This window comes from Streptomyces sp. NPDC048338 (genome assembly GCF_043201055.1).
GTDB lineage: Bacteria > Actinomycetota > Actinomycetes > Streptomycetales > Streptomycetaceae > Streptomyces.
In genome coordinates this window covers 168,673-398,590 of record NZ_JBICYQ010000006.1, presented here as the reverse complement: position 1 = coordinate 398,590, position 229,918 = coordinate 168,673, and the positions used below count along the sequence as shown (strand labels likewise).

Sequence of the window (229,918 nt, the reverse complement as noted above, 5' to 3'; positions counted from 1 at the left end):
CGTGCGCCGCGTCGGGGGCGGCCGGGGCGGGCGCGGGACCGGCCTCCCGCTCGGTGGCGGTCAGGGAGTGGAGCTGCCGGGCGAACGGGTACGTGGGGAGCGCGACCTTGCGGGGTGCGGGTCCCTCGTGCGCGGCGGCCCAGTCGATCCGGGCGCCCGCGAGCCACAGTGCCCCGAGCACCTCGGGCACGGACCGCGGGCCGTCCGGAGTGTGTGCGGTGTCCACGTCGAGGACCGGACGCCCGCCGTCGCCCGCCGCCGGCGCGGCCGCCGCCGGCCGGCGCAGGACGCCGACCCAGTACGCCGGATCGACGGCCTCGGCCGCCGAAGCCGCCTTGCCGTCGTACGCGGTGCGCAGGGCCAGGACGGGGGGACGGGGCCCCGCGCGGCGTACGAGTTCGGCGAGGCGCTCGTCCGCCGCGCCGCCCGCGGCCTCGGCCGCGAGGGCGGCCGCGTCGGCCGGGCGGAACACCCCGGCGACGGCCGCCGCCACGAGCGCGTGGGTGCCCGTGCCGACGACTCCCGCGGGTCCGACGCCCCGGCGGAGCCAGTCGCGCGCGAGGGCGTAGCGGCCCGCGAACGCGAGCGCGGCGCAGGACCGGGCGTCGTCCGCGACGGGGGAGAGGGCGCCGCACTCCCCGACGGCCCGCCGGAACTCCGGGTCGGCGGCGGACAGCCGCGCCCAGACGGCCCGTTCCGCGACCGGGTCCGCCGCGGGCGCGAACCGGAGGAGCACCGGTCGCGGGCGGGACTCGCCGGCGGCGGTCACGAGCCGGTCCGGCGCCTCCCCGGAGAGGACGCGCACGGCGTCGGGAACGGAGGCGACGACCGCGTAGCGCCGTCGGCCGTGCTCGGAGCGGCCCGTCTGGAGGGTCCAGGCGACGTCCGCGAGGCAGGCGCCGGGATCGTCGCGCAGACGGTCGGCGAGACGCGCCGTGAGGGTGTCGAGGGCCTCCGGCGTCCGGGCCGAGAGCGGCAGCAACCGGGGCGACTCCGGACGGGGTTCGGGGCGGGGGAACCGGGGGGCCTCCTCCAGCACGATGTGGGCGTTGGTGCCGCCGACGCTGAAGGAGCTGACACCGGCGCGCCGGGGGAGACCCGGCGGCGCCCATTCCTCGGCGCGCGTCACCACGCGGAAAGGGCTGCCCGCGAAGTCGATCGCCGGGTTGGGCTCGGTGAAGTGCAGGCTGGGCGGAAGGACGCCGTGCTTCAGCGCGAGGACGGTCTTGATCAGTCCGGCGACCCCGGCGGCGGCGTCGGTGTGCCCGATGTTGGTCTTCACCGAGCCGATCCCGCAGAACCCCCGGCGGTCCGTGCCGCGCCGGAACGCCTGCGTGAGCGCGGCGACTTCGACCGGGTCGCCGAGCGGGGTCGCGGTGCCGTGGGTCTCCACGTACGTGCAGGTGTCCGGGCCGACCCCGGCGGCCCGCTGGGCCTTCTCGATCACGGTCGCCTGGCCGTCGACCCCGGGGGCGGTGAAGCCCATCCGCCCCGCGCCGTCGTTGTTCACGGCGGATCCGCGGACGACCGCGTCCACCCGGTCGCCGTCCGCGAGCGCGTCCGCCAGGCGCTTGAGCACCACGATGCCGACGCCGTCGCCGCCGACCAGCCCGCCGGCCCGGGCGTCGAAGGCCCGCAGCACACCGTCCGGGGCCTGGATGCCGACCTCGTCCGTCCCCTCGACGCGGACCGGCAGGCGGACGGTGACCCCGCCGGCGAGGGCGAGGTCGCACTCCCCGTCGAGCAGGCCGCGGACGGCCAGGTGGACGGCGACGAGGGAGGTGGCGCACGCCGCCTGCACCGCGACCGTCGGGCCGGTCAGGCCCAGCTTGTGGGCGACCCTGCTGCACAGGAAGTCGGCGCCGTTGGCGACCCGGATCTCCCAGTCGGAGACGGACGGGAGGTCCGCCCGACGGGCGCGGAGCAGCCGCGCGTGGTCGTTCTCGCTGCCGCCCCCGTACACGCCGACGACCGCGTCCGCACGGGCCGGGTCGTGTCCGGCGTCCTCCAGGGCCGCCACCGCGCATTCCAGGAACAGCCGTTGCTGCGGGTTGACGATCCGGGCCTCACGGGGCGAGACCCCGAAGTAGCCGGCGTCGAAGGACTCCGGGTCCTCGATCAGGCCGCGCGCCGCGACGCCTTCAGGACCCTTGACCCGGGTGATCGAGTCGGTGCCGGTGACGAGATTCCGCCAGAACGCCTCGGCGTTCCCGGCTCCGGGGAACCGGCAGGCCAGGCCGATGACGGCGATGTGACCGGCGGAACGGTCCTGCTCCGGGGCCTCGGCCGAGGTACGTGCCGGACTCGCCACTGATCGCCCCACCCCGATGTCATGTCGTGGTCAACCCTGTTGGGAGCGGTCAGGCTACCCGGCTCGTCAGGGGAAAGAGAAGAGATCATCTTCTTCCTCGTCAGAACGAACCGTCCCACCGGGCTCGTTCGCGCGCGCCGACCCGGCTCCGATGCGACGCGGACCCCTCGCCCGAGGCCGGGGAACGGCACCCCGCCGGGTGTGGATCACGCCACCGCCGTGGTCGGGCGGTGCCGTCGCCGTCGGGCGGGACCGGGGTCCGCGGCCGCTCGCGCGAGGCCGGACCACCGGTCCGCACCGGTGCGGACCGGGCCGGGCGACCTGCCCGGAGCGGGTCCGACGGCGGCCGGGCCGGTGGCTCGAATGCCGTCGGTCAGCCGGATAAACCCCGTTCGGATCAAGGTCACTTCATCGAGGTAATACCCACGGACTTGCAGGCCGAGCCACGCGTATCCGGCTCTACTGTTCAGCGGGATCCGGACGAATCCCCGACATTCGCCCCATCGTCCCGGTCCTCTTCCGCCGGTCGGCGTGCGCCTGCGCCGACCCCGAGTCCCGCGAAGGAGCCCTCGCCCGATGACCGCCCAGATCGACCCGCAAGCGCAGCTGGAGCCGCCTCGGCGGTCCAGTCTGAGCACCGCGGCCGCCCGCAAGCTCGCCACCACGACCAAATCCGCCCCGCAGATGCAGGAGATCACCTCCCGCTGGCTGCTGCGGATGCTCCCCTGGGTGGAGACCAAGGGCGGCGCGTACCGGGTGAACCGCCGGCTGAGCTACACCGTCGGCGACGGGCGCGTCGACTTCGTCCAGGACGGCGGACAGGTACGGGTGATCCCGCGGGAGCTCGGCGAACTCGCCCTGCTGCGCGGCTTCGAGGACGTCGAGGTGCTCGGCACGCTCGCCTGCCGGTGCGTCCAGCGGGACTTCCGCGCCGGCGAGGTACTGGTCGAACGCGGGGCCCCGGCCGGGGAGATCCACCTCATCGCGCACGGACGGATCAACCAGACCTCCGTCGGCAGGTACGGCGACGAGGTGGCCGTCACCGTGCTCGCCGACGGCGACCGCTTCGGAGAGCACGCCCTTCTGGACGCCGACGCCCGATGGGACCACACCGCCACCGCCGAGACCGCGGGCACCCTCCTGACCCTGTCCCGGGCCGACTTCGCCGCCGTGATGTCCGCCGCGCCCGGACTCCGGGCCCATGTCGACGCCTTCGGCTCGCTGCCCCGGCAGCGGCAGAACCGTCACGGCGAGGCCGAGATCGCCATGTCCGCCGGACACGTCGGCGAGGTCGCGCTGCCCGGCGCCTTCGTCGACTACGAGCTCCAGCCGCGCGAGTACGAACTCTCCGTCGCCCAGACGGTGCTTCGGGTCCACACCCGGGTCGCCGACCTCTACAACGGGCCGATGAACCAGACCGAGGAGCAACTCCGGCTCACCATCGAGGCGTTGCGCGAGCGCCAGGAACACGAGCTGATCAACAACCGCGAGTTCGGGCTCCTCCACAACGCCGACTTCAAGCAGCGGATCCAGCCTCACGCCGGCCCGCCCACCCCGGACGACCTCGACGAACTGCTCTGCCGGCGTCGCGGCACGAAGCTGTTCCTCGCCCATCCCCGGACGATCGCGGCGATCGGCCGCGAACTCAACGCCCGGGGGATCCACCCCGACCACATGGACCTCGACGGACAGCAGGTCGTGGCCTGGCGCGGCGTCCCGATCCTGCCCTGCGACAAGATCCCCGTCAGCAGGGAGAACACCAGCTCCATCCTCGCCATGCGCACCGGCGAGGACAACCAGGGTGTCATCGGGCTGCGCCAGACCGGACTGCCGGAGGAGTACGAGCCGGGGCTCTCGGTGCGCTTCATGGGCGTCGACGAACGGTCGATCATCTCCTACCTGGTCACGACCTACTACTCCGCCGCGATCCTGGTGCCCAACGCGCTCGGCGTGCTGGAGAACGTGCAGATCGCCCGCCGGCGCGACTGAGGCCCGTCCGGTACCTCCCGCCGGCCTGCGGAGCCGCCCACACGGGCCGCTCCCGACCGCCCTCCGCGGTCCGGCCGACACGGTGCCGCTGCCGCACGGCCCGCGGCGCCCCGTGCCCGCCCCCGGCGCCCGGCCCGCCGGAAACCCGGCCCCGTACGACGTCCGCCACCGCCCTGAGCCTCCCGGGCCGGTCGAGCGTGCCCCGGACACGGGGCAGCCCACCCATCAACCAAGGAGTCACGGATGCCCGATCCCGGGCTTTCCCCTCTGCAGTCGAGCCTGCCCGACGCGGCGGCCCGCTTCGGGGCCCACGTCCTCGCCCGGACCGTCGAGTCGGCCTCCGGCGTGGTCGCCGACGCGCCCCCGTCCGGCGTCGACGCCGCCGGCGCGGAGCCCTCCGCTCCGGCCGCCCCCGCTCCGCCCGCGCGTCACGCCCTGCCCACCGGCCCCTCGCTCCCCTTCCGCAGGGCGTCCCCGGCCGCCCCCGCGGCGGACATCGCCGCCCCGGCCCCCGCCCCGGGCCGGATCCCGAGCGGACCCCGTGGCCTCGGGACGGCGGGGCTGTACCCGGGCCGCCGCGAGGCGTCGCCGGGACCGCCGCCTGCGGCGGCCCCGGCACCGGCGGAGGGGCGGCCGATCCCCGGCCTCTACCACCACCCCGTACCGGAACCCGACCCGGCGCGCGTCGAGGAGGTCGGCCGCCGGATCAAGTCCTGGGCGGTGGACGAGGTGGAGCTGTTCCCCGACGAGTGGGAGGGGCAGTTCGACGGCTTCTCCGTCGGGCGCTACATGGTCGCCTGCCATCCCGACGCGCCGACGGTCGACCACCTGATGATCGCCACCCGCCTGATGGTCGCCGAGAACGCGCTCGACGACTGCTACTGCGAGGACCACGGGGGTTCGCCCGTCGGCCTCGGCGGACGCCTGCTCCTCGCGCACACCGCCCTCGACGCGCTGCACACGACGGAGGAGTACCAGCCCCGGTGGGCCGAGTCGCTGCACGCGGACGCCCCGCGGCGCGCCTACCGCTCCGCGATGGAGTACTTCGTTCGCCACTCCACCCCCTCCCAGGCCGACCGCTACCGGCACGACATGGCCCGGCTGCACCTCGGCTACCTCGCGGAGGCCGCGTGGGCCGAGACGGACCACGTGCCCGAGGTGTGGGAGTACCTGGCGATGCGCCAGTTCAACAACTTCCGGCCCTGCCCCACCATCACCGACACCGTCGGCGGCTACGAACTGCCGGCGGACCTGCACGCCCAGCCGGCCATGCAGCGGGTCCTGGCGCTCGCCGGAAACGCCAGCACCATCGTCAACGACCTCTACTCGTACACCAAGGAGCTCGCCGCCCCCGGCCGGCACCTGAACCTGCCCGTGGTGATCGCCGAACGCGAGGGCGTCTCCGACCGGGACGCCTATCTGAAGGCGGTCGGGGTCCACAACGACCTCATGCGCGACTTCGAGGCCGAAGCCGCCGCGCTGGCCGCCGCCTGCCCCCTCCCGGGCGTGCTCCGCTTCCTGCGCGGAGTGGCCGTGTGGGTGGACGGCAACCACTACTGGCACCAGACCAACACCTATCGCTACAGCCTGCCCGATTTCTGGTAGAGAAACGGAATCATCAGTGACCAGCACCGAGTTCAGCACCCTCGACGGCACCGCCTCCGCGTTCATCCCCGCCCCCGCGTCGCCGTACCAGGGCGACATCGCCCGCTACTGGGACGGCGAGGCCAGGCCCGTGAACCTGCGCCTCGGCGACGTCGACGGGCTCTACCACCACCACTACGGCGTCGGCGACGTCGACCACGCCGCGATCGGGGACCCCGCGGACAGTGCCTACGAGAAGAAGCTGATCGCCGAACTGCACCGCCTGGAGTCGGCGCAGACCGACGTGCTCCTCGACAACCTCGGTGCGATCGGACGCGACGACACACTCGTCGACGCCGGCTGCGGACGCGGCGGCTCGATGGTCATGGCCCACCAGCGCTTCGGCTGCAAGGTCGAGGGCGTCACCCTGTCGGCCAAGCAGGCGGACTTCGCCAACCGGCGCGCCGGGGAGCTCGGCATCGGCGACCGCGTCCGCGCCCGCGTGTGCAACATGCTCGCCACGCCGTTCGAGACGGGCCGGGCCGCGGCCTCGTGGAACAACGAGTCGAGCATGTACGTCGATCTGCAGGACCTCTTCGCCGAGCACTCCCGGGTCCTCGCGGTCGGCGGCCGCTACGTCACCATCACCGGCTGCTGGAACCCTCGCTACGGCCAGCCGTCGAAGTGGGTCTCGCAGATCAACGCGCACTTCGAGTGCAACATCCACTCCCGGCGCGAATACCTGCGGGCGATGGCCGACAACCGCCTCGTGCCGCAGACCGTGATCGACCTGACGCCCGAGACGCTGCCCTACTGGGAGCTGCGGGCGACGTCGTCACTGGTGACGGGGATCGAGGAGGCGTTCATCAACTCGTACAAGGACGGCTCCTTCCAGTACGTGCTGATCGCGGCCGACCGGGTCTGACGGGAGCCGGGACCCGCGGGACGAGTGCCGGGCCCCTGTGCGTCGCGCGCGACGCACAGGGGCCCTCTCCGCCGTTCCGTCCCCGGGTCGGGACGCCCGATCAGTTCGTCGCCGCGCGCAGCCGGTCGACCCGGTGGGTGGAGAGGTAGGCCGCCATGGAGCTCTCCTTGAAGGCCTTCCACAGCTCTGCGCAGGCCGGCCGGTCCAGATGCACCACCGACTGGCCCTTCTCGGTGCCGGTGCCCTTCACGGGCGCGTTCATGAAGGTCATGTCGCCGGCCCGGACCCCCTTCATGTTCCAGACCAGCTCACGCATGTCCGTGTCGCTGAACCGCTCGTCGACACTGATGGTGTCGGTGAAGATGTCCAGGGTCTCCTTCAGCCGGAGCGGATCGCTCAGCGAGGCCGAGGTCGTCACCTTCTCCAGGACCGTGCGCAGGTAGTTCTGCTGCCGGTGGGCCCGGTCGAGGTCGCCGTTCGGCAGGCTCTTGCGCTCGCCCACGTAGGCCAGCGCCTGCTCCCCGTTCATGTGCCGGCGCTCCCCGTCGGGCATCGACATGTCGACGCCGCCGACGGCGTCCGTGAGCTTCCGGAATCCGTTCCAGTCGATGACGGCGAAGTGGTCGACGCGGACGTCGGTCAGTCGCTGGACCGTGTCGATGAGCAGCGGCGGACCGCCCCAGGAGTAGGCGGCGTTCAGCTTCGCCCGGCCGCGGCCGGGGATGTCCACCCACGAGTCGCGGGGCAGCGAGACGACGTACGCGCTGGAGTGGTCGTCGGGGATGTGCACGAGCATCATCGCGTCGCTGCGCTGGTCGCCGTACTTCCAGAGGGCGCCCTTCGCGTCGTTGCCGGTCGTCGCGACGGCCGAGCGCGAGTCGAGGCCCACCAGGAGGTAGTTCCGGCCGCCGCGGGACGGGGGCGGAACGGGCGCGTTCGTCGGGAAGGTCTGGGGGATGCGCTGCACGCGCCCGGTGTAGTGCTCGTAGGCCCAGTAACCCGTCCCCGCCGTGAGCAGCCCCGCGGCGACCAGCAGGGCGAGCGCGGTCAGCAGCACCGTCCTCGGCCTGGGGCGTCTTCGGCGTGCACCGTCACCGGTCTCGGTCTGTGCGGGCTTGCTCATCTTGTGCTGCTCCGTCCCCCTCGAACTGGTGCGTCAGAATAGCCAGTTGTGCCCACCCGGCAACAGCCGGTCGCCGGGGGCGTTCTCGGGGCCGCGGGGGCGTCGCCCGGGTGGCTGGTGCGGCGCGGCGGGGGAGGGGACGGACGCCGCCGGGCCCCGCGCCGTCCCGCCGCCGGGATCGGCAGAGGGACGGGGCCGGGCGCACTGCCGCTCAGGCGGCGTTCGGGCCCACGTCGGCCGGGGTGAGGGGGCGGCGCAGCGGAGCCGCCGTCGTGTACTCGTCGGCGCCGACGTCGCGGCCGGTTCCGCGCGCGTGACCGTCGACGTCCTCGGTCACGTCCGTGCCCGTGAGCGTCGCCGCGTCGATCGCCGGGCTGCCGGCGGACAGCCGGAAGACGCCGTCGGACTCCTGCCGCAGGAGCGGGTCGACCCGGCGGAATCCGCTCGCGGGGATCGTGCCGTCGGACGCCCGGCCCCACAGGATGTTCCCCTGCCAGGTGAAGCCGACCGTCTGTCCCATCGCGACCAGGCTGCCGGCATCGCCGACCAGCAGGTTGTCGGCGACGACCACGTTCTGCGGCGGGTACGCGCGGGACTCGCCGGAGAGCGTGCCGGCGTTGCCGACCAGGGTGTTGTGCAGGACCAGCGCACGGTCGGCGGCGTCGTTCCCGCGCCGCTCGTCGACGCTCTCGCCCGCGTGGTGGTCGCGGGTGGTGCCGCTGCCGATCACCAGGGCACGGCCCGACAGACCGGCGAGGTGGTTGTTGACGATCAGGTGGTCGTTGCCGTAGACGCGCACGCCGTCCGTGCCGCCGAGCAGGTGGTTGCCCTCCACGCGTGAGCGGTTGCCGTGGCGCAGCACGATGCCGCCGCGGCTGTCGCGGATCGTGTTGTGGCGGATGACGTTGTCGGAGGACTTCACCGAGATCGCCTCGGGGTCGCCGTCGCACCGCTCGAAGAGGTTGTACTCCACCACCGCGTTCGCGCTCGACAGCGCCCGGCCGCTGACACCGAGCCGGATCGGCTCACCGCCGTTGGCACCGGTGTAGGTGTGGTCGGAGAAGTGGTTGCGGAGGACGTGGAGGCGCTGGGCCATCGCGGTCGTCCCCGGGCCGTCGGCGACGAGGAAGATCCCCTCCGTCGTCCGGCCGTGGAAGTGGTTGCGGTCGATCTTGGTGTCGTCGCCGCGGACGACCACCCAGTCGAGCCCGCTGACATCGGCGAGCCGGAAGTCGTTGCGGGTCAGGCGGATGCGCGTGCAGCTCGCCGGGATCTCCAGGGTGGTGCGCTGCCGGAAGGCGAAACCACTGACGGTGATGTCGCTGGAGTCGCCGAAGACGAAACCGCGCTCGCCGGTGAGGACGGCGCCGCCCCGGGACTCCGCCACGATCGTGATCGGCGCGGCGGTGGTGCCGTGCCGCCCCGAGACGTCGACGGCGCGCCCCGCGGGTACGGCGTACGTGCCGTCCGCCACGACGATCCGGTCGCCGGGAGCCGCCCGGTCGATCGCCCGCTGCAGCGCGTCCAGCGAGGAGACCGTCACGGTGGCCGCCGACGCGCCGGCCGGCAGCAGCGCGCCGAGCGCCGCGCCCAGCACGGTGCCGGTGAGGAACGTCCGTCGTTGCATGGTGCCTCCTGGGGGGAAGGGAACGGGAGCGGGCCGGGCACGCGGCGGCCCCCGGAGGAAGAGGAGGGCCCACCGGTGCCTCGGGCCGCGTCGGTACGGGGCTCCAGCTTCGGCCCCCGGCCTGCCGTTCCGCTGACGTCCCGCTGACGCGACGCTGACGCCGGCGGCGGGGGACCCGGCCGCCGCCCGGCCCGGCGCCCCGCCGTGCCCCCGGCCGCCGGCGTCCGGGCCCGCTTCCGGCCTCCGTCCCCCCACCGCCCGCCGCTGACCGGCTGACGGCCGCTGCCCGCCTGGGGGATCAATGGTGGCGAGTCGGTAGGCGCGCTCATAACTTCGCCATATGACCAGACGACAGATCGCCCTCCTCGCCTGCACCGCGGCTGTCGTGGTGTCGGGGCTGGGCGCCACCACCCCGTCCGCCGACAGCCGAACGGTGCACCGGGTGAAGCCCGGCGAATCGATCCAGAAGGCCGTGGACGCCGCGAAGCCGGGGGACACCGTCCTCCTCGCCCCCGGCACCTACCGCGAGAGCGTCCGCATCACCACCTCGGGCCTGACCCTGCGCGGGTCCGGCCTCTTCCCCAGTCGCATCGAGCCGGGCACCGCCCGGGCCGGCGACGCCTGCGCCAAGGCCGGCAACGGCATCTGCGTGACCGGCACGCAGACCAGCCCGGTCCGTGACGTGTCCGTCCGCTCGCTCACCCTCCACGGCTTCGCCAAGAACGGCCTCTGGTCCTCCTGGACCGACCGCCTCAAGGTCGAGAAGGTGGTCTCCGAGAAGAACGGCCAGTGGGGCATCGCCCAGGAGAAGTCCGTACGCGGCGTCTTCCGCCGCAACGTCGCCCGCGACAACGGCGACGCAGGTCTCTTCGTCGCCAACACCATCGACCAGGAGGCCGGCGCCGCCGACTCCAAGGGCATGGTCATCAGCCGCAACCGGCTGAGCGGCAACCGGATCGGCGTCACCGTCCGGCGCCTGCGGAACCTCACCGTGGACCGCAACGAGGCCACCGGCAACTGCGCCGCGGTCTTCGTGGTCGGCGACGAGTCCAAGCCGCGGGCCGGCGACATGACCCTGCACCGCAACGAGATCCGCGCCAACAACAAGTACTGCCCCAAGACCCCCCGACTGCCCTTCCTGCAGGGCTCGGGCATCGTTCTCACCGGCGCCGAGGACACGAAGGTGACCAGGAACCGGGTCGTCGACAACGTGGGCACCTCGCCGCTCTCGGGCGGCATCGTGCTCTTCAAGAGCTTCGTCGGGGCCCCCAACGAGCGCAACCAGATCCGCGACAACGTCGTGCTGCGCAACGGCACGGCCGACCTCGCCAACCGCGACACCGGCCAGGGCAACACCTTCCGCCGCAACACCTGCACCCTCTCCGAGCCCGCCGGGATGTGCTGAGCAGCCGGTCACCCCACCCACCCCTCACGGCACGACAGCCCGAACAGCAAAGGCAAGGCAACGGATGACGACTGTTGATCCGGCTCCCCCGCCGCCCATGCGGCTGAGGGAGCTCGTTTTCGGGGCGGCGTGCGCCGCCGCCGTCCGCGCGGCCGCCCGCCTCGGCGTGGCGGACGCCCTCGACGACACACCCAGGTCCGTCGAGGACCTGGCCGGGGCGGTGAAGACCCAGCCGCAGACCCTCCGGCGGCTGCTGCGCGCCCTGTCCTGCCAGGGCGTGTTCACGGAGCTGCCCGACGGCACCTTCGCGCACACCGAGATGTCCCGGCTGCTCCGCGAGGACGACCCGCAGAGCCTGCGGTACATCGCCCTGTGGTGCACCGAGCCGTGGACCTGGGACGTCTGGCCCAAGCTCGACGAGGCGGTGCGCTCCGGCCGGAACGTCTTCGAGGACGTGTACGACCGCGAGTTCTTCACCTACCTCAACGAGGACGCGCCCGAGTCCGCGCACGTCTTCAACCGGGCCATGACCACCTCCAGCCGGCAGTCCGCCCAGGACGTCGCCGAGCTGCTCGACCTGCGCGACGTCGCGACCGTCGCCGACATCGGCGGCGGCCAGGGCCACGTCCTGGCCAGCCTGCTGGAGAAGCACCCCGGAGCGCACGGCACCCTGCTCGACCTGCCGGGCGTGGTGGGCAACGCCGACCCGCGCCTGCGCGACGGCGGCACCCTCGCCTCCCGGGTCCGGATCGTGCCCGGGGACTGCCGCGAGGACATCCCGGTCGCGGCGGACGTGTACATCATCAAGAACATCCTGGAGTGGGACGACGACAGCACCCGCCGGGCGCTGGCCAACGTCCGCAAGGCCGCCCGGCCCGGCGCGCGCGTGGTGGTCATCGAGAACCTCGTCGACGACACCCCCTCGATGCGCTTCACGACGGCCATGGACCTGCTGCTGCTCCTCAACGTCGGCGGGGCGAAGCACACCCGTCAGAGCATGGTCGACCGGCTGACGGACGCGGGCCTCGTCATCGACGGGATCCGCCCGGTCAACGCGTACCTCCACGCCTTCGAGTGCACCGTCCCCGGCTGACGCGCGAGGCACCACGACACGAGGCCGCCGGCTCCGCTTTCGATCGCGGAGCCGGCGGCCTCGTGTCATGCGGCGGGGAGCCTCAGGAACCGGCGTCCCAGCGGTAGAAGCAGTTCGCCATGGCGTCCTTGGGGCTGCGCCACGTCTTCGGGTCGTACGCGGTGACGTACGCCGACAGCCGCTCGCTGGCGCTCCGGAACTCGGGGTGACCGGTGAGCTTCGCGATGGCGGGCGCCGGGTCCTCGTCCGACTCGATGAGGTGCAGGTAGACGTCGCCGAACTGGAACAGGCTGCGTCGCTTGACGCCGACCAGGTGAGGGAGTTCGCCGCGGTCCGAAGCGGCGAACACGTCGGCGATCGCCGGCGCCGAATCCGGCGCCATGCGGGCGACGATCAGGGCGTGGTGCATCGGGTGTCCTTCCTGGTTCCGGGGTCAGGCGGGCAGCACCGGCGCGCGCCGGCGGTCGCGGGCGACCTGTTCGACGCGGTCCCGGATGAGGGCCATCTGCGTGCGGGAGTTGCGGTTGATGTTGTCCGTCATCCAGTCGTCGTCGACCGGGGCGTCCGGCTTCATCGCGAAGTCCTGCACCCAGCGCATGTTCACGCCGGCCGGGGTCTGCGTGTACTCCCAGCGGATGTCCATGTGCGCGAAGGGGCCGGTCTCCACGCGGTGCGCCCGCACGGTCCGGGTGGCGACGTCCACGGTCCGCTGCGAGACCCAGCTCCAGACCTTCCCGGACTCGTCCGGGTGCATGGTCAGCCGGAACGTCGTGGTGTCGCCCTCGCGGGAGAGCACCTCCAGGGACGCGTACTCGCTGAAGAGCGTCGGCCAGTTCTCGATGTCGTTGGTGATGTCCCAGACGAGGTCGAGCGGGGCGTCGACGGTGACGCTGTTGTCGGTGTGACCGGACACGTCAGACCCCCGTCCGCAGGCTGCTGTTGACGAGGCCGAGGAACTCGCCGGGGGTCTTGCACCGCTCCGCGTCGGTGGGGAGCGCCCGGCCGTACTGGTTCTCCAGCTCGCCGACGATGCCGAGCAGGCCGAGGGAGTCGAGGCCGAGCGCGCTGAACGGCACGTCCGACGCCTGCTCCAGGTCCTGCGGGGCGACGGTGACCCCGGCGGCCTTCTTCATCAGTGAGGCCAGTTCGTCGAAGGTCACTTCGGTGGTGATCATGCGAGTGTTCTCCTTCCCGCCCGGTCCTACCGGGCGGATTCGCCGCCGCGGCGCACGATGAGCGCCGCGTTGGATCCCATGAGTCCCCGGCTGAGGACCAGGGCCGTGCGCAGCTCGGCGGGGCGAGCGCGGGACATCACCAGATCGAGGTCGTGGCAGATGTCGAACACGTTGGGGGTGGGGGGTACCTGGCCGTGCTCCATGGCGAGCACCGCGGCCGCGGTGTCCAGCAGCGGGGCCCCGCAGTAGGCGCGGCCCGTACCGGTCTTGGGCGCCGTGACCGGGACCCGGGTGCCGTGCGCGCCGAGGGCGTCGGCGATCGCGAGGGCCTCCGCCCGGTCGGCCTCCGGCACGCCGAGCGCGTCGGCGAACACGACGTCGATCTCCTCCGGCGCGCAGCCGGCCTCGTCGAGCGCGCCGCGGATCGCGTGGGCGAGCCCCTCCCGGGACTCCTCCCAGCGGGAGGCGCCGGTGAACGTGGCGGCGTGCCCGGCCACGGTGGCCCGGACGGTCGCGCCCCGCTCGCGGGCCCGCGCCTCGTCCTCGACGACGAGCATGGCGCCGCCCTCCGCCGGGACGAAGCCGCAGGCGCCCGTGGTGAAGGGACGGTAGGCCCGGTCGGGGTCCTCGACGGTGCTGAGCTCGGGGTATCCGAGCTGGCAGACCATCGAGTACGGGGCCAGCGGCGCCTCCGCGGCCCCGACGACCATCGCCCCGGTCCCGCGCCGCACCGCCCGGGCCGCGTGGGCGATCGAGTCCAGGCCGCCGGCCTCGTCGCTCGCGACGACGCCGCACGGTCCCTTGAAGCCGCCCCGGATGGAGATCTGGCCGGTGCTGGCGGCGTAGAACCAGGCGATCGACTGGTACGGGCCGACGAACCGCGAACCCTGTCCCCACAGCTTCTGGAGCTCCCGCTGGCCGAACTCGCCGCCGCCGGAACCGGCGGCGGTGACGACACCGACGGAGAACGGATCCGCCGGGGCGTCGCGGCCGAGGCCGGCGTCGTCGAGGGCGAGCGAGGCCGCGGCCATCGCGAAGTGGCTGAACCGGTCCGTCTGGACGAGGAACCGCTCCTCGATGAGGGCCGAGGCGTCGAAGGCCCGGACCTCGCCCGCGACGCGGAGCGGCAGGTGACCGCATCCCTCGCGGGTGATCCGGTCCAGGACGCCGAGGCCCTCCGACGTGGACTTCCAGAACGCCTCGGCGCTCAGTCCGTTGGGGGCGATCACACCGACGCCGGTGACGACCGCGTTCCGTGGGCGCTGCGTGCTCATCGTGTCCTCCCACCGGCCCCGGTCAGGAGGACCGCGGACTGGAAGCCGCCGAACCCGCTGCCGACGGAGAGCACGTTCCTCAGCTTCCGGGGGCGGGCGGTGCGCGGCACGTAGTCCAGGTCGCACTCGGGGTCGGGAGTCTCGTAGTTCGCCGTCGGAGGCACCACCTGGTGCTTCATCGCCAGGACGCAGGCGGCGACCTCGATCGCGCCGATCGCGCCGAGCGAGTGCCCCACCATGGACTTGATGGAGCTCATGGGCGTGTCGTAGGCGTGGGCGCCGAGCGAGCGCTTCACCGCGGCGGTCTCGTGCCGGTCGTTCTGCCGGGTCCCCGAGCCGTGCGCGTTGACGTAGTCGACCAGCGTGGGGTCGAGACGGGCCTGGTCGAGCGTGGAGTCGATGGCCCGGGCCATCTCCAGCCCCTCGCCCGTCAGACCGGTCATGTGGTACGCGTTGCCGAAGGTGGCGTAGCCGCCGATCTCGCAGTAGATGTGCGCACCGCGGGCGCGGGCGTGCTCGTACTCCTCCAGGACGAGGACCGCCGCGCCCTCGCCCATCACGAAGCCGTTGCGGTCGGCGTCGAAGGGGCGGGAGGCGTGCGCCGGGTCGTCGTTGTTCGGCGAGGTGGCCTTGATCGCGTCGAAGCAGGCCATGGTGATCGGGGATATGGGGGAGTCGGACGCACCCGCGATGCACACGTCGGCCCGGCCCTCCTCGATGGTGTGGAAGGCGTACCCGACCGCGTCGAGTCCGGAGGTGCACCCCGTCGAGACGGTCTGCACCGGACCCCGCGCGCCGAACCGCTCGGCGACGACCGAGGCGAGGGTGCTCGGCGCGAACGCCATGTGCAGCTTCGGCTCGGCGGGGCGGTGGTCGACGTCCCAGCGGCTGCCGCCCTCGCTGACGAGGACGTAGTCGTGCTCCAGCCGGGTGGTGCCGCCGACGGCGCTGCCCAGCGAGACCGCGACGCGCCACGGGTCCTCGCGGTCCGTGTCGAGTCCGGAGTCGCGCACCGCCTCGTCGGCGGCGACCGCGGCGAACTGGATGTACCGGTCGGCGTGCCGGCCCAGCTCCGGATCGAGGCCGTGCTCGAGCGGGTCGAAGTCGCATTCCGCGGCGATGCGCGAGCGCAGCCCGGCCGGGTCGAACAGGCTGATGCCGCGGGTCGCGGTGCGGCCGTCGGACAGGAGGTCCCAGAACGCCGTCGCTCCGGTGCCGCCCGGAGCCACCACGCCGATGCCGGTGATGGCCACCCGGCGCGTCACTCGATGGCCCCGCTTCGCTCGGACGCCTGTCCGGGATCCTTCGCGGACAGGTGCGGGCCGGAGACGACGAAGTGCGGGCTCGCGGTGTCGTCGGTCGGCTCCGTGTCGACGTGACCCAGGCTCGGCCGGGGCGCCAGCGGGCCGAGGTGGAAGACCATCCGGGCCTCGACGTCCCCGACGTTGCGGAAGCGGTGCCGCACGTCGATCGGGATCAGCAGGCCCTGGTCCGGCCGGAGGGCGAACGTCTCGCCGTCCAGGTCCACTTCGAGCCCGCCGGAGACGACGTACACGAACTCCTCGGAGTACGGGTGGTAGTGCTCGCCGATGCGCTCGCCGGGCTGCACGATGGCCAGGCCCATGAAGCCGCTGGTGGAGCCCACGGTTGCGGGCGTGAGCATGGCCCGCAGGTCACCTCCGCGCCTGCGGTTGGGTTCCGTGTCGCTCAGGTTCACGATGCGTGGTGCCTGCTTGAGCATGGTTGATACCTCCGGGGGTGGCAGTGACGTCCGGGGGAGCGGCCGCGGCGCGGGCCGCGGCGCTCCGTCAGGAATCCGCAGACCTGCGGTCGGTGATCGGCAGCATGTCGGCGTGGGACAACAGCCGGTTGATGTTGCGGTCCGTGTCCAGCGCACCCTCGACGCCGATGGCGGCGCCGTCGAGGAGGCGCTGCAGCTCCGCGGCCTTGCCGGGGCCCTTGAGGCCGAGCGAGGCGACGGGGTCGAGGTCGAGCTCCCGCGCGGTGTCGACGAGACGCACCACGATGTCGTCGCGCTGGAAGACCGTGCTGCCGTGGATCGGGCTGTCCGGGTCGTCCGCCGCCGCCTGGTCCTGGTGGGCCAGGAGCCGCGCGAGCTCCATCCCGCAGCCCTCCTTGGCCGGGTAGAACAGCGCGTGGCGCCGCAGCTCGGCGGGCTCGGGCCGCCCGGAGACCACGTGGTGGACGGCGGGCAGGGCCGCCCGGGTGAAGAAGACCCGCGCCGAGTCCGAGTCGGTCAGGTCCCGGTCCTGCTCCAGGTACGGGTTGATGGCCTCCTCGACCGCGCGGACCTCGGGCTGGCGGGAGACGTGGCGCAGTGCGGCCATCAGGTCGCCCTCCACCTCCATGGCCCGCACGACCCGGTTGCCGTGCATGAAGAGCGAGGTCCGGCGCAGCCGGGTGTTGTCGTCGACCTGGGCCTTGGGGGACTTGTAGCCCGCCAGGAGCTCCGCGACCTTCGACTCGGAGCCGGGCTTCACCGTGAAGGTGAGGGCGTGGCGTGCCACTCCGTCGCCCACGCGGGCCGCGACTTCCTCGCCGGCCGCGGGCCGGGGCCGCTCGGAGGACTGGGCCGGGTTGGTCTCCCGGAGGATGCTGTAGCGCATGGAGCGGGTGTCCCGGACGCAGCTGTGCATCGGCCGGACGGTCTCGACGTGCTCCTCGCTGTTCACCCAGGCGAGGAAGGGCGGCGCGCTCTCCCACTCGCTGGTGATGAGCCACTGCGAGGGGTTCTCGATCGACTGGCAGAGCTGGTCGCTGATGTGCCCGGGGATGGACGCGACCTGGTTGCGCATGTGCTCGTAGGCGTCGAGGAACTGCTGCTGGGCTCCTTCGTACAGGTCCAGCAGCAGGATCACCCGCAACCTGGACCCGTCGAACGCTGACTGCGAGATGCGGCTCGTGATGGTCATCCGGCGTACCTCTCCTCTTCTTCGTGGAAGCCGGGACGGTGCGGAAGCGAAGGGCGACCGCCGCGGCCGACGGGCCGGGGGCGCCATGAGCCGATCGTTGACGCGAGCCCCCGTGTGCGCGAGCCCCACGGGGCGGACGAGTGAACTGCGCGTCAACCGGGTGCCCCGGGTGCGCGAACCCCGCGCCCGCCGGGCAGGCATCTGCATCCCATCCCTGATGCGCGTCCCGGACGGACGCTGGAGGCATTCGATGAACCGATACGAAGAGGCCGGCGAGGACGGTCACCACACGCCCGTCCTCGTCGTCGGCGGCTCGCTGGTGGGCCTGTCCACCTCGCTGTTCCTGGGACGCCTCGGAGTGCCGCACGTCCTCGTGGAGCGGCACGCGGGCACCTCGATCCATCCGCGTGGACGCGGGAACAACGTGCGCACGATGGAGCTGTTCCGGGTCGCCGGTGTGCAGCGGCGCATCGAGGAGGCGGCGTCGGTCCTGTCGGCCAACAACGGCATCCTCCAGGCGACGAGCCTGGCGGGCGATGCCGGCGAGTGGCTGTTCAAGGAGATCGACCCGGGCGGCGGCCTGGCCCGCTTCAGCCCCGGCAAGTGGTGCCTGTGCAGCCAGAACGACCTGGAGCCGGTGCTGCTGGACAGCGCCCGTGACCTGGGCGCGGACCTCCGCTTCGCCACCGAGCTGATGTCGTTCGAGCAGGACGCCGAGGGGGTGACCGCGCGGGTCAAGAGCAGGGAGACCGGCGAGCACACCACCATCCGGGCGGACTACCTCGTCGCCGCCGACGGCCCGCGCAGCCCGATCCGCGAGGCGCTCGGCATCGCGCAGGGCGGCGCCGGCGACCTGTTCCACAACGTCAGCGTCACGTTCACCTCCCGCCGGCTCGCGGCCGTGGTCGGGGACCGGCGCTTCATCGTCTGCTACCTGACCGCCGACGACGCCGACGGCGCCCTCCTGCCGGTCGACAACGAGGAGCGCTGGGTGTTCCACATGCCCTGGCACCCCGAGAACGGCGAGACGCTGGAGGAGTTCACCGACGAGCGCTGCCGCGAGCACATCCGGCGGGCCGTGGGCGTGCCCGACCTCGACGTCGAGATCACCGGCCGAGCCCCCTGGCACGCCGCCGAGCGGGTCGCCGAACGCTACGGGCAGGGACGGGTGTTCCTGGCAGGAGACTCGGCCCACGAGATGTCCCCCACCGGCGCCTTCGGCTCCAACACCGGCATCCAGGACGCGCACAACCTCGCCTGGAAGCTGGCCGCGGTGCTGGGAGGCTGGGCGGGACCCGGCCTCCTGGACTCCTACGACGCGGAGCGCCGGCCCGTCGCGCAGGCGACGGGCGCGCGCGCCTCGACGCGCTCGGTCGAGCACAGCCACCCCGGGTACGCACCCGGTCCGGAGGCCGGGAGCCCGGGCGGTCCCGGCGGCCGGAAGGGCGGCATCCTCAACGTGGTGCTGGGCCACCGCTATCCGCGGGGCGCGGTCGTGGGCGCGGACCCGTCGGTGCCCGTCGTCCCGGAAGGACTGCGGCTGACGGGCGAGCCCGGGAGCCGGGCGCCCCACGTGTGGCTGGACCGCGCCGGGACCCGGGTGTCCACGCTCGACCTGTACGAGCGCTCCCTGGTGCTCCTGAGCGCCGAGGACGGGGCCGGGGCGTGGCACGACGCGGCCGGCCGCGTCGCGCGTGAGCTGGGCGTGCCGCTGGAGGCGTACCGGATCGGCGACGGTCCGGCGGCCGAGCTGTCCCCGGCGAGCGACACGGACTGGGCCGAGGCCCACGGAGTCACGCCCGACGGCGCGGTGCTGGTGCGTCCCGACGGCTTCGTCGCCTGGCGGTCCGAGGGACCGGTGGCGGATCCCGCGGCGACGCTGCGGGAGGCGCTCGCGGCGGTGCTCGACCGTCGCTGAACGCACACGTCACGGAGGGGGCGGGCGCACCGGCGCCCGCCCCCTCCGGCGTGTGAGGGACCTCCGCCCGCTCAGCCGGCGGTCTCGGAGCCGGCGAGCTGCTCGGCGAGCTCCCGCTCGCTGCTCTCCGCGAGCGAGGTCTTGAGCACCGTGCCGCCGAAGGGCTGGAGGGCGGCGGCGAACTTGTCCTCGGTGATCTTCGTGGCCATGATCACGAGGGCCGACGAGCCGGGCGTGAGCAGCGACTGGACCTTCTCCCGGAAGTTCTTGTCCACGCCCATCTGGGTCAGCTTCCCGATCAGCCCGCCGACCGCGGCGCCGACCACGCCGATGCCCGGTGTGAGGATCAGGATGCCGAAGACCATGCCCCACAGGGCGCCGGCGGTGGCCGAGACGGCGATCTTCTCGGACTTCGACGGCGTGTCGACATGGGTCTCGCCGTCCGCGTCCACGGAGACGACGGCGATCCCGCTGAGCTTCAGGACGTGGTTCTTCTCCAGTTCCTGGACCGCCCTGAAGGCCTTGTGCGCGACGGCGTGTTCGTCGTAGCCGACAACGATGAGCTCGGACATCCGGTCCTCCTTTGACGCCTGGCTGGCACTTTGCACCCTATGTCCAATTCCTGGAGGGGGCATCGGAAGGGCGGCCTCCTCGGCGCGCCCTCAGGCGACGTACGCCGACAGCCCCAGCGTCGCGGCCAGCACCCGCCACAGCGTCCACGCGCCGACCCGGTTCACGACCCCGCAGAGCCGTTGCCCGGTGCAGCTGCCCGGGCCGTTCTGCCAGGCGCTCACCACCAGGTGGAGGGTGCCGAGGTAGCCGGCGAAGGCGAAGCGGATGTGCTGCCCGGGGCCCAGCGCGTGCCCTTCCAGGGTCGCGATCTGCAGGTAGTCGTATCCGACGGCCTCGACCCGTACGGGGTTCCCGCCCAGCAGCGAACAGGTGGCGTCCGCGTGGATCCGGCGCGGGCAGGCGCCGCTGACGGGGAAGAGCCAGAAGTTGTCGGTCAGCTGCTCCCGCACCGCGTGCGGGCTGGTGAAGGGGTGGAACCCGAGCCCGTACGTGTACTGGTAGAGCCAGTTCGGGCCGTGGCAGGACGCGGGGTCGGCGCCGCAGTCGGCGACGCCCGCCGGCGCCCGGACCACGGGCGCCGGCGCCGCGCCCCCGGGTGCGGCACCGGCGCCGGGCGCGGCGGCCGTGAGCAGCAGGGTCAGGGCGAGGGCGGCGGACGGCGCGGCGCGCAGGGATCCGCGCGCCGCGCCGGCCGGGGTCGTGCGGGACGGGGCGGAGGCCATCGCGGACCCGTCAGTACCGCTGGGCCTTGGTGAGTCGCGGTGTCAGGACCGGCTCGGGAGCGCTGCGGCTGATGACGAGCGGCTGCTTCCGCCCACCCGGGGGCAGGTCCTCGGCTCCGGTGTACTGGGTCTCGACGACCTTGCCGGACGCGTCGAGGAAGTCGACCTGGACGGCGTACGAGGCGGTCGCGTCGGTCTGGTTGGTGATGCTGACGAGCACCGTGAGGATGCCGTTCGTGTCGGCGCGCGGCTTGCCGGACATCGCGACCTCGCTCCGCGCGTTCCCGCCGCCCTGGACGCCCTTGAGCGCGTCCTGGGCGGCCTGCTGGGAGCGTTCCACCTCGGCCCCGATCGACGCCTTGCGGGACGCCTCGCGAGCCGACGCCGAGGCCGCGGCGGCGGACGCCGAGGCGCGGGCGGCGGCCTCGGCCGACTCCGCCGCCGAGGCGAGGGCGGACGGCGCCGCGCCCGAGAAGGAGGCGGTGTCCGGCGGTGTGGGCCGGTCGCTGAACGACGAGCTCCGGCCCGTGTCGTCGTCGCCGGAGTCGCAGGCGGCGAGGCCGGCCGCGCCGGCGGCGGTCAGGACGACGGCCACGGCGGCGCCCGCCGCCCGGCGGAGCGCCGGCGGGCGGGTACTGCGGGACGGCGGAGTGTTCACGGGCGGGTCCTCTCCTTCTCGGGAACGTGCGCGTGCTGTTCGGGGACGTACGGGCGGGAACGGGTGTGCGGGGCCGGGGTCGGCGGACGCCTCCGGGCGTGCCGTCAGAAGCGCAGGACGGCGGCGATGCGCCCCATGTCGGACAGGGTGTCGTCCGGGACGAAGCGGACCTCCGCCCCCGTCTCCAGGGCCTGCTCCACGATCCCGTCGACGATGTCGTCCCGGGAGTCGAGGTCGGAGGCTTCGGCCGGCTCCAGGTGGTCGCCGTAGTCCCGTACGACCGCCCGGTAGCCCTCCTCCACGGTCAGCAGGCGCACCCGGCCCGCCTTCGCGGCCTCCCAGACCTCGTCGAGGCCCGCGGCGAACTCCCGGCGTCCCCGGGCGGTGTCCAGTTCGGCCAGCACCGTCGCCACCACGGCCGCGGCCCGCGCGGTCAGCAGCGGCTCGACGGCCCGCCGTACCGCGTCGGCCGGCCCGTGGGCGAGGCCGCCCTGCTGGACGGTCATCGTGTCCTGGCCCAGCGGGCCGGTCTCCTCGAGGAGGGCGAGGGCGGCGGGCTCGCCGATCACGTACAGCGGCCTGCGGTGGGAGCTGAGGACCACCAGGAGCCGCTCGTGGGCCTCGCGCAGGAACTGGCGTGTCTGCTCGTCCTGGAAGGTGCTGGGCAGATCGCCGATCCGCTCCTTGCGCTCCGCGTCCGGGTCCTCCAGGCTCCGGGTGAGCGGGAATCCGGCGCCGGTGTGCTCGCTCACCCCGGCCGCGTCGCCGCTCCACAGCGACGCCCGGTCGGCGGCCACGGTCAGCGCCCAGAACGGCTGCTCCGCGGCCTGGGCGGACACGAGGTTGCGGGTGAGGAAGGTGTCGGCCACGACCACCCGCTCGGGCGTGGGGCGCGCCACCGTCCACACCTGGTGCTCGCCGGGTGCGGCGAAGATCACCAGTCCGTCCTCGGCGAGCGCCGGGTCGAGTTCCGCCACCGCCTGGTCCAGCTGCGTCAGCACGTCCGCCAGCCGCTCCCGGGTCACCGCCGGGTCGTTCCGGAGCTCCCGGTCGGCCGCCGCGAGGAGGTTGCGCAGCCGCACCGGGTCCTGGGCGGCGTCCGGCTCACGGCGGTGCGTCGGCATCGTCAGCGACACGGCCGGATACGGGCGGGGCTGGCGGAGTTTCGCGAGGACGTCGGAGGTGAGTGAAGGGCGCATGGGAGCGGGCCTTTCGGGTGTGGGGGAGATCTCTGCTGCGGAACCGGCGGGGCCGCGCGGCCGGCGGGCCGGGCGGACCGTGGCGCGTCGCTACGGGGGGCCGTCGGGCCGCCGGAGCGGGCACCCCCGCGGATCGGGGGGTTCGCCTGCGTCATCTCGGATCACAATGTGTCATTTTTGCCCTAAATATCCGCATGCGCGAGCCGGGACGCGCGCGCGTCCTCCCGTGGACCTGCCGGTGTGCGCCGTCGCCGGGATCGCGGGCCGGATCCGCCTTCGGGGGCACCGTCCGAGTGATCAAAAGAGCGAGGGGTTAGCATATGAGCGCCGCCTAGCTCGAAAGATAAACCTGTGACTGTCAAAGACGACTCGTTCACCAACTGGAAGAACCGCGAAGAGATCGCGGAGTCGATGATCCCGATCATCGGGAAGATGCACCGCGAGCAGGACGTCACCGTCCTGGTCCACAGCCGCTCCTTGGTGAACAAGTCGGTGGTGAGCATCCTCAAGACCCACCGGTTCGCCCGTCAGATCGCCGGCGAGGAGCTCTCGGTCACCGAGACGCTCCCGTTCCTCAAGACGCTGACCACCCTCGATCTCGGCCCGTCCCAGATCGACATCGGCATGCTGGCCGCCGAGTACAAGACCGACGACCGCGGTCTCTCGGTCGAGGAGTTCACCGCCGAGGCCGTCGCCGGCGCCATGGGCGAGAACAAGATCGAGCGCCGGGAGGGTCGCGACGTCGTCCTCTACGGCTTCGGCCGCATCGGCCGCCTCGTCGCCCGCCTCCTCATCGAGAAGGCCGGCTCGGGCAACGGTCTCCGTCTGCGCGCCATCGTCGTGCGCGGCGGCGGCGAGCAGGATCTCGTGAAGCGCGCCTCGCTGCTGCGCCGCGACTCGATCCACGGCCAGTTCCAGGGCACGATCACCGTGGACGAGGCGAACAGCACGATCGTCGCCAACGGCAACACGATCAAGGTGATCTACGCCAACGACCCCTCCGAGGTCGACTACACGGCGTACGGCATCGAGAACGCCATCCTCATCGACAACACCGGCAAGTGGCGCGACCGCGAGGGCCTGTCGAAGCACCTGCGCCCCGGCATCGACAAGGTCGTCCTGACCGCGCCCGGCAAGGGTGACGTGCCGAACATCGTGCACGGCGTCAACCACGACACGATCAAGCCGGACGAGCAGATCCTCTCCTGCGCCTCCTGCACCACCAACGCGATCGTGCCGCCGCTGAAGGCGATGGACGACGAGTACGGCGTGCTGCGCGGTCACGTGGAGACCGTCCACTCGTTCACGAACGACCAGAACCTGCTGGACAACTACCACAAGGCCGACCGCCGCGGGCGTTCCGCGCCGCTCAACATGGTGATCACCGAGACCGGTGCCGCCTCGGCCGTCGCCAAGGCGCTGCCCGACCTGAAGGCCCCGATCACCGGCAGCTCGATCCGCGTCCCCGTCCCGGACGTCTCGATCGCCATCCTGAGCCTGCGCCTGGGCCGCGAGACCACCCGCGACGAGGTCCTCGAGTACCTCCGCGACGTCTCGCTGCACTCGCCGCTGAAGCGCCAGATCGACTTCACCACGGCCCCCGACGCCGTGTCGATGGACTTCGTCGGCTCGCGCCACGCCTCGATCGTCGACGCCGGCGCCACCAAGGTCGACGGCGACAACGCCATCCTCTACCTGTGGTACGACAACGAGTTCGGCTACTCGTGCCAGGTGATCCGGGTCGTCCAGCACGTCTCCGGCGTCGAGTACCCGACCTTCCCCGCCCCGGCGGTCTGATCCGGGAACGTCCGGTCCGTCGGCGCACGCAGGCCGTCCCCCCGTCCGACGGGGGGACGGCCCGCGCCGTCTCCGGGCCCGCGGCGCCAGGACAGGACCCGGCCGGCTTCCGCGCGCCCGCCCCGGCCGCTCAGACCCAGTTGACCTCCGCGCGTGCCAGCAGCGGATCGTCCACCAGCTCCCACAGCGGCACGGCCACGTTGCCCTGGCGGTAGCGCCCGCCGAAGTGGAGACCGAGGACGCGGTGGTCCGACAGGTCGAAGACCGGGGACCCGCTGTTCCCGCCCAGGGTCGAGCAGTCGTGCCCCATCACCAGCGCGCCCGGGGTGAACTCCGTCGCGGTCCCCGGCTGGAGCCGCTTGACGTTGTAGACGTCCATGAAGATCCGCCGCATCGACTCCGGCTCGTTGCGCCGACCGTCCCAGGCCGGGTAGCCGATCACGTACACGGGCCGGCCCGGCACGTCCGCCGGGGCGTCCGCCGCGACCGCCGGCGGCGTGGGCAGCGGCACGTCCGCGGACGGGGCGACCCGGAGCAGCGCCAGGTCGACGTCCGGATGGATGCCGACCACCCCGGTGACCTCGTACGGGAGCGGTCCGTCGGCCGGTGACGCCGACGCGGCCGGAAGCTCCTCGCCCGGATCGACCCGGGCCGACACTCCCTGCCGGAAGGTCCAGCCCGAGCCCTCGGCACGCGTGAACTCCACGGCCACATGCCGATTGGTCATCACCGTCTCCGGACCCACCTGGAAGGCCGTGCCCACCCAGTCCAGGCTGTCGTGCCCGGTGAGTTCGACCCGCCCGACGCGGGCGATCGACTCCCGGATCGCGTCCCGGCCGGCGTCGAGCACCGACCAGTCGCCCTCCTGCGGGGCGAAGTCCCGGCCCTGCACCAGGATCGCCGGGCGGCCCTCCAGCAGGACGATCGCCTCCACCCCGAAGTACTCGTCCTCGTCGATCTCGTCCGCCCTGTGGTCCGCCAGCTTCTCCAGACCGGAGACACCGGCCTCCAGGACCCTGGCCCGTTCCTCCTGCGCGAAGCGGGAGATCTGGCCGGCCGGGGCCTCCTCCGCCGGCGACTCGGCCATCGACTCGGAGATCTCCGCCTCCAGGTGCTTCCGCACCCGCGCGGCGACCGCCGTCAGGTCGCCCAGGACCCGCTCGGGGTCGGTCGCGACCGGTGATCCGTACCGCATCCTCCGTCACCTCCGCCTGCACTCAGGCCGCCCGCACATGGGTCTCGCCCGTCGACTGCGCCGACATGATCTCCTCGTACAACTCGGGCCTCGTCCCCTGCAGATGGGCCAGGATCGCGCTCATCTGCGTACCGACGTTCACGAACGCCGTCGCCCTGCCCTGGTAGTCCACCTCGTCGACCCGGCGCGTGCCGCGGTGCAGCGCCACCACCGTCCAGTCGTCCGTGAACACCGGGGAACCGGACGAGCCGCTGCGGGTGTCGGTGAAGTAGCGGATGTCGTGCTCGTCCGCCTGGTAGACGAGGTTGTTGCGCAGCGCCACGCGCTTCGGCTGCCCGCCGGGGTGCTGGATGATGTTCACCGCCACGGGATCCGTGCCGGTGAGCAGCAGCGGAGCCGTCGCCACCCGCAGCACCGGCCGGGGCGGCAGCCCCGCGGACAGCCGCAGGATCGCGTAGTCCAGCGCCTCGTCCCAGGCGACCAGCGCGCCCGCCGTCGCCTCCTCGGTCTCCGCGTCGTCGGCGCCGTAGTCGAAACGCGAACGGGAGTTGCGCACCTGGAGCTGGAGGTCGGCCTCGGCGACCGTCGGACGCACCCCGGGGGTGCGGGTACGCGCGTTCACCACGTGGTGGTTGGTGATCAGCAGGCCGGGGCCGATGAGCCAGCCGGTCCCCGCGTGCGGGTAGGCGGGCTGGAGCGGCGCACCCGACTCGTACGGCGGGACCTTCAGCCGGGCGACCGCCGTCCCGGCCAGCACCCCGGCGTGCAGGAACTCGAAGGGCACGGTGTCGTCCCGGAAGATGATCTCCTCCTTGCTCTCGCCCGGCAGGGCGCCCGGCGGCACGTCCGGCTCGCCCGCGGCGTCGCGCGCCACGTCGTCCAGGGCGCGTTGCAGGACGGTGAGGGGACCGGCCTCCAGGGTCTGGGCGATCGCGTTGCGCAGCCAGACCTCCAGCGGCACCGTGCCGTCGATGAGGCGCTCGACCCGGTTCATCGTCACCAGGTCGGAGTGCATCTGCCGCAACGGGCTGTCCAGCACCGGCAGACTCGCCCGGAAGCGGGGGGTCGTGCCGTCGAAGAGGAGCGGCCGTACGGCGCTCTCCGCGAGGCCGGCGTCCAGCGCCGCGTTGCGGACCCTGACCACGTCCTCGGGGGACAGGTAGGGCTCGCTGCGCACCGCGCCCTCCGCGGAGTCGGGCGGCGGCTGCGTCCACAGCCGCGTACGGGCACTCTGCCCCGAGTCCTCCGCCGCCGTGCCGGCGACGCCCGGACGCCCGGCCGGCGCGGCCACGTCCATGGCGGCGGCGACCCCGACCAGCAGGTCCCCGCTGCGGTCGCGGAGCATGAGGGCCCGCCAGGCGATGCTGTCCAGGGTGCCGCGCCGGCGTGCCTCCCACAGCGCCGCCTCCACGTCGGCGTACGACATCCCGGGCCTCGTCCGGCCGCCGCCGGCCGCCTGGGTCACGGGAGCCTCGACGGCTCCGGTCGCGGCGGCCGGGTGGCCGCCGTCGGGCGCCCCGGCCGCCGAGTCCAGGATCCGCGTCAGCGGCTCGCGCAGCTGCGGTTCGTCCGTCATGGCGGCGTCGATCCAGCGGGCGAGCGCGTCCACCACCGCCTCGTCGTCGGCGGGCAGCCCCACCAGCCGGAGCGTGTGCTCCAGCAGCTCCGGGTCGGACCGGCTCGCGGTCGCCGCCGCCGCGCGGGCCAGTGCCGGCCTGCGGGCCACCTCCTCGTCCGGCAGCCCCCGCAGCGTCCGCGCCAGCCGTGCGTCCGTCTCGGCCGAGCCCTCGTCCGACAGCGCCGCCAGCCGGGACCTGGCGACCAGGACCCCCAGCGACTCGTGCGGCAGCCCGAGGCTCCGCGCGAGATCCTCCGCCTCCTGGAGGTCGCGGTCGGCGTCGGCGACGTCGCCCGCGTCCTGGGCGAGCCGCGCGGAGAGCTGGAGCAGTTCGAGCCGAGTCTCGGCGCAGCCGGCCTCCGCGGCCCGCTGCACGGCCTGTTCCGCGCTCTCCCGTGCCTCCGCCGGCCGGCCGGAACGGGCCAGCGTCTCCACCAGCAGCCCGTGGAGCCTGCTGCACGGTGTCCAGGGCTGCCGCTCGGTCAGCCGCTCCACGGCCGGTTCGACGTACCCCTGGGTGAGCAGGTCCTCCACCTCCCGCGCGGCGATCCGCTCCCAGTCCTCCTGGTCCGCCTCGGCCATGATCCGGTCGGGTACGTGCCCGCCGATCCGCGCCAGCAGGAAGGCGGCCGAGCGCGGGGGCATGTCGCGGTCGGCGCCCGCGAGGGCACCCTCGACGCCGGGTTCCCAGCGCGGTTCCACGGTGCGCGGGTCCTCGCCCAGCCGGAGCCGGTGGTAGATCTCCTCGGCCCGGGCCGCGGGACCCTCGCGGGCGGCGTAGTGCCGCACCGCGCTCCGGTCGACGGCCCGCATCAGGTCGGTCCGCGCGCTGTCCGACAGCCGCAGCATGATGCTGCGCAGGTCCGCCCGGTGCCGGACCGTCCCCGGACCCGCCGACTCCATCAGGTCGAGGCGCGCGACCAGCCGGCCGAAGAGCGTCCGGGCCTGCTGAGGAGTCTCGACGCGCAGTCCGGCCGGCCCGGCGAGGACGTCGCCGATCAGCTCGGGCGTGATGACCCGCAGGGCCAGGCCCGCCTGCACCAGCGCGCGGACGTCGTCCTCCGCGATGTGCTTGAGGATCCGGTCGTACAGCGTGCCCTGGATGAGCATCTGGTCGACCTTGTGGTGGAACCAGCGCCGGCGCGAGGGAAGGGAGTCCAGCAGGTCGCCCAGCGGTTCGGAGCCGGCGCCGAGCATCACCGCCGTCTGTGCCGCGAGCTTCAGGCTCAGCGGATGGCCGCCCACCCGGTCGGCCAGGTCGCGGGCCACCGCCTCGTCGTCCACGCCGCAGGACATCAGCAGGTCCACGGCCGCCGGCTCGTCGAGTTCGCCGAGCTCCATCGTGCGCGGCGCCAGCACCTTCGCGGGGTGGTCGATGGGGGCACGCCCGGACACGATGAACCGCAGCCGCGGATACGCGGCGCGCAGCGCCGTCCAGATGGCCCACATGCGGGCCAGCACCGGGGAGCCGCGGTACTGCGCCTCCTCGAAGGAGTCGACCGCGATCAGCAGCGGCGGGGCCGTGCCGCCCTCCGGAGTCCGGACCGCCTCGGACACCAACTCGGCCACCGAACTCGCGAGTTCCTGCTCGCGAGCGCTGGCCCGGGTGTGGAACCCCGCCGAGTAGTCCCGGCCGAGGGTGGCGCGGGTCGCGGAGAGCTGGGCGAACTCGTCGATCCGGGTCCGCTCGCCGCGCTGCCCCGCGGCGGTCTCCTCGCACTCGTCGGCCAGCGCGTCGAAGGCGGCCCGGTGGTCCGGGTACTGGATCCCGAGCTGTCTGGCGGCCTCGGCGATCACGGTGGCGGGCTCGTGGACGGAGAGCGTGGGGCGCTCGAAGTCGATGTAGGCGAAGGGGAACCCGGCGGGCTCCTCGCGCAGGCTGTCGAGGAGGAACCGGGCGAGCAGCGTGCTCTTGCCGATGCCGCCGACGCCGTGCAGGAGCACGGGCGGCTCGGCCGGCTCCGCGGGCAGCGCGAGATAGGCGCGCAGGAGGTCGAGTTCCCGCACCCGCCCGTGGAAGGTGCCCCGCACCAGCCGCTCCATCGGCTGGAGCAGCCGGGCCCGTTCCAGCCGGTGCTGGACGTCGTCGATCGCGGGCAGCCCGCTCGTGCCGGGCACCCGGCTCAGCCACAGGGTGGCCTGGAGCGTGTCCGAGAGCTCCTCGACGCCCTGCGTCGCGAGGCCCGGGGCGGTGCCGGAGAGCAGGGCCAGCGCCGTGCGCTCGGGACAGGGGCCTTCGGGGAGGAGGCCGAGGTTGGCCTCCAGGGCCCGCAGCGCCGCCTGCGGCCCCCGGAGGCCGCGCAGCGCCTCCTCGCGGACCTCCGGCTTGAGGACCCAGACCGGAGCGGAGGGGCCGCCCGGCGCCGTGCAGTCGTCGACGAGCGCCAGCACGGCGGTCTGTCCCGGCGGCTCGGACCCGTCGGGCAGCCGCAGCCGGGCGGGGTCGAAGTCCTGCAGCAGGCAGGCCGCTTCGCGGTAGGCCCGGCGCAGTACGGGCAGCGCGGGCGCGGCCGCGGCACCTGCCGCGCGCAGCCCTTCGCGCAGGAGCGCGGCGACGTCGCCGCCGGGAGCGACGGTGCGGTACAGGCGCACCGTCTCCTCGACCGCGGTGCACACCCGGCGCATGTGGCTGTCCGGCGATCCGGGCACGTCGACCGCCCGCATCACCTCCGCCACCGCCAGGTCCGCCAGTGCGCCGACGTGCGCCTCGTCCGGCTCGTGCGCCGCCTCCGCCTCCGATTCGGCGAAGAACTGCCGGAAGAACGCCCGCAGATCGTCCTCGTCCACCACCCGGGCGGTGTCACGGCACTCGTTCTTGCGGATGTCGTAGGGGAGTTGGCGCATGGTGGAGGAGTAGCCGAGCAGGACCAGCCGCGGCACCGCGTCCTCCTGGACCGGCGTGTGCTCGTAGATGGCCAGGGCGAGCTTGCCGATGCAGTCCCACACGTCCGCGTTGGGGTCGAGCCGGTCGCAGTCGTCGAGGACAAGCCAGAAGCGTTCCTCGGCGGCGGTCGCCCGGCTGACGATCCGGTGCACGGCGTCGTCGACCGAGGGCAGTGGATCGTTCAACTGTGTGGGGTTCAACGGCAGTGCGGGGGTGCCGGGGCCCGCCGTGAACTGCTCCAGCCGTTCCACCAGCCGCGCGGCCGTCGACGTGCGCGACAGCGTGACCCGTACCGGCCGGAAGCCGCAGTGCTGGCCGAGATGGCGGATCAGCCGGTAGGTGTACGAGCGCCCGCTGTCGGGCTCGCCGTCGACGACCAGCACCGTCTGCTCGGGGTCGTCGACGAACCCGCGCAGCTTCTCGCGCAGCTCCGCCCGGTCGATGAACACCTCGGCGCCGCCGCGGAGCACGAGAGCCCGGAAGGGGTCCGCGGCGGCCCGGTGGGTCCGCTCGTCCTCACGCAGTCGCGTGAGCAGGATGCGCACCTCGGCGCCGCGTGCGTAGGCGCCGAACCCGCCGCGGCCGACGGGGCGTCCGTCGCCGCCGGGTCCGCCGCCGGCGTCGAGCGGGTCGAGCCCGGCCAACGCCTCCAGCAGCCGTCGCTGGTGGGCGATGTCCCGCCGGGCCGCCCGCACCAGCAGACGCGCGTTCTCGTCCTGGTCCGGGGTGAGCGTCAGATCCTCGACGAAGCCGGCCGGGAGACCGCTGAGCCGGAGCCGGGTCGCGGGATCGGGGGTGTCGAGGAGATGGTCCCGCACCCATCCGGTGACGAGTCCCCACTCCGTTTCGGTGAGCGGCATACCGCACCTGCTTGGCGGTCCTTGCGCAGCGTCGGACGGAACCGACCGATGTCTTTCATGGTTTCACCGGGCCGGGAGGGTGGCAAACGCGCCGGGAGCGCGCCCCCTTCGAGCCCGGTCCCCCCCGGACGGGCTCACCCCTGCAGCACGATGTCGTCGTACGACTCCAGGCGGCGCCAGCGTTCCTCGGGCGCGCGCGACGGCGGCATCAGGTCGACGTCGGGCAGCGCCCCGAACTCCAGCTCGGTGAGCTCCGCGACGTCGGCGACGGGCACCTGGTAGGTGCGGAACGGGCCGAGCGGCGGCGGCGCCCCCGGGGTGGCCCCGGCCAGTGCCCGGTCCGCGTCCCGGCTCAGGTCGGGGCTCTGGTCGAGGACGTACCCCGTCGACGCCAGCACCCCGTCCTGCATGAACGCGGCCACCTTCCAGAACCGCAGCGGCACCTGGATCCCCCGGTAGGGCGGGTCGGAGTCGTGCAGCACGGGCCCGGTGAAGACCGTCAGCCTCCGGTCGAACTCGGCCGCGTGGTCCAGGAGATGGTTCTCCAGCCCCTGCCAGAGCCGCTTGCCCTGGTTGAAGACGTCCGCCTGCGGCGCGGCGTTCGTGAAGTGGAACGTGTCGGTATTGGCCCGGCCGGCCTCGGCCACCGCACCCCACACCGGGTCGAGCCGGCGCACCAGATGGCCACGGTCCAGGCTGTTGTTCCGGTAGACGTCGTCTCCGGTCTGCTGCTCCCGCGGCAGCCGCGGGTCGTACAGCCAGACGTCGTCGCGGGGCACGTCCTCCAGGAGCCGGCGTCCCTCGATGCAGACCGCGGTCGAGGCGGCGAGCCTTCGGTCCGGGCGGAAGACCACCGTGAAGTGGGTGTACGGGAGGATCACCGTCTCGACCGACGTGCGGGCGGGCAGCGGAAGCGGCACGGCGGGGCCGAGGAACGTCTCGTCGTAGCCGGCACGGTCGTCGAGCGCGTCGCGGCGCGGCTGCCCGGCACGCGGGGGCGGCGGAGAAGGCGAAGGGTCGGAAGCGTTCATAGGATGTAAGTACCGCGCATGGAGGGTCGCGCTCGGCACCGGGCCGCAGGCCACTCGTTCAGACGCCTCCCCGGTGCTCCTTCCCACCCCTCAAGGAGGCACCCCATGCCTGCTGGACTGTCCATCCACATCGGACTCAACAAGGTCGACCCGGACCGCTACGACGGCTGGGACGGCGAGCTCGTGGCCTGCGAGAACGACGCCCGTGACATGGCCGCCCTCGCCCGCTCCGCCGGCTTCGACGACACCGTCCTCATGACCGCCGACGGCACCGTCGACCAGGTCACCGCGGCGCTGCGGCAGGCGGCGGCCAAGCTGACGGCCGACGACATCCTGCTCTTCACCTACTCCGGTCACGGCGGGCAGGTACCCGACGTCACCGGCTCCGACGACGAACCCGACGCCCTCGACGAGACCCTCGTCCTCTACGACCGCCAGTTCCTCGACGACGAGCTGCACCGGGAGTTCCAGGGCTTCGCCGACGGCGTCCGCGTCCTCACCCTCCTCGACTGCTGCCACAGCGGCACCTCGATCGAACTCCCCGGCGCGGCCGCCTCCGACACGGGCGTCCGGCTCATGCCCGTCTACCGGCAGCAGCAGATCCTGGAGCGGGACCGGGCCTTCTTCGAGGACCTGCAGCGCTCCCTGGAGAAGAGCGCCCCACCACCGGACCAGGACACGGGCCCGGGCGTGGTCCTCATCTCGGCCTGCCAGGACAACCAGGTCGCGTCCGACGGACCGGTCAACGGCGCCTACACCGGCGCGCTCCTGGAGGTCTGGGACGGCGGCGCCTTCCGCGGCGGCCACCGCGCGTTCCACCGGGCGATCCAGCGGCGCCTGCCACCCGCCCAGAGCCCCAACCTCCACACGACCGGCAGCCCTTCGCCCGCGTTCCTGCGGCAGCGGCCGTTCACCGTCTGACCTGGATCAGCCCCTCAGCGCGGTCGCCAGCTGGGCGCGGGAACGGACGTCCAGCTTCTGGTAGATCCGGGTCAGCCGGGCCTCGACCGTCTTCACGCTCAGGTACAGCTTCGCCGCCGCCTCCTGGTTGCTCGCGCCCTGCCCGACGAGCCGGGCCAGGCGCAACTCCGCCTCGGTGAGCGAGGACAGCGCGGGCAGGGTGTCCTCGCCGGGCTCGCCCGCCTTCGTCTCGCTGGTCAGCGCCAGCCAGGGGACCGCCCCCGCCCGCTCGAACACCGACGCCGCCGCCTGCAGCGCGCCCTGCGCCGCCGATCTGCGCCGCCGTCTGCGCTCCACGCGGGCCAGCGCGATCAGCGCCCGGCCGCGCTCCAGGGGCAGGCCGGCCTCGCCGAACCGGTCGGCCGTGACGGTCAGCAGATCGGCCGCCTCGTCGGTCTTCCCGGCGGCCGCGAGGGACAGGGCGTACGCGCGGTCGCAGCCCAGCAGAACGGTCGTCCGCCCCAGCCGCTCCGCGACCGGGCGGACCTCGTCGAGCAACGCCACGGCCTCCTCGGCCGCGTCGGTGGCCAGCAGCGCCTCGGCCAGCTCCTCGTGCCACCGCAGCATCGAGGGGTCGACGGTCGACTGGGCCCGCTCGTCCGCCTGCACCCGGCGCAGCGTCTCCAGCGCGGAGGCGACGTCGCCGTTGACCAACTGCACGCGGCCCAGGGCGTAGAGGCTGCGGGAGAGGAAGACGCGGTCGCCCTCCTCCTCGGACGCCTGGACGCTGCGCCGGGCGTAGCTGGCCGCCCGGCCGAAGCTGCCGCCCGCGGTCTCCGCGAGCGCGAGGGTGTACCAGGCGGGCCCGGGGGAGAGGCCGGCCTCCAGGGTCAGCGCGAGGGACCGTCCGGCGTGCGCCAGGGCGGACGCGCACGCGCCGATCCGGGACTCGACCGCGGACAGCGTGTGGTAGAGCTCGATCCGGTCCTCCACCGAGCCGCGTCGCTGGACCAGCGGCAGCAGCGCCTGGATCTGGTCGCGGGCGTCGGCGAGCCGGTCGTCGAACAGGGCGTGGCGGATCGTCAGGATCTGCGCGGCGTTGCGGATGCCGAGCGGACGCTCCGCCAGCTCCAGGGCCCGCGCCTGGGCCAGGATCGACTCGGCGTCCGGGACCCCGAGCGCGCGGTCCATGCGGGCCTGCACGGTCAGGGCCTGGGTCGCCGTCCGTGGATCGCCCATCGAGGCGGCCAGCGCGGCGGATTCGACGGCCGCCGCCCGGGAGCGCAGCGGATCGCCGTCGGCCAGCACGTACTTGACGGCCAGTCGGAGCTGGACGGCGGCGCGGAGCGCGGTGTGGCCCTCGGAGTCCTCCATGGCGTGGACGTACATGTCGTCGAGCCCGGTGAGCCCCTGGCCCGCGGTGTCGAGTACGGCCAGCCGGGCGCGGACCCGGTCGGTGGGGGCCGCGTCCCTGGCCAGCAGGTCCGTGGCGGCGCGCATCGCGAGGTCGGCCCGGGCGGCGCGCGCGGCCTCCTCGGCGGCGTCGACCAGCCGGGAGATCCGCTGCGTGCCCTGCTGGACCGGGGTCGACTCGGCGGCGAGCAGCGCCAGTTCGGCGGCGAGCGCGCTGTTGCCGCGCCGCCGGGCCAGGTCGGCGGCCGCGGCGACCTCGGCGGCCAGCGTCTCGTCGGGGACGTCGGTGGCCAGCGCCCGGTGCCGTACGGCCTCCACGGGATCGTCCACCACCTCGGCGAGGGCGGCGTGACCGGCGCTGCGTTCGGCCCAGCAGGCGTCGTGGACGAGGGTCGAGGGGAGCAGCCCGGCGGTGAAGGTGACCGTGCCGTCCTCGGAGAGCGAGACCAGGCCGGCGCGCTCGGCCGCGGCCAGGTCGGCCTCCGCGTTGGGGCGGCCCGCCCGGCGGATCAGCGTGGCGGAGGGCCGCAGCGCGAGCGCCGCGAGGAGCAGCGTCTCGCGGACCGCGGGCGGGGCGGCGCCGAGGAGCTGGCGGGCCAGGTCGCGGGCCCGGCCGGAGAGGGTGAGCGCCTCGGCGTGGTGCACGGGCGTGCGCGCGTCGGCGAGGGAACGGCCCACCGCCAGGGCGAGCCTCGGGTTGCCGCCGCTCGCCTTGTGGATGCGTCCGGCCATCCGTGAGGGCAGCCGGTGGTGGATGAGGAGTTCGGCGATCTCGTCGGCCTGCAGCGGCGGCACGAGCAGGATGTCGGCCTCCGAGGGCACCCACAGATGGGTGTCGTACGTCTCCTCGGTGTCGTACGCCTCCGGTGTCTCGACGGCGACGACGCGGAGCGCGGGCGGCGCCAGGTGCAGGGCGAACCGGAGCAGATCGGCGCTGTCGGCGTCGATGTGCTGGACACCGTCGACGACCAGGAGCGCGGGGCCCCGGGCGGTGAGCGTGCGCAGGATCTGGGCGATGCCGAGGCGCAGGGCGATCGGATCCCAGCCACCGTCCTGCAGCGGGGCCTCGCGGCAGAGCATGGCGACCGCGGTCCGCTGGGGACCGGGCAGGGCGTCGAAGATCCTGGACGCGGTGACGGCGAGCGGGCCGGCCCCGGTGTACGCGGGGGGCTGCGCCGGGGCGCCGTTGTGGCCGCCGTGTCCCAGGTGGGCGCCGCGGGCCTGGCCCGGGATCCCGACGGACCCCGGCGCGCTGCCGGAGCCGGCCGCGGGACCGGATTCGGCACCGTGGCCCGGTCCGTGTCCGGATTCCGGACCCGCCTCGGTCGAGCCGTCCTCCGGCGCCGGAGAGGCGGTTCCCGGCCAGGTCACGGTCGCCGCCACCGACGCGACGAGCGCGGCGGCCACCGCGCCGGGTATGTCGCGGTCGGAGGGGAGGGTCGAGAGCCACAGCACGGTCTCGCCGCGGGCTTCCGCCAGGGCGGCCTCGGCCAGGGCGACGTCGGTCTTGCCGACCCCCGCGGGTCCGGTGAGCAGGGCGCGGCCTCGCGACTGCACCACCCGCTCGAGACGGGCGAGCAGTTCCTCGCGGCCCACCGGCGCAGGGCGGTGCGACGCAGTCGTCACGTGTCCACCACCCTCCGGTGCTCGGGGCGGCCCCGTGAGCCCCTGTGGCCCAGAGAATACGGAGAGTACGCGCGCAGTCCAGACTTGTTGTCCGGCATTCGGACAACGATTACGTGTCAACATGCCAGGACGCGCCCGTGGTGTAGACCACGAGCGCGTCGCTGACCAGCAATAATGCTGTTGTGGGGGGTGGTTCAGGGGTGGATCAGAAGGTCAGGCTCCACGAGTCGATGTAGCCGGTGTCACCCGAGGCCACATCGCGGACCTGGAGCTTCCAGGTGCCGTTGGCCAGCTCGCTCGACGCGTCGACCGTGTAGGTGGTCAGGACGTTGTCGGCGCTGTCCGAGGAGGAGGACGCCTTCAGGTTGCGCACGGTGCCGTCGGGGGCGACCAGGTCGATGACCAGGTCACCTCGCCAGGTGTGCTTGATGTCCACGCCGACCTTGAGGGCGGCGGGGGCGTTGCCGGTGCGGCCGGTGACGGCGATCGAGGACGACACGGTGGTGTTGTCGGAGATCGTCACGTCCGTCGCGTTGGTGAAGACGGTGCCGGCCGGCGGCGTCGTGGTGACGGCGTCGACGGACTTGGCCGTGTCGGCGATGCCGGTGCCGCAGCCGCCGGTGCAGGTGCCGGGCAGCGGACGCGCGTTGGTCTTGATCGCGGACTCGATCTCGGCCGGAGTCAGGGTGCTCTTGGCCGACTTGAGCAGCGCGGCGAGACCGGCGATGTGCGGCGCGGCCATCGAGGTGCCCTGGTAGGGCTTGTAGTTCTCGGCCGACTGGGTGGTCGTGCCCGAGTTCAGCGTGGAGTAGATGCCGTTCTCGGGGGTGGTGACGGTGCCGGGCGTGTCGGTGGCGCGGCGGGTCTCGCCGCCCGGAGCCGCCACGTCCACGATGGTGCCGTAGTTCGAGTAGTACGAACGGTTGCCCTCGCGGCTGGTCGAGGCCACGGTGATGACGTTGGAGCAGTTCGCGGGGGTGAATCCGGACGCGTTGGCGTTGCTGTTGCCCGCGGCGACGACGACGGTGGTACCGCGCGAGACGGCGCCGTTGATCGCGTTCTGGTAGACGCTCGGGCAGGTGGAGCTGGCGCCGCCCAGGCTGAGGTTGATGACCTTGGCCGGAGTCGAGTTCGCCGGCACGCCCGGAACGGTGCCGCCGGACGCCCAGGTGATGGCGTCGGCGATGTCCGCCGAGGAGCCGCCGCACTTGCCGAGGACGCGCACGGGCTGGATCTTCGCGTTGTACGCGATGCCCGCGATGCCCTTGGTGTTGTGGGTGACCGCACCGATGGTGCCGGCCACGTGGGTGCCGTGCCAGGAGGAGTTGCTGGCCTTGGAGCCGGTGCCGCACTCGCCGTCCGTGGCGTTCCAGTCGCCCTCGTCCTTCGAGTCCGCGTCACGGCCGTTGCCGTCGCGGGCGTCGGCGGAGGTGGAGATGAAGTCGTACCCGGAGACGATGTTCGTCGCGAGGTCCGAGTGGGCGGCGTAGCCGGTGTCGATGACGGCGACGGTGACGCCCGAACCGGTCGTCTTGTCCCAGGCCGCCGGAACGTTCATGCCGCCGGTGGCCTCGAAGAGGTCCCACTGCTTGGCGTAGTCCGTGTCGTTCGGGGTGACCGCCATCGCGTAGGCGCGGATGTCGGGCTCCACCGAGGCGACCTGCGGGTCGGCGCGGAAGGCGGCCATGACCTCGGCCACGTCCTGCTTCGAGGCGCTGTCGCCCAGGTCGACCAGCGCGGCGCCGCCGGCGAGGCGACGCTCGAAGGAGAGGGCCTCGCCGGTCTCGGTCGCCTTCGCGGCCGCGTCGCTCTTCGCGGCGGCGTTGGAACCGGCTTCGGCGGTCTTGGACTTGTAGGTGACGATGACCTTCTCGACCGGGGCGGTGGGAAGGGCGGTCATCGCCTGCGAAGCCGGGGCCGGCTTCGGGGTGGAGGCGACCGGAGCGGCGGCGAACGCCCCGGTGGATGTGGCAGCGGCGCCGATGATCGCGGCACTCGCGACCACGACGGATATGACTCTCCGCCTGGAACTGTTCAAGGTGTTCCCTTTCGAGCACGACGTAGGTGCGGAGCAGTGGCGGCGGCGCGGGAGCCTCGGGCGCGAAGTGGGGTCGCGGTCCGTTGCTCCCTGGGCTTGGGGGGCCCATGCGCCGCCACCGGCGCGACGGCCCGGGTCAAGGCCGTCCCCGGCAGATCCCACCCTCCGCATGCACCTGACAGGGCCTGAATGCACCTGAGGGGTGCGGTTCGGGGGATGGGATCTGCCGGTGCGGCAGACAGTAGGGAAAGCCGGGATGAACCCGATACGGGGAAAACCCTTGTCGCCCCCCGAGGGGGGTGGGGGAGGGGTGGGGGCGGCGTACGAGGGGGTGCGCGGGTAGGGGTGGTGGAGGCCGGGCATCACTCCTGGGTGAAAAGACTTACCAGCAGGGGGACTTGGCGATACGGACGGGTGCCTTCCGCGGTCCGGCTGATCGTGCTGGTCGCGGTGGGGGTCGGGCTCGCCTTCGGGGGTTCGTGGGTGGCCGATGCGTACCGCGAGGCGCAGGTGTACCGGGGCGCGGCCCTCTGCGGGCAGGGCGCCCCCGCCGGTGCCGAGGGGCAGCGGGGGTGCGTCGCGGTGGCGCGGGGCACCGTGCTCGACCGGGCACGGCGGGAGGACTGCTCGTGGGAGTCCAACGGTGACGGGACGAGCTCCTACCGCTGCACGACGTCGTACGAGGTGCGGATCCGCAGGCCGGCGAGGACGGAGTGGCACGATGTGGGGTACCGCCTGTACGAGGACGCGCGGCCCGGCGACCGGGCCGAGGTCCGCACCTGGCAGGGCGGGGTGGTCCGCGTCGTGGTGCGCGGCCACACCGAGACCTACCTGACCGGCTCCGAGTTCCTCGTGGGCCTGTGGTGTGCGGTGTGCTGGCTGTTGCTGGGCCTGGGACTCTGGGCCGCCTTCGGGAGCAGGTACGGCACGCTCTTCGCCTTCCACAACGCCGGCTGGATCGGCCTGGCGTTCCCCGTCGGCGTCCTCGGCTACGGCCTGCTGCTCGGCATGTCCGTGGCCGCCTGGATCGGTGCGCTCGTCGGCGCGGCGTTCCTGGTGTGGTGGACGGTCGGCGCCCGGAACCTCTGACGGAGGAGGTCAGCCGAGTTCGAGGCTGGTGACCCCGAAGATCCGCTCCTGGGCGACCGGCCGGAGCGGGCCGGTGTACATCCGGGCCGTCTCGAACGTCGGCTCCAGGCCCCGCTCCTCGGCGAGCCGCGCCGCCGCCGGGTTGGCCTCGGGCATGTCGACCGCGATCCGGTCCGAACCGAACGCCCGCGCCTCGGAGGCCAGCGCGTCGAGCAGCAACGCGGCGTCCGCCGGGGTGTCCGCGAACAGCGGTCCGACGCGGGCCTCGTCCTGCGCCGGCCGGACCACCCCGTACCCCGCCGGGCGTCCGTCGACGAGCCGCACGAGGGCGCGGTGGCCGGGTGTGGTCAGCCAGGAGTCGAGGAAACGCGGGCGGTCTGCGGGGTGGCAGGCGCTGTCGTACGCGGCCAGGGCGGCCCGGTCCACCCGGTCCGCGGGCACGACACCGGCGGCGGGGGCCGGGGGCGCGGGGACCTCGCCCACGTACCGGGCGGTGCGGTAGGCGGGCGCGAAACCCGAGCGGCGGTAGTTGTCCTGCTGGGCGGGCACCCCGTCGAGGCCGACCGTACGGTCGCCGGCGTGGGCGAGGGCGGTCCGCCAGGTGGCCAGACCGTGGCCGTGACCGCGCAGGTCGGGCCGGACGAGGTAGAAGCCGAGGAAGGCGTAACGGTCGCTGTAGTTGACCACCGAGATGGCCGAGACCGGCTCCCCGCCGATCCGCCCGAGGAAGAAGCCGGCGGGGTCCTGCGCGAAGAACGCCGGGGCGTCGGACAGTCCGGGGTTCCACCCCTCGTCGGCCGCCCACGCGCGCACCTGGGCCCAGTCCCGGACGGTCGCGGGCGAGACGTGGAGCGGGCCGGAGGGGGCGGAGGTCATGAGGGTTCCTTCGGCAGCCGGTGCGGACGACTCCCGGGCTCGGGGCGACTCCGGGAACGACACGTGCGACGGGTACGCGGGAGGTGAAACCGGGCAAAGCGTGCGCCGATCCTAACGAGGCCGCGGGGCGCTGTCCTCCTCGGCGATCAATTCCGGCCGCCCGCGCGAGGGTCGGAGGCGAGCGGCCCGGGAGCCGCTGGCACCGCCCGTCGTGCGACCCCTGCGCCCTCCCCTCGTCCGGCCCCGCCCGGGGCGCGCGGGCCTCACCCCACCAGGCGCAACGCCGTCCCCGACACCCCCACCCGTACCGTCTGACCCCAGGTCAGTTCCAGGGAGTCGCTCTCCATCCCGTCCCCGAAGGCCACCATGCGGTCCGACTCGACGGTGAGGCGCAGTCCCTCGCCGGAGCCCAGCGCCCCCTCCACCCGGCTCGTGCCCGTCGTCGGGGACGGCCAGGCCTCGCGGACGAACCAGGCGAGCCGGGGGTCGGTCGGGGCCGGCAGCGTCAGCCGGCTGGAGCGCTGCTGCCACAGCGACCGCAGCCAGCCCGTCGCCCCGGTCCCCGTCCCCACCAGGACACCCGACGAAGCCTGCGGTTCCGGTTCGCCGCCCGCGCCGTCGAGGGCGAGGGTGTAGCGGGCCGTCTGGTGCCCGGGCGGACCGAGGTAGATCTCGTTGAGCGCGAGCAGCCGCTGCGCGTCGTCCGTGACCGCCTCCACCATGGTCAGCTCGTCCGCGCCGGTACGCGTGGCGGCCGGCAGCAGTGTGCGCGCCTGCGCCGCCCGGTGACGTACGAGGACCCCCGGATTGCGCCCCGGATCGGAGTCGATGCCGACGACCGGCTGCCCGGACAGGTACTTCGCCGCGTTCGCCACCAGACCGTCCTGCCCGACCACGACGACCACGTCCTCGGGGCCGAACAGGAAGCGGTCCAGATCGGCCCGTTCGACCCGGGTCTGCCGCCACTGGAGCGGCACCGCCCCCGCCACCTCCGCCAGCGCCCGCCGGGTGCGCTCGTGCCGCTCCCGGACGTCCTCGATGCTCCGGCCCCGGCTGGAGAGGAAGAACGCCGCCTGCCCGTGCGTACCGTGCCGGGCGAGGAGCTCCTCGTACTCCGTGGTGCGGTGGACGAGGACGGCCCGGGGCGCCAGGCTCACGACCGGTTCCCTCCGCCCAGCTTGGCGAGAAGCCCCGTCAGCACGTCCGGCGACAGCGTGAGGTTCTCGATCCGCGGCAGGTTCTCCGCCGCGCGGGTGGCCGCCAGGGCGTGCAGCGTCGCCGCGTCGACCTCGCCGTGCACCCGGAGCCAGGACGCCTGCGCCTGGGCGCGGGCCTCGCCCACCTCGCGGACCGCCTCCGCCTCGGCGCGCGCCAGCCGGACCGTACGGACCGCCTCGGCCTCCGCCCGTACGGCGTCGGCGGCGGCGCTCTCCTCGGCCTCGCGCCGGGCGTTGGTGCCGCGCTGGTCGACGAGCCGCTCCTCCTGGCGGGCCAGCTCGATCTTGCTGGCCAGCTCGTTCTCCGCGATGGCCCGCTCGCGCTCGACGGCGACGGCGCGCCGCTCGTACGTGGCCCGGTCCGCCTCCTGCTGGATCTGCTCGCGCGCCGGCGTCCGCAGCGCCCGCTCGACCTCCGGCTCCGGCCGGATCGCCACCACGCGCACGGCGACCACCTCGATGCCCGTGGCCGGCAGCCGGGGTTCGGCCGCCAGCCCGGCCGCGATCCGGTCCCGTACCGCGGCGACGCCGTCGACGAGCGCGGCGGCGAGCGGTGTGCGCGCCAGGACGTCGAGGGCGTGCTGCTGCGCGGTCTCGGTGAGCAGGGTGGCGATCTGCTCGAGCGGCGCGCCACGCCACGCCCCGGTGTCCGGGTCGATCGAGAAGTCGAGCCGGGTGGCCGCCGCCTCCGGTCCGCTGATCCGGTAGGTGACGGTCGACTGGACGCTCACGTCCTGGAAGTCGGCGGTGCGGGCGTGGAACGCCATCGCCAGCTCGCGGTCGTTCACCGGCACCTCGGAGAGCGCGGCGGACAGCGAACGGAACCAGAAGCTGAGGCCCGTGCCGTCGTGCACGAGCTGTCCGCGCCGGTGGTGGCGGATGTGCGCGGTGGGCGCGGAACGCAGATGGCGCCAGCCGGCGCGGCGGGTGATGTCGGCCATGGGAACTCCCCCTTGTCGTCATCATGACGATAGGGACCCTTCCGCTTTTCGTCAAGATGACGAAAGTGGCTTCGTCCGATCCGCCGCCGGCCGCTCCGGTGGGGCGGGAGCCTCCGTGCCGCGCTTGACGGCACCTCGCGGCCTGAGCCGACGTCAGCCGCCGAGCGGGGCGGTCGCGGAGGCCGGTCCGGCGGGCGACCGGGGTGACGGTGCGGGCAGGGTCGTCCGCACGGGGGTGGCGGCAGACGCGGCGACGGTGAGGCGCGTCGGCGCGGAGGCCGCCGGGGCGGCCGTCGCGCCGGCGGTCCGGGGGCGGGGCGCCGAGGCGGCGGGGGTCGTGAAGGCCGCGAACGCCGGGGCCGGTTCCGCGGCCGCCGCGACGGGGCCCGGTGCCGGAGTCGCGGAGCTCGTGACCGCCATGGCCGGGGCTGCGGCACCCGGGGCCGTGACACCCGGGTCCGCGATGCCCGGGCCCGCCGGCGCCGGCCCGCTGGTCAGCAGGATCACCCCGCGCGCCGCCACCGCCGAGGCGGCGGCCGCGACCAGCCAGCCCCAGGCCCCCGCGCGGAAGGACTCGCCGAGGAGGGCCACGCCGATCACCGCGGCGGCGGCCGGGTTGGACAGGTTCACCACGGCCAGCGGCGCCGCGAGTCCGCCCCGGTACGCGGACTGCGAGAGCAGCAGGCCGCCCACCGCGAACGCCGAGATCAGCACCGCGACCAGGGTCGTCTGCCACCAGCGCAGGGCGCCGCCGGGCAGTTCGTGCGCGAGAGCCGAGGTCACCGTCTGGGTGAGGGCGGAGGCGACGCCCGAGGCGACCCCGGAGGCCGTCGCGTGTCCGAGCCCCCGGGCCCGTCCGGTACCGCCCGCGGCCGACCCGGCTCCGGGGGCGTCCGCGCGGACGCCCCCGTGCAGCCGTCCCGAGGCGAGAGCCGCGATCAGCAGGCCCGTCGCCGCGGCGACGACCAGCGCCTCGCGCAGGCTCAGCGCCTCGCCGGGCTTCGCGGGCCCGGTGACCGACACCAGGCCGACGAGGCCGACGAGGGTCCAGAGCGCCCCGCGCCACTCCGGCCGGGTGACGCGCCGCCGCGCGCAGTACGCCCCGAGCGGCAGCGCGGCCACGAGGGTCAGTGCGCCGAGCGGCTGGACGAGGGTCAGCGGACCGTAGTGCAGCGCCGCCACGTGGGCGAGCGCGCCGGCCGCGTTGAGGCCGACCGCCCACCACCACTGACCGCGGGCGAGCAGCGCGCGCAGCGCGCCGCTGCCCCCGTCGGACGAGGCGGCCAGCCGGGACTGGGCGACCGCGGCGAGCGCGTAGCCCGCGGCGGACACCAGGGAGAGGAGCACCGCGACCACGGTGCCGTCGAGGGCGTTCATCGCAGGGCTCCTGCCGGGCGGGGCGCGGCGGCGCGCGCGAAGGTCTCCGAGGGGGTGGGTTCGTCGCGGCCGGAGCCGGAGCCGGGGTCGCTCCCGGGCGCGGCCGGCCGGGCGCCCGGCGCGGGGACGACGGCGAGGGCCAGGGCGACCAGGGCGCCCGCGGCCAGCGCGTCGAACCAGTAGTGGTTGGCGGTTCCGACGATCACCAGCAGGGTCAGCAGCGGATGGGTCAGCCACAGCCACCGCCGACGGCCCCGGGTGGCGGCGATCAGCCCGATCGCGACCATCAGCGCCCAGCCGAAGTGCAGCGAGGGCATCGCGGCGAACTGGTTCGCCATCGAGTCCGTCTCCGGCGTCGCGCCGTACACGGAGGGCCCGTAGACCTGTGCGGTGTCCACGAGTCCGGCGGCGGCGAGCATCCGGGGCGGCGCGAGCGGCATCAGCAGGTGCAGCGCGAGGGCCGCGGAGGTGACCAGGGCCAGGACGCGCCGGGACCACACGTAGTGGCCGGGGCGGCGCCAGTAGAGCCAGCCGAGGAAGGCGACGGTGGCCGGGAAGTGCACGGCCGCGTAGTACGTGTTGGCGGCCCGGACGAGCGTGTCGCCGTGCAGCAGCAGGGCCTGTATCGCGCCCTCGCCGGGCAGATGGACGGCGCGTTCCGCGTCCCATATCCGGTCGGCGTTGTGGAACGCCCGGAGTTCGTGGCCGTTCGCGAACCGCCGGCCGGACTTGTACACGAGGAACAGCGCGGTGACGAGCAGCAGCTCGCGGACCAGCGGCGGTCTCGGGGTAGCGGTCGGCCCCGGTCCTGCAGGACGTGTCCCACGTATCCCGGCAGCCATGGCGCGGCCCCTTTTTCCGTCAAACCGGCAACAAACGGGGGAAGCCTAGATCCGATTTCATCGAGACGCAAGCGTCTCGATACGTTTGCGTCTCGATTGTGCACCCCCTACTCTCGTATGTGCAGAGAGCTGTCCGGGAGGAATCGATGTCCACGCAGGCCACGACGTCCACGCAGGCCGCCACCGCCGCCGCCCGTCGGGGCAAGATCACACCCGAACGGGAGGCGGAGCTGTACGACGCCGTGCTCTGTCTCCTCCGTGAAGGCGGCTACGACTCGGTGACCATGGAGGGCGTCGCGGCCCGCACCAAATGCGGCAAGGCCACCCTCTACCGGCAGTGGGGGAGCAAGCCGCAGCTCGTCACCGCCGCTCTCGCCACCCAGCGCTGCGCCTTCTTCGCCGGCATCGACACCGGCTCCCTCGCCGGCGACCTGCGGGAGGCCGCACGCCTGGCCGCCACGCCCCGCGAGCGGGACGCCGAGCTGATGGAGGCGGTCAGCCAGGCGTACATCCAGCACCCCGACCTGCGCGAGGCGCTGCGCGAGACCGTCATCCAGCCGGAGGTCGCGGCGCTCGACGAGATGCTGCGGCGCGCCGTCGAGCGCGGCGAGATCGACGCGGACAACCCGGCGATCGGCTTCGTCGCCCCCTGCTTCCTCGGGATGCTCCGCATCGAGCGGCTCTTCGAGGAGCGGTTCTCGGACGCGGCCACGATGCGCACGTTCGTCGACGGGGTCCTGCTGCCGGCCCTGCGCGCCCGGCCCTGACGCGGGGGCCCCGTTCCGGCCGAGCGCCCGCCCGGCACCGCCCCGTCGGAGGCCGGAGCACCCCACCCGCCCCGCCCTTCCGGTTCCCGCCCCCGCCGCCCGCGCCGGGACCCCGCCGCCCGCCCGGGCCCCGCCCCGTCCGGCCGTGCCCGGGAGTGTGGCCAGGGCGCCCGTCCGGCACCCTGGAGCCATGCCCGCCTCCACCCCCGACGTGCGCGTCCGCCGGATCTACGAGCCCCCCGAGCCCGACGACGGCCTGCGCGTCCTCGTCGACCGGCTCTGGCCGCGCGGCCTCGCCAGGACCGACGCGCACATCGACGAATGGCCCAAGGCGCTGACCCCCTCCACCGAACTGCGCCGCTGGTACCACGGCCCCGAGGGCACCTACGCCGAGTTCCGCCGCCGCTACGAGACCGAACTCGCCGAACCCGGCGCCGCCGAGGCCCTGGACCGGCTCCGCGAACTCGCGGCCGCCGGCCGGGTCACCCTGCTCACCGCGGCGAAGGAACCGGACACGAGCCACACCTCGGTGCTCCTCGCGGCCCTGTCCGGAACCGCTCCCCGCCCGCCGTCCCGTGGCCCGGGGGCATAGCCAGGGGCGCGCCGGGCCCGTCACCATGGCCCGACGCACCGAGTTCCGCACCAGCTCCCTCCGGAGGCGCCGCGTGGACCCGATCTCGTACGAGCTTCTCGACGCACTGCAACGCGACCCGTACCCCCTCTACGCCCACGCCCGGCGTACCGAGGGGCTGACCTTCGTCCCCGAACTCGACGCCTGGCTCGTCTCCCGGGACGCCGACGTCCGCGAAGTGCTGCTGCGCCCCGAGGACTTCTCCTCGGCCCAGGCGCTCCGTCCCGACGTCCTGCCACCGCCGGCCGTCTTCGGCGTCCTGGCCCGCGGCTTCGGCCAACGGCCCACCGTCGTCTCCACCGACGGCGCCGCCCACCGCCGCCACCGCGCCCCGCTCAACAGCGGACTCTCGGCCGCCCGGATCGCCGCCCTCGCCCCGTACGCCGAAGAGGTCGCCGCGTCCCTCGTCGACGCCTTCGCCGCAGACGGACGCGCCGAACTGATGGGCGCCTACGCCCGCAGACTGCCCGGCGCCGTCATCGGGCGGCTCATCGGCATCGAGCCCGAGGACGTGCCCGCCGCCGTGCGCGGCGGACACCGCGCCGAACAACTGCTCTTCCGGCCGATGCCCGAGGACGAGCAGATCGCCGCGGCCGAGGACGTGGTCGCCCTCCAGCACCTCCTCGACCGCTACGCCCGCGAGCGGCGCGCCCGCCCGCGCGAGGACCTCTGCTCCGTGATGGTCGCCGCGCTCGCCCCCGACACCGGCCTCGGCCCCGGCCGGCGCGACCTCACCTGCGACCAGCGCAGCGAACTCGTCGCCAACCTGCAGAACCTCCTCATCGCCGGGCACCTCACCACCACCGCTCTCATCGGCACCACGCTGCTCCACCTGCTGCGCCACCGCGAGCAGTGGGAGCTGCTCTGCTCCCGCCCGGAGCTGATACCCGGGGCGGTGGAGGAAGCGGCCCGCTTCGACACCGCCGTCCAGGGATTCCGCCGCACCACCACCCGCCCCGTCGCCCTGGCCGGGACCGACCTGCCCGCCGGAGCGACCGTCTTCGTCGCCTACGGCTCCGCCAACCGCGACGAGTCGCGCCACCCGGACCCCGACGTGTTCGACATCGCCCGGCCCGCCACCCCCACCCGGCACCTCGCCTTCGGCCACGGCGCCCACGGCTGCCCCGGATCACAGCTGGCCCGAACCCAACTCCGCCTGACACTCGAACTGTTCACCCGCCGCATGCCCGGACTGCGGCTGGCGGAGGACCGTGAGGTGGTGATGCGGCCCACGCTGATCCACCGGTCGCCCGAGGAGCTCCATCTCACCTGGTGAACACCGGGCGGCCGGGCGATACCGGATCGATACCCGACGGGCCGGCATCCGGCCGGTACCCCGCCGCCCTTCACCGGCATATCCTGCGCGCATGCGCGTCGCACTCTTCGTCACCTGCGTCAATGACGCCCTGTATCCCTCCACGGGAGTGGCAACCGTCCGCATACTGGAACGGCTCGGAGTCGACGTCGACTTCCCGGCGGCCCAGACCTGCTGCGGCCAGCCGCAGTACAACACCGGCTACCGGCGCGAGACCGTCCCCCTCGTCCGCCGCACCGTGGACGCCTTCGCCGGCTACGACCACATCGTCACCCCCTCGGGGTCCTGCGCGGCGATGGTGCGGCACCACTACGCCGGGTTCGGCGCCGAGGCGGCCGCGCTCGGACCGCGGACCCACGAACTCACCGAGTTCCTCGTCGACGTGCTGGGAGTGACGGACGTCGGCGCCTACTTCCCGCACCGCGTCACCTACCACCCCTCCTGCCACGGCCTCCGCGCGCTCGGCCTCGGCGACCGGCCGCGCCGGCTGCTCCGGGCCGTCAAGGGCCTCGACCTCGTCGAACTGCCGGCGGCCCAGGAGTGCTGCGGCTTCGGCGGCACCTTCGCCGTCAAGAACGCCGACGTGTCGGCGGCGATGGGCCGCGACAAGGTCGCCCACGCGGCGTCGACCGGCGCCTCGGTCCTCTGCGGCGCCGACAACTCCTGCCTCCTGCACCTGGACGGGATCCTGCGGCGCGAGGGCGAGCCCCTCCGGACCCTGCACCTCGCCGAGATCCTCGCGAGCACGGAGCGGGAGCCGGCGCTGTGACCGGGACGTTCGTCGGGATGCCCGCGTTCCCCGAGGCCGCCCGCGCGGCCGTGGGCGACCCCGTACTGCGCGCCAACCTGCGCCACGCCACCCACACCATCCGGGACAAGCGCGCCAAAGCGGTCGCCGAACTCTCCGACTGGGCCGAGCTGCGCGAGGCCGGCAAGCAGATCAAGGACCACACGCTGCGCCATCTCGACCGCCACCTCGCGCAGTTGGAGGCCGCGGTCACCGCCGCGGGCGGCACCGTGCACTGGGCGCAGGACGCGGCCGAGGCGAACGGGATCGTCGCCGACCTGGTGAAGGCGACCGGAGAGACCGAGGTCGTCAAGGTCAAGTCGATGGCCACGCAGGAGATCGGGCTCAACGAGGCGCTGGAGGCCGAGGGCATCCACGCCTACGAGACCGACCTCGCCGAGCTCATCGTGCAGCTCGGCGAGGACCGACCCTCGCACATCCTCGTTCCCGCCATCCACCGCAACCGGGGCGAGATCCGCGACATCTTCCGCGACCGGATGGGGGCCTGGGGCCGTTCCGCGCCGGACGACCTGTCCGACAGCCCGGCCGAACTCGCCGAGGCGGCCCGGCTCCACCTGCGGGAGAAGTTCCTGCGCGCCAAGGTCGGCATCTCCGGCGCCAACTTCATGGTCGCCGAGACCGGCACGCTCGTGGTCGTCGAGTCCGAGGGCAACGGCCGGATGTGCCTCACCCTCCCCGAGACCCTGATCTCGGTCGTCGGCATCGAGAAGGTCGTGCCCACCTGGCAGGACCTGGAGGTGTTCCTGCAGACCCTGCCCCGCTCCTCGACCGCCGAGCGGATGAACCCGTACACCTCGATGTGGACCGGGACCACGGACGACGACGGGCCGCGGGCCTTCCACCTCGTCCTGCTCGACAACGGCCGCAGCGCGGCCCTCGCCGACGAGATCGGCCGCCAGGCCCTGCGCTGCATCCGCTGCTCCGCGTGCCTCAACGTCTGCCCCGTCTACGAACGCGCCGGCGGGCACGCCTACGGATCCGTCTATCCCGGCCCCATCGGCGCCATCCTCACGCCCCAACTGCGCGGTACGGCCAGTGCCGTCGACGCCTCGCTGCCGTACGCGTCCTCGCTGTGCGGCGCGTGCTACGAGGTGTGCCCGGTGGCCATCGACATCCCCGAGGTCCTCGTCCACCTCCGCGAGAAGGTCGCCGAGCAGGGCGGCAGGGGACACCGGCTGGAGAAGGCCGCGATCAAGGCGGCGGGCTGGGTGCTGGACCGCCCGGCCGCGCTCGCGGCGGCCGAACGCGTCGCCTCCGCCACCCGCGCCCTCCACCCCCGCCGCCTGCCCGGGGCGGTCCCCGGGGCCGGTGCCTGGTCCGAGAGCCGCGACCTGCCCGAACTCCCGGCGGAGTCCTTCCGTACCTGGTGGAAGAAGAACCGCACGTGAACGACCCGCACCCGAACCACCCGCACGACGGCGCCGCCGCCGACACCGCGCCCGCCGCCGGGTCCGCCGGGCCCGTCTCCTCCGCGCGCGACCGGATCCTCGCCCGGGTCCGGGAGGCCGTCTCCGCCGCGCCCCCGGCACCCGAGGCGGAGCGCACGTACCTGCGGAGCCACGTGCCCGACGACCCCGCGGCGCTCGTCGACCTGCTCCACGCCAACCTGGCGGACTACCGCGCCCTCGTCCACCGCACCGACCCCGACGGCCTTCCGGCCCTGCTCCTGCGACTCCTCGCCGAGCGCGGTGCCAACACCGTCCTCATCCCGTCCGGACTGCCCCACCAGTGGCTGCCTCGCGCCGACGTCACCCGGATCGACATCACCCGCATCCACGACCGCGCCGCCTCGTCGCCCCACGAACTCGACGCCGTCGACAGCGTCGTCACCGGCTGCGCGGTGGCCGTCGCCGAGACCGGGACGCTCGTCCTGGACGGCGGACCCGGCCAGGGCCGCCGCCGGATCACCCTCGTCCCCGACCACCACATCTGCGTCGTACGCGTCCCGGACCAGGTGGTGGCCTCCGTGCCGCAGGCCCTCACGCGGCTCGACCCCACCCGCCCGCTCACCTGGATCTCCGGCCCGTCGGCCACCAGCGACATCGAACTCGACCGCGTCGAGGGCGTCCACGGCCCCCGGACCCTGGAAGTGGTCCTAGTCCACGAGCCCGACGCGTAGCCGCGGCGCCTCGGCCGCCGCGTCCCGCACCCGGTCCGCCCGACCGGCCAACTCCCGCGCCCAGGAGGCAAGTCCGGCGACATCGATGCCGTATCCGGCCGCCTGCCGGACGGGATCGGGTGCGCCGATCCGGTCGGCGCCGCGCCGCAGCAGCCGGGCGCCCCCCGTGGCATTGCCGCGCGCCGCGTGCGTGAGCCCGACCGCCAGCTGGGCCAGCCCCTGCCACAGATCCCGCTCGCCGGCGGGCCCGCTCTTCCACGCGTCCTCGAACACCTCGTGCGCGTGGAACGGCATCCCCGCGTCGAGCAGCCGCTGCGCCTCGCGGAGCGTCTGCGCCGGACTGCGTTCGATCCCCTCGGGTTGCCGCTCGACCCCCTCGGCGCCGTACGGCAGAGGCCGCCCGAGCCCGTCCCGCGGGCGCGCACTCCGCGCCCGCCCCTCCTCGTCCCGGTCCCTCGGCGTCCTGTCCACGCCCCCATTGTCCCCCGGAGGGACAGCACGGCCAGGCCGAGGCCCGCCGCTCGACCCCGCGCCTGCCAGGCCCTCGCACCTCCCTGCGGCGCCCCTCACCCCCCGCCACCTCACCGGGACCACCACCCCGGCCGCCACCTGCGGCGCCGCCACCCCGACGGCCGACGCGAAGAGAGCCCACGCGTCCATCGGTCGCGCGGAGTGAGGTAATGTTCTCTTGCACGCCGACACCGGGGGACACCCCGGAACGACGGGCATCGGGACGTGGCGCAGCTTGGTAGCGCACTTGACTGGGGGTCAAGGGGTCGCAGGTTCAAATCCTGTCGTCCCGACTTTTCGAAGTCGGAGGTCGAGGGGCCGTTTCAGAGGAATCTGAAACGGCCCCTCGATCGTTTTCGGGACCGCTTGGGGATCCGCCGGGTGCAGTGAGCGACCGCTACGGTGACGGTCGGCTCGGGTCCGACCGGTTTCGGTCGTGCCGGCACGGACGATGCGGGTGCCGGTGTACTCCCGGGGGCCTTCGGCCGTGCCCGCACCGGGCCAGGAGGCGTGTGTCTGGTTGCCGGCCTCGTCGTAGGCGTACCGCTCGGTCCACTTCTCGGCCGTGACGCCGGTGACCCGTCCCTCTCCGGTCAGTTCGAGCTGTCCTTCCACCTCGGGGGCGGGCCGGACGGCGGTGATCGGGATCGGATCACCTGGTCGGCTCGGCCCGCGTCCGCGCCGCCGTCCCTGCCGCCTCCGCGTCACGAGCGTCGTCGGACGGCGCTCCTGCGCCATGTGACCCACGTCACATGCGGTTCCTGTCAGCAATCGAGGCGCTGCTCCGCTCAAGTCACCGGGAGCAAGCGAACCGACAGGAGCATCACATGAAGCACCGCATCGTCGTCCTCGGCGCCGGCTACGCCGGGGCCTACGTGGCCGGGACCCTGGCCCGCCGGCTGTCCCCGGCGGACGCCGAGATCACCGTGGTCAACGCCGAGCCGGACTTCGTCCAGCGGCTGCGGCTGCACCAGCTCGCGGCCGGCCAGGAGATCGAGGCTCCACAGCTCGCCGACGTCTTCGCCGGCACCGGGATCCGGCTGCGCCTGGCCCGTGTCACCGCCGTCGACCCCGAGCGCCGGGCCGTCACCGTGGCCGACACCGAAGGCGGCGGCGAGCTCGGCTACGACACGCTTCTCTACGCGCTCGGCAGCCACGTCGCCGACCACGGCGTCCCCGGCGTCGCCGAGCACGCGTTCCACGTCGCCGGTCGTCCGGCGGCGCTGCGCCTGCGCGAACGCCTGGACAGCCTGAGCAGGCGGGCCGAAGGCAGGGAAGTGCTGGTCGTCGGCGACGGGTTGACCGGCATCGAGACCGCCACCGAGATCGCCGAGTCCCGGCCGGGCCTGTCGGTGACCCTGGTCGCCCGGGGCGAACTGGGCGCCCCGCTCTCCGCCGGGGCCCGCGGCCACCTGCGCCGGGCCTGCGACCGGCTGGGCATCACCGTCCTGGAGCACACCGCCGTCGAAGCCGTCGAAGCGACGCGGGTGCTGTGCGCCGACGGCACCGTCCTGGCGTCCGACGCGACCGTGTGGACGGCCGGGTTCTCGGTCAGCCCCCTCGCCGCCGTCGGCGGTCTGGAGGTCACCGAGGAAGGCCGGATCGTCGTCGACCGCACCATGCGGTCCCTCTCGCACCCGAACGTCTACGCCGTCGGTGACAGCGTCCACGCCATCGGCGACAACGGCCGGCCGCTGCCGATGTCCTGCGCTTCGGCCGGTTACACCGGTCTGCAGGCCACGGCCGCGATCGTGGGACGACTGACGGGCCGCAAGATCCCGAACGCCAAGCTGGAGTACCACGGAAACCACATCAGCCTCGGGCGGCGGGACGGGATCCTGCAGATGGTCGACGACGAGGGGCGGGCGAAGCCGAAGTACCTGGGCGGCCGGAAGGCCGCGCGGATCAAGGCGGGCATCCTCGGCATGTCGCTGTGGACCACCTCGCACCCGACCTTCGGCCTGCCCAGGCGCAAGCGCCACCTGGCCGCCTTCTCGCCGGAAGCTTCCGCCGAGAAGGCGGTCGCGTAGCGCCTAGGGTGGTCCGCGTGGACAGCACCGCCGTCGATCGCTTCGACGCCGACCGGTTCGAGGCCGGCCGCAACCGGCTGGCCTCGCTGGCGTACCGGCTGCTGGGGTCCGCCACGGACGCCGAGGACATCGTGCAGGACGCGTTCCTGCACTGGCAGGCCGCCGACCGGCAGCGGATCAGGGTGCCGGAGGCATGGCTGACCAAGGTCGTCACGAACCTGTGCCTCGACCGGCTCCGCTCGGCTCAGGCCCGCCGCGAACGCACCGTCGGCGCCTGGCTGCCCGAACCGCTCCTGGACGGCGACCCGATGCTCGGCCCGGCAGACACCTTCGAGCAGCGCGAATCGGTCTCCCTGGCTGTGCTGACCCTCATGGAACGCCTGTCACCCCACGAGCGGGCCGTCTACGTCCTGCGCGAAGCGTTCTCCTACAGCCACGCCGAGGTCGCCGAGATCCTCGACATCACCGAGTCCGGCAGCCAGCAGCACCTCCACCGGGCCCGGCACCGCGTCACCGCCGCGCGCCGCGGCGGCGAAGTCGACCCGGCGTCCGCCCGCAGGATCGTCGAGGAATTCCTCGCCGCGGCCACCTCGGGCCGCGTGGAACGGCTGGTCGCGCTGCTCACCGACGACGCCACCGCGATCTCCGACGGCGCCGGTCTGAGCCGGAAACTGCTGCGGTACGACACACCGCAGCGCATCGCCGCCATCGCACGGGCCGGCCTGAAGCCCACACCCGCGAAGCGGCGACTCGCCGGCGGCACGCCTGCCGTCCACTACGCCCTCGTCAACGGCGCCCCCGCCATCCTCTTCGTGCCCGGCGACCGGGTCGTCGGCGCCGTGACGTTCGACCTCACCGAGGGGAGGATCGCAACCGTGCGCGGCATCGCCGCCCCCAACCGCCTCGTCCGCCTCGCCGAAGCCTGGCGTGAGCACGAACCGGACGCGCCGCTCATCACCCGGTGGTGACCCGACACCCCTCGCTCAGGACAGAAACCGACCTACTCCTCGCCTACCGTCGCTGCCGTCAACCGACATCGACGGAAGGATCACGATGCCCGAGCAGACCGACGGCGCGGCGCCCGCCGGATACACCACGGTCGCGCCCTGGGTCGTCACCGACGACACGGGGGCCTTCCTCGACTTCGTCACCGAGGTGTTCGGCGGTGCGGAGCTGGTGCGGGTGCGGACCGAGGACGGTGCGATCGGCCATGGGGAGATCCGGATCGGCGACACCGTCGTGCTCGCCTTCGACCGGCACGCCGACTGGCCCGCCATGCCGAGTCTGCTGCGCGTGTTCGTTCCCGACCCCGACCACGCCGTCTCCCGGGCCGTCGCCGCCGGAGGCCGGGTCGTCACCCCCGTGGTCGACGACGCCTTCGGGCAGCGCGGCGGCCGAGTCAAGGACCCCTTCGGCAACATCTGGTGGGTGGTCGGGCGCGTGGAGGACGTCTCCGAGGAGGAGATGTGGAAGCGGCTGCGCGAACCCGTGTACGCCGACGCCATGCGCGTGGCCCAGGAGACGCTCGACGCCGAACTCAGCGGCCGGGACCGGGGCCGCGGCAGTGCTCCGGTCAGGTCGACCGGCTGACCGTGCCGCGCAGGGGCGCTCCGGCAGGGGCTGTCGCCGTCCCCGTACGGTGGTGGACCCCCGTCACCGGGACAGGGGGGCCACCACTGAGTTCGCCTAAGGGCTGTCCCGTAATCCGCGGTGGGTCGGCGCACGGCGTCGGATGCGGTGCATCGCCAGGCGGAGGGTCGTCCTCATACTGGGCGTATTCGGGCGATCCGACAACGCCGCGTGGGGGCACCCCCGGCCGAAGGCTGGGGGAGTGCCGTAGCCGACGTCGTGCGCCCGCCGGGGATTACGGGACAGCCCTTAGGGCAGGAACGCGTAGAACGGACCGTCAGGCGCCCGGTCGCGGGAGCACAACGTCGTCCCTGCCCTTGGGACAGCCCTAGAAGCCCTTGATCACCCAGTCCTGGACGTCGGGGGTGGGGCTGCCCTGGGTCCACAGGGTCAGCCAGACGCCGTTGCCCAGGGAGTTGCCCTTCGGCGTGATGGCCTTGCCGTAGGCGTTGACGGCGCTGCCGTCGGCCGACGGGGAGAAGCGCTGGACGTCGCTCGACGGGTTGCACGTCCACAGGGTCAGCAGCGCGCCGTTGGTGTTGGCGCCGTTCGCCTCCGGGGTGATGCACTTGCCGCTCGCCCGGTGGACGATCAGGCCGTTCTCGTACTTCCACCGCTGGCTGTCCGAACCCGTGCAGGGCCACACCGTGATCGGGGTGCCGTTGGCGGTGCCGTCGCCCTGGGGCGTCGCGCAGACGGAGCCCGCCCGGTGGAAGTTGGTGAGCCAGCTCCAGCCGTCGACGGGCTTGCCGGCGTCGGGCTCGACGTTGAAGACGACCCGGCGCGGTCCGGTGGAGTCGACCAGTGCCTCGTTGGCGCCCCAGAGCCGCCTGGCGTGGGGGTCCCAGGAGAGGCCCTGGGTCAGCTGCGGCGCCTGGGTGAGGACGTGCGGGGCCTCGCCGGGCTTGGCCACGTGGATGCAGGAGTAGAGCTCGGTGCCGCCCGGCCAGTACGTCGGACAGGTGCCGCTCATGTAGTAGTTGGTGCCGTCCGTGGCGGTGCCCTGGATGCCCCACACGGGAGAGCTGTAGCCCGTGGTCTCCGAGGCCACCGTCGTGGGGGTGCCGGTACCGAGGGCCGACAGCGGCCAGCGGACGATGCGGGCTCCCGCGCCGTTCCGGTTCTCCACCGAGACCAGGGCCGGCGTCGTGCCGGACCGGTCGATGCTCAGGCTGCTCAGGCACAGTTCGCTGTTGACGGACGGGCCGCAGGCGCGAGGGCTGTTGTTGACGAAGGCCGTGGCGGGGTTGTCGACCGCGGCGGTGGAGATGGTGCTGTAGCGGGCGACGAGCGGCATCGCCCAGAGGTGGAACCGGGCCGAGGTCTTGCCCGCGGCCAGGCGGGTGAGCGCGCTCGTGGTGTCGTTCATCCGCCACATGCGCGTGAGGTCGAAGACCTGGAGCTCCGCGCCGTTGGCCACGAACAGCCGGTTGCCGTACCAGGCGACCCCGTCCGAGTGCGAGTTCCACCGGAGCGGCTGGAAGTTGCCGCTGACCGGCTCCACCAGCGCGATGTGGCCGTACTTGACCTGGCCACCGGCCGACTCGGCGATCGAGACCCGGGCGTAGTCCTCGACGGTCGTCGGCGTGCGGTCCGAGACGTACGTGCCGTGGTACCAGGAGGTGACCGTCAGGGAGCGGCCCGCATACAGCCCGTCGGCGGTGGCGGCATGCGAACCGGCGAAGCCCTGCGGCATCCAGCCACCGGCGGCGTCGGCGTAGTTGGACCGGTCGTCCTCGTCGTCCCAGCAGAACCCGTCGGGCTTGAGGGCGCCGTTCAGCCCGGTCGCGTGGCAGAGGCCCGGGCGGCCCGTGCGGGTGCCCAGGACGTCGGTGACGGACGCCTTGGCGACGCCGGCGGCCTCGGCGGAGTCGATGAGGCCGGTCTTGTCGCCGTCCACGCGGGTGAGCTTGAAGTTCGCGGTGAACGGGTCCAGGCCGGAGGCGGCCTGGGCGGGCTGGACGGGGAGCAGTACGGAGGCGGCTACGGCCGCACCGAGTGACAACTGGGCGAGACGTTTTCCTCGTCCGAACATGAGTTTCATTTGGTGAGCGTAACCTCTGCCGTCCCGTCATGATCATCTCATTCACGGGGTCTTCACAGGTCAGAGGGGTCGGGCGGGGTGGCCGACCGGCCGTCGGCCACCCCCGGGGGAGGTGAATCAGCCACTCCCGGAAAAGGCTTGGACGCGGCCGACGTCCCTGCGGGAGACTCCGTTTCCTCACCGACTGTCACCACTGCATAGGGTTGGGATGGGATTGTCCGCATCAGGTGAAGGATTACCCAGCAAGGGTTCCGTACTCCTCGCACTACGTTTCTACGGGCGGGAACTGGCCCGGCTCCGGTGGCTGACCGTGCCGGCGATGCTGCTGCCCGCCCTCGGCAACATCGGCATCCACTACCTCGCGCCGCTGGTCGTCGCCAAGCTCGTCGGACGGATCGCCGGCGACCACGGCGGAGCCGCCGGCATCGGCCCGATGCTGCCGTACATCCTCGGCTTCGCGGGCGTCCTGCTGCTCGCGGAGGCTCTGTGGCGCGTCGGGCTGCACTGCCTGAACCGCCTCGACGCCCGGGGCATCGAGCATCTGTACGTGATCGGCATGGACGAACTGTTCGCCAAGGACGCGTCGTTCTTCCACGACAACTTCGCCGGGTCCCTGACCAAACGCGTCCTGAGCTTCGCCTCCCGCTTCGAGGACTGCGTGGACACCCTGACGTTCTCGGTCATCGGCAGTTTCGTCCCGCTGCTGTTCGCCTCGGTGGTGCTGTGGCAGTACGACCCCCTGCTCGTCCTCGGGCTGCTGGCGCTGATCGCCGTCACGGGGCTGGGCGTGGCCCCCCTCATCCGCCGCCGGCAGGCGCTCGTCGCCCGGCGCGAGCAGGCGATCGCCCGGGTGTCCGGGCACGTCGCCGACAGTCTGATGAACATGGACACGGTCCGGTCGTTCGCCGCCGAGGACCGCGAGGCCGCGGAGCACCGGTCCCGCGTCGCGGAGTCCCGGCGCCTCACGCTGCGCTCGTGGGACTACGGCAACCTGCGCATCGACACGCTGGTCGCGCCGATGTCGGTACTGACCAACGTGCTGGGGCTGGTGCTCGCCCTGTCGCTCGGTGCGGGGGAGCGGGGCGTGGAGGCGGTCGTCGTCGCCTTCACCTACTACGCGAACGCGACCCGGATCATGTTCGAGTTCAACCAGATCTACCGCCGTCTGGAGAGTTCGATGACGGAGGCGGCGCAGTTCACCGAACTGCTGCTGGACCCGCCCACGGTGCGCGACCCGGCGTCGCCGGAGCCGCTGGTGGGCCGGGCCGCCGACGTGCGGTTCGAGCAGGTGACCTTCGCCCACGGGGGTGGGAAGCCGCTCTTCGAGGGCCTCGACCTGGCCGTGTCCAGCGGGACGAGGATCGGTCTCGTCGGCCGGTCCGGCGGGGGGAAGACCACGCTCACCCGGTTGTTGCTGCGGATGACCGACATCGACGCCGGCCGGATCCTCGTCGGCGGGCAGGACATCAGCCGGCTGCGCCAGGCCGACCTGCGCAGTCTCATCGCCTACGTGCCCCAGGACCCGGCCATGTTCCACCGCACACTGCGCGACAACATCGCGTTCGCCCGGCCCGGCGCCACCGACGCCGAGATCCGGCGGGCCGCCGAGGCCGCGCACGTCTCGGAGTTCGTCGAGGCGCTCCCCGACGGCTACGACACGATGGTGGGCGAACGGGGCGTCAAGCTGTCCGGTGGACAGCGCCAGCGGGTCGCCCTCGCCCGCGCCATCCTGCGCGACGCCCCGATCCTCCTGCTGGACGAGGCGACCAGCGCACTCGACTCCGAGAGCGAGATCCTGGTGCAGGACGCGCTGTGGCGCCTCATGGAGGGGCGGACGGCGCTGGTGGTGGCACACCGGCTGAGCACCGTCGCCACCATGGACCGGCTCATCGTCCTCGACCGGGGACGGATCGTCGAGCAGGGCACCCACCAGGAGCTACTCGAGGCCGAAGGCGCCTACGCGAAGCTGTGGCAGCACCAGTCGGGCGGCTTCCTCGACGACACCACCGCCCCGGCCGACCTCCACTGAGCCGGGGAGCGCGACGCCTGGCGGGTGTCGCGCTCCCGGGCCCCGGCCAGGACTCCGGACGCCCGCCGGACCGGGACGCGCGACCGCCGGCGGGCCGGACCCGGGACACTCGCCGGGTCCGGCTCGGGACACCCTCCGGTCCGTACGGGGGACGCCCGGAGGACCGATCAGGAATCGAGAAGCATCCGTCACCCGGCGCCTCTAACGTGACGGTCATGGACATCACCATTCACACCACGGCCCTTCCCCACGACGACCCCGACGCCTCCGTCGCCTTCTACCGCGACGTCCTCGGCTTCGAGGTCCGCAACGACGTCGGCCAGGGCAAGATGCGCTGGATCACGGTCGGCCCCGTCGACCAGCCCGGCACCTCGATCCTCCTCGCGCCGCCGGCCGCCGACCCCGGCATCACCGAGGACGAGCGCCGCACCATCGCCGAGATGATGGCCAAGGGCACCTACGGCTGGATCCTCCTCGCCACCCGGGACCTCGACGGCACCTTCGAGAAGGTGCAGGCCGGAGACGTCGAGGTCGTCCAGGAGCCGACGGAGCAGCCGTACGGCGTGCGCGACTGCGCCTTCCGCGACCCCGCGGGCAACCTGGTCCGCATCCAAGAGCTCCGCTGACCCACCCGGTCGGGCCGCGTGTCCCCGGCGGCCGGGCCGTCGTGCCCCGCACGACACCGGCCGCCGGGGATCCCCTCCGGCCCGCACCCGTCACCCGCGCACGTCGAAGAAGGGGTTCCCTCATGTGTCATCCCGGATGGAAACGCGCACGGCTGGCCGCGCAGCGGCTGCTCGACCTCGCGCACCTGCGCCGCGTCCGCGACCGGATCGACCGGGAGTACGCGCGCCCGCTGGACGTCGAGGAACTGGCCCGCGGCGCGGGCATGCCGGCCGGCCACCTCAGCCGTGAGTTCCGGCTCGCCTACGGCAGATCGCCGTACGGCTACCTGACGGCACGTCGCGTCGCGCACGCCACCGCGCTGTTGCGGCGCGGCGGTCTCGGCGAGACCGACGTGTCCGCCGCGGTGGGCTGCCCGTCGCCCGGCGTCTTCCGCAGCCGTTTCACCGAGCTGGTCGGCATGGCACCGGCCGCCTACCGGCACCACGCCGCGGCCACCGCGGCGGAACCGGCGGTGCGCCTTCCGGCGCAGGCGGGCCGACCGGTCAGGAATCGAGAAGCATCCGACACCGAGCTGAAAGTAGCGTCGACGACATGACCTCCATCGACACCCTCACCCTCGAGGTGGCCGACACCACGGCCGCCGCCCGCTTCTACACCGCCTTCGGTCTGGACGCCCACGTCCGCCTGCGGGCCTCGGACGCGGAGACCACCGGCTTCCGCGGATTCGCCCTGGCCCTCACGGTGTCGCAGCCGGCCGTCGTCGACCACTTCGTCGCGGCGGCCGTCGACGCCGGCGCCACGGTGCTGAAGCCCGCCACGAAGTCCTTCTGGGGCTACGGCGGCGTCGTCCGCGCCCCCGACGGCACGATCTGCAAGATCGCCACGTCGGCGCGGAAGAACACCGGCCCGGCCGAGCCGCGCATCGACGAGTTCGTCCTCCTGCTGGGCGCCGCGGACGTGGCCGAGAGCAAGCGCTTCTACGTCGAGCAGGGCCTCGTCGTGGCCAAGAGCTTCGGCCGCAAGTACGTCGAGTTCGCCGCCCCCTCGTCTCCCGTGAAGCTCGCGCTGTACGGGCGGCGGGCGCTCGCCAAGGACGTCGGCGTCCCCGAGGAGGGCACCGGCTCGCACCGGATCGCGCTCTCCAGCGCCGCCGGGGCCTTCTCGGACCCGGACGGTTTCGCCTGGGAGGCCGCGGAACCGGCCCGTACGGCCTGACCCGCCCGCACCGCTGATCAGGCCCGGTCCGGCCGCACGGACCGCGCCCGACCGGCGCCGCCGGAGGCCCCGGACCGCACCGGCCGCCGAGGCGGCACCCGCCCGGCCACCTGGCCGACGAGCCCTGCCGCACGGTGGGGTTCTCCACGACGAACGACCGGAGGAACCATGACAGGCGCGCCGCCGCGGGGGCTCGAGGAGCGGCTGCGGGACACCCGCGCGAGGCTGGAGAGCGACGTCGACGTCTGGGTCGCGACCCCGGGCTCCCCGGGAGTCCACCTGATCCCGCTCTCGTACCTCTGGGACGGGGACGCCTTCCTCGTCTCGACCCCGCGCGCCTCGGTCACCGGCCGCAACCTGCTGGCCGACGGCCACGTACGGCTCGGTCTCGGGCCGACGCGCGACGTCGTCGTCGTGGACGGCACCGCAGAGCCGGTCGAACTCGCCGACCTCGCCGCGGGGACGGGTGACGCCTTCGCCGCCAGGACCGGCTTCGACCCGCGCGAGCTGGACGAGCCGTACCAGTACTTCCTGATCCGGCCGCGGCGTGTCCAGGCCTGGCGGGAGGCGAACGAGCTCCGGGGCCGGGACCTCATGCGCGACGGCCGCTGGCTCGGCTGACCGCCGCGGAAGCCGCCCCGGAACCGATCGGTTCTCGAGCGGCCGCCGCCGCGCCGCATCCCCGGTCTCGACATCCGCACCCCCTGAGATCCGAAGCTTCGAACTCCGAGGCCCGACCCACTCCGAGCGACCCACCCCGAGCAAGCCACGCACGAGAGGAACCCGTCATGAGCAGCACCGAGACGTCCGCCGAGGGCAACGGCACCGCCGGCGAGAAGTACGACGGCTTCACGGACGACGAGCGCGGTGCGATGAAGGAGCGCGCGCAGGAGCTGAAGAAGACCGCGCGCCGCGGCTCGCGCGGGCCCAAGGCGGACACCGAGAGCGAGGTGCTGGCGAAGATCGCGGAGATGCCGGAGGCGGACCGCGTCCTCGCCGAGCGGATCCACGCCATCGCCAAGGAGGCCGCACCGGAGCTCACGCCGAAGCTCTGGTACGGGATGCCGGCCTACGCCAGGGACGGCAAGGTCGTGTTCTTCTTCCAGAGCGCGCAGAAGTTCAAGTCGCGCTACGCCACCCTGGGCTTCAGCGACCTGGCCGCCCTCGACGACGGCGCCTTCTGGGCGACCAGCTACGCCCTGACGGACCTGACCGGTCCCGACGAGGCACGGATCGCCGACCTGATCAAGCGGGCGGTGTCCTGAGGCGGGCCGCTCCGGCGGGCCGCCCGCTCCTCGCGGTGCGCGGCGGCCCCCGCCCTCGCTCTGAGGGGGTGTCTTGCCGGGCTCGAGGTCTCCCGCGACGCCGTCTCCGGCCTGATCGACAGGACACCCCCTACGACCGGCCGCCGGGCCGGGCGAAGGAGCGGATGCGGTGGCGGCGCGCCCGCTGCTCGCGGGCGTGGCGGTCCAGCTCCTCCATCAGCCGGCGCCCGCGATGGTCCGGGTCGAGCTCGTCGAGGACCCGGTCGATCTCCGCCAGCATCGCCCCGTAGAGATGCCACAGTCCGGGATCCGCCTGGGCCTGCTCCCACAGCAGCCCCGCCGCGCGGTGCCGAGCGGTGGCGGCGGCCTCGAGCTCCGCGCCGAGCCGCGCCTCGGCCGCCGCGGAGCCCCCCGTGGACGGCGAGGTCACGAGCACGGCGAAGCTCACGAGGGTGTCCGCGAGGTGCTGGACCGTCTCTTCCAGGGCGAGGCCCGTCTCGCGGGGGAAGAGCACCTCGCCCTGGCGTCGCTTGGCCAGGTCGGTCAGCGTGCGGGTGAGCACCCGGACCACCACCGCGCAGATCTCCAGGGTGTCGAGGCCCGTGCGCAGCACGATGCGATGGAGGAAGCCTTCCTTCACACGGGGGTTGAGCCGGAGGCTGTCCTCCGCCTGGCGCAGCGCCGCGTCGACGTCGGCGATGTCGTTGTCCAGCCGCCGTGCCTCGTGGAGCCGCGCCACGACCCGCTCGACCGGCGCGGGCGCGGTGAGCTGTTCGCCCACGTCGAGCAGCAGCAGCCGCATCCGGCGGGCCAGGTCCCCGATCGACTCGCCGGCGGTGTCCACCCAGACGGGCGGCACGAGCACGACGTTGAAGAGCAGGCCGACGACCGCGCCGATCAGTGTCTCCAGCACCCGGTCCCAGGCCGTGGTGGCGACCTGGGTGACACCGAGGACGAGCATCGCGCTGATCGCGACCTCGGGCACGAACTCCTCGACCCGGACGAAGCGTCCGACGACGAGGGAGGCGAGGATGACCAGGGCCAGGCTCCACCACGTCAGACCGACGAGGACGCTGAACGCGATCGCGATGAGGACGCCGACCACGACGGCGTTCACCCGGCGCAGGCTCGTGGTGAGCGTCGCGTAGAGGGTCACCTGGACGACCAGGAGGGCCGTGAGCGGGGCGGTCAGGGGCGCGGGTTCGCTGCTGAGCCAGAGGGCGACGACGTAGGAGATCGTGGCCGCGGCCGTGGACCGCAGCGTCTGGACGACCACGGGGTCGCGCCGCCAGCGCTGCAGAGCGGCCGGCGCCTCCCGCAGCGCCTCGGCTACCGAACCCACGCCGGCTCCCGGCGCGGCCCCGGTGGCGCGGGGCACGAGGCTGAGGGGTGCGGCATGCGCCTCCTTCGGTCACGGGTCCGGAACGACGCATCCTTTCCCGCTCTGCCGCCGCCGAACCAGGCGCTCCGCGCGGAGGACCCGGACGCCCGGACCGGCTCCCTCGCGCGGCACGGGCACCGGCCGGCGCGGTCACGGACCACCGGCGCCCGGACCTCAGCGCCGCCAGTGCCGGCCGGGCGCGGATGGCCGCTCCGGCCGGAGGCCGTACGGCCCGACGTCAGCGGCCGTCGGCCGCGAGCGCGCGTGCCTGGTGGACCCGGAGGTGCAGGGTCGCCAGGTCGAGCAGCGGCGTGGGCACCGACAGGGCACGGGCCCGGTCGACCAGGTCGCCGAAGAGATGCTCCACCTCGGTGGGGCGACCGGCCGTCAGGTCGCGGTAGAGCGAGGGGACCATGGACGAGCCCGGGGCGTTGACGACGGCCAGCGTCGCCTTCCGCTCCGCCTCCGGGACGGGGTGCCCCGCGGCGGCCGACACCGCGGCGGCCTCGGCGAGCACCGCCGGGCCGAGATCCGGCCCGCCCGGAGCGGCGTTGACCTCGCCGACCGTGCCGCGCATCAGGCCGGTGACCGCGCCGAAGGTGGTGATGAAGACCCACTTGTGCCACATCGCGGTGAGCACGTCCGCGGGCACCAGGACGTCGATGCCCGCCTTGCCGAGGACCGCCGCCGTCCTCTCCACCCGAGGCGAGCGCGAGCCGTCCTGCTCGCCGATCGTCAGATGGGCGAGCGGCGCGAGGCGCCGGATGTCGCCCGTGTCGTCGAGGGTCGTCACCACCTTGGCGACACCGCCGAGCACGGCCGGGGCGCCGAACCGGGCGTTGAGGGCCTCGACGTGGGCCAGGCCGTTGAGCAGCGGGACGATCGCGGTGTCCGGGCCGACGGCCGGGGCGAGGTCCTCGACGGCCTGCGCCAGGGCCGTGGACTTCACGGACAGCAGGACGAGGTCGTACGGCGTGGTCAGGGCGTCGGCCGTGACCAGACGCGGTTCCACGGACCATTCCTCGTCGCGCCCCACCACGCGCAGGCCGCGCTCGCGCAGGGTCGCGGCCCGGCCCGGCCGGACCAGGAAGGTGACGTCCTGCCCGGCACGGGCGAGCAGGGCACCGAAGTACCCTCCGGTGGCTCCGGCGCCGACGATCAGGATCTTCATGAGTGGGGACCTCTCTCTGTACGGGGACGGGGACGGGGGCGCGGGTCGAGCAGGGGCCGGAGCAGACGGTGCGGGCGGCCGAGCGCCGCCGTGACGGGGTCGTCGTCCTCGGTCGCGGGGGCGAGGCCGGGGCCCGGCGTGACGAGGGTGTCGGCGGCCCCGACCACCGCGCCGCAGCCGGTGCAGCGTCCGTCGGCGGCGAGCGGTGCGTCGTCGAGGCAGTGCCGGAAGACCCGGCGCGGTCCGGCGCCCGCGCCGTAGAACTCGTCGCCCCAGTCGGTGAGGGCGCGGACGGCGGGCCAGAGCGCGACGCCCTTGGGCGTGAGCCCGTAGACCTCGCGCCGTCCGGTGTCCGGGAGCCGCTCCAGTACCCGCGCCTCGACCAGCGTGGCGAGCCGGTCGGTCAGCACGGCCCGGGGCAGGCGCAGATGGGCGGCGAACTCCCCGAAGCGGCGCACACCGTGGAAGGCGTCCCGGACGATGAGCAGGGTCCAGCGCTCACCGACGATCTCCATCGAGCGGGCGAGGGCGCAGGTCTGGCCGCGGTAGTCGCGCGGAAGGGGCATGGCCGCGACTCTAGGGGGTTTCTTGTCCGGGAGAGTTCGGTGGTTGAACTGTTCGGCGGGACGATTAGGCTCGGATCACGATGACGAAGACTCCCGGGACCGGCCGCGTCCAGCCGGTGGAACCCAAGGCCGACAAGGCGAGCGTGCGGCGGCACAACCTCAGCCTGGTGCTGCGGACCGTCCACGCCGCGGGGGAGACCACCCGCGCGGCGGTCGCGGCCCGGGTCGGGCTGACCCGGGCGGCCGTGTCCTCACTGGTCGAACAGCTCATGGAGAACGGGTTCCTGGTCGAGTCGGGCAAGACCTTCAGCGGCCAGGCGGGGCGTCCCGGCACGGTCCTGAAGGCCGCGGACACCGGCCCCGCCGGTCTCGGTGTCGAGGTCAACGTCGACTACGTGTCCGTCTGCGTCGTCGACCTCGCGGGCACCGACCGGGTGCGCCTGACCGAGTCCGTCGACAATCGCGCGGCAGGCCCCGCCGAGGTCCTGGAGCGTGCCGCGGGCCTCGCCGCCCGCGCCCTGGAGGAAGCGGCCGGACACGGACTGCGGGCCGCCGGTGTACGGCTCGCCCTGCCCGGCCTCGTCTCCGCCGGCACCGTCCACCAGGCTCCCAACCTCGGCTGGAACCGGGTGGCCGCCGACCGGCTGTTCGCCGACGCGCTGACCGCGCGGCGCCCGGGACGGCCCGGACTGCCCGTCGCCTCGGACAACGAGGCGAACGCCGCGGCCCTCGCCGAGCTGTGGTTCGGCGAGGCGGGGGAGGCGCGCACCTTCCTGCACCTCACCGGCGAGATCGGTGTGGGCGGCGCGATCGTGGTGAACGGCGAACTCCTGCGCGGCGCACACGGCTTCGCCGGCGAGATCGGCCACATGGTGGTCGCCCCGCAGGGGCGCCGCTGCCGCTGCGGCTCGTACGGCTGCCTGGAGCAGTACGCCGGCCAGGCGGCGCTGCTCCGCGCGGCGGGCCTGGCGCCGGCCTCCGATCCGTACGACGGGCAGGCGTGGGCCGCCGTCCCCGAGCCGAGCGGCACAGGCCCGGCGACGGCGGACGGTCCCGAGTCGGCCGGATCCCGGCAGGACGGCGACGGCGCCGGACCCGTCGGTACCTCGGGCCCGCCCGCCGGTCCGGCCGGGGTCGACGAGCTGGCCCGGCGCGTCGACGCCGGCGAGGCACGCGCGGTGGCCGCCGTCGAGGAGGCGGGCACCATGCTCGGCCTCGCCCTGTCCGGCGCGGTCAACCTCCTCGATCCGGAGACGGTGGTGCTGGGCGGCATCTACCCGCGCCTGATGTCCCGGCTGGGCCCGGCCGTCGAGGCCGAACTCGGACGCCGTGTCGTCTCCGGCCTCTGGACCCCCTCCGCGGGCCGGCTGCGCGCAGCCTCGGCCTCCGCGGACGCGGCTCGCGGGGCCGCGGCCGTCGTCCTGCGCGAGGTCCTCGCGGACCCCTTGTCGTACGCGGCCTGACGCACCGCCGGACGCCGGCCGCCCGACTCTCATCCGCCTCTCACCCCGGCCTTATCCGGCCATCACCCCGGGTGCCTAGCTTCGCGCCCATGTTCTTCACCTATCTCCGGCGCGAACTGCGCCGTCGCAGAAAGGCGGCGCTGGTCGTCGCCTCCGGGCTCGCGCTCGGCATCGCGCTGGTCATCGTCGTCAACTCGGTGGCCTCCGGCATGAAGCAGGCGCAGACCCAGGTCCTGGAGTCCCTGTACGGCCTGGGCACCGACCTCACGGTCACCAAGGCACGCGAGGAGCCCAAGGCGGGCGAGCAGCCGAACCGGCCGCGCTTCGAGTTCCAGGGCAAGGGCGACGGTGAGGAACAGAGCAGCGACCGCCTGATGGTCCAGGGCTTCCAGACCCTCGCCGCCTCCACCGTCGCCACCGTCGCGAAGCAGGACGGCGTCGCCCATGCCGTCGGCGGGCTGAGCCTCACCAACCTGAAGATCAACGGTGAGTTCAAGCGCGGCGAGATCCAGCGTGGCGAAGGCGCCCAGCCGGCCCAGCCCGGCGGACCGGGCGGCTCCGGCGGCGGATCCGGCCGGAGCGACACCGTCACCGGCGGCGGCGCCGCCTTCGACGTCGACTCCTTCTCGCTCTACGGCACCGACGTGACCGCTCCGGACCTCGGCCCCCTCACCACCTCCACGATCACCACGGGCCGCACCTTCAAGACCACCGAGACCGACGCCGAGGTGGTGGTCGTCGACAGCGCCTACGCCAAGCAGGAGGGCCTCTCGGTCGGCAAGACCCTCAGCGTGAAGGGTGTGGCGTTCCAGGTCATCGGCATCGCCACGGCCGACAGCGGCCAGGCGGCCGCCCAGGTCTACCTGCCCCTGAAGCAGGCGCAGACCCTGTCCGACTCCACGGACAAGATCACCACCGTCTACGTGCAGGCCACCGACTCCACCCGGATCGACGGCGTCAAGTCCGCGATCCAGAAGAACGTCGCCGGCACCACGGTGACGACCTCCGCCGATCTCGCCGAGACCGTCTCCGGATCCCTCGACACGGCCGCCGACCTCGCCACCGACGTGGGCCGGTGGCTGTCCTACGCGGTTCTCGTGGCCGCCGTCCTCGTCGCCGGACTGCTCACGTCCTCCGCCGTCAGCCGCCGCGTCCGCGAGTTCGGCACCCTCAAGGCGCTCGGCTGGAAGAGCGGCCGGGTCACCCGGCAGGTGATGGGCGAGGCCCTCGTCAACGGTCTCATCGGCGGAGCGCTCGGCATCGCCGTCGGTCTCGGCGGCGCGTACCTCGTCACCGCGATCAGCCCGACCCTCACCGCCGAAGTCGGCTCCCGGGCCCTGACCGGCGGACCCGGCGGCGGGGGCGGCCGGGGCTTCGGCGGCCCCATGGCCTCGGCCGCCGGGGGCGGCGGAGGCAACACCCTCGACATCGCCCTCACCGCGCCCGTGAGCGTCACGACCGTCGGACTCGCCGTCGTGCTCGCCCTCGGCGGCGGCCTGATCGCGGGCGGATTCGGCGCCTGGCGCGCCTCCCGGCTGCGCCCGGCCGACGCCCTGCGCCGCGTCGAGTAGCCCCCACCCCTTCACGTACCGCAGGAGTTGCACCATGTACGAACTCACCGGCGTCACCAAGCAGTACCGCAGAGGCCAGGAGAGAGTCGACGCGCTCGCCGGCGTCGACCTCACCATCGGCGAGGGCGACCGTCTGGTCATCCAGGGACCCACCGGCGGCGGGAAGTCCACCCTGCTGCAGATGCTCGGCGGCCTCGACCGGCCCACGGCGGGCAGCGTCCTGCTCGACGGGATCGATCTGGCCGCGCTCTCGGAGAGCAGGCTGACCAGGGTGCGCAGCGAGAAGATCGGCTTCGTGTTCCAGAGCTTCAACCTCATCCCCACGCTCACCGCCCAGGAGAACGTCGAGACCGCGCTCGTCCCGCTCGGCCTCAAGGCCGCCGCGCGGCGGAGCCGGGCGGCGGAGGCGCTGGAGTCGGTCGGCCTCGCCGAGCGCCTCGGGCATCTGCCGTCCGAGCTCTCCGGCGGCCAGCAGCAGCGTGTCGCCATCGCCCGCGCGCTGGTGAAGCGCCCGAAGGTGCTGCTCGCCGACGAGCCGACGGGCAACCTCGACGAGTCGATGCGCGACGAGATCGTGGACCTCCTCGAAGGGCTGTGGAAGGAGCACGGACTGACCTTCGTGATGGTCACCCACGACAGCGCCATCGCCCGTCGCGCGCCGCGCCTCGCGACCATCAGGAAGGGGCGGATCACGATCAAGGAGAACCGCCCGGCCGACGCCGTGGAGGTCTGACACCGCCGTGCGGGGGCGGCCGGTCCGCCGCCCCCGCACCGGCATCCGGTCGGAAGGGGCACACGCCGGGGGCGTCGTGCCGATATGCGGCGTTCCGCTCGGGATCGACTGGCATGATCCGGTTCATGACTGAATCGACGACCGGACCGACGCCGTACCTGCCCCCGGGGGCCCGCGTGTTCGTCGCGGGTCACCGCGGCCTCGTCGGCTCGGCCGTGGCCCGTCGGCTGACCGCGGACGGATACGAGGTGCTCACGCGCGGGCGCGCCGAACTGGACCTGCGCGACGCGGACCGGACCGCGGCCCACCTCGCCGGGACCCGGCCGGACGCCGTCGTCCTCGCCGCGGCCAAGGTGGGCGGGATCGTGGCGAACAGCGCGAGCCCGGTGCAGTTCCTGGAGGACAACCTCCGGATCCAGCTGAGCGTGATCGCCGGCGCGCACTCCGCCGGGGTGCGGCGGCTGCTCTTCCTCGGCTCGTCCTGCATCTACCCCCGGGAGGCGGCCCAGCCGATCACCGAGGACGCGCTCCTCACCGGCCCGCTGGAGCCCACGAACGAGGCCTACGCACTCGCCAAGATCGCGGGCATCGCCCAGGTCCGGGCGTACCGCAGGCAGTACGGTGCCGCGTACGTCTCCGCGATGCCGACCAATCTCTACGGCCCAGGCGACAACTTCGACCTGGCGACCTCGCACGTCCTGCCGGCGCTGATCCGCCGCTTCCACGAGGCTCGCGAGGCCGGCCGCGGGCAGCTCACGCTGTGGGGATCCGGCGCGCCCCGCCGGGAGTTCCTGCACGTCGACGACCTGGCCGAGGCGTGCGGCGTGCTGCTGCGGAGCTACGACGGCGAGGAGCCCGTCAACATCGGCTGCGGCGAAGACCTCACGATCCGCGAACTCGCCGCCCTCGTCGCCGACGTGACGGGTTACCGGGGTGAGGTGCGCTGGGACACGGGGAAGCCCGACGGCACACCGCGCAAACTGCTCGACGTGTCCCGGCTGCACGCGCTCGGCTGGAAGCCCGCGATCGGCCTGCGCGAGGGCATCGCGTCCACCTACGCCTGGTGGCGGGCGGCGCGATAGGCCGCCGTCCGTACCGTCGCGCGGCACCCCTCCGGATCGTCACCCGGAGGGGTGCGGGGTGCTCCGCGGCGTGCGCGGCTCACCCGGGCGGATCAACCGCAGTGATCGGCTCCGTAGTTGGTGCCCTTCGCGGTGTTGCCGCCGTAGACGATCTCGGCGGAGACGTTGATGCAGCGGCCGGCGGCGTTCACCGTGACGGGGCCGGCGTAGTACTTGAACGGGTAGTAGCCCTCGTAGTCCTGGGTCACCACATGGCAGGTGGAGGAGGTGGAGGTCTCGGAGCAGCGCGTGATCTGCACCTCCATGTACTTGTCCTTGCCGTACCCGCCCGCGGTGGTGGCGACGTTGACCGCACAGTTGTTGCCGGTCGCCGCGTCGTAGTAGACGTGGATGTTCCCGTACGTGGTGGAGCCGTACTTCACGGGATAGGTGGCGATCTGGCTTCCCGTGCAGCCGTAGCCGCCGGCCGAGGCCGTGGGAGCGCCGACGACCAGAATCGCCGCCGCGATGCCCAGGGATCCGAGCATCGCCGTTGCCTTACGGAGCATGACTGCTTCCCTCTCGCTGTGGTTCGCCGTGGACGGTGCAGCGGCGCTCCCGGCCGGCGCTCGTCCGTTGTCCCGGACATGCCGATGATCGCCGCGTCGGCCGCGATGCTACGAGTCGATCCCCGGCTTCACAACCGTTGCTTCGGCCAACGCGGAACACGGGGAGGCGAGGTGAGCGAATCGTCCCGTGTCGTGACAACTCTCTTTGCAGCAAAGCAATATGAGGGAGTGTCAGTGTGACCGGAGTCACGCGGTGTTCGACGCGGTCCCAGTTGCGGGGCGCGCCCGCGAGACCGCGGCCCACTGCACGCACGCCACGGGGCCACCTGAACTCCGGCGGCGGCTCGGCCTCCACGGACTGCTGACGCGGGAGCCCGACCCGCCGCACGCGCCGGAGCCGCACGGGAGGCCGTTGTCAGTGGCGACCCCTACCGTTCTCGACATGACGACGAAGACCTATCTGGAGCTGTCGCAGGACGGCGGCGGCGCGCACAAGTTCTACGAAGTGACGGTCGAGGATCTGGTGGTGTCGGTCCGTTACGGACGGATCGGCGCCGCCGGCCAGACGCAGACCTCGACCTTCGCCACCGTCGAGAAGGCGCGCGCCGCCGCGGCGAAGAAGATAGGCGAGAAGGTCCGCAAGGGATACGCCCCCGCCGTCCAGGGGCAGCGCGCCGCGCGCTCGGTCACCCGCCGCGAGGTCGCCTCGGCGCCGTCGACGGCCCGCGCGGTCGCGCCGGTCCTGTGGCGCTTCCGCACCGGCTCCTCGGCCTTCGGCATCCACGTCGACGACGAGCGCTGCTGGGTGGGGAACCAGTCCGGCGACGTCTACACCCTGAGCCACTCGGGCGAGGTGCAGGCCCGGTTCAGCCTGCCGGACGGAGTGAAGTGCCTGGTCGCCGACGACTTCTGGATCTACGCCGGCTGTGACGACGGCCGGGTGTACGACCTCTCGTCGAAGCTGCCCTTCGCCGCGTACGACATCGCCGCGGACGTCGACATCTTCTGGCTCGACATCCACGAGGGCGTGCTGGACGTCGCCGACCGCTCCGGCCGGCTGACCGTCATCGACCACGAGGACGAGCACCAGTGGTCCCGCACCGGCCGCGGCGAGCACGCCTGGATGGTGCGGGCCGACGACCGGGGCGTCTACCACGGGCACACCAAGGGCGTGACGGCGTACGCCCCCGACGGCGGCGGCGAGCTGTGGCACACGGCCACCGAGGGCGGGGTCCTCTTCGGCTGGCAGGAGGACGACTCCGTGTACGCGGGCACGGCGCGCAGGAAGGTGCAGCGCCTCGCGAAGAAGGACGGCCGGATCGAGGCGGTGTACGCCTGCGACAGCCCCGTCTACTCCTGCGCGACCTCGCCCGGTGGGCGGTTCGTCTTCGCCGCCGACTCGGCGTCCTCCGTGTACTGCTTCGCCGAGGACGGCACCCGGCTGTGGAAGCTGGGCACCGGCGGCGGTTCGGCCCTCTCCATGCAGTACCGCGACGAGCGGCTCTACCTGGTGACCACCGACGGCTCACTGGTGTGCGTGGACGCGAGCGAGGCGGCGATCACCGCCGCCCAGCAGGGCACGGTGCCGGTCGCCCGGGACGTCAAGCTGGCCGCTGCCCTGCCCACCTACGAGCCGGCGACGACCGTCGCGGCCGTCACCACCGTCGTGTCCGCACCGGCCGGCTCGGTGGTCGTCGAATGCGTCCAGGAGGGCGGCCGGACCCGGGTGCACGTGCTGACCGACGGTTACGAGCGCTCCTGGAACGTGCAGTTCCCCCGGGCGATCCGGGAACCCGGCGCGCGGTACGCGGTCGACGCGCTGCACGCCGCCTCGGGCGGCTTCTACCGGGTGCGCGGTGACATCCGGCGACTGCTGTGACCGGCGGGACGTTCGAACCGGCCACGGGGGACGGGCCGCCGCTGCCCCCGGAGGCGGCCGAGCAGCGGTCCCGGGAGGTGCGGGCGGCCCTCGACGGACTGCTCCAGATCCGCCGGCTGGCCGGGCACCGGGGCGGGGATCCGCGGGAGGTCCCCGCCGACTGGGAGCGGCGCCGGCCCGTCCGGGCGGTCGCTCTCGCCCTGGAGGCGGCACGGACCGCGCCCTCGGCCGTCGACGCCTCCGGCGCCCGGGTGGCGACGGGCTACCGGGTCACGGCAGGCGAGCGGCCCGGCACCGCCGTCGTGGAGTGGCTGGGGCCGCCCGGCGGCGGGGCCGCGCACGAGGAGGAGTCCGCGCTCGCCGCGTGCGTGCCCGTCCTCGAACGGCTCGGCTGGGAGGCGTTGCTGTACCGGGGACCCCGGCGGCGGAGGTTCCTGGAGGTGGAGCCGGCCCACGGGTGAACGGCCGAGCGGCGGCCGGTCAGGCGATGGAGGCGGAGACGATCGCCGAGACCGCGATGTTGCAGGACGCCGTGACCCAGACCGCCGGGTGCGGCTGCGGATCCACCATGGTGGCCCCCAGCCTGCCGGGCGTGATCAGGTCCACCACCAGGAACGCCACGGCCATCATCACCAGTCCGAGCAGGCCGAACGCGGCCGTGGAGACGAGGCCCTTGCCGAAGTCGTGGTACGTCGTCCAGATCGACGTGAAGACGATGCCGCCGATGCCGAGCAGGGCGGAGCTGAGCAGCAGGGCGGCGTTGCGGTTGCGCTCCTCCCATATCTGCCGGCCGAGCTTCCCCGGGGTGAGGAGGTCGACGAGGACGATGCCGAGGATCAGCAGCACCACGCCGAGTGCGCCGTAGGCGGTGGCCCGGCCGAGGCCGTTGACGATGTCGGTCATGGAAGCCGGCTCCGAGGGGAGAGTGATCGTGGATGATCGCGGTCAAGGACCGGCAAAATGTAGCGCATGCGCGGAAGGCCCCGGCCGGGTGGCCGGGGCCTTCTCGGGGCGGGAGTTCACGCGTCGGCGGGCAGCGTCTTCGCCCTGGCCCGCACGCGGAACGCGGTGACGATCTCGACCGCCCCCACCACCAGCAGCCAGACGCCGACCAGGACGGTCAGCACCCGGGCCGACTCCAGCGGGGACACGATCAGCACGATGCCGGCGAGCGCGCTGACGATCCCGAGGAAGATCTGCCAGCCGCGTGCCGGCATGGTCTCGTCCGAGGCCGCCGCCACGGTCTGCGTGATGCCGCGGAAGAGCCAGCCGATGCCGATCCACAGCGCGAGCAGCAGCGTCGACTGCATGGCGCCGCGGAAGCAGAAGAGGCCCAGCAGGATCGACACCGCGCCGCTGATGAAGGCCATCACCCGCAGCGCGGTCGCGGCATGGGTGCCGAAGGCGGCGACGAGTTGCATCACGCCGCTGAACAGCAGGTAGAGACCGAACAGCACACCCGCGACGCGGAGCGTGGCGTCCGGCCACACCAGGACGATCACCCCCAGCGCCAGAGCCATCAGACCCGCGATCAGCAGGGCCTGCCAGGCGAGGTCGGCGAGCATGCGCAGGGGCCCCGGCGGCAGGTCCCCGGGGTGCGCGGGCCGCTCGGGCGGCGGTTCGTATGTCCGGGTCATGGGAGGACTCCCGTCGTCGGGCGCGGGGCCGTGCGGGGACGCACGGTCAGCGCGGTTCTGCGTACGCGCGGAGGAAGAGCGCCTCGGTCAGCGCCATGTTCTCGATCTCGGACGGATCCACGCTCTCGTTCGGCGCGTGGATGAGGCAGCCCGGCTCCTCCACGCCGATCAGCGCGATCTCCGCGTCCGGGAACCGGCCGGCCAGCACGTTGCAGAGCGGGATCGAACCGCCCTGCCCCGACTCGACCATGTCCTTCCCGTACGCCTCGCGCATCGCCGCGGCCAGGGCCCGGTAGGCCGGACCGTCGGTGCGGGCGCGGAAGGGCTGCCCGGCGCTCTCGGCCTCCACCTCGACCCGCGCGCCCCACGGCGCCGCCGCGACGAGGTGGTCGGTGAGCGCGCGCCGGGCGTCGTCCGCGTCGACGCCCGGGGGGACGCGCAGACTGACCCGGGCGCGGACCTTCGCCTGTACGGCCGCCGACGAGCCCACCACCGGCGGGCAGTCGATGCCCAGCACCGTGACGGCCGGCCGGGCCCACAGCTCGTCGGCCACCGAGCCCGTGCCGAGCAGGGACACGCCCTCCAGGGCGCCGACGTCGGCGCGGAACTGCTCGGCCGGATAGTCCACGCCGTCCCAGACCCCGTCGCCGGCCAGCCCCGTGACGGTGGTGCCGCCCTTCTCGTCCCGCAGGCTGTCGAGGATCCGTACCAGCGCGGCCAGCGCGTCGGGGGCGGGGCCGCCGAACATGCCCGAGTGCATCTCGCCCTTCAGCGTCGAGACGGTGACGACGACGTTGGTCAGGCCGCGCAGCGAGGTCGTGGCGGTGGGCAGGCCCAGGGCGAAGTTCCCGGTGTCGCAGATCAGCAGGCAGTCGGCGTCGAACAGGTCCGGCCGCCGTGGCACCAGCTCCTCGAGGCCGCCGGTGCCCTGCTCCTCCGACCCTTCCGCGACGAACTTGACGGAGACGGGGAAGCCGCCCCCGTCCGCCCCGCCCAGGGCCCTCAGCGCGGTGAGGTGCATGGCGATGTTGCCCTTGCAGTCCGCGGTGCCGCGCCCGTACCAGCGGCCGTCGCGTTCGGTCAGCTCGAAGGGCGGGGTGGTCCAGGCGTCGTCGTCGAGCGGCGGCTGGACGTCGTAGTGGCAGTAGAGGAGCACCGTGGGGGAGCCGGCCGGGCCGGGGGCGTGGCCGACGACCGCGTCGGTGCCGTCGGGGGTGGTCACCCGGCGCATGTCCCCGAGTCCGGCCTCGGTGAAGGCCCGGACCAGGAAGTCGGCCGTCCTCGCGCACTCCTCGGGCGGGAACTGCCGCGGGTCCGCGACCGAGCGCATCGCGACGAGCTCGGTCAGGTCCTGCTTGGCGCGCGGCATCAGGGCCCGGATCCGCTCCCGCAGCGCGGCGGTCTCGGCGGATGGGGTGGACTCGGCGGTCATGCGTACCCACTTCCCTCGGGCCTGCCCCGGTCGGTGGCGGCGCTCTCACTAAAGCAATAGCGGACAAATGCCGCAAAATATGACCCGAACGGCGCAGCATCGCGCGGTCGCCGGGCGTCCCCGCGACCAGAGTGGAGACGTACGCCCTCGCGGACCGCCCGCGGTACGTCCGCCCGCCGCCGCGTGCCCCCCGCCCCACGACGCGGGCGCACGCCCCGCGATCCCGCCCCCCACGTACCGGGAGACCCCATGAACCTCAACCGACGCGACCTCGGGCTCCTCGTCCTACGGGTCGGCACCGGCGCCGTCCTGGCCGCGCACGGAACCCAGAAGCTCTTCGGCTGGTTCGGCGGAGGCGGCATCGAGGGCACCGCCCACGCCATGGAGGCGATGGGCTTCTCGCCGCCGCGCGAGAGCGCGATCGCCGCGGGCCTCGGGGAGGCGGGCGGCGGCGCCCTGCTCGCCCTCGGCCTCGCCACCCCGGCCGCCGGCGCCGCCGCGGCCGGTGCCATGGCCGGTGCGGTCTCCGTGCACGCCCCGGCCGGCTTCTTCGCCCAGTCAGGCGGCTTCGAGTACCCCGCGTTCCTCGGCTTCACCGCGGCCGCCATCGGCATCGCCGGCGCCGGCCGCTACTCCCTCGACCACGCCACGGGACACGTCCTCGACCGCCCCTGGGTCGTCGCCACGGCCTTCCTCGGCAGCGCGCTGGCCGCCGCGGCCGTGGTCGGCCGCCGCGCCGTGGCCCAGTCGGACGACGACGACACGGACGACGGCGAGGACCTGTGAGGCGCCGCGGCTGACGAAGCCGGGCGGCCGGCACACCGGCCGGCCGCCCGGCGCGGGGATGAGACGGGGTGCGGCGCCGAGCCGTCGGACCGCCGCACCGAGCCCCCGGCCGCCGCCGCGCTCCGGTCCGGCCCGCGGCGCGCCCCGGGCGGGCTCCACTTGCCGTGTCCGGCCCGCACCCGCCCCGACCTCGTGTGACGCCGCGCACGCGCGCCCGACGAGGCCCCGCCGTCGTGTTAGCGTCCGGCGGTGACCTCTCCGGCCCTGGACGCTGCCCTTCCTCCTTCCGGCGGCGGCGCGGCCGGCGACGGACGCGAACCGCTCGGTCTCCTCGACCTGTTCGGGGACGGCTTCGTACGCGAGCCGTACCCCTGGCTGGACACCCTGCGCGCCGAGGCGCCGGTGCACCACGATCCGGGCACCGGCCTGTGGCTCGTCAGCGGCTACGAGGACGTACGGCGGGTCCTGCTCGACCCGGCCGCCTACCGTCCGGACAACGCCCAGCACGCGGTCGACCCGCTGCCCGTCCCCGTCCTGCGGGTGCTCGCCCGGTCCGGGTTCCGCCTGCCGCCCGCCCTCGCGAACAACGGCACCCCCAGCCATCACGGGCTGCGCCGCACCGTCACCCGCTTCTTCAACGCCCCACGGGTGGCCGCGGCCGTCCCGGTGATCGAGCGGATCGCCGACGAGCTGCTCGACACGGTCGAGGCACGGACGGCGGCCGGTGGCGCGTGCGACCTGTTCGAGACCTTCGCCCAGATCCTGCCCTGCCGCGTGCTGATGGAGCTGCTCGGCATCGAGGGCGTCGACCCGGCCACCCTGGTGCGCTGGAGCGACGCGTCGCTGGAGCTGTTCTGGGGGCGGCCCGCACCGGAGCGGCAGCTGGAACTGGCGGAGCTCGCGGGCGAGTTCCACCGGTGGCTCACCGCGACCGTGCGCGGCGCCGAGGCCGCGCCGGACTCGTTCATCGGCGCGCTGACCCGCCATCTGCTGCCCGACGGCCGGCCGCTCGACGTCGCGACCGCCGTCGGCGCGTGCTTCTTCGTCTTCATCGCCGGGCAGTCCACGACCGGGCAGCTCATCTCGACCGTGCTGCACCGCGCGCTCGGCGAACCCGGACTGTGGCCGCGGCCCGCGAGCGAGCCCGGTCTGGCCGAGGCGTGGGTGGAGGAGGTGCTGCGCCGCGAGCCGCCGGTGACCACCTGGCGCCGCGTCACCGCGCACCCCGTGGAACTCGGCGGGGTACGGCTCCCCGCCGGGGCGCAGCTGCTGCTCATGCTGATGGGCACCGGCTCCGACCCGGAGGTGTTCACCGACCCCGAGCGGATGTGCCCCCACCGTCCGAACGCCCGCCACCACCTCGCGTTCGGCGTGGGACGTCACCGCTGTCCGGGCGCGTCCCTGGCGCGCACGGAGGCGGCGGTCGCGCTGCGGGCTGCGGCCCGTCGCCTCCCGGACGTCCGCCTCGCGGGAGCCCCGGAACCCGGCACGGCGGCCGGGCGGTCGGCCGCCCCGGCGGCAGCCGCCCCCGCACCGCAGCAGCCGCCGATGCTCGGCCTGCTGTCCTTCCGGGCTCCCCTGCGGGTGCCGGTCGTACGGCGCTGACCCCTGAGCCCGCCGGTCGTACCGGCGCGGTGACCCGCGCCCGCCCGGTCGTGTCGGCACCGACCCGCGCACGGGCCGGGCGCGGGGATCCGACCGGCACCTGCCGGCCGCCCTCACCGCCCCCGGCCGTGCGTGCCGCCCGTCAGCCCCGGCCGGTGAACGAGGCGCCGAAGCCGTTGCCCGGGTGCCAGTGGTCGCGGGGCCGGTCGTCGAAGTGCAGGAAGCGGCGCCCCTGGTCCTCCGACCAGTGCGCGAGGCAGGGCCACGCGTGGCTCCTGCTGGACAGCACCAGGGCGTCCGCCGAGAGCGCCGGGGCGACGGCGGCGAGTTCGGCGTCCTCGTGGTCCGCGCTCACCGAGGTGTCCAGCAGCACCATGTCGACCCCCCGCTCCTGGACCCGCGGGCTCGCCAGGACCTGGACGGAGTCGCCCACGACCTGGTCCACCACGGCCCGGTACGGCCCCTGGATCAGCTCGCCGGCCCGGGGGTCGACGTCGACGGTGGTGAGCCGCCCCGAGCCGTTGCGCAGCAGGGCGGCGGCGATGAGGCTGCTGGCGATGCCCCGGTGGGGTCCGGCCTCGACCACGTGCGCGGGTGCGAGAGTGCGGACGAAGGCGTAGTAGGCCACGCGGCGGCCGTACCGCACCTCGCGGTCGCACGTGCCCGAGCGGACGCTGGTGGCGAGTCCCCGGGCGAGGGTCCGGCGCAGTTCCGCGTCCTCCTCCGCCTCCCGGACGTGCGCCCGTACCTGCTTCACGGGCGCGCCGGTCACCTCGCTGACGAACCAGCACAGGTGGTCGTGGTTGGAGGGCTCCAGGTCGTACGTGAAGCAGGAGTGCTCACGGGAACGGACGAGCCAGGAGCCCGAGCGCTTGAGGACGCGGGCGTCGTGGCGGGCCACGGTGGCCAGTCGCAGGGGCAGCGCGGCCGCCCGCGCGAGCGGCGTGGCGGCGATCTTCCGGGTCAGGTTCTGCATGGGGGGAGGCTAGGGGCGCGGGCCGCCGCGCCCCCCGAAGCGTTCGCCCATGTCGCGCGGCGTCGCCGGAGTGGCCCAAGGACTTCAGCCGGTCGATGCCCCGCGCGGCTCAGAGTTGTGCCACCGCCTCCCCGAGGCAGCGGCCGCGGGTGTCGAAGACGAGGCGCGCGTGCTGCTCGACCAGTACGTAGTCGAAGGCGTCGTGGTCCGTCGTGACGACGACGATGTCGGCGTCGCGCAGCTCCTCCTCCGTCAGGTCCACGCAGAGCACGTGCGCCGGCAGGTGGACGGGATCCGCGAAGGGTTCGACGGCCCGGACCCGGGCGCCGGCCTCGTGCAGGAGGCGCGCCACCTCGACGGCCGGGGACTCGCGTACGTCGCCGGTGTTCTTCTTGTAGGCGAGCCCGAGGAGCAGGACACGGGCTCCCGCCGGCTCCCGGCCGAGGGCCTCGGCCACGCGCTGGACGACGTACCGCGGCATGTGCGTGTTGATCTCGTTGGCGAGGGAGATGAACCGGACGTCGTGGCTGAGCGTCCGGCGCACCTGCCAGGCGAGGTAGGTCGGGTCGACGGGCAGGCAGTGGCCGCCCACCCCGGGGCCCGGCAGGAAGGGCATGAAGCCGAAGGGCTTGGTCGCGGCGGCGGCCACGGCCTCCCGGATGTCGACGCCCAGGGGGCGGGCGCACATCGCCAGTTCGTTCACCAGCGCGATGTTGACCTGGCGGAAGGTGTTCTCCAGGAGCTTGGTGAGTTCGGCCGTGCGCGGCGAGGAGACCGGCACGGTGCGGTCCACGATCCGGCCGTAGAAGTCCTCGAGCGCGGCGAGCGAGTCCGCGTCGACGCCGGAGACCACCTTCGGGGTGTTCTCCAGGCGCCACCGGGCGTTGCCCGGGTCGATGCGCTCGGGGCTGTAGCCGAGACGGAAGTCCCGCCCCGCGCGCAGTCCGCTGCCGTGTTCGAGGATCGGCCGCAGGACGTCCTCGGTGGTGCCCGGATAGGACGTCGACTCCAGCACGACGGTCGCGCCGGGACGCAGGTGCGGGGTGACGGAACAGGCGGCGCTCTCGACGTACGAGAGGTCGGGCGCCCCGTCCCGCAGCGGTGTCGGCACGGCGATCACGCAGACGTCGAAGCCCTGGGCCCCGGCGTAGTCCTGCGTGATCGTCAGCCCGTCGTCGAGCACGGCGCGCAGGCGCGCGTCGGGGATGTCCTCGACGTAGGAGCCGCCCGCTGTCAGCCGCTTGACCCGCTGCTCGTCGACGTCGAGCCCGGTCACCCGGAAGCCCGCTTCGGCGGCCGCGACCGCCAGCGGGAGCCCGACGTATCCGAGCCCGATCACGACGACGTGGCGCGGTGCCTCGGTTGGTCCCATGAAGGCATTCTCCGATCGAGGAACGACAGAAACAGATCGTGTTTATCACCGGATATCGGGAGAAGAGGGATTAATTTACCGACGGCGGTCAGGCGCCTTCGCGGGATCACCCCGATACCGCAACCGGATCCCGCGCGGGCCGGGACAGCGACGACGGAACGGGTTTGAGCATGGAATCCCTCACCTATCTGGTCACCGGCGGCGCCGGCTTCATCGGATCCCATCTCACGGAGGCCCTGCTGGGCGCGGGCCAATCCGTCGTCGTCCTCGACGACCTGTCCACCGGCGACCTCGGGAACCTCGCGGCGGTCGCCTCCCACCCCCGGCTCCGGTTCGTCCGGGGATCCGTCCTGGACGCGTCCCTGGTCGACGAGCTGACCGGCGCCTGCGGGGCCGTCGTCCATCTGGCGGCGGCGGTGGGCGTGCGCCGGATCGTGGAGCGGCCGCTGGAGTCGTTCACGACGAACGTCCGGGGGGCCGAGCACGTCATCGGCGCCGCCCACCGCCACCGGCGCCCCCTGCTGCTCGCCTCCACCTCCGAGATCTACGGCAAGAACACCTCCGGTCCGCTGACCGAGACCGCGGACCGGGTGCTCGGCGCCACGACCGTCGCCCGCTGGTCCTACTCGACGGCGAAGGCCGTCGACGAGATCCTCGCCTTCGCCTACCACCGTGAGCACGGCCTGCCCGTCACGGTGGTCCGCCTCTTCAACACCGTCGGGCCCCGTCAGTCCCCGGCCTACGGCATGGTCGTGCCACGCCTGGTCCGCCAGGCCGTGACCGGCGCGCCCCTGACCGTCTACGGCGACGGCCGGCAGAGCCGCTGCTTCGCCCATGTGGCCGACGTGGTCGACGCGTTGATGCGCCTGCTCGCCCATCCCGGCGCGGTCGGCCGGGTGTTCAACGTCGGCACCTCGGACGAGATCTCCGTCGCGGAGCTCGCCGCACGCATCCTCCGGCGCACGGGCAGCGACTCGCCGGTGCGTCTCGTGCCCTACGAGGAGGTGTACGGCACGGGCTACGGCTTCGAGGACATGGAGCGCCGGATCCCGGACACGACGAGGCTCCGTGAGCTGACGGGGTGGAGCCCGCGGCGCACCCTGGACGACATCCTCGACGCGGCGATCGACGACGCCCGGCGCGCCTGCGCCGTGCCCGCAGGCCCCTCGTCCACGGCCTCCACCGGCGATGCGGGAGAGCCCGTGCCCGACCCGGGCACGGCCCCGGAACCCCCGGAGCGCTCCGCGACCGGCACCCACCCGGACCTTGCCCCGGACGTTCCCGCCGACGCCGGGCCGGCGGCCTCACTCCTTCCGGTCACCGCGCCGGACGGCACCGCCTCCCCGACCGTGCCCGGTACCCGCCGTGTGGGGACACCCCCGGGCGCCGGACAGACCACCGCCTCCCCCCAACACCTCTCCTGACGGGACGTCACCGTGGTCCTCGGCATCGCGGCCGTCGCCGCCCTCCTGCTCAGCGTGGTGCTCGTGGGGCTCGTACGCGCCTGGGCCCTGCGCCTGGGGCTCGTCGACCGCCCCGCCGGCCGCAAGGCTCACGACCGGCCCACCCCCCACCTCGGCGGCGTCGCCGTCGCCGTCGGCACGGTCGCCGTCAGCCTGGTGGCCTGGTGGACCGGCGTCCCGCTCGGCTCCGGCACCGGCGCGCTGCTCCTGGCCGCCGGAGCCGTCGCCGTCCTCGGCCTCGTCGACGACCTGCGGCCCATGGGCGCCCGCTCCCGACTGGTCGTCGAGGCGGGAGCGGCGACGCTGGTGGTGCACCACGCCGGGTTCGGGCTCCTCCTGGGGGCTCTCGCGGTCGTCTGGATCACCTTCGTCACCAACGCCTTCAACCTGCTGGACAACTCGGACGGCGCGATGGGCACGGTCGGCGCCGTCACCGCCTTCGGCCTGAGCGTCTGCGCGGCGGCGGAGGCGCTGTACGGGCTCGCCCTCGTGCTGTGCGCCCTGGCCGCCGCGCTCGCCGGGTTCCTGATCCACAACTGGTACCCGGCACGGATCTTCCTCGGCGACTGCGGCTCCCTGTTCACCGGCTTCGTCCTGGCCTCCGCCGCCGTCCTCGTCCACGACGGCCACGAGCCGCTGACGACCGCCGGATCCGTCTTCGCCCTGTCGGCCGTCGTCGCCGCCGACAGCCTCCTCGTGGTGGTCTCCCGCCGGCGCGCCGGCCGGTCCGTGCTCATGGGCGGCACCGACCACATCGCCCACCGGCTGCGCCGGCTCGGCCTGACCACACCGGGCGCGGCCGTCCTCCTCGGCGTCGCGTCCGGTGCGGGCGTCGTCGTCGGCCTGCTGCTGCACCGGGGGCTGCTCGGCCCGACCGCCGCCCTCTGGGTGGCGGCCGGCGTCCTGGCCGCGGTCCTCGGCCTGCTCCGTGTCCCCGTCTACACCCGGCACGCGCCCCACCCGCGCCTGCCCGGACGTCCGGCCGCCCCGGGCACCACCGTCGACATGGCCGGAGGACGAGGAAGATGACCGCGAAGCCCTCCCTGCCCACCGTGCTGTGCGCCGGGGTCCCGGTGGCGGCGACGACCCCCGAGACCGCCACGTCCCATGTCGTCCGGCTGGCCCGGGCCCGCGTCCCCGCCGACGTCCACCTGTGCAACGCCTACACCCTGGCCCTGGCCGACGTCGACCCGGAGCTGCGCCGCGTCCTGCGCGAGGCGCGGCTCAACCTGCCCGACGGACAGGGCGTCGTGTGGGCCAACCGGCTCGCGCACCGCGACCGCGACGTGCCGCGTGTCCGGGTCTACGGACCCGACCTCTTCCTCGGCGTCGTCCGGGCCGGTCAGGACGCGGACCTCACCCACTACCTCCTCGGCTCCACCCGCGAGGTGCTCGACCGCCTCACCGCCGAACTGCTGGCCCGCTTCCCGCGCGCCCGCATCGTCGGTTCGGAGGCCCCGCCCTTCTGCGAGGTCACCGACGAACTGCGCCGGGCACAGGCCGACCGGATCGCCGCGAGCGGCGCCCAGATCGTGTGGGTGGGGCTCGGCACCCCGAAACAGGACCACGAGGCGGCCCGTCTCGCCGCCCTCCACCCGGCCGTCTACGTCGCCGTCGGCGCCGCGTTCGACTTCGTCTCGGGCAACAAGCGGCAGGCCCCGCTCTGGATGCAGCGGCACGGTCTCGAATGGCTGTTCCGGCTGTGCAGCGAACCGCGCCGGCTGGCCCGCCGCGTGCTCTGGGGCCATCCGCGGTTCGTCTGGGCGGCGTGGAAGGGAGCCCGCGCATGACCCCCGCCCCGCGCCCGCTGCGCATCGCCCTGGTCCACAGCTTCTACGGAGGCGCGGTGCCCGGCGGAGAGAACACGGTGGCGCTCGACCAGGCCGAGGCGCTGCGCCGCGCCGGCCACGAGGTCCACCTCGTGGCCGCCCGCACCGACGATCTCGCCGCGAGTCCCCTGCACCCGCTGCGCTGCGCCGTGACGGTCGCCGGCGGACCCGGCCGCACCCCGCTCCCCGCGCTGCGGGAGCTCGCCCCCGACGTGGTCCACGTGCACAACCTCTTCCCCAACTTCGGCCGCGCCTGGGCCGCGCGGTGGACCGGCCCACTCGTCGCCACCCTGCACAACTACCGTCCGCTGTGCGCCTCCGCCGTCCTCTACCGGGACGGCGCGCCGTGCACCCGCTGCCCCGACGGCGACCGCTGGGCGGGGCTGCGCAACGGCTGCTACCGCGGCTCGCGTCTGGCCACCCTTCCGCTGGCCTGGGCCTCCCGGCGCGGTGTGGCCGGCGACCCGCTGCTGCGCCGCGCCGACCGGCTGGTCGTCCTGTCGGACCTGAGCCGGGAGACCTTCGAGCGCGCCGGCGTCCCCGCGCCCCGGATGGCGCTCATCCCGAACTTCGTCCCGGCACCGGCCACCGCCACGGCCCCGGCGGTCCCCGCCTGGGTCTACGTCGGCCGGCTCAGCGAGGAGAAGGGCATCCTCGAACTCCTGCGCCGCTGGCCCGCCGGCGTACGGCTCGACGTCATCGGCAACGGACCGCTGGAGGAGGACTGCCACGCCGCGGCGCCCGCCTCCGTGCGCTTCCTCGGAGCCCTGGACCGGAACGCCCTGCGGGCACTGCTCCCCGGCTACCACGGCGCCGTCTTCCCCAGCCGCTGCTACGAGGGCGCCGTGCCCCTCGTGTACGTCGAGGCCCTCGCCGCGGGCCTGCCGGTGCTCGCCTTCGAGGGGTCCTCGGTGCCGTCGGCGGTCCGGTCCGAAGGCACCGGGGCCGTCACCTCCTGGGACGCCCCGCTCACCGACGCGCTGCACGCCGCGGACCGGATCTTCCCCGCCCTGCGCGAGCACTGCCGCGCGGTCTACACCCGCCAGTACGGCGAACGGGCCTGGACCGAGCGCATGGTGGGCCTCTACCGCGAGCTGACGGCATGACCGCGCCCCGTGTGGGTCTGGTCGTGCCCTACCTCACCTCCTACCGGCTGCCCTTCTTCACCCGCCTGCGCGCCGAACTCGGCGCCCGCGGCATCGAGCTGACCGTCGCCCACGGACAGCCGACCGGCCTGTCCGCCGCCCGTCGCGACACCGTCGCCCTGCCCGGCGCGGTCGAACTGCGCCAACGCGCCCGGCGCGTCGCGGGCCGCGATCTGGTCTGGCTCGGGGTCGGCGCGCTCGCCCGCACCAGCGACGCCCTCGTGCTTCCCCAGTCGATGCACCACCTGCACACCTACCCGCTGCTCGCCGCCCGACGGCCCCGGATCGGCCTCTGGGGCCACGGGCGCACCCACGTCTCGGCGCACGGGCCGGCCGCCCGGCGTGTCAAGGAAGCCCTGACCCGGCGCGCCGACTGGTTCTTCGCCTACACCGAGGCGGGCGGCGCGTACGCGGTCGAGGCCGGGCTGCCCCGGCAGCGGGTCACCGTCGTCCGCAACGCGCTCGACACCACGGCGCTCGCCACCGCACGCGCCGCGGTCGACGAGGCCGAACGGCGGGCGCTGCGCGAGCGCCACGGCCTCACCCCGGGCCGGACCGCCCTCTACGTCGGCGGCCTCGACGCGCTCAAGCGCATCCCCTTCCTCCTCGACGCCGCGGACCGCGTCGGCCGCCGGCTGCCCGGCTTCCGGCTCGTCGTCGCCGGCGACGGCGCCCACCGGCCGCTGGTCCGGGCCGCCCAGGCGGCCGGCGGGCCCGTCGTGTACGTCGGACCCGTCGGCGACCGCGACAAGGCCCGGCTGGGCGCCGTCTGCGACGTCCTCCTGGTGCCGGGCGCCGTCGGACTGTGCGCCGTGGACTCCTTCGCTCTGGAGACCCCTGTGATCACCTGCCCGTGGCCCTACCACGGGCCCGAGTTCGAGTACCTGGACAGCGGACGCAACGCCCTCGTCGCCCCCGACGACCCGGCGGCGTACGCGGCGGCCGTCACCGGACTCCTCCGCGCGCCGCACGAACTCGACCGGCTGCGGAGTGCCTGCCAGGCGGACGCCGGGCGCTACACGGTCGAGGGAATGGCCGCCCGGTTCGCCCACGGCGTGGAAGGCCTCATCCATGGCACGACGCACGGCACACCCTGACCGACCGGCCGCGGCCCGCCCGGCACCCCCGACGCGCACCCGCCGGTTGCTCCTCCTCACCGGGCTGGGACTGGCCCTGCTGCTCGTGGCGACGGCCGCGGCAGCCTCGGTGCTCTACGTCCGCCTCGACGGGAACATCCGTACCGACGACGCCGCCGCCCGGGCGCTGGCGGCCGACCAGGCAGCCCGACCCAGGTCGCTGGCCCCCAGGGCCCAGAACATCCTGCTGCTCGGTTCCGACCTGGAGACGGTCAAGGACAGCGAGCGCAGCGACACGACGATCCTGCTGCACCTGTCCGCGGACCGGAAGAGCGCCGCCGCCGTGAGCGTGCCGCGCGACCTCATGGTGCAGATCCCCCGCTGCCTCCGGCCGGACGGCAGCCGCAGCCGCGCCCAGTACGCCCAGTTCAACTGGGCTTTCCAGTTCGGCGGCGCGGCCTGCGCCATCCGTACCTTCGAGGACTTCAGCGGCATCCGGATCGACCACCACCTCGTCGTCAGTTTCACGGGATTCCAGGAGGTCGTCGACGCTGTCGGCGGTGTCGAGGTGGAGATCACCGAGCCGGTCAGCGAACCGGAGTACGGCATCACGCTCCAGCCCGGACACCGCCTCGTGAAGGGCAAGGAGGCGCTGACCTTCGTGCGGACCCGCGTCGGGGTCAGCGACGGCAGCGACCTCCAGCGCATCGAACGGCAGAAGCAGTTCGTCCGCTCGCTCTTCGACAAGCTCCGCGACGCGGGCACCCTGACCAACCCCACCCGGCTCTGGCCGCTGCTCGACGCCGCCACGTCGGCGCTGACCGCCGACCCGGGGCTGGAATCCCCCGGCGAGCTGTACGGACTGATGAGCAGCGCCGGCCGGATCCCCTCCGACCAGGTGCGGATCGTGACGCTCCCCTGCGTGGAGGACCCCGACCGCTGGGGCAACTACCAGATGGTCAAGGGCCAGGGGCCGGCCCTCCTCAAGGCGCTCCGCGAGGACCGGCCGCTGCCCGACCACCTGTACAACGCCTACCGCCCCGACGGCCGGCCCAAGACCTGACCATGGCCGGAGCCCGGCGACCACGGGCGTCCGGGGCGGTCGTCGCGCTGCCCGGGACGACCGCCCGGAGAGGACCTGGGGACCCTCATCCTCCGCCTTGGATCCGAAGCCCTGGCACACCGCTCACTGACCCGGCCTGATCGACAAGACACCCCCTACCCCGCGCCCAGCGCCGTGATCGCCGGCCACGGACCCGACCGGGGCGCGGGCACCGGCAGCCGCCCGGCGAGCATGTGCCGCAGCGCGTGCAGCTCCGTCAGGTGGGCACGGGCCCACGCAGCGCCCCGGGCACCGGCCGACAGGAGCCCGTCGGGGTCCGTGCCGAGCAGCTCCCGAACCCGCTCCGCGCCCTCGCGCGGGGTGTCCGCCAGATGCAGCCCGTTCTCCGGGCCCGGCAGCCAGTCCAGGCCCGGCTGGCGGGAGGTGACGTGCACCCGGCCCGCGCTGAGCGCGATGGGCAGCCGGTCGGAGAAGTACCCCGCATGGCCCCGGTAGCGGTCCCAGCCCACGGTGATCAGCGCCCGCCGCATCACGGCCAGCTGGTCGTCGTACGGCACCGGGCCGCGAGCGTGCGGACCGCGCCAGCCGCGCCCGTAGATCGACAGCTCGCACCCCGGGACGCGGGCCAGCGCGCGGGCCAGCCGGCCGCGTTGACCGTCGTCCGCGATCAGTTCGACACCGCAGAACGTGAGCCGCGAACCCACCAGGGCGACCCCGCTCGGGGCGTTCCCCGGGTCGGGGCACTCGGCGAAGCAGAGCGGCGTCACGTGCGGCACGTAGCGCACCTCACGGCCGCAGGCGCGGCGCAACAGCTCCGCCTGCGCGCCGAGCGCCACGCTGAACACGACGTCGGCGTGCCGCAGCCAGGCCAGGTTCCGTGCCTTCAGCCGCTTGCGCCCGCCCCAGGCGTCGCCCTCCCACACGACGACAGGCGGCGACCCGAGACGGCGCAGCAGCCCGGCGACGTCCCGTTCCGTCCAGGGGTACGGCTGCGGGGACTGGACGAAGACCAGGTCCGGCCGCTCCCCGGCGGCCGGCCCCGCCACCCGTTCCGGCGTCGCGGCCGGGGCGATCCACTCGTGCCGCAGCACGCCCCGGACGGTCAGCTCGCGGAAGGCGCGCAGGAACCCGTAGTCGGGGCTGACGGGCGGATGTTCATTGCTGACGTGCAGGACGAGGGGCGGACCGGCCACGGAGTCTCCAGGGGTACGGACGGGGGAGCAGACCATGGCGGACGGCCACGGCGTGGAGCGGAAGCCGGGCGCGCAGCGGCGCCGCGCACACCAGCACGGCGAGCACCGCCGCGCAGCCCAGCAGCAGCCGGTGCGGAGGGGAGTCGCCGGCCGCCGCACCCAGGTGCCCGGCCAGGGCCAGCAGCCCGCCGGCCGCGAGGTGGACGGCGTGGACCCGCAACAGCGGAGCCGGCGCGACGACGCCGTGCGCCCTCCAGCGCAGCAGCTGCGCCGTGTGGCCGACGAGCGGACCGGCGAGGGCCGCGGCGGCCAGCAGCGGGAGCGAATCCTGTGCGACGACCGCGGCCAGCGCGACGGCGATCGCCGAGGCGGCCCAGGCCTGGCAGACGAGCAGCGAACGCCGGTCGTCCCGGGCCTGGTTGACGTTGTCGCCGACCAGTACGACCAGCGCCACCGCCGAGCCCGCGGCCAGCAGGGGCACCAGCCGGGAGGCCACGTCCCAGCCCGGGCCGAGCAGCACGTCCAGCGCCGCCGGACCCAGACCGGCGAACACCCCGAAGCCGATGAAGCCGATCGCGGAGGCCAGGCACAGCACGTCGGACACGGCCTGCCGGGACCGCCCCCGGTCGGCGGCGAGCACCGGCGTCGCGGCCTGGCCGATGCCCTGCGCGAGCACCGTCAGGGGCAGGGCGGTGAAGAGTGTCGCGCGGGAGTGGTACCCGGCGGCCGAGGCGCCGAGGCGCCCGGCCAGCCAGAGCGGGGCGTTGTTGCACAGGTACTGAGAGAGGCTGAACGCGCTGAAGAAGCCCGACGCGTCGACGAGGCCGCGCGCCCGCGGCCGTTCCCCGTCCGGCAGGTCCTGGCGGCGCAGCAACCGGAGCGCGCCGGCCAGCAGGACTGCGGTGCCCAGCGGCGCGGGGACGGCGAGGGCGAACGGATCCCATCCGGTGGCGAGCAGGATGAGGGCGGTGGCGGCGCCGACGGCGTTTCCGGTGAGTTCGAGCCGGACGACCTGCGCCGTGCGCCCGCAGCGGCGCAGGGCCGCCGTGGCCGCGAGCGCGGCGGGCAGCACCAGGAACTGAAGGCCGATCAACCGCAGGAGCGGGGCCACGTCCGGCATGTCCCACAGCGCGGTCACCACGGGGGTGACCGCCTGCGTGGCCAGACAGCACAGCACCCCGCTGACCGCGCCGATGCGCAGGACCAGCGTGACCAGCTGCCGGGTGAGCCGCTCGGCGGTGAGCAGGCACGTGGCGACGCCTCCGTTGGCGAAGTACCCGAGGACGCCGGACACGGCGACCGCCGTCGCGAACGCGCCGAACGAGGCGGGCGAGACGACGCGCGCGGTGCAGGCGGTGTACGCGAGCTGCAGCACGATCGTGGCCGCGGAGCCCGCGTAGTTCCACAGCAGCCCGCGCAAGGCGTGACGGGCGCGGCTGTCCGGCGGTTCGGCCGCGGGGGTCGCGGCGGCCTCCCCGGGGCTCACGCGGCGCCGGGAAGGGAGACCGGCGGGCGGTGCCGCGCCGCCGAGGCCGGACCGGGCGAGGGGACCGCGCACCGGGCCCGCCGCCGGCCGTCGGACGGTGTCACCGGGGCGGGACCGGCAGACCCGCGCCGTGCGGCGCCGCCGGTACCGGGCGCGCCGTGCCGCCGGACGTCACGGCCGGGCCGGGCACCGGCGCCGTCCCCCTGCCGAGCTCCGCGTCGACCATGATCCTGGCGAGCTCCGGGGTGTGGACCGAAGCGCGCCAGCCGAGCAGCCGTTCCGCCTTCGAGGCGTCGCCGATCAGGTCCGGCACCTCCGTGGGGCGCAGGTAGCGCTCGTCGAATCGGACATGGCGCTCCCAGTCGAGCCCCACGTGCTCGAAGCAGAGCGTCAGGAAGTCCAGCACGCTGTAGCTCGTGCCGGTGGCCACCACGTAGTCGTCGGGCTCGTCGGCCTGGAGCATCCGCCACATCGCGTCCACGTACTCCGGCGCGTAGCCCCAGTCACGGCGCGCCTCCAGGTTGCCGAGGTGCAGTTCGCGCTGCTCGCCGCGGGCGATGCGGGCGGCCGCCGTCGCGATCTTCCGGGTCACGAAGGTCTCGCCGCGCCGGGGCGACTCGTGGTTGAAGAGGATCCCGTTGACGGCGTGCAGGCCGTACGCCTCACGGTAGTTGCGGGTGATCCAGTACGCGTACACCTTGGCGCAGGCGTAGGGCGAGCGCGGGTGGAAGGGTGTGGTCTCCGACTGCGGGGCCGGCGAGACGCCGTACATCTCCGAGCTGGACGCCTGGTAGAAGCGGCAGGGCAGCCCCGTCATCCTGATCGCCTCCAGGAGCCGCGTGGTGCCCAGACCCGTCGTGGAGCCGGTGAACTCGGGCTCGTCGAAGGAGACGCGGACATGGGACTGCGCGGCCAGGTGGTAGACCTCGTCGGGCTGGATCCGCTCCAGGAGGGTGCTGACGCGGGAGCCGTCGGCGAGGTCGCCGTAGTGCAGCCGCAGCCGGGTGTCGGGCTCGTGCGGGTCCTGGTAGAGGTGGTCGATCCGGCCGGTGGAGAAGGACGAGGAACGGCGGATCAGGCCGTGCACCAGATAGCCCTTCGAGAGCAGGAGTTCGGCGAGGTACGAGCCGTCCTGCCCGGTGATTCCTGTGATCAGTGCAACCTTCGTCGGCATGGGTCACCTCAGCTGTGCGGTACGGAGAGGGCGGGGAAGGGCACGGGGACGGCGGCCGCGGGCGCCGCGACCGGCCGCGCGGGGTCCGGGCCGGCCCGGAGGGCGAGGGCACAGAGCACACCGAGGACGAGGCCCTGTTCGGGAAAGAACTGGTAGGTCAGGGCGAAGACGAGCTGGCCGCAGGCCAGGGTGACCAGCGGACGGGAGGCGGGCCCCGGCCGGCGCAGCACGCCACGCACGGCCGTCGCGTACAGGGCGACGAAGGCGAGCACGCCCGGCACGCCGATCCGCAACAGCAGGTGGAGGTAGTAGTTGTGCGGTGAGACCCCGACGAGCGCGCCGTCGAGAAGCCGCTCGAACCCGGAGCCGAAGGGCCGTCCGGTGAGCCACTCGCGGGGACCGTCGAGCGTTCCGAGCAGCTCGTACCAGCCCGCCGTCCGCCAGCTCAGGGTGCCGCTGTCGGAGGCGGAGACGGCCAGGTCGGTGCCGTACCGCCCGAGCAGGCCGGTCGCGACGGCGTACAGCCCCGCGCAGACGCCGGCAGCCGCCAGCCAGAGCCGCAGCCCGCGCCGGCCCGCCCGCGCCGGCCCGCCGGCCGCGGGGTCCGTGCCGGCCGCCGGGCCCGCGGCGGTGAAGAGCCAGACCGCCAGCATCACGACGGTCACCAGCCACACCGTCCGGTGCTGCAACAGGACCACCGTGAGCAGCAGGGGAGCCGTGAGCAGATGGCGACGGGCACCGAGCCGGGTCGTGTACAGCAGGATCACGGCGGCCTGGGCGATGACCAGCGCCTCCGGGGCCGACAGCGCCCGGGACTCGCTCGGCACGCCGTCGATCACGACCTGTCCGACGGCCGAGCCGATGCCGTGCCGCGCCCACCACGCCGCGGCCCGCAGCGCCTCGACGCAGGCCGCGGCCACCCAGACCGCGCAGAGCCGTCGCACCAGCCGTTCGTCGAAGCCCGTCGAGATGCCGTACAGGGCGAGTCCGAAGACGTAGAGGAAGGGCACGCGCAGGTCGTTGCCCGCCGCCTGAGGCCCGAACAGGGAGGCCCCGGTCACGAACGAGTACGCGGTCGACAGCAGGATGAGCCCGAGGAGGAGCAGCACGAGGTGGGGCCGTGGCGGGCGGCGCACCATGCGGACCGCCGTCGCCACCAGGGCGCAGCACACCAGCAGGTCCTGCGGGGTGAGGCTGACGCCCAGGTGGACGACCGTCGTGGAGTGGGCCGCGGGCCACATGCCGGCCCCCAGCAGGATCGCGACGCCGGTGGCGGGAGCCCGGACGAAGAGGACGGTGAGCGCGCCGAGGACGAGCAGCCCCGTGCACGCGAAGAGCAGGAGGGTGGGCGTCACCGCGCCGCCGCCGCGCGCAGGACGGTCCGCAGGTAGGGCGAGACCATCAGCAGGGGGGCCCAGGGCCAGTTGTGCCGCAGGCAGTAGGTCCACCACTGGCGGGGCGGCAGCTCGCGCTGCGAGGTGACCCGGCGCAGGGCCGCGCGGACCCCGATGCCGGGCTCGCGGGACCCGCTGAGCGGCGGATTGGACTCGCACACCCCCACGTGCCGCGGCGCCACGTAGAGCCGGACGCCCGCCCTGCGGGCCCGGAAGCCGTGGTCGTAGTCGCCCATGCCGTGCGGGAAGACGCGGTCGACGTCCCCGACCCGCTCGCGCACCGCGCGGGGGAGCAGGACGACGTTGCCGTTGTACGTGTCGCAGGGCTCGGGCCGGCCGGTCGGCTCCACGACGTCCAGGGCGAGGCCGCGGCCTCGGCTGCGGCGCCCCGAGTACGTGGTGCGCGCGGTGGCGCGGGACCGGACCGCGCCGACGACCACGGCGCCCTCGCCGACCTTCCCGGCGGTGCCGAGGAGCACCGCCAGTGCGTCGTCGGCGAGTTCGACGTCGTCGTTGAGCCAGAGCTGGTGGGTCCACGGGGTCTCGTCCTCGGCGCAACTGTCCCGGGCGGCGATGCGCGTGCCCTCGCCCCAGTAGACGTCCGTGCCGACGACGCGCAGCCGGACCCCGGGGTGTAGACGCCGGACCGCCTCGGGCGTGCCGTCCGAGCTGCCCGCGTCGACCAGGTGGGTGCGCAGCACGGTCCCGGCGGGCAGGTCGCGCTGGTGCTCCAGCGCGGCGAGCGCCGACAGCGTCTTGGCACACCGGTTGTGACTGGTCATCAGGATGGCTACACACGGTGCTGACGACATGCGGCCCCTCGGATCGACCGGAGCGGATGGATGCCGCCCAGTGTTGGGCAGCGGACCCGGCGAATCGCCGGGCCACGCGCACGCGGACGCCCCCGACCGCCCGCTTGGCCGTACCGCGGCGGCCGGCGGCGCGCGCATGGATGAACGCACGGCTCCGCTGCCCGGGATGCCCCGGATCTCATGCCTATGCTCTGCACGCATTTATGGGTGAACAGTAGGAGTCGGGCATCCTGTCCCGGCCTGGCTGAGGGGTGTTCCTTGGATCTCCGCGCTTTCCTGACGGTCGTGGTCCGGCGCTGGCCGGCCTGTGCCGCGTGCCTGCTGCTCGGAGCCCTCGCGGCCTGGGGCGTCAACACGCTGTCCACCCCCGTCTACGAGGCCCGCACACAGCTGTTCGTCGCCACCCACACGGGATCCGACACCATGCAGCTCAACCAGGGGCAGAGCTTCTCGCAGGCACGGGTGCTGTCGTACGCCAACATCGTGAACACCCGGCAGGTGACCGCACCGGTGGTCAAGGAGCTGCGTCTGCCCACCACACCGGAGGAGCTCGCCGGACGCATCCGGGCCGAGGCTCCGGTCAACACCGTCCTCATCGACATCACCGTCTCCGACACCGACCCGCGGCGGGCCGCCCGCACCGCGAACGCCGTCGCCGTCCGCTTCGGCCGGGTCGTCGAGCGCCTGGAGACGCCGCGCGCCGTGGTCGCCACCGGCCGGGAGACCGCCGCCCCCATCTCCCCGGTGACCCTCGGGGTGACCCAGGAAGCCGCCGTGCCGACCGTCCCCGTCTCGCCGCGCCCGCTGCTCAACCTCCTCGTCGGCCTCCTCGGCGGACTCCTCCTCGGCGTCGCCCTCGCCGCGCTCAGGGAGACCCTCGACACCACCGTCAAGACCGCCGACGCCCTGGGCGAACTGACCGCGCTGCCCCCGCTCGCCACGATCCCCTTCGACTCCGAGGCTCCGGACCATCCGGTCACCGTCGGCGAGGCGTCCCACTCGCCGCGCGCCGAGGCGTTCCGCAGGCTGCGCACCAACCTGCAGTTCGCCCAGGTGGGCGACCGGCCCCGGATCATCTCCGTCACCAGCTCCCTGCCCGGCGAGGGCAAGACGAACACGGCGGCCAACCTCGCCGTCTCCCTGGCCCGCGCCGGCATCTCCACCTGCCTCGTCGACGCCGACCTGCGCAAGCCGTGCGTGGCCCGCACCTTCGGACTCGTCCAGGACGCCGGACTCACGAACGTCCTCATCGGACAGGCCACGGCCGAGGACGTGATGCAGCAGGCCCCGGCCGGGCTCGCCGTGCTGGCCGGAGGGCCGATGCCGCCGAACCCCACCGAACTGCTCTCCTCCGCACGGATGGGAGAGGTCCTGCGCGAACTCGCCGCCGCCTACGAGATCGTCGTCGTCGACACCGCACCGCTGCTGCCCGTCGCGGACACCGTCGGCCTGGCCCCGCTCACCGACGGCACGCTGCTCGTCGTCCGGGCCGGCAAGACCTCACGCGAACAGGTCCGCGCCGCCGTGGACGCACTCCGGAACGTCGGCGCCCGCACGCTGGGCACCGTCTTCAGCATGGCCGAGGCCGCCAAGGGCGGGTACGGCTCCTACGGCACCTACGGCGAGCTCCCGGCACCGCGCCCCGAGGCGCGGCGCGAGGACGCGCAGGACCCGCAGGACACCGGGGCGCGCGGATGACCGGCGGGCCGGGGCGGGACACCACCGTCCTCTTCGTCTGCACGGGCAACACCTACCGCTCCCCGCTCGCCGAACGCCTCCTCCTCGCCCGGCTCGGTCCGGACAGCCCGATCCGGGTCTCCAGCGCCGGAACCCGCGCCCCCGCCGGCGACCGGATGGACCCCGCCACCCGGTCCGTCCTGGCGGAACTCGGCGGCGACGCCGACGGGTTCCGGCCCGGATCGCTCACCACGGAGAGGGTCATGCGCGCCTCGCTCGTCCTCGGCATGGAACGCGAGCACCGGGAGGCGGCGGTGCGCCTGGTCCCGCTCGCTCTGCGCCGCTGCTTCACCTTGCGGGAGTTCGTCCGCCTCGCCGAGGGCGACCGCCAGGACGGAGGTGACCCCCTGCCCGGCGGCGCGGACGTGCCGGGCCTCGTGGCGCGCGCCGCCGCACGACGGGGAACGGTGGCCCCGCCCGGACCGGGAGCGGACGGAATCCCCGATCCGTACGGCGAGCCGCACGACGTGCTGCGCCGCTGCGCCGCGGACATCGACGCGCTGGCCGACCGGCTCGCCGTCCTGCTCAGCGCCGTCCGCAGACCTGCCGCACGGCTCTGAGCACACCGAGTCCGGTCCGGTACACGGCCGGCTGGAGCCCGGAGAGCACCGTCCCGAAGCGGTCCGGCGACGTACGGGTCGAGACCCGCAGCCGGCTGAGCCGCAGCGGGTGCTGGGAGGCCGGGTCGCTGAGCGCGTGGTCGTAGAGGAAGCCGGACCGGTAGCCCAGCGCGCGCAGCGCGGTGTCGGCACGGGTGTCGAAGTCGCCGTTGGGATAGGCGAAGGCGGTCGGCGGGTGGCCCAGATGGTCCGTCAGAAGGCGGTGGGCCGTGCCCACCTCGGCCCGCACGGTGGCGTCGTCGCAGCGGTCGAGGCAGGGATGCGTCAGGGTGTGGCTGCCGACCACGACACCGCCGGCCTCCAGCGCCCGCAGGTCCGCCGCGGTGAGCTGCCGGCCCCGGGGCGCCGGTTCCGCCGCCGTGTCCCGCAGCTCGGCGAGGGCTGCCCGGCGCCGGGCGTCGGGCAGCCGCTTGAGGGCGTAGGCGGCCGCCGCCGGTGTGAGGCCGGCCGGGAGCCCGCGGCAGCTGCCGCCGTGCGCGAGCAGATGCGCCGACTCGTCCCACCAGAAGGGCTCGTCGGTGCCGACGAGCCCGGCGATGACGAAGCAGACGGCGGGGATGCCCCGTTCGGCCAGCAGGGGGAGCCCGTGGTCCAGCACGGACGGATCGCCGTCGTCGAAGGTGACCAGCACGCTGCGGGGCGGCAGCGGCACCCCCTCGTGCACCGCTGCCTCGACCTCGGCGAGCGAGACCGGCCGGGCGGTCCCGGCGAGCAGGTCGAGCTGCGCGGCGAAGGCGACCGGATCCTCGACACCGTGATAGCCGAGGACGGCGAGCCGGCCGGCGGCGCGGTTCCCGAACCACCGCTGGACGGGGGAGCGGTGCAGCGCGCGGTCGAGGCCGTGCCACCGCTCGTACCGCTCGTACAAGGCCGTACGGCGGCCGACGTCCACGGCGGCCCGGCTCATGCCGCGTCTCCGGCGTGCGCGGAGTACGGGGGGTCCCCGGCGTCCCCGACGTGCGCGGTGGTTCCGGTGCGTGCGCCCGTCGGCGCGCCCTGTCCGGCGCCCGGGAAGGAGGCGCCGTACCCCTCCCCGGGGTGCCAGTGCTCGGCCGGATCCTCCCGGAAGTGCAGGAACGCGCGGTGCTCTCGCTCCGACCAGGACGCCAGGGAGCCCAGGAAGTGGCTGGTCGTCGACAGGACCACCGCACGGTCGGTCAGCGCGGGCCGCGCCGCCTCCAGCTCCGCGGTCTCGTGCCGCGCGTCGACGTACGTGTCCAGGGCCAGCAGGTCGATCCCGCCCTTGCGGACGCGGGCGCTGCCGAGCGCGGCGACCGAGTCGTCCACGACCCGGTCGACGACTCGGGCGTAGGGACCCCGCCGGATCAGCTCACCCGACTGCGGATCGAAGTCGACGGCCGTCAGCCCTCCGTGACCGTTGCGCAGCAGCGCCGCGGCGATCAGGCAGCTGGTGATGCCGCGGTGCACCCCGGCCTCCACCACGTGGTCGGGCCGCAGCGCGCGCACCACCGCGTACGCGGCTGCCCGGCGCGCGTAACGCACCAGGTGGTCGCAGGTCCGGCGCCGCGGCCCGGTGGCGAGCACCTCGCGCATGTGGGCCCGCAGGGCGGTGTCGGCCTCGACCTCGTCGAGGTACTCCCGCAGCTCCGCGACCGGCCGTCCCGTGACGGTGGCCGTGAACCAGGCGAGGTGCTCGCGGTTGACCGCGGTGAGGTCGTACGTGAAACAGGCGTTCTCCCGGGACCGCACCAGCCAGCTCCCCGAGCGCCGCAGGACGGACGCGTTGTGGCGGGCGACGGTGGCGAACCGCAGGGGCAGGGCGGCGACGGGAGCGAGTGGACTGGCGGCCAGCCGCCGTGACAGCGAAGTGGGTTGCACCGGCCCACCGTAGGGCGGAGCCCTCGCGCGGTACCGGGTGAAATGCCCGCCCGGGCCGTCACGTCACCCGACTGGCGAACCCTGCCGTGCCGTGCCGGGCCCCCGCCCCCACGCCCCGGCACGGCGGAGGGCGGGCGCCCCTCCCGGGTGCCCGCCCCCTTCATCCGGTGCGTACGCTCACGCGTCGCCGGGAGCGCGCAGCTCGCCCGACCGGGCCACCCCGGCGTACCAGAGGGCACTCGACTTGGGCGTGCGCTCCAGCGTGTCGTAGTCGACGTGGACCGCGCCGAACCGCTTGGCGTAGCCGTAGGCCCACTCGAAGTTGTCGAGCAGCGACCAGAGGAAGTAGCCCCGCACGTCCACCCCGTCGGCGATCGCGCGGTGCACCGCGTCCAGGTGCGCGTGGACGTACGCGGCGCGCTCGGGGTCGTGGACGGTGCCGTCCGGGCCGACCTCGTCCTCGTAGGCGGCGCCGTTCTCGCTGATCACCAGCGGCAGACCGGGATAGCGGTCCGCCGTGCGCTTCAGCAGGTCGTACAGCGCGCTCGCGTCGACGGGCCAGCCCATCGCCGTGCGCTCGCCCGGCGCCCGGTGGAACGCGACGTCGTCCGCGCCCGGCCACGGCGAGTGCTCGCTGTTGCCGTGGCCGTCGTCCTGCGGCTTCTCGTCGCCCTGCGCGACCCGTGAGACGACCGTCGGGGCGTAGTAGTTGATCGCCAGCAGGTCCAGCGGCTGATGCGCGGTCGCGGTGTCGCCGTCCCGGACGAAGGACCAGTCGGTCAGGTGCGCCGTGTCCGCGAGCAGGTCCTCGGGGTACGCGCCCTCCAGCATGGGGCCGAGCCAGACCCGGTTGCCGACGGCGTCGATCCGCCGGGCCGCCTCCACGTCCTCGGCCGAGGGGGTCAGCGGACGGATCTCGTGCAGGTTGAGCGAGACCGAGAGCTGACTGCCCTCGGGCAGCGCGGACCGCAGCGCCTGGACGGCGAGGCCGTGGCCGAGGTTGAGGTGGTGCGCCGCCCGCAGCGCGGAGACCGGGTTCGTCCGGCCCGGCGCGTGGACGCCGGAGCCGTAGCCGAGAAAGGCGCTGCACCAGGGCTCGTTGAGGGTGGTCCAGCGCTTCACCCGGTCGCCGAGGGCGTCGGCCACGAGGGCGGCGTAGTCGCCGAAGCGCTCGGCGGTGGCGCGCTCGGGCCAGCCGCCCGCGTCCTCCAGCTCCTGGGGCAGGTCCCAGTGGTAGAGGGTCAGGGCGGGCTCGATGCCGGCGGCGAGCAGCTCGTCCACCAGCTGCCGGTAGAAGTCCAGGCCCTTCTGCACGGCCGGGCCGCGGCCGGTGGGCTGCACCCGCGACCACGAGACGGAGAACCGGTAGGCGTTCAGGCCGAGGTCGGCCATCAGCCGGACGTCGTCCCGGAACCGGTGGTAGTGGTCGACGGCCACGTCGCCGGTGTGGCCCTCGAAGACCTTGCCCGGGGTGTGCGAGAAGGTGTCCCAGATGGACGGCGTCCGGCCGTCCTCGCGGGCGGCGCCCTCGATCTGGTAGGCGGCGGTGGCCGAGCCCCAGAGGAAGTCGGCGGGAAAGGAACGGGTGGCGGTGAGCGGCCGGGTCTCGGACGCGGTCATAGGAGAGCGCTCCCAACGCGAAGATGCGGATGCGGTACGGACAGGGGGAAGGGCCGGTCAGCTCTTGACGGCACCGGCGGTGATGCCGCCCACGATGTGCTTGCCGAGCACGGCGAAGACCAGCAGCAGCGGCACCGTGGATATCAGCGCGCCGGTCAGCACGATCGCCTGGTCGACGGAGTGGTTGCCCGCCCCGAGACCGGCCAGCGCCACCTGGAGGGTCGGGCTGCCGTCCGGGGTCAGCGCGATGAACGGCCAGAAGAAGTCGTTCCACGCCTGGACGAAGACGAGCATGCCGAGCACCGCCATCGCGGGTCTGGCCACCGGGAACACCACGTGCCAGATGATCCGCAGGCTGTGCGCGCCGTCCATCCGGGCGGCCTCGACCAGTTCCACCGGCAACGCCTCGATCAGGAACTGCCGCATGAAGAACACGCCGAAGGCGGCGACCAGGGACGGCAGGACGACCGACTGGAGCTGGTCGACCCAGCCGAGGTCGGTGATGATCTGGTAGAGCGGGATCACGCTGAGCTGCGGCGGGATCGTCATCGTCGCGACGACCAGCGCCAGGAGCGCGCCCCGGCCCTTGAAGGGCAGCTTGGCGAAGGCGAAGCCGGCCAGGGTCGAGAACAGGACCGTGGACACGGCGACGAGACTCGCGACGACGGTCGTGTTGACCAGCGCCTCGCCCATGTCGACCTGGTTCCAGGCGAAGGTGAGGTTGTCGAAGAGCCGCGGCCCGGGCAGCAGGGGGGCCGGGGGCGAGACCACGCGCTCGCCCGTGTGGGAGGCGGCGACGAGGTTCCAGTACAGCGGGAAGAGCGAGATCAGGGCGGCGATGCCGAGCAGCACGTACGTCAGCCATCCCGCGTGGTGCTGGCGGCCGGCCGCCGAACGCCGCCTGCCGCGCCTCGTGCGGCCGCCGTCGGCGGCGCGCGTCGCGTCGAGGGTGTGGGTCATGAGGTCAGGCCCCCAGCTTCTTGCGGTTCGCCCGGCCGACGAGCGCCTGGACCGCTCCGATCAGCAGCAGGAGCAGCAGCATCACCCAGGCGATCGCGGACGCCTGGCCCAGCGCGCCGGTCACCCAGCCCTTCTCGTACATCAGCAGGCTCAGGGTCTGGTACTGGTTGCCGCTGCCGCCGCTGATGCCGACACTGCCGCCGAAGATCATCGGCTCGCCGAAGAGCTGGGTGGCGCCGATGGTGGAGACGATGACGGTGAACAGGATCGTCGGGCGGATCGACGGGATGGTGACGCTGAGGAACTGGCGCCAGCGCGAGGCACCGTCCAGCGCCGCGGCCTCGTACAGGTCCTGCGGCACGGCCTGCATCGCGGCCAGGTAGATGAGCGCGTTGTAGCCGGTCCAGCGCCAGGTCACGATCGCCGAGATGGCGATCTGCGACGGCCACTTGGACGACTCCCAGGAGACGGGGTCGAAGCCGACCCAGCCCAGGGCCGTGTTGATGAGGCCGTAGTCGGTGTTGAACAGCTGGGCGAAGACCAGCGTGGCCGCCGCGATCGAGGTCGCGTACGGGGCCAGGACCGCGACCCGGAAGAACCCGCGGCCGCGCAGCTTGTAGTTGAGCAGGTGGGCCAGACCCAGCGCCATCATGAGCTGCGGGACGGTGGAGATCACGCCGATGGTGAAGGTGTTGGCGAGCGCGTTCCAGAAGAACTCGCTGGTCGCCAGCGAGCTGTAGTTCTCCAGCCCCCGCCACTCGGCGGTGCCGCCGAGCTCGACCCGGTTGAGCGAGAGCCAGCCCGTGTAGATCAGCGGGAACAGGCCGAAGGCCGCGAAGGTGAGGAAGAAGGGGGCGACGAAGACGTACGGGATCGCCTTCAGGTCCCAGCGGTAGAGCGTGCTGCGCCGGCCGGCCCGGCCGGCCGCGTGCGAGCCGGGGGAGGAGGGCGGAGGTGCGACGGGGGGCGGGGAGCCGCCGCTCGTCGCCCGAACGGAGGTGGCCACGGGGGCGTCCTTCCAGGTCGATGCGTGCGGTGGTGCGGACGGTGACGGCCCGCCGCCCTCAGGCGGCGGCGGGCCGTCACGCGGTCCCCGCTACTGGTCGATCTTGTCGTCGATCAGCTTCTTGACGTTCTGCCAGGCCTTGTCCGGGGCCGTGCCCCGCTGCTCGATGTCCAGGATGCCGTTGTCGGTGATGAAGGTCTTCACCTGGCCGTCCCAGCGGCTGATCGGCGCGGGCGTGATACCGGCGGCGGCCTCCGAGTAGATCTTGCCCACCGGGGTGTCCCCGAAGTAGGGCAGCTTCGCGTCCTGGACGACCGAGGAGGTCAGCGTGTCCTTGGAGGACGGGATGTTGCCGTTCACGCCGAAGACCTTGGCGTGCTGCGCCGGGGCCGTCAGCCAGGCGGCGAGCTCGGCGGCCTCCTTGGTGTGCTTGCCGGCCTTCGGGACGGCGAGGAAGGCGCCTCCCCAGTTGCCCGCCACCGGCGGGGCCGCGATGTCCCACTTGCCCTGGTTGCCCGCGCCGGCCTGGTCCTTGATGATGCCCGTCATCCAGCTCGGGCAGGCGACCGTGGCGAACTTCGAGTTCTTGAAGGCGGCGTTCCAGGTGCCCTTCTCGTCGAACTGGCGCAGCTTCGCGGTCAGTCCGCTCTGCGCGGCGGAGACGGCGGTCTCCCATGCCTTCTTCACGCCGGGGCTGTTCTCGTAGTCGAGCTCGCCCTGGGTGTTCGCGTACTGGATGGGCTGGCTGGAGACCACGGCGTTGAACAGGCCGCTCGCCGAGTCGTGGAACGAGGTCCCGGCGGGGGCGCTCTTCTGGTAGGTCTTGCCGGCCTCCAGGAACTTCGCCCAGTCGCCGGCCCACAGCTTGGCGACCTCCGTGCGGTCCGTGGGCAGCTTGGCCTTGGCGAACAGGTCCTTGTTGTAGCAGATGGCCATCGGGCCGATGTCGGTGCCGAGTCCGATCACGGAGCCCTTGCCGGTGGTGGCCTGCTTGACCTTCCAGTCGAGGAACGCCCCGAGGTCCGCGCCGCCGGTCTTGCCGAGGTCGACCCACTTGTCGCCCATCGCGGGGCCGGTCGCCTCCGCGATGTAGCCCACCTCCAGGGCCTGGATGTCGGCCAGGCCGCTGTTGCGGGAGAGACGCAGCTTCAGCGTGTCCCAGTACTTCTGGCCGTCGGCGACGTTCGACTCTTCAATCTTGATGTTGGGGTGGGTCTTCTCGTACTCGGCGTAGAGCTTGGCGCCGGTCTTGTTGTCGTAGCCGAAGGAACCGAAGGTCCCGATCCGCAGCGTGATCTTCCCGTCGCCGGACGCGTTGTCGTCGCTCCCGCCGCCGCAGCCGGTGAGCAGGGCCGTACCGGTCGCGAGGACGGCGACCGCGGCGATGGCGGTGCGGTGACCGCGTCTGCTGCTGGAAGTGCGCATTCCACTCTCCTCGTCCAAGGTGGTGCTCGTTGTGCGCCAAGTGGGCCCGGCGGGGGGTTCGCGGCTCGGCGAGGCCCCGCCCGGACCTGATGAAGGGTCGGTGTCGCTTCCCGGATGGGAGCGCTCCCACGTCGTTGCCGGAAGGTTGCTGCCTGGCGGGTGCGAGTGTCAAGACATGAACGCGGATTCGTTACCGGAAGGTGTTCGCCGGGTTTCGGGCCCTCGCGCCCCGAGCGGCATCGTCATGTCCTGAACGCGGACCATGACATCGGGGAGGGTCGTCCCGTACTGTGGGAGCGCTCCCATCCCTCGGGTCGGCGTAGGTTGTTCCACGCGCGCCCGGGGAGGGGCTCGGAGCGGCTTCCGCCCCTCTGATCTGCCGCGACGGGATCGACGCGGAACGCGGGTTCGTACGAGGGGAGTTCGAGGTTCGTGAACGGACGGCGCAACGGCAGGCCCACTCTGGAGGAGGTCGCGGCCCTGGCCGGCGTCGGCAGGGGCACGGTCTCGCGGGTGATCAACGGCTCGCCCCGGGTGAGCGAACAGACCAGGGACGCCGTCGCCCGCGCCGTCGCCGAGCTCGGGTACGTCCCCAACCAGGCGGCCCGGGCGCTGGCCGGCAGCCGCACCGACGCGGTCGCCCTGGTCATCCCCGAGACCGAGGCGAGGCTCTTCGCGGAGCCCTACTTCCTCGACCTCATGCGCGGCGTGAGCGCCGAGCTCGCCGACGCCGACAAGCAGTTGCTGCTCACCCTGGTGCGCACCGAGCAGGAGCGCCAGCGTTTCGAGCAGTACCTCGCCGCCCAGCGCGTCGACGGCGTGCTGCTGGCGTCCGTGCACGGCGACGACCCGCTGCCCGACCGGGTGCGGGAGCTCGGGCTGCCGGTGGTCATGAACGGCCGGCGCGCGGAGGCCGAACCCGTCGCCTACGTGGACTCCGACAACATCGGCGCGGGCCGTGCGGCCGTCGCCCACCTCGTGGGCCGGGGCCGGGCCCGGATCGCGACCATCAGCGGTCCGCTGGACATGTACGTGGCCCGGGCCCGTCTCGGCGGCTACCGGGCCGGTCTGGCGGAGGCCGGTCTGGCCCCGGACGAGTCGCTGGTGGCGACGGGTGACTTCACGGAGGAGGGCGGCCGGCTGGCGATGCGCGACCTGCTGGAGCGGAACCCGGACCTGGACGCGGTCTTCGCCGCCTCCGACGTGATGGCGGCCGGCGCGCGGTCCGTGCTGCGGGAGGCGGGGCGCCGGGTCCCCGAGGACGTGGCGTTGGTCGGGGTGGACGACTCGGCGGTGGCGCGGCTCATGGACCCGCCGCTGACGAGCGTGCGCCAGCCGATCGAGGAGATGGGCCGGACGATGACCCGGCTGCTGCTGCAGAAGATCGCGGAGAAGGCGGACGGCGAGCGGACGGCCGAGGAGGAGCCGCGCCGGGTCCTGCCGACGGAGCTGATCGTGCGCGACTCCTCCTGAGCGGGACCCGCGGCGGGCCGCGTGTGCGGACGCCGGCGCGCTCGCGCGGGCACGCACCGGGGCCGTACGGAACCCGCCGGTTCCGTACGGCCCCGGGCGCTCACCGGTGCGGTGTCAGAGCGCCGGGTGGGCGTTCTTCAGCAGCTCCTGGAACTGGGCCGAGAACCACTGACCCGAGAGCGGCGCGTCCGGCAGGGCGCCCGACATGCTGTTCCCGTTGCGCGCGTTGCCCGTGTACGTGGGGTCGCACATCCGGTCGAAGCCCTTGCCCTCGTTGTTCGGGATCTCCTTGCTGGCCCCGTCCGACTCGCCCGGCGGCTTGATCCACACGTACGCGTCGATGCCGGCTGCCGGAGCGGCCTGCGGCCGTTCGCCGAGTCCGGCGCCCGACTGGTTGCACCAGTTGCCGAGGTGGATGCGCCGGTCGTACCGCCCGCCGTTCACGTAGGTGTCGACCGTCGTCCGGGCACCGGGTGCGGTCGGCCGGGCGGTACCGCCCCAGCCGTTGCGGGAGGTGTCGATCAGCATGCCGAGGTTCTGGTCGAAGCCGAGGGAGACCAGCTTGGTCCGCATCGCCTGGGCGTACGACAGCTCGTCGGTGTACCGGTTCCAGTCGACCCACTTCGACTGGCGCACGGAGACGCCGTTGACGCTGTCGTCGATCGTGAAGTGGTCCTCCTTGAGCGCGCTGTAGTTGGCGGTGTTCACGATGAAGCCGTGGACGTCGGCGAGGGTGGAGCCCTCCGCCGTCGCCGCCGTCCTGAAGAGCTCGGCCGAGGGGCCGAAGTTGTCGTCCCAGCCGAGCCAGCCGTGGTGGCCGGCGTCCACGTAGTTGTAGACGTTGGCGAGGGAGCCCAGCTTGTTCAGCGCGTAGCCGACGCCCTTGATGTAGTTGCCGTTGGACTTCATCACGTCGCAGTTCGGGGTCGCCGTGGGGCGCCCGGAGACGTTGGTGACGAGGTTCGGCAGCGAGTCGATCTCGACGGTGGTGACGATCCGCAGCCCCGCGTACGTGGAGTCGGCGAGGATCGCGGCGATCGGGTCGATGTACTGGGTCTTGTACTTGTCGATCTCGGTGGGGCCGAGCTCGCCGTTCGAGGCGAGCGCCGCGCAGTCGCGTCCGGGGAGGTTGTAGATCACCAGCTGGACGACGAGCTCCCCGCTGCCCTTCTGAGCGAGGGCGGCGTCGAGGTGGTCGCGCAGGCCCATGCCGCCGTTCACGCCCGCGATGGCGGCGGTGCGGTCCAGCCAGACACCGGTGGGCTGGTTCGCCACCCTGTTGCCGCCGGGCTCGGCGGCGGCCTTGGCGGACCACTCCGGGTTCACGTACACCTTGGCGCCGGCGTACGGGTTGTCGGCCTTGCCGCCCGACGGCGGCGGGGTCGTGGGCGGGGTCGTGGGCGGCGTGGTGGGCGGGGTCGTCGGCTCCGTGGTGCCGTTGCAGGTGACGCCGTTCAGCCTGAAGCCCGCGGGGACGGCGTTGGTGCCGCTGTACGACCCGTTGAAGCCGAAACTCGTCGAACCGCCCGTGGCCAGCGTTCCGTTGTACGACAGGCTCTTGGCCGTGACCGCGGCCCCGGACTGGGTGATCGTGGCGTTCCAGCCCTGGGTGACCTTCTGGTCGCCGCCGTAGGACCACTCCAGGGTCCAGGAGGCCACCGGGTCACCGGTGTTGGTGACGACCACGTTGGCGCCGAAGCCGGTGTTCCACTGGTTCGTGATCTGGTACTCGACCTTGCAGCCCGCGGCGGCGGCGCCCGCGGTGGTGGTGAGGACGGTGGCGGTGGCGCCGGTGGCCGTGATCAGGCCGAGGGCCGCCAGCAGGGCCGTGCGGCGGGGCGTTCGGGTTGTGCGGCTCATGGTGATGAGGTGCCTCTCAGTTCAGGGCGCGCAGTCGGTCGCGCAGCCCGATGCCGAAACTGGTGGGGGTGCCGTCGTACGAGGTGATCAGTGCCGGACCGGACGAGCAGTTCCAGGTGTTCCAGGTCCAGCCGAGATAGGAGAGCCCGCGGTCGTCGAACCACGTCATGACGCGGTCGATGAAGCCGTGCCCGCAGGTGTTCTCGCCGATCTCGCCCGCCACGAGGGGGACCCGGGCGGAGACGGGGGCGAGGGTGCTGTCCCAGCACGCCTCGTTCGCACAGGTGTTGAAGTTGTAGACGTGCCAGGCCGCGGCGAGCCGGCCGGCCGGGTCGGTGGGGGCGTGCGCGAGCCACTGGCTCAGGTCGTTGGAGTAGGCGATGCCGGGAACGAGGACGACGTTGCGGGAACCCGTCGCGCGCACGGCGTCGACCAGGTCCTGCATGCCGGCGACCTCGTAGCCGATGCCGGGGCAGGTGCCGCCGTCGCGCCAGCAGGTCCATGCCTGTGCGGCTGTGGTGGTCGCCCGGTCGGGATAGGGCTCGTTGAAGAGGTCGAAGACGATCCGCCGGTCGTGCTTGAAGGTGTTCGCGACCGAGGTCCAGAACGCCGGGGTGTACCGGGCGTTCGGCATCGGCTTCTGGCAGGTGGCGTGGACGTCGGAGCAGCCCGCCGAGTTGCCGGTGTACTGCCCGTACGTCCAGTGCAGTTCGACGACCGGGGTCATGCCGTGGGCGAGGACCCGGTCGACCAGGCCCTTCACGGCGTCGACGTAGGCGGTGCCCCGGTACTCGGGCTTGACGTTGTCGTGGCCCAGCCAGCACTCCTCGTTGAGCGGGATACGGACGGTGTTCGCCTTCCAGTCGGCGATGGCGCGCACGGCGGCGTCGTCGACCGGGCCGTCGAAGAAGCCGTGGCCCTGCACGCACATGAACTCGCCGCCGGAGCGGTTGACGCCGAGGAGGCGGCGGGTGGCACCGTTCTGGTCGGTGAGCCGGTTGCCGGTGACGCCCAGCTCGGGCGCTCCGGTGACCGGGTCGGGGGGATCGGTCGGTTCGGTGGGGCTCGGGGTCGGTTCGGTCGGGGTCGGAGTCGGGGTGGGTTCGGTGGGGCCGGGGTCCTCGTTGCAGACCGCGCCGTTCAGCGTGAACGCGGCGGGCGCACGGTTGGAGCCCGACCACGAGGCGATGAAGCCGGCGGTGACGCTCGCGCCCGTGCCGAGCGACGCGTTCCAGCTCTCGTTCGCGGCTGTGACGCCCGCATCGGTCTGGGACCACTTGGCGCCCCAGCCCTGACCGATCCGCTGGCCGTCGGCGAACGCGAAGCCGAGACTCCAGCCGTTCAGCGCCGCGGCGCCGTTGGTGACGGTGACGGAACCCTGGAAGCCGCCGGCCCATGAGCCGGCGACGGAGTACTGGACGGTGCAGGCGGGTACGGCGGCGGCTCCTGTCGCCGTACCCACGACGGCGAACGCACTGCTCGCCGTCAGGAGGGCCGCCCCGGTGAGCAGGGCGGGCAGACGCGGGGGATGTCGCATGAGCGACTCCTTGAGGCGAGGGCGCGTCCTGACGACGCGCCGACGGCATGGAATCGCTCCCACTGGTGGGCCAGACCGTAGCGGCAACTGGCGCCAGGGAAAAGAGGAGTTGACGGAATTCCCGGTCGATTGGCTTCGACTCTTCACGCACCTTGACGTGCCTGCGTCACGTAGGCACAGTGGGAGCGCTCCCACTGGTTCAGAGCTTGTGCTCATGCTCTTCGCACGCCCCACCTCCCCGAGCCGCGAGGAGAACCACCCGCATGCCACCACACCCGCCCCGCAGGCGACGCGGCACGCTGACCGCGCTGGCCGCGGCCCTTTCGCTCCCCCTCGGCCTGACCGCCGTCGGCACCACCCCGGCCACGGCCGCGGCGGTGCAGTGCAGCGTGGACTACAGGACCAACGACTGGGGGTCCGGCTTCACCGCGGACGTCACCCTCACCAACCGCTCCGCCACCGCCCTCGACGGCTGGACCCTCGGCTACGCCTACACCGGCGACCAGAAGCTGACGAACGGCTGGAACGGCACCTGGACCCAGTCCGGCAGGACGGTGAGCGTCACCCACGCCGACTGGAACAGGACGGTCGCGCCGGGCGCGGCCGTGACCGCCGGCGCGCAGTTCACCTACAGCGGGACCAACACCGCCCCCACCTCCTTCACCGTCAACGGCACCCCCTGCACCGGCGCCCACCAACCCCCGGTCGCCGTCCTGACCAGCCCCGCCCCGGGCGCCGTCTACGCCGCGGGTGACTCCGTCCCGCTCGCCGCCACCGCCGCCGCCGCGGACGGAGCCGTCGTCGAGAAGGTGGAGTTCTACAGCGACACCACGCTCCTGGGCACGGACACCGGCGCGCCCTTCACCCTCGGCGCGGCCGGCCTCGGAGCCGGTGCCCACTCCCTCTACGCCAAGGCGTACGACAGCCTCGGCGCCTCCGGCGAGTCCGCCCCCGTCGGCATCACCGTCGCCGCGGGACCCGCCCTCGTCGCCACCCCCGGCCAACTGGCCGTGCGCCGCGGCGAGTCCGGCACGTTCGACCTGAAGCTCTCCACCCGGCCCGCCGCGGACGTCACGGTCGGCGTCGCCCGGACCTCGGGAAACACCGACCTCTCGGCGACACCCGCCACCCTCACCTTCACCCCGGCGAACTGGAACACCGCCCAGAAGGTGACGGTCGCCGCGGGGACCACCGGCACCGGCTCCGCCGTCTTCACCGCGACCGCGCCCGGCCACACCAGGGCCGAGGTGACCGCGACCGAGCTGGCCGCCGACTCCACCTACGACGCCCGCTTCCTGGCCCTGCACGGGAAGATCACCGACCCGGCCAACGGCTACTTCTCACCGGAGGGCGTCCCGTACCACTCGGTCGAGACGCTGATCGTCGAAGCCCCCGACCACGGGCACGAGACGACCTCGGAGGCGTACAGCTACCTGATCTGGCTCCAGGCCATGTACGGCAAGATCACCGGTGACTGGACCAGGTTCAACGGCGCCTGGGAGACCATGGAGCGGTTCATGATCCCCACCCGCGCCGACCAGCCCACCAACTCCTTCTACAACGCCTCCAAGCCCGCCACCTACGCCCCCGAGCACGATCTGCCCTCGCAGTACCCGGCGAAGCTCGACCCGGCGGTCACCGCCGGCGCCGACCCGATCGCCGGTGAACTGAAGACCGCCTACGGCACGGACGACGTCTACGGGATGCACTGGCTCCAGGACGTCGACAACGTCTACGGCTACGGCAACGAGCCCGGCAAGTGCTCCGCCGGACCGACGGCGACCGGACCCTCGTACATCAACACCTTCCAGCGCGGACCCCAGGAGTCCGTCTGGGAGACCGTCCCGCACCCCACCTGCGACCGCTTCGCCCACGGCGGCCGGAACGGCTTCCTCGACCTGTTCACCGGCGACTCCTCCTACGCGAGGCAGTGGAAGTTCACCAACGCCCCGGACGCCGACGCGCGCGCCGTCCAGGCCGCCTACTGGGCCGACGTCTGGGCCAAGGAGCAGGGGAAGGGCGGACAGGTCACCGCGACCGTCTCCAAGGCGGCCAAGATGGGCGACTACCTGCGGTACTCCATGTTCGACAAGTACTTCAAGAAGGCCGGCGACTGCGTCGGCCCGACCACCTGCCCCGCCGGCACCGGCAAGAACAGCGCGCACTACCTGATGTCCTGGTACTACGCCTGGGGCGGTGCCACCGACACCTCGGCCGGCTGGGCCTGGCGGATCGGCTCCAGCCACGCCCACGGCGGCTACCAGAACCCGCTCGCCGCCTACGCGCTCAGCGAGTACGCCCCGCTGAAGCCGAAGTCGGCGACCGGCGCCGCGGACTGGGCGACGAGCCTCGACCGCCAGCTGGAGTTCTACCGCTGGCTCCAGTCGGACGAGGGCGCGATCGCGGGCGGCGCCACGAACAGCTGGCAGGGCAGGTACGCACAGCCCCCGGCCGGCACCCCCACCTTCCACGGCCTCTTCTACGACGAGAAGCCGGTCTACCACGACCCGGCGTCCAACCAGTGGTTCGGCTTCCAGGCGTGGTCGATGGAGCGCGTCGCCGAGTACTACCGGCAGTCCGGTGACGCCGCCGCCAAGACCGTCCTCGACAAGTGGGTCACCTGGGCGCTGTCGAAGACCACCGTCCATCCCGACGGCACCTACCGCATCCCCTCCACCCTCCAGTGGTCCGGCGCGCCCGACACCTGGAACGCCGCCGCTCCCGGCGCCAACGCCGGCCTGCACGTCACCGTCGCCGAGTACACCGACGACGTCGGCGTGGCCGCGGCCTACGCCAAGACCCTGACCTACTACGCGGCCAAGTCCGGCCACGCCGAGGCCAAGCGGGTCGCCAAGGCACTGCTCGACGGCATGTGGACGCACCACCAGGACCCGCTGGGCATCGCCGTCGAGGAGACCCGCACCGACTACAACCGCTTCGACGACCCGGTGCACGTGCCCAGCGGCTGGACGGGCACCATGCCGAACGGCGACACGGTCGACTCCTCGTCCACCTTCGCCTCGATCCGCGGCTTCTACCAGGACGACCCGGCCTGGCCGAAGATCGAGTCCTACCTCGCGGGCGGCGCCGCGCCCGTCTTCACCTACCACCGGTTCTGGGCCCAGGCGGACATCGCCCTGGCCATGGGCTCGTACGCGGAACTCCTCGAGTAACAGCCCGCCCCGCGAGAAGGGGCTCCGCGTACGACGAGCCGGGCAGACCCGCTTCCCCGGGTCTGCCCGGCCCCGCGCGCCGCCTCCGGGCTCAGGAGGCGGCGAGCGCCGTGAAGGTGAAGGCGAACGCCGCGGGAGCGGGCAGCGGCCCGAACTCGGGCAGGACACCGGGGCCGCAGGAACCCGAACCGATGCCCTGCTGGGCGTGGTCCAGCCGGAGCCACACCGCGCCACCGGGGACGAGGCCGTCGCGATGGGTCGCCGCGTCGAGGGCCGTGTCGGTCCAGCGGCGCGCCGCGAACCAGAACGCGGGATCACCCTCCACCCTCAACCCGCCCGTGCCGCCGCGCAGTTCGACCCACCGGGTGTCGATCCGGGCGCCGTTCTCCTGCGGCCGCACGTACGGCGTCTGGAGGCTGTCGACCGTGCAGTGCCAGCGGCCGAGCCGAGCGGCCTCCCGGGTGTCCGGGTAGGCCTCGCCCGGCCCGCCCCCGAACCAGACGACCTCGTCGAGGGTCGCCGGCAGGCCGAGCGTGACACCGAGCCTCGGGAGCGGCAGCCGCCACTCGCCCTCCGGCGTGACGGACAGCGCGAGCCGCAGCCGCGTCCCGTCCGAGGTCCAGCGGTACGCGGTGCGCAGCGCCACGTCCCGGGCCGCCGGCGCCACCCGGGTCAGCACCGTCAGCGTGTCGCCGCCGACCTCCCCCGGAGTCCGGTCGACGGACACCGCGTCGATCCGGTGCCGCATCCGGTGCAGGCCCAGCTCGCGCCAGAGCCGGCCGAACCGCTCGTCGGGCCGGCGCGCCGACCCGTTGTCGTTGTCGGTGGGCGCCCGCCACACGTCGAGCCGGAGGCCCGTCAGCGGCATCCCGCCGAGGGCCAGCGGCTCACCCGTCCGGGCGTCGAACACGCCCGGCCCCAGGACGATCCGACCGTCCCGCACGTCCGCCCGCGCGCCGTGCGCCGCCGCCAGGGGCCGGCGCGCCGACACCCGCAGCTGCCCCCAGGCGACCTCGTGACCCGCCGGAGCCCAGCGGGTGTCCCGGGCGAGCTCCGCCCGTACCGTCCAGGTCCGTTCGCCGGCCGGCCGGTGTGCCGCCGGCCCGTGCTCCGGCGGCTCGGGCAGGGCGACCTCGGCGCTCTCCCCGGCGGCGAGCAGCGGGACCTTCAGCGGCCCGCCGCCGACGGTCTCCCCGTCGACCTGGTACGCCCAGGTGAAGGCGAGGTCCGAGAGGTCGGCGAAGTCGCGCAGATTGGTGACGCGCACGGCGCCGGCGTCCCGCGCCGCCCCGACGCGGACCGGCTCGACCACCTTCTTGAACTCGGCCAGACCGGGGGACGGCGTCCGGTCGGGGAAGAGCAGCCCGTCACAGACGAAGTTGCCGTCGTGGAGCTCCTCGCCGAAGTCGCCGCCGTACGCGTAGCCGTGGACGGCATGGGTCAGCCCGTGGTCGATCCACTCCCACACGAAGCCGCCCTGGCAGCGCTCGTGCTTCTCGAAGAGCCTCTGGTAGGCGGCCAGTCCGCCCGGCCCGTTGCCCATGGCGTGCGCGTACTCGCAGAGGACGAAGGGCAGCGTGCCGCGGGCCCCGGGACCGTCGTCCGCGCGGCGGCCGATCTCGTCGACCTCGTCGTGCGTGGCGTACATCCGCGAGTAGACGTCGGTGTGCTCGCAGGACCGGTCCCCCTCGTAGTGCAGCAGCCGGGAGGGGTCGCGCTCACGGATCGCGTCGGCCATCGCGGCGAGCCCCGCGCCGGTGCCGCACTCGTTGCCCAGCGACCAGAGGATCACCGACGGATGGTTCTTGTCGCGCTCCACCATGCGCGCGGCCCGGTCGAGCAGCGCCGGCGTCCAGCGGGCGTCGTCGACGGGATTGCCCCGCCAGCCGAGGCGCTGGAAGCCGTGGGTCTCCAGGTCGCACTCGTCGATCACCCACAGGCCGTACTCGTCGCACAGGTCGAGGAAGGCCGGGTGCGGGGGATAGTGCGACGTACGGACGGCGTTGACGTTGTGACGCTTCATCAGCTCCACGTCCCTGCGCATGGTCGCCGGGTCGACACACCGTCCGCTGTCGGGGTGGAACTCGTGCCGGTTCACCCCTCGGAAGAGGACGCGGCGCCCGTTCACCGTGAGGACGCCGTCCTCGACGCGGACCGTCCGGAACCCGACGCGCAGGGGGATCCGCTCGCCGGCCGTCGCCAGCTCGCCGTCGTACAGCCGGGGCGTCTCCGCGGTCCACGGCTCGACCGGCACCGTCACGGGCTCGCCCGTCGGGACGTCGACACCGAGCTCCGGGACCGTGACCCTGCCGGGCACGTCGCACACGACGCGCAGTGTGCCGGTACCGTCCGCGTGGTCGTAGGAGGCGTGCACGAAGAAGTCCCCGGGCGACCCCTCCGGGCGGTGCCGCAGGGTCACCCCGCGGAAGATGCCGGGCAGCCACCACTGGTCCTGGTCCTCCAGGTACGAACCCGAGGACCACTGGTGGACGCGGACGGCGAGCACGTTGCCGCGCGGCCTGAGGATCCCCCCGACGGAGAACTCGTGGGGCAGCCGCGAGCCCTTGAACTCCCCGAGCTCGCGCCCGTTGAGCCACACCCGCGCGCAGGAGTCGACGCCGTCGAACCGCAGCACGGCCCCGCCCGCCTCCGGCCAGCCGTCCGGGAGGTCGAATCGGCGCAGATGGTCGCCGGTCGGGTTCTCCGTGGGCACGCGCGGCGGGTCGACCGGGAAGGGGTAGACGACGTTCGTGTACGCGGGGGCGCCGCGGTCCTCGCCCTGGAGCACCCAGTGCCCCGGCACGGTGACCTCCCCCCAGTCGCGGGCGTCGTACCCCTCGGCCGCGAAGGACTCGTCGGAGTGGTCGGCGGTGGGCGACAGCCGGAAGCGCCAGGTGCCGTCCAGGGGGAGGGCGGCCGCGTCGGAGCGGGCGTACCAGGCGCGGGGCGGGAGCACGCCGCGGCCTGGGGAGACGTCTTCGTACCAGGACGGGGTGGACAAACGGGTCTCCTGTCGTCGGACGAGGGGCGGCGGGGGTGGACGGTGGGTGGTCACCTGGCTTCCTTCCACACCGTCCGGAAGCCATGCCTCCGTACCACCCGACCGGACCGGCGATGCGCCTCCCACCGGCCCGTTCAGGGCCCGGTGGAGTCCCGGTCCGGGGCGTCCCCTCCACCTGCCGACGCCCCCAGGGCCGGTGTCACCACCAGGCGGCCGACCGCCTCCGCCGGGTCCGCCCCCGGGGGCAGGGCGGGCGCCGTGCCCACCGCCGCGCGGCCGGCGAAACCCGTGTCCAGATGGGGCATCCGCACGTCCGTGACGCCGATCCGACGGCGCCGCGCCTCACGTCCCACCACGCCCAGCCACACGGCGAGCGCACCCTTCGCGGCCGCGTAGTCGGCCATCCCCAGAGCGGGGCGGTCCACGATCTCACCCGTCACCACGACCACCGCTCCACCGGCCCCCAGCACCGGCAGCGCGCCGCGGACGACGGCCATCGGGGCCAGGGCGTTGACGGTGAACAGGTGCTCGCACGAGGCGTCCGACACGTCCGCCGCCGGCCCGAAGCCGGCCACGCCGACCGCCACGACCAGCGCGTCGAGCCCGCCGAGCGCGGTCCCCGCCCAGCCGGCCAGCCGCGCACAGCCGTCGAGGTCGTAGGCGTCGAACGTCTGCCACGGCCGACCGCCGAGTTCCCCCGCCGTCTCCTCCAGCCGCCGGCGGTTCCGTCCCGCGAGCGCCGTCGCGGCGCCGTGCCCGGCCAGCTGCCGGGCGGCGATGCCGCCGATCTCCCCGGTGGCCCCGACCACGAGGACCCGCACGCCCGTCCCGGTCATGACTGCGCTCCTTCGCCGACGTGACTGTGGGCCCACGCCCCCACTTCGCCGCGGGCACCTCCCGCGGATGCGCGGTCCGCACGGTGCCGGTACCGCCCCGGGGACCCGGCCCGGCACACCCCCTACCCGCGCGGGCCGCCCCGCCGACCGGTCACCTCGGGCCTCCGCGGCCGTCCCGGGCGGCGCGCGACAGGACCCCCGAGAGCTCGACCCGGGAGCGGACCCCGAGCCGGGCGAACACGTTCCGCAGATGGTGGTCGACCGTCCGAGGGCTCAGCGACAGCCGGTCGGCGATCTCGCGGTTCGTCGCCCCGTCCGCGACCAGTCCGGCGATGCGCTGCTGCTGCGGAGTCAGTTCCCCGGCCGCGCCCACCGCCCCCGTACCGCCCACCGCCCCGCCCGTGGCCCGCAGCTCCGCCCGCGCCTGATCGGCCCAGACGCCGGCCGACGCGCGCTCGAAGGTGACGAGCGCGTCGCTGAGCGGGGCGCGCGCCTCCACCGGACGCCGGCGCCGCCGCAGCCACTTGCCGTACGCGAGGAGGGTCCGGGCGCGTTCGAAGTCGTTGCCGCAGTCCGCGTGCTGCCGGACCGCCTCCCCGTACCAGCGGGCCGACTCCTCCGTCGCCGCCAGCAGCGCACGGCACCGGGCCAGCTGGGCCGGCGCCTGCGGATCGAGTCCCAGGTCCGACCAGATGGCGAACTCCTCCGCCGCGGCGTGGGCGTCGGCCCGTCGGCCGGCCGCGCAGGCCGCCTCGACGAAGCAGGGAACGGCCAGCATCCGCAGGGCGAAATGACCGCTCCGGGGCCCCGGTCCCACGAGCGGGGCGAGGCGCGCCGCGGCATGCGCCGCCAGTCCGCCCCCCAGCTCGGCCCGGGCCAGCGACCACTCGGCGAGGGTCGTCGCCTGCGCGAGTCCGTGGGGGCGGGCGGTCACGAGCGCCCGGCCGGCGTGCTCGGCCACCGTCCGCGTGTCGCCCGCGACGGAGGCCGCCAGGGCCAGGACGGCGTGCTGGTGGGCCGCCGAGTTGCGCTGGCCGGTGAGGTGCGCCGCCCGCAGGCCCTCCCGGGCGTGCGCGGCGGCCCGCTCGTGCCGCCCGGCCCTCAACTCGGCGTAGGAGAGGTGCTCCAGCACGCGCGGCAGCAGCGCCGTGCGGCCCTCCGCCCGCACGGTCGCCAGCGCGCGCGAGTGGACCCGTACGGCCGAGGCCGCGTCCCCGAGCACCAGCGCGGCCGCTCCGGCGCGCAGCAGAAGGCGCGGCTCGTCGGACACGCCGTCCCGGGCGACCACCCGGGCCAACGGCTCCCGTGCCTCGCGCAGCCGGACGGCCAGCGCCGCGCGCATGCCGTCCCGGAAGTCCCGCTCGGCGCCGTCGCCCCCCGCGGCCCCCGGGCCGGCCGCCCCGCCGGGACCGTCCCCCGCGGCGAGGGCGGTCGCGCAGGCGTCGGCGTCGCCAGCGGACCAGGCCGCCTCCATGGCGAGGAAGCGGGCGTCGGCGGCCTCCTCCGGTGCGTCCTCGCGCAGCAGCGAGGCGGCGAGGAGCAGCACCTGGTGGGCGTCCGCGACCGGTCCGTCCGCCAACCCGGCCAGTCCGCGCGCGAGTTCGGCCCGGCCGCGCACCACACCGGGCAGCGCCCGCACCTCGTCGGCCGGACGGAGCCGGTCCGCCCGGTGCCCGGCCCCCCGGACCAGCGCCGAGCCGTGCGGCCCGGGGGGCCGCGGCGCGTTCGTGCGGGCCGGCCCGAGCGGGACGCCCGTGTCCCGGGGCGGGGTGAACAGGGCACGCAGGTCCCGGCGCCGTGCCGACGGCACGGCGCCCAGGACGGCGCGCCGCAGGAAGGGGTCCTCGAACCGCAACGCCTCCCGAGGCCCCCGCAGCAGCCCGTCCGCGACCAGCCGGTCGAGGGCCTCGGGGGACGTCCTCGCGGTGCGCGCGACCGCCAGCACGGCGTCGGCGTCGACGGGCCGGGCGCCGGAGCGCGAGGACGGAAGCCGTACGGGCCCGCCGGCCGGGTGGGCCGCGCCTGCGTCGTCCCCGGCCCCCGGTCCTGCCTCGCCCGCGATCGCCACCAGTGCCAGCACCCGCCCGCACTCGGCGGGCAGGGAGTCCAGGATCCCCTGGTACACCTCCCGCAGCACCCCGTCGTCCGCGACCGTGACCGGCAGGTCGGTCTCGCCGGCGAGCTGGGCGGCGGAGAGCCGTGCCGCCATGGCGGTCAGCAGCCCCGGATGCCCCGCCGCCTCGTCCACCAGCCGTGCCCGGACGGCCGGCTTCAGCGGGGACCGGCACACCTCGTCCAGCAGCGCGGCGGCGCCCTCCCGGCCGAGCGGTGCCAGCCTCAGCAGCCGGGCGCCCGGCACCTCGGGGGGCCCGTGGTGCCCCGCCAGCGAGACGATCCATGCCCACGGGCCGGAGCCGGCACGCCACACGGTCGCGAGCGCGGCGCGCGAGTGCGCGTCCCAGAGGTGGTGGTCGTCGACGCCCAGCAACAGCGGTTCCCCGGCCCGCAACGCGGTCAACGCCCCGGCCACACCGTCCGGCCCCCGCGCCACCCGCAGGGCCGCGCGCGCCGCGGCCGGCGTCGGGGCGAGCGCCGCGAGCAGGGCCCGGACACCGCTCCAGGGAACCCTGTTGCCGCTCGGCGCGGCCACCCGGTGCGCCCGGACCGGGGCGTCGCGCACCGCACGGTCGAGCAGGGCCGTCCGGCCCAGGCCCGGGCCGCCGGCGACGAGCAGCACACCGCCCGCACCGGCCGCGGCCCGGGCCGACAGCTCGGCCACGGCGGCGAGTTCGGTCGTGCGGTCGTACAGCCGCGGAGCAGCGGCGGCCCTCGTCGCTCCACTCACGCCGTCACGGTACTGGCCGGTAGGGACCGGCGGTAGGGCCGCGGACTGGGCCAGGGCCCACACCTGACGGCCGTGCGTTGTGCACACGGACAACCGTCGTCCCCGCCGGCTCGCGCGGCCGGCGGGGACGACGGTCCCCCCGTCAGGAACCCAGCGGGCAGGTGCCCCGGTACTCCGCGATCGTCAGGCTCGGGCGCGGCAGCGGGCACAGGAACTGGTCGAAGCGGGTGTCGTCGTCGATGAACCGCTTGAGCCACGAGATGCTGTACTTCGCGATCGTCGTGTTGGAGCTGTTCGGCGTGAAGTGCGTGGCGCCGTTGAGCTCCAGGTACGCCTTGTCCAGCGAGGCGGGCAGACTCTCGTAGAACGGCTCCGAGTGGGTCGCGACGGGCGCGACCGTGTCGCCGTCCGCCCCCACGACCAGCGTCGGCGTGCTGACCTCGGGCCAGGTCTTGTCCGTGTTCCAGCCGGTCAGCGGGATGGCCGCCTTCAGCGAGGGCCGGCTCTTGGCCGCCTCCAGGGTGCCGCCGCCACCCATCGAGTGACCCATCACGCCCAGGCGCGCGGCGTCGACGCGTCCCCGGACCGAGCTGCGCTGGGTCAGGTAGTCGAGGGCCGCCAGGAGTTGCCGGCCCCGGCTGTCGGGCTGGTCGAGCGTGGTGAGGGTGTCGATGGTGAACACGACGAAGCCCTGCGAGGCCAGCCGCGGACCCAGCCAGGCGATCGAGGACTCGTACGCGGTGAAGCCGGGGGAGATCACCACCGCGCCGAACGTGCCGTCGCTCGTCGACGTCGGGTAGTAGATGGTGCCGCCGCCGAAGCCGGTGACGGCGAGGGAGGAGACGCTGGTCTGGGAGACCGCGTAGGAACCGCGGGCCGCCTCGATCGAGCTCACGGTCGGTGCGGGCCCGCGCTGGTACGGGTTGTCCGCGGCCTGGGCCCCGGGGGCGGTGGCGAGGAAGGCCAGGGAAGACAGTGCTGCGGCGGCTGCGAGGTGTCGTTTCACGACGGAGTCGTCCTCTCGTGTCGTGTTGCGTCGTGGCGTGGGGTGCGCGGCGGCGGCCGGGGGATCGGTCGGCGCCCCGGTATCTACCGGCCCGGCCACTGTCGAGGCGCCGGCGGGCGAAGGCATCGGCAGAATGACCGGTCACCCGGCCGAGGCGGCCGGGGAGCCCGCCGGCCCGCCGTCCCCGCACGGGGCGATCCGGGCGGCGGCTCGCTCACCCGGACCCGGTCCACCCGGGTGCCGACCCGCTCGTCCCGGCCGATCCGGGTTCCCGGCCCGCTCGGCGCCGCGGGCGGGCCGGCGGGTGGCCGCGGACGCCGGTCCGCGCATTCCGGCGGGCCGCCGCGGCTGCCGGCACCCCGTGTGAGGGGCCTCCGGTCACCCGTCCGACGTGACCGGGTCGCCACCCGGTTCGTTGGACGGTCATGCAGTCGCACTCCGCCTTCGCCGACACCGGCATATCCCCCCACCGGCCCACCCGGGTCGCGGCCGAGGCCGCGCTCGTCGAGCACTACCCCCGGCTCGTACGGCTGGCCCACGTCATCCTGCCGTCGTCCCTCGGCCGCCACCGCCGCGTCCTCGCCGCGCACTCCCTGGTGCAGAAGTCCTTCTCGGGCGCGCGCCGTTCGGGTCCCCGACGGCTGCCGACCGGCCGGCGCGGCGGAACGGATCGGGTGCCCGCCCAGCGCGGTGCGGGGCGCCCGGCACCCGACGCGGACCAGGCGCCGGAGCGGCGGAGCACCGCGGGTGACGCCCGCGGCTGGCTGCGGGAACAGGTCGTGGCCGCCGCGCTGCACGCCGCCCGGCGCTCGTCGCGCCTCCCCCTCCGCCCCCCGCTCCCCGCGGTGTTCGGGCTACGGCTCTTCCCCCGGGCCGGCGAGGCCGACGAACTCGCCCTGGAACGCCTGCTCGCCCGCGAGACCCCCGAGGTCCGGGCCGCGTTCGCCCTGCGCGTCCTCGAAGGGCTTTCCCCCCGATCCGCCGCCGAGCTGCTCGCCGTGGCCGGCGTCAGCGCGCCCGACACGGCCCTGCGCGGCGCCGAGCGGGTGCGCGCCGCGGCCGGTCCCGAAGCCGAATCGCTTCTCCTGGGGGCCGAGTTCGACCCCTGCACCGTGCAGACCCGGCCCACGGACCTGTTGGGCCGAAGGCACCGGATCCGGCTCGCCGCGCTCGCCGCGGCCGTCCTGCTCACCGCGGCCGCGACCGCCGCGGTCGCCCTCCGGCCGGCCCCCGAGGCCGGTCCGCCATCAGCGCCCGTCCTCACCGGCGCCCTCGCCCGTGCCGCCGACCCCGACCGGCTGGTGCGCGTCCCCGAAGAGCGGTGGGCCGACACCGGGCGGGTCGACCTGACCGTCTGGCCCGCCCGCGGCCCGAGGACCGGCGACCGGGCCCTGCTCGCCCGCGCGCTCGACGCATGGGTACGCGGCTCCGCCCGGCCCGGTGAGCCGGGGCCCCGGCTCACCGCGACACCCGACACCCCGACGACACCGCCCGCGAGCCCGGCGCGGCTGCTGTACGCCGGAGTCGTCGACGGCGCCGCCGTGGTGCTGTTCCACGACGGCGTCCGGCTGGCCCGCTACACCGAGCCGCCGGCCGGCCGAGGCCCGGCGAGACTCGACCTCGCGCGGGCGGACGACGCCGACGTCACCACCGGCGCGGCCGTGGTGCTGGCCAGGTCGTCCGCCGGAGCCCGCTTCCTGCTCGCGCCCTGGATCGCCGAGGGCGCCGTACGCGACCTCCTGCGGCCGGACGCCCCGGCCGCCCGGCTCGGCGCCTCCCGGGACGGCGTCACGGATCCCGTCCCACGTGCTTCCGCCGGCTGCGGCCCGCCGCCCGTGCTGCAACTTCGGTCGTCGACCCGGATCGTGGAGGACCACGCCTTCCTGCTGGCGGACCTCGGCGAGCTCGCGCCCGTCCATCTGACCTGGACGCCGGCGCCCGGGACCGGAGCCCCCGCCCGGCAGCCCCGGGAGGCGACCTCCGCCGCCGGACTCGGTGCGTGGGCCCGCTCGGCCTGTGCGCTGCCCGCGTTGCGCGGCAGCGGGGTCCGCGCCGTGAACCGGTGGGAGTTCGCCCGGCAGCAGCTGCCCGAACGCGCCGGCGCGGCCACCTGGACCTGTACGCGCGCGGACACCTGGACGGGGCACGGCCGGGTGGACGTGGCCTTCGAGGATCCGGCGGGACGCGCCCGGCCGGTGGCCGGCACGACACCTCGGGGAGCGGACACGGCGGCCTGCGGTCGGTTCGGCCGCCACCTGCTCGCCGGCACGTACTGGACCGCGCCGTCCGGTGCGGGCTACTACCTCGCCGCGGGCAGCCGGCAGCTGACCGGGGTCGCCGCCGAGGGCGCCGTCTCCGCGGTCGTACGCGGCTCCGTGCTGGCCGTGCGCACGCCCGCGCGCGGTCCGGTGCGGCTCACCGGCACGCTGTCCGGCGGCGGCGAACTCCGCGGGTGGGGCGGCTGATCCGGCGTCGCCGGGCGGCTCCCGCGCGGGGTCGCGGCCGCCCGGCGCACGGCCGCCGTGACGGTGGGCGGGCTCCGTGGGGCCCGCCCCGTCGCGGATCGACTGCGGCTCCCGCGAGCGCCGGTGGGGCGTGCTCCGGGCGGGAAGGCCGCGCGCGGCGCCTGCGACGGCCACCCGGAATGGGCGGGCATGCGCCCGGGAAGGCGGGGTAGGCGCCCCGTCCTGCCGGGAAGACGAGCCACGCCACGGACAGAAGGAGTCATCGACGTGCCGACCGCGGTGCCGACGGAGACGAGGACGGCTGCCGAGACCGGGGCGGGAGGGCTGCCCGTCGTCGAAGCCCCGGACAAGCTCGTCCCGAAGGACGCGCGCGAGCTGTCCAAGGTGTTCTTCGCGCGGCTCGCGGAACTGGAGGAGGGGACCCCCGACCACCAGTACGTCCGCACCACGCTGATCGACATGAACATGTCCCTGGTGTCCTACGCGGCGGGCAGGTTCCGCTCGCGCGGCGACGAGCGCGAGGACATCGTCCAGGTCGGCGCGATCGGCCTGATCAAGGCGATCGACCGCTTCGACCTGACACGCGAGGTGCAGTTCGCCTCGTTCGCCGTCCCCTACATCGTCGGCGAGATCAAGCGCCACTACCGGGACACCTCCTGGGCCGTGCACGTGCCCCGCCGGCTCCAGGAGGCGCGCGTCGAGCTGGCCAGGGCCGCGGAGGAGCTCGGCGGGCGCCTCGGCCGGTCGCCGCGGGTGGCCGAACTGGCGGAGCACATGGACCTCTCCGAGGAGGAGGTCGTCGAGGCGCGTCTCGCGTCCAACGGCTACACCTCGATGTCGCTGGACGCCGCGATCGGCGACGACGAGAACGACGACGTCTCGCTGGCCCACTTCATCGGCGAGCAGGACCACGCGGTCGAGCTCTTCGAGGACTTCCACACCCTCGCGCCCCTGCTGGAGCGACTCGGCGACCGGGACCGGCGCCTGCTCCACCTGCGGTTCGTGGAGGAGCTGACGCAGTCGGAGATAGGGAAGCGCCTCGGCGTCTCCCAGATGCAGGTCTCCCGTCTGCTCGCCGGCAACCTGGCCCGCCTGCGGGAGGGAATGCTGGCCCGGTAGCTCCGTGCGCCGGATGCGGAGTCGGCTCGGACGGGTGACGGATTACCCCCGCACGTGCGCAATGCCGTTCCGCAGGGGTGAAGCACCGTGCCGGTCACCCGCGGACGCCGGTTGGAGGGGCGTGAGTACCGCAAACAACCCTCCGATACTGACCACCCCCGCCGCCCCCACCGGTCAGGGACCACGTGAGCAGGGCGCCGACGCCGCGCCGTGCGGCATGAGTGTCCGGTCCTGCAGCACGTACGACGGGGACACCCTGCGGGTCGCACTCCACGGTGAGGTCGACCACCTCAGCGCGGGGCCGCTCCGGGTGCTGCTGTCCGTGGCCTCGGCCTACGGCTACCGCCGCCTCGTCCTCGACACCTCGCTCGTCACCTTCGCGGACTCCGCCCTGCTGCGGATCCTGCGAGGCTGGACGGCGGAGGGCCGGCGGCTGCGCCTGACCGGCGTCACACCGGCGATGGAACGCCTCCGGGCAGCCGCCTGGGGCGCACCGCCTGCCCGGCGCGCCGGACGCGCCCCGATCGGGAAGGGGCTCATCGGGGAGGGGGCATGACCTTCTCCCTGCTCGTCCTCGTCCCCTGCCTTTCGGCGGTCCTCCTGCTGCGAGGAGGGTCCGCGGAGCGGCGGCCCCCGCGTCGGCGGCGACGCCGCTCCGGACGGCGGGCCGCGGTGACGCGATCGGAGGTGATCCGCAGGCGGGCGTTCCCCTGAACGCTCCGGTCCGTTCCGTCGCGTACGACAGAGGCCCCGGGGGCCACACCTGCCAGGTGTGGCCCCCGGGGCCTCTCCGTGCCGTTCCGCGCCCGGCCGTTCCGGCTCGGACGCGGCAGCGCTCAGTCCTCGTGGCGGGCGGCGTTCCTGGCCCACAGGATCAGCGGGATCTGGAGCGGGAGCCGGGCGTAGGCGACGGTCCGGGCGGCGGTGGAGCGGTCGCGCCAGTCGTAGGCCATCTTCACGTTGGCCGGGAACACGGCCGCGAAGAACAGGGCCGTCGCGCGGGCGCTCGCCCGGCGCGTCCCCGGGAACGCGAGCCCCGCGGCCAGGGCGAGCTCGGCGACCCCGCTCGCCTGCGTCCACGCCCTGGGGCTGCCGGGCAGCGCGCGCGGGATGGTCGCGTCGAACCGGCGGGGCGCGACGAAGTGGGCGGAGCCCGCGGCGGCCAGCAGACCGGCGAGCAGAAGGGCGGGGCGGGCGGGCCGAGGCATGGAGCTCCTCCGGGTCGGACGGAACAGACGAGATCGGTTACCGGGGAGTGAGTATGCCTGGACATCGCTCCCCGCGGGACCCGGGCGGCGGGTATCACCCGTCACGCCGGGGTGCCGCGGCCCGGCGGTCGCGTGAGGGATAAGGCGGGCCCGCGCGGGGTCACTTCGCGTCGAGCGACCCGCGTGCCGGCCGCGGCGCCGGGGACGGCTCGCCGTGCGCGACGGCGGAACGTCCGCGGCCCCGAACGGCCCCCGCGCGGGCGGAACGGAGTCCACACCCGTGCGTGACGTGCCGGTGTACCCCGTGGGGCGGGGGAACGGTGCTGGTCGTCCCCGCCGCCCCACGCGGCGTCCGCTCAGCCCGGCGTGCCGTCCTGGAGTCGGCGGCCGGAGCGGTGCGTCAGTGGTTGACGCAGGCGTTGCCGAACGCGGGGTTCAGCAGGCCGATCACGGTGACGGTGTTGCCGCACAGGTTCACCGGCACGTGGACCGGCGCCTGGACGACGTTGCCCGACGCCACACCGGGGGAGTGGGCCGCGACGGCCCCCGCCCCGGAGTCGGCCATCGCCGCCGACGAACCGCCGACGACGACCGCTCCGACGGCCAGGGCCATGCCCGCGGTCTTCCGTACGTGCTGCATACGAGACGCACCTTTCCTTTGATTCCGACCCGCTCGGTCCCGAGCGGGGGAGGTCCGGTGACCGACCCTCCGCCCGCTGGTTCGCCGCGAGGTGGCCCGCGGGTTGGTCCCGGCGCCGTTCTTCACCCGATGAGGTGAGCGGAGGCGACGGGAAGGAGACGGGTGTTCGGGGACAGAGCCCCCGGGGCGGTTCCGGTGCGCCCCGCCGCATCGGCCCGTCACGGCGGCGAACACGACGGGCTCGTGCGAACCGCCCGCGCCGATGTGACCCGTGCCACCCTGCTCGGATGTCACGGAAACCGGTCGGGCGGCGTCTTGTGGGCGTGGCAGGGGCGACAGCGCACAGTGAGGAGAGTCCGGTGACCGCCGAGCGCAGCGAGCACACGCAGGACACGCAGGACACGCAGGACACGCGGGACCGCGAGGACCAGGTCGGGAGCGGCCCCCGGGAGCCGCGGGACGCCGGCGCACACCTCGACGGCGACACGCACACGGACCGGGCCACCGAGGCCTTCGTCGCCCATCGCAACCTGCTGTTCACCGTCGCCTACGAGATGCTCGGCTCGGCCGCCGACGCGGAGGACGTCCTCCAGGAGACCTGGCTGCGGTGGGTGGGCGTCGACCTCGACGAGGTGCTCGACCAGCGCGCCTACCTGGTCCGGATCACCACGCGCCAGGCACTCACCCGGCTGCGGACGCTCGGCCGCCGCAAGGAGTCCTACGTCGGGACCTGGCTGCCCGAGCCGCTGCTGACCACCCCGGACGTGGCCGACGACGTCGAACTCGCCGACAGCGTCTCGATGGCCATGCTGCTCGTGCTGGAGACGCTCGGGCCGACCGAGCGGGCGGTCTTCGTCCTGCGCGAGGTGTTCGACCTCGGATACGACGAGATCGCCGAGGCCGTCGACAAGAGCCCGGCCGCCGTGCGCCAGATCGCGCACCGGGCACGGGCCCACGTCGCCGCGCGCCGCCCCCGCGAGACGGTCTCCGCCGCCGACACCCGCCACGCGCTCGACGCCTTCCGGCGCGCCACCGAGACCGGCGACCTCCAGGGCCTGCTCGACCTCCTCGCACCGGACGTCGTCCTCATGGGCGACGGCGGCGGCGTCCGGAGGGCCGTCCTGCGACCCGTCGTGGGGGCCGACAAGGTGGCCCGCCTGATGATCGGCGGGCTCGGCAGAATCGCGGGGCAGGAGATGCTGCTGCGCCCGGCCGAGGTGAACGGGTACCCGGCGCTGATCCTCCGGCTCGACGGCGCGCTCGACACCGTCGTGGCCCTGCGCATCGAGGACGGCCTCATCACCGGGCTCTACGCCGTCCGCAACCCCGACAAGCTGTCGCACATGGACCGGGAGACCACCCTGAGCCGCTGAGCCGCCGGACACCGGTGCGGCACCTCGGAGGGCCGCGCCGCACGGACGAGTGCACCTCGGCCCGGGCCAGAGACGGGCGGCGCGCCCTGCCCCGGCGGGCCGAGCGCCCCGCGTAACGTGACGGCCCGGAGTACGGCCGACCCGGCGAGGAGTGACGACGTTCATGGGGCAGAGGGATGGCGGCGACGACGTACTGGTCGTCGGAGCGGGAGCCGCCGGACTGGCCTGCGCGGCCGACCTGGTCGCCGGCGGGCTCCGCGTGAGCCTGCTGGAGACCGCCGGGACCGTGGGCGGCCGGATGCGCACCGACCGCGTCGCGGGCTTCACCGTCGACCGCGGATTCCAGGTGTTCAACACCGCGTACCCGCAGGTGAAGCGGCGCCTGGACCTACGGGCCCTGCGGCTCAGGCCGTTCACACCCGGCGTGCTCGTGCACACCGACGACGGGCCGCGCCGCTTCACCGACCCCACCCGGCGCCTCCGCGAGAGCCGCGACCTGCTGCCCGGCAGGCTCGCCTCGACCCGCGACCTGCTCGCCCTGGGCGCGCTGTCCGCCCGCGACCTGCTGGCGCCGGCCCGGTACCTGCGGACCCGGCCCGACGCCACCACGCTCACCGCGCTCGCCGACGCCGGCGTCTCGCCCGACCTCGTGGAGACCTTCTTCCGCCCCTTCCTGTCCGGGGTGTTCCTGGAGGACGAACTGGAGACCTCCGCCCGCTTCTTCCACCTCGTCTGGCGGACCATGCTGCGCGGCACCCTGTGCCTGCCCGCCGAGGGCATCGGCGCCGTCCCCGCGCAGCTCGCGTCCGGACTGCCCCCCGGAGTCCTGCGCACCGGGCTGCCGGTCGCCTCGCTCACCGACCGGGGCGGGACGCTGGCCGACGGCAGCGAACTGGCCGCCCGCGCGGTCGTGGTCGCCACCGGTCAGCGCGCCGCCGCCCGGCTGCTCCCCGGCCTGGACGTGCCGAGCGGGCGGGTCGTCACCACGCTCTACCACGCGGCGGAACGCTCCCCGCTGCCCGAGCCGACCCTGGTCGTCGACGCGCGGCGCCGCTTCCTCAACTCCTGCGTCCTCACCGAGGTGCACCGCGGCTTCGCGACGGACGGGCGGGCACTGGTGTCGACCTCCGTCCTCGGGGACCCGGGCCCGGAGCGGGAGGCGGCCGTCGTGGCCGCTCTCGCCGAGGTCTACGACACGGACACCCGATCCTGGGAACCGGTCCACCGCGTCGTGGTCCACGACGCGCTGCCGGCCATGCCACCGCCGCTCCCGCTGTCGCGCACCACCCGCTTCGCGCCCGGCCGGTACGTGTGCGGCGACCACCGGGCCACGGGCTCGCTCCAGGGCGCCCTGGCCTCCGGGGCCCGTGCGGCACGCGAGGTCCTGGCCGACCTGCGGCGGCGTCCCCCCGCGGCCGGGCCCGCGGCGCTCGCCTCCGCCCCCGCGCAGCCGAACCCGGCATGACGGCGACGCACTGGCTGTTCGGCGACCAGCTGGGCCCGCACTTCACGGCCACGGCGGCCGGTGGCACCCCTCGCGACACCGACTGGCTGATCATCGAGGCGCGTTCCGTCTTCCGCCGACGGCGCTTCCACCGTGCCAAGGCCCATCTGCTGCTGAGCGCGATGCGGCACCGCGCCGCGGAACTCGGCGCCCACGCCCGGTACGTGCGGGCCGACACGTACCGGGCCGGCCTCGCCGAGGCCGTCGGGGACGCGCCCGTCAGCGTCCACCACCCGACCTCGCGCGCCGCGCTCCGGCTGCTCGACGCGCTGCCGCAGGTGACGGTCCACCCGGCGCGCGGATTCCTCGTCGACCGGCGGGAGTTCGCCCGGTGGGCGGCCGACCACGCCCCGCGGCGGCTGCGGCAGGAGGACTTCTACCGCTGGGTGCGGGCCGACCACCGCATCCTGATGGACGGGCCGGACCCCGCCGGCGGGCGATGGAACCACGACCACGACAACCGGCAGCCGCCGCCCAGGGGAGCCCGCCGCCTCGACGTGAGGCCGCCGTACCGGCCGCGGGAGGACGCGATCGACGAGGAGGTCCGCGCCGATCTGGACCGCTGGGAGCGCGAGGACGGCATCTCCTTCGTCGGGCGCGACGGCCCCCGGACCTTCCCCGCCACCCGGCGCGAGGCCCTGGCCGCGCTCGACCACTTCGTACGGGACCGCCTGGCCTCGTTCGGCGCCCACGAGGACGCCGTGCTGGCCGAGGACCCCGTCATGAGCCACAGCCTGCTCTCCTCGTCGCTGAACCTGGGCCTGCTGTCGCCCCGGGAGTGCGCGGCCCGCGCCGAGGAGGCGTGGCGCGACGGCGAGGTGCCGCTCAACAGCGCCGAGGGCTTCATCCGCCAGATCTGCGGCTGGCGCGAGTACGTCTGGCAGCTGTACTGGCACTTCGGCGAGGACTACCGGCACGCCAACGCGCTCGGCCACACGGAGCCGCTCCCGCGCTGGTTCCTCGAACTCGACGCCGACGCCGTCGAGGCCCGCTGCCTGTCCACGGTGCTCGCCCAGGTACGGGACACCGGCTGGACGCACCACATCCCCCGGCTGATGGTGCTCGGCAGCCACGCCCTGCAGTACGGCTGGGATCCCGCGGCGGTCACCGACTGGTTCCACCGCAGCTTCGTCGACGGCTACGACTGGGTGATGCTGCCCAACGTGGTGGGCATGTCCCAGTACGCCGACGGCGGCCGGATGACGACCAAGCCGTACACCACCGGCGGCGCGTACCTGAACCGGATGAGCGACCTCTGCGGGCCCTGCCGGTACCGGCCCACGGCCCGCACGGGGGACGACGCCTGCCCGTTCACGGTCGGGTACTGGTCCTTCCTCCACCGTCACCGGGAGCGGCTGGCCGCCAACGGCCGCACCGCCCAGGCCGTACGCGGTCTGGACCGCCTCGACGACCTGCCCGAGGTGCTCCGGCTGGCGGCGGAGCACCGCACCCCCTGAGCGCCCGGCGGCACCTCACCGGTCCGGACGAGCCGGTCCGGACGAGCCGCCGCCCGGCTCACAGGACGGAGGCCCGGGCGGCGAACAGGGCCGCCATCGCGAGCGCGCCGATCACGATGAGGGCGAGGAAGACCCGGGGGTGCTCCCACGGGCCCCCGTCCGGCCGCTCCGGATGCGCCTCGGCGATGCTGCCCTCGACGGGCGGGGTCTCCTCGGGCTTCACCAGGGGATGGATCGTCGCCATGATGTCCTCCACGGTGTGTGCTCTGCCAGGGACGGAACGTTCAGGGTGCGCGGTTCACCACCCCGCACTGCCGGGGACCCCCTTGAAGGGACCGGTGATCTCCTCGGTGATCCAGCCGCCGTAGAAGTCGCCCGGCTGCGCCCGCACCGTCTCCCCGCCGACGGTGCACAGGTCGACGCGGCCCGGGTAGAACGCGAGGTGCCCCGTCAGGGCCGTGTAGCCGGGCCGTGGGTCCTCGTAGCTCCACGCCACGTCCGGCACCACGAGCCCGTCGGCCCTCAGACTCCAGTACACCGCCGGCCCCTTCCACTCGCAGAAGGTCGAGCGCGCCGACCGGGCCAGCCGGTCGACGCGGACGTCGGCGCGCGGGACGTAGAACACCGGCGGATGACTCGTCTCCAGGACGCGCAGGGAGTGACAGGTGTCCGCGAGGGTCACGTCCCCGTGCCGGACGGTCACCCGGCGGGCGTCGCGTTCCACCCTCGGGGGACGCGGATAGTCCCACACCGACTCCCGCGGCCGTGCGCCGCGCGCCGTCACCGGGCCGTCCCCGCCGATCGCCGTCATGTCCCGGCCTCCCTGTCCTGCCGCACCCTCACCAGCTCTTCGGCGAAGCGCGCCGCGGGGGATGCACCTCGTGCCCGCGGATCGCATCCGCGGGCACGGTACGAGCGGAAGGACGTTCATCAGGCTGTGTGACAGCGAGCGGACGGGGCCCATGTCCCGCGGGCGGGAGGCAGAGGCAGTGATCAAGGTGGAGCGGAGTTTCCTCGTCGCCCTTCCCCGGGACGAGCTGGTCGCCTATCTGGAGGACTTCGGGCACACCGAGAGCTGGGACCCCGGGACGGTGCGCTGTGTCCGGACCGACGACGGACCGCTCCGGCCGGGCGCGACCTGGCACAACACCTCGCGCTTCCGCGGACGGACGACCGAGCTGGAGTACCGGCTGGTCGGCAGCGAGACCGACCGGCTCGAGTTCGTCGGCGAGAACAAGACCGTGACCGCGCACGACGAGCTCCTCTTCGAGGCCCGGTCCCCGGCCGTGACCCGGCTGACCTACCGGGCGTCGCTGCGGTTCAAGGGACTCGCCCGGCTCGCCGCGCCGTTCCTGCGGGCGGAGTTCGAGCGGCTCGCGGACGAGGTCGTGGAGCGGCTTCCGGCGGCGGTCGCCGAGCGCGGCGCGGCCTGAGGACCGTACCGGCGGATGCGAACCGGGCCGTGTGCCGCACCCGCCCCACGGTGCGGCACACGACGTACGACCCGCTCCCTACCGCCCCGCGCGCCGCTTGTTCCAGACGTCGAAGCCGACCGCGGCGAGCAGCACCAGGCCCTTGATCACCTGCTGGTAGTCGGTGCCGATGCCGACCAGCGACATGCCGTTGTTCAGCACGCCCAGCACCAGACCGCCGATGACGGCGCCCTGCACCGTGCCGACGCCGCCGCTCATGGACGCGCCGCCGATGAACGCAGCGGCGATCGCCTCCAGTTCGAAGTTGAGCCCCGCCTGCGGCGTCCCCGCGTTGAGCCGCGCCGCGTAGACGCAGCCCGCCAGCGCCGCCAGGACCCCCATGTTCACGAAGACCAGGAAGGTGACCCGGCGGTCCTTGACGCCCGAGAGCTTCGCCGCCGCCTTGTTCCCGCCGAGCGCGTACACATGCCGGCCCACCACCGCGTTGCGCATCACGTACCCGAGCCCGATCAGCAGCACGCACATGATCAGCATCACCACCGGCACCCCGTGGAAGCTGGCCAGGGTGAGGGTGAAGGCGACGATCGCCGCCGTCATCGCCACGCACTTCAGCGCCCACAGCCCGGCGGGCAGCGGCTCCAGCTCGTACGCCTCCTGCCGCCTGCGGTCACGCCATTCGCGCAGCAGCAGGAAGACGACGGTGACGAGCCCCAGGAGCAGGGTCGGGTTGTGGTACTGCGTGTACGGGCCCGTCTCGGGGATGAAGCCCTTGGCGATGTTCTGGAAGCCGTCGGGGAACGGCGCCAGCGAACGGCCCTCCAGGAAGATCTGGGTCAGTCCCCGGAACAGCAGCATCCCGGCGAGCGTGACGATGAACGACGGGATGCCGAGGTAGGCGATGAAGAAGCCCTGCCAGGCCCCCGCGACGGCGCCGACCAGCAGCGACAGCACCAGGGCGAGCACCCACGGCATGTCGTGCCTGACCATCATCACGGCGGACAGCGCCCCGACGAACGCGGCCAGGGAACCCACGGAGAGGTCGATGTGGCCCGCGATGATGACGATCATCATCCCCATGGCCAGGATGAGGATGTAGCTGTTCTGCTGGATCAGGTTGGAGACGTTGTTGGGCAGCAGCAGGGTGCCGTCGGTCCATATCTGGAACAGGACGACGAGGAAGACGAGCGCGACGAGCATGCCGTACTGACGCATGTTCGCCCGCACGCCCCGGAGGAGCAGCGCACCGGAGGACGGGCGTTCGGGCCGGGCCGGGGCGGTGTCCCGCGCGGAGGGGGTCGTGGTGGTCATGGCGGGCCTCAGCTCCTGCTCACGGTCATGGTCATGTGGCGCATCAGGGTTTCCTGCGTGGCCTCGTCGCGGGTGACCTCGCCGGTCAGCCGGCCCTCGGCCATCGTGTAGATCCGGTCGCACATCCCCAGCAGCTCGGGCAGCTCCGAGGAGATGAGGAGCACGGCCCTGCCCTGCGCCGCGAGCCGGTCGACGACGGTGTAGATCTCGTACTTCGCCCCGACGTCGATGCCGCGCGTCGGCTCGTCCAGGATCAGCACCCGGGGGTCCGCGTGGATCCACTTGCTCAGGACGACCTTCTGCTGGTTCCCGCCGGAGAGCCGGCCGACCTGCTCCAGCACCGTCGGCGTCTTGATGTTCATGCTGGACCGGTAGGTCTCGGCGACCTTCCGTTCCTGGTGCTGGTCGACGACCCCGCGCCGCCGCAGGGACGGAAGCGAGGCCAGCGAGACGTTGCGGTGGACGGTGTCGTCGAGGTGGAGGCCGTAGCGCTTGCGGTCCTCGGTGACGTAGGCGAGACCGGCCGCGATCGCGGCCGGGACGGTGCCGGTGGCCGCCTCCCGCCCGTCGACCTCCACCGTGCCGGCGACGTGGCGGCCGTACGAGCGGCCGAAGACCGACATCGCGAGCTCCGTGCGGCCGGCCCCCATCAGCCCGGCGATGCCGACGATCTCGCCCCGCCGTACCGTCAGCGACACGTCGTCGACGACCTTGCGCCGGCGGTCGACCGGATGCCGCACGGTCCAGCCGCGCACCTCGAGCGCCACCCGGTCCGCGTCCTCGCCCCGGTAGGGCGTGCGGTCCGGGAAGCGGTGGTCGAGGTCGCGTCCCACCATCCCGCGGATGATCCGGTCCTCCGACACCTCCGGCTCGGCGTCCGGTGCCGTGCGGACGGGCAGCGTCTCGACGGTCCGGCCGTCGCGCAGGACGGTCACCGTGTCGGCGATCCGCCGTATCTCGTTCAGCTTGTGCGAGATGACGACACAGGCGACACCCTGGTCGCGCAACTCCAGGATGAGGGCGAGCAGATGGGCGCTGTCCTCGTCGTTGAGGGCCGCCGTGGGCTCGTCGAGGATGAGCAGGCGCACCTCCTTCGACAGCGCCTTGGCGATCTCCACCAGCTGCTGCCGCCCCACGCCGAGGTCGGCCACCGGCGTGTGCGGATGCTCGCGCAGCCCGACCCGCGCGAGCAGCCGCCGGGCGCCGTGCAGGGTGGCGTTCCAGTCGACGACGCCGCGCCGGGCCCGCTCGTTGCCGAGGTAGATGTTCTCCGCGATCGACAGGTGCGGCACCAGTGCCAGTTCCTGGTGGATGATCACGATGCCCCGGCGCTCGGCGTCGCGGATGTCGCGGAAGGACACCGGCTCGCCCTCGAAGAGGACGTCGCCCTCGTAACTCCCCTGCGGGTGCACACCGCTGAGGACCTTCATCAGCGTCGACTTGCCCGCGCCGTTCTCCCCGCACAGGGCGTGGACCTCGCCGGCCCGTACGGTCAGGTGCACGTCGCTGAGCGCCGCGACACCGGGGAAGGTCTTGGTGATCCCGCGCATCTCCAGCACGGGCGGCCGGGTCACGAGAGCTGTCCCGCGGTGAAGTAGCCCTCGCGGACCAGGAGATCGGTGTTGGTCCGGTCGATGCTCACCGGGTCGAGCAGGTAGGAGGGGACGGTCTTCCTGCCGTTGTCGTAGTCCTTGACGTTGTTCACCTCGGGCTTCCTGCCGTTCAGGACGGCGTCGCCCATCGCCACCGCCTGGGCGGCGAGCTTGCGGGTGTCCTTGAAGACCGTCTGGGTCTGCTCGCCGCGGATGATGGACTTCACCGAGGCCAGCTCCGCGTCCTGCCCGGTGACGACCGGCAGCGGCCGGTCGGGGGTGCCGTAACCGGCGCTCTTGAGGGCGGAGATGATCCCGATGGAGATGCCGTCGTAGGGGGAGAGGACCGCGTCGACGCTCTCCTCGCCGTAGTTCTTGCTGATCAGGTCGTCCATCCGCTTCTGGGCGGTGCCGCCGTCCCAGCGCAGGGTGGTGGCCTGGTTCATCCTGGTCTGGCCGCTGCGCACGACGAGCTGTCCGCTGTCGAGGTAGGGCTGGAGCACCTTGACGGCGCCGCTCCAGAAGTACCGGGTGTTGTTGTCGTCGGGGGAGCCCGCGAAGAGCTCGATGTCGTACGGCTTGCCGCCGCCCTTCGCCGGAGAACCGAGCCCGAGGCGCTCCACGATGTAGCGGGCCTCCAGCTCGCCCACCCGCTCGTTGTCGAACGAGGCGTAGTAGTCGACGTTCGGGGTGCCCATGATGAGCCGGTCGTACGAGATCACCGGGATGCCCGCGTCGTGGGCGCGGCGGAGGACCTCGGTGAGCGCCGAGCCGTCGATCGCGGCGATCACCAGCAGCCGGCGCCCCTTGGTGATCATGTTCTCGATCTGGGCGATCTGGTTCTCGACCTTGTCGTCGCCGTACTGCAGGTCGGTGTCGTAGCCGGCCTCGCGGAACTGCTTCGCCATGTTCTCGCCGTCGGCGATCCAGCGCTCCGAGGACTTCGTCGGCATGGCGAGGCCGATCGTGCCGCCCTTGCCCGCGTCGGGCCGGTAGCGGCTGCCGCCGCGGGCCTCCTGGCCGCAGGCGGTGAGGGTGAGGAGGAGCAGGGCGGCGAGGGAGGCCGCCCCGAGCGTGCGGGTGCGCATGTGTCAATTCCCTTCGGGGGTGGGAAAGCGCCGGAGTGTGCCGGGCAGCCGGGAGCCGAGCGGCGACATGTCGCCGTCGGCGCCGTGCCGGGCCAGCAGGTCGAGGACGAGCCGCCCGCGCCGGACGCGCTCGCGGGCGGTCGCCAGGGCGTGCTCGCGCAGATGGGCGCCGTACGGGTAGATCCCGGCCGCCCTGCTCAGGCCGAACTTGAGGTACAGCGGTGCGCCGCGCCGGACCAGCTCGGCCACCTCGTACATCCGCACGTGCCCGCCGAGGTCGTCGGGCGCCTCCACGTAGAGGTCCATGGGGGCCCGGCTGGACCGCCGGATCTCGGTCAGATGGGCGAGGGAGAGGTCGGAGGGGATGTTCAGCGAGTCGGCGCCCAGCTGTTCGTACACGGCGTACGAGGCCGGGTTGACCGGCCCGATCAGCGCGGAGACCTTGAACGTGGTGTCGGCGGGGAGCACGCCCGCGGTGCGCAACCGGTGCAGCGTCCAGAGCACCCCCTCGTCGGCGACCAGCAGACAGCGCACGCCGAGCCCGGTGGCGCGCACCGCGTCCTCGACGCAGCCGGCCAGCGCGTCATGGCCGCGGGCCCGCGGCCCCGCGCCGCCGGAGTCGGTACGGGTGGCCGCGCCGATGTCCCAGGTGCCGCGGGGACCGGTGAACAGGCAGAGCTCCACGGAGCGTTCGGCGCACGCCTGCACCATCCCGGTGATCTCGTCGTCCGTGAGCATCCAGACGCCGCTGCCCTGGCTGACCCGGTGGACGGGCAGGCCGAGCCGCGTGCTCTCCTCCAGCACGACGGCGAGCGCCTCCGGTCCCTCGACGGACGGGATCTCGGTGCGCCAGGCGCCGCCGTCGGGGAACCGGTGCGGAGAGGCGTCCTCGGGCGAGGTCGCGGGGGAGGGGTGGTCGATCCGCGCGAGCGCCTCGGCGCCCGGGCGGCGGGGGTGTGTCGACGGTGCGGTCACAGATGTCCTCTGCCTCTGTTCGAAATACCGGACAAGGTTCGGATGGAAGGGCGGGCGGGCCCGGAGCGCGGGGCCGCGCGACTCACGGGCGCAGCAGGACCTTGCCCGTCTTCGCGTCACCACCCCCGACCAGGGCGATCGCCTCCGCGAAACGCTCCAGCGGGAACTCGTGGCTGATCAGCGGCGCAGGGTCGAGCAGACCGAGCGAGAACGCGCGCACGGCGTCGGTCCAGGCCGACGACGACGCCCCGAAGACGCTGCGCACCTCCAGCTGGCTGAGCGAGAGGTGCACCGGGTCGATGCCCGTCGCGCCCGGCGTGAACATCCCGGTCAGCACCACCCGCCCGCCCCGGCGTGCCAGCAGGCACGAGGCGGCGGCGGTCGTCGGCGCGCCGGCCGTCTCCACCACCAGATCGAAGCGGCCGGCCGCCGCCTCCGCCTCGCGCGGCGTCAGGACCTCGCTCGCGCCGTGCCGCAGCGCCTGCTCGCCGCGGGCGGCGCGGGGCTCGACCACGGCCAGTTCGGCGGGAGTGACCGCGGCGAGCAGCTGGACGGCGAGCAGCCCCAGGGTGCCGGCTCCCACGACGGCCACCCGCTCGCCCGGCCGCGGGCGGCCCGCCCGGACCGCCGCGGCGACCACGGCGGTCGGTTCCAGCAGCGCGGCGGCGCGCAGGTCCGCGTCGTCGGGCAGCGGGTGCAGCAGCCGGGCGGGGACCACCACGTGGTCGGCGAAGGCGCCCGGTTCGGTGAAGCCGGTCTCCGCGTACCCGGCGGCGCACAGACTGGTCTCCCCGGCACGGCACCGCGCGCAGACGCCGCAGGCCCGGAAGCCCTCGGCGACCGCCTTGCGGCCCCGCAGCGAGGGGTCGACCCCCGCGCCCACGGCGTCCACCGTGCCGGACCACTCGTGGCCGGGGACGAGCGGGTAGCGCACGTAGCCCGGGTCGCGGCGCCCCTCGTACACCTCCCGGTCGCTCATGCAGATCCCCGCGGCGGCGACCCGCAACCGGACCTCGCCGGCGCCGGGTTCGGGCACCCGCCCCTCGACCAGCCGGTGTTCCCCGGGCGCCTCGACCACGACGGCCCGGCTGACGGCCGCCCGGCCGCGGCCCGTCCCGCGCGTCCCCCCGGGTCCGGCCCGGCCCGCGCCGCGGCGCCCTTCGGTGCCGCTCACTTCGGTGCCCTCCGCTCCCAGCCCTCGGCCCACAGGTCGAAACGGGCCCGACGCTGCGGGAACTCGGCGGCCGCGTCCACGTCCAGCTCGACACCGAGCCCCGGGGCGTGCGACACCGCGAAGCATCCCGTCCCGGGATCGACCTCGGGAGCGCCGTGGACCACCTTCTTGATCTCCGCGTCGGCGAAGTCGTTGAAGTGCTCCAGGATCTTGAAGTTCGGTGTGCACGCGGCGAGCTGGAGCGAGGCGGCGGTGAGCACCGAGCCGCCCACGTTGTGCGGGGCGACCGTCACGTAGTGGGTCTCGGCCGTGGCGGCGAGCTTGCGGGTCTCCAGGATGCCGCCGAGATGCCCGAGATCGGGCTGGATGACGTCGGCCGCCTGCGACTCGAAGAGCTCGCGGAACTCGATCCGGTCGTGGATGCGTTCCCCGGTCGCGATCGGCAGATCGACCTTGTCGGCGACCTTCCGCAGCGCCTTCAGGTTCTCCGGCGGCACCGGCTCCTCCAGCCACGCGGGCCGGAACGGGGCGAGTTCGCGCGCCAGCCGGATCGCCGTGGCCGGCGAGAACCGACCGTGCATCTCCACCATCAGTTCCACGTCCGGCCCGATCGCGTCCCGGACCGCCTCGATCAGCGAGACCGCGTACCGCGACCGCTCGGCGTCCAGTTCGAGGTGACCGGTGCCGAACGGGTCGATCTTCAGGGCCCGGTAGCCGCGCGCCACCACCTCCCGCGCCGCCTCGTGGTACGCCTCCGGGGTCCGCTCGGTGGTGTACCAGCCGTTGGCGTACGCCTTCACCCGGTCCGTCACGCTGCCGCCGAGCAACTGCCAGACCGGCACGCCGAGCGCCTTGCCCTTGATGTCCCAGCAGGCCGTCTCCACGACCGCGATGCCGGACATCACGATCTCGCCGGCGCGCCCGTAGTCGCCGTACTTCATCCGCCGGACCAGGTCCTCGACCGCGAACGGGTCGGAGCCGGCGATGTGGTTGGCCTCCGCCTCGCGGAGGTAGCCGAGCAGGGCGTCCGTGCGGCCCAGCATGCGGGTCTCCCCGACACCGGTCAGGCCCTCGTCGGTGTGCACCTGGACATAGGTCAGGTTGCGCCAGGGCGTCCCGACGACATGTGTGGTGATTCCCGTGATCCGCACGCCCGTTGCCTCCAGGTCGTTCGATATTTCGTCACACGTTCGAAATGTTGGCGTGACCGTAATCAGGGCCTCGACGGGTGTCAATGGCCCGCACACGGGCCATTGCCCCGTGAACAAGCCTGTGGTTAGCCTGTGTTCGCGATATCGATCAATGCTCGTCATACCGGACGAAGAGGGTGGGTGGACGCTCATGGGACGTCTGGTTCCCGCGGTGACCAGGGCATTCGACATCCTGGAACTGTTCCTCCAGGGCGAGGAGACGCTCTCCGCTCCCGAGATCACCCGGCGGCTCGGGCTGCCGCGCACCACCACGCACGAGCTGATCACCACCCTGGCCGCACGCAACTACCTCACGCAGATCCCGCAGCAGCCGGGCCGCTACCGCCTCGGCGTGCGCACCTACCAGCTCGGCAGCCGCTACGCCGAACAGCTCGACCTCGCCGCCGAAGGGCAGGCCGTCGCCCGCGAGATCGCCGACACCTGCGACGAGACCGTGCACGTCGCCCTGCTGGAGGACCTCGACGTCATCTACGTCGCGAAGGTGGACTCCACCCACGCCGTCCGCATGGTCTCCGCGGCCGGCCGCCGGCTCCCCGCCCACTGCACCTCCGTCGGCAAGGCCCTCCTCGCCTTCCTGCCCGAGGAGGAGTTCGACGCCCGCGTCGAAGGCCGCGAACTGGCCCGGATGACACCCCACAGCATCACCGACCCCGACGCCCTGCGCACCGCGCTCGCCGAGATCCGCGCCCGCGGGACCGCCCTCGAACACCGCGAGTCCAACCCCGACGTCAGCTGCGTCGCCGCGCCCGTCCGCGACGGCTCCGGTCAGGTCGTCGCCGCCCTGTCCATCTCCGTGCCCGTCATCCGCTGGAGCCGGGAGCGCGAGGAGGAACTCGCCGCCCTCGCCGCCAAGGGCGCCCACGACCTGTCGCTCCGGCTCGGTCACCGGGGCACCCGGTGACACCGGAGATCGCCGTACGGGCGGCTGCCGCACTCGGCGAGGGACCCACCTGGGACACCGCGGGGGACCGCCTGATCTGGGTCGACATCCTCGGCTGCCGGATCCACACCTACGCACCGGGCACCGGCCGGACCTCCACGCTCCGCGTCGACCAGCACGTCGGCGCGGCCAAGCCCCGTACCGGCGGCGGGCTCGTCGCCAACCTCCGCGACGGGGCCGGGCTGTACGCACCCGACGGGACGTTCTCCTGGCTGCTGCACGACCCCGTGCCCGGCCGCCGGGGCAACGACGCCGCCGTCGCGCCCGACGGCAGCCTGTGGGCCGGCACCATGCGCTACGACGAGGCCCCCGACGGCGGACGCCTCACCCGCATCGCCCCCGACGGCGCCCCCACTCCGCTCATCGACCGCGTCGGCGTCAGCAACGGCATCGGATGGAGCCCCCACGACACCACGCTCGCGTACTACGTCGACAGCTCCACCCGCCGGGTGGACACCCTGCGGGTCGTGGACGGACGGGTCCGCGAGCGCCGGGAGTTCGCCCGCCTCGAAGCCGGCGCAGGCTTCCCCGACGGCCTCACCGTGGACGCCGACGGCTGCGTCTGGATCGCCCTCTGGGACGGCGGGCAGCTCCGCCGCTACACCCCGGGCGGCGCGCTCGACCGCACCGTCGACCTGCCCGTCGCCCGCCCGACGGCGTGCGCCTTCGGCGGCCCCGGGCTGCGCGACCTGTACGTCACCACCGCCCGCACCGGACTTCCCGGCGCGCCCGAGCCCGCCGGCTCCCTCCTCGTCCTGCCCGGCATCGGCCAGGGGCTGCCCACCAGGGCGTTCGACGGCTGAACCTCCTGACGGGGGCAGGGGCGGGGACGGGAGCGTGCGCGGCGGCAGCGGCGTTCGCGGTCCGGGACCGCCCGGACAGCCTTCTGCCGACGGTCGACGTCACCGCGCCGGGGCCGGGCGCCAGTCCTCGAGGTACGTCTCCCGGGTCGCCGACCGGGCCGCGGTCCGGGAGAGCTGCGGCCGGTTCTCCGGGACGGTGATCCGTGCGCCCGGGCCGGTGTTCCGGAACTCGGCGAAGCGCTGCTCCTGCCACGGAGCGCTGTCCCGCATGTTCGCGTACGGGGCCACCGCGTCGATGCCGGCGCCGAGGACGCTGTCGCGCACGACGAGGGAGGGCCGCGCCGTCGGGTCCGAGCTCGGCACCCAGGGCCGGGCCAGCTTGTGGAAGCCGGCGGGAGCCGCACTGCTCACCCGGCAACGGCTGACCAGGAAGCCGTACGGGTTGTCGCGCGCCGTGGACGGGGCGAGGACGAAACCGAACGGCGGGGCCGTCAGGTCCGGCCGGTCCAGGGTGCGGAACCGGCAGTGCTCGAAGACCGCGCGGGCCCGGCCGAAGACGAAGTCGACGTCGCCCTCGACGTGACAGTGCGCGAAGTACTGGCGGGCGACGGTGGCGAGCGCCGTCGAGTCGGCGTAGAGCGTGTCCTGGTGCCCCAGGAAGCGGCAGTGGAAGAACGCCGACCGGTCGCCCTGCACCTTCAGGGCGACGGCCTGCGTGCCGGGGTTCCCGGGGAGGTCGGTGCGCAGGAAGTCGTTGGCGAAGGTGACGCCCTGCGCGGTGAAGCCGTCCGCCTGGACAGTGGTGGTGGCGGAGCCGGAGGTGCCGTGGGTGCCGCCGTCGGGCCGGGGCGTGCCCGCCGCCGTGTCGTGGACGACGGTCACGTCACGAGGGTCGCCGGTCGCGCCGATCCAGGTCATGCCGGCACGCGCGGTGCCGACGGCGACCCTCTCGCGGTAGACGCCCGGGGCGATCACCAGCGTCCAGCCGGCGCCGCTCGTGGCGTCCACCGCCGCCTGGACGCCGGTGTGGTCGCCGAGGCCGCCGGGATGGACGTACAGCGTGCGTGCGTCCCGCCGGGCGGCGGGGGAACCGAAGCGGCCGAACGGCGCACCGCCGGGGCGCGCGGCCGCCGGCGCCGCGGGCAGCGCGAGGGCGAGCGCGGTGCCGGTGCCGAGGCCGAGCAGGGAACGGCGGCCGACGGCCGCCCGTGCGGGATCCGCGGGCATGCGGAAGCTCCTTCGCTGGGCGTGAAGAGAACGGAGGGAGAGGCGGGCTCCACGGGAGAGGTGCGCGACGCCGGGAGGCGGCGGGCGGAGGGCGGCGAACGGGCCGTGGACCCGCGAGAGGTGCCGTCGCCGGACCGGTCTCGGGGGTACGCCCCGGGCGCCGCCTTCCGCCGGCGCCCGGTCAGCGCAGCCGGCCGGCGCCCGCCCGGTGGCCGACGAGTCCGGGCACCGCCTGCGGGGCGTCGACCCGCGTCCGCAGGACCGGGGTCCATCCGGCGCCCTCGCGCAGGATCTCGGCCGGGTACTGGGCGTTGTGCACCGCGAGCAGGTCGACGGGCGCGCGGTTGACGAGGTTGTCCTTCGTGGTGACCGGTGCGTCCTTCCACTTCTTCAGGATCTGTCCGACCGGGACGTCCGGGCCGAGGGTGAACGCGTTCCTCTCCGCGACGAGCTGGGACTCCTGCCCGATGCCGAAGCTGTACACGTAGCCGGGACCGGGCACCACGAAGTGGTTGTTGTACGCGTCGACCTTGCCGAAGCGGACCCGGGGCGCCCGCTCGCCGACGTCGGAGAACAGGTTGTGGTGCAGCGTGACCCGCAGCCTGTCCCGGTCGGTCGCGCCCGCGCTGTCGCTGTTGCCGATCATCAGCGTCTTGTCGTGGTCGGCGAAGACGTTCCAGGAGACGGTGACCAGGTCCGCGCCGCGCACGACGTCCAGTTCCCCGTCGTGCTGCTGGTAGATCTCGCCGTAGTACGAGGGCAGCGAACTGTCCGGGTGGGCGCCGTCGGTGAAGGTGTTGTGGTCCACCCACACGTGGGTGGAGCCGTACACCACCATGCTGTCGTACTCGGAGTTCCAGGCCCCCGTCGCCCCGTCCGTCGGGTCCCACTGCGGGAAGCAGTCGAGCGGGCTCTCCAGTGCGAGGTTGCGGATCACGACGTTGTCGACGCCCTGGATCTGGAGGCTGCCCCCGGTGATGCCGGCGTTCCGGCCGACCCCGACGATCGTGGTGTTGGCCGGCACGTACGCCTTGATCGCCTTGCCCTGGGCCGCCGCGGACGCCGCCCGCAGCACCTCCTGGGGGCCGCTGACCTCGGTCTCGTACCCCCAGACCGCCGGGTCGTAGTCGGCGAGGTAGCGGGCGAAGTCGTAGCCGGCGGCCTCGAAGGCCGCGCAGCCCGCGGAGGTGGCGTCCAGCGTGCCGCGCACCTTCACGATCCGGGGCTCGGTGCCGGGGACCGCGAGCGCGGTCCGGAGCTCCTCCCAGGTGGAGACGGTGAAGACGCGCGAGGCGACGGCCGCCGCCCCGCCGCTCGTTCCGGTGCCCTCCGACGCCCAGCCGTCCCGCGCCGGCAGGGTCTGGCGGGCCGGATCGTGCCCGCCGTGGGCCGCCGCCGGCGTGGCGAGGCCGCCCGTGACGCTGAGGACGAGGGCGGTGGCGCCCACCACCCATGACTGCGTGTGTCTCATGCTCGGCTCTCCTCGGGATCGGGCCAGGTGATCCACTCCGTGGGGATCTCCTGGTCGAGTCGGCGCGTGTCTCCCGGTGCGAGGACACGCGTGTGCAGCAGCGAGGCCGCGACCAGCCGGGCCACGGCGATCGCGCCCGGCGGGTTGAAATGGGTGTTGTCCTGCTCGGTCGGCGTCCAGTTGAAGTACGCCTTCGTCGTCTCCGGGCCGAGCTTCCGCCACAGCGCCAGCGACTGCTCCTGGACGTCGAGCAGGGCGACCCCTTCCTCCCGGGCCACCTCCCGCATCGCGGCCGGGTACTCCCCGTGCGTCCGCAGGGCCGTACCGTCCGCGGCGAACCTGCGCCGCTCGACGGAGGTGGCCAGCACGGGCAGGGCCCCGCGCTCCCGGGCCCCTTCGACGAACAGACGCAGGTTGTCCTGGTAGGAACCCCAGGGATCGGTGTACCGGCCGGGATCCTCGGTCTTCTGGTCGTTGTGCCCGAACTGGACCAGCAGCAGGTCGCCCGGACGGATCGCGGCCAGGATCGGGTCCAGCCGCCCCTCGTCGAGGAAGCTTTTGGTGCTGCGCCCGTTGACGGCGTGGTTGGCGACCTCGGCGCCCTTGTGCAGGAAGAAGGGGAGCGCCATGCCCCAGCCGGTCTCCGGGGCGGCGTCGGCGTACTTCTGCGCGGCGGTGGAGTCGCCGGCGAGGTGGACGGTGCGCATACGGTGGGGTCCTCGGGGTCGGTGCGCGGCCGCGGTGGCGGCCGTGACGGGGGCCGCGGCCAGGGCGAGCGCGAGGCCCGCCCCGGCCGTGACCGACCGGCGGCGAGTGAAGGTCACTTCGCCTGTGACTTCCACTCGGCCTGCGCCGCGTTCAGCTGCTCGGCCAGGCTGCTCAGGAACTCCTTCGCCGTGGACTTCCCGAGCAGGACCTTCTGGAAGGCGGGCTCGTTGTCGGCCTTGGAGATGGTGTTCCAGTCGGGCAGGTAGTACGGCAGCTGCACGATCGTGGCCTTGCCGCTGAAGAGCGCCTCGGCGGCGAGCTTCGTCGGCTCGGCCTTCCCGATCCACGCGTCGCCGGCCGCCTCGGTGTTGGCCGGGATCGCGCCCGCCGACTCGTTCCACTTGCTGTTGGAGGCGTGCGAGGCGGCGAACTCGATGAACTTCCAGGCGGCGGCCTTGTTCTTGCTCGACGAGAAGAGCCCGAGGCCGTCGACCGGGTTGGAGACCTGCACCCGGGTGCCGTCGTCCATGGTCGGGTTGGGGATGCCCCGGAACTTCTCGGTGCCCAGGGCCTTCACGTGGTCCTTGTACGAGCCCAGGTTGTGGTTCAGCATGCCGATCTCGCCGCTGTCCCACTGGGCGACCATCTTGGTGAAGTCGTTGTTGACGTCCGCCGCGGGGGTGTTCTTCTTGAACAGGCCCACGTACTTCTCCAGCGCCGCCACGTTCGCCGGGTCGTCGACGGTCGTCCGGTCGCCGTTCCAGAAGCTCTTGATGCCGCTCTGGCCGTACATGGCGTCCAGGGCCTGGGCGATGGAGCCCGCGCCGCCGCGGATCGTGTAGCCGAAGCGGTTCTTGTCCTTCTGCGTCAGCTTGTCGGCCGCCGCGTAGAACTTCGACCAGGTGGTGGGCTCCTCGAGGCCGGCCGCCTGGAAGAGGTCCGTGCGGTAGTAGAGGACGCCGTTGCTCGCCGAGGTGGGGACGGTGAACATCTTCCCCTGGCCACCCGCGGACTTCACGCTGTCGACCATGCCCGCGTTCAGCCTGCCCTTCAGCGAGCTGCCGTCGATCCGGGCGTCGAGGGGCTCCAGGGCGTTCTGCGCGGCGATGCCGGCGAGCATCGCGGCCCCGACGCCGCCGACGTCCGGCAGGCCGCCGCCCTGGATCGCCGTGTCGTACTTGGACTGCACCTCGGTCGAGGCGATCCCGACGTACGTCACCTTGATGTCGGGGTTCTTCTGCTCGAAGTCCTTGATGATCTCCTTCCAGACCTCGGTGCGCACACCGCCGTTGTTGTCCCAGAAGGTGATCTCTCCCTTGCCCGCGCCCTCGTTGCCCTTGTCGCCGGCCGCGCCGCTGCCGTCGTCACCGCAGGCGGTGGCGGTCAGGGCGAGCACGGTGGTCAGGGCCAGGGCGGAAGCGGCTCTGCGCCGCCCGTTGCGGAAGATGGTCATCATCGGCTCTCTTCTCTCGGGTCTTGCGGGGGTGGTGGGGCGTGAGGGGTGTGCTGAAGGCCGCTCGGGGGAGCCGAGCGGGCGGGGACGTGTGCCGGGGGCGAGGGGCGGGGTGCGCCCGGTGGTCCGGGCGGGTTCAGGGGCTGACGCGGAAGGAGGTGAACGCGGCGGTGCCGGCGGCGCCCGTACCCGGTGGCGCCGCGGCGAAGAGGCCGAGCAGGGCCCCGACCCAGCGCCAGGGCGTGGCGGCGAAGACCTGCCCGCAGACCGTGAAGTCCGCGCCGTCCGCGGAGGCGTACGAGAAGCGGACGCGCGCTCCGGACAGGAGCTCGATCCGCAGCCTGACCCGGTCGCCGGGAGCGGGCCGCGGGGCCGCCGCGTCCCGCTCCTCCTCGGCGTTCGCCGGCGCGAACCGGTGCACGAGGCGTACCGAGCCGTCGGCGGTGCGCTCCAGCCCGATCCAGGCGTACGCGTCGCCGAGCACCACCAGCCCGGCACGGGCGCCCGGCGACCCGCCCGCGAGCCGCAACTCCACCTCGACCGTGCCCGGCCTGGCAGGCAGCCGCTGGGTGAGCAGGTGCGGCAGCGCGCGGAGATCGTCGATCCGCTCCGTGCGGCCGCAGTCGAGCCACAGCCCGTCGCCGGAATGGTGGGTCGTCCAGCCGTCCACGGGGTTGGCCGTCCACTGCCACTGGCGTCCGAACCGGCCCCCGGGGAACAGGTCGTCCGTGGCGGGCGCGGACTGCGGCTGCTCCGGCAGGGCGGGCTTGGCGTGCACCGGCGCCGAGCACCGGCCACCCGTCGGCACCCCAGCGCATGGGCTGGAGATGGACGAGCCGCCCGTACGCCCCGCGCTGCTGGAAGTGCACGAACCAGTCCTCGCCGTGCTGCGTCCGCACCCAGCCGCCCTGGTGGGGGCCGTTGACCTCGGTGTCCCCCTGCTCCAGGACGATCCGCTCCTCGTACGGCCCGAAGAACGACCGCGAGCGGAACGCCCCCTGCCAGCCGGTGGCCACACCGCCCGCCGGGGCGAGGATCCAGAACCAGCCGTCGTGCCGGTACAGCTTCGGCCCTTCGAGCGTGAACCAGCCGGGGATCCGGTCCGCGTCGACGATCGTCCGCCCGCCGTCGAGGAGCCGCTCGCCGTCCGGACTCATCCGGTGCCCGGTGAGCCGGTTGCTGACCCCCGAACGCGACTTGGCCCAGGCGTGCACCAGATACGCCTCGCCCGTCTCCTCGTCCCACAGCGGACACGGGTCGATGAGTCCACGACCCGCCTTCACCAGCTTCGGAGTGCTCCACGGCCCGCGCACGGACGAGGAGTTCACCTGCCAGATGCCGTGGTCCGGGTCGCCCCAGAAGATCCGGAACCGGCCGTCGTGATGGCGCAGGGAGGGAGCCCACACCCCGCCGTCGTGCCGGGGGACCGCGTACGCGGCCTCCGGCGGAAGCCGGTCCAGCGCGTGCCCGACGAGCGTCCAGTTGACCAGGTCCCGGGAGTGCAGCAGCGGCAGTCCGGGGACCCGGCCGAAGCTGGAGGCGGTGAGGTAGTAGTCCTCGCCGACGCGCAGCACGTCCGGATCGGACCAGTCCGCGGCCAGGACGGGATTGCGGTAGGTCCCGTTCCCCAGGTCTCCGGTGCGCACGGCCCCCTTCACGCCGCCACCGCCTCGCGCACCGCGGCCGCGGCGCCGGCCCGGTCGAGCCGGCCGTCCGCCACCACGACGACCACCCGCCGGACGAGCGTTCCGCCGGGCGGGACGACCAGCCGGTCGGCGTGGGCGAGGGAGGAACCGACACCCGGGTACTCGGCGGCCCGGACGAACCACGGATCGCGCCGGGTCTCCTCGGTCGCCCCCGCGAAGACCAGCGTCCAGCCCTCGCCGGCCAGCGCCACCCACTCCGACCGCCGCCCGTGCACGGCCCGCTCGCCCGCCGCGTCCGCGCCGAAGACGTCCGGAGCGGTCGCCTCCCGGGGAGCGCGCCAGAAGAAGCCCCCGTAGGCCGCGCCCGGGCGCCCGTTGGTGGCGGGACTGCCCAGCGACAGCCCGCGGCCCGACACGTCGGTCAGCGAGAAGGTGAGGTCCAGCGCCCAGGCGGCCCCGCCCACCTCCGCCGTCGCCACGGTCCGGGTCTCCCGCAGGAGCACCCGGTCCCCGGCGGACCAGCTCAGCTCCTCGACGAAGCCGCCGGGCCCCGACCGCCGGAAGCCGTCGTGCCGCTGCTCACCGTGGTTGTCCAGAGCCGCCGGTCCGTGGTCGCGGACGAAGGTCCGCCCACCCCAGAAGTTGTGCCCCGCCACATCCGGCACGGCCACGCCCGCACCCAGGTGGTGCGGATGGTCCTCGGGCATCAGCTCGGTCACCCGGACCCCGCCCAGCGTGGTGACAGGGTGCAGGAACGGCCGGGGGGAGTGACGCGGATCCAGTTCCGGCCGGGTGACGTACCGCGCCACCGGGCGGCCGGCGCAGCACAGCTCGATCGAGTCGGGCTTCATCGCGTCTCCACCGTGGTCGGCAGCGCCCACGGGGCGCCGAGTTCGGAGTAGAGGCCGAGGGTGTCGGCGCTCGCGTCGACGAGGGCGTCGACGCCGTGGACGATCCGCCGCGGCGCGGCCCCGGACGCATCGACGCGCCAGCAGGCGTCCGGCAGCCGCACCGGGTCCGGCGCCAGCCGGACCGCCTCCACGACCCGCATGAACGCGCCGGTCTCCTCGGGCGGCACACACAGCGCCTCGCCGCCCGTCACATGCCCGACCAGGTTCTCCAGCAGGTCGGTGCGGCCGTGGACGGTCTCCTCCGGACCGTGCCCGCCCCGCTGGAGCAGCACCCGGTCCTGCTTGTACCAGAAGGTGATGCGGCCCCGGGTGCCGTGGACCACCACGTACGGCTCGGAGTTCGTCTCGGCGCACAAGGTCGCCGCGACGGTGACCGGGACACCCCGGGCCGTCCCGATCCGCACGCACGACGTGTCGTCGGACTCGATCGCGTACGCCCGCAGCAACTCGGGCTCGATCGACACCACGTCCTCGGCCCGCGTGCTGCCGGCGAGCGCGAGCGCGGTGGCCACGGCGTGCGCCAGTGGGTTGGTCAACGCGCCGTCGACCACGTCGACACCCTCCATGCGCCGCCGCCCCGCCCAGGGCGAACGCCGGAAGTACGCCTCGTCCCGCACCCACGCCCCGGCCGCGCCGACGCCGAGCAGCTCACCGACCACACCGTCCGCGATCAGCTCCCGGAGGGCGGGAACGGCGTGCGAGCCCAGCGACTGGAAGCCGATCTGGCACGCCACGCCCGCCGCCGCGACGCCGTCCGCCATCCGGCGGAACTCCGCGAACGACGGCGCCGGCGGCTTCTCCAGGAGCAGGTGCGCCCCGTGCCCGGCCGCGGTCAGCGCCAGGTCCGTGTGCGTCTGGATCGGCGTGCAGACCACCGCGATCCGGGCCCCGGTGGCGGCCAGCAGATCCCCGAGGTCGGCGGACTGCTCCGGTGCGCCCGGGCCCTCCAGCTCCGCGGCGTCCAGGGGGCGCAGTTCGCAGACGCCGGCCAGGCGCACCAGGCCCAGGCGTTCGAGCCGCCGGATGTTGAGCAGGTGCGTGCGGCCGTGGCCGCGCGCACCCGCCAGGACGACGGGCAGCGGGGTGCGTACGGCGCTCATCCCTTCACCGCCCCCGCGCTGAAGCCGGTGACCAGCCACTTCTGGATGAAGGCGAACACGACCACGACCGGTACGGCCGCGATGACACCGCCCGCCGCGAGCGCCCCCAGGTCGACGCTGTCCGCGCCCATGAGGGTGTTCAGGCCGACCGGGATCGTCTGCTTCTCCTGGCTGCTGAGGAACATCAGCGCGAACAGGAAGTGGTTCCAGGCGTGCACGAAGGCGAAGGAGCCGACGGCCACCAGACCGGGGCGCAGCAGGGGCAGCACCACGATGCGGAACGCCGCGAAGCGGCTGCAGCCGTCCACCCAGGCGGCCTCCTCCAGGGAGTACGGCACGTTCTTGATGAAACCGCTGATGAGGATCATGGACAGCGGGAGCTGGAAGACGGTCTCCGCGATGATGACGCTGCCCAGCGAGTTGATCATCCGCAGGTTGGCGAAGATCTGGAACAGCGGGACCAGCAGCAGCGCGCCCGGGACGAACTGGGAGCACAGCAGGGCCAGCATGAACCCCTTCCTGGCGCGGAAGTCGAACCGGGCCAGCGCGTATCCGCCGGCGAGCGCGATCACCGTCGTCATCACCAGCGTCGCCAGACCGATCAGCAGACTGTTCTGGAAGAACGTGGCGAAGCTGCGCTCGGTCCACACCTTCTCGAAGTGCTCGGTCGTCATCGGCCACGGCACGAGCGAGGTCGAGCCCGCCGGCCGCACGGCGAAGAGCAGGATCCAGTAGAAGGGGACGAGGGTGAAGAGCAGGTACACGCCGAGCGGCAGATAGATCTGCCAGCGCGGGACCTCGTCCCAGGCCCGGCGGCGCCGGCGGGGTGCGGTCGGCCGGGCGGGGGCCGGGGGCCCGGCGGCCTGCGCCGCCGACTCCGCGGCCGGGATGCGGATGTCCTGGGCCGTCACTTGCTCTCGCCTCCGAACTTGCTCAGGCGCAGATAGACCATCGAGCAGAAGAGAAGGATCACGAACGCCACCGTCGTCAGGGCGGAGGCGTAGCCGAAGTTGTGCGCGTCGACGCTGGTGTTGGCGATGTACAGCGGCAGCGTCGTCGTCTCGCCCGCCGGCCCGCCGCCGGTCAGCGTGTAGAGGAGGTCCACGTTGTTGAACTCCCACACCGCCCGCAGGAGGGTGGAGAGGACGATCGCGTCCTTCAGGTGCGGCAGCGTGATGTGGACGAACTGCCGCAGCCGTCCCGCCCCGTCGACCTCGGCCGCCTCGTACAGGTCCTTCGGCACGGACTGCAGGTCGGCGAGGATGAGGATGGCGAAGAACGGGACACCCCGCCACAGGTCGGCTACCACCACCGCCGAGAAGACGGTCGACGTGTCGGACAGCAGCGACGTGCCGTACTCGCCGATCCCCAGGTCCGCGAGGTAACGGGTGATGCCCGTCTGGGAGTTGTAGAGCAGGACCCAGATCGCGGAGGTCAGCACACCGGAGACCGCCCAGGGCGAGAACACCAGCGCGCGTCCCAGGGCGCGGCCCACGAAGGTCTGGTTGACGATCAGTGCGAGCGCCAGACCGAACAGCAGCTGCAGGGTCACCTCGACGGCGACCCACTTCAGGCTGAAGGTCAGCGTCCCCCAGAACTGCGGGTCCTGCGTGAAGATCCGGGTGAAGTTGTCGAAGCCGGCGAAACCGTTCCGCCACGGCTTCGTGGGGTTGTAGTGCTGCAGGCTGTAGTAGAAGACGCTGAGCACGGGATAGGCGATGAAGCCCAGCATGAGCAGCGCGGCGGGCGCGATCAGCAGGTACGGCAGACGGCGGGGGGTCGATCCCGTGCGGCGGCGACCGGATGCCTCGGGGGCCGGGGCGGCCCCGGGGGCCTTGGGCGGTTGGGCCACGGCTGAGGCCATGACGATGGCTCCGTTCTCGGTACGGACGGCTCGTGTGAAGTGCCTCGCGGGCGGTGTGCGGCGGCGCGCCCGCCGGCCTGGGCGGGATCGCCGGCGGCTCAGCCCGCGTACGGGTCCGGGGTCGTCCCGGGACGCGCCAGGAAGGCGAAGTCGCAGCCCGTGTCGGCCTGGGTGATCTGCTCCTGGTACAGGGCCCCGTAGCCCCGCTCGTACCGCTCCGGCGGCGGCGTCCACGCCGCGCGCCGGAGCGCCAGCTCCTCGTCCGGCACGTGCAGGTGCAGCGAGCGGGCCTCGACGTCGAGGGTGATGGCGTCGCCGCTGCGGACCAGGGCGAGCGGCCCGCCGACGTGCGACTCGGGCGCGACGTGCAGCACGCAGGTGCCGTAACTCGTCCCGCTCATCCGGGCGTCGGAGATCCTGACCATGTCGCGGACCCCCTGCTCCAGCAGGTGGCGGGGGATCGGCAGCATGCCGTACTCGGGCATCCCCGGACCGCCCTTCGGACCCGCCCCGCGCAGCACCAGGACGTGGTCGGCGGTGATGCCGAGCGCCGGATCGTCGATGGTCCGCTGCATCGTGCGGTAGTCGTCGAAGACGACCGCGGGGCCCGTGTGCTTGAGCAGATGCGGCTCGGCCGCGATGTGCTTGATCACCGCGCCGTCGGGACACAGGTTGCCGCGCAGGACCGCGACCCCGCCCTCCTGCGCCAGGGGCCGCTCGCGCACCCGGATCACCTCGTCGTTGTGCACGAGGGCGCCGTCGAGCTGCTCGCGCAGCGTGGCGTGCGAGACCGTGGGCCGGTCCAGATGCAGCCGGTCGGCGAGCCGGGACAGGAAACCGGGCATGCCACCCGCGAAGTGGAAGTCCTCCATGAGGTACCGGCCGCCCGGACGGAGGTCGGCGAGCACGGGCACGGTCCGCGCGATCCGGTCGAAGTCGTCCAGGGTCAGGCGCACTCCGGAGCGGCCCGCCATCGCGATCAGATGGATCACCGCGTTCGTCGAACCGCCGAGGGCCAGCACGGCGGCGACCGCGTCCTCGTACGCCTCCCGCGTCAGGATCGAGGAGAGCCGGACGTCCCGCCGCACCAGGTCCACGATCCGCAGGCCGGAGGCCGCCGCCATCCGGTCGTGCCCCGAGTCGACCGCCGGGACGGACGAGGCGCCCGGCACCGTCACCCCCAGGGTCTCGGCCGCCGCGGTCAGCGTGGACGCCGTCCCCATCGTCATGCAGTGCCCCGGGGAGCGGGCCAGCCCGCTCTCCAGCTCGGCCAGCTCGCAGTCCCCGATCAGACCGGCCCGCCGGTCGTCCCAGTACTTCCACATGTCCGTGCCCGAACCCAGGGTCTCCCCGCGCCAGTGACCCGGCAGCATCGGGCCCGCCGGCACGAAGACCGTCGGCAGGTCCACCGACGCCGCACCCATCAGCAGCGCCGGGGTCGACTTGTCGCACCCGCCCATCAGCACGGCGCCGTCCACCGGATAGGACCGCAGCAACTCCTCGGTCTCCATGGCCAGCAGATTGCGGTAGAGCATCGGGGTCGGCTTCTGGAAGGTCTCCGACAAGGTGGAGACCGGGAACTCCAGCGGGAAGCCGCCCGCCTGCCACACCCCCCGCTTCACCGCCTGCGCGCGGTCGCGCAGATGGACATGGCAGGGATTGATGTCCGACCACGTGTTGAGGATCGCGACGACCGGCTTGCCCAGGTGCTCCTCGGGCAGATACCCGAGCTGCCGCGTGCGCGCCCGATGGCTGAACGAACGCAGCCCGTCCGTCCCGTACCACTGGTGGCTGCGCAGCTCCTCGGGAGCACGCACCCGGCCCCGCTCCCCGGACTCCCGGTCCAGGTCCTCGCGCCCGCTCACGCCTGCCACCCCGCGGCTATCGCGGCGACCTCGGCACGCTGCGACTCGGGCAGCTCCCGGCTCGGCGGACGGATGTCACGACGGCACAGACCGAGCGACGACAGGGCCTCCTTGACGACGGTCACGTTGTCCGCACTGCCGTTGGCCGCCCGCAGCTCCTCGAAACGGCGGATCTGCTCCCAGACCTTCATGGACCCCGGATAGTCTCCCGCCCGCAGCGCGGACAGCATCTCCAGCGAGACGGACGGGGCCACGTTGACCAGCCCCGAGGTGAAACCGGTGGCACCACCGGCGAAGTAGGAGGGGGCGTACGGCTCGGCGAGCCCCGCCACCCAGACGAACCTGTCGAGCCCCGCGTCCCGGGCGAAGCCCGCGAACCGGGCCGCGTCCGCGACGGCGTACTTCACCCCCACGACGTTCGGGCAGACCTCGCCCAGCTCCGCCAACCGCTCCCCGCCGAGCACGGCGTTGCGGATGTACGGCACCACCCCGAGCTCCGGCACGGCCTCGGCGATGGCCCGGTGGTAGTCCACCCAGCCACCCTCCGAGACGTACGGGTGCACGGGCTGGTGCACCATCAGCATCTGCGCCCCGGCGGCGCGGGCGTGCCGGGCGGCCTCGACCGCGGTGGGGACGTCGTGGCCGACGCCGACGAGAATCGTGGCCCGGTCGCCCGCCTCGTCGAGGGTCAACTCCGTCACCCGACGGCGCTCGTCGGGGGTCAGGGCGTAGAACTCGCCGGTGTTGCCGTTCGGGGTCAGGGTGCGCACGCCGCCGTCGAGCAGCCGGCGCAGAAGGGTGCGATGCGCCGCCGTGTCGAGCGTGCCCTGCGCGGTGAACGGCGTGACGGGGATCGCGACGACGTCGGCGAGAGCGGCCTTCAGGAGTTCGAACGTCATGGTCACTCACCGCTCCGGGGGAAGGCGCGCTCGACGAACGAGGCGATGTGGTCGTGGACCGCGCGGCCCGCTCCGGCGACGTCGCCGGAGCGGGCCAGCCGCAGGATCTCCTCGTGCTCGGCCGCCTCCCGCTCCCAGGAGGGCACGGCGGCCCAGGCCACCGTCGAGACGAGGGCGGCCTGGTCGCGCACCTCGTCGAGCATCCGGCCGAGCAGCGGGTTGCCGCAGGGCAGGTACAGCGCGCGGTGGAAGTCCCGGTTCGCCAGGGAGCGTTCGGCCTGGTCCTCGGCGGTGGCGGCCCGGTGCAGCGCGTCGTGCGCGGCGTCGAGCGGGGCCCCGGTCGCCACGGTGCGGCGCACGGCTTCCGGTTCCAGCAGCAGCCGCACGTCGTAGACCGCGCGGGCCATGTCCGCGTCCACCATCCGCACGGTGACGCCCTTGTACTGGCTCATCACGACCAGTCCGCTGCCGGCGAGCGTCTTGAGGGCCTCCCGCACCGGCGTCTTCGACACCCCGAAACGCGCGGCGAGTTCGGTCTCCACCAGGGCCTGCCCCGGTCTCAGGCCGCCGGTCAGGATGTCGTGCTTGATCGCCTCCAGGACGAACTGGGTGCGGGACGGGATGGGGCTGGGGGCGAAGGTCATGACGCACTCTCAGATCTCATGTATCGCGTCTCATATATGACGTACGAAGTGCAACGTCGATGAAGCTAGGGGGGTGTTGAGAGTTCGTCAATGCTTTGCGCAGGACTTTCAGAAAGCGCTTACTGGGGGGGGGTGGGCGCTTGGGGCCGGGCGGTCTTGGAGGGTGCGGGTTTTGGGGCGTTGGGGCCGGGGCTCTTGTCGGCTTCTGGTGGTTGGCCGCCCTCTCTCCGAGTGTGGCAGCCGGGTCCGTGCCCTCAAGGGCGCTCCTTCGTCGCGTCGCTGCGCGATGGCCTTCGGCCACCCTTGACCGCCCGGTCCCGGCTGCCTTTTCACACTCGGAGGGCGGCCCGGGGAGGGGCCAGCCGGGGGGTTCGGGGTGCCCCGGGCGCCGTCGGCGGCCGAAGGCTTTCGGGGTGGCTTCCCGCATTCATTGAATGGGGTGACCCGGCACGGCTTAGCGGCAATTCCTCGTGTCTTGGCGGGGATTCATGCCCCGCTGGTCATTCCCGGTGGTGGGTGATCCCTGATCCGAGGAGGACTTGGGATGGTTGCCGACCCGGGCGGGCCATCGCCGTCGCCCTGCATCCGGCCCCTGGCCGGTGCGGTGGCAGTGCCCTCTCCCTCTCTCCGAATGACGCTAAGGCGTACATTACCTGCGGTAACCTGGGCAGGATAAGGGACTTAGCAGGCATATCGGACTCTCGGGGGGCTTAATGTACGCCGTAGCGTCATCGGGCAGCCGATCCCAGACTGCGTTGGGACGGGTGGGGTGGATGGGATCCGCCCTGGCCCGAGCTGGCGATGACGGTGGCGGATTCGGCTTCACCCCCACCGGACATTGACCAGCGGGGCATGAATCCCAGCCAGGAATCGAGTCGCATCCGCTAAGCCGTGCCCGACTGCCCCATTCAATGGGTGCGGGAAACCACCCCCGGACCCGACGGGGGCCGACGGCGCTGCGCGCCCCCGGCCCCCCGCCTTGGACCCCCTCCCCGGGCCGCCCTCCGAGTGTGAAAAGGCGGGTGAAGGCGACGGGTCAAGGGTAGAGCGAAGCGACATCGGCGAAGCCGACGCGACGAAGGAGCGCCCTTGAAGCGGCGCCGTAACCCGCCACACTCGGAGAGAGGGCGGCCAACCACCAGAAGCCACCCAAGACCGGCCCGCCCCCAAGAGCCAGGACCCGCCCCCGCAAGCGCCCGCCCCTCGGGCTCCCACCCCACCCCCGGCGCAGCCGGTCATCCCCCGGCGCAGCCGGTCATCCCCCGGCGTCAGCCGGTCATCCCCCCGGTGTCATCGCCCGTCCCCCTCGCGAGGTGCGGGAAGCGGAACTCGGTGCGGCGGCGGGCGGTTGTCCCCGGGCGCAGGACGGAGCTCGGATAGTCGGCCCGGTTCGGGGCGTCGGGGAAGTGCTGGGTCTCCAGGCACACCGCGCCGTGGCGTTCCAGAGGCCGCCCCGTGGCGTCGGTGAGCGAGCCGTCCAGCTGGTTGGCGGTGTACACCTGCACGCCCGGCGCCGTGGTCCACACCTCCATCACGCGGGTCTCCGCCGGAGCCGCGAGCCGGGCGGCGCGCCGCAGCCGCCCCGTCTCCTGTCCGGACAGGGCCCAGCAGTGGTCGAACCCGCCGGCGCGCCGGATCTGCGCGTCCTCGTCGGCCAGGACGCGCTCGCCGAGCGCCCGGGGCGACGTCAGGTCGAAGGGAGTGCCCGCCACCTCCGCGAGGGGCCCGAGCGGGATGCCCTCGGTGTCCACCGGCAGGTAGGCCGAACCGTCCACCTGGAGGGTGTGCCCCAGGACGTCGCCGTTCGCGGCCAGGTTGAAGTAGGCGTGGTTGCTCAGGCTGACCACGGTCGCCCGGTCGGTGGTCGCCGTGCACTCCAGCGACAGTGTTCCGGCCGCGTCGAGGGTGTACGTGGCCGTGACGTCGAGCGCGCCGGGGAACCCCATGTCCCCGTGGGGACTGTGCAGGTCCAGCCGGAGCGCGGCCGTGTCCCCGTCGGTGAGGGGGGTCGCGTGCCACACCTTCGTGTCGAAGCCCTCCGGGCCGCCGTGCAGGGCGTGGCCGCGGTCGTTGACCGGTACCTGGTGGGTGGCGCCGTCGAGGACGAAGCGGCCGTGGGCGATGCGGTTGGCATAGCGGCCGATCAGGGCGCCGAGGTAGGGGCTCTTCTCGGCGTACTGGTCGAGCGAGGGGAGCGACAGGACGACGGAGTCGGTGCGGCCCCGGGTGTCGGGCACGCCCAGCGTGTGCAGGATGCCCCCGTAGGTGAGGATCTCGGCGTACACACCGGAGCGGGATTCCAGCCGCCACAGGTCGACGTCGTCTCCGCTCGGGGCGGTGCCGAAGGGCCGGTGGCCGATGGTGGGTCGGGGCATGTTGAGTCCTCGGGGCAGGCGGATGGCCGGCCGGAGCCGGGGCGGGGAAGTGCGGGACGGGGTCAGCCGTCGGCGGCCGGTTCGCCGCCGCCCTGCGGCGCGACGGTGTGGCCGCCCCCGGTGGACTCCCTGACGACGAGCCGGTATCCGGGTCTGATCCGGCGCGGCTCGGACACGGTCGCGCCGCCGAGCCGTTCGACGAGCCGGTCGACGGCGAGGCGGGCGATGGCCTGCTTGTCGGGCGAGACGGTGGTGAGGCTGATCGCGCCGAAGCGGCTCTCCTCGATGTCGTCGAAGCCGACCACGGCGACGTCCTCGGGGACCCGCAGACCGCGTTCCTTGAGGGTCCGCAGGGCGCCGAGGGCGATGAGGTCGTTGTACGCGAAGACGGCGTCGGGACGGGCCCCTCGTTCCAGGAGGGCCGCCATGGCCGCGGCTCCGTCGGTGCGGCCGTACCCGTCCGTGGCGACGACCAGCGCCTCGTCGGGCTCCAGGCCCGCCGCGACGAGTTCCTCCCGCCAGCCCCGCAGTCGCAGGTGCGCGGGCTGCCGTTCGCGGCCGGTGCGGGAGCCGAGGAAGGCGATGCGGCGCCGGCCCAGGTCGAGCAGGTGCCGGACCGCGGTGCGGGCCGCGGCGATGTTGTCGATGGCGATCTGGTCGTAGGGCGCGTCGTACTCGCGCTCGCCGAGCAGCACCAGCGGCGAGGTCTCCTGCCGGGCGAGGAGGTCGGCGGTCTCCAGGTGGATGGGGCTGAGGATCAGCCCGTCGATGACGTGGGAGCGGAACTCCTGGCAGACCAGCAGCTCCCGCTCCCGCAGCCCTGCCGTGTGGTCGACGAGCACGGTGTAGTCGTGCTGGGCGGCGGCGTCGATGACCGCGCCGGCCAGCTCCGCGAAGTAGGGGTTGCCGAGTTCGGGGACGGCGAAGGCGATGATGCCGGTGCGGCCCTTGCGCAGGTGCCGGGCGGTGAGGTTCGGCCGGTAGCCGAGCTCGTCGATGGCCTGCTGCACCTTGGCGCGCATCTGTGGTGTGACGTGGGGATAGTTGTTCACCACGTTGGACACGGTTTTGATCGACACGCCCGCCCGCTGCGCGACGTCCTTGAGGCTGACGCCCACGGAACTCCTCTGGTTCGGCTCTGATCGGCTGGGGGCCGGCGGTGCGGGGTGCCCGGTGCGGTCGGGGCGCCCGGGAGGGCGCTCCGTGTACCGGGACCCCGGCGGCCGGGCGTCCGGGTGGGGTTCGTCCCGTGTCAGAGCGTTCTTCGGCTGCGTGAAACGTACCGCTGTGCGACGACGACGAGGATGAGAAACCCGCCGCTGACCACCGACTGGTACGAGGAGTTGAGCGAACCGATCTGGTTGATCAGGTTCTGGATGACGGCGAGCAGCAGGACTCCCCACAGGGTGCCGCTGACGGAGCCGGCGCCGCCGACGAGGAGTGTTCCGCCGATGACGACGGCGGCGATCGCGTCGAGTTCCATGCCGGTGCCGATGATGGTGACGCCGGAGGAGAGCCGTGCGGCGTTGACCGCGCCGGCGAAGCCCGCGAGCAGGCCGCTGAGCAGGTACACCGTCACCTTGGCGTGGGCGACGGGCAGCCCCATCAGGGTGGCGGCGTCGCTGCTGCCGCCGACGGCGAACAGGGTCTGGCCGAAGGAGGTGCGCTGGAGGACGATGCCGCCGGCGCCGAAGAGGGCGAGCGCGACGAGGATCGGGTAGCCGAAGCCCGCGATGCTGCCCTGGCCGAGGGTGGCGAAGGCCGAGTCCTTGGGGACCAGGTAGGTCGTGGCGCCTTCGTCGGTGAGGGCGAGCAGCAGCCCGCGGGCGCCGAGCAGGGAGGCGAGGGTGACGATGAAGGGGGCCATCCCGGCCCGGGCGATGAGCAGTCCGTTGAGGCAGCCGATCGCTCCGCAGGCCACGAGCGGGACCAGCAGCGCCGCCAGCAGGCCCCACTGCGAGGCCCAGGCGGCGAGGACGCCGCCGAGGGCGAAGACGGAGCCGACGGACAGGTCGATGCCGCCGGTGATGATCACCAGGGTCATGCCGAGGGCCACGATGGCCAGGAACGACGCCTGCACCGTCACGCCGCGGGCGTTGTCGAGGGTGGCGAAGGTGGGGTAGGCGAACGATGCGATGACGACGACGAGGAGCAGGACGGCGAGCACGCCCTGACGCTGGACGAGCGAGGCGAGGCGTTCCCGGCCGGAGACCTCGGTGCCCGCGCGGTCCGTGACGGCGGTGCCCTTCGTGGGCGCGGGCGCCGGGGCGCCCGTCCCCGAGGAGGCCAGGGGTGAGGTGAGGTTCATCGGGATCGGCGCTCCCGTGCGACGTAGACGGCGGCGATGATGATGGCCGCCTGGGCTATCTGGGCGGTGGAGTCGGGCAGGTCGTGCTTGACGAGCGTGGCGCGCAGCAGCTGCATGAGCAGCGCGCCGGCGACGGTGCCGAGCACGCGGATGGAACCACCGCTGAGCGGGGTCCCGCCGACGACGACGGCGGTGATCGCGGACAGCTCCATGAGGGTGCCCAGCGACGACGGGTCGCTCGCGGTGAGCCGGGCGGTGGCGAGGACGCCGGCGAGCGCGGCGAGCACTCCGCACAGGACGTAGACGCCGGTCAGTACGCGCTTGACCGGCAGTCCGGCCAGGGCGGCTGCGGAGCGGTTGCCGCCGATGGCGACGATCTGGCGCCCGAACGTGGTGCGGTGCACGAGGAAGGCCACGGCGAGGGCCAGCACGGCCGCGACGAGGACCACGAGCGGGATGCCGAGCAGGCTTCCGGTGCCCAGCGACAGCAGGTCGGGGTTGACGATCTGCTTGAGTTGACCGTCCGCCATGACGAGGGCGAGGCCGCGTCCGCCGACGAAGAGGGCCAGGGTGGCGACGATGGGCTGGAGCCCCACGACGGACACCAGGGTGCCGTTGATCGCGCCGACCACGGCGCCGGCGAGCAGCGCGATCAGCAGGGCGGGCACGAGGCCGTAGCCCAGGTACAGCGGCAGCAGCGCCGCCGCCAGCGCCATGGCGGAGCCCACCGACAGGTCGACTCCCTCCGTGCCGATCACCAGGGCCATGCCGAGGGCCACGATGACGATCGGGGCGACCTGGATGAGCTGGGTGCGGAGGTTGTCGACGGTGAGGAAGTGCTCGGTGAAGAACGCGTTGAAGAGCAGGAGCGCGGCCACCGCCGCGTACACGCCGTACTCCTGGAACCACGCGGGGGCGCTCAGCCGTGCGGTGCCGCGGGTCGGTGCCGCGGTCGCCTGGGTGGTCATCGGGGGTCCTCCTCGCCGGCGGCGGCCGGGGCCGGGGCCGGGACGTGCGGTGCGGCCGCCGGGGCGTCGTCGCCCTCGGCGGGGTGGGCCGCGGGCGTGGCGGCGGGGGAGTGGTCGGCGAGCACGGCCAGCAGGGCGTCCTCCGACACCTGGTCGCCGGTCAGCTCGCCGGCCGTGGCGCCGCTCCTGAGGACGACGATCCGGTCGGAGCCTTCGACGAGCTCCTCGATGTCGGAGGAGATGAGCAGGACGGCGAGCCCCTCCTGGGCGAGTTCGTCGATGAGGGCCTGGACCTCGGCCTTGGCCCCGACGTCGATGCCGCGGGTGGGCTCGTCGAGCAGCAGCACCTTGGGTTCGAGGCAGAGCCAGCGGGCCAGGAGCACCTTCTGCTGGTTCCCGCCGGACAGTTCGCCGACCTTCTGCTCGGGGCTGGACGCCTTGATGCGCAGCCGCTTCATGAAGATCTCGACGACCCGGTCCTGCTGCGCGCGCGAGACGATGCCGGCGCGCGAGAGCCGGGGGAGGGCCGCGAGCACGATGTTCTCGCGGACCGAGAGTCCGGGAACGATGCCTTCGGCCTTGCGGTCCTCGGGCAGCAGGCTGATCCCGGCGCGGATGGCGCCCGCGGAGGAGAACCGGCCCAGCGGGGTGCCGTCGATGCGGACCTCGCCCGCGTCCAGCGGCAGCGCTCCGGCCAGCGCCTTCGCGGTCTCGCTGCGGCCGGAGCCGAGCAGACCGCCGAGGCCGAGGACCTCGCCGGGGTGCAGTTCCAGCGACACGTCGTCGAGCTGGTGCTTCCTGAGCAGGCCGGTGGCCGTCAGGACGGGCTTGCGGGCGATGTCGTGGCCCTCGTCGCCGAAACTCGTCACCCCGTGCCTGCGCACCTCGGAGATCTCCCGGCCGAGCATCATGGACACCAGCTGCATGCGGTCGAGTTCGGCCAGGTCGCCGGTGTGGATGTGCCGGCCGTCGCGGAGCACGGTGACGCGGTCGCAGATCCGGTAGAGCTCGTCCATGCGGTGGCTCACGTAGACGACGGCGATGTTCTTGCGCCGGAGGTCGCCGATGACCCGGAAGAGGGTCTCCACCTCGCGGGGTTCCAGCGAGGAGGTGGGTTCGTCCATGACGACCACATGGGCCTCGACCGACACCGCGCGCGCGAGCGCGACCATCTGCTGGGTGCCGATGCCCAGGGTGTGCAGCGGCCGGCGCGGGTCGACGGTGACGCCGAACCCGTCGAGGAGCTTCCCGGCCTCGGCGTGCATGCGGCCGAAGTCGATGAGGCCGAAGCGGTTCTTGGGTTCGCGGCCCAGGAAGATGTTCCGGGCCACGCTCATCAGCGGGACCAGGTTCACCTCCTGGTAGATCGTGGAGATGCCGGCCTGCTGCGCCTCGAAGGGGCGGGAGAAGTGGACCGGCGCCCCGGACAGCAGCAGTTCGCCGCTGTCCGGCCGGTGCACGCCGGTCAGTACCTTGATCAGGGTGGACTTGCCCGCGCCGTTCTCGCCGACGAGCGCGTGCGTCTCGCCGGCGCGGAGGGTGAACGAGACGTCGTCGAGGGCGACCACGCCGGGGAAGCGTTTCCCGACGCCGCGGGCCTCCAGCACCGTCGGCGCGGCCGAGGGCTCGGTGCCGCTCGCCGCGGACGCTGCCGCTTCGGGGGGTGCCATGAACGTGGCCTTCCGGAGATGGATCGTGTGGATGGGTGCGGGGCCGCCGGGGGCGGGGAGGCCGGAGGGCGGCCCCGCTGCCCGGGAGGTGGCCCGGGGCCGGCCGCGGTCCGCGGGGGCTCCGCGGGCGGCCCGGGGCGCGTCCTCGGGTCAGTACGCCCCGCCGAGCGACGACTTTGCGTTCGCCGGGTCGTAGGCGCGGTCCGAGATGATGACGTCCTCGGGGATGCCCTCGCCGGAGTAGAACTTCTGGGCGGTGGCGAAGGCGAGCGGGCCGAAGCGCGGGTTGGACTCGATGACCGCGTTGAGCTCGCCGTTGGCGAGGGCCTGCACGGCGTTGCGGGTGCCGTCGATGGACACGATCTTGATGTCCTTGCCCGGCGCCTTGCCCGCCGCCTTCAGCGCGGTGACGGCGCCGAGCGCCATCTCGTCGTTCTCCGCGTAGACCGCCGTGATGTCGGGCTTCGACTGGATCAGCTGCTCCATCACCTGCTGGCCCTTGTCGCGGGCGAACTCCCCGGTCTGCTGGGCGACGATCTCCAGGCCGGGGGCCTGGGCCTTGACCTGGTCGACGAAGCCCTTGGTGCGGTCGGTGGTGACGCTGTTGCCGGACGAGCCGAGCAGGATGGCGACCTTGCCCTTGCCGCCGGTGGCCTTGATCATCGCGTCGGCGGCCCGCTTGCCCTGCTCGACGAAGTCCGAGCCCAGGAAGGCCAGGTAGTCCTTGCACGCCGAGGCGTTGACCTTGCGGTCGATGGTGAGGACGGGGACCTTCTTGGCCGCGGCGGCCTGGAAGGCCGGTTCCAGGCCGTCGGAGTTGAGCGGGGCGACGATGAGGAACTGCGCGCCCTGCGCCAGCATGTCCTGGATGTCGCTGATCTGCTTGGAGAGCTGCGACTGGGCGTTCGTGGTGAGCAGCTTCTTGACGCCGATCTTGGCGGCCTCGTCCTTGATGGACTGCGTCTCCGCGATGCGGAAGGGGTTGGCCTCCTTCTCCGACTGGGAGAAGCCGACGACCGCGTTCTTGAGGTCCAGCTTCGGGGCGCCGTACGTGGTGAGCGTGCAGCCGGGGCCGGCGGACGCGGAGGGGGTCTGGACCGTCTGCGCGCCCTGGCTGCTGTCGCCGCCGGCGTTGTCCGTGGTCTCCGACTTGGCGCAGCCGGAGAGGGCCAGCGCCGCGGTGGCGGCGACGACGCAGGCGACGGCGAGCGTGCGGGATCTCTGCGGAAGGGTCATCTCGGGACACTCCTTGGCGGGGGACAGCACCGCCGAGTGGCGTGCGGTCGCGCGGTGTGGGAAGGCGGAGCCGGTCTGCCGCGACGGGCCGGCAGACCAGGGTCGGCACGGCCTCGATCTCGCGAGATCAAGGCCCTGGCCTGGGCGTATCAAGGTGCGGAGCAGCCGCCTGGCAGATCGGCGACTCCGGCTTTACAACGTTATAACCGCGTCGCGCGGGGCGCGGCAAGAGTCCGGGGCGACGTTTCCGGAATGTGTCCGAGGAGGCGGGTCGCCCGACGGGGCGCGGGACGTGACGGGGCGTCGGCCGAGTCGGCGCGGGGGGTCTGGACAGCCGCCGGACGGCGTGCTGTCATTCCGCTGCACACAGTTTTCCAACGTTGGAATGACGGTCGGCCGTCGCCGGTGGCACCTCCTGCGCCGGCAGCGCGCCCGACCGTGACGCCGTCGGCCGAGCCCGCCGGCGCGACTGTGCGGCAACCGCCGGGCGCCCGCGCCCCGGAGGCGAACATGGCGCCTCGCCGGGGCACTCCAGCCGTCACACCTGTTCCGGGTTCCGGCTCCGATTCCCCTCTCTACGAGGAAAGATTCGATGACACGACGACACACCCGCCCCCGAACCAGAATGTGGGCGCTGCTGACCGCGGCGGCCCTGGTGCTTCCCACGAGCACCCTGATCCCCACCGCGTCGGCCGCGGAGCCGGCCGGACCCGCCTCCGCGCATGCCGCCGAGAACGCCCAGGGCGCCGAGGACGCGGCCATCGAGGTGCACGGCCTGAAGGGCGAGTACTTCAGCATGTCGGCACCGGGCGCCCGGGACTTCGCCGAGCTCGGCGGCACGTCCCTCGACCCGCAGATCGACTTCTCCGGCCTGACCGGAACGTTCCAGTCGCTGACCGGACGGTCCGAGCACACCACCGCCCGGTGGACGGGCCGGATCGAGGCGCCGGCCACCGGCGACTACACCTTCCACGGCATCGGCGACAACGGCTTCCGGCTCTTCATCGACGGAAAGCCGGTCATCGACCACTGGATACCGGACTGGGACAGGGAGCAGACCAGCGCGCCGGTCCGGCTCACCGCCGGCGAGAAGCACGACTTCCGCCTGGAGATGTTCCAGGACGTCGGCGGCGCCAACATGTTCCTGCGCTGGTCGAGCCCGACGATGCCCAAGCAGCTCGTCCCGGAGTCGGCCTTCACCCCGCCGGCCGACTTCGAGGTCTACCCGGTCGAGTCGGCCGTTCCGGCGAGCGGCCGTCAGCTGCGCCTGCGGTTCGACGGCCGGGTGTCCGGCCTGGCGGCGGTCAAGGACCACCTCACCGTCGAGGCCGACACCACGCCGATGCCGATCCGCTCCGTCGCGGTGGCACCGGACGACCCGAACACCGCGCTCGTCACCCTCGCCGAGCCCATCCAGAAGAACCAGCGGGTCCGGGTCGTCTACGACGGCCAGGGCGGCCTGAAGAACGGGGACGAGACCGTCCCGCAGATCCTGCGCTCGGCGGCCAACGCGTCCACCCACCGGCTCACCACCGAGTGGGGCGACAAGCTCGACGAGAAGAACCCGCTGCCGGAGTACCCGCGCCCGCAGCAGGTGCGTGCCAAGTGGAAGAACCTCAACGGGGCCTGGCAGTTCGCCGGCGCCGCCGCCGGCGAGCAGCCGGTGTTCGGCAAGGACCTCGACGAGAAGATCATCGTGCCGTTCCCGGTGGAGTCGCAGCTCTCCGGCCTCGAGCGGCACGAGGACCACATGTTCTACCGCCGCCTGGTGAACGTCCCCAAGGACTGGAAGGTCGGCGCGGCCGGCAACGGCAACCGGCTGAAGCTCAACTTCGGGGCGGTCGACTACCAGGCCCGGGTCTGGGTGAACGGCAAGCAGGTCGCCGAGCACACCGGCGGGTACAACGCCTTCAGCGCCGACGTCACCGACGCGCTCAAGGGCACCGGGCCGCAGGAGGTCGTCGTCGCGGTCACCGACACCGGCGGCGCGAACCAGCCGACGGGCAAGCAGTCCACCGCCCCGGGCGGCATCTTCTACACCCAGTCGTCGGGCATCTGGCAGACGGTGTGGATGGAGCCCGTCGCCCCCGTGTCCATCGACGACGTCGTCACGACGCCCGACATCGACACCGGCAGCCTGGCGGTGACGGTCGCGTCGGACGACGCCGGTGCCGGCGCCCGCGTCGAGGCCGTCGCCCGTGACACCCGCGGCAAGGTCGTCGGCCGGGTCAGCGGCCCTGCCAACAGCGAACTGCGTCTGCCGGTGACGAAGCCGCACCTGTGGAGCCCGGACGACCCGTACCTGTACGACCTCCAGGTGAGGCTCACCGACGGGAAGTCGGCCGACACGGTCGACGGCTACTTCGGCATGCGGAAGATCGGGATCGAGAAGGTCGGCGGCTTCCAGAAGCTGGTGCTCAACAACAAGCCGGTCTTCTCCCTGGCCACGCTCGACCAGGGGTTCTGGCCGGACGGCCTCTACACCGCGCCCAGCGACAAGGCGCTCGCCTTCGATCTGGAGGCGCACAAGAAGCTCGGATTCAACGCCGTGCGCAAGCACATCAAGGTGGAGTCACCGCGCTGGTTCTACCACGCGGACCGGCTGGGTCTGCTGGTCTGGCAGGACTTCGTCTCGGGCAACCTCACCGACGAGACGGGACAGCGGGCCTTCGTCGACCAGGGCCGCGAGATGATGCGCCAGCACCACGATTCCCCCGCCGTCATCGGCTGGATCGTCTTCAACGAGGGCTGGGGCGAGTGGAACCGCGACGAGACCGGCCGCATCACCGAGTCCGTCAAGGCCGCCGACCCGTCCCGTGTCGTCAACGCCCACAGCGGTGTCAACTGCTGCAACTCCAAGGGTGACTCCGGCAAGGGCGACATCCTCGACCACCACGACTACAACAACACCGACCCGGCCTTCCCCGACCATCGCGCCGCGATGGACGGCGAGCACGGCGGCTTCACCCTGCGCGCCCCGGGCCACATGTGGCCGGGCGCCCCGACGGTGATCTACAGCGGTGTCGCCGACAAGGAGGCGCTGACCCGCAAGTACGTGGAGAACACCGAGAAGTTCTACCTGGAGGCCGCCGGGGCCGAACTCTCCGGTTCCGTCTACACCCAGATCACCGACCTGGAGAACGAGCTCAACGGCCTCTACACCTACGACCGTCGGGACATCAAGGTCGACCCGGTGCGGGTGCGTGAGGTCAACCGCAGGATCATCGCGGCCGGCGCCGCCGCGGGGGAGCGCGACCAGCTGAAGGGCGGCGGCTCCTGGGCCCTCGACGAGGGCAGCGGCACCACCGCGCGGGACACCGGCCCCAACGCCGAGCCCCTGACGCTCACCGAGGGCACCACCTGGACGCCCGGAGTCAGCGGCAGCGCGCTGAAGTTCGACGGCCAGGGGCAGTACGCCCAGACCGACGGGCCCGTGCTCGACACCACCACGAGCTACTCCGTCTCCGCCTGGGCGACGCTCGACGCCCTTCCCGGCAACTACGCGACCGTCGTGAGCCAGGACGGCCGCCGGCAGGAGAACCCCTTCTACCTCCAGTACGGACAGGGCGCCTTCGCCTTCAGCACGCCCGGCGGGAACCGCGCCCGCTTCGTGACCGCGCCGGAGACGGGCCGCTGGTACCACCTGGTGGGTGTGCGCGACGCCGCGAGGAACGAGATCCGGCTGTACGTCGACGGTGCGCTCGTCGCCACGGCCGTCTCCGGGCCGGCCGACGTCGGCACCGGGCCGCTCTCCGTGGGCCGTGCCAAGTGGGGCGGCGGGAACGTCGACTTCTGGAACGGGTCGATCGACCAGGTCCACGCCTACGACAAGGCGCTCTCCTCCGAGGAGGTGGCCGCGCTCCACGCGAGCGAGAAGCCCTAAGGCCGCTCCGGGCGCCGCGCGGTGCGAGCCGTGCGGCGCCCGAGCACCCCGGCGCACGGGCATCGGCCCGGGCGCCGGGGGCTTCCGCCTGCCCGGCGGCGGTCCGGACGGTGCCGTGACCGACGGCCGAATCTTGGTATGGACCTGACAATCGATCGCCGCTAGCGTGGCGTCGACACTCTGTGAGAGCGCTCTCAAGCGTTCGATCCCCCACCAGGAGGCCCCGTGAGACGCACCACCCCCCTGCGCGCCGCTGTCGCGGCGCTCCTGCTGACCGTAGGACTCGGCGGCGCCCACGCCGGGACCGCGAACGCCGCACCCGCCGGCTCCGCGCCCACCGCCTCGGCCGGACTCCTCGACGCCATGCGGCAGGACCTCGGCCTGACGCCCCGGCAGGCCGAGGAGCGGATACGGGCGGAGCGCGCCGCGGCGGGCGTCGAGGCGGCCGCCCGGCGCACCGCCGGCTCCACATACGGCGGCTCGTGGTTCGAACCGGCCACCGGACGGCTCGTGGTCGGCCTCACCGACCGCTCCGAGGAGGCCGACGTCCGCGCCCTGGGCGCCGACACCCGGCTCGTCCGGCACAGTGCCGCCGCGCTCGACCGGGCCAAGTCCCGCCTCGACGGGCTCTCGGCCCCCGCCGGAGTGGCCGGCTGGCACGTCGACCCCAAGGCCAGCACCGTCGTCGTGACCGTCGTCCGCGCCGACCGCACCTCGCCCGCCGTGCACGCCTTCGTCGAGCGGGCCCGCCGGACCGGCCCCGTCACCGTCGCGGAGACGGCCACCGCGCCGCGCACCTACGCGGCGGGCACCGTCGGCGGCGACCCCTACTACACCGGCAACGTCCGCTGTTCCATCGGCTTCTCCGTGTACGGCGGCTACGTCACCGCCGGGCACTGCGGACGCGCCGGAGCCGCGGTGCGCGGCTGGGACGGGTCGGCCCAGGGCACCTTCCAGGGCTCCTCGTTCCCGGGTGACGACTACGCGTACGTCGGCATCCACAGCGGCTGGTGGACGGTGCCCGTGGTGCTCGGCTGGGGAACGGTCTCGGACCGCCTGGTCCGAGGCTCGGCCGAGGCTCCCGTGGGTGCGTCGATCTGCCGCTCGGGCTCCACGACGCACTGGCACTGCGGCACCGTCCTCGCCAAGAACGAGACGGTCAACTACAGCCAGGGCGCCGTCCACCAGATGACGAAGACCAGCGTCTGCGCGGAGGGCGGCGACTCGGGCGGCGCGTTCATCAGCGGAGACCAGGCCCAGGGCGTCACTTCCGGAGGCTGGGGCAACTGCTCCTCCGGCGGCGAGACCTGGTTCCAGCCGATCAACGAGATCCTCGGACGCTACGGGCTGACGCTGCACACGGCCTGACGCACCACCCGGGCGGCCACGCGCCCGGCTCCGGCGCCCCGTCCGTCCGGACCCGCCACGGCGACACGCCGCCGGGTCCGGACGGGCGGGGCGCCGCCCGTTCGACGACGCCTCGGCCGCCCCGCAGACTGCGCGACAACCTGGCGACGAGCCCTCCGTCACCACCATTGCCGATGCCGACGCACCTCGCTATGTTAATGAAAAATCACATGTGTGCGACAAGGTCCATCAGGCCGTTGGCCGCACAACAAGCAAGTCTGCGAAGGCACCTGAAACCATCTGGCCCATCAGGGAAGCAGGTAAGTCAATGGAGAACCTCAGCAGGCGAAGGGCCCTGTCGCTCGGTGTCGCGCTCGGCCTCGTGGGCGTGGCGAACCCCGCCCGGGCGTCGACGGGAGCGGTGACCGGAGCCGCCGCGGGGACCGGTCCGGAGTGGATCTGGGACGCGGCGGCGGACCCCCTGATGGCTTCGATGCTCGACGGCGGACACGTGCCGGCGATCAACACCGCATGGGCGTCGTGGGTGAACAACGACGATCCGCTGCCCGGCGGCCTGCCGGCCGAATTCGCCGCGTACCTGGGGCAGGTCAACCGGCTGCCCTCCTGGGCCGACCCCGCCAAGCTGGCCCGCGCCGCCGACTTCAACCGGCGCAGGGACACGTACCTCTTCATGCTGTACGGCCTCGGCAGCGGAATCATGAGCACGGTGATTCCGCGCGAGGCCAAGAGCGTCTACTGGTCCGCGGGCGGAGCCGACATGCAGGACCGGGCGGCCAAGACGTTCACCTTCGGTTACGACCTGTCCCAGCTGGGAGCCTTCCGGCCGACGGGACAGTTCGTCGTCACCGCCAACAAGACGCGGGTGGTGCACGCCGCGGTGCGTCACCTGCTCCCGCAGTCGCCGCACTGGCGGGCGGTCGCCGACGAGTCCGTCCCGATCAGCGCCGCCGACATCCTGGTCACCTTCCACAGCCTGGGCACCTACGTGTACCGGAAGCTGCTCGACTGGAGGATCCCGTTCCCGGCCGCGGACCAGGAGGCGTTCCTGCACTCGTGGCAGGTCGCCGTCCACCTGCTCGGTGTGCCGGACGAGCACATCCCCCAGACCTGGGCGGCCGCCGAGAAGCAGTCGGCGCAGGTGCTCGCCCCGATCCTCACCCCGTCGCCCGAGGGCATCGCACTGGCCGGGGAACTGCTCGGTCTGACCGCACAGGTCGACCTCGGCGTCACCCGCGGGTTCCTGAACGAGTTCGTGCGCTACGTCCTCAGCGACGAGGTCGGTGACTGGCTGGGGCTGAAACGCGACTACGCGTCGGCGGCCCTGGTCCGCACGGCGTGGCCCGCGTACATCCTGTTCCGGGAGGGGCTGTCGCCCGTCATGCCCGGCACCTTCTACATGTTCGACCAGTTCGTGCGTGGCCTGGCCATGCTGTTCCTCAACAAGGGATCCTCCGGGGCCACCACGCCCATCACGATCCCCACGGGAAACCGGGCGGGCTGAGCCGCCGGTCGGTCTCACCGCCCGCCCCCGGGACAGATCGGCCGAGGGGCGGGCATCCGGGTGACTCGCGCACGGGACGCTCAGCGGCGCGACGCCTCGCCGACACCGGTTGCGGCGGTCTTTCAGAGACCCAGAGCGCCCAGGACCAGGGCGGTCACGGCCCCGCGACGGTCGGGGCCGTCCCGCCACCGCAGTCTGCGTCCCGCCTCGACCACCACGCCGAACCCCGCGTGCACCAGAACCCGGGCCTGGCGTGGGTCCAGTTCCGGGCGCGCCAGCCGCAACTGCTGCTCCCACACGGCGATGTGCTCCCGCTGTGCGAGGACCACGGGTCGCCGCAGGTCGGTCGGCAACCCGGCGAGCTCGGCCTCGGCCACACTGTTGAGCTCGGTGTATTCGAAGCTGTAGGCCACGTACGTCGCCGCCAGCGCGACGAGGGCGTCGCGCGGGTCGGACACCTCGTGCAGGCTCCGCTCCACACCCTGGGCCAGGAGACCCGCCGCCTGGAGACATGCCGCCGCCAGGATGTCGATCTTGCCGGGGTAGTGGCGGTAGAGCGCGGACGGGGTCAGTCCCACCGCTTCGGCGATCTGACCGTTCGTGACGCTCGCGAATCCGTCCCGGGCGAACAGCGGGACGGAGGCGGCGAGGATCTCCGCGCGTCGGGTGCGCGGCACCGGCCGGGCGGGCAGTTCGACGGGCTGTGCCCCGGGCCGGCCCGCCGCGGGGTCACTCGCGGCCACACCCAGCGCGGACGCCAGCAGCAGCTCCTCGGCCCGGCGCCCGGCGATCGAGGTGTGATGCATCGTGATGGACCCGATCGCGCCGAGGGCCGCGGTGGCCCGCAGGCGCTCGTCAGGCCGGGGGTGCTCGCGCTGCACCGCCTCGTCGACCCGCTCGACGAGGCGACCGAACTTCACCCCGAGACGTCTGCGGTCCTCGCGGTTGAGGTAGCGGGCCTCCCACCGGTACACGCCGCCCGACGCACGATGAGCGACGGTGATCCGGATGGCGGCGGTGAGCACATCCGTCAAGGTCGCCCCGGGCGGCACCTCGTCGAGCGCGGCGACCAGTCCGTCCACCATGACGTCGGCGCACTCGGAGAACAGCGCGTACTTGTTCGGGAAGTGCCGGTACAGAGCGGCCGCGGAGATCCCCACGCCGGCGGCTACCTCCTCCATGGACGCCGTGTGGTATCCGCGCTCACTGAAGACCCGCCCGGCCGCCTCGACGATGAGCTGCCTGCGGTTGCGGGGCCGAGTGGCCGCGGCCGGATGGCCGTTCGCAGCCGAACGCGCGGATGGGGAGGCGGGGGCCATGCGGATCAGTGAATCACAAGCCGTCAGGCGGCCGGGCCTCCTCGGCGCGGACCGCACAGGACGTGACTCCGGGATCACTTCCCGGGTGATCTCCGGGCCCGCGACGTGAACGGCTCCTGCCGATGCCAACGCGGACGCCGACGCGGACGCCGACTGCCGACTGCCGACTGCCGACTGCCGTCGCGGCAGCCGGTGTCCGGCGGTCCGGCGGGGGCCCGCCGTGCGGCACCGCCGTTCCCGGTGCCGGAGCGGCCGGTCAGGCGAAGGTGAGGACCGGCTTGACCACGCTGCCGTCCCCCATGGCGGCCACGGCCGCGCCGATGTCCTCGAAGGGGAACGTGGTGATCAGCCGGTCGAGCGGGAAGAGGCCCCGCCTGTGCAGGCCGACCAGTTCGGGGATGAAGCGGCCGGGGTCGGAGTCCCCTTCGAGCACCCCGTGGACGCGGATCCCCTTGGCGAGGAGGCCCATGACGTCGAACGTCACCTCACCGCCGATGCCGAGGAGGGCGAGTTCGCCGCGCGGGCGCAGCGCGCCGACGGCCCGGCGGGCCATCTCCGGACGGCCGGTCGTCTCGACGGCGTGGTGCGCGCCACCGCCGGTGAGGTCGCGCAGCGCCGCCACCAGACCGTCCCCGGGGGCCAGGGCCGCCTTGGCGCCGAGTCCGAGGGCGAGGGCACGGCGGGAGGCGACCGGGTCGACGGCCACCACCGGATCACAGCCCACGGCCACTGCGGCCATCAGCGCGCTCAGGCCCACCCCGCCCGCGCCCAGGACGATCAGGGAGGAACCTGGTTCGGGGCGCAGCCGGTTGAGCACGGTGCCGGCGCCCGTCTGCCCGCTGCAGCCCAGCGGCGCGGCGACCGCGGCCGCCAGGTCGGGGGGCACCCTGACCACGCCGCGTTCGTGGACGACGGCGTGCGTGGCGAAGCTGGACTGGCCGAAGAAGCCGCCGTGCAGCGGTGTGCCGTCGAGGGAGAGCGGCGTGGTGCCGTCCACGCGTCCACCGGAGAGGTTCCGGTCCCGCGCGGCGTGGCAGTAGGCCGGGTGGCCCGCGGCGCACTGCTCGCAGGTGCCGCAACTGGCGAAGCTGAGGCAGACGTGGTCCCCCGGCGCGAGCCCGGTCACCTCCGCGCCCACCGCCTCGACCCGCCCCGCGCCCTCGTGGCCGAAGACCATCGGGGTGAGCCGCCGGGGCCAGGCGTCCCGCATCCCCAGGTCGGTGTGACAGATGCCGACCGCGGTCATCCGCACCAGCACCTCGCACGGGCGTGGGTCCTCGAGGTCCGCGTCCCGGACGGTGAACGGGGCTCCCGGCGACTCGGTGACCGCGGCGCGGACGCGTCTCACGAGCCTTCCCCGGGAAGCGGGGCCTCGGGGGCGCGCTCGAGGAAGAAGTAGAAGAAGGGGCCCTCGGAGGGGACCCCCTTGCCGTTCATGATCCCCATCAGCGTGGTGTCGTCCACCTGCTTGAAGTGGTCGAAGACGGGCTGGCCGTCGTAGACCATGGTGGCCGTCGGCTCACCGCGGAACTCGACGGTCCACAGGCTGGCCTCACCCTTGCCGAGCTCGCGGTCGGAGTACAGCCCGCCGGAAGCGTCACGGCAGATCAGCGGCTTGGCGTCGTGCACGGCGACGAAGGTCTTGCCGTACCAGCCGGCCTTCGCCAGCGCGCCGTTGAGCGGGTGACCCGTGCGGAACTCGCCGCCCCGCCACTCACCGAGTATGTCCTCGGGCCGGACGGTGGCCAACGCCGCCCAGATCTCGTCGAGTTCGGCGGGGTCGACCGGGCCGTCCTTCTCCCGTAGCTCCTGGAACCGGGCGCGGGCGTCGAGCACGTCCATGCGGGGGTGTCCTCTCGTCGGTGCGGCACCGTGGATACGGGACGTCGGGATGGTGCCGTGCGGGATGGGTGGGGGAAGGTCGCCTCGGCCGCTGCCGACCGGCCTGAGCCCGGCGGGAGCGCGGTGCCCCGCCGCGTCACCGGGAGGTGCGCGGAGCGGAACCCCGGGGGGCGGAGGTCCGCGTGAGGGAGGGCGGCCGGAGGTGAGAGCGCCCCGGGAACGGGAGGGCGGGGTCGCCGGTGACCGCGCCCGGGTGGCCCACGGTGCCGAGGCTCAGCAGCACGTGGCGTTCGGCGACCTCCTCCGCGGTGAGCGGGCCGTCCTCACGGAACCAGTTGGCGACCCCCTGGCACAGGATGAGCACCGCGCGCACCGCGTCGGCCGGGATCGGTGTGGTGAACACGCCCTGGGCGCGGCCCGCCTCGACCGTGTCCAGCAGCATGTGCTGGAGGTAGTCGCGCAGGGCGACGTAGCGCGCCCGGTTCTGCGGGTCCAGGCTGCGGATCTCGGTGTCCAGGAAGGCCAGCTGCCGACGGTGGGCCATGTAGAGCACGATCGACTCGACCATGCCGCAGAACCGGTCCAGCGGATCGTCCCCGGCCTCCGCGGACGCCGCGCGGCAGCGGTCCAGGACGTCCTTGATGGACGTCTCCAGCAGCGTGGCCAGCAGAGCCTGCTTGTTCTCGTAGTGGTAGTACAGCGCGGGCACGGTGACACCGACGCGGCCGGCGATGTCCCGGACCGAAGTGCCGTGGTAGCCGTGCTCGTTGAAGGCTTCCATGGTGCGCATCAGGATCGGGTGCAGGTCGAGCGGTCCGTAGGAGCGCCAGTGCTCGGCCGGGGGCGTGGTGTCCTGGCTCTGCTGGGTGTTCAACGACTCTCCTCGGGACGGGCGGCGATCCGCGACATCGTACGGCCGTGAGTCATCTGAACCTCCCTTCGGTTGCTTAGCGCTCGATCAGGAGAACCTTGGCATCCGGTCCGGCCTGCTGTCACTCCCTCGACGTGGATTCGGAAAAACTCGTGTGACACGGGGAGTTGACCGACCGGCACCGCCCTCCTACGTTCTTAGCGAACGCTCAGTAAGTCCCCGGCCGACGGCGGCGAGTCCGCCGCGCGCCGAGAGAGGAACCCATGAGCCGGCACTCCACCGACCTTCCCCGCCGCGCCGTGGCGGGTCCGCCGGACGGCGTGCGCGCGGTCGAACCGGCGACACCCCCGGCACCCTCCGGCTCCCGCCTGCCCTTCCCGGCGCGCACACCTCCGAGGTGGCCCGCGACCGGGGCGTGCCCGATCTGCTGAAGGACCCCTGCCGATGGAACTGTCCTCACCCCTGGCGTACGCCGCCGATCCTCGCGCCGCCGCGGACCGGGCCGCCGCCCTGGAGTCCGCGGGCCTCGACGCCGTCTGGGTGGCCGAGGCGTACGGCTTCGACTCCCCGACCGTGATGGGATACCTCGCCGCGAAGACCGAGCGGATGCGGATCGGCGCGGCCATCCTCAACGTCTACTCGCGCACCCCCGCGCTGATCGCCCAGACCGCGGCCGGACTCGACGCCCTCAGCGGAGGTCGCGCCCTCCTCGGCGTCGGCGCCTCCGGACCCCAGGTCGTCGAAGGCTGGCACGGCCGCCGCTACGACCGCCCGCTGGGTCGCACCCGCGAGGTGATCGAGCTGTCCCGGCGGATCTGGCGGCGCGAGACGATCGAGCACCACGGCATCACCGACCTGCCGCTGCCACCCGAGAAGGGAGGCACCCTCGGCAAACCGCTGAAGCTGCTGAACCACCCGGTCCGCGACGCCATCCCGGTCTACCTCGCGGCGCTGGGCCCGGCCAACGTCAGGATGGCCGCCGAGATCGCCGACGGATGGCTGCCGTTCCTCTACGTCCCCGAGTACGCCGACAAGGTCTGGGGCCGGTCCCTGGCCGAGGGCCGCGCCAGGCGCGACCCCGCGCTCGGCCCGCTCTCGGTCGTGGCGGGCGGCCTGCTGGCCATCGGCGACGGGGCGGAGGCCGTCCGCGACCTGCTGCGCCCCACCGTCGCGCTCTACGTCGGCGGCATGGGCGCGCCCGGCCGGAACTTCTACCACGACCTGGTCCGCTCCTACGGATACGAGTCGGCCGCGGCCGCCATCCAGGAGCACTACCTCGCCGGCCGCAAGAAGGACGCGGAGGCCGCCGTACCGGCCGAGCTGCTGGAGCGGCTCTGCCTGGCCGGCCCGGAGGGGTACGTCCGCGACCGCGTCGAGGTCTTCCGCGAGGCGGGCGTGACGATGCTCAACGTCACCCCCGTCGGGCCCGATCCCGCCCGGTCGATCGAGCGCGTGAGGAGCTGGTTGTGACCCTGGAACGAGCCCTGTACGGCCCCGACCACGAGGCGTTCCGCGAGACGGTGCGGACCTCAAGTCGACCTTCCTCGTCACGGAGGTGACCCCGCAGCACGAACGCTGGGAGGCGACGGACCTCGCCGGCGGCCCCGCCCGCCCCCACCCCGGCTCCACCCCGCACAACCGCAGGGGATCCCCACCGCCCCGGTCTCCCCAGACGTCCCCTTCCCACCCGCACGGAGGCCCCGATGACATCCGCACCCCCGACCACCGGCGACGTGCCCGACGACCCGGCCCTGCCGCAGCTGCTGGCCCGCAACGCCCGCGAGTACCCCGGGCTGCCCGGCCTGTCCTGGCAGTCGGCGGACGGTGACGGCGACTGGACGACGCTCAGCTGGGCGGAGATCCACGAGCAGACCCGGAGCCTCGCCGCCGGCTACCGGGCCCTCGGCGTGGGCCGCGGCGACCACGTCCTGCTGATGATGGCCAACCGGCCCGAACACTGGCTGTCGGACCTGGCGCTGGTCCGTCTCGGCGCGATCCCGGTCAGCGTCTACGGCACCGCGGCCCCCGGGCAGATCACCCACATCGCCCGCAACTGCCGGGCCCGCCTCGCCGTCGTGGAGGGGGCGGCGCAGGTCGCCGTGTGGGAGCCGCTGCTGGCCGACGCCGACACCCCGCTGGAACGTCTGGTGGTGGCCGAGGCGGGCGCGGAGGACCGCCACTTCCCGTACGCCGCCCTCCTCCGCGAACCGGTGCCGGAGCGGTTCGCCGAGGAACTGGACGCCGCCCGCCCCGAGGATCCGCTGACCGTCGTCTACACCTCCGGCACCACCGGCGAGCCCAAGGGCGTCGTCCTCACCCATCGCGAGGTGATGGCCAACGCCCTGGCGCTGGATGCCGTGGTGGAGCTGCCCCCGCACGTCGAGCACATCTGCTACCTGCCCTTCGCCCACATCGCCGAGCGGATGCTGGGCATCTACCTGCCCTGTCACCGGGCCTCGCACGTCTATCTCTGCGCCGAGCCGACGCGCGTCGGCGAGGTGGTGCGCAAGGTGCGCCCCGCGCAGTTCTTCGGCGTGCCGAGGATCTGGGAGAAACTGTCCGCCGGCGTGCGGGCCGTCCTCTCGCTGATGCCGGCCGAGCAGCGGGTGGTCATCGACCAGGCGTTCGAGGTCGCCCGTGAGCACGTCGGCTACCGCGAGCGGGGCGAGACGCCGCCCGCCGAACTCGAGGAGCGCTACCTCCGCGTCCGCGAGGACGTGCTGCTGCCCATGCTGGCCGCGGGCGGCCTGGACCGGGTGACCTGGTCGGCCAGCGCGTCGGCGCCGATGTCGGTCGACGTGGTGAGGTTCTGGGCCGGCTTCGGCATCGTCATCATGGACGCCTGGGGGCTGACGGAGACCACCGGCGTGGCCACCAGCAACAGCCCGAGGGCCGGCTTCCGGCTCGGCTCGGTGGGACGCCCGGTGGGGTCCGTGGAGATCCGCCTCGCCGAGGACGGCGAGATCCTGGTGCGGGGCTCGTCCGTCTTCTCCGGCTACCTCCAGCCGGACGGCTCGGTGCGGTCCGTCCTGGACGCCGACGGCTGGCTGGCCACCGGCGACATCGGCCGGACGGACGAGGACGGCTACCTCTGGCTCACCGACCGGAAGAAGGAGCTGATCATCACCTCCACCGGCAAGAACGTCTCGCCGGCGCTGGTGGAGAACGCGCTCAAGGAACACCCGCTGATCGGGCAGGCGATGGTGCACGGCGACGATCGCTCCTACCTCGTCGCCCTGCTGGTGCTCGACGCGGAGGCCGCCCCCGCCTGGGCCGCGGCCAACGGCGTCGCTACGGAGAAGGGACTGGCCGGGCTGGCGGAACACCCGGTCGTCCGGGCGGAGGTGGACCGCGCGGTGGCCGCCGCCAACACCCGGCTCAACCGCACCGAGCAGGTCAAGCGGTACGAGCTGCTGGCCGAGGAGTGGGGCCCGGCGACCGGCGAGCTGACGCCCTCGCTGAAGATGCGGCGCCGGGTCATCCGGGACAAGTACGCCGCCGAGCTGTCCGGGCTCTACCAGGACTGACCGGGGCCGCGTGCGCCCACGCCCTCCCACGCCCCCACGTCCCGTCGCCCGCTCGTCCGCACGGCCCGCGCCTCCCGCGCACGGAAGGCGGCCGCCCACCCCCCCTTCCGGGGGTGGGCGGCCGTCGTGTCCGGGGTGACTCAGAGACCGTAGGTCTTGCCGATGACGTCCCGCTGGATCTCGCTGGTCCCGCCGTAGACCGTGGAGACGACCGCGGCCCGCAGGTGGCGTTCCATGTCGAACTCCGTGGTGTAGCCGTATCCGCCCATCATCTGCATGCCCTCCAGGGCGGCCCGCTTGGCGGTCTCGGTGGCTTTCAGCTTGGCCATGGACGCCTCGCGCGGGAACAACTTGTCCGGCTGCGCGTCGCAGTCCAGGGCCACCTCGCGCACCAGGAGCCGGGTGCACTCGATCTCGGTGGCGAGATCGGCGATCCGGTGCCGGAGCGCCTGGAAGGAGCCGACGGGCCGCCCGAACTGCTCGCGTCCGCGGACGTAGGCGACGGCGTCGTCGAAGGCGCGGCGCGCCAGGCCCAGCATGTTCGCGGCCAGGAAGAGGCGCTCGTCGTTCAGGCCGGCCATCAACTGGCGCCAGCCGTTGTCGACCTGGCCGACGACGGCGTCCGCGGGCAGCCGCACGCCGGTGAGGAAGACGTCGTTGACCTCCCGACCGCCCATGGTGTCGATGCCCCGCACCTCCACACCCGGGGCGCCGGCGGGCAGATGGAACATGGTCAGACCGCCGTGCTTGTCCTCGCCGGTGCGGGCCACCAGCAGAATGCTCCTCGCGCAGTGCGCGCTGGAGATCCAGGTCTTCTGGCCGTCGATCACCCACGTACCGTCCGCCTCCTGCCGGGCGCGGCAGCGCAGCGCGCCGACGTCCGACCCGGCCCCCGGCTCCGACATGGCGATGGACAGCACGTCACCGCGGACGGCGCCGGACAGCACCTCCTTCCGCTGCCGCCCGGTGCCGAACCGCTCGTACGCCTTCGCCGCGATGACGGTGGTGATGAAGCCTGCGGCCGGGACCATCCCGTACGAGGTCTCCTCCAGGAAGAGGCAGGCGTCGGCCAGCCCGCCGCCGGAGCCCCCGTACTCCTCGGGCAGACACACCCCGAGCCAGCCCAGGTCGGCGAGCCTGCCGTACAGCTCGGGGTTGTGGGCCTCGCGGCCGCCCGCGGTCAGCGCGTCGCGCTGTTCCCGGGTACCGCACTCCCGCTTGGCGAAATCGCGGACGGCCGCGACGAAATCGGCCTGTTCTTCGGTGAGGCGACTGCCCATCAGATCCTCCGAGGTTCGTGTCGCGATACGGAGATATGATAAGCGTTTCAACGTATCTCGGGGAGATGTCCGCCGGTATCGTGAGCGCCATGAGAACTGACACGAACGACTCGGGGCTCGCCCGGGCCATCGCCCGAGCGGAGGCGGAGGACCCCACGGCGCGGAGGATCCTCGACGCCGCGCTGGAGCAGTTCACCCTGCTCGGCCTGCGCCGCTCGTCCGTGGACGACGTCGCCAAGCGCGCCGGAGTCTCCCGCGTCACCGTCTTCCGGCGCTTCCAGACCAAGGACAACCTGGTCGAGGCCACCCTGCTGCGCGAGCTCAGCCGGTTCTACCAACGGCTGGACACCGCGGTGGCGGCACTGCCGACCATGGAGGAGCGGGTCGTCGAGGGCTTCGTGGTAGCCCTGCGCCACACCCGCGCCCACGCGCTCTTCGGCGGCCTGCTGCGCCTCGAACCCGAGGTGGTCCTGCCCTACCTGACGGTGCAGGGCGGCTCCACGCTGTCCGCCACCGTCGAGTACCTGACGGGCCACCTGCGCCGCGCCCAGCAGGTCGAGGGCCGCCCCGACGAGGACCCGCGTCCGGTCGCCGAACTGATGGTGCGGGTCGCCGTGTCCTTCCTGCTCAACCCCGCCGGCTGCATCGAGATGGACGACGAGGACCAGGCCCGGGCCTTCGCCCGCCGCTACCTGGCTCCGCTGCTGGACGCCTGACCGGCCGGACCGTCCGAGCGGACGGTCCGGCCGGCGGGGCGCCGCCCGGCCGTTCAGCGGCGCCGGTGCAGCGCCCGGGCCAGCCGCACCGCGCGCTCGCGCGTGGCGGCCGGAACCCCGAAGGAGGTCAGCACGATCGGCGGGGTGAAGCGCTGCACCGTCGTCGACTGCACGGAGGTGAAGGCACGCAGCCCTTCCTCGCCGTGGATCCGCCCGAAGCCGGAGTCCTGCGAGCCGCCGAACGGCAGGGCCGGCACCGCGGCGAAGCCCAGCACCGAGTTCACCGACACCGCCCCCGCGCGCAGCCGCGCCGCGATCTCCGCACCGGTGCGCCCGTTGCGGCAGAACACCGCGGCCCCCAGGGCGTAACGCGAGGCGTTGGCCCGTTCCACCGCCTCGTCCACGTCGGCCACCGGGTTGATCGCCACGACCGGCCCGAAGGTCTCCTCCGCCATCGCCGCCGCGTCCTCCGGGACACCGGTCAGCACGACCGGCGCGACGTACGGAGCGCGAACCGACTCGGGCCCGCCGAGCAGGGCCCGCGCACCCGCCGAGACCGCACCGGCCACATGCCGTTCGACGATCTCGACCTGGCCCGGCAGCGTCATCGGGCCGTAGGAGGCGTCGGCCTCGGCGCCCGGGCGCAGCACCCCGGCCCGCTCGACCACCCGTTCGCACAGCTCCGCGTGGATCTCGCGTACGGCGTAGACGCGCTCCACCCCGGCGCAGGTCTGCCCGGCGTTGCTCAGCGCGCCCCACACGATCGCGTCGGCGGCCGCCTCCAGATCCGCGTCCGCGGTGACGATCACCGCGTCCTTCCCGCCGCATTCGGCGAGGAACGGCGTCAGCGTCTCGGCGCACACCGCCATCACCTTGCGAGCCGTCCCCGGTGAACCGGTGAACGCCAGCTTGTCGATCCCCGACCGGGCCAGGGCGTCCCCGGTGGACGCCGCGCCGGTGACGGTGGTCAGCAGTCCGGCGTGCTGGGGCACGGCGGCGTCGAAGAGCTCGGCCAGCAGGACCCCGGTGCCGGCGGTCAGCTCGGACGGTTTGAAGACCACGGCGTTCCCCGCGGCCAGGGCGTAACCGATGGAGCCCATCGGGGTGTAAAGCGGGTAGTTCCAGGGGCCGATCACGCCGATCACACCCGACGGCCGGTGCACCAGCGAAGCCCGCTGGTGCACGGTGAACAGACCGGTGCCCACCTTCCGCCGGCGCAGCACGCGTGCGGCGTTGCGGGCGGCCCAGCCCAGGTGCTCCAGGGTGAGTACGACCTCCAGCGCGGCGTCACCGGCGGGCTTGCCGGTCTCCGCGGCGATGGTGCGGGCCAGTACGTCCAGGTCGGTGGCGAGGGCCTTCTTCCAGCGCAGCAGATGGTCACGGCGCCGGGACGCGGGCAGCGCCGCCCACCCTGCCTGCACGGTCCGGGCCGCGGCCACTGCGCGGGAGACCTCCTCCGGCCCGTTCACCGGGTGTTCGGCGATGGCCTTGCCGGTCGCCGGGGAGTACGTGGTGAAGGTCGCGGCGCGTGCCGCCGCGGCAGGGGTGGTGTCGGTCATCGGGTCTCCTGACGGGGAGTCCGGGGGACGGTCGACCGCGCCGGAACGGAGGTGTCTTCCTGTGCCGTCCCGTCCTGGAGCGGGGTCGTCGGACGGGAGTGCGCCCAGTGCGGACCCAGGTCGTCCAGGGTCCAGCCGAAGGGGTAGGTGCGCGCCTTGGGCCTGCGCGGGAACCGCTCGGGCCGCCCGGGCAGCAGGCGGATCAGCGCGGCCCGGGTGCGGAACACGCGGTGGACGGCGGTCCGCAGCCAGCGCGGCTCCGGGCGGAAGCCGAGCGCCGTCAGCAGCGGTTCGTCCAGCACGGCGAGCGAGACGCGGGTCGCCAGCCGCCGCGCCGGGGCCGGGTACCAGGAGGCCAGGATCCGCAGAGTGGCCGCGGCGACCCTGCGGTTGGCGGGGTCGTAGGCGAACATCTCCCGTTCGTAGTCGTCGTGGAGTCGTTCGAACGCGGCGTAGGTCTCGGGCACACCGGAGATGCCCATCATCTCGCCCATCCGCCGGCCCACCAGGGCCAGGCTCTCGATCTCCTGCACGGACAGGCGCCGCCAGCCGAACCGGTCGATCCAGCGCTTCGGCCCGACCACCGTGGTGGCCAGGACGTAGAGGAAGTCCTCGTTGGGGATCCGGTAACGGCCGTGTATGCGGTTCAGCTGCCGGGCGGCTGCCCGGCCGTGCTCCGAGTCCATTCCTTCGCGGACCATCTCGTACGTGATCAGCACCGTGTCGTCGTACCGCTTCTGACCGGCACGTTCGAACTCCTGCGTGCGGTCCAGGAGTCGGGATATGCGCGGGACGCCGTAGTCGCGCAGGAACGCGATCGACGTCCCGTGGAGATAGTCGCTGGGGAACTCGTAGTGGATGATCCACCGGTAGATCTGCTCGAAGTCCTGCTGCGGATCCATCTGCTGGATGCGGCGCAGCCGGCTGTAGCGGCCCATAAGCGATCTCTCCTGTCGGAATCGCGGCCACAACTCGCGGCGCGGGTGGTCAGGTCGGAGAAGCGGACGGTCTCCGCGTCGACGGGCACCTGGCCGGCCTCCCCGTGGCCACCTCCGGCTTCGGAAGCCGCACGGCGATCAGGAGGCCGTCGGGCACGGTGCCGGCGCCCGGACGGATCCGCGGAGTGCTGACGTTCGGGTGGGGATGACGATGCCGGCAGGACGAGCCCGTCGGTGAGCCGGGTGACGCACCCCCTGTGAGTCGAAGATACTGAAACTATTGAACCGTTTCATGGGGCGTCAATACTCCGGACGTGACGGGCCCTCCCGAGCGCGCACCGCCGCAGATGCGCTCCTGTGCCTGGTTCATGAGGGTGCGTCAGGGTGAGCGAGGGCGTCGAGGGCCGCGCGCCAGCCGCCGTACGCGGTGATCTCGCGGGCGCCGACGAGGGCCTCGGGCTCGCAGAGGAAGCCGGGGACGGAGCTGCCGTCCGCGAGTTCCACGCTGCCGAGGGCCATCGGGCGGGGGAGGGCGGCCACCAGCGCGCCCAGCCCTTCGGCGGGGAGCCGCCACACCTCGGCCTCGATCGCCGCACCGCCCGCGCGGGCCCGGACCAGACCGGGTTTCGGGGGTGTCGTGTCCAGCGCGTACAGCCGGTAGACGGGCGCCGTCGTGGTCGTGCGGACGAACCGGCCGCCGAGGGCGAGCAGTTGTCCGTTGAGAGGCTGCCCGGACAGGTGCGCGCCGACCACCGCGACGTGCAGCGGCGGGGAGGTGAGCAGGGCGGCGACGCGGGCGAGCCGGTCGTCGGTGAAGGCCGGACCGATCAGCATGACGCCGAAGGGCCGTCCGGCCACCGCGCCCGCCGGGACGGCGACCGCCGCGAGGCCGAACAGGTTGGTGGAGTTGGTGAACCGGCCGAGCCGGGCGTTCGCGCCGAGCGGGTCGGCCGCGACCTCCGCGAGGGTCGGGTGCCCCGGCGTGGTCGGCAGGAGCAGCGCGTCCGCGTCGCCGAGGGAGGCCAGGGCGCGGGCGCGGAGGGCGGACAGCTTCTCCCGGTCCGCGTAGAGGCGATGGGCAGGGATGTCGCGTGCCCCGGAGATGATTCCGGCCACCGTCGGGTCGAGGTCCGGTGAGCCGGCGTGCTTGTCGACGAAGGCTCCGACGGCCGTGTAGCGCTCGGCGACGAACGCCCCCGCGTACAGCATGGCGGCCGCCTCGCTGAAGGGTTCGAGGTCCACGGGCAGGAGTTCGGCGCCTGCGGCGGCGAGTCGGGCCGCGGCCGACGCGAACGCCTCCGCCCAGCCCTCGTCCAGTTCGCCGAGCTGCGCGGCGTCGGGGACCGCGATCCGCCACGGCCCCGGACGGCGCGGCGGCACAGCGGAGGCTGCCCCCGGCGCCGCCATGAAGGACAGCGCCTGCTCGGCCTCCGGGAGCGTACGGGCGAAGACCGTCACGCAGTCGAGCGACGCGCAGGCCGGGACGACGCCTTCGGTCGGCACGAGGCCGGGGGTCGGCTTGAGTCCGACGACGCCGTTGAAGGCGGCCGGCACCCGGCCGGAGCCCGCGGTGTCCGTGCCCAGGGCGAGGTCCACGAGGCCGAGGGCGACCGCGACCGCCGAGCCGGACGAGGAACCGCCTGAGACGTACGCCGGGTCGACGGCGTTCCGGACCGCTCCGTACGGGCTGCGCGTGCCGACCAGGCCGGTCGCGAACTGGTCCAGGTTGGTCGTGCCGAGGGCCACGGATCCGGCCGCCCGCAGGCGCGCCACCGCCGGCGCGTCGACGTCGGGCCGGTAGGCGTACGAGGGACAGCCTGCGGTGGTCGGGAGCCCGGCGACGTCGATGTTCCCCTTGACGGCGAAGACCGTTCCGGCCAGGGGGAGCCGTTCGCCGGCGGCGGTCCGTGCGTCGATCGCGGCGGCCTCGGCCTCCGTGTCCTCCCGCGGACGGAGGCCGATCCACACTTCGGGCCGGTCCACCTGGGCGATGCGGGCGTACGCGGCGCGCACCCGTTCCAGCGCGGTGCTCATGCGGCCGCCTCCGCGGTCTCGACGGGAGCGAGGACGACGAGGGCGGTTCCGGCCTCGACCTGGCTTCCCGGCCTGATCAGGATCGCCGCGACGACGCCTTCTACGGGGGCCGCCACGGGTGACTCCATCTTCATCGCCTCCAGGGCGACCAGCTGCTGACCCGCCGAGACCCGGTCGCCGATCTCGACGTTGACCTGCCAGACGCAGGCGGTGAAGTCGGCCTCGACGAGTCGGCCGCCCTCGGGCACCTCGATGTCGGTGACCGGCGGGACGGTCTCGGCCGCCGCCTCGGCGCGGGCGAACTCGCCGGCCGCCTCCCAGGCGTCGCGCTCGGCCCCGAAGGCCGCGCTCTGCCGGGCCCGGAAGGCGGCGATCGACGCGGTATTCGCCCGAAGGAAGTCCTGATACGCGGCGAGCGAGAAGGTGCCTTCCTCGGTCCTCGGGACGAACCGGCCCGAGACGATGTCGGCGCGCAGTTCCAGGAGCTCCTCGGCCCCGACCGGGTACCACTTGATCCGGTCGAAGAAGCGCATGAGCCAGGGCTTCCCCGGTTCGAATGCGCCGCGCTGCCGCCACGGCGACCACACCTGGGTCGTACGGCCGACGAACTGGTAGCCGCCGGGGCCCTCCATGCCGTAGACGCACAGGTAGGCGCCGCCGATGCCGACCGAGTTCTCGGCCGTCCAGGTGCGGGCCGGGTTGTACTTGGTGGTGACGAGGCGGTGCCGGGGGTCCAGCGGAGTGGCGACGGGCGCGCCGAGGTAGACGTCACCGAGGCCGAGGACCAGGTACTCGGCGTCGAAGACCGTGCGGTACACGTCGGCGACCGTGTTCAGGCCGTTGACGCGGCGGATGAACTCGATGTTCGACGGGCACCAGGGGGCGTCGTCGCGCACGCCCGCGACGTAGCGGTGGATGGCCTCGCGGGTCGCCGGGTCGTCCCAGGACAGCGGCAGGTGCACGATCCGGCTGGGCACCACCAGGTCGTCGGTGGGTGGCAGTTCCTCCTCCACGCGCAGGACGGCGTCGAGCAGGTCGCGCTGGGGCAGCACGTCCGGGTCGGTCTGGATCTGGAGCGAGCGGATGCCTGGCGTGAGGTCGAGTACGCCGGGGAGCCCGCGTGCGGCCAGCGCCTCCGCGAGCGCGTGCACGCGCATGCGGAGCGCCAGGTCCAGCTGCATCGGCCCGTACTCGACGAGGAGGTTGTCGTCGCCGCTACGCCGGTACGTGACCGACGGCCGGTCGCCGGTCTCCTCCAGGCGGGCGAGGACGCCCCCGTCGACGAGCGGCGGGCGGTCGGCGCGCGGCTCGGCGGCCGGTGCGCGGCGCAGCGCGGTGGCCGCCCCGGCGGTCACCGGCACGAAGCGGACGCTGTCGCCCGGCCGGAGCTGGCCGAGCTTCCAGCGCTGCCCCGTGACCACCGTCGCCGGGCAGACGAAGCCGCCGAGCGAGGGCCCGTCGGGACCGAGGAGGACCGGCATGTCGCCGGTGTAGTCGACGGCGCCGACGGAGTACGGCGTGTCGTGGATGTTGGACGGGTGCAGCCCCGCCTCGCCGCCGTCGGTCCGTGCCCAGCGCGGCTTGGGGCCGACGAGGCGGACCCCGGTGCGGGCCGAGTTGAAGTGGACCTTCCAGTCCGCGGCGTAGAAGTCGCGTATGTCGTCCTCGGTGAAGAACTCGGGTGCCGCGTGCGGACCCTCCACGGCGCCGACCTGCCACGAGGAGCCGAAGGCCGGACGTCCGTCGAGGGCGACGACGGGGGTTTCCGTACGGACCTCGCCGCCGTGCAGGACGTCACCGGAGCGCAGGGCGCGGCCACCGTGCCCGCCGAACCGGCCGAGGGTGAAGGTGGCGGCGCTGCCCAGGAACTCCGGTACGTCGAGGCCGCCCGCGAACAGGACATAGGTGCGCAGGCCGTGCTCGGCGGGCGCGTCGACGGCGAGGGTCTGTCCGGCGTCGACGGTCACCGGCTCCCACTGCGGCACGGCGGTACCGTCGATCGTCACGCGCGCCGGGGCGCCGGTGACACAGACCGTCGTGGGACGGGTGAACCGCAGGGAGGGGCCCTGGAGGGTGCACTCCAGGCCGGGGGCGCCCTCGTCGTTGCCGAGCGCGGTGTTGCCCAGCCGGAAGGAGAGGTCGTCCATCGGTCCGCCCGGCGGAACGCCGACCTGCCAGTAGCCGGTGCGCCCCGGCCAGTCCTGCACGGTGGTCAGGGTGCCCGCCGCGACGACCTCGATGCGCGGGGTCGGATCGGTGACTCCGGCGAGCGTCGCGGTGGAGTGGCCGGCGGCGCGGACGTCGGCGTCCCGGAGGGCGGCGCGCACCAGGCCGAGGTTGGTCTCGATGCCGTCGACGCGGGTCGCGGCGAGCGCCGCGTCCAGCCGGTCGAGCGCCTCGGCGCGGTCGGCGCCGTGCGCGACGACCTTGGCGAGCATCGGGTCGTAGGCGGTGGTGACCTCGGTGCCGGTCTCCACCCAGGCGTCCACGCGGACGTCCTCCGGGAAGGCGACCCGGGTCAGCAGGCCGGCGCTGGGTCGGTGGTCGCGCGAGGGGTCCTCCGCGTAGAGACGGGCCTCGACGGCGTGCCCCCGGGGCGCCGGGGGCTCGGTGACGACGGCGGTGTCGCCCTGGGCGAGGCGCAGCATCCAGGCGACGAGGTCGACGCCGTAGATCGCCTCCGTGACCGGGTGCTCGACCTGGAGGCGGGTGTTGACCTCCAGGAAGTACGCCTCCTCGCGGGCGGCGTCGTACACGAACTCGACCGTTCCGGCGGAGCGGTAGTCCACCGACGCGCACAGGTCGCGGGCGGCCTCGGCGAGGCGCCGCCGGACGTGCTCGGGGAGGCCGGGTGCCGGGGCCTCCTCCAGGACCTTCTGGTTGCGGCGCTGGAGCGAGCAGTCCCGGTCGCCGAAGGTGACGACCTTGCCCTGCCCGTCGCCGAAGACCTGCACCTCGACGTGGCGGGCCCGTTCCACCAGGCGTTCCAGGAAGACACCGGCGGACGAGAAGGAGGCCGCGGCCACCCGCTGCACCCGGTCCCAGGCGTCGGCGAGTTCGGCGGGGCCGTGACAGGCCCGCATGCCGATGCCGCCCCCGCCGCCCGTCGCCTTGAGCATCACCGGGTACCCGATCTCGGCGGCGGCGGTGAGGGCCGCGGCCACGTCCGGAAGGAGGCCGGTGCCGGGGGCGAGCGGGACGCCCGCCTCCTCGGCGGCGGCCCGGGCGGTGTGTTTGGCCCCGAAGAGCTCCAGCTGTTCGGGGGTGGGGCCGACGAAGACGATGCCGGCGTCGGCGCAGCGGCGTGCGAAGTCGGCATCCTCCGAGAGGAAGCCGTAGCCGGGGTGAACGGCCCCCGCGCCGGTGTCTTTGGCTGCCTTCAGGACCAGGTCGGCATCGAGGTAGGACTCCTTGGCCGGGGCGGGGCCGAGCCGGACGGCTTCGTCGGCCAGCCGGACGTGTTCCGTGCCGCGGTCGGCGTCGGAGTACACCGCGACGGTCCGCAGGCCGAGCTCCCGGGCGGTACGGATGATTCGGACCGCGATCTCGCCGCGGTTGGCGACCAGCAGGGTGTCGAACGTCATCGGGTGCCGTCCTCGTCGTTCTCGCCGGGCTCGCTGATCGTCATCCGGACGGCCGTCGGGTCGAACCCGTTGCAGGGGTTGTTGATCTGGGGGCAGTTGGAGAGGAGCGCGAGGACGTCGGTCTCGGCGCGGAGCACGACCTTCAGGCCGGGCGCCGAGATGCCGTCGACGATGCCGAGCGTGCCGTCCTTCTCGACGGGCACGTTCATGAACCAGTTGATGTTGGAGACCAGGTCGCGCTTGCCGAGGCCGTGCCGGGCGCCCTCGGCGAGGAAGTTCTCCACGCATGCGTGCTGCGACCAGGTGTGGTGGCCGTAGCGGAGGGTGTTGGACTCCTTGGAGCAGGCGCCGCCGAGGGTGTCGTGCCGTCCGCAGGTGTCCTCGACGACGGTCATCAGCGGGGTGTGCTCGTCGGAGAGCAGGACCGAGCCCGCGGTCAGGAAGACGTTGCCCTGGGCCTGGACGGTGTCGGGGGCGCTGTAGCGCACGGAGGTGTCGTGCGCGTCGTAGAGCAGGAAGTCCGCGGCCTGGTTGCCGTGCAGGTCGGTGACGGTCAGCAGCTGGCCCTTGCGCACGAACCCGGACCAGGCGGCGCGGGCGGGGACGGTCTCGTCGGAGACGACGCGGCCGGTCGGGGAGGTGGCGGTCATGCGAGCCCCCGGGCGGTGAGGTGGTCGGCGGTGTTGAGGAAGGCCCGGCGGCCTTCGGGGGTGGCGTCCCACAGGGCGTCGCCCGGAGCGGTCGGACGTGACCGGTACGCCAGCACCCGCAGGACTCCGGTGGTGTACTCCGGGCGAGGGTCCAGCGGGTGCGGGACGTTGGCGAGGAGGACCGTGACGTCCTGTTCGGCGCGGAGCGTGACAGAGGCGCCGGGGCCCGCCGATCCGGTGAATTCGGTGGTGCCGTCCTCGGCGACGCGAACGCCCTGGAAGAAGGAGACGGACGGCGGGAGGTCGCGCGGGGCGAGGCCGTTCTTGAGGGCGGCGAGCTTCAACAGCTCGCGTCCCGCCGGAGAGGCGGACTGCGGGGTGCCGTCGCCGTACCGGGCGGTGTTGCGCACGAGGGTGGAGGTGCCGGTCAGGGCGTCGTGCCGACCGGAGGTGTCCGCGGTGACGGAGGCGAGCACCCGGCCCTGGTCGGAGAGGAGCAGGTGCCCCTCGCCGAGGTAGGCGTTCCAGAGCACCTTCACCGTGTCGGCCGTGTTCAGCCGTTCCCAGGGGCGGTCGGCGCTGTGGAGGAGGAGGTGCGCGCAGGCGTCACCGGTGAGGTCGGTCAGCCGCAGCTCGGTACCGCGGGCGAGGACCTTGTGGGTGTAGCCGCCGCCCGCCACGGTCTCGGCCCACACGACGTCATCCGCTCCGACGCCCTTGGGGGGCGTCGGCCAGCCGCTCGCGGGGACGACCGGCATGGCGTCGGCCGTCGTGCCCTCCTGGGCACGGGCGTGATCGCGGGCGCCGTGCGTCGACGCGGTCGCTGACGGTGGCACTGAGGGTTTCCCCATGGCTCGACCTCCGGTCCGGGCTCTGGTCTCTGGCCTAATTTCTGTCGCTCGACAGAAATTAGGCAGTGGCCGCTTCGCGCCCGTTGCCCGCGCGTTTCCGCTCGGTTACCGGGAACTCACCCCGATCGCTCGGCCCGGAGGAACGGCGAGCACTGTGCGAGGATCACGGAGTGAGCACGCCGAACCCGCCCACCAGCAGGAAAGTCGGCCGCCCGCGGGCCCAGGAGCGCCCGGCCGGCGGCCCGGAGCCGCGCGACGAAGTCCTGGCCGTGGCGGCCGAGTTGTTCACCACCCGCGGCTACACCGCGACCTCCACCCGGTCCATCGCCGAGGGCGCGGGGCTGCGGCAGGCGTCCCTCTACCACTACGTCGACGGCAAGGAAGCGATCCTCGCGGAGCTGCTGGAAGGGACCGTGCGTCCCTCGCTGGAGGTGGCGGCCCGCCTCGTCGCCCGTGGGGAGGCGTCCCCGGCGGCGCGCCTGTGGGCGCTGTGCCACTCCGACGCGGCGCTGCTGTGCGACGGTCCGTACAACCTCGGTGCGCTCTACCTGCTCCCCGAGGTGCAGACGGAGCGCTTCGCCGTCTTCCATCGGCTCAGGGCCGAACTCAAGCACTCCTACGCGGGGTTGCTCGCCGCCACCGAGCCCGGTGCGGCCCTCGGCCCCGAGGAGCTCGCGCTCCGTGCCGACCTGCTCTTCGGCCTCACCGAGAGCGTGATCCTCATCCGGCGCGCCGGCCCTGGCCGCGACCCCGTTGCCCTCGCGGCGGCGACGGCCGACGCCGCGTTGCGGGTGGCCGGCGTGCCGCAGCGCTCCCTGGCACGACTGCGCCGCGAGGGGCGGGAGCTCCTCGCGGCGCAGGTCTGACCCACGGCTTCCGGGCAGCCGTTCGTCTCAGGCGCGTACGGTCGCGGGCTCCGGCTCCGATGCCGAGGAGCCCCCGCGTCCCGCCCCGTCAGGCTGCCCGGCGGAGCCCTCCCGGTCGCGGTACCAGCGGTACGTCGCACCCGTCGCGACCGTGGCCGCGAGGACCAGGACGGTGAACCACCGGAAGTACCAGTGGCCGCCCTCGGGGTCGTACACCTCGGCGCGCGGCCAGGCGAGGTTGACCGTCATGAAGAGGCCGTAGGCGACCGCGAGCGCGTTGACGGGCAGTCCCCAGCGGCCGAGGGAGAAGAGCGGGCGGCCGAGTTCGTCCCGCTCGCCGCCGGCCGGCGGCGGCCACTCGCCCCTCAGTCGCCGGACCAGCATCGGACCGGTGACCATGGCGTACGCCAGGTACACCATCGCGATGCAGGTGGTGCCGATGGCGAGGAAGGCCTGCGGTGAGGCGAGGTTCAGCAGGAGCAGCAGCCCCGCGCCGACGCCGACGACCAGCGCCGCCGTGCCGGGCATTCCGGTCCGTGCCGGCACCCGCGCCAACGCCGCCGACCGGGGGAGGACGCCGTCACGGGCCATGGAGAAGAGCATGCGGGTCGCGGAGGTCTGGATCGCGAGGGTCGCCGCGCAGACGGCCACGGCCACGTCGGCGAGGAGGACCTTGCCGAGGCCGTCGCCGAGGGTGCTGGTGAGCACGTAGCCGAGCCCCTCCGTGGCCAGGCGTCCGTCGGTGAGGCTGGGTGCGGCGAGCAGGCCGCCGAGGAGCAGCAGCCCGCCGCAGACGCCGGAGGTGGTGAGGGCGGTGAGCGTCGTACGCGGCGCGGTGCGCCGGGGGTTGACGGTCTCCTCGCTCATCTCGCTCGCGCTCTCGAAGCCGATCAGGACGTACGCGGCGGTGAAGGAGCCCACGAGGAGCGCCGTGATCAGGCCGCCGTGACCGCCCGTGTGCAGGGTGATCCCGGGATCGCGTTCCGCATGGGTGACCAGGAGGGTGACGATCAGTGCGACACCGGCGATCTCGGCGGTGACCCCGATCGTGTTGACGGCCGACAGCGCGCGGTTGTCCAGGACGTTGAGCAGGGTGGTGAACGCCAGCAGGACCAGGCCGAGGAGAGCGGCGTTGGCGGCGCCACTGGCCGTCGTGGGCGCCGGGTCGCCGCCGACGATCTGGAAGCCGGGCCAGACGGCGGGCAGGACGACCTGGAGGGCGAGTGCGGCTGCCGCCACCACCACGATCCGTCCGATGACCATGATCCAGCCCGCGTACCAGCCGAAGGCCGGGCTGCCGAGCCGGCTCGCCCACTGGTAGATCGCCCCGGCGATGGGCAGGCGGGCGGCGAGTTCGGCGAAGCAGGCGGCGACGAGGAGTTGCCCGACGAGGACGGCGGGCCAGGTCCAGAAGAAGAGCGGCCCGCCGAACGAGTAACCGAGGGAGAAGAACTGGAAGACGGTGGTCAGCACGGAGATGAAGGAGAACCCGGCGGCGAAGGAGGCGTACCTTCCCATCCGCCGTCGCAGCTCCTGGGGATAGCCGAACGGGGCGAGCGCGTCCCCGCCTCCGGGCGGTGGGGGTGTCGGCGGTACGGGATCGGTGGTCACGGTCATGGCGGTCCCCTGTCGCGGAGGTGAGTCGTCCCTGCGAATTCCTGTCGGTTGACAGAAATTAGGGACGGCCCGTTTCCACCGCGTGTCGCGGCCGTGTCCCGTCCGTTAGTGACTGCTCTCCGAGCGCGCGTGCCCGGAGTCCGGGGAGGCAGGGCGGCGGGGGAGGCCCGGCGGCCCGGCCGTTCCGGGACGGTCGCCTCAACAGGTTCTGGCACGGGGCGAGATCCCGGGCGTGGAGCCGTCGGGTCGGCGAAAGGTCGGCATGCGTCGCAGCCCTGTCTCCGCTTGCTGACCTTCCGCCCTCTGCGCAGCGCCTGTGCCTGGTTCATCGCTCCCGGGGGCCGCGGTGATCGCCGCGGCCCCCGGATCGGCTTCGCTGAGTCGTCGGCGGGCCGGGCCCGCCCTGATCCATCCCCGTCAGCCGAGGGGGCGTCGGCGGATCGCCGGCTCGCGCAGGGACGGCGGGGCGTAGCCCGCGTCCTGGGACGACAGGGTGGTGCCCGGAGGAACGATCTTGTCGATCTCGTCCAGGACGTCCGCCGGCAGGGGCCTGTCGGCCGCGCCGAGCTGGGACTCCAGCTGCTCCAGGGTGCGCGGGCCGATGATCGGGGCGGTGACTGCCGGGTGGGCGAGGACGAAGCCGAGGGCCAGTTCGATCAGGGTGAGGCCCGACTGCTCGGCCAGGACCGCGAGCGCCTCGACCGCCTCCAGCTTGGCCGCGTTCTCCGCGCTGCCGATCTCGAAGCGGCCCGGCTGGCGGGCTGCCCGGCTCGACTCCGGCTGCGGCCCGTCTGCCCGGTAGCGGCCGGTCAGCCAGCCGCCGGCCAGCGGGCTCCAGGGAATCACCGCCAAGCCGTACCGCTGGGCCACCGGCAGCACCTCTGCCTCCGCGCCGCGCGCCAGGATCGAGTACGGCGGCTGCTCGGCCACCACCCGCTCACGGCCCCGCCTCTCCGCGATCCACTGCCCCTCGACGATCCACGACGGAGGGAAGGTGGACGTGCCGAGGTAGCGGACCTTGCCCTGGCGGACCAGATCGGTCAGTGCGCCGAGCGTCTCGTCGAAGTCCGTGTCCTCCTCCGGCCGGTGCACCTGGTAGAGGTCGATGTGGTCGGTGCCGAGACGCCGCAGGCTGTCCTCGACGGCACGGTGGATCCACCGGCGCGAGTTGCCGAACCGGTTGACGTCGTCCCCCATGCGGCCGTGGAACTTGGTGGCCAGGAAGACGTCGTCCCGGCGACCGGCGAGGGCCTTGCCGACGATCACCTCCGACTCGCCCTGCGAGTACACGTCCGCCGTGTCGACGATGTTGATCCCGGCGTCCAGTGCGTGGTGGATGATGCGGACCCCGTCCTCGTGGTCCGGGTTGCCTCGGGCGCCGAAGTTCATCGCGCCGAGGGCGAGCGCGCTCACCTGCACGCCGGTGCGGCCGAAGGGCCGGTACGGGATGGTCATGACGTTCCTTCCGTGGGGATGGGCGTGGGGACGGCTGTGGGGATGGGCGTGGGGGCGGCCGTGGAGACGGGCCGTCGTCCGGGTGCCGTCCCGGATTCCGCGAGCTGGTCGACGCTCGCCGCCCCGCCGGCGGCGCGGAACGCGTCCCACAGCCTTCGGTACGGGCCGTGCGCCGCGAGCAGTTCGTGATGCGTGCCGGCCTCGGCGACCGTGCCGTCCCGCAGCACGATCACCCGGTCCGCGCGGGCGGCGGTGGTCAGCCGGTGCGCCACGACGAGCGTGGTGCGCCGCCGGGTGAGCGCCGCCGTCGCCGCGGCCACCCGGCGTTCGCTTGCCAGGTCGAGCGAGGCGGTGGCCTCGTCGAGCAACAGGACGTCCGGGTCGACGAGTTCGGCCCGGGCCAGGGCCAGCAGCTGGCGCTGGCCCGCGGACAGGCCCCGGCCGCGCTCGCCGACCTCGGTCAGATAGCCGTGCGGCAGCCCGGCCACCATCGCGTGCGCGCCGACCGCCCGCGCCGCGGCCTCCACCTCCGCGTCGGTGGCGTCGGGACGGCCGTACGCGATCGCGTCCCGCACGGTCGTGCCCAGCAGGTACGTCTCCTGCGGGACGACCCCGAGCCGGCGCCGGTATCCCGCCGGGTCCAGGGCGCGCAGGTCGGTGCCGTCGATCCGTACGGTCCCGGCGGTCGGGTCGTAGAAGCGGGCGACGAGCTTGACGATCGTCGACTTGCCCGCGCCGGTCGTGCCGACCAGGGCCACCGTCTCCCCGGCGGCGACCCGCAGGCCGACCTCGTGGAGTACCTCCCGCCCGCCGTCCCGGTAGCCGAACGACACCCGGTCGAACTCGATCTCGCCGCGCAGCTCGCGCACCGGCACCGGGCGCTCGGCGACCGGCGTGCCGACCGGCTCGCGCATCAGCGCGCGCAGCCTGCCCATGCCCACGACCGCCTGCTGGTAGCCGTCGAACGCCTGGGACAGCTGCTGGATCGGCGAGAAGAACAGCTCGATGTAGAGCAGGAACGCGATCAGGACACCGGCGGTGAGCCGGCCATCGCGCACCTGCCCGGCGCCGATCACCAGGACCATGGCGGTCGCCGCCGTGCTGAGGAACTCGACGAACGGGAAGAACGTCGCCATCAGCCGCTGCGCCCGCAGCCTGGAGTCGCGGAACGCCCAGGCCAGGCGGGCGAAGTCGCGGGCGTTGCGGGCCTCGCGGCCGAAGGCCTGGGTGACCCGGATCAGGGGCACGTTCTCCTGGAGGGAGGCGTTGACCGCGCTGACCCGCTCCCGCGCGTCGAGGTACGCGGGCAGCGATCGCGCCCGGAACACCGCCGTGGCGGCGACGAGGACCGGCAGGGCGAGGAGCAGGGTGACGGCGAGCCCCGCGTCGATGACGAGCAGGGCGACGAGCACACCGAGCATCGTCAGCAGGGAGACCACGAAGGTCACCAGACCCGTCTGCAGGAACGCCGACAGCGCGTCCACGTCCGTGGTCATCCGGGTCATGATCCGGCCGCCCTGCTCGCGCTCGTAGTAGTCCAGACCGAGCCGCTGCAACTGGGCGTACGTCCGCACCCGCAGCGTGTGCAGCAGACGCTCGCCGGTGCGGCCGGTCACCCGCACCTGGGCGACGTTCACCAGCCAGCCGAGCAGCACGACCACCGCCGCGACGGCCGAGGTCGCGAGCAGCACGGCCGGTGCGGACCGGTTGACGCCGCTGTCGACGCCGTGCCGCACCAGGACCGGTACGGCGAGCTGCGCGAGTGCGTCCGCGCCGACCAGCGCGAGACCGCCGAGCAGCGGCAGCCGGAAGGGCCGTACGAGCGTGCGCAGTCCGAAGTCCGGGTCCCAGGCGCGGGCCTGCTCGGGCGAGACCTTCGGATCCACGTCCACGCGCGGCAACGCCGCCAGCCGCTCCCGGAGTTCCTCGCCGGCCGGGGCGCCGCCGAGCAGCCCTCCGCCCGGACCCGCGCGGCCCGGCCCGGAAGTCGCGGCGGCCTGCGCGTAGGCGGCGGCGACCCGCGCCCCGACGTCCGGACCGGCCGACGGGGCGTCCGGGGCGGGGCGCCACAGCTCCTCGGTGACACCGCGCGGCCGCGGCGGCTCCGCGGCCGACGCCTCGTCCACGCCGAGTTCGCCGGGCTGCTCATCGGGAGACAGCAGCGACCGGTACAGCGCGCTGCGCTCCCGGAGTTCGTCGGGCGTGCCGATGTCGACGACCCGGCCGTGGTCCAGGATGGCGACCCGGTCGGCCAGTTCAAGGGTGGACGCTCGGTGGGCGATGACCAACGTGGTGCGCTGCCGCGCCACTTGGTGCAGACCGGCGTGGATGGCCGCCTCGACCTGGGCGTCGATGGCGGAGGTCGCGTCGTCCAGCACCAGGACGGCAGGGTCGGGCAGGATCGCCCGGGCCAGGGCGATGCGCTGGCGCTGCCCGCCGGACAGGGTGAGGCCCTGCTCGCCGATCACGGTGTCGTAGCCGTCCGGCAGGGCGCTGATGAACGCGTCGGCCTGCGCCAGCCGCGCCGCGCGGCGGATCTCCGCCGGCCCGGCGTCGGGACGCCCGTAGGCGATGTTCGCCCCGATGGTGTCGGACAGCAGATGCGGCTCCTCGAAGACGAAGCCGATCCGGGCACGCAGTTCGGCGAGCCGCAGTCTGCGGACGTCGAAGCCGCCGACCCGTACCGTCCCGGCGGCCGGGTCGAAGAACCGGGGCAGCAGCGCCGCCGCCGTGGACTTGCCCGACCCGGCCGCACCGACCAGGGCCAGCGTCTCCCCGGGTTCCACCCTCAGGGTGAACCCGTCGAGCAGCGGGGCGGCCGCGGCGTCATGGCCGAACACCACACCGTCCCACTCCAGGGCCGGCGCCCCGTCCGGCACGGCGACGGCGTCCGGGGCGTCGGTGATCTCGGGAGCCGTGTCGACGATGTCGAGTACCCTCTCCACCCCGGCGCGCGCCTGCTGCCAGACGGTGAGCAGCATGGCCACCTGGCGCACGGGCGTCACGAACGAGCTGAGATAGGCGTTGAACGCCACGAAGGTGCCCAGGGAGATGCTGCCGCGCAGCGCCAGCCAGCCGCCCAGCGCGAGCACGGCGACCTGCCCGAGGACCGGCACGGCCTGGAGCGCCGGGTTGTACCTGCTGGTGAGCCGGGCGACGCGGAACCGCGAGGAGAACAGCCCGCGCGACCGCCGCTCCAGCTCCGCCAGTTCACGCTCCTCCTGTCCGAACCCCTTGACCACGCGGACGCCCGTGACGGCCGCCTCCACGGTCGACGCGACCTCGGCCGCCTCCTGCTGCGCGTGCCAGTTGGCCGGGAACAGGTGGCGGCGGCTGCGGTACGCGATCAGCCACAGCACCGGGCCGACGATGAGGGCGACCAGGGTCAGCTGCGGCGTCAGCGCGAACATCAGCGCCACCGACAGGGCGAACATCAGCGCGTTGCCGAACATGTTCGGCAGGAACTGCAGCAGCATCTGGACGAGCGTCACGTCGGAGACGGCCCGGCTGACGACCTGGCCCGTGTGCAGCTTGTCCTGCTGGCGGCCGCCGAGCCGCAGCAGCGCGGCGAAGACGTCGTTGCGCAGCGCGTACTGCACTCCGAGGGACACCCGGCCGGAGCAGTACCGGCGCAGGAAGCTCGCCCCGAACCGCAGTGCGCCGAGACCGAGCAGCAGCAGCACCCAGGGGGTCAGCGCGGCCGAGGGGGACGCCACCCCGTCCACGACATGGCGCAGGACCAGCGGCAGTACGGCCGTGGCCACCGCGGCGACGAGCGCGGCGCCGTACGCCCAGGCCAGGTCGACGCGGTGGGCCAGGCAGTACCGGACCAGCCGGCGCACCCAGCCCGCGCCGGCCGGTCCGGGTGACGCCGGGGACGTACGGTCCGCGGTGCGACAAGGTGCGACCGTCACGCGGACGCTCCGAGGGCCTGCGGGGTCGTGAGCGAGCCCGCGGGGCGGGGCAGTCCGTAGTGGTCGCGCAGCGTGCCGCCGGTGTACTCGGTGCGGAACCTGCCGCGCTCCTGGAGGATCGGCACCACCTTGTCGACGAACGCCTCCAGACCGGTCGGCAGGACCGGCGGCATGATGTTGAACCCGTCCGCGGCGTCGCCGTCGAACCACTCCTCGATCGCGTCGGCCACCTGCACCGGCGTGCCGGTGAACGTCCGGTGCCCGCGGCCGCCGCCGAGCCGGCCGATCAGCTGACGCACAGTCAACTTCTCGCGCCGGGCCAGCTCCACGATCAGCGTGTACCGGCTCTTGGCGCCTTCGATCTCGTCCTCGGACGGCAGGTCGTCCGGCAGCGGTCCGTCCAGGTCCAGCGCGTCCGGGTCGATCCGGAACAGCCGGGCGAGCTGCCGCTTGGCGAACTCCGGGCTGATCAGCCGGTCCAGCTCGCGGTCCAGCTCCTCCGCCTCCGCCTCGCTGTCACCGATGACCGGCACGATCCCGGGCAGGATCTTGATGCTCTGCGGATCGCGGCCGTGCGCCACGGCCCGCTTCTTCAGATCGCCGTAGAACGCCTGCGCCTCTTCGAGGGTCTGCTGCGCGGTGAACACCGCCTCCGCCCACCGCGCCGCGAACGCCTTGCCGTCCTCCGACGAACCGGCCTGCACGAGCAGCGGGTGACCCTGCGGCGAGCGGGGCACATTCAGCGGTCCGGCGACCCGGAAGAACCGCCCGGCGTGATCGATCCTGCGGACCTTCGCGGAGTCGGCGTGGACACCGGCGTCCTTGTCGGCCACGATCGCGTCGTCCGTCCAGCTGTCCCACAGCCTGGTGGACACCTCGAGGAACTCGTCGGCGCGCGCGTACCGCTCCCTGTGCAGGGGCGCGTCGTCCAGGCCGAAGTTGCGGGCCGCGTCCGCTCCGGCGGTCGTGACGATGTTCCATCCGGCCCGCCCGCCGGACACGTGGTCGAGGGAGGCGAACCGGCGGGCCAGGTTGTACGGCTCGTTGTACGACGTCGAGGCGGTCGCGATCAGACCGATGTGCTCGGTCACCCCGGCGAGCGCCGTCAGCAGCACCGTCGGTTCCAGCCGCCCGCCGGGCCGGCGGGCGGGGTCGCCCATCAGCCCCGGGCTGTCGGCGAGGAACAGCGAGTCCAGTCTGCCCCGTTCGGCGATCCGGGCGAGGTTGCGGTAGTGCTCGACGTCCCAGGAGGCGTACGGGTCCGACTCCGGCAGCCGCCAGGCGGCCTCGTGGTGGCCGACGCCCATCAGGAAGGCGTTCAGATGGAGCCTCTCGGCGCGCTTGCTCATGACGGTTCCTTCGTGTCCTTCGTACGGTCGTCGGGGAGGGCGCCCAGGGCGCCCAGCAGGGTGGTGCGGTACCGCTGGAACAGCGGGTCGCCCGGGTCGCGTTCGGCCGGCAGGTCGATGCGCAGGTCCCGGACGAAGTCGCCGTCGTCGAGGACCAGCACCCGGTCGGCGAGGGTCACCGCCTCGTCCACGTCGTGGGTCACCAGCAGCACGGCAGGGAGGTGCCGCTCGTACAGCCGGCGCAGCAGCCGGTGCATCCGGATGCGGGTCAGCGCGTCGAGGGCACCGAACGGCTCGTCGGCGAGAAGCAGTTCGGGCTCGCTCACCAGCGACCGGGCCAGCGCGGCCCGCTGCTGCTCGCCGCCGGACAGCTCGTGCGGCCAGGCCGACGCCCGCCCGCCCAGGCTGACTTCGTCGAGGGCGGCGCGCCCGCGCTCCTTGGCGTCGTCGCCGGGCAGACCGAGCACCACGTTGTCGAGGACCCTCAGCCACGGCAGCAGCCGCGAGTCCTGGAAGACCAGCGAGACCCGCCGCGGCACCAGGATGTCGCCCGTGCCGACGGTGGTGTGGTCCAGTCCCGCCACCGCGCGCAGCAGGGTGCTCTTGCCCGAGCCGCTGCGCCCGAGAAGCGCCGTGAACTCGCCGCGGGCGAGGGTCAGATCGACGTTCCGGAGCACCTGGCGGTCACCGAAGGACCGGCTGAGGCTGTCGACGCGGACGGCGGCGGGGTCCACCGCCTCGGCGACCGGGCCGCCGTCGCTCAGGCGGTGATCGTACGTCGCCACGACAGCACCCTCCCCTCCACCAGGCGGACAAGGGCGTCGGAGGCGAAGCCGAAGGTGCCGTACAGCACCAGACCGACGAGGATGATCCCGGACTGGGCGTACTGCTGGGCCTGGAACATCATGTAGCCGATGCCCGAGGTGGCGTTGATCTGCTCGACCACGATCAGACCGAGCCAGGCCGCGGTCACCGCCAGCCGCAGCCCCGTGAAGAAGCCCGGGAGCGCGGCCGGCAGCACGACCTTGCGCAGGAACAGCCAGCGCGACAGCCGCTGTGCCTCGGCGAGTTCGACGTAGCGGGCGTCGATGGAGACCAGCGCCGCATGGGTGTTGATGTAGATGCTGACCGTCACACCGAGCGCGATGACGACCACCTTCATCGTCTCGCCGATGCCCAGCCACAGGATCAGCAGCGGAAGCAGCGCGAGGTTGGGGATCGAGCGCTTGACCTGCAGCGTGCCGTCCACGACCGCGTCACCGATGCGGGAGAGCCCGGACGCCAGCGCCAGCACCAGGCCGGCGGCGACGCCGATGACCAGACCGAGCAGGGCACGCGACAGCGAGGCCTGCACGTTCTCCTGCAGACGCCCGCTCACCCACAGCTCCTGGGCGGAGGTCACGACCGAGGCGGGCGACGACAGCTTGCGCGGGTCCAGCCAGCCGGCCGCCGAGGCGCCCCACCAGGCGAGGACGAGCAGGAGCGGGCCGAGGAGCCGGCCGAACGGGATCGACTTGCCGCGCCCGAGGCGGCGCTGGATCGCCGGCACCAGACCGGCGGCCGCCGCCGTGTCCGGTGTCGTCTTGTCCGCCGGCGGTGTGGAGGCCGGGGGCGCCGAGGACGGCGGTCCCTTCTCCGGCCCGGCGGTCACGGTGGCCGTGCCACCGCCCGTTCGGGAGGTCAGGTCGAGGTTCATCGAGGCTCCTGAGGTCGGGGGAGGAGGGAGCGGAACGAACTGGCGTGGAAGACGAGGGGGTCCACGTCCCGGTCGAGGCGCAGGTCGTGGACGCGCAGGACGACGATGTCGTGATCACCGGCCCGGATCTCGTCGTCGACCGAGCAGGTGAACCAGGCGGCGGCGCCGTCCAGCAGCACCGCGCCGTCCTCGTCCGCCTGCCACGGGACCCCGGCGAAACGCTCCCCGGCCGGACCGGCGAGCCGCCTGCACGGCGCCCCCTGGTCCGCGCCGAGCACGCTGACGCCCAGGCGGACGGCGCGGCGCAGCACCGGCCAGGTGCCGGAGGTGCGCGCCATGCAGACGGAGACCAGCGGAGGCGCGAGGGACACGGTCGTGAACGAGCTGGCGGCCAGCCCGACCGGCTCGCCGTCGACCAGGGCGGCGATCGCCGCGACGCCGGTGGGGAACGCGCCGTACACGGCGCGCAGGGAGGTGGTGTCGTGCAGGACGGCGGTCATGCGGGGGCCTCCGAGGAGTGGGCGGCGGACAGCCGCCGCAGGGTTGATCCGGCGGGGGACGCGGCCGGCTCCCTCAGGAGCGGGAGCAGGGCGTCGCCGACGCGGGCGATCTCCTGTCGGTACGGGGTGTCCGACAGCACGAAGTGGGTCACGCCGAGCTCGCGGTACCGCTGCAGCGCGTCGGCGACCTCCCGCGCGGAGCCGACCAGCCAGGTCGTACCGGCGCCGCCGCCTCCGTAGCGGCCTGGGGCCGTGTAGAGGCAGCTGTCCAGGACGTCGCCCCGGTCCGCCAGGTCGAGCAGTCGTCGCTGGCCGACGGCCGTGCCGCGCCGGAGCGCCTCCTGGGCGCGCGGATCCTGCCGCGCCATGCGGGCGACCTTCTTCTCGGCCGCGCGCCACGCGTCTTCGGTGGTGTCCCGCACGAGGGTCGTCACGCGCAGCCCGAACTCCAGCGGCCGGTGTCTGCGCCCGACCTTGTCGGACAGCGTCCGCAGCCGGTCGATGCGTTCGGCGACGCCGTCCAGCGGCTCGCCCCAGAACAGCTGGACGTCGGCCTCCTGCGCGGCGACCAGCTCGGCGGCCGGGCTCGCGCCGCCGAAGTACAGCCGGGGGTGGCGGCCCTCCCCGCCGCGCCAGGGACGCGGCCGGACCGTGGAGTTCTCCACCCGGTAGAACTCCCCCCGGAACGTCACCTCCTCGTCGTTCCACAGGCGGCGCACCAGCTGGAGGAACTCCAGGGTGCGCTCGTAGCGGCGGGCGGGGTCGAACTCGCCGTCGCCGTAGGACGCGGCGTCGTCGAGGCCGCTGACGATGTTGACCAGGACCCTGCCTTCGCCGAGCCGGTCGAGGGTGGCCGCGGCGGAGGCGAAGTTCGCCGGGTGCCAGTAGCCGGGCCGGATGGCGATGAGCGGCTTGAACGTCGTCGTACGGGCGACGAGGGAGGCCGCGACGGTGAAGGTGTCCGGACGGCCCCAGCCGGTGCCGAGGAGCGCCCCGGCCCAGCCGTGGTCCTCGACGGCGCGGGCCAGCTCCGTCGAGTGGTCCAGCGTGCCCCAGCCCTCGACGGTGTCGTCGCCGCGATGCCCGGGCTCGACGGTGTTCGGGATGTACCAGAGGTGTTCGCCCATCTCAGGCTTGCCCCCGGTACGCGGCGGGCGCGGCCTCCGCCGCGACCTTCTCGAAGCGCCGGTCGAACAGCACACTGACGTCGAACTTCTTCACGAAGCCGGCGCCGGACATGAGGTCGGCGATCGACTGCTCCCAGGCGATCGAGGAGTCCCAGTTCGCGGGATACAGCGGCTTGCTCCGGGCCTTGACGATCCGTTCGCCGTCCTCGCGGGTGACGCCCTGATCCTTGACGTAGTACGACTCGATCCACTGCTCAGGGTTCTCCCAGGACCAGTTGTTGCCCCGGACCCAGATCGGGATGAACGCCCGGATCGCCGCCGCCTTGCGTTCGTCGGCGAGCACCGACGTGGGCGCCCACAGCAGGCTCAGGAGATCCTGGACGTCGGTGGGCAGGGTGCGCGCGCCGTCCTTCGCGTACTGCTTCAGGTACTTCGTCAGCGACGGCTCGGTCAGCGGGGCGAGGTCGACCTGGTTGCCCTGGAGAGCGGTCAGGAACTGGGCGCTGGGCAGCGGCACCAGGGTCACGTCCTTGTGGGAGACGCCGTTCTCGTTCAGCCACTTGAGGATCGTGACGCCCTGCGCCTGGCCCTGGGAGAAGGCGATCCGCTTGCCGACGACGTCCTTCGCCGTCCGGATGTCGCTGCCCGGCCGGGTGGTGGGGATGTAGGTGACCGCGGTGTTGTGCGCGATGGCGACGATCTTGGCGTCGAAGCCGATGTCGTGCGCCTGGATCGGCGGCATCCCGGCGTTGCTCGCCAGGTCGACCGCGCCCGCCCGGAAGCCCTGGATGGTCTCGGGGCCGCCGTTGAGCCGGACCCACTCGACGGAGAACGGCAGCGGACCGAGCGAGGGCTCTGCGGCGAGCTGCGCCTGCGTGGTGGCCGTTCCGAGCCGGAGGGTGGTCTTCCTGTCGGGCGCTCCGGTCGGCAGCGCGCCGAGCTGCGTGGAGCCGGCCTGGTCGGGGGAGGCGCAGCCCGCGAGTGCCAGCAGCGCGCCGCCGCCCAGGGCGAGGAATCCCCGGCGGTTCAGGGGTCTTGAGGTGTGCAGGGACATGGCGATACGGGGGCCTTTCACGTGCCGGCGAGGGAGGGGCCGGGGGAGGAGGGCAGGCGGGGCGGAGCGGTGGCGGGCCGCCGACGTCGTCGGCGGAAGGAGACGGCGCGGGCGTCGGCGGCCCCGGTCGGGTGTCAGGAGGCGGCGGTGACCCGGTGGTCGGCGGTGAACGGGCGCCCGGCGACCGACTCGGACGGGTGTCCGTCCGGTCCGACGGGGACCTCGCCGATCAGCGTGACCCGGTGCAGCCGGCGCTCGACGTCGAGGTGCTCCAGGTCGCGCGGGGCGAGGTGCGCGGTGGACCGGTTGTCCCAGAACGCCACGTGCCCCGGCTCCCAGCGGAAGCGCACCGTGTACTCGGGCCGGGTGATCTCGGCGTACAGCAGGTCCAGGATCCGTCGGCTCTCCGCGGCGGTGACGCCCACGATGTGGCTGGTGAACCCCGGGTTGACGAACAGCGCGCGCTCCCCGGTCTCCGGGTGCACCCGCACCACGGGGTGTACGGACACCAGCAGGTTGTCGTTGATCCGGCGGGCGTACGCGCCGTCCTCGCCGACCGGCCGGTCGCCGCCGTACCGGTGCTCGGCGCGCAGCGTGTCCACGAATGCCCTGACGGGGGCGGACAGCCCCTCGTACGCGGCGACGAGGTTGGTCCACTGCGTGTCGCCGCCGAACTCCGGGACGGTCTCGGCGCGCAGGATGGACCCGGCGGGCGGGTTCACCGCGGCGGTGACGTCGGTGTGCCAGCCATCGAAGTAGCTGTACTGGCGCTTGCGGTACTCCGCCCGGAAGTCCTTCCCGTAGCGCTCCTCGAAGCGGCGCGGGTCGATGGTGAAGATCTCCGGGTGGTCCTCCGGCGGCGCGTCGTCGTGCGGGTGGGCGTAGGTGAGCTCGCCGAAGTGGCGGGCGAAGGCGATCTGCGAGGCGTGGTCGAGCCGCTGCCCCCGGAAGAAGACGACCTTGTGACGGTGGAGGGCCTGCTTGATCTCGTCGACGGTCTCGACGGCCAGCGGTCCGGCGAGGTCCACGCCGTCGATGTCGGCGCCGATGTGACCGGCGACGGGACGGACGGTGAGCGTGCTCATGGGTGAGTCCTTTCGGGCATGACGAACGAGGGCGGGTGAGGAGGGCGACCGGGCGTACCGGGACGGCGTCGGGGCCTGCGGGGTCACCCGCCGGGCGCGGGCTCACGGGTGTGAAGGGGCGCCCGGCCGGTGTTCCGGTACGCGGCGAGGCCGGGAAAGGGGGCCGGCGCCGGGGCTCCGGCCGGTACGTCAGCCGGAGCCCCAGGCGGTGCCGGCCGTGCGTCACCCAGAGCTCCAGCCCGGTGCCCCGGGCAGTGCTCCAGCCGGTGCTCAGCTGCGCTCCGGCCGTGCTTCAGCCGGTGAACGTGCTTGAGTCAGGCCGGAGTTCGGCGGAGGTGCAGGCCGGGGTCAGTGCCCGGTGGCCCGGCGCGGCGGCGCGCGCCGGCGGAGAGCCGGTCAGTGGGCGCGACAGCCCAGTCCGGCGAAGTGGTGCGCGCGGAAGGCGTTCACGGGGTGCCGGTCTGCGGCTGCCCGGATCGTGGCCCTCTGCTGTGCGTCCATGGGAAGAGTGTGATGCCCCGTCCCCGTACCGACAATATTTTCTGGCGGCGCGGAAGAAACCCGCCCCACCCCGCTCATCGGGCGCCGCCGCTGGTACGCAGCCCGAACGGGTCCTGGTAGACGGCCGCGAGCACCGGCGCGGCCGCCGCCACCGCGAGCGTGTCCGCGCCGAAGGAGCCGGTCCGCACCTGGTCGCCGCCGCTCGCCAGCTCGCGGGTCAGCTCGTCGAGCAGCCCGGGCAGACGGAGGGTGGCGAACTCGGTCAGCACCAGGTCGTCCGGGCGGATCAGGTCGAGCAGCGGCCGCACCGCGTGCGCGATCAGCCGCAGGCGGGTGCGGCACAGGTCGAGCGCCCGGACGTCGCCCGCGCGGGCGGCACGCACGAGCAGCCGCAGATCGGGGTGCGGGATGACGCCCTCGGCGACGGCGCGCCGCGCGACGGCACGGTCGGAGACGGTGACCTGGAGGCAGCCGGTGCGGCCGCAGGGGCACGGCTCCGCCGACCCCGGTACGGGCAGGTGGGCGATGCCGCCGGCGCCGTACCGCCGGCCCTGCAGCAGGACGCCGCCGGTGGCGATCGCCGCGTCCACGGCGTTGCCGACGAACAGGTGCACCAGGTCGCCGCCGCGGTTCGCGCCGAACAGCAGCTCGGCCTGGGCCAGCGCCCGGGCGTGGCCTTCCACATGGACCGGCAGTCCCACCGCGCGCTGCAGCGAGCGCCGCAGCGGGATGTCGCGCCAGCCGAGCGCGGAGTTCTCGACCAGGACGCCGGCGTCGGGATCGACCCAGCCGCCGGTGGCCACGCCGAGGCCGAGGGCGGAGCGCCCGCCGAGGTGTCTGCGCAGGAAGCCGGGCAGTCGTGCGGCGACGTCCTGGAGGACCGCCCCGTGCTGCGGCTGCCGTGGCACGTGCTCGTACGCGATGACGTTGCCGCGCAGGTCGGTGAGCGAGAAGGTGAGTCGCGGGACGGCGATGTGCACGCCCGCCGCGACGTGGTGCGCGGTCTCGATGTCCAGCGGGATGCGGGGGCGTCCGGGCCGGGGCGGCCGGTGCTGCTCGGGCGGCTCCCAGACCAGTCCCATCGCGAGCAGTTCGGCTGCGTGCCGTGACACGACGGCCGCGCTCAGGCCCGTCTCCCGGATGATCGCGGTGCGGGCCAGCGGGCCTCCGCGCAGGATGGCCCGCAGGACGGCGGCGGCGTCGGGCTGGTCGGCGGCGGGCTTTCCGCCCGGCGTCGCGATGAGCGCTGGTCGCATCGGGATTCCTCGGTCCGGGAGTCGGTCGTACGGTGGCACGGCGGCCCCGGCAACCGAGGGCCGAGGGATGCGGGGGACAGCTCGACGACCTGATGCCCCGATGCTCGCAAGCGCGAGGGGACCGGTCAACGATCCGGCGTTAAGGGGCAATGACGGTTCTGCGAAGCGCCAAGGGAAGCGAGGCGGCGGCGGGCCGGGTCCGCGACGGCTTCGAGGTTGTCCACGAGCAGGCTCCACCCCGACAGGTGCCGGGCCGGCGGCTGGAACTCCAGGACGGCTCGGGCGCGGTCGATCAGAAGCCCCGTGTGGCAGGAGGGCGGCGAACCTGTTCTTGACGGCTCATCAGGTAGGTCGGCATCCGGGCAGCGTGGGTCGCCGGACGTTCCCGGAAGGTTGCCTGTACAGGCGTCGGTGACGGCGCGAAAGCCCAGGCGGGAAGCCGTCTCGCTCGCTCGACCGGAGCGATGTTCCTCACAGACATCGGACCGGGGTGCCGGTGTAGAGTCGGGGCCGCCCTTGACCTGCAGGAAGCAGGCAGGGAGCCGATTCAGGGAGCGCTTCGTGCTGCGTACCATGTTCAAGTCCAAGATCCACCGCGCCACCGTGACCCAGGCCGATCTGCACTACGTCGGCTCCGTCACCATCGACGGCGAGCTGATGGAGGCCGCCGACCTGCTGCCCGGTGAGCTCGTCCACATCGTCGACATCGACAACGGCGCCCGGCTCGAGACCTATGTCATCGAGGGCGAGCGCGGTTCCGGCGTGATCGGGATCAACGGGGCCGCCGCCCATCTGGTGCACCCCGGGGACCTCGTCATCCTGATCAGCTACGCCCAGGTCGAGGACGCCGAGGCGCGTGCCCTCGTGCCGCGCGTGGTGCACGTCGACGCGGACAACAGGATCGTGGAGCTCGGGGCGGACGCCTCCGCGCCCGTGCCCGGGACCGACCAGCAGCGCAGCCCGCAGGCCGTTCCCGCTCACGTCTGAGACGAGGAGAGACACCGCATGGCAGATCTGGAGATCCGCGACGACCGGTCGGCCGGGCGGCTGGAGGCGTTCGAGGGCGAGACGTACGTCGGCGGGATCGCCTACTTCGTCCTGGACGCCGAGCCGCACGCGCTGGTCGCCGTGCACACGGTCGTCGAGGAGGGCAACGAGGGCAAGGGCATCGCCGGCTCCCTGGTGCGCGAGTTCTACGGGATCGCCGCACGCGAGGGCGTCCCCGTCGTGCCGCTCTGCCCCTACGCCGCGAAGTGGGCCGGGAAGCACCCGGACGAGGCGCCCGTCCCGTCGGACGAGCTCGTCCGGGCGGCGAAGACCCAGCTCAAGGCGACGCCGGAACTCCTGTGACGGCGACGCCCGCGCTGGCGCTGCTGCACACCTCGCCGGTCCACGTGCCCGTCTTCGACGGGCTGCGCGACCGCGACCGGCCCGGGCTCGTCCTGCACCACCTCGTCCGCGAGGACCTGCTGACGCGAGCCCGCGCCGACGGGCCCGAGGCGGTGGCCGACGACGTGCGGGGCGCCCTCGCCGAGGCCGTCGCGGCGGGCGCCGACGCCGTCCTCTGCACCTGCTCGACGATCGGCGCGGTGGCCGAGCGGGCCGCCGCGCGGCTCGGCGTGCCGGTGCTGCGGGTGGACCGCCCGATGGCCGCCGAGGCCGTCCGGTCGGAGCGGATCGTCGTCGTCGCGACCGTGCGGTCGACACTGGCGCCCACGATCGACCTGCTCCGGGAGGAGTCGGGGGAGCGGACCTCGTTCGTCACGACGCTGCTCGTCGAGGAGGCGTGGCCCTTCTTCGAGGCCGGGGACCGGGACGGCTACCTGGACACGGTGGCCGCGGCGGTCGACCGGATCGACCCGGCGGCCGGCGGGGTGATCGTCCTGGCGCAGGCGTCGCTGGCCGACGTCGCCGGACGGGTCCGCACCCCGCTGCCCGTGCTGTCCAGCCCGGCGAGCGGGCTGGCCGCCGGGGCGGAGGCCGCCGCGCGGCGGCACGGATGAATGGATCCGGCGGGCGAGGGCACGCGCAGCGGGAGAACCTGGTGCACAACGGACCAGCCGATCGAGAGGCGCGTCATGACCCACCCGTACCCCGACCCGGTACCTCCGTCGCCCATCCCGCCGCCGAACCCGGTACCGCCGCCCGCGCCCGGGCCGGTGCCCGGTCCGGCTCCGGTACCCGAGCCGGACCCGGTCCCGGGACCGCCGCCGCCCACTCCCGTACCGGAACCCGAGCCTCAACCCCAGCCGGGTCCGGCCGGTCCCTGACGGCCATGTGACACAAGGGAGTTGGAGTTTCCCTTAGTCCCTTGTCACGGCCTGTGACTGTCCCTTACCTTGGGCGACTGCTGATGCGTTCAAGGGGGTCCCATGGCCGTACGCGGACGACACCGCCGGCAGCAGCCGAGCCGGATCAACCGAGCCTCGCTCACGGTGACGGCGGGCGGTGCCGGAATCGCGCTGCCCCTGATGGGAGCGGGTTCGGCGCAGGCCGCCTCGCTCGACGTCTGGGAGAAGGTGGCGGCCTGCGAGTCGTCGTCCGACTGGCGCATCAACACCGGCAACGGCTACTTCGGCGGCCTGCAGTTCAGCCAGGCGACCTGGGAGCGGTACGGGGGCACGCACTACGCCCCCCGTGCCGATCTCGCCTCCAAGGACCAGCAGATCGCCGTCGCGGAGAAGGTCCTCAAGGGACAGGGCCCGGCTGTCTGGCCCGCCTGCGCGCCGCGGGCGGGGCTGGCCCGGGGGCAGGACGCCCCGGACGTCCGGCCCATGTCCCTGCCCGGGCAGCGGACGGCCGTCGGGCACAGGACCCCGGCCGTCACGCCGACCACCGTGCCCACCGTCCGGGAGTCGTACACGGTCGCCCCCGGCGACTCGCTGTCCCGGATCGCCCGCGAGGAGCGGGTCAAGGGCGGCTGGCAGCGGCTCTACGAGGCCAACCGCACCGTGGTCGGCAGCGACCCCGACCTGATCCACCCGGGGCAGAAGCTGACCCTGCGGATGACGGCGCCCGTACGGAAGCCGTCCACCGGGAAGCCGTCCACCGGGACGCCGGCCGCCGAGGTTCCGGCCCCCCGGAAGCCCGCCGCGAAGCCCGCCCCCGCGAAGCCGGTGGTCAAGTCGGCCGCGCAGCCTGCCGCGAAACCGGTCACGAAACCCGCCGCCGCGAAGCCGGCTGCGAAACCCGCCGCACGGCCGGCGTCCAGGCCCGCCGCCAAGCCGCGCACCGACGCGTTCAGCGCCCCGGTCTCCGCGTCCATCGGCACCCGCTACCGGACCTCGGGCTCCTCCTGGGCCAGCGGTTACCACACGGGGGTGGACTTCCCCGTCCCGACCGGCACGTCCGTCAGGGCCGTCGCCGGCGGCAAGGTCGTGTCCGCCGGGTGGGGCGGGGCGTACGGCTACGAGATCGTCATCCGGCACGACGACGGCCGCTACAGCCAGTACGCCCACCTCTCGGCGCTCTCCGTGCGCGAGGGCCAGCGGGTCGGCGGCGGCCAGCGGATCGCCCGGTCAGGATCGACCGGCAACAGCTCGGGACCGCACCTCCACTTCGAGGTGCGGACGGGTCCCGGGTACGGCAGCGACATCGACCCCCTGGCCTACCTCAGGGCCCGCGGAGTCTCCATCTGACCGCGACGATGACACCGCCAGGCCGTCGTCCGCGGCCGTCAGGCGGTCCATCGTGAGCTGGATCAGTCCGCCGGCCGCCACCGCCCCGCAGATCAGCGCGGCGACGGTGCCGGCGGTGCCGTAGCGGAAGCTCTCGCCGAACAGGGTCAGGCCCACCGCCGCCGCGACCACCGGGTTCACGACCGTGACGGTGGCCAGCGGCGCGGCGAGCCCGGCGCCCCGGTACGAGGCCTGCGAGAGCAGGAGCCCCGTGACCGCCAGCGCGGAGAGCACCAGCAGGCTCGGCCACTGGGCGAAGGGCGCGCTCGCCGTCCACTCCACGGCCACCGTCTTGGTGAAGACCGAGGCGATGCCGAAGGACACCCCCGCCGCGGCGGCCAGGACCACGCTGCGGAGCACCGAACGCCCCACCAGGTGCGCCACGGTGAACAGCGCGGTGACCACACCCGCCGTCCCGGCCGCGAGCATCCACCGCTCGGTCCCGCCCAGCGCCTGCGACTCCGCGCTCCCGGTCAGGCTCAGCAGCCCCGCCAGGCCCACCGTGGCCATGATCGCGCCGCGCCAGGCCGTCCGGCCGGCCCGGCGGCCGACGAACAGCGCGGCCATGGGCAGGGCGAAGACGATCGTGAGGGCGCCCAGCGGCTGGACCAGGCTGAGCGGGCCGTAGGCGAGCGCCACCACGTGCAGCGTCGCACCGAGACCGTTGAGCAGCACCGACCCCCACCAGGCCGGGCTGTGCAGCGGGGCGTAGGGGCGGCCGGGGACGGCGGCCGCGACCCGCTCCTGCACGATGGCAGCGGCCGCGTAGGCGACCGCCGAGACCAGCGACAGGAGAACGGACAGCACGAGGGGGCTCATACGTACAACGATCTCTCTTCCGGGCGTTCGCGTCGTCGTACCTGGGAACCCCATCGCCCGTACTGCCGTCGTAGTAGAAGGCCCGTACGTACACCTGAAGACGTACGCCTCCGCAGGTCAGGAGGGGTGGAAAGCGACTCTTCCGGCATCCGGGGCGAAGCGGGCGCCACCGATCCGGGGTCGGACCGGAATCCCATCCCGAGCCAGTCGGCGCCCGGTCCGGGCCACTTTGGCCCGCTCCGGAAGCCCGTTACGGTGATCGCCGGACGCGGGCCCGCAGCGGGGCCCGGAACGGGGCGGGAAGGGCGGTCGCGGCGGTGGATCTCGTCGAGAGCGGATCGGTCGGGGGCTTCTTCGCGCTGCGGACGGCGGCACCTCCCGGCGGCGGCGCGCACCTGCCCCTCGCCCGGCTGTACGCGGGGGAGACCGGCCCCCTCACCGCCCGCGTCGACCGGGTCGCCGCCCGCCTGCGCGCCCCCGAGCGCAGGGTCGCCGCCTCCATCGCCCATCTCGGACTCGCCGCCCGCCTGTGGTCGACGGTGCTCGGCCCGGCCGCCCTGTACGGCCGCTTCCCCGCCCTCGACCCCGCAGGGCTGTACTGGGACGGGGCGCTGACCTCGCCCGACGATCTCTGGTGGGCCGGTGTGGACACGCGTCCCGCCACCGTGGAGCAGCTGACCGAGACCGTCGTCGAGGCCCACCTCGTCCCGCTGGCCGCCGCCTTCCGCGCCGACGGACGCATCTCGCCCGGGCTCCTCCGGGGCAACGCCGGGTCCGCCCTGGCCGGCGCGCTGCGCGAGCTGACCCGCTGGTCCCGTGCCCGGCAGCGCCCCGAGGTCGCCGAGCGTGCGGCGTCCCTCGCGGGCGGACTCCTCGGTCACCCCGGTCTGGCCGGCACCGTCCGCGGCCCCGCGCTGCGCCGCTCCTCCTGCTGTCTCTACTACCGGGCCCCGGGCGGCGGGCTCTGCGGAGACTGTGTGTTCGATCACCCACCGGCGACAGGTTTGGAGACAGGGCCCTCCGCTCCGTAAAATTCCGCTTTTGGGATACGGAGCGCGTGAGCGCACGAGTGATCGAGGAACGACAGAGGCCATGACGGTGACCGAAGAAACCCAGGAGTACGGCCCGGGGGTCGACCCCGAGCGCCTGGCCGTCTGCCTGAGCGTCCTCGACGAGCTCGACAAGCTGGACGTGGACCACCCCGACGCGATCGCCGTGCGACGCGCCACCGCCGGGATCTACCGGACGGTGAAGCAGCGCCGCCGCCAGGAGCGCCGGGCCGCCAAGACGGCGCACGACAAGGCCGTCACCGAGGCCACCGCCACCGGCTCCGCCGCGCGCATCGACGACGAGACCGAGGGCCTGCTGCCCTCCTCGGTCACCGAGGCCGGCCGGATCGCGGGCATACTCCAGCGCCCCCGCTCCTGCTACACCTGCAAGACGCGGTACGTCGAGGTCGACTACTTCTACCACCAGCTCTGCCAGGACTGCGCGGCGCTGAACCGAGGCCGCCGGGACGCCCGCGCCGACCTCGCCGGCAAGCGTGCGCTGCTCACCGGCGGCCGGGCCAAGATCGGCATGTACATCGCGCTGCGGCTGCTGCGCGACGGCGCCCACACCACGATCACCACCCGCTTCCCCAAGGACGCCATCCGTCGCTTCAAGGCGATGGAGGACTCCGCGGACTGGATGCACCGGCTCGAGGTCGTCGGCATCGACCTGCGCGACCCGGCCCAGGCCGTGGCGCTGGCCGACCAGGTCGCCGAGGCGGGTCCGCTCGACATCCTCGTCAACAACGCGACGCAGACCGTGCGCCGGCTGCCGGCCGCCTACGCCGCCCTCGTGGAGGGGGAGACCGCGCCGCTGCCGGCCGGCGAACTGCCCGCCCACCACGTGATCGGCGCCTTCAACTCCGGCGCGGTGGACGGCCTGGCCGCGCTGCCCGTCGGTGTCAGCGGTCTGGACGCGCAGAAGGTCGCGGATCTCGCCCTGGTGGCCGGCAACGCGAGCGTGGCCCGCCACCTCGACGGCACGGCGATCGACGCCGGCGGCCTGGTGCCGGACGTCGTCGAGTCCAACACCTGGGTCCAGACCATCGAGCAGATCTCCCCGGTGGAGCTGCTGGAGACCCAGCTGTGCAACTACACGGCGCCGTTCATCCTGATCAGCAAGCTCCGCCCGGTGATGGCCCAGGCCGCCGCGAAGGCGTCCAGCGGTCGCGCGTACGTCGTCAACGTCTCGGCGATGGAGGGCGTCTTCAGCCGGGGCTACAAGGGCGCCGGTCACCCCAACACCAACGCGGCGAAGGCCGCCATCAACATGGTGACGCGGACCAGCGCCCAGGAGATGTTCCAGACCGACGGCATCCTCATGACCTCGGTCGACACCGGCTGGATCACCGACGAGCGTCCGCACTTCGACAAGCTGCGGCTCGCCGAGGAGGGCTTCCACGCCCCGCTCGACCTGGTCGACGGCGCGGCCCGGGTCTACGACCCGATCGTGCGCGGCGAGGCGGGCGAGGACCTGTACGGCTGCTTCCTCAAGGACTACGCCCAGGCGAACTGGTAGGTCCGCCGGCGGCCGGTTCCGTGCCGGCCGCTCAGCCGAGCGGCACGCGGTCGCCCGGGCGACCCGTCCGGCGGACGCCCCCGCCGCCTCCTTCCCGGAGCGACCCGAGCGGTCCGTGAGGCCCGTCCCGGCGCGGCGGGCGGCCCGTTCCGCGGGCTCACCCCTATGGCGGTTCGCCAGGGCCCTCGGAGTCGTCCATCTGTCCGGAAGTCACCCGATCGCGTCACACTTCCGAGCCCCATAGAGCATGAGCGCGCTCATTTGGTTACTCTGATGCTCACGGTCGGCCACCAGGGTTTCACCAAACCCTCACGGCCGGCCCGGGGACTGGCCTGCCACCAAGGCCGCGGTCCCGCCCGGAGAACGGCGCCACCGCGACCGAACGGCCATGTCCTCACAGGCTCGCGACACGAAGGAGTGCGCGGTGACACCAGAACTGACGAAGCAGGAAGCACGACCGGCCGAACAACCGGACCGGTCCAAGAGGCCCGGCGAGCGGCTGGGCAGCCTGGACGTGTGGGCGCACGCCGCCCCCATCCGGCTGGCCGGCTACGAAGACGACCTCGCGGAGCCCCACATCCTGCCCGGCATCGACTGAGTCGTAGCTGTCGCTTCGCCCTGTGCCCCCGGCCGCCCCCGGCCGGGGGCACAGGCATGTCCGCGACCGGTCCGGGTGGCCGGCCGCTCAGCGCCAGGCGCCGGAGCGCAGCCGTGTCGGCGGCAGGTACTCGCGGACGAGGGTGCGGTGCCACCATGCGCCGCTCTCGCGCCGCTCCCGTCGGGTCGTGAACCGGTAGCGGTAGAGACGGGCCCTGACCAGGGCCGGCGGCGCGTCCGGGAAGGGGTTGTGCCGAAGGAGCCGCAGGGTGTCCCGGTCCCCGTCGAGCAGCCGCTCGACGAACGGGCCGAACCAGTCGCGGGCGTACGCGGGGGAGAGCGCCGCGAACCACATCAGCCAGTCGAGCCGCAGGTGGTACGGGGCGAACTGGAGGGGCAGCCGGCGGGGATCGCCCGGCTTGCCCTTGAAGCCGTACTCCTTCCACACCGTGTCCGGGCGGGGTACGGGATCGTCCGTGCCCTCGATCACGATCTCGTCCCTGATCCGGCCGACCGTGCCGAAGGCGCCGTACGAGTTGACCAGGTGGAAGGGGTCGTACGAGCGGTTCATCGCCTGGCGGCGGGAGGCCAGGTTGCGGACCGGGCGGTGGCTGAGGAACAGGATCAGCGCGGTCGCGGCGCAGACGACGACCACGTACCAGAGGGGCGGCGCCGGCCGCGCGGGGGCCCCGACGAGCAGGGAACCGTCCATGGCGGAGAGCGCGAGGACGATCGTCAGCCAGTTCAGCCAGGCGAAGTTCCCGGAGAGCACCAGCCACAGCTGGGTCGCGACCATCAGGCCGGCCGCGACCGTCGCCACCGGCTGCGGGGTGAAGAGGAGCACCGGGACCAGCAGCTGCACGACGTGGTTGGCGGCCACCTCCACCCGGTGCAGCGGTCGGGGCAGACGGTGGAAGAACCAGCTCAGCGGCCCGGGCATCGGCTGTGTCTCGTGGTGGTAGTACAGGCAGGTCAGGTCGCGCCAGCAGCGGTCGCCGCGGATCTTGATGAGCCCGGCGCCGAACTCGACCCGGAAGAGCAGCCACCGCAGCAGGAACAGCACGAGGACGGGCGGTCCGACGTCGTCGTTGCCCAGGAGGATCGCGAGGAATCCGGTCTCCAGGAGCAGCGACTCCCAGCCGAAGGCGTACCAGGTCTGACCGACGTTCACGATGGAGAGGTACAGCACCCACGGGACCGCCCACAGGAGCATCGAGACGCCGAGGGGCACGGCGTCGCCGGCGCCCGCCGCCAGGGCGAGGGCAAGGGCCGCGCCCGTCCACGCCACCGTGGCGAACAGCCGGTCCGAGTAGCGCCAGTGGAAGAGGCTCGGGGCCCGGCGCGGATCCACCCGGCGCAGGTGGTCCGGCACCGGGAGCATGCCCCGCTCGCCGATCAGGGCCCGGAACTGGAGCGCGGCGCAGAGGAAGGCCACGAAGTAGAGCCCGGCGAGCCCTCGCTGGAAGACGAGCCGGCTCAGCCAGTAGTCGGGTGCGGTGAACCAGTCCATCGCTGCCCGTCCCGGCCGGGGCCCCGGTCTGCGCCGGGCCGGCGGTCAGCTCTTCTCGTCGTCGTCCGTGCCGCGTTCGCCCTCGGCCTGGGAGGGTGTCGTGCGCGTCGTCTGGGGATGCCGCTGCATCCGCTCCTGCGCGTCCATGTCCTCGTCGAGGCGTTCGCCCTCGGCCTGCGAGGGGCTGGTGTACTCGTCGTAACGGCGCATGACCGCCTCCTCGATCGGTGTGTCCGCGGGCGGGCACGTCCGCGTCCGCGCCGGGCACATCCGTACAGAAGGAGCGTAACGCCGCGGGCCCTGTCGCGGCCCGTCCTCAGCCGGCCGCGGCGATCCGCCGCAGCGTGCGGCCGAGCCGGCGGGCGTAGGCGTGCTGGAGGAACGGGACCACGGGGCCCGCGAGGCGGGTGTACCAGGCGGCGGGGCGGCTGAAGGCGGTGACCGTGAACCAGACCGAGCCGTCCGGGTGCAGATCCACGACGAAGGACTCCTCGCCCTGCTCGGGGTGCCCGGTCCGGGTGCCGTAGGCGAAGCCGGTGCGGGTCTCCTCGTAGGCCGTCCAGATCACCTCGCAGGGAGCGGCGAACCGGACGGGGCCGATGCCGGCGGAGACCTCGACCGGCACCCCCGGTGCGGCGCGCTCGGCCTCGCAGCGGATCCGGGCGCCCGAGGAGCGGTGCATCCGCCAGGTGGTGACGGCCGTCCCCGCGGTCTCGAAGGCGACCCGGCCCCGGCCGATCCGGAGGGTGTGGTGGAGGTGGTGGTAGCCGGGCGGGAGGCGGTCCTCTCCGGTGGCTCCGACCTCGGGGTAGGTGAGCGACGCGGGCGCGGCGCCGGACAGGCTGCGGATCAGGCGGGTCATGCTGCGGTCTCCGTTCGGACGGGGCGTGCGGGAGTGAGGGGACGCGCGCGGAGCCGGTGCCAGGCGAGGACCGAGCAGAGCGCGAAGCCGAGGGCGTTGCCGAGGCCGTGGGTGGCGGCCATCCAGGTCAGGCTCGGGTGGGGCAGGCCGGTGGCCTCGCCGAGTGCCCAGCTGAGGGCCAGCAGCATGGTGGCCGCGAGCACGGCGGCCGAGACGGCCAGCAGGGCCCGGGCGACGGGGTCGGGCGTGTGGGCGCGGACGTCCCGCCAGGTCGCCAGGGCGACGGCCCACATGCCCGCGGTGAGGACGAGCGCGCCGACCAGTTCGGCCCAGTCGTCCACGAAGTAGCCGAGCAGCACCAGCAGGGTGCCGACCGGGACGCTGAGCGCCGCGAAGCGGGCGGCGGGGCCGTCGGCCGTCCGGCAGACGAGGCCCGCGACCAGCGCGGCGGCGAACCCCGCGTAGTGGAAGTGGGGCACGGTCAGGGCCAGGATGTCGAGGTCGAAGCCGAACAGTTCGTACCCGGCACGCTCCGCGACGAGGGCGAGGCCGGCGACCGAGGGCGTCACCAGCGCGGTGAGCACGGCGATCTCGGACGGCCGCGGGAGATGCCGGGCGGGCGGTCCGGACCCGGGCGCCGGTCGGGGGAGCGTGGCGAGCCGGCGGGCGGGGGCGTGCAGGGCGAGGGCGACGGTGGCCAGTGCGTACACGGCGGCCGCGCCGGCCGCCGCCGGGGAGCGCGGCAGCCAGAGGGCGACGGCGCCCGGGACGGCGAGGAGCGGCCAGGCGCGGCGGAGCAGGCGCAGGCCGGCGGGCTGCGGGCCGTCGATGAGCCGGAGGCCCAGCGGCACGATCACGAACATGCCCAGCATCACGATCAGATGCACCAGGACGGACACCGGGACCCCCTCGATTGAACGTGTTCAATCCGACGGGTCGAGCGTAGAGCCTTCCTTGAACGTGTTCAAGTGCGTCGTCCGGTCGGTCGTACCCGGCTTGCGGGGCCCGACGCGGTGCGACAGACAGGAAGGACTGTCTCGAGGCGGGAGAACCACGTGCGCGCATCCACACGCCGTCCACGACGAGCTCTGGGCGCCGCGGTCGCCGCCCTGGCCTCGGCTCTGCTGGCGGCGGGCTGCTCCGCGAGCGGTGGTGACGGAGGGGGCGGCAGCGAGCAGACGTCCGCGCCGCGGGAGGTGGTCCTCCAGCCGATCGCCGCCGAGGGTCCCGACCCGTTCACCGCCTCCACGGTGAACCCCGCCGCGGCCCCACCGCCCGCCACCGTCCCGCCGGACCCGTCGGCCTCCGCCACGACCGCCCCCGACCGGACCGTCCGCGAGGTCACCGGCTCCACCCCGGGTCTGTACGGCGGCACCCGCTCCGTCGCCAGCTGCGACGTCGAGCGGCAGGTGGCCTTCCTCGCCGACGACCCGGCGGCGTCGCGGGCCTTCGCCGAGGCCGCCGGGATCCCCGAGTCCCGCGTCGCCTCCTGGCTCCGCGGCCTCACCCCCGTCCACCTGCGCGCCGACACCCGGGTCACCAACCACGGTCTCCGGGACGGGCGCGCGACCGCCTTCCAGTCCGTCCTGCAGTCCGGCACGGCCGTTCTCGTCGACCAGTACGGCGCACCCCGCGTCCGGTGCGCCTGCGGAAACCCGCTGCGCTCGCCCGTCGCCGTCCAGGGCGCCGTGCAGAGCGGGCGGCCGTGGAGCGGCTACCGGCCGGACCGGGTCGTCGTCGTCCGGCCGACCACGACGATCGTGAACAGCCTGGTGATCGTGAACGTGGTGGACAACACCTGGATCGAGCGCGGGACCGGCTCCGACGGCGAGCGGGACCACCGGCCCGCCGTCCCGCCGCCGTGCGACCCGGGCACGTGCGATCCCGCCGCCACGCCGCTGCCGGACACCGTTCCGTCCGGACGCCCGGACGCCACCGTCACCCCGGGCGAATCCCTCCCGCCCGTCCCGGACGGCTCGATCCCGCCCCGTGACCCGGCCGCCACGCCGCCCGGCACCGACTGCCCCTCCCCGCCGGTGAGCCCGACGTCCCCGGCCACGCCCGGGGAGCCGACCGATCCGGGCGACCCGGCCTCCCCGGACCCCTCGATCCCGCCGGGCTGCCCCACCCCGACCCCGCCCCCCACCCCGGCGCCGCCGGCCGAACCCGAGCCGGACGCGCCCTCGCTGGAGGACCTCTTCCCGAGCGACACCGGAGCGGACCAGCCGGAGACCTTCGAGGGGTGATCTCCGCCGTGCGCGAGGCCGGGGCTGCGCCTAGCGTGGGCCTCATGAGCGCGGGCAGCGGGGGTGGTGGGGCGGCGGACCGGTGCCGCTGCGAACCGGGGGCCGGCGGGGCGTCCTGCTGCTTCCTCCGGGACTACGGCACGGAGTTCCGGATGGGCAGCTTCGACTGGGACCTGGACACCGGCGTGATGGACCTGGACGCGGGGGCCCTGCTGGTCTTCGACGTGCGCCCGGAGGAGTACGACGGCGACCCGGCGAGCCTCTCCTCCCGCGTGGCACCCGACGAGGGCCACCGGCTGGACACGATGGTCACGCACGCGCTCAAGGACGGCAGCGACCACTACGGCGCCTACTTCCGGGTCCGGCTGCGCAACGGGCACCCGCAGTGGACCCACACCCAGGGCCTGATCCAGCGCGACGGGACCGGCCGGCCGCGCCGCATCGTCGGCATCGTCCGCGACGCGTCCGAGGAGGTCTCCGAGCACGCCGCACGCCTCGGGCTGGACGAGGGCCGCCGCAAGCGCACCAGCGTCGTGGAGGGCACCACCGCGGCCCTGGCCCACGCCCGCACCGTCCAGGACGTCATCGACCTGCTCAACGACTCGCACGGACTGGAGTACTTCGGCGCCAGGAGCCTGGTCATGGGCCTCATGGAGGCAGGGCGCATCCATCTGGTCGCCGAAGGTCCCGACGGGGCCTTCGTCCCCGGCACCCGGTTCACACGGGTGGACGAGCCGTACCCGATGAGCGAGGTGATCCGGACCCTCAGCCCCCGGTTCATCGAGTCCCCGAAGGACTTCTCCGACTCGTACCCCGTCCTGTGGCCGCACATCAGCGGGCTCGGCATCACCTCGGCGGCCTATCTGCCGCTCATCGCCCAGGCCCGGCCGATCGGCGCCCTGGGACTGCTCTACAACGACAAGACGGGTTTCAGCGCCGACGAGCGCAACCTGCTCGTCGCGCTGGGCAGCAGCATCGCCCAGAGCCTGCAGCGCGCCATGCTCTACGAGCAGGAGCACGACCTGGCCGAAGGTCTCCAGCAGGCGATGCTGCCCCGCCGCATTCCCGACGTGCCCGGCGCGCAGATAGCCGTCCGCTACCGCTCGGCCCGCCTCGGCCGTGACATCGGCGGCGACTGGTACGACGTCATCCCGCTGCCCGGCGGCCGGGTCGGTGCGGTCATCGGCGACGTCCAGGGCCACGACACGCACGCCGCCGCCGTCATGGGCCAGCTGCGGATCGTGCTGCGCGCCTACGCCGCCGAGGGGCACACCCCGGGCACCGTGATGGCCCGCGCCTCCGTCTTCCTGCACGAGCTGGACACCGACCGCTTCGCCACCTGCACCTACGCCGAGGCGGATCTCGCCACCGGCGTCGTGCAGGTGGTCCGCGCCGGGCACGTCGACCCGCTGATCCAGGACACCGACGGCACCAGCCGCCGGCTGCCCGTGGAGGGCGGGCTGCCGCTCGGTCTCTCGGCGGAGTTCGGCCGCCTCGACTACCCCGTGACGACGCTGGAGCTGGACCCCGGCCAGACCCTGCTGCTGTACACCGACGGCCTGGTCGAGAAGCGCGGCTCCGACCTCGCCGAGGGCATGCGCTGGCTCTCCGCCCTCGTACGCGGCGGGCCGCGAGACCTCCAGGACCTCGCCGACCACCTGTGCGAGGTGGTGGACGAGCGCGGCGGCGAGGACGACGTCGCGATCCTGCTCCTGCGCCGCCGGGGCGTGTACTTCCCGCAGTCCGGCGGCCGACTCCAGCAGCACGTCGCCCCCAGCGACCCCGAGGCCCTCAGCTCGGCCCGCCACATGATCCGGGCGGCGGTGCGGGCCTGGGGCGCCGGGGAGCGGTCCGACGAGATCGAGCTCGTCGCGGACGAGATGATCACCAACGCGCTGATGCACACCGACGGCGGGGCGATCGTGACCCTGCGCATGCTGGCGGGCCCCGAGCGGCGGCTCCGGGTCGAGGTCGAAGACCGCTCCAGCGCGCTGCCGCGGCGCCGCGAGGCGGGCGAGGCCGGGGTGTCCGGGCGGGGCCTGCTGCTGGTCGACATGATCTCGGACGTGTGGGGCGTGGAGCCCCGCGGTGGCGGCAAGTGCGTCTGGTGCGAGTTCATCGTCGAGCAACACGGTGTTAACTCAGGGTGAAGTGATCGTACTTGACCGTAACCGACCGTGCACGATTGACTTCGGTCACCTGCCGTTCCCCGAGGACACGAGGCACTGTTGAGCGTCGAGCTGCTGACACCTCTTGATCTGGCCTTCTGGCATCTGGAATCGACCGATCACCCCATGCACCTGGGCGCCCTCGCCCACTTCGGACCGGCACCCGGCGACCCGGCCGAGCTCCCGGAACTCCTCGCCCGCCGCGCCGCCGCGATCCCCCGGCTGCGCATGCGGGTCCGCGACGTCTGGCTGCCCGTCGGCGGCGCCGCCTGGGCCGCCGACAAGGACTTCGACGTACGACGGCACGTCCGGGAGATCGCGCTGCCCGGCGCCGACTTCGGCGCCGAGTGCGCGCACCTGGCCGGCGAGCTCATGGAACGGCCCCTCGAACGCGGCCGGCCGCCGTGGGAGATGTACCTCCTCACCGGCGCCCCCGACGGCTCGTTCGCCGTCCTCGTCAAGCTCCACCACGCCCTCGCCGACGGGATGCGGGCCGTCGCCATCGGCGCCGGGATCTTCGACGAGATCGCCGCCGGCCGGGGGCGTGCCGTCCCGGGCCGCCGCGCCCGCGCCGTACCCCCGCGTTCCTGGCTGCCCGGCCCCGGCCGGCTCGTCGGCGCCGCCCGCGACCGCATCGAGGACCTGGGCCGGGCCGTCGAGGTCGGCGCCTCCGTGGTCCGCGCCAGCAGGCTCGACGGACGCGGCGCCGCCGCCCTCGCGGCCGGCTCCAGCGGCACCCGCCGGGTGGCCACCGCCACCCTCGACCAGGGGCGGATCCAGCGGATCCGCCGCGCCGCGGGCGGCACCTCCAACGACGTCCTGCTCGCCCTGGTCTCCGGCGCCCTGCGCCGCTGGATCGAAGGCCGCGGCGAACCCGTCCCCGGAGTCGACCCGCGCGCCCTCGTGCCCGTCTCCCGCCGACGGCCCGGCGCGCCGTCCGCCGCGGGCAACAGCCTCTCCGCCTACCTGCTGGACCTGCCGGTCACCGAAGCCGACCCGGTGGCCCGGCTCGCCTCCGTCCGGCGGGCGATGGACCGCAACAAGGCCGCGGGCCCGCTGCGCGGCGCCGGGGCCGTCGCCGTACTCGCCGACCAGCTCCCGCCGCTCGCCCACCGCTTCGGCGCGCCGATCGCGTCCGGCGCCGCCCGCCTGCTCTTCGACGTCCTGGTCACCCAGGTACCGCTGCCCCGCTCGGCCCTCTCCCTCGGCGGGGCGCCGCTGCGCGAGCTCTTCCCCATGGCGCCGCTCGCCCGCGGCCAGTCGCTCGCCGTGGCCATGTCGCCGTACGGCGGCCAGGTCCACTTCGGCCTCGTCGCCGACGGCAAGGCGGTGCCCGACCTCGACGCGCTCGCCGCGGCACTCGCCGACGAACTGGAGCTGCTGGACACCGCCGCCCCCGGCCGCTGAGCGCGCGGCACGGCGGACGGTGCGGCAGGGTGGAGCCATGCCCGAACTGCCCGAGGTCGACGCGCTGCGAGAGTTCCTCGACGAGCACCTCGTGGGCAAGGAGATCGCCCGCGTGCTGCCCGTCGCGATCAGCGTGCTCAAGACCTACGACCCGCCGCTGAGCGCGCTGGAGGGAACCGAGGTCACGGCGGTCGACCGGCACGGCAAGTTCCTGGACATCACCACCGGACGCGGCGACGCGCGGCTCCACCTCCTCGTCCACCTCGCCCGGGCCGGCTGGCTCCACTGGAAGGACCCGCTGCCCTCGGGCGTCCCCCGCCCCGGCAAGGGGCCGCTGGCCCTGCGCACCGCCCTCACCGGCGGCGACGGCTTCGACCTCACCGAGGCCGGCACCACCAAACGGCTCGCCGTCCACCTGGTGCGCACACCCCGGGACGTGCCCGGCGTCGCCCGGCTCGGCCCGGACCCGCTGGCCGACACCTTCGACCTCCCGGCCTTCGCCGCGCTGCTCGCCGGCGAGCAGCGCCGGATCAAGGGTGCCCTGCGGGACCAGAGCCTGATCGCGGGCATCGGCAACGCCTACAGCGACGAGATCCTGCACGCGGCGAGGATGTCCCCCTTCAAACCGACCCGGAACCTCACGGAGGAGGAGACCGCCACCCTCTACACGGCGATGCGGACCACCCTGCGCGAGGCGGTCGACCGCTCGCACGGTGTCGCCGCGGGCCGGCTCAAGGCCGAGAAGAAGAGCGGCCTGCGGGTGCACGGACGGACCGGCGAGGCATGCCCGGTCTGCGGAGACACGATCCGCGAGGTGTCCTTCAGCGACTCGTCCCTCCAGTACTGCCCCACCTGCCAGACCGGCGGGAAGCCGCTCGCCGACCGGAGGCTGTCGCGGCTGCTGAAGTAGCGGCGCGGGCCCGCCGCGCACCGGTCCGGCCCACCGGCAGGGCACCCTCGGGGCCCGTCCGGAGGACACCGCCGGGCCGGCGGCGCGCGGCGCGCACGGACCCTCCGTCCCCGTCCGCCGGGCAGGCGACGCTCCTTCCCGGACACCCTCCACAAGACAGCCCTTAGACTCCGCCGCATGCTGCGCGTACTGGCCGTCGACGACGAAGAGCCGGCCCTCGGGGAACTGCTCTACCTCCTCCGCTCCGACCCCCGGGTGCGCAGCGCCGAGGGCGCCACCGACGCGACCGGGGCGCTGCGCCGGATCGGCCGGGCGCTGGAGGCCGGGCCCGACGGCGAGGAGGCCGTCGACGTCGTCTTCCTCGACATCCACATGGCCGGGCTGACCGGCCTCGACGTCGCCCGGCTGCTGGCCGGCTTCGCGCGGCCGCCGCTCATCGTCTTCGTCACCGCCCACGAGGGCTTCGCCGTCCAGGCCTTCGATCTCAAGGCGGTCGACTACGTCCTCAAGCCGGTCCGCCGCGAACGGCTCGCCGAGGCGGTCCGCCGCGTCCACGACCTGGTGCACGCGGCCGGAGCGCCCGCGCCCGCGCCGGTCGCGACCCTGGGGACGCCGGAGCAGATACCCGTCGAGCTCGGCGGCGTCACGCGTTTCGTGTCCGTGGACGACATCGCCTACGTCGAGGCCCAGGGCGACTACGCCCGCCTCCACACCGACGGGGGCAGCCATCTGGTCCGCATCCCGCTCTCCACGCTGGAGGAGCGCTGGGCTGCGCGCGGCTTCGTCCGGATCCACCGCAGCCACCTCGTCGCCCTCGGCCGGATCGACGAACTGCGCCTGGACGGCGGCGCCACCTCGGTCCGCGTCGGCAGTGCGGAACTCGCGGTCAGCCGCCGCCACGCCCGTGAACTCCGCGACCTGCTGATGCGCCGCGCGGGCGGCTGACCCGGCGCGTCGCGGGGCGTCCGAGCCCGGCCCCGACCCGTTCGCGGAGACCCGCCGGCCCACCCCGTCATCCCCGGCCCGCCCCCGCCGACACCGGGCCTACCGTCCTCACGTGCCGCTGCGTAGACTCCGTGGACCCTCCCCAGCCCCTGCGAGGTCGACAGATGCCGGAGCGGACACCGACGTCCGAGCAGCCACCGCCGCCGCCGTCGCGTCGGCCCCGGCGCGAGACCGTCACGCACGCCTCCGCGGTGCGCGGCGACGGCCCGCCGGCCGCCGTACGGCCCGCCGCGGTGCCGCGGTCGCGGCCCGGGCATCCGCCCGCCCGGTCCGAGATCAGCGAGCAGACCACCCTCGGCCACACCTACGTCCGCTCCCTGATGCGCAGCCAGCTGCGGGCCGGGCTCACCGCGCTCGGGGCGCTCGCCCTGATCGTCGGCGCGCTGCCGCCCCTGCTCGCCCTGCCCGCCCCCGAGGCCGTCGTGTGGATCGTGCTCGGCGTCGGCCTGTACCCGGTGATCTGGGGCATCGCCCACTGGTACGTCCGCCGCGCCGAGCGCAACGAACGCGACTTCACCGGCCTGGTCGAGGGCCGCTGAGCGCGGGGGACCGGACGTGAACCACACCTACGCGGTGACCGCCGTCACCGCCGTCGTCCTCGCCACCGTGCTCATCGGCGCGCTCGGCCTGCGGATATCGCGCACCACCTCCGACTTCTACGTCGCCTCCCGCACCGTCCGCCCCGGGCTCAACGCCGCCGCCATCAGCGGCGAGTACCTCTCCGCCGCCTCGTTCCTCGGCATCGCCGGACTCGTCCTCGTCCAGGGCCCCGACATGCTCTGGTACCCCGTCGGCTACACCGCCGGATACCTGGTCCTGCTCGCCCTCGTCGCCGCCCCCCTGCGCCGGTCGGGGGCGTACACCCTGTCCGACTTCGCCGAGGCCCGGCTGGAGTCCCCCCAGGCCCGCCGGCTCGCCAGCCTCTTCGTCGTCGGCATCGGCTGGCTCTATCTGCTCCCGCAGCTGCAGGGCGCGGGACTCACCCTGGAGATCCTCACCGGAGCGCCCGACTGGGTCGGGGGACTCCTCGTCGCCGTCGTCGTCACCGGCATCGTCGCGGCCGGCGGCATGCGCAGCATCACCTTCGTCCAGGCGTTCCAGTACTGGCTCAAGCTCACCGCCCTGCTCGTGCCGGCGGTCTTCCTCGCCGCCGCCTGGTCCGGCGACGACGCGCCCCGGGTCCGCTTCGACGCACCCGCGGTGTTCCGCGAGCACGCGGTCGTCGAGGTCGCCGACACCGTACGGATCCAGGTCGAGGCCCCGCTCACGCTCACCGTCACCGGCCGCGTCGACGCCCGGCCGTACGACCGCGCGACCGTCACCCTCGACCGCGGCACCCACCGCGTCGACGGCGGCACCGAGCTCTCCTTCCCCCGCGGCGCGCCCGTCCCCGAGCGCGCCACCACCGGCTCCGATCCGCTCGGCTGGTCGCAGCCGCTGGCCGGCGGGCGCGACGGCCACCAGCTGTACGCCACCTACGGGCTGATCCTCGCGACCTTCCTCGGCACCATGGGGCTGCCCCACGTCGCCGTCCGCTTCTACACCAGCCCGAACGGCCGCGCCGCGCGCCGCACCACCCTCGTCGTGCTCGGCCTGGTCGGCGCGTTCTACCTGCTGCCGCCGGTGTACGGCGCGCTCGGCCGGATCTACGCGCCCGAACTCGCCCTCACCGGGGCCGCCGACGCCGCCGTGCTCGTCCTGCCGGACCGGATGATCGGCGGGGTCCTGGGCGACCTGCTGGGCGCCCTGCTCGCCGGCGGGGCGTTCGCCGCATTCCTGTCGACGGCCTCCGGACTGACCATGTCGGTCGCCGGGGTCCTCACCCAGGACGTCCTGCCCTCCCGCGGGGTACGGCACTTCCGGCTCGCGACCCTGCTGGCCACCGCCGTCCCGCTCGCCGTGGGCGTCGTCGCCTCCAAGGTGCCGGTCGCCGACGCCGTCGGCCTCGCCTTCGCCGTCTCCGCCTCCTCCTTCTGTCCGCTGCTCGTCCTCGGCATCTGGTGGCGACGGCTCACCCCGCCCGGCGCCATGGCGGGGCTGCTGCTCGGCGGCGGCTCCGCGCTCACCGCGGTGATGGCGACGCGGGCCGGACTGCCGCCCGAGGGCTGGCCGCACACCCTCATGGCCTGGCCGGCCGTCTGGTCGGTGCCGCTCGGGTTCCTGACGATGGTCCTGGTCTCCCTCGCCACCCCCCGGCACATCCCGCAGGGGACGCCGGCGCTCCTCGCCCGGCTGCACCTGCCGGAGGAGTTCACGGGCGCCGCCCCGGAGCACCCGCGGGACCCTGGTCCCGCCCCCGGGCGCCCACGCGAGGGGGCGGCGCGTTGACCGGGACGGCGGTCGCCGCCGCGGTCGCCGGCGCGGCCCTGCTGCTGGCCGCGGGATTCGCCCTGGGACGCCTCGCCGCCCGCCGCGGCGCCCGGGCCGCCGACCTCGACCTGGGCACCCCGGTGGAGCGGGCCACCTTCCACACCCTGCACACCGCCTCCCTCGCCGCCCCGCCCCTGCGCGCCGGCCTGACCGAGGAGACGGCCCGCAGGGCCGCGCGCCGGCTGCGCTCGCTCCTGGGCACCGAGGCGCTCTGCCTCACCGACCGTTCCGCCGTCCTCGCCTGGGACGGTCCGGGCGACGACCACCACCGCGCCCACGTCATGGACCAGGTCGCCGAGGTCCTCGCGTCCGGCCGCAGCCAGTCGGCGCACGCCGGGTGCGCGGACGACGAATGCCCGCTGCGGTGGGCGGTGATCGCCCCGCTCACCGGCGAGGACGGCGTGCTCGGTGCCCTCGTCGCCTACGGCTCACGCGAGTCGGCCGTCCTCGTACGGGCGGCGACCGAGGTCGCCCGCTGGGTCTCCGTACAGCTCGAACTGGCCGAGCTGGACCGCTCGCGGACCAGGATCGTCGAGGCGGAGATCCGCGCCCTGCGCGCCCAGATCTCCCCGCACTTCATCTTCAACTCGCTCGCGGCCATCGCCTCCTTCGTCCGCACCGATCCCGAGCGGGCCCGCGAACTCCTGCTGGAGTTCGCCGACTTCACCCGCTACTCCTTCCGGCGGCACGGCGAGTTCGCCCAGCTCGCCGACGAACTGCGGTCGATCGAGCAGTATCTGGCCCTGGCCGGGGCGCGGTTCGGCGACCGCCTGAAGGTCACCCTGCAGATCGCGCCCGAGGTCCTGCCGGTGACCCTGCCGTTCCTCTGCCTCCAGCCGTTGGTGGAGAACGCCGTCAAGCACGGTCTGGAGGACTCCGTGCACGTCTGCCGGGTCACGATCGCCGCTCGGGACGCGGGCGCCGAGGCCGTGGTGACGATCGAGGACGACGGCGTCGGCATGGACCCGGCCGTGCTGCGCGCGGTCCTGCGCGGCGAGCGGCCCTCCACGTCCGGCATCGGCCTGTCCAACGTCGACGAGCGGCTGCGGCAGGTCTACGGGCCGGAGTACGGCCTCGTCATCGAGACCGGGGTCGGCGCGGGAATGAAGGTGACGGTCCGGATCCCCAAGTACCGGGCGGGGGTGCACCGCACGGCCGCCCCGTGAGGTCGCGCTGCCGGCAGGCCGAGGCCGCCCGTGGGGTGTCCCGGGCTCCGGGACCGCCCGTCCGCCGGACCGGCTCAGTACAGGTGCAGGGCCAGATGACAGAGCGGGAGCCCCAGCTTCCAGGCCGGCAGCCACACCTGGTCCGCCTCGTCGATCGCGGCACCGGGCCCCCCGCCCGGGGGCGGGCCGCCCAGGTCCACGGCCCGTAACTGGGTCGCCTCCAGCTGCCGCCAGGTCTCCCGGGCCAGGGCGAGATCCGGACCGGTCTCACCCGCCCCGACCCGCTCGGCGAGCCGTTCGCGCACCCACTGGGGCCACGGGTGGTCGTACGCGGTCCGCGACAGCCACTCGTCGAGCCGGCCCACGGTCCGCGCCCCGGAGGAACCGCCGGCGCCCTCGCAGAGGTGGATGGTGAGCGCCAGGGTCTGCCGGCCGGCCCGGTACTCCAGCGAGCCGGGCTCGACGAGACAGCCCGCCCGCAGCAGGTCGTCGGCTATGAACTCGGCACACAGCCAGGCCATCGGGACGGCGAGGCCGCCTCCGCTGGTGCCGTTCGTGCTTTCGGGCAGCAACGTTCCCACCTTCTCCCGGACGCAGAGTGCGAGGATCCCGAGGACGAGCCTCCACCGAGGAAGACGCGTACGGGTCGCTCTTTACTCAACTCGCCTGTGTGGTTTCGGATACGTTCCCCCGCCGGATCGGTGCTGGTGGGAGGGAGGGGGTCCGGGAGTGCGTCCGAGGCGTGTGGGACCGAGGCCGGGACGGCTCCCGGCCCGGCGCTCGGCCGGGACTCAGCCGAGCAGGGCGTAGACCGCCGTGGCGTGTGCCGCCGTCTCGTCCGTCCCCTCGGCCGTCATGGTGATGTCGGCGAAGGCCATCCGCTTGCCGGCCTTGGTGAGGCGGGCCCGCACCAGGACGTCCGTGCCGAGCACCGGCCGCTGGAAACTGATCGACTGCTGCACCGTCGTCATCGGCACGAAGCCGCCGCGGGCCGCGGCCACCGCGATCACGGTGGCCGTGTCGGCGGCGGCCATCAGCGCCTGGCCGCTGAGCCCGCCGCCCTCGCGGGCCAGCCGGTCGGACCAGGGGAGTCTGAGGACGGCCCCCTGCTCGTCGAGGGCGATCACCGAGAGCCCCAGATCGAGCACCCAGGGGGCGAAGTTGTCGGCGAGTACCTTGTCCGCGGCGGCGAGAGTCAGCGTCACGCGGTCATTGTGGGGCCCCGGCCCGCGGGCGGGCAACGCTCCTGCGGCCCGGCCGGTAGCCGGGCAGCCGGTGCCCGAGCTGGCGCAGCGCGTAGTGCGAGCGGGACTTCACCGTGCCGGCGGGGATACCGAGGTCGGCGGCGGCCTCGTTGACGGTCAGGCCGTGGAAGTAGAGCCGGACCAGGACGGCGCGGTGTTCGGGGCTCAGGCACCGGACGGCCGCGCGTACGTCGAGCGCGGCGACCGCGGACTCGGTGGCGTCGGCCGGGTCGGGGGTGGCGGCGAGGACTCCGTCGCCGATCTCGGCGGGGCGGGCGAGCCGTGAGCGGCGGGCGTCGATGGCCAGCCGTCGGGCCACGGTGAAGAGCCAGGGGCGCATGGAGGTGTAGGGCCCGTCGAACGCCTCGGGGTGCAGCCAGGCGCGGACCAGGGTCTCCTGCACGAGGTCCTCGGCCCGCTGCTGGTCGCCGTAGGTCAGGCCGAGGAGGAAGCCGAGCAGTGCCGGGCCGTGTTCACGCTGCAGCTCCGCGAGGGCCCTCTCGTCCGTCGTCGCCGTTGTCATGCTCCACACCTCTCCTGCCGGCTCGTCGTCCCACGGGGCGTATACGAACGCATGCGGGCGGCGAGGGACAGGGAACGGACAACGGTGTGCGGCGAACGGTCGCACCGAGCGGCGAGTGGTGCGATGAACGGTCAGCGGCGCTCGCTGCATCCGATTCGGCACGGTTTGGCGTCCGAAGCGGCTTTGTCTCTTGACTGTGCAAAATATCCGCTGTGAATTCATACGGTCAGATGTTCATCGTATGAATGGCGGAGGCCGGCTGATGATCCAGCGCACGAGACGCGGGGCGGTGGCCGTCGCCGTCGTCCTGCTCACCGCGGCGGCCGGCTGTGCCGGTCCCGCCCGCACCCCCGCCGGCCCGCCCGCGCGGCAGACCCCCGAACGTCCCGGCGCGCCCTCCGCGGTCGGCGGCGGCGCCTCGGCCCGTACCGGGTTCACGCTCGTCGCCTCGGGCGACGTGCTGCCGCACAGCTCGGTCATCGACCAGGCGGCGGCGGACGCGGGCGGCCGGGGGCACGACTTCACGCCGATGCTGGCGGGCGTCGCGCCGGTCGTGTCCGGGGCCGACCTGGCGATCTGTCACATGGAGACCGTCTACGGCCCGAAGGGCGGCCCCTTCACCGGCTACCCCGCCTTCACGTCGCCGCCCCAGATCGCCGCCGCCCTCCGGGCCACGGGCTACGACTCCTGCTCCACCGCCTCCAACCACACCCTGGACGACGGTGCCGCCGGACTCGCCCGGACCCTCGACGCCCTCGACCGGGCCGGCGTGCGGCACGCCGGATCGGCCCGTACCGCGCAGGAGGCGGCCCGCCCCACCCTCCTGAAGGGCGGCGACGCGACCGTCGCCCAACTCGCGTACACCTACGACACCAACGGCTACCCGATGCCCGAGGGGCAGCCGTGGGCGGTCAACCTGATCGACGAGCGGCGGATCGTCGCCGACGCGCGGGCGGCCCGGAAGGCCGGGGCCGAGGTGGTCGTCGTCAGCATCCACTGGGGCACCGAGTGGCAGACCGCGCCCGACGAGCGGCAGCTGACGCTCGGCAGGTCCCTCACCGCCTCGCGCACCGGCGGCCGCCCGGACATCGACCTGATCCTGGGCACCCACGCCCACGTCCCGCAGGCGTACGAGAAGGTCAACGGGACCTGGATCGTCTACGGCATGGGCGACCAGGTCGCGGGCCGGATGGTGAACCACTCGGGCGAGTACGACCCCCGCGGCAACCAGGGCACCCTGGCCCGCTTCACCTTCACCCCGCCGACCGCGCCCGGGAGCCGCTGGGACGTCACCCGGGCGGAGTTCGTCCCGCAGTGGTTCGACACCGACAAGGGCCGGGTGGTCGACCTGAACGCCGCGATCAAGGGCGGCGCCGTCCGGTACACCGGCGTACGGGACACCATCCGCGAGGTCGTCCTCCGCCGCGGGGCGGCGAAGGACGGACTGGTGATGGCCGAGGAGTAGGCAGGGCCCGGGACGGCCCTCAGGCGGCGACGGTGACGTGCCGGCGGCCCGCCACCCCCCACGATCACCCGGGGACCGTCCGCGCAGCGTCCGAACCGGTGGGGCTGTCGACCGGTCACCCTTCGAGACCATCGGCTCATCGGGTGCTTTCGGACGGGCGGCCGGTGTGGATGGCCGCCCCTGCCCCTCCGCCATGCAAGCAGTTAGTCATGAAAAAGGATGAGAAGCCCAATGGGCGCCGGGCAGTGCTCCGCCTGGCCGCCGCCCTGGGGGCCACCGCCACGGTCGGCGTCCTCACCGCCGACCGCCTCGGAAAGACGGACGGCGGGGCTCCGGCTCCCGGCCGCAGCCCCGCCGGCGGCGGCGCTCCCGCTTCCGGTCCGGCCGCCGGCCCGCCGGCCGCCGCCCCGCAGAACTCCGGCGCGTACCGGCTCCAGCCGATGACGGCCTACGCGCCGCCGGCCTTCCGCCGGGCACTGCCACCGGTCCGGCAACGCCCCTTCCTGCAGGTGTCCGGCATCGGCCGCTCCCTGGTGCTGACCTTCGACGACGGCCCCGACCCCCGCTACACACCGGAGATCCTCGCCATCCTGCGCCGGCACGGCTGCCGGGCCATGTTCTTCGTCTGCGGGGAGATGGCCGTCGACAACCAGGACCTGCTGCGGGAGATGGCCGACGACGGGCACGTGGTGGGCAACCACTCGTGGTCCCACCCGCTCGTCCCCGGACTGCGGCCCTCCCGCATCCGCGACGAACTCGGCTCCACCAGCGACATCGTGGAGCGGACCATCGGCGCGGCCCCGGCCTGGTACCGCGCCCCCTACGGAGCCTGGAACAAGCACTCCTTCGAGATCGGCGCCGAACTGGGGATGGAGCCGCTGGCCTGGACCGTCGACACCCTCGACTGGAAGGAGCCCGGTACCGACGCCATCGTCCGCCGCGTGCGGGACGGTGCCGCGCCCGGCGCCGTGGTGCTCAACCACGACGCCGGCGGCAACCGCTCGCAGAGCGTGGCGGCGCTGCGCCGCTACCTTCCCGAACTCCTCGGCTCGGGCTACGGCATCACGGTGCCCGGACGCTGACGGCACGAAGGGGCCCCCGGCGCTCTCCGCGCCGGGGGCCCCGTGTTGCCGGGCTCAGCGTGACCCCACCATCCGTGCGTAGACGACGACGTTGCCCTCGTAGCCGCTCGCCCGCGAGTAGCCGCCGCCGCAGGTGATGACCCGCAGTTCGGGCACGCCCTGGTCGGCGTAGACCTGGACGCCGGGGAAGTTCTGCTTGGAGTACACCTCCACGCCGTAGATCTCGAAGACGGCCACCCGGCCGTCGTACCGCTCGACCTCGATGTGCTGGCCCTTGCCCAGTGAGCCGAGCCCGTAGAACACCGCCGGCCCGGCCGTGTTGTCGACGTGCCCGACGACCACGGCGGTGCCGCGCTGTCCGGGCGCGATGCCGTTCTGGTACCACCCGGCCAGGTTCGGGTCCTGCGGGGGCGGCGCCTCGATCCAGCCGTCCGCGTCGAGCCCCACGTCGATCACCGGTGCCGCGACGTCGATCGCCGGGATCTTCACCCGCGACGCCGGCGCGTACGGCAGCGGCTCCAGTCCGTCGGGAGTGGAAGGCGGGACCCCGATCGGCCGGGTGTCCGGACGGGCGGCCGCCGCCGGCTGGGGCGGGCCGAGCTCGACGTCGACTCCATTGCGCATCATCGCCAGGCCGGAGAGCATGACGAGAGCCAGGACACCCCACGGTTGGCGCCTCCTCGGCTCGAAGACGCTGAAGTCCTTGGGGCTCATGATTCTCCCTTCGTGGCGTCGTCAGAACGGTAAGTGCGGTGGGCCCGACCGGCGATCAGGGCGGACCGAACGGGTGGCGGCCGGACGCGAGGGGGCCTGCGGGCCGCCGGCGGACTCCCTCGTGGGCGAGGGGGCCGGGGCATCAGGGGGTGACGGCGCGATGACCCATCCGAGTAATCGTCAGATAAGCGGCCTGACGGGGTGTGACCTGCGCCTCCGTCAGTTTCGAGCCGCTTTCCTCGGCGTGTCGGCTCACCGGGGTGGACCAGTGCCGACATGCGTGGATCGCCCCGGCTTGTGAGGGTTCGTCATGGAAGGCGTACTCGTCGAATATCCCGGAGCACCGCTTTGGGGCGTCTTCCACTGGAGGTTCAACCATGCGTGCTGCACGCACTCTGGCGGTGGCCGCCACCGCTTTCGCGGCGGTCGGGCTCGCGGCCCCCCTCGCCGCCGCCACCCACGGGCCCACCAGCCTCACCGTCAGCCCCTACCAGGTCGACCGCGGCGGGGACGGCGCCAACAGCGTCACGGTCAGCCCCTTCGCCGTCCACCAGGGCTCGACCCTCACCATCACCGTCCGCGGCTGCGCCGGAGGCACGGTCACGTCCAACGCCTTCCCGACGACCACCCTCTCCGGCAACAACAACGGTGTCTCCACCGCCACCGCCCGGATCCACAACAACGCCACGCCCGGTCAGTACAACCTGGCCGTCCAGTGCAACGGCCGGACGCTCACGCAGTCGTTCCGCGTGCTCGCCGGCCAGGGCTCCCAGGGCGGACTCGGCGGCTCGCTCGCGCCGAGCTCCACGGAGATGGCCGTCGGCGGCTCGCTCGTCGCCGCGGCCGCGCTCGGCGGCGGTCTGTTCATCGTCCGCCGTCGCCGTATGAGCGGCACCAGCGCCTGACCGGTCGAACCTCCCGGTCGGCCGCACGCCCGTCGCCCCCGGATCCTGATCCCAGGATCCGGGGGCGACGGGCGTGCGGGCCGGGGGCGGGACCCGCCCCCGACCGTCAGTGGCGCCGGCCCCGGGCGGGCTGTGCCCGGCGCCGGACGACGATGACCAGGCCGGTGGCGGCGGCGAGGACCAGGCCCGAGCCGACCGCCAGGGTCGCGGTGTCGATCCCGTCCACGGAGCCGCCGAGGCCGCCCTGCACCCCGCGCGGGGGAGTGAGCACCGTCGAGCTGATCGTGGGCGTGGCCGTGGGCGTGCCCGTGATGGTCAGCGTGACGGATTCCTGGACGCCGCCGGTGCAGTTGAACGTGACCGTGTAGACGGCACCCCGCCTGGCGTCGGAGTCCACGAGCGCGGTGGCCGTGGCACCCGGCGGGATGGTCACCGTGTCGAAGATGCCCGCAGAGGCCGTCGCCGTACTGGCGCAGCCGGGAGCGCTCAGGGTCACCCGCCCGCCCGGTGCGACGACCGAGGGCGAGACGACGAAGTCGCCGGGCGCCTTGGCCCGGGCCGCCCGCGGGTTCGGTGCGGGGGCGCCGTCCGCCGCGGCGGCGACGGGAGCGGCCAGAGCGAGGGTGGCCGCCCCCAGCAGGGCGGCGGACGCGGCACGTATCGCGCGCATGGTGAATCCTCCGGGTCCCGAGGAGCAGGTGCGGAAGCGGTTTCCACGAATGGCC

Annotated in this window: 187 protein-coding genes, 1 tRNA gene and 1 pseudogene (1 of these 189 cut by a window edge); 77 read left to right on the top strand and 112 right to left on the bottom strand. The window is 73.6% G+C overall.

The genetic code is table 11. The features are described from left to right. Window positions 1-2,311 carry the 5' portion of a beta-ketoacyl synthase N-terminal-like domain-containing protein gene (locus tag ACGFZF_RS17160; RefSeq protein WP_393554820.1) on the bottom strand. It extends 311 nt beyond the left edge of the window, so the window shows 2,311 of its 2,622 coding nt (coding positions 1-2,311); the start codon lies at window positions 2,309-2,311; its stop codon lies off the left edge, out of view. Between the two features lie 576 nt (window positions 2,312-2,887). On the opposite strand from ACGFZF_RS17160, the gene ACGFZF_RS17155 reads away from it, so the two are divergent. From ACGFZF_RS17155 to ACGFZF_RS17145, 3 genes are all read left to right on the top strand, one after another. After that, entirely contained in the window at window positions 2,888-4,300 is a 1,413-nt protein-coding gene (locus ACGFZF_RS17155) for a family 2B encapsulin nanocompartment shell protein (RefSeq protein WP_393554818.1), read from the top strand. 243 nt (window positions 4,301-4,543) lie between these two features. After that, window positions 4,544-5,905, top strand: a complete 1,362-nt coding sequence (locus tag ACGFZF_RS17150; protein WP_393554816.1) for a family 2 encapsulin nanocompartment cargo protein terpene cyclase — start codon at window positions 4,544-4,546, stop codon at window positions 5,903-5,905. 16 nt (window positions 5,906-5,921) lie between these two features. Continuing rightward, window positions 5,922-6,809, top strand: a complete 888-nt coding sequence (locus tag ACGFZF_RS17145) for a geranyl diphosphate 2-C-methyltransferase (protein ID WP_393554814.1) — start codon at window positions 5,922-5,924, stop codon at window positions 6,807-6,809. Window positions 6,810-6,909: 100 nt separating this feature from the next. Here ACGFZF_RS17145 and ACGFZF_RS17140 read toward each other — a convergent pair whose 3' ends face one another. Together ACGFZF_RS17140 and ACGFZF_RS17135 are read right to left on the bottom strand one after the other, a co-directional pair. Beyond that, window positions 6,910-7,932: an LCP family protein gene (locus ACGFZF_RS17140; RefSeq protein ID WP_393554812.1), complete on the bottom strand. Its 1,023-nt coding sequence runs from the start codon at window positions 7,930-7,932 to the stop codon at window positions 6,910-6,912. A gap of 211 nt (window positions 7,933-8,143) precedes the next feature. Beyond that, on the bottom strand, window positions 8,144-9,559 hold the full coding sequence (locus tag ACGFZF_RS17135) for a chondroitinase-B domain-containing protein (RefSeq protein ID WP_393554810.1): 1,416 nt from the start codon (window positions 9,557-9,559) through the stop codon (window positions 8,144-8,146). Window positions 9,560-9,899: 340 nt separating this feature from the next. On the opposite strand from ACGFZF_RS17135, the gene ACGFZF_RS17130 reads away from it, so the two are divergent. Further along, window positions 9,900-10,964: a nitrous oxide reductase family maturation protein NosD gene (locus tag ACGFZF_RS17130; protein WP_393554808.1), complete on the top strand. Its 1,065-nt coding sequence runs from the start codon at window positions 9,900-9,902 to the stop codon at window positions 10,962-10,964. Between the two features lie 64 nt (window positions 10,965-11,028). Continuing rightward, the gene (locus tag ACGFZF_RS17125; protein ID WP_393554806.1) at window positions 11,029-12,057 is read left to right on the top strand and encodes a methyltransferase; all 1,029 of its coding nucleotides are present in this window, start codon (window positions 11,029-11,031) and stop codon (window positions 12,055-12,057) included. An 82-nt stretch (window positions 12,058-12,139) separates the two neighbouring features. Here ACGFZF_RS17125 and ACGFZF_RS17120 read toward each other — a convergent pair whose 3' ends face one another. The 7 genes from ACGFZF_RS17120 to ACGFZF_RS17090 all read right to left on the bottom strand — a co-directional run bounded on the left by ACGFZF_RS17120 (window position 12,140) and on the right by ACGFZF_RS17090 (window position 17,439). Next, window positions 12,140-12,466 (bottom strand): TcmI family type II polyketide cyclase, encoded by a 327-nt coding sequence (locus ACGFZF_RS17120; protein ID WP_147981404.1) that lies wholly within the window; start codon window positions 12,464-12,466, stop codon window positions 12,140-12,142. A gap of 24 nt (window positions 12,467-12,490) precedes the next feature. Further along, complete coding sequence (locus ACGFZF_RS17115) at window positions 12,491-12,970, bottom strand: SRPBCC family protein (protein ID WP_356600173.1); 480 nt, start codon at window positions 12,968-12,970, stop codon at window positions 12,491-12,493. A 1-nt stretch (window position 12,971) separates the two neighbouring features. After that, a complete protein-coding gene (locus tag ACGFZF_RS17110; RefSeq protein ID WP_147981406.1) occupies window positions 12,972-13,232 on the bottom strand; it encodes a phosphopantetheine-binding protein in 261 nt (86 codons plus the stop codon). A 26-nt stretch (window positions 13,233-13,258) separates the two neighbouring features. Next, on the bottom strand, window positions 13,259-14,506 hold the full coding sequence (locus ACGFZF_RS17105; protein ID WP_393554803.1) for a ketosynthase chain-length factor: 1,248 nt from the start codon (window positions 14,504-14,506) through the stop codon (window positions 13,259-13,261). Continuing rightward, complete coding sequence (locus ACGFZF_RS17100; protein WP_393554801.1) at window positions 14,503-15,771, bottom strand: beta-ketoacyl-[acyl-carrier-protein] synthase family protein; 1,269 nt, start codon at window positions 15,769-15,771, stop codon at window positions 14,503-14,505. Before ACGFZF_RS17100 ends, ACGFZF_RS17105 begins: the two co-directional genes overlap by 4 nt. Further along, entirely contained in the window at window positions 15,768-16,247 is a 480-nt protein-coding gene (locus ACGFZF_RS17095) for a cupin domain-containing protein (RefSeq protein WP_393554800.1), read from the bottom strand. The genes ACGFZF_RS17100 and ACGFZF_RS17095 overlap by 4 nt, the downstream gene beginning before the upstream one ends. A gap of 67 nt (window positions 16,248-16,314) precedes the next feature. Next, window positions 16,315-17,439, bottom strand: coding sequence for a SchA/CurD-like domain-containing protein (locus ACGFZF_RS17090; RefSeq protein ID WP_393554798.1), 1,125 nt, complete (start codon window positions 17,437-17,439; stop codon window positions 16,315-16,317). Window positions 17,440-17,689: 250 nt separating this feature from the next. Between ACGFZF_RS17090 and ACGFZF_RS17085 the strand changes: the two genes are divergently transcribed. Next, the gene (locus tag ACGFZF_RS17085) at window positions 17,690-19,357 is read left to right on the top strand and encodes an FAD-dependent oxidoreductase (RefSeq protein ID WP_393554796.1); all 1,668 of its coding nucleotides are present in this window, start codon (window positions 17,690-17,692) and stop codon (window positions 19,355-19,357) included. Window positions 19,358-19,428: 71 nt separating this feature from the next. Here ACGFZF_RS17085 and ACGFZF_RS17080 read toward each other — a convergent pair whose 3' ends face one another. The 4 genes from ACGFZF_RS17080 to ACGFZF_RS17065 all read right to left on the bottom strand — a co-directional run bounded on the left by ACGFZF_RS17080 (window position 19,429) and on the right by ACGFZF_RS17065 (window position 22,509). Next, a complete protein-coding gene (locus tag ACGFZF_RS17080; RefSeq protein WP_393554794.1) occupies window positions 19,429-19,929 on the bottom strand; it encodes a DUF1269 domain-containing protein in 501 nt (166 codons plus the stop codon). A gap of 90 nt (window positions 19,930-20,019) precedes the next feature. Continuing rightward, window positions 20,020-20,652: a hypothetical protein gene (locus ACGFZF_RS17075; protein ID WP_393554792.1), complete on the bottom strand. Its 633-nt coding sequence runs from the start codon at window positions 20,650-20,652 to the stop codon at window positions 20,020-20,022. A gap of 10 nt (window positions 20,653-20,662) precedes the next feature. Further along, entirely contained in the window at window positions 20,663-21,310 is a 648-nt protein-coding gene (locus ACGFZF_RS17070) for an FxLYD domain-containing protein (RefSeq protein ID WP_393554790.1), read from the bottom strand. A 104-nt stretch (window positions 21,311-21,414) separates the two neighbouring features. After that, on the bottom strand, window positions 21,415-22,509 hold the full coding sequence (locus ACGFZF_RS17065) for a chemotaxis protein (protein ID WP_393554788.1): 1,095 nt from the start codon (window positions 22,507-22,509) through the stop codon (window positions 21,415-21,417). Between the two features lie 351 nt (window positions 22,510-22,860). Here ACGFZF_RS17065 and ACGFZF_RS17060 point away from each other — a divergent pair, with 351 nt between their 5' ends. Beyond that, window positions 22,861-24,306, top strand: coding sequence for a glyceraldehyde-3-phosphate dehydrogenase (locus ACGFZF_RS17060; protein ID WP_356600153.1), 1,446 nt, complete (start codon window positions 22,861-22,863; stop codon window positions 24,304-24,306). Window positions 24,307-24,436: 130 nt separating this feature from the next. Here ACGFZF_RS17060 and ACGFZF_RS17055 read toward each other — a convergent pair whose 3' ends face one another. From ACGFZF_RS17055 to ACGFZF_RS17045, 3 genes are all read right to left on the bottom strand, one after another. Next, a complete protein-coding gene (locus ACGFZF_RS17055) occupies window positions 24,437-25,501 on the bottom strand; it encodes a trypsin-like serine peptidase (protein WP_393554786.1) in 1,065 nt (354 codons plus the stop codon). 22 nt (window positions 25,502-25,523) lie between these two features. Next, window positions 25,524-30,863, bottom strand: a complete 5,340-nt coding sequence (locus ACGFZF_RS17050; protein ID WP_393554784.1) for a trypsin-like peptidase domain-containing protein — start codon at window positions 30,861-30,863, stop codon at window positions 25,524-25,526. A gap of 134 nt (window positions 30,864-30,997) precedes the next feature. Further along, window positions 30,998-31,894, bottom strand: a complete 897-nt coding sequence (locus ACGFZF_RS17045; protein ID WP_356600148.1) for a DNA/RNA non-specific endonuclease — start codon at window positions 31,892-31,894, stop codon at window positions 30,998-31,000. Window positions 31,895-31,999: 105 nt separating this feature from the next. On the opposite strand from ACGFZF_RS17045, the gene ACGFZF_RS17040 reads away from it, so the two are divergent. Beyond that, window positions 32,000-32,815, top strand: a complete 816-nt coding sequence (locus ACGFZF_RS17040) for a caspase domain-containing protein (RefSeq protein ID WP_393554782.1) — start codon at window positions 32,000-32,002, stop codon at window positions 32,813-32,815. A 6-nt stretch (window positions 32,816-32,821) separates the two neighbouring features. Here the strand turns inward: ACGFZF_RS17040 and ACGFZF_RS17035 are convergent, their stop codons facing one another. Continuing rightward, the gene (locus tag ACGFZF_RS17035; protein ID WP_393554780.1) at window positions 32,822-35,833 is read right to left on the bottom strand and encodes a LuxR C-terminal-related transcriptional regulator; all 3,012 of its coding nucleotides are present in this window, start codon (window positions 35,831-35,833) and stop codon (window positions 32,822-32,824) included. A 205-nt stretch (window positions 35,834-36,038) separates the two neighbouring features. Further along, window positions 36,039-37,733, bottom strand: coding sequence for a S8 family serine peptidase (locus tag ACGFZF_RS17030; protein ID WP_393554940.1), 1,695 nt, complete (start codon window positions 37,731-37,733; stop codon window positions 36,039-36,041). Between the two features lie 552 nt (window positions 37,734-38,285). Here ACGFZF_RS17030 and ACGFZF_RS17025 point away from each other — a divergent pair. Continuing rightward, on the top strand, window positions 38,286-38,960 hold the full coding sequence (locus ACGFZF_RS17025) for a hypothetical protein (protein ID WP_393554778.1): 675 nt from the start codon (window positions 38,286-38,288) through the stop codon (window positions 38,958-38,960). Window positions 38,961-38,969: 9 nt separating this feature from the next. On the opposite strand, the gene ACGFZF_RS17020 is transcribed toward ACGFZF_RS17025, so the two are convergent. The 5 genes from ACGFZF_RS17020 to ACGFZF_RS17000 all read right to left on the bottom strand — a co-directional run bounded on the left by ACGFZF_RS17020 (window position 38,970) and on the right by ACGFZF_RS17000 (window position 44,213). After that, window positions 38,970-39,836, bottom strand: a complete 867-nt coding sequence (locus ACGFZF_RS17020; protein ID WP_393554776.1) for a GNAT family N-acetyltransferase — start codon at window positions 39,834-39,836, stop codon at window positions 38,970-38,972. Between the two features lie 263 nt (window positions 39,837-40,099). Continuing rightward, a complete protein-coding gene (locus tag ACGFZF_RS17015) occupies window positions 40,100-40,993 on the bottom strand; it encodes a hypothetical protein (protein WP_393554774.1) in 894 nt (297 codons plus the stop codon). Next, the gene (locus ACGFZF_RS17010; protein ID WP_393554772.1) at window positions 40,990-41,994 is read right to left on the bottom strand and encodes an SPFH domain-containing protein; all 1,005 of its coding nucleotides are present in this window, start codon (window positions 41,992-41,994) and stop codon (window positions 40,990-40,992) included. The genes ACGFZF_RS17015 and ACGFZF_RS17010 overlap by 4 nt, the downstream gene beginning before the upstream one ends. Before the next feature lie 153 nt (window positions 41,995-42,147). Further along, a complete protein-coding gene (locus ACGFZF_RS17005) occupies window positions 42,148-43,371 on the bottom strand; it encodes a DMT family transporter (protein ID WP_393554771.1) in 1,224 nt (407 codons plus the stop codon). Next, window positions 43,368-44,213 carry a phosphatase PAP2 family protein gene (locus ACGFZF_RS17000; RefSeq protein ID WP_393554769.1) on the bottom strand — a complete coding sequence of 282 codons (846 nt, stop codon included), beginning with the start codon at window positions 44,211-44,213 and terminating at the stop codon, window positions 43,368-43,370. Before ACGFZF_RS17000 ends, ACGFZF_RS17005 begins: the two co-directional genes overlap by 4 nt. A 146-nt stretch (window positions 44,214-44,359) precedes the next feature. On the opposite strand from ACGFZF_RS17000, the gene ACGFZF_RS16995 reads away from it, so the two are divergent. The 6 genes from ACGFZF_RS16995 (at window position 44,360) to ACGFZF_RS16970 (ending at window position 49,853) form a co-directional block, all read left to right on the top strand. After that, entirely contained in the window at window positions 44,360-44,980 is a 621-nt protein-coding gene (locus ACGFZF_RS16995; protein WP_393554768.1) for a TetR/AcrR family transcriptional regulator, read from the top strand. A 190-nt stretch (window positions 44,981-45,170) separates the two neighbouring features. Next, a complete protein-coding gene (locus ACGFZF_RS16990) occupies window positions 45,171-45,572 on the top strand; it encodes a DUF488 domain-containing protein (protein ID WP_393554766.1) in 402 nt (133 codons plus the stop codon). A 73-nt stretch (window positions 45,573-45,645) separates the two neighbouring features. Continuing rightward, window positions 45,646-46,887 carry a cytochrome P450 gene (locus ACGFZF_RS16985; protein ID WP_393554764.1) on the top strand — a complete coding sequence of 414 codons (1,242 nt, stop codon included), beginning with the start codon at window positions 45,646-45,648 and terminating at the stop codon, window positions 46,885-46,887. Between the two features lie 91 nt (window positions 46,888-46,978). Next, window positions 46,979-47,695: a (Fe-S)-binding protein gene (locus ACGFZF_RS16980; RefSeq protein WP_393554762.1), complete on the top strand. Its 717-nt coding sequence runs from the start codon at window positions 46,979-46,981 to the stop codon at window positions 47,693-47,695. Continuing rightward, a complete protein-coding gene (locus ACGFZF_RS16975) occupies window positions 47,692-49,122 on the top strand; it encodes a LutB/LldF family L-lactate oxidation iron-sulfur protein (RefSeq protein ID WP_393554760.1) in 1,431 nt (476 codons plus the stop codon). The genes ACGFZF_RS16980 and ACGFZF_RS16975 overlap by 4 nt, the downstream gene beginning before the upstream one ends. Before the next feature lie 95 nt (window positions 49,123-49,217). After that, window positions 49,218-49,853 carry a lactate utilization protein C gene (locus tag ACGFZF_RS16970; RefSeq protein ID WP_393554938.1) on the top strand — a complete coding sequence of 212 codons (636 nt, stop codon included), beginning with the start codon at window positions 49,218-49,220 and terminating at the stop codon, window positions 49,851-49,853. Here the strand turns inward: ACGFZF_RS16970 and ACGFZF_RS16965 are convergent. Continuing rightward, window positions 49,830-50,324, bottom strand: a complete 495-nt coding sequence (locus tag ACGFZF_RS16965; protein WP_393554759.1) for a DUF309 domain-containing protein — start codon at window positions 50,322-50,324, stop codon at window positions 49,830-49,832. The genes ACGFZF_RS16970 and ACGFZF_RS16965 overlap by 24 nt on opposite strands. Window positions 50,325-50,582: 258 nt before the next feature. Here ACGFZF_RS16965 and ACGFZF_RS16960 point away from each other — a divergent pair. The 4 genes from ACGFZF_RS16960 to ACGFZF_RS16945 all read left to right on the top strand — a co-directional run bounded on the left by ACGFZF_RS16960 (window position 50,583) and on the right by ACGFZF_RS16945 (window position 53,983). Further along, window positions 50,583-50,656: transfer RNA gene (locus ACGFZF_RS16960), tRNA-Pro, on the top strand. Between the two features lie 534 nt (window positions 50,657-51,190). After that, window positions 51,191-52,393, top strand: coding sequence for an NAD(P)/FAD-dependent oxidoreductase (locus ACGFZF_RS16955; protein WP_393554757.1), 1,203 nt, complete (start codon window positions 51,191-51,193; stop codon window positions 52,391-52,393). A gap of 17 nt (window positions 52,394-52,410) precedes the next feature. Next, entirely contained in the window at window positions 52,411-53,361 is a 951-nt protein-coding gene (locus tag ACGFZF_RS16950; protein ID WP_393554755.1) for a sigma-70 family RNA polymerase sigma factor, read from the top strand. Between the two features lie 85 nt (window positions 53,362-53,446). Further along, window positions 53,447-53,983, top strand: coding sequence for a VOC family protein (locus tag ACGFZF_RS16945; RefSeq protein WP_393554753.1), 537 nt, complete (start codon window positions 53,447-53,449; stop codon window positions 53,981-53,983). 367 nt (window positions 53,984-54,350) lie between these two features. Here the strand turns inward: ACGFZF_RS16945 and ACGFZF_RS16940 are convergent, their stop codons facing one another. Further along, complete coding sequence (locus tag ACGFZF_RS16940; protein WP_393554752.1) at window positions 54,351-56,066, bottom strand: RICIN domain-containing protein; 1,716 nt, start codon at window positions 56,064-56,066, stop codon at window positions 54,351-54,353. A 208-nt stretch (window positions 56,067-56,274) separates the two neighbouring features. On the opposite strand from ACGFZF_RS16940, the gene ACGFZF_RS16935 reads away from it, so the two are divergent. The 6 genes from ACGFZF_RS16935 (at window position 56,275) to ACGFZF_RS16910 (ending at window position 61,202) form a co-directional block, all read left to right on the top strand. After that, a complete protein-coding gene (locus tag ACGFZF_RS16935) occupies window positions 56,275-58,095 on the top strand; it encodes an ABC transporter ATP-binding protein (protein ID WP_393554750.1) in 1,821 nt (606 codons plus the stop codon). A gap of 215 nt (window positions 58,096-58,310) precedes the next feature. Continuing rightward, window positions 58,311-58,721, top strand: a complete 411-nt coding sequence (locus ACGFZF_RS16930) for a VOC family protein (protein ID WP_356600104.1) — start codon at window positions 58,311-58,313, stop codon at window positions 58,719-58,721. A 122-nt stretch (window positions 58,722-58,843) separates the two neighbouring features. Continuing rightward, window positions 58,844-59,317, top strand: a complete 474-nt coding sequence (locus ACGFZF_RS16925; RefSeq protein WP_393554747.1) for a helix-turn-helix transcriptional regulator — start codon at window positions 58,844-58,846, stop codon at window positions 59,315-59,317. Continuing rightward, entirely contained in the window at window positions 59,314-59,937 is a 624-nt protein-coding gene (locus ACGFZF_RS16920; protein ID WP_393554745.1) for a glyoxalase, read from the top strand. The genes ACGFZF_RS16925 and ACGFZF_RS16920 overlap by 4 nt, the downstream gene beginning before the upstream one ends. Before the next feature lie 168 nt (window positions 59,938-60,105). Next, a complete protein-coding gene (locus ACGFZF_RS16915; RefSeq protein WP_356600098.1) occupies window positions 60,106-60,558 on the top strand; it encodes a pyridoxamine 5'-phosphate oxidase family protein in 453 nt (150 codons plus the stop codon). Window positions 60,559-60,725: 167 nt separating this feature from the next. Then, the gene (locus ACGFZF_RS16910) at window positions 60,726-61,202 is read left to right on the top strand and encodes an iron chaperone (protein WP_393554743.1); all 477 of its coding nucleotides are present in this window, start codon (window positions 60,726-60,728) and stop codon (window positions 61,200-61,202) included. Between the two features lie 130 nt (window positions 61,203-61,332). Here ACGFZF_RS16910 and ACGFZF_RS16905 read toward each other — a convergent pair whose 3' ends face one another. The 3 genes from ACGFZF_RS16905 to ACGFZF_RS16895 form a co-directional block, all read right to left on the bottom strand. Then, complete coding sequence (locus ACGFZF_RS16905) at window positions 61,333-62,544, bottom strand: aromatic acid exporter family protein (RefSeq protein WP_393554741.1); 1,212 nt, start codon at window positions 62,542-62,544, stop codon at window positions 61,333-61,335. A gap of 277 nt (window positions 62,545-62,821) precedes the next feature. Then, complete coding sequence (locus tag ACGFZF_RS16900) at window positions 62,822-63,754, bottom strand: ketopantoate reductase family protein (protein WP_393554740.1); 933 nt, start codon at window positions 63,752-63,754, stop codon at window positions 62,822-62,824. After that, window positions 63,751-64,320: a winged helix-turn-helix transcriptional regulator gene (locus tag ACGFZF_RS16895; protein WP_393554738.1), complete on the bottom strand. Its 570-nt coding sequence runs from the start codon at window positions 64,318-64,320 to the stop codon at window positions 63,751-63,753. Before ACGFZF_RS16895 ends, ACGFZF_RS16900 begins: the two co-directional genes overlap by 4 nt. An 80-nt stretch (window positions 64,321-64,400) precedes the next feature. Here ACGFZF_RS16895 and ACGFZF_RS16890 point away from each other — a divergent pair, with 80 nt between their 5' ends. The 4 genes from ACGFZF_RS16890 to ACGFZF_RS16875 all read left to right on the top strand — a co-directional run bounded on the left by ACGFZF_RS16890 (window position 64,401) and on the right by ACGFZF_RS16875 (window position 69,169). Next, window positions 64,401-65,783 carry an ROK family protein gene (locus ACGFZF_RS16890; RefSeq protein ID WP_393554736.1) on the top strand — a complete coding sequence of 461 codons (1,383 nt, stop codon included), beginning with the start codon at window positions 64,401-64,403 and terminating at the stop codon, window positions 65,781-65,783. An 89-nt stretch (window positions 65,784-65,872) separates the two neighbouring features. Beyond that, on the top strand, window positions 65,873-67,354 hold the full coding sequence (locus ACGFZF_RS16885; RefSeq protein WP_393554734.1) for an ABC transporter permease: 1,482 nt from the start codon (window positions 65,873-65,875) through the stop codon (window positions 67,352-67,354). Window positions 67,355-67,388: 34 nt separating this feature from the next. Further along, entirely contained in the window at window positions 67,389-68,087 is a 699-nt protein-coding gene (locus ACGFZF_RS16880) for an ABC transporter ATP-binding protein (RefSeq protein WP_393554732.1), read from the top strand. 113 nt (window positions 68,088-68,200) lie between these two features. Further along, a complete protein-coding gene (locus ACGFZF_RS16875; RefSeq protein WP_393554730.1) occupies window positions 68,201-69,169 on the top strand; it encodes a GDP-L-fucose synthase family protein in 969 nt (322 codons plus the stop codon). A gap of 92 nt (window positions 69,170-69,261) precedes the next feature. Here ACGFZF_RS16875 and ACGFZF_RS16870 read toward each other — a convergent pair whose 3' ends face one another. Further along, window positions 69,262-69,717 (bottom strand): hypothetical protein, encoded by a 456-nt coding sequence (locus tag ACGFZF_RS16870; protein ID WP_393554728.1) that lies wholly within the window; start codon window positions 69,715-69,717, stop codon window positions 69,262-69,264. A 442-nt stretch (window positions 69,718-70,159) separates the two neighbouring features. On the opposite strand from ACGFZF_RS16870, the gene ACGFZF_RS16865 reads away from it, so the two are divergent. Both ACGFZF_RS16865 and ACGFZF_RS16860 read left to right on the top strand, forming a co-directional pair. Further along, window positions 70,160-71,596, top strand: coding sequence for a WGR domain-containing protein (locus ACGFZF_RS16865; RefSeq protein ID WP_393554727.1), 1,437 nt, complete (start codon window positions 70,160-70,162; stop codon window positions 71,594-71,596). Continuing rightward, entirely contained in the window at window positions 71,593-72,057 is a 465-nt protein-coding gene (locus ACGFZF_RS16860; protein WP_393554725.1) for a hypothetical protein, read from the top strand. The genes ACGFZF_RS16865 and ACGFZF_RS16860 overlap by 4 nt, the downstream gene beginning before the upstream one ends. A 19-nt stretch (window positions 72,058-72,076) precedes the next feature. On the opposite strand, the gene ACGFZF_RS16855 is transcribed toward ACGFZF_RS16860, so the two are convergent. The 3 genes from ACGFZF_RS16855 to ACGFZF_RS16845 form a co-directional block, all read right to left on the bottom strand. Then, entirely contained in the window at window positions 72,077-72,499 is a 423-nt protein-coding gene (locus ACGFZF_RS16855) for a DUF350 domain-containing protein (RefSeq protein ID WP_393554723.1), read from the bottom strand. A gap of 116 nt (window positions 72,500-72,615) precedes the next feature. Next, window positions 72,616-73,233, bottom strand: a complete 618-nt coding sequence (locus tag ACGFZF_RS16850; protein ID WP_393554721.1) for an HdeD family acid-resistance protein — start codon at window positions 73,231-73,233, stop codon at window positions 72,616-72,618. Window positions 73,234-73,279: 46 nt separating this feature from the next. Next, window positions 73,280-74,665 (bottom strand): dipeptidase, encoded by a 1,386-nt coding sequence (locus ACGFZF_RS16845; protein WP_393554719.1) that lies wholly within the window; start codon window positions 74,663-74,665, stop codon window positions 73,280-73,282. Window positions 74,666-74,914: 249 nt separating this feature from the next. Between ACGFZF_RS16845 and ACGFZF_RS16840 the strand changes: the two genes are divergently transcribed. Further along, on the top strand, window positions 74,915-75,451 hold the full coding sequence (locus tag ACGFZF_RS16840; protein ID WP_393554717.1) for a DoxX family membrane protein: 537 nt from the start codon (window positions 74,915-74,917) through the stop codon (window positions 75,449-75,451). A 249-nt stretch (window positions 75,452-75,700) separates the two neighbouring features. Beyond that, the gene (locus tag ACGFZF_RS16835; protein ID WP_393554715.1) at window positions 75,701-77,056 is read left to right on the top strand and encodes a cytochrome P450; all 1,356 of its coding nucleotides are present in this window, start codon (window positions 75,701-75,703) and stop codon (window positions 77,054-77,056) included. 142 nt (window positions 77,057-77,198) lie between these two features. Here ACGFZF_RS16835 and ACGFZF_RS16830 read toward each other — a convergent pair whose 3' ends face one another. Together ACGFZF_RS16830 and ACGFZF_RS16825 are read right to left on the bottom strand one after the other, a co-directional pair. Then, complete coding sequence (locus tag ACGFZF_RS16830) at window positions 77,199-78,032, bottom strand: class I SAM-dependent methyltransferase (protein ID WP_393554713.1); 834 nt, start codon at window positions 78,030-78,032, stop codon at window positions 77,199-77,201. 109 nt (window positions 78,033-78,141) lie between these two features. After that, window positions 78,142-79,404, bottom strand: a complete 1,263-nt coding sequence (locus tag ACGFZF_RS16825) for a nucleotide sugar dehydrogenase (RefSeq protein WP_393554711.1) — start codon at window positions 79,402-79,404, stop codon at window positions 78,142-78,144. Between the two features lie 170 nt (window positions 79,405-79,574). Between ACGFZF_RS16825 and ACGFZF_RS16820 the strand changes: the two genes are divergently transcribed. From ACGFZF_RS16820 to ACGFZF_RS16795, 6 genes are read left to right on the top strand one after another with little or no spacing between them, the layout of a single operon-like run. Next, window positions 79,575-80,828, top strand: coding sequence for an NAD-dependent epimerase/dehydratase family protein (locus tag ACGFZF_RS16820; protein ID WP_393554936.1), 1,254 nt, complete (start codon window positions 79,575-79,577; stop codon window positions 80,826-80,828). Window positions 80,829-80,840: 12 nt separating this feature from the next. After that, a complete protein-coding gene (locus ACGFZF_RS16815; protein ID WP_393554709.1) occupies window positions 80,841-81,896 on the top strand; it encodes an MraY family glycosyltransferase in 1,056 nt (351 codons plus the stop codon). Continuing rightward, the gene (locus tag ACGFZF_RS16810) at window positions 81,893-82,657 is read left to right on the top strand and encodes a WecB/TagA/CpsF family glycosyltransferase (RefSeq protein ID WP_393554707.1); all 765 of its coding nucleotides are present in this window, start codon (window positions 81,893-81,895) and stop codon (window positions 82,655-82,657) included. Before ACGFZF_RS16815 ends, ACGFZF_RS16810 begins: the two co-directional genes overlap by 4 nt. Continuing rightward, window positions 82,654-83,802, top strand: coding sequence for a glycosyltransferase family 4 protein (locus ACGFZF_RS16805; RefSeq protein ID WP_393554706.1), 1,149 nt, complete (start codon window positions 82,654-82,656; stop codon window positions 83,800-83,802). The genes ACGFZF_RS16810 and ACGFZF_RS16805 overlap by 4 nt, the downstream gene beginning before the upstream one ends. Next, window positions 83,799-84,938, top strand: coding sequence for a glycosyltransferase family 4 protein (locus tag ACGFZF_RS16800; protein ID WP_393554704.1), 1,140 nt, complete (start codon window positions 83,799-83,801; stop codon window positions 84,936-84,938). Before ACGFZF_RS16805 ends, ACGFZF_RS16800 begins: the two co-directional genes overlap by 4 nt. Next, entirely contained in the window at window positions 84,913-85,980 is a 1,068-nt protein-coding gene (locus tag ACGFZF_RS16795) for an LCP family protein (RefSeq protein ID WP_393554703.1), read from the top strand. Before ACGFZF_RS16800 ends, ACGFZF_RS16795 begins: the two co-directional genes overlap by 26 nt. A 155-nt stretch (window positions 85,981-86,135) precedes the next feature. On the opposite strand, the gene ACGFZF_RS16790 is transcribed toward ACGFZF_RS16795, so the two are convergent. The 5 genes from ACGFZF_RS16790 to ACGFZF_RS16770 form a co-directional block, all read right to left on the bottom strand. Next, the gene (locus tag ACGFZF_RS16790) at window positions 86,136-87,173 is read right to left on the bottom strand and encodes a hypothetical protein (RefSeq protein ID WP_393554701.1); all 1,038 of its coding nucleotides are present in this window, start codon (window positions 87,171-87,173) and stop codon (window positions 86,136-86,138) included. Further along, entirely contained in the window at window positions 87,136-88,659 is a 1,524-nt protein-coding gene (locus ACGFZF_RS16785; RefSeq protein ID WP_393554699.1) for an oligosaccharide flippase family protein, read from the bottom strand. Before ACGFZF_RS16785 ends, ACGFZF_RS16790 begins: the two co-directional genes overlap by 38 nt. Before the next feature lie 100 nt (window positions 88,660-88,759). Next, window positions 88,760-89,833: a GDP-mannose 4,6-dehydratase gene (gmd, locus tag ACGFZF_RS16780; RefSeq protein WP_393554697.1), complete on the bottom strand. Its 1,074-nt coding sequence runs from the start codon at window positions 89,831-89,833 to the stop codon at window positions 88,760-88,762. A gap of 8 nt (window positions 89,834-89,841) precedes the next feature. After that, on the bottom strand, window positions 89,842-91,188 hold the full coding sequence (locus tag ACGFZF_RS16775; protein WP_393554696.1) for an O-antigen ligase family protein: 1,347 nt from the start codon (window positions 91,186-91,188) through the stop codon (window positions 89,842-89,844). After that, window positions 91,185-92,009 (bottom strand): glycosyltransferase family 2 protein, encoded by an 825-nt coding sequence (locus ACGFZF_RS16770; RefSeq protein ID WP_393554694.1) that lies wholly within the window; start codon window positions 92,007-92,009, stop codon window positions 91,185-91,187. The genes ACGFZF_RS16775 and ACGFZF_RS16770 overlap by 4 nt, the downstream gene beginning before the upstream one ends. A 288-nt stretch (window positions 92,010-92,297) precedes the next feature. On the opposite strand from ACGFZF_RS16770, the gene ACGFZF_RS16765 reads away from it, so the two are divergent. Together ACGFZF_RS16765 and ACGFZF_RS16760 are read left to right on the top strand one after the other, a co-directional pair. Beyond that, window positions 92,298-93,737 carry a polysaccharide biosynthesis tyrosine autokinase gene (locus ACGFZF_RS16765; protein ID WP_393554692.1) on the top strand — a complete coding sequence of 480 codons (1,440 nt, stop codon included), beginning with the start codon at window positions 92,298-92,300 and terminating at the stop codon, window positions 93,735-93,737. Next, the gene (locus ACGFZF_RS16760) at window positions 93,734-94,336 is read left to right on the top strand and encodes a low molecular weight phosphatase family protein (protein ID WP_393554690.1); all 603 of its coding nucleotides are present in this window, start codon (window positions 93,734-93,736) and stop codon (window positions 94,334-94,336) included. The genes ACGFZF_RS16765 and ACGFZF_RS16760 overlap by 4 nt, the downstream gene beginning before the upstream one ends. Here ACGFZF_RS16760 and ACGFZF_RS16755 read toward each other — a convergent pair. From ACGFZF_RS16755 to ACGFZF_RS16730, 6 genes are all read right to left on the bottom strand, one after another. Further along, window positions 94,302-95,303: a polysaccharide deacetylase family protein gene (locus tag ACGFZF_RS16755; RefSeq protein ID WP_393554688.1), complete on the bottom strand. Its 1,002-nt coding sequence runs from the start codon at window positions 95,301-95,303 to the stop codon at window positions 94,302-94,304. The two genes, ACGFZF_RS16760 and ACGFZF_RS16755, sit on opposite strands and share 35 nt — an antisense overlap. Then, window positions 95,300-96,235: a class I SAM-dependent methyltransferase gene (locus ACGFZF_RS16750; RefSeq protein WP_393554686.1), complete on the bottom strand. Its 936-nt coding sequence runs from the start codon at window positions 96,233-96,235 to the stop codon at window positions 95,300-95,302. Before ACGFZF_RS16750 ends, ACGFZF_RS16755 begins: the two co-directional genes overlap by 4 nt. A gap of 177 nt (window positions 96,236-96,412) precedes the next feature. Continuing rightward, window positions 96,413-97,855, bottom strand: a complete 1,443-nt coding sequence (locus ACGFZF_RS16745; RefSeq protein ID WP_393554684.1) for a GH1 family beta-glucosidase — start codon at window positions 97,853-97,855, stop codon at window positions 96,413-96,415. 57 nt (window positions 97,856-97,912) lie between these two features. Further along, the gene (locus ACGFZF_RS16740; protein ID WP_393554682.1) at window positions 97,913-98,815 is read right to left on the bottom strand and encodes a carbohydrate ABC transporter permease; all 903 of its coding nucleotides are present in this window, start codon (window positions 98,813-98,815) and stop codon (window positions 97,913-97,915) included. 4 nt (window positions 98,816-98,819) lie between these two features. Then, window positions 98,820-99,821: a carbohydrate ABC transporter permease gene (locus ACGFZF_RS16735; protein ID WP_393554680.1), complete on the bottom strand. Its 1,002-nt coding sequence runs from the start codon at window positions 99,819-99,821 to the stop codon at window positions 98,820-98,822. Window positions 99,822-99,911: 90 nt separating this feature from the next. Further along, on the bottom strand, window positions 99,912-101,246 hold the full coding sequence (locus ACGFZF_RS16730; protein WP_393554678.1) for an ABC transporter substrate-binding protein: 1,335 nt from the start codon (window positions 101,244-101,246) through the stop codon (window positions 99,912-99,914). Between the two features lie 432 nt (window positions 101,247-101,678). On the opposite strand from ACGFZF_RS16730, the gene ACGFZF_RS16725 reads away from it, so the two are divergent. After that, the gene (locus ACGFZF_RS16725; RefSeq protein ID WP_393554676.1) at window positions 101,679-102,719 is read left to right on the top strand and encodes a LacI family DNA-binding transcriptional regulator; all 1,041 of its coding nucleotides are present in this window, start codon (window positions 101,679-101,681) and stop codon (window positions 102,717-102,719) included. A gap of 114 nt (window positions 102,720-102,833) precedes the next feature. Here the strand turns inward: ACGFZF_RS16725 and ACGFZF_RS16720 are convergent, their stop codons facing one another. Further along, entirely contained in the window at window positions 102,834-104,579 is a 1,746-nt protein-coding gene (locus ACGFZF_RS16720) for a glycoside hydrolase family 6 protein (protein ID WP_393554675.1), read from the bottom strand. Window positions 104,580-104,595: 16 nt separating this feature from the next. Continuing rightward, the gene (locus ACGFZF_RS16715) at window positions 104,596-106,116 is read right to left on the bottom strand and encodes a cellulase family glycosylhydrolase (RefSeq protein WP_393554673.1); all 1,521 of its coding nucleotides are present in this window, start codon (window positions 106,114-106,116) and stop codon (window positions 104,596-104,598) included. Window positions 106,117-106,379: 263 nt separating this feature from the next. Between ACGFZF_RS16715 and ACGFZF_RS16710 the strand changes: the two genes are divergently transcribed. Further along, complete coding sequence (locus ACGFZF_RS16710; RefSeq protein WP_393554671.1) at window positions 106,380-109,289, top strand: glycoside hydrolase family 48 protein; 2,910 nt, start codon at window positions 106,380-106,382, stop codon at window positions 109,287-109,289. A gap of 91 nt (window positions 109,290-109,380) precedes the next feature. Here the strand turns inward: ACGFZF_RS16710 and ACGFZF_RS16705 are convergent, their stop codons facing one another. The 4 genes from ACGFZF_RS16705 to ACGFZF_RS16690 all read right to left on the bottom strand — a co-directional run bounded on the left by ACGFZF_RS16705 (window position 109,381) and on the right by ACGFZF_RS16690 (window position 116,977). Next, entirely contained in the window at window positions 109,381-112,290 is a 2,910-nt protein-coding gene (locus ACGFZF_RS16705) for a glycoside hydrolase family 2 TIM barrel-domain containing protein (protein WP_393554669.1), read from the bottom strand. A gap of 134 nt (window positions 112,291-112,424) precedes the next feature. Next, window positions 112,425-113,126, bottom strand: coding sequence for an SDR family NAD(P)-dependent oxidoreductase (locus ACGFZF_RS16700; RefSeq protein ID WP_393554667.1), 702 nt, complete (start codon window positions 113,124-113,126; stop codon window positions 112,425-112,427). Between the two features lie 151 nt (window positions 113,127-113,277). Continuing rightward, window positions 113,278-115,971, bottom strand: coding sequence for a LuxR C-terminal-related transcriptional regulator (locus tag ACGFZF_RS16695; RefSeq protein ID WP_393554665.1), 2,694 nt, complete (start codon window positions 115,969-115,971; stop codon window positions 113,278-113,280). Window positions 115,972-116,113: 142 nt separating this feature from the next. Beyond that, a complete protein-coding gene (locus tag ACGFZF_RS16690) occupies window positions 116,114-116,977 on the bottom strand; it encodes an alpha/beta hydrolase family protein (protein WP_393554663.1) in 864 nt (287 codons plus the stop codon). 425 nt (window positions 116,978-117,402) lie between these two features. Here ACGFZF_RS16690 and ACGFZF_RS16685 point away from each other — a divergent pair, with 425 nt between their 5' ends. The 3 genes from ACGFZF_RS16685 (at window position 117,403) to ACGFZF_RS16675 (ending at window position 121,117) form a co-directional block, all read left to right on the top strand. Further along, entirely contained in the window at window positions 117,403-119,442 is a 2,040-nt protein-coding gene (locus tag ACGFZF_RS16685) for a hypothetical protein (RefSeq protein ID WP_393554661.1), read from the top strand. Between the two features lie 267 nt (window positions 119,443-119,709). After that, window positions 119,710-120,561 (top strand): RNA polymerase sigma factor SigF, encoded by an 852-nt coding sequence (locus ACGFZF_RS16680; RefSeq protein ID WP_393554659.1) that lies wholly within the window; start codon window positions 119,710-119,712, stop codon window positions 120,559-120,561. A gap of 121 nt (window positions 120,562-120,682) precedes the next feature. After that, a complete protein-coding gene (locus ACGFZF_RS16675) occupies window positions 120,683-121,117 on the top strand; it encodes an STAS domain-containing protein (protein ID WP_393554657.1) in 435 nt (144 codons plus the stop codon). Window positions 121,118-121,397: 280 nt separating this feature from the next. Here the strand turns inward: ACGFZF_RS16675 and ACGFZF_RS16670 are convergent, their stop codons facing one another. Further along, window positions 121,398-121,769: a hypothetical protein gene (locus tag ACGFZF_RS16670; protein WP_393554655.1), complete on the bottom strand. Its 372-nt coding sequence runs from the start codon at window positions 121,767-121,769 to the stop codon at window positions 121,398-121,400. Between the two features lie 400 nt (window positions 121,770-122,169). Next, on the bottom strand, window positions 122,170-122,382 hold the full coding sequence (locus tag ACGFZF_RS16665) for a chaplin (RefSeq protein ID WP_393554934.1): 213 nt from the start codon (window positions 122,380-122,382) through the stop codon (window positions 122,170-122,172). 386 nt (window positions 122,383-122,768) lie between these two features. On the opposite strand from ACGFZF_RS16665, the gene ACGFZF_RS16660 reads away from it, so the two are divergent. From ACGFZF_RS16660 to ACGFZF_RS16650, 3 genes are all read left to right on the top strand, one after another. Continuing rightward, window positions 122,769-123,782 (top strand): RNA polymerase sigma-70 factor, encoded by a 1,014-nt coding sequence (locus ACGFZF_RS16660; RefSeq protein WP_393554653.1) that lies wholly within the window; start codon window positions 122,769-122,771, stop codon window positions 123,780-123,782. A gap of 163 nt (window positions 123,783-123,945) precedes the next feature. Next, window positions 123,946-125,247 (top strand): FAD-dependent oxidoreductase, encoded by a 1,302-nt coding sequence (locus ACGFZF_RS16655; protein WP_393554651.1) that lies wholly within the window; start codon window positions 123,946-123,948, stop codon window positions 125,245-125,247. Further along, window positions 125,244-126,743, top strand: a complete 1,500-nt coding sequence (locus tag ACGFZF_RS16650; RefSeq protein ID WP_393554649.1) for a cryptochrome/photolyase family protein — start codon at window positions 125,244-125,246, stop codon at window positions 126,741-126,743. The genes ACGFZF_RS16655 and ACGFZF_RS16650 overlap by 4 nt, the downstream gene beginning before the upstream one ends. A gap of 58 nt (window positions 126,744-126,801) precedes the next feature. Here the strand turns inward: ACGFZF_RS16650 and ACGFZF_RS16645 are convergent, their stop codons facing one another. Both ACGFZF_RS16645 and ACGFZF_RS16640 read right to left on the bottom strand, forming a co-directional pair. Then, window positions 126,802-126,987 (bottom strand): DUF6480 family protein, encoded by a 186-nt coding sequence (locus ACGFZF_RS16645; RefSeq protein WP_393554647.1) that lies wholly within the window; start codon window positions 126,985-126,987, stop codon window positions 126,802-126,804. Between the two features lie 54 nt (window positions 126,988-127,041). Next, the gene (locus tag ACGFZF_RS16640) at window positions 127,042-127,554 is read right to left on the bottom strand and encodes a DUF427 domain-containing protein (RefSeq protein ID WP_393554645.1); all 513 of its coding nucleotides are present in this window, start codon (window positions 127,552-127,554) and stop codon (window positions 127,042-127,044) included. Window positions 127,555-127,732: 178 nt separating this feature from the next. Between ACGFZF_RS16640 and ACGFZF_RS16635 the strand changes: the two genes are divergently transcribed. Beyond that, window positions 127,733-128,176 carry an SRPBCC family protein gene (locus ACGFZF_RS16635; RefSeq protein WP_393554643.1) on the top strand — a complete coding sequence of 148 codons (444 nt, stop codon included), beginning with the start codon at window positions 127,733-127,735 and terminating at the stop codon, window positions 128,174-128,176. A 78-nt stretch (window positions 128,177-128,254) separates the two neighbouring features. On the opposite strand, the gene mmsB is transcribed toward ACGFZF_RS16635, so the two are convergent. The 6 genes from mmsB to ACGFZF_RS16605 all read right to left on the bottom strand — a co-directional run bounded on the left by mmsB (window position 128,255) and on the right by ACGFZF_RS16605 (window position 135,464). Next, window positions 128,255-129,484 (bottom strand): multiple monosaccharide ABC transporter permease, encoded by a 1,230-nt coding sequence (gene mmsB / locus ACGFZF_RS16630; RefSeq protein ID WP_393554641.1) that lies wholly within the window; start codon window positions 129,482-129,484, stop codon window positions 128,255-128,257. 8 nt (window positions 129,485-129,492) lie between these two features. Next, window positions 129,493-131,034 (bottom strand): multiple monosaccharide ABC transporter ATP-binding protein, encoded by a 1,542-nt coding sequence (mmsA, locus tag ACGFZF_RS16625; protein ID WP_393554932.1) that lies wholly within the window; start codon window positions 131,032-131,034, stop codon window positions 129,493-129,495. A 20-nt stretch (window positions 131,035-131,054) separates the two neighbouring features. Continuing rightward, window positions 131,055-132,164, bottom strand: a complete 1,110-nt coding sequence (chvE, locus tag ACGFZF_RS16620; protein ID WP_393554639.1) for a multiple monosaccharide ABC transporter substrate-binding protein — start codon at window positions 132,162-132,164, stop codon at window positions 131,055-131,057. Between the two features lie 3 nt (window positions 132,165-132,167). Then, window positions 132,168-133,139, bottom strand: a complete 972-nt coding sequence (locus ACGFZF_RS16615) for a hypothetical protein (RefSeq protein WP_393554637.1) — start codon at window positions 133,137-133,139, stop codon at window positions 132,168-132,170. A gap of 82 nt (window positions 133,140-133,221) precedes the next feature. Next, window positions 133,222-134,217, bottom strand: coding sequence for a zinc-binding dehydrogenase (locus tag ACGFZF_RS16610; RefSeq protein ID WP_393554930.1), 996 nt, complete (start codon window positions 134,215-134,217; stop codon window positions 133,222-133,224). A gap of 92 nt (window positions 134,218-134,309) precedes the next feature. Further along, the gene (locus tag ACGFZF_RS16605) at window positions 134,310-135,464 is read right to left on the bottom strand and encodes a mandelate racemase/muconate lactonizing enzyme family protein (RefSeq protein WP_393554635.1); all 1,155 of its coding nucleotides are present in this window, start codon (window positions 135,462-135,464) and stop codon (window positions 134,310-134,312) included. Window positions 135,465-135,654: 190 nt separating this feature from the next. Between ACGFZF_RS16605 and ACGFZF_RS16600 the strand changes: the two genes are divergently transcribed. Both ACGFZF_RS16600 and ACGFZF_RS16595 read left to right on the top strand, forming a co-directional pair. After that, entirely contained in the window at window positions 135,655-136,425 is a 771-nt protein-coding gene (locus ACGFZF_RS16600; RefSeq protein ID WP_393554633.1) for an IclR family transcriptional regulator, read from the top strand. Next, the gene (locus ACGFZF_RS16595; RefSeq protein ID WP_393554631.1) at window positions 136,422-137,267 is read left to right on the top strand and encodes an SMP-30/gluconolactonase/LRE family protein; all 846 of its coding nucleotides are present in this window, start codon (window positions 136,422-136,424) and stop codon (window positions 137,265-137,267) included. The genes ACGFZF_RS16600 and ACGFZF_RS16595 overlap by 4 nt, the downstream gene beginning before the upstream one ends. A 99-nt stretch (window positions 137,268-137,366) precedes the next feature. Here ACGFZF_RS16595 and ACGFZF_RS16590 read toward each other — a convergent pair whose 3' ends face one another. From ACGFZF_RS16590 to ACGFZF_RS16505, 18 genes and pseudogenes are all read right to left on the bottom strand, one after another. Then, window positions 137,367-138,494, bottom strand: a complete 1,128-nt coding sequence (locus ACGFZF_RS16590; protein ID WP_393554629.1) for a pectinesterase family protein — start codon at window positions 138,492-138,494, stop codon at window positions 137,367-137,369. Between the two features lie 181 nt (window positions 138,495-138,675). Continuing rightward, complete coding sequence (locus tag ACGFZF_RS16585; protein ID WP_393554627.1) at window positions 138,676-139,965, bottom strand: polysaccharide lyase family 1 protein; 1,290 nt, start codon at window positions 139,963-139,965, stop codon at window positions 138,676-138,678. Next, window positions 139,962-140,789, bottom strand: coding sequence for a rhamnogalacturonan acetylesterase (locus ACGFZF_RS16580; RefSeq protein ID WP_393554625.1), 828 nt, complete (start codon window positions 140,787-140,789; stop codon window positions 139,962-139,964). The genes ACGFZF_RS16585 and ACGFZF_RS16580 overlap by 4 nt, the downstream gene beginning before the upstream one ends. Beyond that, window positions 140,786-142,126 (bottom strand): ABC transporter substrate-binding protein, encoded by a 1,341-nt coding sequence (locus tag ACGFZF_RS16575; protein WP_393554928.1) that lies wholly within the window; start codon window positions 142,124-142,126, stop codon window positions 140,786-140,788. The genes ACGFZF_RS16580 and ACGFZF_RS16575 overlap by 4 nt, the downstream gene beginning before the upstream one ends. A 136-nt stretch (window positions 142,127-142,262) precedes the next feature. Continuing rightward, window positions 142,263-143,772 (bottom strand): annotated as a pseudogene (locus ACGFZF_RS16570) (family 43 glycosylhydrolase). An 8-nt stretch (window positions 143,773-143,780) separates the two neighbouring features. Further along, entirely contained in the window at window positions 143,781-144,623 is an 843-nt protein-coding gene (locus tag ACGFZF_RS16565; protein ID WP_393554623.1) for a PmoA family protein, read from the bottom strand. After that, complete coding sequence (locus tag ACGFZF_RS16560; protein ID WP_393554621.1) at window positions 144,620-145,783, bottom strand: Gfo/Idh/MocA family protein; 1,164 nt, start codon at window positions 145,781-145,783, stop codon at window positions 144,620-144,622. Before ACGFZF_RS16560 ends, ACGFZF_RS16565 begins: the two co-directional genes overlap by 4 nt. After that, window positions 145,780-146,673, bottom strand: coding sequence for a carbohydrate ABC transporter permease (locus ACGFZF_RS16555; protein ID WP_393554926.1), 894 nt, complete (start codon window positions 146,671-146,673; stop codon window positions 145,780-145,782). The genes ACGFZF_RS16560 and ACGFZF_RS16555 overlap by 4 nt, the downstream gene beginning before the upstream one ends. A 17-nt stretch (window positions 146,674-146,690) precedes the next feature. Then, window positions 146,691-147,653, bottom strand: coding sequence for a carbohydrate ABC transporter permease (locus tag ACGFZF_RS16550; RefSeq protein WP_393554924.1), 963 nt, complete (start codon window positions 147,651-147,653; stop codon window positions 146,691-146,693). A 92-nt stretch (window positions 147,654-147,745) separates the two neighbouring features. Next, window positions 147,746-149,512 carry an L-arabinonate dehydratase gene (araD, locus tag ACGFZF_RS16545; protein ID WP_393554619.1) on the bottom strand — a complete coding sequence of 589 codons (1,767 nt, stop codon included), beginning with the start codon at window positions 149,510-149,512 and terminating at the stop codon, window positions 147,746-147,748. Then, complete coding sequence (locus tag ACGFZF_RS16540) at window positions 149,509-150,411, bottom strand: dihydrodipicolinate synthase family protein (protein ID WP_393554617.1); 903 nt, start codon at window positions 150,409-150,411, stop codon at window positions 149,509-149,511. The genes araD and ACGFZF_RS16540 overlap by 4 nt, the downstream gene beginning before the upstream one ends. A 2-nt stretch (window positions 150,412-150,413) precedes the next feature. Beyond that, window positions 150,414-151,055 carry a GntR family transcriptional regulator gene (locus tag ACGFZF_RS16535; protein WP_393554615.1) on the bottom strand — a complete coding sequence of 214 codons (642 nt, stop codon included), beginning with the start codon at window positions 151,053-151,055 and terminating at the stop codon, window positions 150,414-150,416. A 1,268-nt stretch (window positions 151,056-152,323) separates the two neighbouring features. Next, on the bottom strand, window positions 152,324-153,430 hold the full coding sequence (locus ACGFZF_RS16530) for an aldose epimerase family protein (RefSeq protein ID WP_393554613.1): 1,107 nt from the start codon (window positions 153,428-153,430) through the stop codon (window positions 152,324-152,326). A gap of 62 nt (window positions 153,431-153,492) precedes the next feature. After that, window positions 153,493-154,548, bottom strand: coding sequence for a LacI family DNA-binding transcriptional regulator (locus ACGFZF_RS16525; RefSeq protein ID WP_393554611.1), 1,056 nt, complete (start codon window positions 154,546-154,548; stop codon window positions 153,493-153,495). Window positions 154,549-154,682: 134 nt separating this feature from the next. Then, window positions 154,683-155,738 (bottom strand): ABC transporter permease, encoded by a 1,056-nt coding sequence (locus ACGFZF_RS16520; protein WP_393554609.1) that lies wholly within the window; start codon window positions 155,736-155,738, stop codon window positions 154,683-154,685. After that, a complete protein-coding gene (locus ACGFZF_RS16515) occupies window positions 155,735-156,706 on the bottom strand; it encodes an ABC transporter permease (RefSeq protein WP_393554608.1) in 972 nt (323 codons plus the stop codon). The genes ACGFZF_RS16520 and ACGFZF_RS16515 overlap by 4 nt, the downstream gene beginning before the upstream one ends. After that, window positions 156,703-158,376: a sugar ABC transporter ATP-binding protein gene (locus ACGFZF_RS16510; RefSeq protein ID WP_393554606.1), complete on the bottom strand. Its 1,674-nt coding sequence runs from the start codon at window positions 158,374-158,376 to the stop codon at window positions 156,703-156,705. Before ACGFZF_RS16510 ends, ACGFZF_RS16515 begins: the two co-directional genes overlap by 4 nt. A 150-nt stretch (window positions 158,377-158,526) precedes the next feature. Beyond that, the gene (locus ACGFZF_RS16505; RefSeq protein ID WP_393554604.1) at window positions 158,527-159,612 is read right to left on the bottom strand and encodes an ABC transporter substrate-binding protein; all 1,086 of its coding nucleotides are present in this window, start codon (window positions 159,610-159,612) and stop codon (window positions 158,527-158,529) included. Window positions 159,613-160,204: 592 nt separating this feature from the next. On the opposite strand from ACGFZF_RS16505, the gene ACGFZF_RS16500 reads away from it, so the two are divergent. The 3 genes from ACGFZF_RS16500 (at window position 160,205) to ACGFZF_RS16490 (ending at window position 166,364) form a co-directional block, all read left to right on the top strand. Beyond that, window positions 160,205-163,495, top strand: coding sequence for a LamG-like jellyroll fold domain-containing protein (locus ACGFZF_RS16500; RefSeq protein WP_393554603.1), 3,291 nt, complete (start codon window positions 160,205-160,207; stop codon window positions 163,493-163,495). Window positions 163,496-163,720: 225 nt separating this feature from the next. Then, window positions 163,721-164,863, top strand: coding sequence for a S1 family peptidase (locus ACGFZF_RS16495; protein WP_393554601.1), 1,143 nt, complete (start codon window positions 163,721-163,723; stop codon window positions 164,861-164,863). A 307-nt stretch (window positions 164,864-165,170) separates the two neighbouring features. Then, window positions 165,171-166,364, top strand: coding sequence for an oxygenase MpaB family protein (locus ACGFZF_RS16490; RefSeq protein WP_393554599.1), 1,194 nt, complete (start codon window positions 165,171-165,173; stop codon window positions 166,362-166,364). Between the two features lie 122 nt (window positions 166,365-166,486). On the opposite strand, the gene ACGFZF_RS16485 is transcribed toward ACGFZF_RS16490, so the two are convergent. From ACGFZF_RS16485 to ACGFZF_RS16470, 4 genes are all read right to left on the bottom strand, one after another. Continuing rightward, complete coding sequence (locus ACGFZF_RS16485) at window positions 166,487-167,683, bottom strand: TetR/AcrR family transcriptional regulator (RefSeq protein ID WP_393554597.1); 1,197 nt, start codon at window positions 167,681-167,683, stop codon at window positions 166,487-166,489. Between the two features lie 256 nt (window positions 167,684-167,939). Then, window positions 167,940-169,031: an NAD(P)-dependent alcohol dehydrogenase gene (locus ACGFZF_RS16480; protein WP_393554595.1), complete on the bottom strand. Its 1,092-nt coding sequence runs from the start codon at window positions 169,029-169,031 to the stop codon at window positions 167,940-167,942. Next, entirely contained in the window at window positions 169,028-169,525 is a 498-nt protein-coding gene (locus ACGFZF_RS16475) for a DUF4334 domain-containing protein (RefSeq protein WP_393554593.1), read from the bottom strand. Before ACGFZF_RS16475 ends, ACGFZF_RS16480 begins: the two co-directional genes overlap by 4 nt. A 136-nt stretch (window positions 169,526-169,661) precedes the next feature. Next, the gene (locus ACGFZF_RS16470) at window positions 169,662-170,399 is read right to left on the bottom strand and encodes a TetR/AcrR family transcriptional regulator (protein ID WP_393554591.1); all 738 of its coding nucleotides are present in this window, start codon (window positions 170,397-170,399) and stop codon (window positions 169,662-169,664) included. 441 nt (window positions 170,400-170,840) lie between these two features. Here ACGFZF_RS16470 and ACGFZF_RS16465 point away from each other — a divergent pair, with 441 nt between their 5' ends. Then, on the top strand, window positions 170,841-171,866 hold the full coding sequence (locus ACGFZF_RS16465; RefSeq protein WP_393554589.1) for an LLM class F420-dependent oxidoreductase: 1,026 nt from the start codon (window positions 170,841-170,843) through the stop codon (window positions 171,864-171,866). Window positions 171,867-172,099: 233 nt separating this feature from the next. Further along, a complete protein-coding gene (locus tag ACGFZF_RS16460) occupies window positions 172,100-173,923 on the top strand; it encodes an AMP-dependent synthetase/ligase (RefSeq protein ID WP_393554587.1) in 1,824 nt (607 codons plus the stop codon). A 140-nt stretch (window positions 173,924-174,063) separates the two neighbouring features. Here the strand turns inward: ACGFZF_RS16460 and ACGFZF_RS16455 are convergent, their stop codons facing one another. Then, complete coding sequence (locus ACGFZF_RS16455) at window positions 174,064-175,203, bottom strand: acyl-CoA dehydrogenase family protein (RefSeq protein WP_393554585.1); 1,140 nt, start codon at window positions 175,201-175,203, stop codon at window positions 174,064-174,066. An 89-nt stretch (window positions 175,204-175,292) separates the two neighbouring features. Between ACGFZF_RS16455 and ACGFZF_RS16450 the strand changes: the two genes are divergently transcribed. Further along, window positions 175,293-175,919, top strand: coding sequence for a TetR/AcrR family transcriptional regulator (locus tag ACGFZF_RS16450; protein ID WP_393554583.1), 627 nt, complete (start codon window positions 175,293-175,295; stop codon window positions 175,917-175,919). Window positions 175,920-175,972: 53 nt separating this feature from the next. Here the strand turns inward: ACGFZF_RS16450 and ACGFZF_RS16445 are convergent, their stop codons facing one another. The 6 genes from ACGFZF_RS16445 to ACGFZF_RS16420 all read right to left on the bottom strand — a co-directional run bounded on the left by ACGFZF_RS16445 (window position 175,973) and on the right by ACGFZF_RS16420 (window position 185,520). Then, window positions 175,973-177,478, bottom strand: coding sequence for an aldehyde dehydrogenase family protein (locus tag ACGFZF_RS16445; RefSeq protein WP_393554582.1), 1,506 nt, complete (start codon window positions 177,476-177,478; stop codon window positions 175,973-175,975). Next, the gene (locus tag ACGFZF_RS16440) at window positions 177,475-178,416 is read right to left on the bottom strand and encodes an oxygenase MpaB family protein (protein ID WP_393554580.1); all 942 of its coding nucleotides are present in this window, start codon (window positions 178,414-178,416) and stop codon (window positions 177,475-177,477) included. Before ACGFZF_RS16440 ends, ACGFZF_RS16445 begins: the two co-directional genes overlap by 4 nt. A 366-nt stretch (window positions 178,417-178,782) precedes the next feature. Further along, window positions 178,783-180,450 carry an allophanate hydrolase gene (atzF, locus tag ACGFZF_RS16435; protein ID WP_393554578.1) on the bottom strand — a complete coding sequence of 556 codons (1,668 nt, stop codon included), beginning with the start codon at window positions 180,448-180,450 and terminating at the stop codon, window positions 178,783-178,785. Next, window positions 180,447-184,034: an urea carboxylase gene (gene uca, locus ACGFZF_RS16430; protein WP_393554576.1), complete on the bottom strand. Its 3,588-nt coding sequence runs from the start codon at window positions 184,032-184,034 to the stop codon at window positions 180,447-180,449. Before uca ends, atzF begins: the two co-directional genes overlap by 4 nt. Next, window positions 184,031-184,684, bottom strand: a complete 654-nt coding sequence (locus ACGFZF_RS16425; protein WP_393554574.1) for an urea amidolyase associated protein UAAP2 — start codon at window positions 184,682-184,684, stop codon at window positions 184,031-184,033. Before ACGFZF_RS16425 ends, uca begins: the two co-directional genes overlap by 4 nt. Next, complete coding sequence (locus ACGFZF_RS16420) at window positions 184,681-185,520, bottom strand: urea amidolyase associated protein UAAP1 (protein WP_393554572.1); 840 nt, start codon at window positions 185,518-185,520, stop codon at window positions 184,681-184,683. The genes ACGFZF_RS16425 and ACGFZF_RS16420 overlap by 4 nt, the downstream gene beginning before the upstream one ends. Before the next feature lie 185 nt (window positions 185,521-185,705). Here ACGFZF_RS16420 and ACGFZF_RS16415 point away from each other — a divergent pair, with 185 nt between their 5' ends. Continuing rightward, complete coding sequence (locus tag ACGFZF_RS16415) at window positions 185,706-186,401, top strand: TetR/AcrR family transcriptional regulator (RefSeq protein WP_393554570.1); 696 nt, start codon at window positions 185,706-185,708, stop codon at window positions 186,399-186,401. Window positions 186,402-186,428: 27 nt separating this feature from the next. On the opposite strand, the gene ACGFZF_RS16410 is transcribed toward ACGFZF_RS16415, so the two are convergent. From ACGFZF_RS16410 to ACGFZF_RS16360, 11 genes are all read right to left on the bottom strand, one after another. Next, entirely contained in the window at window positions 186,429-188,018 is a 1,590-nt protein-coding gene (locus tag ACGFZF_RS16410) for an amino acid permease (protein ID WP_393554567.1), read from the bottom strand. Between the two features lie 417 nt (window positions 188,019-188,435). Then, on the bottom strand, window positions 188,436-189,473 hold the full coding sequence (locus tag ACGFZF_RS16405; RefSeq protein ID WP_393554565.1) for an aldo/keto reductase: 1,038 nt from the start codon (window positions 189,471-189,473) through the stop codon (window positions 188,436-188,438). Next, entirely contained in the window at window positions 189,470-193,387 is a 3,918-nt protein-coding gene (locus ACGFZF_RS16400; protein WP_393554563.1) for an ABC transporter ATP-binding protein, read from the bottom strand. Before ACGFZF_RS16400 ends, ACGFZF_RS16405 begins: the two co-directional genes overlap by 4 nt. Next, entirely contained in the window at window positions 193,384-194,736 is a 1,353-nt protein-coding gene (locus tag ACGFZF_RS16395; RefSeq protein ID WP_393554561.1) for an LLM class flavin-dependent oxidoreductase, read from the bottom strand. The genes ACGFZF_RS16400 and ACGFZF_RS16395 overlap by 4 nt, the downstream gene beginning before the upstream one ends. Beyond that, entirely contained in the window at window positions 194,733-195,521 is a 789-nt protein-coding gene (locus tag ACGFZF_RS16390) for an ABC transporter ATP-binding protein (RefSeq protein WP_393554559.1), read from the bottom strand. The genes ACGFZF_RS16395 and ACGFZF_RS16390 overlap by 4 nt, the downstream gene beginning before the upstream one ends. Continuing rightward, a complete protein-coding gene (locus ACGFZF_RS16385; RefSeq protein WP_393554557.1) occupies window positions 195,497-196,432 on the bottom strand; it encodes an ABC transporter permease in 936 nt (311 codons plus the stop codon). The genes ACGFZF_RS16390 and ACGFZF_RS16385 overlap by 25 nt, the downstream gene beginning before the upstream one ends. Then, window positions 196,429-196,932 (bottom strand): flavin reductase family protein, encoded by a 504-nt coding sequence (locus ACGFZF_RS16380; protein ID WP_393554555.1) that lies wholly within the window; start codon window positions 196,930-196,932, stop codon window positions 196,429-196,431. The genes ACGFZF_RS16385 and ACGFZF_RS16380 overlap by 4 nt, the downstream gene beginning before the upstream one ends. Beyond that, on the bottom strand, window positions 196,929-198,059 hold the full coding sequence (locus ACGFZF_RS16375) for an LLM class flavin-dependent oxidoreductase (RefSeq protein WP_393554554.1): 1,131 nt from the start codon (window positions 198,057-198,059) through the stop codon (window positions 196,929-196,931). The genes ACGFZF_RS16380 and ACGFZF_RS16375 overlap by 4 nt, the downstream gene beginning before the upstream one ends. A 1-nt stretch (window position 198,060) precedes the next feature. Further along, window positions 198,061-199,113 carry an ABC transporter substrate-binding protein gene (locus tag ACGFZF_RS16370; protein ID WP_393554552.1) on the bottom strand — a complete coding sequence of 351 codons (1,053 nt, stop codon included), beginning with the start codon at window positions 199,111-199,113 and terminating at the stop codon, window positions 198,061-198,063. Between the two features lie 134 nt (window positions 199,114-199,247). After that, complete coding sequence (locus tag ACGFZF_RS16365; protein WP_393554551.1) at window positions 199,248-200,198, bottom strand: TauD/TfdA dioxygenase family protein; 951 nt, start codon at window positions 200,196-200,198, stop codon at window positions 199,248-199,250. Window positions 200,199-200,773: 575 nt separating this feature from the next. Next, window positions 200,774-201,955, bottom strand: coding sequence for an ROK family transcriptional regulator (locus tag ACGFZF_RS16360; protein ID WP_393554550.1), 1,182 nt, complete (start codon window positions 201,953-201,955; stop codon window positions 200,774-200,776). Between the two features lie 561 nt (window positions 201,956-202,516). Here ACGFZF_RS16360 and panD point away from each other — a divergent pair. From panD to ACGFZF_RS16340, 4 genes are all read left to right on the top strand, one after another. Continuing rightward, the gene (gene panD, locus ACGFZF_RS16355) at window positions 202,517-202,942 is read left to right on the top strand and encodes an aspartate 1-decarboxylase (protein ID WP_147980140.1); all 426 of its coding nucleotides are present in this window, start codon (window positions 202,517-202,519) and stop codon (window positions 202,940-202,942) included. Window positions 202,943-202,960: 18 nt separating this feature from the next. After that, the gene (locus tag ACGFZF_RS16350; protein ID WP_393554547.1) at window positions 202,961-203,305 is read left to right on the top strand and encodes a GNAT family N-acetyltransferase; all 345 of its coding nucleotides are present in this window, start codon (window positions 202,961-202,963) and stop codon (window positions 203,303-203,305) included. Beyond that, window positions 203,302-203,958, top strand: coding sequence for an aspartate/glutamate racemase family protein (locus tag ACGFZF_RS16345; protein ID WP_393554545.1), 657 nt, complete (start codon window positions 203,302-203,304; stop codon window positions 203,956-203,958). Before ACGFZF_RS16350 ends, ACGFZF_RS16345 begins: the two co-directional genes overlap by 4 nt. A 369-nt stretch (window positions 203,959-204,327) precedes the next feature. Further along, on the top strand, window positions 204,328-205,593 hold the full coding sequence (locus tag ACGFZF_RS16340) for a transglycosylase family protein (RefSeq protein WP_393554544.1): 1,266 nt from the start codon (window positions 204,328-204,330) through the stop codon (window positions 205,591-205,593). On the opposite strand, the gene ACGFZF_RS16335 is transcribed toward ACGFZF_RS16340, so the two are convergent. Further along, window positions 205,474-206,451 carry a DMT family transporter gene (locus ACGFZF_RS16335; RefSeq protein WP_356606392.1) on the bottom strand — a complete coding sequence of 326 codons (978 nt, stop codon included), beginning with the start codon at window positions 206,449-206,451 and terminating at the stop codon, window positions 205,474-205,476. The genes ACGFZF_RS16340 and ACGFZF_RS16335 overlap by 120 nt on opposite strands. A 317-nt stretch (window positions 206,452-206,768) precedes the next feature. On the opposite strand from ACGFZF_RS16335, the gene ACGFZF_RS16330 reads away from it, so the two are divergent. The 3 genes from ACGFZF_RS16330 (at window position 206,769) to ACGFZF_RS16320 (ending at window position 209,617) form a co-directional block, all read left to right on the top strand. After that, on the top strand, window positions 206,769-207,482 hold the full coding sequence (locus ACGFZF_RS16330; RefSeq protein WP_393554542.1) for a (2Fe-2S)-binding protein: 714 nt from the start codon (window positions 206,769-206,771) through the stop codon (window positions 207,480-207,482). A gap of 61 nt (window positions 207,483-207,543) precedes the next feature. Then, the gene (locus ACGFZF_RS16325) at window positions 207,544-209,019 is read left to right on the top strand and encodes an SDR family NAD(P)-dependent oxidoreductase (protein ID WP_393554540.1); all 1,476 of its coding nucleotides are present in this window, start codon (window positions 207,544-207,546) and stop codon (window positions 209,017-209,019) included. Between the two features lie 424 nt (window positions 209,020-209,443). Further along, window positions 209,444-209,617: a hypothetical protein gene (locus ACGFZF_RS16320; protein WP_393554539.1), complete on the top strand. Its 174-nt coding sequence runs from the start codon at window positions 209,444-209,446 to the stop codon at window positions 209,615-209,617. Between the two features lie 87 nt (window positions 209,618-209,704). Here the strand turns inward: ACGFZF_RS16320 and ACGFZF_RS16315 are convergent, their stop codons facing one another. From ACGFZF_RS16315 to ACGFZF_RS16300, 4 genes are all read right to left on the bottom strand, one after another. Further along, entirely contained in the window at window positions 209,705-211,126 is a 1,422-nt protein-coding gene (locus ACGFZF_RS16315; protein ID WP_393554537.1) for a lipase maturation factor family protein, read from the bottom strand. 45 nt (window positions 211,127-211,171) lie between these two features. Next, window positions 211,172-211,336 carry a hypothetical protein gene (locus tag ACGFZF_RS16310; protein ID WP_393554535.1) on the bottom strand — a complete coding sequence of 55 codons (165 nt, stop codon included), beginning with the start codon at window positions 211,334-211,336 and terminating at the stop codon, window positions 211,172-211,174. 106 nt (window positions 211,337-211,442) lie between these two features. Next, entirely contained in the window at window positions 211,443-211,988 is a 546-nt protein-coding gene (locus ACGFZF_RS16305; protein ID WP_393554533.1) for a DUF1990 family protein, read from the bottom strand. Further along, on the bottom strand, window positions 211,985-212,887 hold the full coding sequence (locus ACGFZF_RS16300) for a YndJ family protein (protein WP_393554531.1): 903 nt from the start codon (window positions 212,885-212,887) through the stop codon (window positions 211,985-211,987). The genes ACGFZF_RS16305 and ACGFZF_RS16300 overlap by 4 nt, the downstream gene beginning before the upstream one ends. Window positions 212,888-213,043: 156 nt before the next feature. Between ACGFZF_RS16300 and ACGFZF_RS16295 the strand changes: the two genes are divergently transcribed. The 8 genes from ACGFZF_RS16295 to ACGFZF_RS16260 all read left to right on the top strand — a co-directional run bounded on the left by ACGFZF_RS16295 (window position 213,044) and on the right by ACGFZF_RS16260 (window position 223,260). After that, window positions 213,044-214,234: a DUF6777 domain-containing protein gene (locus ACGFZF_RS16295; RefSeq protein WP_393554529.1), complete on the top strand. Its 1,191-nt coding sequence runs from the start codon at window positions 213,044-213,046 to the stop codon at window positions 214,232-214,234. Window positions 214,235-214,278: 44 nt separating this feature from the next. After that, complete coding sequence (locus ACGFZF_RS16290; protein ID WP_393554527.1) at window positions 214,279-216,384, top strand: SpoIIE family protein phosphatase; 2,106 nt, start codon at window positions 214,279-214,281, stop codon at window positions 216,382-216,384. A gap of 78 nt (window positions 216,385-216,462) precedes the next feature. Beyond that, window positions 216,463-217,809: a wax ester/triacylglycerol synthase family O-acyltransferase gene (locus ACGFZF_RS16285; RefSeq protein ID WP_393554525.1), complete on the top strand. Its 1,347-nt coding sequence runs from the start codon at window positions 216,463-216,465 to the stop codon at window positions 217,807-217,809. Window positions 217,810-217,846: 37 nt separating this feature from the next. Beyond that, entirely contained in the window at window positions 217,847-218,719 is an 873-nt protein-coding gene (locus ACGFZF_RS16280; RefSeq protein ID WP_393554523.1) for an Fpg/Nei family DNA glycosylase, read from the top strand. Between the two features lie 177 nt (window positions 218,720-218,896). Continuing rightward, on the top strand, window positions 218,897-219,664 hold the full coding sequence (locus ACGFZF_RS16275) for a LytR/AlgR family response regulator transcription factor (RefSeq protein ID WP_393554521.1): 768 nt from the start codon (window positions 218,897-218,899) through the stop codon (window positions 219,662-219,664). 164 nt (window positions 219,665-219,828) lie between these two features. Continuing rightward, window positions 219,829-220,263 carry a hypothetical protein gene (locus tag ACGFZF_RS16270; RefSeq protein ID WP_393554519.1) on the top strand — a complete coding sequence of 145 codons (435 nt, stop codon included), beginning with the start codon at window positions 219,829-219,831 and terminating at the stop codon, window positions 220,261-220,263. 16 nt (window positions 220,264-220,279) lie between these two features. Beyond that, window positions 220,280-222,052 carry a cation acetate symporter gene (locus ACGFZF_RS16265; RefSeq protein ID WP_393554518.1) on the top strand — a complete coding sequence of 591 codons (1,773 nt, stop codon included), beginning with the start codon at window positions 220,280-220,282 and terminating at the stop codon, window positions 222,050-222,052. Further along, on the top strand, window positions 222,049-223,260 hold the full coding sequence (locus tag ACGFZF_RS16260; protein ID WP_393554516.1) for a sensor histidine kinase: 1,212 nt from the start codon (window positions 222,049-222,051) through the stop codon (window positions 223,258-223,260). Before ACGFZF_RS16265 ends, ACGFZF_RS16260 begins: the two co-directional genes overlap by 4 nt. Before the next feature lie 74 nt (window positions 223,261-223,334). Here ACGFZF_RS16260 and ACGFZF_RS16255 read toward each other — a convergent pair whose 3' ends face one another. The 3 genes from ACGFZF_RS16255 to ACGFZF_RS16245 all read right to left on the bottom strand — a co-directional run bounded on the left by ACGFZF_RS16255 (window position 223,335) and on the right by ACGFZF_RS16245 (window position 225,027). Then, complete coding sequence (locus ACGFZF_RS16255; protein ID WP_393554514.1) at window positions 223,335-223,832, bottom strand: hypothetical protein; 498 nt, start codon at window positions 223,830-223,832, stop codon at window positions 223,335-223,337. A gap of 219 nt (window positions 223,833-224,051) precedes the next feature. Next, a complete protein-coding gene (locus tag ACGFZF_RS16250; RefSeq protein WP_356779572.1) occupies window positions 224,052-224,465 on the bottom strand; it encodes a PaaI family thioesterase in 414 nt (137 codons plus the stop codon). Window positions 224,466-224,469: 4 nt separating this feature from the next. After that, entirely contained in the window at window positions 224,470-225,027 is a 558-nt protein-coding gene (locus ACGFZF_RS16245) for a sigma-70 family RNA polymerase sigma factor (RefSeq protein WP_356606428.1), read from the bottom strand. Window positions 225,028-225,289: 262 nt separating this feature from the next. Between ACGFZF_RS16245 and ACGFZF_RS16240 the strand changes: the two genes are divergently transcribed. After that, complete coding sequence (locus ACGFZF_RS16240; RefSeq protein WP_393554511.1) at window positions 225,290-226,492, top strand: CapA family protein; 1,203 nt, start codon at window positions 225,290-225,292, stop codon at window positions 226,490-226,492. A 209-nt stretch (window positions 226,493-226,701) separates the two neighbouring features. Then, entirely contained in the window at window positions 226,702-227,574 is an 873-nt protein-coding gene (locus ACGFZF_RS16235; RefSeq protein ID WP_393554510.1) for a polysaccharide deacetylase family protein, read from the top strand. A 54-nt stretch (window positions 227,575-227,628) separates the two neighbouring features. Here ACGFZF_RS16235 and ACGFZF_RS16230 read toward each other — a convergent pair whose 3' ends face one another. Then, window positions 227,629-228,288 (bottom strand): class F sortase, encoded by a 660-nt coding sequence (locus ACGFZF_RS16230; protein WP_393554508.1) that lies wholly within the window; start codon window positions 228,286-228,288, stop codon window positions 227,629-227,631. A 377-nt stretch (window positions 228,289-228,665) separates the two neighbouring features. Here ACGFZF_RS16230 and ACGFZF_RS16225 point away from each other — a divergent pair, with 377 nt between their 5' ends. Further along, the gene (locus ACGFZF_RS16225; protein ID WP_356606436.1) at window positions 228,666-229,193 is read left to right on the top strand and encodes a hypothetical protein; all 528 of its coding nucleotides are present in this window, start codon (window positions 228,666-228,668) and stop codon (window positions 229,191-229,193) included. Window positions 229,194-229,299: 106 nt separating this feature from the next. Here the strand turns inward: ACGFZF_RS16225 and ACGFZF_RS16220 are convergent, their stop codons facing one another. Next, window positions 229,300-229,863 carry a hypothetical protein gene (locus ACGFZF_RS16220; protein ID WP_393554506.1) on the bottom strand — a complete coding sequence of 188 codons (564 nt, stop codon included), beginning with the start codon at window positions 229,861-229,863 and terminating at the stop codon, window positions 229,300-229,302. Window positions 229,864-229,918 lie beyond the last annotated feature (55 nt).

Excerpts from the sequence above, each read along its gene's own strand:
- ACGFZF_RS17140 (WP_393554812.1), bottom strand. The coding sequence starts at position 7,932 with ATGAGCAAGCCCGCACAGACCGAGACCGGTGACGGTGCACGCCGAAGA.
- ACGFZF_RS16875 (WP_393554730.1), top strand. The coding sequence starts at position 68,201 with ATGATCCGGTTCATGACTGAATCGACGACCGGACCGACGCCGTACCTG.
- ACGFZF_RS16475 (WP_393554593.1), bottom strand. The coding sequence starts at position 169,525 with ATGGACGTGCTCGACGCCCGCGCCCGGTTCCAGGAGCTACGGGAGAAG.
- ACGFZF_RS17125 (WP_393554806.1), top strand. The coding sequence starts at position 11,029 with ATGACGACTGTTGATCCGGCTCCCCCGCCGCCCATGCGGCTGAGGGAG.
- ACGFZF_RS16385 (WP_393554557.1), bottom strand. The coding sequence starts at position 196,432 with ATGAACCTCGACCTGACCTCCCGAACGGGCGGTGGCACGGCCACCGTG.
- ACGFZF_RS16510 (WP_393554606.1), bottom strand. The coding sequence starts at position 158,376 with ATGGCACCCCCCGAAGCGGCAGCGTCCGCGGCGAGCGGCACCGAGCCC.
- ACGFZF_RS16505 (WP_393554604.1), bottom strand. The coding sequence starts at position 159,612 with ATGACCCTTCCGCAGAGATCCCGCACGCTCGCCGTCGCCTGCGTCGTC.
- ACGFZF_RS17040 (WP_393554782.1), top strand. The coding sequence starts at position 32,000 with ATGCCTGCTGGACTGTCCATCCACATCGGACTCAACAAGGTCGACCCG.
- ACGFZF_RS17120 (WP_147981404.1), bottom strand. The coding sequence starts at position 12,466 with ATGCACCACGCCCTGATCGTCGCCCGCATGGCGCCGGATTCGGCGCCG.
- ACGFZF_RS16450 (WP_393554583.1), top strand. The coding sequence starts at position 175,293 with ATGAGAACTGACACGAACGACTCGGGGCTCGCCCGGGCCATCGCCCGA.
- ACGFZF_RS16360 (WP_393554550.1), bottom strand. The coding sequence starts at position 201,955 with ATGCGACCAGCGCTCATCGCGACGCCGGGCGGAAAGCCCGCCGCCGAC.
- ACGFZF_RS16275 (WP_393554521.1), top strand. The coding sequence starts at position 218,897 with ATGCTGCGCGTACTGGCCGTCGACGACGAAGAGCCGGCCCTCGGGGAA.
- ACGFZF_RS17150 (WP_393554816.1), top strand. The coding sequence starts at position 4,544 with ATGCCCGATCCCGGGCTTTCCCCTCTGCAGTCGAGCCTGCCCGACGCG.
- mmsA (WP_393554932.1), bottom strand. The coding sequence starts at position 131,034 with ATGCGCGGGATCACCAAGACCTTCCCCGGTGTCGCGGCGCTCAGCGAC.
- ACGFZF_RS16655 (WP_393554651.1), top strand. The coding sequence starts at position 123,946 with ATGGGGCAGAGGGATGGCGGCGACGACGTACTGGTCGTCGGAGCGGGA.
- ACGFZF_RS16645 (WP_393554647.1), bottom strand. The coding sequence starts at position 126,987 with ATGGCGACGATCCATCCCCTGGTGAAGCCCGAGGAGACCCCGCCCGTC.
- gmd (WP_393554697.1), bottom strand. The coding sequence starts at position 89,833 with ATGCCGACGAAGGTTGCACTGATCACAGGAATCACCGGGCAGGACGGC.
- ACGFZF_RS16515 (WP_393554608.1), bottom strand. The coding sequence starts at position 156,706 with ATGACCACCCAGGCGACCGCGGCACCGACCCGCGGCACCGCACGGCTG.
- ACGFZF_RS16745 (WP_393554684.1), bottom strand. The coding sequence starts at position 97,855 with ATGACCGCGTCCGAGACCCGGCCGCTCACCGCCACCCGTTCCTTTCCC.
- ACGFZF_RS16575 (WP_393554928.1), bottom strand. The coding sequence starts at position 142,126 with ATGACCATCTTCCGCAACGGGCGGCGCAGAGCCGCTTCCGCCCTGGCC.
- ACGFZF_RS16465 (WP_393554589.1), top strand. The coding sequence starts at position 170,841 with ATGGAACTGTCCTCACCCCTGGCGTACGCCGCCGATCCTCGCGCCGCC.
- ACGFZF_RS16995 (WP_393554768.1), top strand. The coding sequence starts at position 44,360 with ATGTCCACGCAGGCCACGACGTCCACGCAGGCCGCCACCGCCGCCGCC.
- ACGFZF_RS16670 (WP_393554655.1), bottom strand. The coding sequence starts at position 121,769 with ATGCCTCGGCCCGCCCGCCCCGCCCTTCTGCTCGCCGGTCTGCTGGCC.
- ACGFZF_RS16810 (WP_393554707.1), top strand. The coding sequence starts at position 81,893 with ATGACCGCGAAGCCCTCCCTGCCCACCGTGCTGTGCGCCGGGGTCCCG.
- ACGFZF_RS16490 (WP_393554599.1), top strand. The coding sequence starts at position 165,171 with ATGGAGAACCTCAGCAGGCGAAGGGCCCTGTCGCTCGGTGTCGCGCTC.
- ACGFZF_RS17050 (WP_393554784.1), bottom strand. The coding sequence starts at position 30,863 with ATGCCGCTCACCGAAACGGAGTGGGGACTCGTCACCGGATGGGTGCGG.
- ACGFZF_RS16795 (WP_393554703.1), top strand. The coding sequence starts at position 84,913 with ATGGCACGACGCACGGCACACCCTGACCGACCGGCCGCGGCCCGCCCG.
- ACGFZF_RS16405 (WP_393554565.1), bottom strand. The coding sequence starts at position 189,473 with ATGACCATCCCGTACCGGCCCTTCGGCCGCACCGGCGTGCAGGTGAGC.
- ACGFZF_RS17055 (WP_393554786.1), bottom strand. The coding sequence starts at position 25,501 with ATGCGGTACGGATCACCGGTCGCGACCGACCCCGAGCGGGTCCTGGGC.
- ACGFZF_RS16710 (WP_393554671.1), top strand. The coding sequence starts at position 106,380 with ATGCCACCACACCCGCCCCGCAGGCGACGCGGCACGCTGACCGCGCTG.
- ACGFZF_RS16395 (WP_393554561.1), bottom strand. The coding sequence starts at position 194,736 with ATGAGCAAGCGCGCCGAGAGGCTCCATCTGAACGCCTTCCTGATGGGC.
- ACGFZF_RS16230 (WP_393554508.1), bottom strand. The coding sequence starts at position 228,288 with ATGAGCCCCAAGGACTTCAGCGTCTTCGAGCCGAGGAGGCGCCAACCG.
- ACGFZF_RS16915 (WP_356600098.1), top strand. The coding sequence starts at position 60,106 with ATGACAGGCGCGCCGCCGCGGGGGCTCGAGGAGCGGCTGCGGGACACC.
- ACGFZF_RS17075 (WP_393554792.1), bottom strand. The coding sequence starts at position 20,652 with ATGGCCTCCGCCCCGTCCCGCACGACCCCGGCCGGCGCGGCGCGCGGA.
- ACGFZF_RS16925 (WP_393554747.1), top strand. The coding sequence starts at position 58,844 with ATGTGTCATCCCGGATGGAAACGCGCACGGCTGGCCGCGCAGCGGCTG.
- ACGFZF_RS16335 (WP_356606392.1), bottom strand. The coding sequence starts at position 206,451 with ATGAGCCCCCTCGTGCTGTCCGTTCTCCTGTCGCTGGTCTCGGCGGTC.
- ACGFZF_RS16560 (WP_393554621.1), bottom strand. The coding sequence starts at position 145,783 with ATGAGCGCCGTACGCACCCCGCTGCCCGTCGTCCTGGCGGGTGCGCGC.
- ACGFZF_RS16885 (WP_393554734.1), top strand. The coding sequence starts at position 65,873 with ATGTTCTTCACCTATCTCCGGCGCGAACTGCGCCGTCGCAGAAAGGCG.
- ACGFZF_RS17010 (WP_393554772.1), bottom strand. The coding sequence starts at position 41,994 with ATGGCCGACATCACCCGCCGCGCCGGCTGGCGCCATCTGCGTTCCGCG.
- ACGFZF_RS16990 (WP_393554766.1), top strand. The coding sequence starts at position 45,171 with ATGCCCGCCTCCACCCCCGACGTGCGCGTCCGCCGGATCTACGAGCCC.
- ACGFZF_RS17065 (WP_393554788.1), bottom strand. The coding sequence starts at position 22,509 with ATGCGCCCTTCACTCACCTCCGACGTCCTCGCGAAACTCCGCCAGCCC.
- atzF (WP_393554578.1), bottom strand. The coding sequence starts at position 180,450 with ATGAGCACCGCGCTGGAACGGGTGCGCGCCGCGTACGCCCGCATCGCC.
- ACGFZF_RS16315 (WP_393554537.1), bottom strand. The coding sequence starts at position 211,126 with ATGGACTGGTTCACCGCACCCGACTACTGGCTGAGCCGGCTCGTCTTC.
- ACGFZF_RS16455 (WP_393554585.1), bottom strand. The coding sequence starts at position 175,203 with ATGGGCAGTCGCCTCACCGAAGAACAGGCCGATTTCGTCGCGGCCGTC.
- ACGFZF_RS16485 (WP_393554597.1), bottom strand. The coding sequence starts at position 167,683 with ATGGCCCCCGCCTCCCCATCCGCGCGTTCGGCTGCGAACGGCCATCCG.
- ACGFZF_RS16305 (WP_393554533.1), bottom strand. The coding sequence starts at position 211,988 with ATGACCCGCCTGATCCGCAGCCTGTCCGGCGCCGCGCCCGCGTCGCTC.
- ACGFZF_RS16920 (WP_393554745.1), top strand. The coding sequence starts at position 59,314 with ATGACCTCCATCGACACCCTCACCCTCGAGGTGGCCGACACCACGGCC.
- ACGFZF_RS16935 (WP_393554750.1), top strand. The coding sequence starts at position 56,275 with ATGGGATTGTCCGCATCAGGTGAAGGATTACCCAGCAAGGGTTCCGTA.
- ACGFZF_RS16955 (WP_393554757.1), top strand. The coding sequence starts at position 51,191 with ATGAAGCACCGCATCGTCGTCCTCGGCGCCGGCTACGCCGGGGCCTAC.
- ACGFZF_RS16805 (WP_393554706.1), top strand. The coding sequence starts at position 82,654 with ATGACCCCCGCCCCGCGCCCGCTGCGCATCGCCCTGGTCCACAGCTTC.
- ACGFZF_RS17045 (WP_356600148.1), bottom strand. The coding sequence starts at position 31,894 with ATGAACGCTTCCGACCCTTCGCCTTCTCCGCCGCCCCCGCGTGCCGGG.
- ACGFZF_RS16440 (WP_393554580.1), bottom strand. The coding sequence starts at position 178,416 with ATGGGCCGCTACAGCCGGCTGCGCCGCATCCAGCAGATGGATCCGCAG.
- ACGFZF_RS16225 (WP_356606436.1), top strand. The coding sequence starts at position 228,666 with ATGCGTGCTGCACGCACTCTGGCGGTGGCCGCCACCGCTTTCGCGGCG.
- ACGFZF_RS16585 (WP_393554627.1), bottom strand. The coding sequence starts at position 139,965 with ATGAGACACACGCAGTCATGGGTGGTGGGCGCCACCGCCCTCGTCCTC.
- ACGFZF_RS16830 (WP_393554713.1), bottom strand. The coding sequence starts at position 78,032 with ATGCAGAACCTGACCCGGAAGATCGCCGCCACGCCGCTCGCGCGGGCG.
- ACGFZF_RS16270 (WP_393554519.1), top strand. The coding sequence starts at position 219,829 with ATGCCGGAGCGGACACCGACGTCCGAGCAGCCACCGCCGCCGCCGTCG.
- ACGFZF_RS16740 (WP_393554682.1), bottom strand. The coding sequence starts at position 98,815 with ATGACCCACACCCTCGACGCGACGCGCGCCGCCGACGGCGGCCGCACG.
- ACGFZF_RS16540 (WP_393554617.1), bottom strand. The coding sequence starts at position 150,411 with ATGACGTTCGAACTCCTGAAGGCCGCTCTCGCCGACGTCGTCGCGATC.
- uca (WP_393554576.1), bottom strand. The coding sequence starts at position 184,034 with ATGACGTTCGACACCCTGCTGGTCGCCAACCGCGGCGAGATCGCGGTC.
- ACGFZF_RS16600 (WP_393554633.1), top strand. The coding sequence starts at position 135,655 with ATGGGACGTCTGGTTCCCGCGGTGACCAGGGCATTCGACATCCTGGAA.
- ACGFZF_RS17080 (WP_393554794.1), bottom strand. The coding sequence starts at position 19,929 with ATGTCCGAGCTCATCGTTGTCGGCTACGACGAACACGCCGTCGCGCAC.
- ACGFZF_RS16325 (WP_393554540.1), top strand. The coding sequence starts at position 207,544 with ATGACGGTGACCGAAGAAACCCAGGAGTACGGCCCGGGGGTCGACCCC.
- ACGFZF_RS16940 (WP_393554752.1), bottom strand. The coding sequence starts at position 56,066 with ATGAAACTCATGTTCGGACGAGGAAAACGTCTCGCCCAGTTGTCACTC.
- ACGFZF_RS16535 (WP_393554615.1), bottom strand. The coding sequence starts at position 151,055 with ATGACCTTCGCCCCCAGCCCCATCCCGTCCCGCACCCAGTTCGTCCTG.
- ACGFZF_RS16340 (WP_393554544.1), top strand. The coding sequence starts at position 204,328 with ATGGCCGTACGCGGACGACACCGCCGGCAGCAGCCGAGCCGGATCAAC.
- ACGFZF_RS16845 (WP_393554719.1), bottom strand. The coding sequence starts at position 74,665 with ATGACCGCCGAGTCCACCCCATCCGCCGAGACCGCCGCGCTGCGGGAG.
- ACGFZF_RS16500 (WP_393554603.1), top strand. The coding sequence starts at position 160,205 with ATGACACGACGACACACCCGCCCCCGAACCAGAATGTGGGCGCTGCTG.
- ACGFZF_RS16840 (WP_393554717.1), top strand. The coding sequence starts at position 74,915 with ATGAACCTCAACCGACGCGACCTCGGGCTCCTCGTCCTACGGGTCGGC.
- ACGFZF_RS16760 (WP_393554690.1), top strand. The coding sequence starts at position 93,734 with ATGACCGGCGGGCCGGGGCGGGACACCACCGTCCTCTTCGTCTGCACG.
- ACGFZF_RS17005 (WP_393554771.1), bottom strand. The coding sequence starts at position 43,371 with ATGAACGCCCTCGACGGCACCGTGGTCGCGGTGCTCCTCTCCCTGGTG.
- ACGFZF_RS16755 (WP_393554688.1), bottom strand. The coding sequence starts at position 95,303 with ATGAGCCGGGCCGCCGTGGACGTCGGCCGCCGTACGGCCTTGTACGAG.
- ACGFZF_RS16930 (WP_356600104.1), top strand. The coding sequence starts at position 58,311 with ATGGACATCACCATTCACACCACGGCCCTTCCCCACGACGACCCCGAC.
- ACGFZF_RS16520 (WP_393554609.1), bottom strand. The coding sequence starts at position 155,738 with ATGAACCTCACCTCACCCCTGGCCTCCTCGGGGACGGGCGCCCCGGCG.
- ACGFZF_RS16380 (WP_393554555.1), bottom strand. The coding sequence starts at position 196,932 with ATGACCGCCGTCCTGCACGACACCACCTCCCTGCGCGCCGTGTACGGC.
- ACGFZF_RS16370 (WP_393554552.1), bottom strand. The coding sequence starts at position 199,113 with ATGTCCCTGCACACCTCAAGACCCCTGAACCGCCGGGGATTCCTCGCC.
- ACGFZF_RS16720 (WP_393554675.1), bottom strand. The coding sequence starts at position 104,579 with ATGAGCCGCACAACCCGAACGCCCCGCCGCACGGCCCTGCTGGCGGCC.
- ACGFZF_RS16700 (WP_393554667.1), bottom strand. The coding sequence starts at position 113,126 with ATGACCGGGACGGGCGTGCGGGTCCTCGTGGTCGGGGCCACCGGGGAG.
- ACGFZF_RS17090 (WP_393554798.1), bottom strand. The coding sequence starts at position 17,439 with ATGACCATCACGAGCCGCATCTCGCAGTCAGCGTTCGACGGGTCCAGG.
- ACGFZF_RS16365 (WP_393554551.1), bottom strand. The coding sequence starts at position 200,198 with ATGAGCACGCTCACCGTCCGTCCCGTCGCCGGTCACATCGGCGCCGAC.
- ACGFZF_RS16565 (WP_393554623.1), bottom strand. The coding sequence starts at position 144,623 with ATGAAGCCCGACTCGATCGAGCTGTGCTGCGCCGGCCGCCCGGTGGCG.
- ACGFZF_RS17130 (WP_393554808.1), top strand. The coding sequence starts at position 9,900 with ATGACCAGACGACAGATCGCCCTCCTCGCCTGCACCGCGGCTGTCGTG.
- ACGFZF_RS17155 (WP_393554818.1), top strand. The coding sequence starts at position 2,888 with ATGACCGCCCAGATCGACCCGCAAGCGCAGCTGGAGCCGCCTCGGCGG.
- ACGFZF_RS16825 (WP_393554711.1), bottom strand. The coding sequence starts at position 79,404 with ATGGGACCAACCGAGGCACCGCGCCACGTCGTCGTGATCGGGCTCGGA.
- ACGFZF_RS16770 (WP_393554694.1), bottom strand. The coding sequence starts at position 92,009 with ATGACCAGTCACAACCGGTGTGCCAAGACGCTGTCGGCGCTCGCCGCG.
- ACGFZF_RS17095 (WP_393554800.1), bottom strand. The coding sequence starts at position 16,247 with ATGCTCAAGCAGGCACCACGCATCGTGAACCTGAGCGACACGGAACCC.
- ACGFZF_RS16650 (WP_393554649.1), top strand. The coding sequence starts at position 125,244 with ATGACGGCGACGCACTGGCTGTTCGGCGACCAGCTGGGCCCGCACTTC.
- ACGFZF_RS16910 (WP_393554743.1), top strand. The coding sequence starts at position 60,726 with ATGAGCAGCACCGAGACGTCCGCCGAGGGCAACGGCACCGCCGGCGAG.
- ACGFZF_RS16890 (WP_393554736.1), top strand. The coding sequence starts at position 64,401 with ATGACGAAGACTCCCGGGACCGGCCGCGTCCAGCCGGTGGAACCCAAG.
- ACGFZF_RS17110 (WP_147981406.1), bottom strand. The coding sequence starts at position 13,232 with ATGATCACCACCGAAGTGACCTTCGACGAACTGGCCTCACTGATGAAG.
- ACGFZF_RS16375 (WP_393554554.1), bottom strand. The coding sequence starts at position 198,059 with ATGGGCGAACACCTCTGGTACATCCCGAACACCGTCGAGCCCGGGCAT.
- ACGFZF_RS17135 (WP_393554810.1), bottom strand. The coding sequence starts at position 9,559 with ATGCAACGACGGACGTTCCTCACCGGCACCGTGCTGGGCGCGGCGCTC.
- ACGFZF_RS16895 (WP_393554738.1), bottom strand. The coding sequence starts at position 64,320 with ATGCCCCTTCCGCGCGACTACCGCGGCCAGACCTGCGCCCTCGCCCGC.
- ACGFZF_RS16280 (WP_393554523.1), top strand. The coding sequence starts at position 217,847 with ATGCCCGAACTGCCCGAGGTCGACGCGCTGCGAGAGTTCCTCGACGAG.
- ACGFZF_RS16460 (WP_393554587.1), top strand. The coding sequence starts at position 172,100 with ATGACATCCGCACCCCCGACCACCGGCGACGTGCCCGACGACCCGGCC.
- ACGFZF_RS16850 (WP_393554721.1), bottom strand. The coding sequence starts at position 73,233 with ATGACCCGGACATACGAACCGCCGCCCGAGCGGCCCGCGCACCCCGGG.
- mmsB (WP_393554641.1), bottom strand. The coding sequence starts at position 129,484 with ATGACCACCACGACCCCCTCCGCGCGGGACACCGCCCCGGCCCGGCCC.
- ACGFZF_RS16820 (WP_393554936.1), top strand. The coding sequence starts at position 79,575 with ATGGAATCCCTCACCTATCTGGTCACCGGCGGCGCCGGCTTCATCGGA.
- ACGFZF_RS16730 (WP_393554678.1), bottom strand. The coding sequence starts at position 101,246 with ATGCGCACTTCCAGCAGCAGACGCGGTCACCGCACCGCCATCGCCGCG.
- ACGFZF_RS16235 (WP_393554510.1), top strand. The coding sequence starts at position 226,702 with ATGAAAAAGGATGAGAAGCCCAATGGGCGCCGGGCAGTGCTCCGCCTG.
- ACGFZF_RS16590 (WP_393554629.1), bottom strand. The coding sequence starts at position 138,494 with ATGCCCGCGGATCCCGCACGGGCGGCCGTCGGCCGCCGTTCCCTGCTC.
- ACGFZF_RS16290 (WP_393554527.1), top strand. The coding sequence starts at position 214,279 with ATGAGCGCGGGCAGCGGGGGTGGTGGGGCGGCGGACCGGTGCCGCTGC.
- ACGFZF_RS16310 (WP_393554535.1), bottom strand. The coding sequence starts at position 211,336 with ATGCGCCGTTACGACGAGTACACCAGCCCCTCGCAGGCCGAGGGCGAA.
- ACGFZF_RS16980 (WP_393554762.1), top strand. The coding sequence starts at position 46,979 with ATGCGCGTCGCACTCTTCGTCACCTGCGTCAATGACGCCCTGTATCCC.
- chvE (WP_393554639.1), bottom strand. The coding sequence starts at position 132,164 with ATGCGCACCCGCACGCTCGGGGCGGCCTCCCTCGCCGCCCTGCTCCTC.
- ACGFZF_RS17020 (WP_393554776.1), bottom strand. The coding sequence starts at position 39,836 with ATGACCTCCGCCCCCTCCGGCCCGCTCCACGTCTCGCCCGCGACCGTC.
- ACGFZF_RS16855 (WP_393554723.1), bottom strand. The coding sequence starts at position 72,499 with ATGACCGACATCGTCAACGGCCTCGGCCGGGCCACCGCCTACGGCGCA.
- ACGFZF_RS16685 (WP_393554661.1), top strand. The coding sequence starts at position 117,403 with ATGCAGTCGCACTCCGCCTTCGCCGACACCGGCATATCCCCCCACCGG.
- ACGFZF_RS16220 (WP_393554506.1), bottom strand. The coding sequence starts at position 229,863 with ATGCGCGCGATACGTGCCGCGTCCGCCGCCCTGCTGGGGGCGGCCACC.
- ACGFZF_RS16350 (WP_393554547.1), top strand. The coding sequence starts at position 202,961 with ATGGCAGATCTGGAGATCCGCGACGACCGGTCGGCCGGGCGGCTGGAG.
- ACGFZF_RS16865 (WP_393554727.1), top strand. The coding sequence starts at position 70,160 with ATGACGACGAAGACCTATCTGGAGCTGTCGCAGGACGGCGGCGGCGCG.
- ACGFZF_RS16880 (WP_393554732.1), top strand. The coding sequence starts at position 67,389 with ATGTACGAACTCACCGGCGTCACCAAGCAGTACCGCAGAGGCCAGGAG.
- ACGFZF_RS17000 (WP_393554769.1), bottom strand. The coding sequence starts at position 44,213 with ATGGCTGCCGGGATACGTGGGACACGTCCTGCAGGACCGGGGCCGACC.
- ACGFZF_RS16445 (WP_393554582.1), bottom strand. The coding sequence starts at position 177,478 with ATGACCGACACCACCCCTGCCGCGGCGGCACGCGCCGCGACCTTCACC.
- ACGFZF_RS16800 (WP_393554704.1), top strand. The coding sequence starts at position 83,799 with ATGACCGCGCCCCGTGTGGGTCTGGTCGTGCCCTACCTCACCTCCTAC.
- ACGFZF_RS17030 (WP_393554940.1), bottom strand. The coding sequence starts at position 37,733 with ATGACCGCCCTTCCCACCGCCCCGGTCGAGAAGGTCATCGTCACCTAC.
- ACGFZF_RS16425 (WP_393554574.1), bottom strand. The coding sequence starts at position 184,684 with ATGACCGCCACCTCCCCGACCGGCCGCGTCGTCTCCGACGAGACCGTC.
- ACGFZF_RS16870 (WP_393554728.1), bottom strand. The coding sequence starts at position 69,717 with ATGCTCCGTAAGGCAACGGCGATGCTCGGATCCCTGGGCATCGCGGCG.
- ACGFZF_RS16945 (WP_393554753.1), top strand. The coding sequence starts at position 53,447 with ATGCCCGAGCAGACCGACGGCGCGGCGCCCGCCGGATACACCACGGTC.
- ACGFZF_RS17105 (WP_393554803.1), bottom strand. The coding sequence starts at position 14,506 with ATGAGCACGCAGCGCCCACGGAACGCGGTCGTCACCGGCGTCGGTGTG.
- ACGFZF_RS16245 (WP_356606428.1), bottom strand. The coding sequence starts at position 225,027 with ATGACAACGGCGACGACGGACGAGAGGGCCCTCGCGGAGCTGCAGCGT.
- ACGFZF_RS16410 (WP_393554567.1), bottom strand. The coding sequence starts at position 188,018 with ATGACCGTGACCACCGATCCCGTACCGCCGACACCCCCACCGCCCGGA.
- ACGFZF_RS16665 (WP_393554934.1), bottom strand. The coding sequence starts at position 122,382 with ATGGCCCTGGCCGTCGGAGCGGTCGTCGTCGGCGGTTCGTCGGCGGCG.
- ACGFZF_RS16240 (WP_393554511.1), top strand. The coding sequence starts at position 225,290 with ATGATCCAGCGCACGAGACGCGGGGCGGTGGCCGTCGCCGTCGTCCTG.
- ACGFZF_RS17085 (WP_393554796.1), top strand. The coding sequence starts at position 17,690 with ATGAACCGATACGAAGAGGCCGGCGAGGACGGTCACCACACGCCCGTC.
- ACGFZF_RS16530 (WP_393554613.1), bottom strand. The coding sequence starts at position 153,430 with ATGCCCCGACCCACCATCGGCCACCGGCCCTTCGGCACCGCCCCGAGC.
- ACGFZF_RS16715 (WP_393554673.1), bottom strand. The coding sequence starts at position 106,116 with ATGCGACATCCCCCGCGTCTGCCCGCCCTGCTCACCGGGGCGGCCCTC.
- ACGFZF_RS16900 (WP_393554740.1), bottom strand. The coding sequence starts at position 63,754 with ATGAAGATCCTGATCGTCGGCGCCGGAGCCACCGGAGGGTACTTCGGT.
- ACGFZF_RS16640 (WP_393554645.1), bottom strand. The coding sequence starts at position 127,554 with ATGACGGCGATCGGCGGGGACGGCCCGGTGACGGCGCGCGGCGCACGG.